The organism is Arsenicicoccus sp. oral taxon 190, assembly GCF_001189535.1.
In the GTDB taxonomy this organism is placed as follows: domain Bacteria; phylum Actinomycetota; class Actinomycetes; order Actinomycetales; family Dermatophilaceae; genus Arsenicicoccus.
The window spans coordinates 2701755-2927114 of sequence record NZ_CP012070.1 but is presented as its reverse complement, the minus strand read 5'-3'; the positions used below and the strand labels follow the sequence as shown (position 1 = coordinate 2927114).

At 72.9% G+C, this 225360-nt stretch carries 206 protein-coding genes, 1 tRNA gene, 1 pseudogene and 1 riboswitch (2 of these 209 running past the window's edge); of the genes and pseudogenes, 121 read left to right on the top strand and 87 right to left on the bottom strand.

Going from position 1 to position 225360, the window contains the following annotated elements:
- On the top strand, positions 1–1181 hold the 3' portion of the coding sequence (locus ADJ73_RS13640) for a serine hydrolase domain-containing protein (protein WP_253272586.1). Its footprint begins 175 nt before the window's first position; only the last 1181 of its 1356 coding nucleotides appear in the window; its start codon lies off the left edge, out of view; its stop codon occupies positions 1179–1181.
- Between the two features lie 26 nt (positions 1182–1207).
- On the opposite strand, the gene ADJ73_RS13635 is transcribed toward ADJ73_RS13640, so the two are convergent.
- Entirely contained in the window at positions 1208–2047 is an 840-nt protein-coding gene (locus ADJ73_RS13635; RefSeq protein ID WP_050348718.1) for a methyltransferase domain-containing protein, read from the bottom strand.
- Positions 2044–2658, bottom strand: coding sequence for a DUF3043 domain-containing protein (locus ADJ73_RS13630; protein ID WP_082177008.1), 615 nt, complete (start codon positions 2656–2658; stop codon positions 2044–2046). Before ADJ73_RS13630 ends, ADJ73_RS13635 begins: the two co-directional genes overlap by 4 nt.
- Positions 2659–2777: 119 nt before the next feature.
- Here ADJ73_RS13630 and def point away from each other — a divergent pair, with 119 nt between their 5' ends.
- The 11 genes from def (at position 2778) to ADJ73_RS13575 (ending at position 12369) form a co-directional block, all read left to right on the top strand.
- Positions 2778–3428, top strand: coding sequence for a peptide deformylase (gene def, locus ADJ73_RS13625; RefSeq protein WP_050348717.1), 651 nt, complete (start codon positions 2778–2780; stop codon positions 3426–3428).
- Between the two features lie 11 nt (positions 3429–3439).
- Positions 3440–4597, top strand: a complete 1158-nt coding sequence (locus tag ADJ73_RS13620; protein WP_050348716.1) for a glycerate kinase — start codon at positions 3440–3442, stop codon at positions 4595–4597.
- A 107-nt stretch (positions 4598–4704) separates the two neighbouring features.
- Positions 4705–5085 (top strand): HesB/IscA family protein, encoded by a 381-nt coding sequence (locus ADJ73_RS13615; protein ID WP_050348715.1) that lies wholly within the window; start codon positions 4705–4707, stop codon positions 5083–5085.
- Between the two features lie 101 nt (positions 5086–5186).
- Positions 5187–6167 carry a carbohydrate kinase family protein gene (locus ADJ73_RS13610; protein ID WP_050348714.1) on the top strand — a complete coding sequence of 327 codons (981 nt, stop codon included), beginning with the start codon at positions 5187–5189 and terminating at the stop codon, positions 6165–6167.
- Complete coding sequence (gene aat, locus ADJ73_RS13605) at positions 6164–6859, top strand: leucyl/phenylalanyl-tRNA--protein transferase (RefSeq protein ID WP_050348713.1); 696 nt, start codon at positions 6164–6166, stop codon at positions 6857–6859. The genes ADJ73_RS13610 and aat overlap by 4 nt, the downstream gene beginning before the upstream one ends.
- A 123-nt stretch (positions 6860–6982) precedes the next feature.
- Entirely contained in the window at positions 6983–7882 is a 900-nt protein-coding gene (gene ctaC / locus ADJ73_RS13600) for an aa3-type cytochrome oxidase subunit II (protein ID WP_441293935.1), read from the top strand.
- A complete protein-coding gene (gene ctaD / locus ADJ73_RS13595; RefSeq protein WP_050348711.1) occupies positions 7882–9639 on the top strand; it encodes an aa3-type cytochrome oxidase subunit I in 1758 nt (585 codons plus the stop codon). The genes ctaC and ctaD overlap by 1 nt, the downstream gene beginning before the upstream one ends.
- Position 9640: 1 nt before the next feature.
- Positions 9641–10045 (top strand): cytochrome c oxidase subunit 4, encoded by a 405-nt coding sequence (locus tag ADJ73_RS13590; protein WP_050348710.1) that lies wholly within the window; start codon positions 9641–9643, stop codon positions 10043–10045.
- Positions 10046–10226: 181 nt separating this feature from the next.
- Positions 10227–11477: a L,D-transpeptidase gene (locus ADJ73_RS13585; RefSeq protein WP_050348709.1), complete on the top strand. Its 1251-nt coding sequence runs from the start codon at positions 10227–10229 to the stop codon at positions 11475–11477.
- 41 nt (positions 11478–11518) lie between these two features.
- Complete coding sequence (locus ADJ73_RS13580; RefSeq protein WP_050348708.1) at positions 11519–11884, top strand: darcynin family protein; 366 nt, start codon at positions 11519–11521, stop codon at positions 11882–11884.
- Complete coding sequence (locus ADJ73_RS13575) at positions 11881–12369, top strand: MarR family winged helix-turn-helix transcriptional regulator (protein WP_050348707.1); 489 nt, start codon at positions 11881–11883, stop codon at positions 12367–12369. Before ADJ73_RS13580 ends, ADJ73_RS13575 begins: the two co-directional genes overlap by 4 nt.
- Positions 12370–12383: 14 nt before the next feature.
- On the opposite strand, the gene ADJ73_RS13570 is transcribed toward ADJ73_RS13575, so the two are convergent.
- From ADJ73_RS13570 to ctaE, 5 genes are all read right to left on the bottom strand, one after another.
- On the bottom strand, positions 12384–12737 hold the full coding sequence (locus ADJ73_RS13570) for a metallopeptidase family protein (RefSeq protein ID WP_050348706.1): 354 nt from the start codon (positions 12735–12737) through the stop codon (positions 12384–12386).
- Between the two features lie 156 nt (positions 12738–12893).
- Positions 12894–14615: a cytochrome bc1 complex cytochrome b subunit gene (gene qcrB / locus ADJ73_RS13565; protein ID WP_050348705.1), complete on the bottom strand. Its 1722-nt coding sequence runs from the start codon at positions 14613–14615 to the stop codon at positions 12894–12896.
- Positions 14615–15688 (bottom strand): cytochrome bc1 complex Rieske iron-sulfur subunit, encoded by a 1074-nt coding sequence (gene qcrA / locus ADJ73_RS13560; RefSeq protein ID WP_253272585.1) that lies wholly within the window; start codon positions 15686–15688, stop codon positions 14615–14617. The genes qcrB and qcrA overlap by 1 nt, the downstream gene beginning before the upstream one ends.
- 50 nt (positions 15689–15738) lie before the next feature.
- Positions 15739–16524, bottom strand: a complete 786-nt coding sequence (gene qcrC / locus ADJ73_RS13555; protein ID WP_050348703.1) for a cytochrome bc1 complex diheme cytochrome c subunit — start codon at positions 16522–16524, stop codon at positions 15739–15741.
- 77 nt (positions 16525–16601) lie between these two features.
- Positions 16602–17270 carry an aa3-type cytochrome oxidase subunit III gene (gene ctaE / locus ADJ73_RS13550; protein ID WP_082177007.1) on the bottom strand — a complete coding sequence of 223 codons (669 nt, stop codon included), beginning with the start codon at positions 17268–17270 and terminating at the stop codon, positions 16602–16604.
- A 116-nt stretch (positions 17271–17386) separates the two neighbouring features.
- Here ctaE and ADJ73_RS13545 point away from each other — a divergent pair, with 116 nt between their 5' ends.
- Entirely contained in the window at positions 17387–17830 is a 444-nt protein-coding gene (locus ADJ73_RS13545) for a response regulator transcription factor (protein ID WP_050348701.1), read from the top strand.
- Positions 17827–18906 carry an anthranilate phosphoribosyltransferase gene (trpD, locus tag ADJ73_RS13540; RefSeq protein WP_050348700.1) on the top strand — a complete coding sequence of 360 codons (1080 nt, stop codon included), beginning with the start codon at positions 17827–17829 and terminating at the stop codon, positions 18904–18906. Before ADJ73_RS13545 ends, trpD begins: the two co-directional genes overlap by 4 nt.
- A 75-nt stretch (positions 18907–18981) precedes the next feature.
- Here the strand turns inward: trpD and ADJ73_RS13535 are convergent, their stop codons facing one another.
- Both ADJ73_RS13535 and ADJ73_RS13530 read right to left on the bottom strand, forming a co-directional pair.
- On the bottom strand, positions 18982–19263 hold the full coding sequence (locus tag ADJ73_RS13535; protein WP_050348699.1) for an Lrp/AsnC family transcriptional regulator: 282 nt from the start codon (positions 19261–19263) through the stop codon (positions 18982–18984).
- Entirely contained in the window at positions 19260–21068 is a 1809-nt protein-coding gene (locus ADJ73_RS13530; RefSeq protein ID WP_082177005.1) for a DEDD exonuclease domain-containing protein, read from the bottom strand. Before ADJ73_RS13530 ends, ADJ73_RS13535 begins: the two co-directional genes overlap by 4 nt.
- A 172-nt stretch (positions 21069–21240) precedes the next feature.
- On the opposite strand from ADJ73_RS13530, the gene ADJ73_RS13525 reads away from it, so the two are divergent.
- A complete protein-coding gene (locus tag ADJ73_RS13525; RefSeq protein ID WP_050348698.1) occupies positions 21241–21474 on the top strand; it encodes a hypothetical protein in 234 nt (77 codons plus the stop codon).
- Between the two features lie 24 nt (positions 21475–21498).
- Positions 21499–22848, top strand: a complete 1350-nt coding sequence (locus tag ADJ73_RS17210; RefSeq protein WP_050348697.1) for a hypothetical protein — start codon at positions 21499–21501, stop codon at positions 22846–22848.
- A 2-nt stretch (positions 22849–22850) separates the two neighbouring features.
- On the opposite strand, the gene ADJ73_RS13515 is transcribed toward ADJ73_RS17210, so the two are convergent.
- The gene (locus tag ADJ73_RS13515) at positions 22851–24650 is read right to left on the bottom strand and encodes an AMP-dependent synthetase/ligase (protein WP_050348696.1); all 1800 of its coding nucleotides are present in this window, start codon (positions 24648–24650) and stop codon (positions 22851–22853) included.
- Positions 24651–24789: 139 nt separating this feature from the next.
- Between ADJ73_RS13515 and ADJ73_RS13510 the strand changes: the two genes are divergently transcribed.
- From ADJ73_RS13510 to ADJ73_RS13490, 5 genes are read left to right on the top strand one after another with little or no spacing between them, the layout of a single operon-like run.
- Entirely contained in the window at positions 24790–25230 is a 441-nt protein-coding gene (locus ADJ73_RS13510; RefSeq protein ID WP_050348695.1) for an SRPBCC family protein, read from the top strand.
- Positions 25230–25643, top strand: coding sequence for a hypothetical protein (locus ADJ73_RS13505; protein ID WP_050348694.1), 414 nt, complete (start codon positions 25230–25232; stop codon positions 25641–25643). Before ADJ73_RS13510 ends, ADJ73_RS13505 begins: the two co-directional genes overlap by 1 nt.
- Complete coding sequence (locus tag ADJ73_RS13500) at positions 25640–26626, top strand: ROK family glucokinase (protein WP_050348693.1); 987 nt, start codon at positions 25640–25642, stop codon at positions 26624–26626. Before ADJ73_RS13505 ends, ADJ73_RS13500 begins: the two co-directional genes overlap by 4 nt.
- Positions 26623–27621, top strand: coding sequence for an ROK family glucokinase (locus tag ADJ73_RS13495; RefSeq protein ID WP_050348692.1), 999 nt, complete (start codon positions 26623–26625; stop codon positions 27619–27621). The genes ADJ73_RS13500 and ADJ73_RS13495 overlap by 4 nt, the downstream gene beginning before the upstream one ends.
- The gene (locus tag ADJ73_RS13490) at positions 27618–28295 is read left to right on the top strand and encodes an endonuclease/exonuclease/phosphatase family protein (protein ID WP_050348691.1); all 678 of its coding nucleotides are present in this window, start codon (positions 27618–27620) and stop codon (positions 28293–28295) included. Before ADJ73_RS13495 ends, ADJ73_RS13490 begins: the two co-directional genes overlap by 4 nt.
- 42 nt (positions 28296–28337) lie before the next feature.
- Here ADJ73_RS13490 and ADJ73_RS13485 read toward each other — a convergent pair whose 3' ends face one another.
- Together ADJ73_RS13485 and ADJ73_RS13480 are read right to left on the bottom strand one after the other, a co-directional pair.
- Entirely contained in the window at positions 28338–28883 is a 546-nt protein-coding gene (locus ADJ73_RS13485) for a hypothetical protein (protein ID WP_050348690.1), read from the bottom strand.
- On the bottom strand, positions 28864–29679 hold the full coding sequence (locus ADJ73_RS13480; protein ID WP_216593637.1) for an alpha/beta hydrolase: 816 nt from the start codon (positions 29677–29679) through the stop codon (positions 28864–28866). The genes ADJ73_RS13485 and ADJ73_RS13480 overlap by 20 nt, the downstream gene beginning before the upstream one ends.
- Positions 29680–29751: 72 nt before the next feature.
- On the opposite strand from ADJ73_RS13480, the gene ADJ73_RS13475 reads away from it, so the two are divergent.
- From ADJ73_RS13475 to ADJ73_RS13465, 3 genes are read left to right on the top strand one after another with little or no spacing between them, the layout of a single operon-like run.
- Positions 29752–30651, top strand: coding sequence for a lysophospholipid acyltransferase family protein (locus ADJ73_RS13475; protein WP_082177004.1), 900 nt, complete (start codon positions 29752–29754; stop codon positions 30649–30651).
- A 4-nt stretch (positions 30652–30655) separates the two neighbouring features.
- Positions 30656–31879 (top strand): MacS family sensor histidine kinase, encoded by a 1224-nt coding sequence (macS, locus tag ADJ73_RS13470; RefSeq protein WP_050348689.1) that lies wholly within the window; start codon positions 30656–30658, stop codon positions 31877–31879.
- Positions 31783–32352, top strand: coding sequence for a LuxR C-terminal-related transcriptional regulator (locus tag ADJ73_RS13465; RefSeq protein ID WP_367379585.1), 570 nt, complete (start codon positions 31783–31785; stop codon positions 32350–32352). Before macS ends, ADJ73_RS13465 begins: the two co-directional genes overlap by 97 nt.
- A 74-nt stretch (positions 32353–32426) precedes the next feature.
- Here ADJ73_RS13465 and ADJ73_RS13460 read toward each other — a convergent pair whose 3' ends face one another.
- Positions 32427–33284 (bottom strand): DUF1028 domain-containing protein, encoded by an 858-nt coding sequence (locus ADJ73_RS13460; RefSeq protein WP_050348687.1) that lies wholly within the window; start codon positions 33282–33284, stop codon positions 32427–32429.
- Between the two features lie 126 nt (positions 33285–33410).
- Between ADJ73_RS13460 and ADJ73_RS13455 the strand changes: the two genes are divergently transcribed.
- Both ADJ73_RS13455 and ADJ73_RS13450 read left to right on the top strand, forming a co-directional pair.
- Positions 33411–34766 carry a class II 3-deoxy-7-phosphoheptulonate synthase gene (locus tag ADJ73_RS13455; RefSeq protein ID WP_050348686.1) on the top strand — a complete coding sequence of 452 codons (1356 nt, stop codon included), beginning with the start codon at positions 33411–33413 and terminating at the stop codon, positions 34764–34766.
- Positions 34767–34800: 34 nt separating this feature from the next.
- Positions 34801–35379 carry a molybdopterin-dependent oxidoreductase gene (locus ADJ73_RS13450; RefSeq protein ID WP_050348685.1) on the top strand — a complete coding sequence of 193 codons (579 nt, stop codon included), beginning with the start codon at positions 34801–34803 and terminating at the stop codon, positions 35377–35379.
- Between the two features lie 39 nt (positions 35380–35418).
- On the opposite strand, the gene ADJ73_RS13445 is transcribed toward ADJ73_RS13450, so the two are convergent.
- Genes ADJ73_RS13445 through ADJ73_RS13435 form a run of 3 tightly spaced genes read right to left on the bottom strand, consistent with a single transcriptional unit; the run spans position 35419 to position 39023 of the window.
- Positions 35419–36336, bottom strand: a complete 918-nt coding sequence (locus ADJ73_RS13445; RefSeq protein WP_050348684.1) for a DMT family transporter — start codon at positions 36334–36336, stop codon at positions 35419–35421.
- A 2-nt stretch (positions 36337–36338) separates the two neighbouring features.
- Complete coding sequence (gene pknB / locus ADJ73_RS13440) at positions 36339–38234, bottom strand: Stk1 family PASTA domain-containing Ser/Thr kinase (RefSeq protein ID WP_253272584.1); 1896 nt, start codon at positions 38232–38234, stop codon at positions 36339–36341.
- 33 nt (positions 38235–38267) lie between these two features.
- Positions 38268–39023 (bottom strand): lytic transglycosylase domain-containing protein, encoded by a 756-nt coding sequence (locus ADJ73_RS13435; protein ID WP_050348683.1) that lies wholly within the window; start codon positions 39021–39023, stop codon positions 38268–38270.
- A gap of 129 nt (positions 39024–39152) precedes the next feature.
- Between ADJ73_RS13435 and ADJ73_RS13430 the strand changes: the two genes are divergently transcribed.
- Positions 39153–39542: an Rv2175c family DNA-binding protein gene (locus ADJ73_RS13430; protein WP_253272583.1), complete on the top strand. Its 390-nt coding sequence runs from the start codon at positions 39153–39155 to the stop codon at positions 39540–39542.
- Between the two features lie 82 nt (positions 39543–39624).
- On the opposite strand, the gene ADJ73_RS13425 is transcribed toward ADJ73_RS13430, so the two are convergent.
- Entirely contained in the window at positions 39625–40722 is a 1098-nt protein-coding gene (locus tag ADJ73_RS13425) for a polyprenyl synthetase family protein (protein ID WP_156188236.1), read from the bottom strand.
- An 89-nt stretch (positions 40723–40811) separates the two neighbouring features.
- Between ADJ73_RS13425 and metF the strand changes: the two genes are divergently transcribed.
- Entirely contained in the window at positions 40812–41726 is a 915-nt protein-coding gene (metF, locus tag ADJ73_RS13420) for a methylenetetrahydrofolate reductase [NAD(P)H] (protein ID WP_050349467.1), read from the top strand.
- Positions 41727–41759: 33 nt separating this feature from the next.
- On the opposite strand, the gene ADJ73_RS13415 is transcribed toward metF, so the two are convergent.
- Entirely contained in the window at positions 41760–42395 is a 636-nt protein-coding gene (locus ADJ73_RS13415; RefSeq protein WP_050348681.1) for a DUF4126 domain-containing protein, read from the bottom strand.
- A gap of 272 nt (positions 42396–42667) precedes the next feature.
- On the opposite strand from ADJ73_RS13415, the gene ADJ73_RS13410 reads away from it, so the two are divergent.
- The 6 genes from ADJ73_RS13410 to ADJ73_RS13385 all read left to right on the top strand — a co-directional run bounded on the left by ADJ73_RS13410 (position 42668) and on the right by ADJ73_RS13385 (position 49990).
- Positions 42668–42946 (top strand): DUF6504 family protein, encoded by a 279-nt coding sequence (locus tag ADJ73_RS13410; protein ID WP_050348680.1) that lies wholly within the window; start codon positions 42668–42670, stop codon positions 42944–42946.
- 97 nt (positions 42947–43043) lie between these two features.
- Positions 43044–43475 (top strand): SAV_6107 family HEPN domain-containing protein, encoded by a 432-nt coding sequence (locus ADJ73_RS13405; protein WP_050348679.1) that lies wholly within the window; start codon positions 43044–43046, stop codon positions 43473–43475.
- Positions 43465–47289, top strand: a complete 3825-nt coding sequence (locus ADJ73_RS13400; protein ID WP_050348678.1) for a DNA polymerase III subunit alpha — start codon at positions 43465–43467, stop codon at positions 47287–47289. The genes ADJ73_RS13405 and ADJ73_RS13400 overlap by 11 nt, the downstream gene beginning before the upstream one ends.
- A 75-nt stretch (positions 47290–47364) precedes the next feature.
- Entirely contained in the window at positions 47365–48156 is a 792-nt protein-coding gene (locus ADJ73_RS13395) for a methyltransferase domain-containing protein (protein WP_050348677.1), read from the top strand.
- Between the two features lie 12 nt (positions 48157–48168).
- Positions 48169–49419 carry a DNA polymerase IV gene (gene dinB / locus ADJ73_RS13390; protein ID WP_050348676.1) on the top strand — a complete coding sequence of 417 codons (1251 nt, stop codon included), beginning with the start codon at positions 48169–48171 and terminating at the stop codon, positions 49417–49419.
- Positions 49420–49528: 109 nt separating this feature from the next.
- Positions 49529–49990, top strand: a complete 462-nt coding sequence (locus ADJ73_RS13385; RefSeq protein WP_050348675.1) for a DUF3040 domain-containing protein — start codon at positions 49529–49531, stop codon at positions 49988–49990.
- A gap of 94 nt (positions 49991–50084) precedes the next feature.
- Here the strand turns inward: ADJ73_RS13385 and ADJ73_RS13380 are convergent, their stop codons facing one another.
- Complete coding sequence (locus ADJ73_RS13380) at positions 50085–50555, bottom strand: DUF456 family protein (RefSeq protein WP_216593636.1); 471 nt, start codon at positions 50553–50555, stop codon at positions 50085–50087.
- Positions 50556–50634: 79 nt separating this feature from the next.
- A complete protein-coding gene (locus ADJ73_RS13375) occupies positions 50635–50844 on the bottom strand; it encodes a DUF7455 domain-containing protein (RefSeq protein WP_050348674.1) in 210 nt (69 codons plus the stop codon).
- A 202-nt stretch (positions 50845–51046) separates the two neighbouring features.
- Between ADJ73_RS13375 and ADJ73_RS13370 the strand changes: the two genes are divergently transcribed.
- From ADJ73_RS13370 to ADJ73_RS13360, 3 genes are all read left to right on the top strand, one after another.
- Positions 51047–53149, top strand: coding sequence for a DNA gyrase/topoisomerase IV subunit B (locus tag ADJ73_RS13370; RefSeq protein WP_253272582.1), 2103 nt, complete (start codon positions 51047–51049; stop codon positions 53147–53149).
- 153 nt (positions 53150–53302) lie between these two features.
- Positions 53303–54781, top strand: a complete 1479-nt coding sequence (locus ADJ73_RS13365; protein WP_050348673.1) for an APC family permease — start codon at positions 53303–53305, stop codon at positions 54779–54781.
- Between the two features lie 127 nt (positions 54782–54908).
- The gene (locus ADJ73_RS13360) at positions 54909–55889 is read left to right on the top strand and encodes a sucrase ferredoxin (protein WP_050348672.1); all 981 of its coding nucleotides are present in this window, start codon (positions 54909–54911) and stop codon (positions 55887–55889) included.
- A 30-nt stretch (positions 55890–55919) separates the two neighbouring features.
- Here ADJ73_RS13360 and ADJ73_RS13355 read toward each other — a convergent pair whose 3' ends face one another.
- Complete coding sequence (locus ADJ73_RS13355; protein WP_050348671.1) at positions 55920–58553, bottom strand: DNA gyrase/topoisomerase IV subunit A; 2634 nt, start codon at positions 58551–58553, stop codon at positions 55920–55922.
- 143 nt (positions 58554–58696) lie between these two features.
- Between ADJ73_RS13355 and ADJ73_RS13350 the strand changes: the two genes are divergently transcribed.
- On the top strand, positions 58697–59722 hold the full coding sequence (locus tag ADJ73_RS13350; protein ID WP_050348670.1) for a GNAT family N-acetyltransferase: 1026 nt from the start codon (positions 58697–58699) through the stop codon (positions 59720–59722).
- Between the two features lie 83 nt (positions 59723–59805).
- On the opposite strand, the gene ptsP is transcribed toward ADJ73_RS13350, so the two are convergent.
- From ptsP to ADJ73_RS13315, 7 genes are all read right to left on the bottom strand, one after another.
- The gene (gene ptsP / locus ADJ73_RS13345; protein ID WP_050348669.1) at positions 59806–61494 is read right to left on the bottom strand and encodes a phosphoenolpyruvate--protein phosphotransferase; all 1689 of its coding nucleotides are present in this window, start codon (positions 61492–61494) and stop codon (positions 59806–59808) included.
- 6 nt (positions 61495–61500) lie between these two features.
- Complete coding sequence (locus ADJ73_RS13340) at positions 61501–61770, bottom strand: HPr family phosphocarrier protein (protein ID WP_050348668.1); 270 nt, start codon at positions 61768–61770, stop codon at positions 61501–61503.
- A gap of 90 nt (positions 61771–61860) precedes the next feature.
- Complete coding sequence (locus ADJ73_RS13335) at positions 61861–63807, bottom strand: PTS fructose-like transporter subunit IIB (protein WP_082177003.1); 1947 nt, start codon at positions 63805–63807, stop codon at positions 61861–61863.
- Positions 63804–64250, bottom strand: coding sequence for a PTS sugar transporter subunit IIA (locus tag ADJ73_RS13330; protein ID WP_050348667.1), 447 nt, complete (start codon positions 64248–64250; stop codon positions 63804–63806). Before ADJ73_RS13330 ends, ADJ73_RS13335 begins: the two co-directional genes overlap by 4 nt.
- A gap of 56 nt (positions 64251–64306) precedes the next feature.
- Positions 64307–65251, bottom strand: coding sequence for a 1-phosphofructokinase (gene pfkB, locus ADJ73_RS13325; RefSeq protein ID WP_050348666.1), 945 nt, complete (start codon positions 65249–65251; stop codon positions 64307–64309).
- Complete coding sequence (locus ADJ73_RS13320) at positions 65248–66009, bottom strand: DeoR/GlpR family DNA-binding transcription regulator (protein ID WP_050348665.1); 762 nt, start codon at positions 66007–66009, stop codon at positions 65248–65250. The genes pfkB and ADJ73_RS13320 overlap by 4 nt, the downstream gene beginning before the upstream one ends.
- Positions 66010–66203: 194 nt before the next feature.
- Entirely contained in the window at positions 66204–66827 is a 624-nt protein-coding gene (locus tag ADJ73_RS13315; protein WP_050348664.1) for a nitroreductase family protein, read from the bottom strand.
- A 73-nt stretch (positions 66828–66900) separates the two neighbouring features.
- Here ADJ73_RS13315 and ADJ73_RS13310 point away from each other — a divergent pair, with 73 nt between their 5' ends.
- The 3 genes from ADJ73_RS13310 to ADJ73_RS13300 all read left to right on the top strand — a co-directional run bounded on the left by ADJ73_RS13310 (position 66901) and on the right by ADJ73_RS13300 (position 71559).
- Positions 66901–67446, top strand: a complete 546-nt coding sequence (locus ADJ73_RS13310; protein WP_082177002.1) for an RNA polymerase sigma factor — start codon at positions 66901–66903, stop codon at positions 67444–67446.
- A complete protein-coding gene (locus tag ADJ73_RS13305) occupies positions 67443–68819 on the top strand; it encodes a WD40/YVTN/BNR-like repeat-containing protein (protein WP_050348663.1) in 1377 nt (458 codons plus the stop codon). Before ADJ73_RS13310 ends, ADJ73_RS13305 begins: the two co-directional genes overlap by 4 nt.
- 64 nt (positions 68820–68883) lie before the next feature.
- On the top strand, positions 68884–71559 hold the full coding sequence (locus ADJ73_RS13300; RefSeq protein WP_050348662.1) for a bifunctional acetate--CoA ligase family protein/GNAT family N-acetyltransferase: 2676 nt from the start codon (positions 68884–68886) through the stop codon (positions 71557–71559).
- Here ADJ73_RS13300 and ADJ73_RS13295 read toward each other — a convergent pair.
- Positions 71522–72223, bottom strand: a complete 702-nt coding sequence (locus ADJ73_RS13295; RefSeq protein ID WP_050348661.1) for a phosphatase PAP2 family protein — start codon at positions 72221–72223, stop codon at positions 71522–71524. The two genes, ADJ73_RS13300 and ADJ73_RS13295, sit on opposite strands and share 38 nt — an antisense overlap.
- Before the next feature lie 171 nt (positions 72224–72394).
- Between ADJ73_RS13295 and ADJ73_RS13290 the strand changes: the two genes are divergently transcribed.
- The 6 genes from ADJ73_RS13290 to ADJ73_RS13265 all read left to right on the top strand — a co-directional run bounded on the left by ADJ73_RS13290 (position 72395) and on the right by ADJ73_RS13265 (position 78962).
- Entirely contained in the window at positions 72395–73045 is a 651-nt protein-coding gene (locus ADJ73_RS13290; protein WP_050348660.1) for a DUF5998 family protein, read from the top strand.
- Positions 73046–73048: 3 nt separating this feature from the next.
- The gene (locus tag ADJ73_RS13285; RefSeq protein ID WP_253272581.1) at positions 73049–74209 is read left to right on the top strand and encodes an alkaline phosphatase family protein; all 1161 of its coding nucleotides are present in this window, start codon (positions 73049–73051) and stop codon (positions 74207–74209) included.
- Positions 74206–74886, top strand: a complete 681-nt coding sequence (locus ADJ73_RS13280; protein ID WP_082177001.1) for a thymidine kinase — start codon at positions 74206–74208, stop codon at positions 74884–74886. Before ADJ73_RS13285 ends, ADJ73_RS13280 begins: the two co-directional genes overlap by 4 nt.
- Before the next feature lie 75 nt (positions 74887–74961).
- Complete coding sequence (locus tag ADJ73_RS13275; protein ID WP_216593635.1) at positions 74962–75651, top strand: GNAT family N-acetyltransferase; 690 nt, start codon at positions 74962–74964, stop codon at positions 75649–75651.
- 80 nt (positions 75652–75731) lie between these two features.
- The gene (gene ppdK, locus ADJ73_RS13270) at positions 75732–78434 is read left to right on the top strand and encodes a pyruvate, phosphate dikinase (RefSeq protein WP_050348658.1); all 2703 of its coding nucleotides are present in this window, start codon (positions 75732–75734) and stop codon (positions 78432–78434) included.
- Positions 78435–78560: 126 nt separating this feature from the next.
- Positions 78561–78962: a VOC family protein gene (locus ADJ73_RS13265; RefSeq protein ID WP_050348657.1), complete on the top strand. Its 402-nt coding sequence runs from the start codon at positions 78561–78563 to the stop codon at positions 78960–78962.
- Between the two features lie 3 nt (positions 78963–78965).
- Here the strand turns inward: ADJ73_RS13265 and sepH are convergent, their stop codons facing one another.
- Positions 78966–80525 (bottom strand): septation protein SepH, encoded by a 1560-nt coding sequence (gene sepH / locus ADJ73_RS13260; RefSeq protein WP_082177000.1) that lies wholly within the window; start codon positions 80523–80525, stop codon positions 78966–78968.
- 102 nt (positions 80526–80627) lie between these two features.
- On the opposite strand from sepH, the gene ADJ73_RS13255 reads away from it, so the two are divergent.
- From ADJ73_RS13255 to ADJ73_RS13220, 8 genes are all read left to right on the top strand, one after another.
- Positions 80628–81254, top strand: coding sequence for a trimeric intracellular cation channel family protein (locus tag ADJ73_RS13255; RefSeq protein WP_050348655.1), 627 nt, complete (start codon positions 80628–80630; stop codon positions 81252–81254).
- The gene (locus ADJ73_RS13250) at positions 81251–82366 is read left to right on the top strand and encodes a ferrochelatase (RefSeq protein WP_050348654.1); all 1116 of its coding nucleotides are present in this window, start codon (positions 81251–81253) and stop codon (positions 82364–82366) included. Before ADJ73_RS13255 ends, ADJ73_RS13250 begins: the two co-directional genes overlap by 4 nt.
- 12 nt (positions 82367–82378) lie before the next feature.
- Positions 82379–83227 carry an inositol monophosphatase family protein gene (locus ADJ73_RS13245; RefSeq protein WP_050348653.1) on the top strand — a complete coding sequence of 283 codons (849 nt, stop codon included), beginning with the start codon at positions 82379–82381 and terminating at the stop codon, positions 83225–83227.
- Positions 83228–83395: 168 nt separating this feature from the next.
- Positions 83396–83692 carry a DUF4193 domain-containing protein gene (locus tag ADJ73_RS13240; protein WP_050349461.1) on the top strand — a complete coding sequence of 99 codons (297 nt, stop codon included), beginning with the start codon at positions 83396–83398 and terminating at the stop codon, positions 83690–83692.
- A gap of 19 nt (positions 83693–83711) precedes the next feature.
- Positions 83712–84185, top strand: coding sequence for a dUTP diphosphatase (gene dut / locus ADJ73_RS13235; protein WP_050348652.1), 474 nt, complete (start codon positions 83712–83714; stop codon positions 84183–84185).
- Positions 84186–84233: 48 nt separating this feature from the next.
- The gene (locus ADJ73_RS13230) at positions 84234–85034 is read left to right on the top strand and encodes a DUF3710 domain-containing protein (protein ID WP_050348651.1); all 801 of its coding nucleotides are present in this window, start codon (positions 84234–84236) and stop codon (positions 85032–85034) included.
- Positions 85034–85444, top strand: a complete 411-nt coding sequence (locus ADJ73_RS13225) for an OB-fold nucleic acid binding domain-containing protein (protein WP_082176999.1) — start codon at positions 85034–85036, stop codon at positions 85442–85444. Before ADJ73_RS13230 ends, ADJ73_RS13225 begins: the two co-directional genes overlap by 1 nt.
- Entirely contained in the window at positions 85441–86136 is a 696-nt protein-coding gene (locus tag ADJ73_RS13220) for a DUF3159 domain-containing protein (protein WP_050348650.1), read from the top strand. Before ADJ73_RS13225 ends, ADJ73_RS13220 begins: the two co-directional genes overlap by 4 nt.
- Before the next feature lie 64 nt (positions 86137–86200).
- On the opposite strand, the gene ADJ73_RS13215 is transcribed toward ADJ73_RS13220, so the two are convergent.
- Entirely contained in the window at positions 86201–86911 is a 711-nt protein-coding gene (locus ADJ73_RS13215) for a potassium channel family protein (RefSeq protein WP_050348649.1), read from the bottom strand.
- A gap of 19 nt (positions 86912–86930) precedes the next feature.
- Entirely contained in the window at positions 86931–87593 is a 663-nt protein-coding gene (locus ADJ73_RS13210) for a potassium channel family protein (protein WP_050348648.1), read from the bottom strand.
- A gap of 80 nt (positions 87594–87673) precedes the next feature.
- On the opposite strand from ADJ73_RS13210, the gene ADJ73_RS13205 reads away from it, so the two are divergent.
- The 4 genes from ADJ73_RS13205 (at position 87674) to ADJ73_RS13190 (ending at position 95315) form a co-directional block, all read left to right on the top strand.
- Complete coding sequence (locus tag ADJ73_RS13205) at positions 87674–89731, top strand: APC family permease (protein ID WP_253272580.1); 2058 nt, start codon at positions 87674–87676, stop codon at positions 89729–89731.
- Positions 89731–91155: a class I SAM-dependent RNA methyltransferase gene (locus ADJ73_RS13200; RefSeq protein WP_082176998.1), complete on the top strand. Its 1425-nt coding sequence runs from the start codon at positions 89731–89733 to the stop codon at positions 91153–91155. Before ADJ73_RS13205 ends, ADJ73_RS13200 begins: the two co-directional genes overlap by 1 nt.
- Before the next feature lie 199 nt (positions 91156–91354).
- The gene (gene acnA, locus ADJ73_RS13195) at positions 91355–94138 is read left to right on the top strand and encodes an aconitate hydratase AcnA (protein ID WP_050348647.1); all 2784 of its coding nucleotides are present in this window, start codon (positions 91355–91357) and stop codon (positions 94136–94138) included.
- 178 nt (positions 94139–94316) lie between these two features.
- Positions 94317–95315, top strand: coding sequence for a zinc metalloprotease (locus tag ADJ73_RS13190; protein WP_050348646.1), 999 nt, complete (start codon positions 94317–94319; stop codon positions 95313–95315).
- 32 nt (positions 95316–95347) lie between these two features.
- Here the strand turns inward: ADJ73_RS13190 and ADJ73_RS13185 are convergent, their stop codons facing one another.
- From ADJ73_RS13185 to ADJ73_RS13170, 4 genes are all read right to left on the bottom strand, one after another.
- Entirely contained in the window at positions 95348–96196 is an 849-nt protein-coding gene (locus ADJ73_RS13185; RefSeq protein WP_050348645.1) for a carbohydrate ABC transporter permease, read from the bottom strand.
- Positions 96193–97260 carry a carbohydrate ABC transporter permease gene (locus ADJ73_RS13180; RefSeq protein ID WP_253272579.1) on the bottom strand — a complete coding sequence of 356 codons (1068 nt, stop codon included), beginning with the start codon at positions 97258–97260 and terminating at the stop codon, positions 96193–96195. The genes ADJ73_RS13185 and ADJ73_RS13180 overlap by 4 nt, the downstream gene beginning before the upstream one ends.
- Positions 97261–97306: 46 nt before the next feature.
- The gene (locus ADJ73_RS13175; protein ID WP_172669731.1) at positions 97307–98557 is read right to left on the bottom strand and encodes a sugar ABC transporter substrate-binding protein; all 1251 of its coding nucleotides are present in this window, start codon (positions 98555–98557) and stop codon (positions 97307–97309) included.
- 90 nt (positions 98558–98647) lie between these two features.
- On the bottom strand, positions 98648–99676 hold the full coding sequence (locus ADJ73_RS13170; protein ID WP_050348643.1) for a LacI family DNA-binding transcriptional regulator: 1029 nt from the start codon (positions 99674–99676) through the stop codon (positions 98648–98650).
- Positions 99677–99805: 129 nt separating this feature from the next.
- On the opposite strand from ADJ73_RS13170, the gene ADJ73_RS13165 reads away from it, so the two are divergent.
- Genes ADJ73_RS13165 through ADJ73_RS13145 form a run of 5 tightly spaced genes read left to right on the top strand, consistent with a single transcriptional unit; the run spans position 99806 to position 106052 of the window.
- The gene (locus tag ADJ73_RS13165; protein ID WP_050348642.1) at positions 99806–101974 is read left to right on the top strand and encodes a glycogen debranching N-terminal domain-containing protein; all 2169 of its coding nucleotides are present in this window, start codon (positions 99806–99808) and stop codon (positions 101972–101974) included.
- A gap of 53 nt (positions 101975–102027) precedes the next feature.
- Positions 102028–102396, top strand: a complete 369-nt coding sequence (locus ADJ73_RS13160) for a hypothetical protein (protein ID WP_050348641.1) — start codon at positions 102028–102030, stop codon at positions 102394–102396.
- Positions 102397–102456: 60 nt separating this feature from the next.
- Positions 102457–104349, top strand: a complete 1893-nt coding sequence (dxs, locus tag ADJ73_RS13155) for a 1-deoxy-D-xylulose-5-phosphate synthase (RefSeq protein WP_050349458.1) — start codon at positions 102457–102459, stop codon at positions 104347–104349.
- Positions 104350–104395: 46 nt separating this feature from the next.
- On the top strand, positions 104396–105388 hold the full coding sequence (locus tag ADJ73_RS13150) for a TIGR03557 family F420-dependent LLM class oxidoreductase (protein WP_050348640.1): 993 nt from the start codon (positions 104396–104398) through the stop codon (positions 105386–105388).
- On the top strand, positions 105381–106052 hold the full coding sequence (locus ADJ73_RS13145; protein WP_050348639.1) for an HAD family hydrolase: 672 nt from the start codon (positions 105381–105383) through the stop codon (positions 106050–106052). The genes ADJ73_RS13150 and ADJ73_RS13145 overlap by 8 nt, the downstream gene beginning before the upstream one ends.
- 83 nt (positions 106053–106135) lie before the next feature.
- Here ADJ73_RS13145 and ADJ73_RS13140 read toward each other — a convergent pair whose 3' ends face one another.
- Positions 106136–108226 carry a M3 family metallopeptidase gene (locus ADJ73_RS13140; protein ID WP_050348638.1) on the bottom strand — a complete coding sequence of 697 codons (2091 nt, stop codon included), beginning with the start codon at positions 108224–108226 and terminating at the stop codon, positions 106136–106138.
- A 163-nt stretch (positions 108227–108389) separates the two neighbouring features.
- Here ADJ73_RS13140 and ahpC point away from each other — a divergent pair, with 163 nt between their 5' ends.
- From ahpC to ADJ73_RS13125, 3 genes are all read left to right on the top strand, one after another.
- Positions 108390–108953, top strand: coding sequence for an alkyl hydroperoxide reductase subunit C (gene ahpC, locus ADJ73_RS13135; protein WP_050348637.1), 564 nt, complete (start codon positions 108390–108392; stop codon positions 108951–108953).
- A 111-nt stretch (positions 108954–109064) separates the two neighbouring features.
- A complete protein-coding gene (gene ahpF / locus ADJ73_RS13130; RefSeq protein ID WP_367379584.1) occupies positions 109065–110639 on the top strand; it encodes an alkyl hydroperoxide reductase subunit F in 1575 nt (524 codons plus the stop codon).
- A gap of 13 nt (positions 110640–110652) precedes the next feature.
- Positions 110653–111567 carry a LysR substrate-binding domain-containing protein gene (locus ADJ73_RS13125; RefSeq protein WP_050348636.1) on the top strand — a complete coding sequence of 305 codons (915 nt, stop codon included), beginning with the start codon at positions 110653–110655 and terminating at the stop codon, positions 111565–111567.
- Between the two features lie 6 nt (positions 111568–111573).
- On the opposite strand, the gene ADJ73_RS13120 is transcribed toward ADJ73_RS13125, so the two are convergent.
- The 7 genes from ADJ73_RS13120 to ADJ73_RS13090 all read right to left on the bottom strand — a co-directional run bounded on the left by ADJ73_RS13120 (position 111574) and on the right by ADJ73_RS13090 (position 120317).
- Positions 111574–112536, bottom strand: coding sequence for a DUF808 domain-containing protein (locus ADJ73_RS13120; protein ID WP_050348635.1), 963 nt, complete (start codon positions 112534–112536; stop codon positions 111574–111576).
- A 56-nt stretch (positions 112537–112592) separates the two neighbouring features.
- A complete protein-coding gene (locus tag ADJ73_RS13115; protein ID WP_050349456.1) occupies positions 112593–114122 on the bottom strand; it encodes a UDP-N-acetylglucosamine 1-carboxyvinyltransferase in 1530 nt (509 codons plus the stop codon).
- 90 nt (positions 114123–114212) lie between these two features.
- Positions 114213–116402 (bottom strand): 3-hydroxyacyl-CoA dehydrogenase NAD-binding domain-containing protein, encoded by a 2190-nt coding sequence (locus tag ADJ73_RS13110; protein ID WP_082176995.1) that lies wholly within the window; start codon positions 116400–116402, stop codon positions 114213–114215.
- Complete coding sequence (locus tag ADJ73_RS13105) at positions 116399–117631, bottom strand: thiolase family protein (RefSeq protein WP_050348634.1); 1233 nt, start codon at positions 117629–117631, stop codon at positions 116399–116401. The genes ADJ73_RS13110 and ADJ73_RS13105 overlap by 4 nt, the downstream gene beginning before the upstream one ends.
- A 101-nt stretch (positions 117632–117732) precedes the next feature.
- Positions 117733–118971 (bottom strand): HRDC domain-containing protein, encoded by a 1239-nt coding sequence (locus tag ADJ73_RS13100; protein ID WP_050348633.1) that lies wholly within the window; start codon positions 118969–118971, stop codon positions 117733–117735.
- Between the two features lie 22 nt (positions 118972–118993).
- Positions 118994–119584, bottom strand: a complete 591-nt coding sequence (locus ADJ73_RS13095) for a response regulator transcription factor (protein WP_050348632.1) — start codon at positions 119582–119584, stop codon at positions 118994–118996.
- Between the two features lie 151 nt (positions 119585–119735).
- The gene (locus ADJ73_RS13090; protein WP_050348631.1) at positions 119736–120317 is read right to left on the bottom strand and encodes a DUF3000 domain-containing protein; all 582 of its coding nucleotides are present in this window, start codon (positions 120315–120317) and stop codon (positions 119736–119738) included.
- Positions 120318–120395: 78 nt separating this feature from the next.
- Here ADJ73_RS13090 and hemE point away from each other — a divergent pair, with 78 nt between their 5' ends.
- The 3 genes from hemE (at position 120396) to ADJ73_RS13075 (ending at position 122260) form a co-directional block, all read left to right on the top strand.
- A complete protein-coding gene (hemE, locus tag ADJ73_RS13085) occupies positions 120396–121457 on the top strand; it encodes a uroporphyrinogen decarboxylase (RefSeq protein WP_050348630.1) in 1062 nt (353 codons plus the stop codon).
- Positions 121458–121544: 87 nt separating this feature from the next.
- Positions 121545–121790 (top strand): preprotein translocase subunit SecG, encoded by a 246-nt coding sequence (gene secG, locus ADJ73_RS13080; protein WP_050348629.1) that lies wholly within the window; start codon positions 121545–121547, stop codon positions 121788–121790.
- A gap of 119 nt (positions 121791–121909) precedes the next feature.
- Entirely contained in the window at positions 121910–122260 is a 351-nt protein-coding gene (locus ADJ73_RS13075; protein ID WP_050348628.1) for an RNA polymerase-binding protein RbpA, read from the top strand.
- A 29-nt stretch (positions 122261–122289) separates the two neighbouring features.
- On the opposite strand, the gene pgl is transcribed toward ADJ73_RS13075, so the two are convergent.
- From pgl to tkt, 5 genes are all read right to left on the bottom strand, one after another.
- Positions 122290–123090 carry a 6-phosphogluconolactonase gene (pgl, locus tag ADJ73_RS13070; RefSeq protein ID WP_050348627.1) on the bottom strand — a complete coding sequence of 267 codons (801 nt, stop codon included), beginning with the start codon at positions 123088–123090 and terminating at the stop codon, positions 122290–122292.
- Positions 123087–124403: a glucose-6-phosphate dehydrogenase assembly protein OpcA gene (locus ADJ73_RS13065; protein WP_050349454.1), complete on the bottom strand. Its 1317-nt coding sequence runs from the start codon at positions 124401–124403 to the stop codon at positions 123087–123089. Before ADJ73_RS13065 ends, pgl begins: the two co-directional genes overlap by 4 nt.
- Positions 124400–125941 carry a glucose-6-phosphate dehydrogenase gene (gene zwf / locus ADJ73_RS13060; RefSeq protein ID WP_050348626.1) on the bottom strand — a complete coding sequence of 514 codons (1542 nt, stop codon included), beginning with the start codon at positions 125939–125941 and terminating at the stop codon, positions 124400–124402. The genes ADJ73_RS13065 and zwf overlap by 4 nt, the downstream gene beginning before the upstream one ends.
- A gap of 87 nt (positions 125942–126028) precedes the next feature.
- Positions 126029–127135: a transaldolase gene (tal, locus tag ADJ73_RS13055; protein WP_050349453.1), complete on the bottom strand. Its 1107-nt coding sequence runs from the start codon at positions 127133–127135 to the stop codon at positions 126029–126031.
- Between the two features lie 2 nt (positions 127136–127137).
- Positions 127138–129363, bottom strand: coding sequence for a transketolase (gene tkt / locus ADJ73_RS13050; RefSeq protein WP_172669730.1), 2226 nt, complete (start codon positions 129361–129363; stop codon positions 127138–127140).
- A 184-nt stretch (positions 129364–129547) separates the two neighbouring features.
- Between tkt and ADJ73_RS13045 the strand changes: the two genes are divergently transcribed.
- Positions 129548–130504, top strand: coding sequence for a heme o synthase (locus ADJ73_RS13045; RefSeq protein WP_050348625.1), 957 nt, complete (start codon positions 129548–129550; stop codon positions 130502–130504).
- Between the two features lie 247 nt (positions 130505–130751).
- Here ADJ73_RS13045 and ADJ73_RS13040 read toward each other — a convergent pair whose 3' ends face one another.
- The 3 genes from ADJ73_RS13040 to ADJ73_RS13030 all read right to left on the bottom strand — a co-directional run bounded on the left by ADJ73_RS13040 (position 130752) and on the right by ADJ73_RS13030 (position 133352).
- Positions 130752–131693 (bottom strand): COX15/CtaA family protein, encoded by a 942-nt coding sequence (locus ADJ73_RS13040; RefSeq protein ID WP_050348624.1) that lies wholly within the window; start codon positions 131691–131693, stop codon positions 130752–130754.
- Positions 131694–131898: 205 nt separating this feature from the next.
- Positions 131899–132645, bottom strand: a complete 747-nt coding sequence (locus ADJ73_RS13035) for an ABC transporter permease (protein ID WP_050348623.1) — start codon at positions 132643–132645, stop codon at positions 131899–131901.
- Positions 132642–133352 carry an ABC transporter ATP-binding protein gene (locus ADJ73_RS13030; RefSeq protein ID WP_050348622.1) on the bottom strand — a complete coding sequence of 237 codons (711 nt, stop codon included), beginning with the start codon at positions 133350–133352 and terminating at the stop codon, positions 132642–132644. The genes ADJ73_RS13035 and ADJ73_RS13030 overlap by 4 nt, the downstream gene beginning before the upstream one ends.
- A 119-nt stretch (positions 133353–133471) precedes the next feature.
- Here ADJ73_RS13030 and ADJ73_RS13025 point away from each other — a divergent pair, with 119 nt between their 5' ends.
- Genes ADJ73_RS13025 through ADJ73_RS12980 form a run of 10 tightly spaced genes read left to right on the top strand, consistent with a single transcriptional unit; the run spans position 133472 to position 142109 of the window.
- A complete protein-coding gene (locus tag ADJ73_RS13025; protein ID WP_050348621.1) occupies positions 133472–134224 on the top strand; it encodes a helix-turn-helix transcriptional regulator in 753 nt (250 codons plus the stop codon).
- Complete coding sequence (sufB, locus tag ADJ73_RS13020; protein ID WP_050348620.1) at positions 134221–135642, top strand: Fe-S cluster assembly protein SufB; 1422 nt, start codon at positions 134221–134223, stop codon at positions 135640–135642. Before ADJ73_RS13025 ends, sufB begins: the two co-directional genes overlap by 4 nt.
- Positions 135642–136835, top strand: coding sequence for a Fe-S cluster assembly protein SufD (gene sufD / locus ADJ73_RS13015; RefSeq protein WP_050348619.1), 1194 nt, complete (start codon positions 135642–135644; stop codon positions 136833–136835). Before sufB ends, sufD begins: the two co-directional genes overlap by 1 nt.
- Positions 136832–137164 carry a non-heme iron oxygenase ferredoxin subunit gene (locus ADJ73_RS13010; RefSeq protein ID WP_050348618.1) on the top strand — a complete coding sequence of 111 codons (333 nt, stop codon included), beginning with the start codon at positions 136832–136834 and terminating at the stop codon, positions 137162–137164. The genes sufD and ADJ73_RS13010 overlap by 4 nt, the downstream gene beginning before the upstream one ends.
- A gap of 5 nt (positions 137165–137169) precedes the next feature.
- The gene (gene sufC / locus ADJ73_RS13005) at positions 137170–137952 is read left to right on the top strand and encodes a Fe-S cluster assembly ATPase SufC (protein WP_050348617.1); all 783 of its coding nucleotides are present in this window, start codon (positions 137170–137172) and stop codon (positions 137950–137952) included.
- Positions 137952–139271, top strand: coding sequence for a cysteine desulfurase (locus tag ADJ73_RS13000; RefSeq protein ID WP_050348616.1), 1320 nt, complete (start codon positions 137952–137954; stop codon positions 139269–139271). Before sufC ends, ADJ73_RS13000 begins: the two co-directional genes overlap by 1 nt.
- Positions 139271–139759 (top strand): Fe-S cluster assembly sulfur transfer protein SufU, encoded by a 489-nt coding sequence (gene sufU / locus ADJ73_RS12995; RefSeq protein WP_050348615.1) that lies wholly within the window; start codon positions 139271–139273, stop codon positions 139757–139759. The genes ADJ73_RS13000 and sufU overlap by 1 nt, the downstream gene beginning before the upstream one ends.
- Entirely contained in the window at positions 139756–140088 is a 333-nt protein-coding gene (locus ADJ73_RS12990; RefSeq protein WP_050348614.1) for a metal-sulfur cluster assembly factor, read from the top strand. Before sufU ends, ADJ73_RS12990 begins: the two co-directional genes overlap by 4 nt.
- A gap of 17 nt (positions 140089–140105) precedes the next feature.
- Positions 140106–141347, top strand: a complete 1242-nt coding sequence (locus ADJ73_RS17205) for an acVLRF1 family peptidyl-tRNA hydrolase (protein ID WP_172669729.1) — start codon at positions 140106–140108, stop codon at positions 141345–141347.
- 12 nt (positions 141348–141359) lie between these two features.
- Positions 141360–142109, top strand: a complete 750-nt coding sequence (locus ADJ73_RS12980) for a VOC family protein (RefSeq protein ID WP_050348613.1) — start codon at positions 141360–141362, stop codon at positions 142107–142109.
- On the opposite strand, the gene ribH is transcribed toward ADJ73_RS12980, so the two are convergent.
- The 3 genes from ribH to ribD are packed head-to-tail and all read right to left on the bottom strand — an operon-like array spanning position 142093 to position 144879.
- Positions 142093–142605 (bottom strand): 6,7-dimethyl-8-ribityllumazine synthase, encoded by a 513-nt coding sequence (gene ribH / locus ADJ73_RS12975; RefSeq protein ID WP_050348612.1) that lies wholly within the window; start codon positions 142603–142605, stop codon positions 142093–142095. The genes ADJ73_RS12980 and ribH overlap by 17 nt on opposite strands.
- Before the next feature lies 1 nt (position 142606).
- Positions 142607–143836 carry a bifunctional 3,4-dihydroxy-2-butanone-4-phosphate synthase/GTP cyclohydrolase II gene (locus ADJ73_RS12970; protein ID WP_050348611.1) on the bottom strand — a complete coding sequence of 410 codons (1230 nt, stop codon included), beginning with the start codon at positions 143834–143836 and terminating at the stop codon, positions 142607–142609.
- Positions 143836–144879: a bifunctional diaminohydroxyphosphoribosylaminopyrimidine deaminase/5-amino-6-(5-phosphoribosylamino)uracil reductase RibD gene (gene ribD / locus ADJ73_RS12965; protein WP_050348610.1), complete on the bottom strand. Its 1044-nt coding sequence runs from the start codon at positions 144877–144879 to the stop codon at positions 143836–143838. Before ribD ends, ADJ73_RS12970 begins: the two co-directional genes overlap by 1 nt.
- Before the next feature lie 154 nt (positions 144880–145033).
- Positions 145034–145165, bottom strand: a riboswitch (FMN riboswitch).
- A 200-nt stretch (positions 145166–145365) separates the two neighbouring features.
- Between ribD and ADJ73_RS12960 the strand changes: the two genes are divergently transcribed.
- Positions 145366–147093, top strand: coding sequence for an HNH endonuclease signature motif containing protein (locus ADJ73_RS12960; protein ID WP_050348609.1), 1728 nt, complete (start codon positions 145366–145368; stop codon positions 147091–147093).
- Positions 147094–147197: 104 nt separating this feature from the next.
- Here ADJ73_RS12960 and ADJ73_RS12955 read toward each other — a convergent pair whose 3' ends face one another.
- Positions 147198–147815, bottom strand: a complete 618-nt coding sequence (locus tag ADJ73_RS12955) for an HAD family hydrolase (RefSeq protein WP_050348608.1) — start codon at positions 147813–147815, stop codon at positions 147198–147200.
- Between the two features lie 36 nt (positions 147816–147851).
- On the opposite strand from ADJ73_RS12955, the gene ADJ73_RS12950 reads away from it, so the two are divergent.
- Positions 147852–149537: an alpha-glucosidase gene (locus ADJ73_RS12950; protein WP_050348607.1), complete on the top strand. Its 1686-nt coding sequence runs from the start codon at positions 147852–147854 to the stop codon at positions 149535–149537.
- Between the two features lie 112 nt (positions 149538–149649).
- On the opposite strand, the gene ypfJ is transcribed toward ADJ73_RS12950, so the two are convergent.
- On the bottom strand, positions 149650–150558 hold the full coding sequence (gene ypfJ / locus ADJ73_RS12945) for a KPN_02809 family neutral zinc metallopeptidase (protein ID WP_050348606.1): 909 nt from the start codon (positions 150556–150558) through the stop codon (positions 149650–149652).
- 174 nt (positions 150559–150732) lie between these two features.
- Here ypfJ and ADJ73_RS12940 point away from each other — a divergent pair, with 174 nt between their 5' ends.
- The 3 genes from ADJ73_RS12940 to ADJ73_RS12930 all read left to right on the top strand — a co-directional run bounded on the left by ADJ73_RS12940 (position 150733) and on the right by ADJ73_RS12930 (position 155071).
- A complete protein-coding gene (locus ADJ73_RS12940) occupies positions 150733–152331 on the top strand; it encodes an ABC-F family ATP-binding cassette domain-containing protein (RefSeq protein ID WP_050348605.1) in 1599 nt (532 codons plus the stop codon).
- Between the two features lie 79 nt (positions 152332–152410).
- Entirely contained in the window at positions 152411–153184 is a 774-nt protein-coding gene (locus ADJ73_RS12935; RefSeq protein WP_050348604.1) for an enoyl-CoA hydratase/isomerase family protein, read from the top strand.
- Positions 153185–153202: 18 nt separating this feature from the next.
- Entirely contained in the window at positions 153203–155071 is a 1869-nt protein-coding gene (locus tag ADJ73_RS12930; RefSeq protein WP_253272578.1) for an ABC transporter ATP-binding protein, read from the top strand.
- A gap of 168 nt (positions 155072–155239) precedes the next feature.
- Here ADJ73_RS12930 and ADJ73_RS17870 read toward each other — a convergent pair.
- Together ADJ73_RS17870 and ADJ73_RS12925 are read right to left on the bottom strand one after the other, a co-directional pair.
- Positions 155240–155425, bottom strand: a pseudogene (locus ADJ73_RS17870) (methyltransferase domain-containing protein); the annotation flags it as partial.
- Between the two features lie 185 nt (positions 155426–155610).
- Positions 155611–156513, bottom strand: a complete 903-nt coding sequence (locus ADJ73_RS12925) for an SURF1 family cytochrome oxidase biogenesis protein (protein WP_050348603.1) — start codon at positions 156511–156513, stop codon at positions 155611–155613.
- A 56-nt stretch (positions 156514–156569) separates the two neighbouring features.
- Between ADJ73_RS12925 and moaA the strand changes: the two genes are divergently transcribed.
- Positions 156570–157607 carry a GTP 3',8-cyclase MoaA gene (moaA, locus tag ADJ73_RS12920; RefSeq protein ID WP_050348602.1) on the top strand — a complete coding sequence of 346 codons (1038 nt, stop codon included), beginning with the start codon at positions 156570–156572 and terminating at the stop codon, positions 157605–157607.
- Between the two features lie 6 nt (positions 157608–157613).
- On the opposite strand, the gene ADJ73_RS12915 is transcribed toward moaA, so the two are convergent.
- Together ADJ73_RS12915 and ADJ73_RS16700 are read right to left on the bottom strand one after the other, a co-directional pair.
- Positions 157614–157802: a hypothetical protein gene (locus ADJ73_RS12915; RefSeq protein WP_050348601.1), complete on the bottom strand. Its 189-nt coding sequence runs from the start codon at positions 157800–157802 to the stop codon at positions 157614–157616.
- A complete protein-coding gene (locus ADJ73_RS16700) occupies positions 157799–158158 on the bottom strand; it encodes a DUF3099 domain-containing protein (RefSeq protein ID WP_253272577.1) in 360 nt (119 codons plus the stop codon). Before ADJ73_RS16700 ends, ADJ73_RS12915 begins: the two co-directional genes overlap by 4 nt.
- 88 nt (positions 158159–158246) lie before the next feature.
- On the opposite strand from ADJ73_RS16700, the gene fabG reads away from it, so the two are divergent.
- Together fabG and fabI are read left to right on the top strand one after the other, a co-directional pair.
- Positions 158247–158969, top strand: a complete 723-nt coding sequence (fabG, locus tag ADJ73_RS12905; RefSeq protein ID WP_050348600.1) for a 3-oxoacyl-ACP reductase FabG — start codon at positions 158247–158249, stop codon at positions 158967–158969.
- A gap of 29 nt (positions 158970–158998) precedes the next feature.
- Positions 158999–159760, top strand: coding sequence for an enoyl-ACP reductase FabI (gene fabI, locus ADJ73_RS12900; protein ID WP_050348599.1), 762 nt, complete (start codon positions 158999–159001; stop codon positions 159758–159760).
- Here fabI and ADJ73_RS12895 read toward each other — a convergent pair.
- On the bottom strand, positions 159754–161502 hold the full coding sequence (locus tag ADJ73_RS12895) for an ABC-F family ATP-binding cassette domain-containing protein (protein WP_253272576.1): 1749 nt from the start codon (positions 161500–161502) through the stop codon (positions 159754–159756). The genes fabI and ADJ73_RS12895 overlap by 7 nt on opposite strands.
- Before the next feature lie 155 nt (positions 161503–161657).
- Between ADJ73_RS12895 and ADJ73_RS12890 the strand changes: the two genes are divergently transcribed.
- Entirely contained in the window at positions 161658–163892 is a 2235-nt protein-coding gene (locus ADJ73_RS12890; protein ID WP_156188233.1) for a tetratricopeptide repeat protein, read from the top strand.
- Positions 163893–163969: 77 nt separating this feature from the next.
- Here the strand turns inward: ADJ73_RS12890 and cphA are convergent, their stop codons facing one another.
- From cphA to glgC, 4 genes are all read right to left on the bottom strand, one after another.
- A complete protein-coding gene (cphA, locus tag ADJ73_RS12885) occupies positions 163970–166801 on the bottom strand; it encodes a cyanophycin synthetase (RefSeq protein ID WP_050348598.1) in 2832 nt (943 codons plus the stop codon).
- 87 nt (positions 166802–166888) lie between these two features.
- Positions 166889–167785, bottom strand: coding sequence for a cyanophycinase (locus tag ADJ73_RS12880; RefSeq protein WP_050348597.1), 897 nt, complete (start codon positions 167783–167785; stop codon positions 166889–166891).
- 134 nt (positions 167786–167919) lie between these two features.
- Entirely contained in the window at positions 167920–168651 is a 732-nt protein-coding gene (gene serB / locus ADJ73_RS12875) for a phosphoserine phosphatase SerB (protein WP_253272575.1), read from the bottom strand.
- A 58-nt stretch (positions 168652–168709) separates the two neighbouring features.
- Complete coding sequence (gene glgC, locus ADJ73_RS12870; protein WP_050348596.1) at positions 168710–169963, bottom strand: glucose-1-phosphate adenylyltransferase; 1254 nt, start codon at positions 169961–169963, stop codon at positions 168710–168712.
- Between the two features lie 139 nt (positions 169964–170102).
- Between glgC and glgA the strand changes: the two genes are divergently transcribed.
- The gene (glgA, locus tag ADJ73_RS12865; RefSeq protein WP_050348595.1) at positions 170103–171296 is read left to right on the top strand and encodes a glycogen synthase; all 1194 of its coding nucleotides are present in this window, start codon (positions 170103–170105) and stop codon (positions 171294–171296) included.
- Positions 171297–171442: 146 nt separating this feature from the next.
- Here the strand turns inward: glgA and ADJ73_RS12860 are convergent, their stop codons facing one another.
- The gene (locus tag ADJ73_RS12860) at positions 171443–172201 is read right to left on the bottom strand and encodes a hypothetical protein (protein WP_050348594.1); all 759 of its coding nucleotides are present in this window, start codon (positions 172199–172201) and stop codon (positions 171443–171445) included.
- Positions 172202–172265: 64 nt separating this feature from the next.
- Between ADJ73_RS12860 and ADJ73_RS12855 the strand changes: the two genes are divergently transcribed.
- The 7 genes from ADJ73_RS12855 to ADJ73_RS12825 all read left to right on the top strand — a co-directional run bounded on the left by ADJ73_RS12855 (position 172266) and on the right by ADJ73_RS12825 (position 178576).
- Positions 172266–173051 carry an ABC transporter ATP-binding protein gene (locus ADJ73_RS12855; RefSeq protein WP_050348593.1) on the top strand — a complete coding sequence of 262 codons (786 nt, stop codon included), beginning with the start codon at positions 172266–172268 and terminating at the stop codon, positions 173049–173051.
- 96 nt (positions 173052–173147) lie between these two features.
- Entirely contained in the window at positions 173148–173612 is a 465-nt protein-coding gene (locus ADJ73_RS12850; RefSeq protein ID WP_050348592.1) for an NfeD family protein, read from the top strand.
- A gap of 3 nt (positions 173613–173615) precedes the next feature.
- Positions 173616–174833, top strand: coding sequence for an SPFH domain-containing protein (locus ADJ73_RS12845; protein ID WP_050348591.1), 1218 nt, complete (start codon positions 173616–173618; stop codon positions 174831–174833).
- Between the two features lie 62 nt (positions 174834–174895).
- The gene (locus tag ADJ73_RS12840; RefSeq protein WP_050348590.1) at positions 174896–175663 is read left to right on the top strand and encodes a sulfite exporter TauE/SafE family protein; all 768 of its coding nucleotides are present in this window, start codon (positions 174896–174898) and stop codon (positions 175661–175663) included.
- A 24-nt stretch (positions 175664–175687) separates the two neighbouring features.
- Positions 175688–176554 carry a TrmH family RNA methyltransferase gene (locus tag ADJ73_RS12835; RefSeq protein WP_050348589.1) on the top strand — a complete coding sequence of 289 codons (867 nt, stop codon included), beginning with the start codon at positions 175688–175690 and terminating at the stop codon, positions 176552–176554.
- A 12-nt stretch (positions 176555–176566) separates the two neighbouring features.
- A complete protein-coding gene (locus ADJ73_RS12830; RefSeq protein ID WP_050348588.1) occupies positions 176567–177976 on the top strand; it encodes a sugar porter family MFS transporter in 1410 nt (469 codons plus the stop codon).
- Between the two features lie 45 nt (positions 177977–178021).
- Positions 178022–178576 (top strand): isochorismatase family protein, encoded by a 555-nt coding sequence (locus ADJ73_RS12825; RefSeq protein ID WP_050348587.1) that lies wholly within the window; start codon positions 178022–178024, stop codon positions 178574–178576.
- 21 nt (positions 178577–178597) lie between these two features.
- On the opposite strand, the gene ADJ73_RS12820 is transcribed toward ADJ73_RS12825, so the two are convergent.
- On the bottom strand, positions 178598–180034 hold the full coding sequence (locus ADJ73_RS12820) for a GuaB1 family IMP dehydrogenase-related protein (RefSeq protein ID WP_050348586.1): 1437 nt from the start codon (positions 180032–180034) through the stop codon (positions 178598–178600).
- 45 nt (positions 180035–180079) lie between these two features.
- The gene (locus ADJ73_RS12815) at positions 180080–180640 is read right to left on the bottom strand and encodes a YbhB/YbcL family Raf kinase inhibitor-like protein (RefSeq protein WP_050348585.1); all 561 of its coding nucleotides are present in this window, start codon (positions 180638–180640) and stop codon (positions 180080–180082) included.
- Positions 180641–180739: 99 nt separating this feature from the next.
- Here ADJ73_RS12815 and ADJ73_RS12810 point away from each other — a divergent pair, with 99 nt between their 5' ends.
- Positions 180740–184255 (top strand): ATP-binding cassette domain-containing protein, encoded by a 3516-nt coding sequence (locus ADJ73_RS12810; RefSeq protein ID WP_050348584.1) that lies wholly within the window; start codon positions 180740–180742, stop codon positions 184253–184255.
- A gap of 78 nt (positions 184256–184333) precedes the next feature.
- Here the strand turns inward: ADJ73_RS12810 and ADJ73_RS12805 are convergent, their stop codons facing one another.
- The 5 genes from ADJ73_RS12805 to ADJ73_RS12785 form a co-directional block, all read right to left on the bottom strand.
- The gene (locus tag ADJ73_RS12805) at positions 184334–184762 is read right to left on the bottom strand and encodes a DUF3037 domain-containing protein (protein ID WP_082177176.1); all 429 of its coding nucleotides are present in this window, start codon (positions 184760–184762) and stop codon (positions 184334–184336) included.
- Positions 184759–185616, bottom strand: a complete 858-nt coding sequence (locus ADJ73_RS12800) for a HipA family kinase (RefSeq protein WP_253272574.1) — start codon at positions 185614–185616, stop codon at positions 184759–184761. The genes ADJ73_RS12805 and ADJ73_RS12800 overlap by 4 nt, the downstream gene beginning before the upstream one ends.
- A gap of 13 nt (positions 185617–185629) precedes the next feature.
- On the bottom strand, positions 185630–186832 hold the full coding sequence (locus ADJ73_RS12795) for an acetate/propionate family kinase (protein ID WP_050348583.1): 1203 nt from the start codon (positions 186830–186832) through the stop codon (positions 185630–185632).
- A gap of 13 nt (positions 186833–186845) precedes the next feature.
- A complete protein-coding gene (gene pta, locus ADJ73_RS12790) occupies positions 186846–188948 on the bottom strand; it encodes a phosphate acetyltransferase (RefSeq protein WP_050348582.1) in 2103 nt (700 codons plus the stop codon).
- A gap of 87 nt (positions 188949–189035) precedes the next feature.
- Positions 189036–189443 (bottom strand): pyridoxamine 5'-phosphate oxidase family protein, encoded by a 408-nt coding sequence (locus tag ADJ73_RS12785; protein WP_050348581.1) that lies wholly within the window; start codon positions 189441–189443, stop codon positions 189036–189038.
- Positions 189444–189541: 98 nt separating this feature from the next.
- Between ADJ73_RS12785 and ADJ73_RS12780 the strand changes: the two genes are divergently transcribed.
- The 5 genes from ADJ73_RS12780 to ADJ73_RS12755 all read left to right on the top strand — a co-directional run bounded on the left by ADJ73_RS12780 (position 189542) and on the right by ADJ73_RS12755 (position 193160).
- A complete protein-coding gene (locus ADJ73_RS12780; protein ID WP_050348580.1) occupies positions 189542–189814 on the top strand; it encodes a hypothetical protein in 273 nt (90 codons plus the stop codon).
- 165 nt (positions 189815–189979) lie between these two features.
- A complete protein-coding gene (locus ADJ73_RS12775) occupies positions 189980–191509 on the top strand; it encodes a DEAD/DEAH box helicase (RefSeq protein WP_050348579.1) in 1530 nt (509 codons plus the stop codon).
- Between the two features lie 103 nt (positions 191510–191612).
- Positions 191613–191700 (top strand) — tRNA-Leu (locus ADJ73_RS12770).
- Between the two features lie 152 nt (positions 191701–191852).
- Positions 191853–192278 (top strand): hypothetical protein, encoded by a 426-nt coding sequence (locus ADJ73_RS12765; RefSeq protein ID WP_050348578.1) that lies wholly within the window; start codon positions 191853–191855, stop codon positions 192276–192278.
- A gap of 315 nt (positions 192279–192593) precedes the next feature.
- Entirely contained in the window at positions 192594–193160 is a 567-nt protein-coding gene (locus ADJ73_RS12755) for a hypothetical protein (protein WP_050348576.1), read from the top strand.
- Positions 193161–193409: 249 nt separating this feature from the next.
- On the opposite strand, the gene ADJ73_RS12750 is transcribed toward ADJ73_RS12755, so the two are convergent.
- Positions 193410–194999, bottom strand: coding sequence for a restriction endonuclease (locus ADJ73_RS12750; protein ID WP_050348575.1), 1590 nt, complete (start codon positions 194997–194999; stop codon positions 193410–193412).
- A gap of 168 nt (positions 195000–195167) precedes the next feature.
- Positions 195168–196940, bottom strand: coding sequence for a DUF2075 domain-containing protein (locus ADJ73_RS12745; protein ID WP_050348574.1), 1773 nt, complete (start codon positions 196938–196940; stop codon positions 195168–195170).
- Between the two features lie 93 nt (positions 196941–197033).
- Here ADJ73_RS12745 and ADJ73_RS12740 point away from each other — a divergent pair, with 93 nt between their 5' ends.
- Together ADJ73_RS12740 and ADJ73_RS12735 are read left to right on the top strand one after the other, a co-directional pair.
- Positions 197034–197372: a MazG nucleotide pyrophosphohydrolase domain-containing protein gene (locus ADJ73_RS12740; RefSeq protein WP_050348573.1), complete on the top strand. Its 339-nt coding sequence runs from the start codon at positions 197034–197036 to the stop codon at positions 197370–197372.
- A gap of 52 nt (positions 197373–197424) precedes the next feature.
- The gene (locus tag ADJ73_RS12735) at positions 197425–198048 is read left to right on the top strand and encodes a superoxide dismutase (protein WP_082176990.1); all 624 of its coding nucleotides are present in this window, start codon (positions 197425–197427) and stop codon (positions 198046–198048) included.
- A 9-nt stretch (positions 198049–198057) separates the two neighbouring features.
- Here the strand turns inward: ADJ73_RS12735 and ADJ73_RS12730 are convergent, their stop codons facing one another.
- Complete coding sequence (locus ADJ73_RS12730; RefSeq protein ID WP_050348571.1) at positions 198058–199275, bottom strand: cytochrome P450; 1218 nt, start codon at positions 199273–199275, stop codon at positions 198058–198060.
- A gap of 104 nt (positions 199276–199379) precedes the next feature.
- Between ADJ73_RS12730 and ADJ73_RS12725 the strand changes: the two genes are divergently transcribed.
- Positions 199380–200723 (top strand): M20/M25/M40 family metallo-hydrolase, encoded by a 1344-nt coding sequence (locus tag ADJ73_RS12725; RefSeq protein ID WP_050348570.1) that lies wholly within the window; start codon positions 199380–199382, stop codon positions 200721–200723.
- A 109-nt stretch (positions 200724–200832) separates the two neighbouring features.
- On the opposite strand, the gene ADJ73_RS12720 is transcribed toward ADJ73_RS12725, so the two are convergent.
- Positions 200833–201018, bottom strand: a complete 186-nt coding sequence (locus ADJ73_RS12720) for a DUF5703 family protein (RefSeq protein WP_050348569.1) — start codon at positions 201016–201018, stop codon at positions 200833–200835.
- Positions 201019–201142: 124 nt separating this feature from the next.
- Here ADJ73_RS12720 and ADJ73_RS12715 point away from each other — a divergent pair, with 124 nt between their 5' ends.
- Positions 201143–201466: a hypothetical protein gene (locus ADJ73_RS12715; RefSeq protein ID WP_050348568.1), complete on the top strand. Its 324-nt coding sequence runs from the start codon at positions 201143–201145 to the stop codon at positions 201464–201466.
- Between the two features lie 223 nt (positions 201467–201689).
- On the top strand, positions 201690–202547 hold the full coding sequence (locus ADJ73_RS12710; protein WP_253272573.1) for an undecaprenyl-diphosphate phosphatase: 858 nt from the start codon (positions 201690–201692) through the stop codon (positions 202545–202547).
- Positions 202548–202693: 146 nt separating this feature from the next.
- On the opposite strand, the gene ADJ73_RS12705 is transcribed toward ADJ73_RS12710, so the two are convergent.
- Both ADJ73_RS12705 and corA read right to left on the bottom strand, forming a co-directional pair.
- Positions 202694–203922, bottom strand: a protein-coding gene (locus tag ADJ73_RS12705; RefSeq protein WP_441293934.1) for an IS3 family transposase whose coding sequence is annotated in 2 segments (ribosomal slippage) — positions 202694–203661 and positions 203661–203922 — 1230 coding nt in all. Because the reading frame shifts where the segments join, the coding sequence is not laid out codon by codon here.
- Positions 203923–204136: 214 nt separating this feature from the next.
- A complete protein-coding gene (corA, locus tag ADJ73_RS12695) occupies positions 204137–205141 on the bottom strand; it encodes a magnesium/cobalt transporter CorA (protein ID WP_050348566.1) in 1005 nt (334 codons plus the stop codon).
- A 39-nt stretch (positions 205142–205180) separates the two neighbouring features.
- Here corA and ADJ73_RS12690 point away from each other — a divergent pair, with 39 nt between their 5' ends.
- From ADJ73_RS12690 to mshC, 4 genes are all read left to right on the top strand, one after another.
- Positions 205181–205894: an MSMEG_4193 family putative phosphomutase gene (locus ADJ73_RS12690; protein ID WP_050348565.1), complete on the top strand. Its 714-nt coding sequence runs from the start codon at positions 205181–205183 to the stop codon at positions 205892–205894.
- Positions 205895–205904: 10 nt separating this feature from the next.
- A complete protein-coding gene (locus ADJ73_RS12685; RefSeq protein ID WP_050348564.1) occupies positions 205905–206453 on the top strand; it encodes a DUF3090 domain-containing protein in 549 nt (182 codons plus the stop codon).
- A gap of 1 nt (position 206454) precedes the next feature.
- Positions 206455–207345 (top strand): SCO1664 family protein, encoded by an 891-nt coding sequence (locus ADJ73_RS12680; RefSeq protein ID WP_050348563.1) that lies wholly within the window; start codon positions 206455–206457, stop codon positions 207343–207345.
- A gap of 85 nt (positions 207346–207430) precedes the next feature.
- The gene (mshC, locus tag ADJ73_RS12675; protein ID WP_050348562.1) at positions 207431–208687 is read left to right on the top strand and encodes a cysteine--1-D-myo-inosityl 2-amino-2-deoxy-alpha-D-glucopyranoside ligase; all 1257 of its coding nucleotides are present in this window, start codon (positions 207431–207433) and stop codon (positions 208685–208687) included.
- Positions 208688–208728: 41 nt separating this feature from the next.
- Here mshC and ADJ73_RS12670 read toward each other — a convergent pair whose 3' ends face one another.
- On the bottom strand, positions 208729–209577 hold the full coding sequence (locus ADJ73_RS12670) for a PAC2 family protein (protein WP_050348561.1): 849 nt from the start codon (positions 209575–209577) through the stop codon (positions 208729–208731).
- A gap of 112 nt (positions 209578–209689) precedes the next feature.
- Between ADJ73_RS12670 and metH the strand changes: the two genes are divergently transcribed.
- Together metH and ADJ73_RS12660 are read left to right on the top strand one after the other, a co-directional pair.
- The gene (gene metH, locus ADJ73_RS12665) at positions 209690–213256 is read left to right on the top strand and encodes a methionine synthase (RefSeq protein WP_050348560.1); all 3567 of its coding nucleotides are present in this window, start codon (positions 209690–209692) and stop codon (positions 213254–213256) included.
- Between the two features lie 35 nt (positions 213257–213291).
- The gene (locus tag ADJ73_RS12660) at positions 213292–214005 is read left to right on the top strand and encodes an HAD family hydrolase (RefSeq protein ID WP_253272572.1); all 714 of its coding nucleotides are present in this window, start codon (positions 213292–213294) and stop codon (positions 214003–214005) included.
- On the opposite strand, the gene ADJ73_RS12655 is transcribed toward ADJ73_RS12660, so the two are convergent.
- Positions 213980–214771 (bottom strand): hypothetical protein, encoded by a 792-nt coding sequence (locus ADJ73_RS12655; protein ID WP_082176987.1) that lies wholly within the window; start codon positions 214769–214771, stop codon positions 213980–213982. The genes ADJ73_RS12660 and ADJ73_RS12655 overlap by 26 nt on opposite strands.
- Positions 214772–214802: 31 nt before the next feature.
- A complete protein-coding gene (locus ADJ73_RS12650) occupies positions 214803–215699 on the bottom strand; it encodes a RecB family exonuclease (protein ID WP_050348559.1) in 897 nt (298 codons plus the stop codon).
- A gap of 58 nt (positions 215700–215757) precedes the next feature.
- Between ADJ73_RS12650 and ADJ73_RS12645 the strand changes: the two genes are divergently transcribed.
- From ADJ73_RS12645 to arc, 3 genes are all read left to right on the top strand, one after another.
- Positions 215758–216939 carry a site-2 protease family protein gene (locus ADJ73_RS12645; RefSeq protein WP_156188231.1) on the top strand — a complete coding sequence of 394 codons (1182 nt, stop codon included), beginning with the start codon at positions 215758–215760 and terminating at the stop codon, positions 216937–216939.
- 65 nt (positions 216940–217004) lie between these two features.
- The gene (locus ADJ73_RS12640; protein ID WP_082176986.1) at positions 217005–218105 is read left to right on the top strand and encodes a tRNA (adenine-N1)-methyltransferase; all 1101 of its coding nucleotides are present in this window, start codon (positions 217005–217007) and stop codon (positions 218103–218105) included.
- Positions 218102–219739 (top strand): proteasome ATPase, encoded by a 1638-nt coding sequence (gene arc, locus ADJ73_RS12635; protein WP_082176985.1) that lies wholly within the window; start codon positions 218102–218104, stop codon positions 219737–219739. The genes ADJ73_RS12640 and arc overlap by 4 nt, the downstream gene beginning before the upstream one ends.
- 142 nt (positions 219740–219881) lie before the next feature.
- Here the strand turns inward: arc and ADJ73_RS12630 are convergent, their stop codons facing one another.
- From ADJ73_RS12630 to ADJ73_RS12620, 3 genes are all read right to left on the bottom strand, one after another.
- On the bottom strand, positions 219882–220238 hold the full coding sequence (locus tag ADJ73_RS12630; protein WP_050348557.1) for a DUF3054 domain-containing protein: 357 nt from the start codon (positions 220236–220238) through the stop codon (positions 219882–219884).
- 62 nt (positions 220239–220300) lie between these two features.
- On the bottom strand, positions 220301–220513 hold the full coding sequence (locus tag ADJ73_RS12625; RefSeq protein ID WP_050348556.1) for a hypothetical protein: 213 nt from the start codon (positions 220511–220513) through the stop codon (positions 220301–220303).
- A 157-nt stretch (positions 220514–220670) separates the two neighbouring features.
- A complete protein-coding gene (locus ADJ73_RS12620; protein WP_050348555.1) occupies positions 220671–222014 on the bottom strand; it encodes a M20/M25/M40 family metallo-hydrolase in 1344 nt (447 codons plus the stop codon).
- Positions 222015–222134: 120 nt separating this feature from the next.
- Between ADJ73_RS12620 and ADJ73_RS12615 the strand changes: the two genes are divergently transcribed.
- From ADJ73_RS12615 to ADJ73_RS12605, 3 genes are all read left to right on the top strand, one after another.
- The gene (locus ADJ73_RS12615) at positions 222135–222704 is read left to right on the top strand and encodes a TetR/AcrR family transcriptional regulator (RefSeq protein ID WP_050348554.1); all 570 of its coding nucleotides are present in this window, start codon (positions 222135–222137) and stop codon (positions 222702–222704) included.
- Positions 222701–224209, top strand: coding sequence for a depupylase/deamidase Dop (dop, locus tag ADJ73_RS12610; RefSeq protein WP_082176984.1), 1509 nt, complete (start codon positions 222701–222703; stop codon positions 224207–224209). The genes ADJ73_RS12615 and dop overlap by 4 nt, the downstream gene beginning before the upstream one ends.
- A 104-nt stretch (positions 224210–224313) precedes the next feature.
- Positions 224314–224511: a ubiquitin-like protein Pup gene (locus ADJ73_RS12605; protein ID WP_050348552.1), complete on the top strand. Its 198-nt coding sequence runs from the start codon at positions 224314–224316 to the stop codon at positions 224509–224511.
- Between the two features lie 13 nt (positions 224512–224524).
- On the opposite strand, the gene ADJ73_RS12600 is transcribed toward ADJ73_RS12605, so the two are convergent.
- On the bottom strand, positions 224525–225360 hold the 3' portion of the coding sequence (locus tag ADJ73_RS12600) for an asparaginase (RefSeq protein ID WP_050348551.1). 178 nt of this gene lie beyond the right edge of the window; only the last 836 of its 1014 coding nucleotides appear in the window; its start codon lies beyond the right edge, outside the window; it ends in the stop codon at positions 224525–224527.

The window sequence follows — 225360 nt, the reverse complement described above, 5'->3', positions numbered from 1 at the left end:
ACACGCAGTTCCTCATCGGGTCGGTCACCAAGACCTTCAGCGCCCTGGCGCTGATGGTGCTGCGCGACCGCGGCGAGCTCACCCTCAACGACCGGCTCGCCGACTTCCTGCCCGACACCCCCTTCGGCGCGCTGTCGCTGCGGCAGATGCTCTCCCACTCCTCCGGGCTGCAGCGGGAGCCGGCCGGCCGGCTCTGGGAGACCTTCGAGGCGCCCGACCGCGACGCCCTGCTGGCCGACCTCGCACAGGCCGAGCGGGTCCTGCCGCGGCACAAGGCCTTCCACTACTCCAACCTCGCCTACGCCCTGATCGGGCAGGTCCTCGAGCAGGTCACGGAGCAGCCCTGGGAGGACGCGGTCCGCGCCCTGGTCCTCGACCCGCTCGGCATGACCCGCACCGGCCTGACGCCCGACGAGCAGGGCCGCGCCCACGGCTACCAGGTCCACCCGTGGTCCCGCGCCGCCACCGCCGAGCCGGTCATCGACCTGCGCGCGACCGCGCCGCTTGGCGGCCTGTGGTCGACCGTGGCCGACCTCGGGCGCTACGCGGCGTTCTGCTCCGACCCGGACCGCTTCGACCTGCTGTCGGCCGAGACGCTCGACGAGATGTGCTCCCCGGTGATCATGGCCGACCCCGAGGACTGGACCACCGGTCACGGGATCGGCTTCGGGCTCTTCCGCCGCGGCGAGCGCGTGTATGCCGGGCACGGCGGCGCGATGCCGGGCTTCCTGACGGGGCTGCGGTTCCGCCGTCGCGACCGGGTGGGGGCGGTGGTCTTCGCCAACGCCACCGCTGGACCGTCCCCGCTGACGCTCGCCACCGACCTGCTGTGCGCCGTGCTGGACCACGCCCCGACCACCCCGCCCGTATGGCGCCCGTCGGCCGCCTCCGCCGAGCGCGACGAGCTGCTCGGTCGCTGGTGGAGCGAGGGCTCGCCGCTGGACTTCGAGGTCCGGGGCGACGCGCTCTGGTCGACGATGCCGGGCAGCCGGGGTGCGCTGGACGACACGCGCTACGAGCAGGTCGACCGCGACCTCTACCGCGCGGTCGAGGGCCGGGAGCGGGGCGAGCGCCTCGAGCTGGTCCGCGACGAGGACGGCCGCCTGGTCAAGATGTACTTCGCGACCTACGCCGTGACGCGCGAGCCGCTGGCCTTCGCCGAGCTGGACGGAGAGGGCTGACCGCTGGGGCTGACCGCTGGGGCGGGTCAGCGGACCGGCGGTCGCCCCTCGGCGCGGCGACCCACCAGGTGCATCAGCGAGCCCAGGCGCCGATAGGGCTCGGTGCGGCCGAGCCGCTCCTCCATCGCCAGGATCGCGTCCAGCTCGGCGGGGTCGTCCGGCACCGGCGCGTCGTTGGGCACCCGGTCGATGAAGGTGCGCACGCCGTACCAGTACTCCAGCGCGCAGCGGATCCCGCCCAGGTAGGCGCCGAGGCGCTCGAGGGAGTCGGCGCGGCAGTCGACGCCGAGCTCGTTGGTGTACCTGGCGTCCCGGCGCTCCCAGCGCGCCCGGTCCGTCTCGTCCAGCAGGGCGTGGGCGTGGTCGAGGTCGCCGCGCTGCACGTGACGCCACGCCATGGCCGCGTCGTTGCGGGTGACCACGGAGACGATGCCGTCGACCGCCACGCGGCGGCCGAGGGCGCGCAGCGGCGGGTTGGGGTCGGGGAGGTACATCAGCACGCCGTGGCACAGCACGACCTCGAAGAGGAGCCCCGCGAGGGCCGGGAGGTCGTCGAGGGTCTCCACCGACCCGTCGAGCAGCGTCACCCGGGCGCGCACGTCGGCCGGCTCGCGGTCGAGGGCCTCGACGAAGCTGGTGCGCATCGTGGGGTCCGGCTCCACCGCCACCACGTCGAACCCGGCCCGGGCCAGGTGCAGCGCCTGGGTGCCCTGCCCGGCCCCGACGTCGAGCACCGAGGCCGGCGGCAGCGGCAGGTGCACCTCGAGCTGGCGGCGGACGATCTCCTGGCGGACGACGTTGCGCAGCAGCCCCTGGCGCTCCAGCCAGGTGCCGCGGCCCCCCGTGAACCCGCCGCCGGAGCTCATGTCGGGAACGCGCCCCGCTTCACCCGGGGGCGGGGCACCCGGGTCGGGCGCAGCTGGAAGGCCCGCATCCCCGAGTAGAACCCGGCGCGAGCCGGCCACTCCTCGTCCGGGTGGGCGGCCTTGAAGCGGGCCCTCATCCGGTAGTGGACGATCGTCTGCTCGACCAGACCGAGGATGATCACCCCGTAGGTGAGGAAGAGCACCGCGGTGACCAGGTTGGGGTTGCGGAACTGGGAGGTCAGCAACGACAGCACCATCGCGACGATCAGCGCGGGCATCGTGAACTCGGCGATGTTCCACCGCGCGTCGATGAAGTCGCGCATGTAGCGGCGGGCGGCGCCACGGTCGCGTGGGAGCAGGGCCCACTCCTCGCCGGCCATCATCGCCTGCTGCTGCTTGGCACGCTGCTCGCGGGAGGTCTCGCGGTCGCGCTTGGCCGCAGCCTTGCGGTCGGTCTCGATGAGCGGGCGGCGACGGGCCGCCTCCACCTCCCGACGGCGCGGGGTGGGGCGGTTCTTGGCGCCGGGGCGGTCGACCCGGGCCTCCTCGGCCAGCTGCTGGTTGGTGGTCTCGTGCCGCGTCGCGCCACCGGTCCTGTTGCGTCCAAACACGAGGGTCAGCCTAGCCGTCCCGTATGACGAACCCCTGCCAGGCTCGCCTCCGCGGGACCGGGGGATGCCGTGCCGACGGGTAGGCTCGCGGGGTCACCCCGCCGCGAAGGAGACCCCGCATGACCGTCCGCCCCGTCGTCATCCATGGCGAGCCCGTGCTGCACCGGCGAGCAGACCTCGTGACGGACTTCGACGAGGACCTGCGCGCCCTGGTGGCGGACATGTTCGAGACCATGGACGCGGCCAACGGCGTCGGCCTTGCGGCCCCCCAGATCGGGGTGGGTCTGCGGATCTTCACCTACCAGATGGACAACCGGGACGGCGTCCCCGCCCGGGGCGTGGTGATCAACCCGGTGGTGACGACCTCCGGCCGCCCGTCCGGCGACCCGGACCCGCACGACGACGTCGAGGGCTGCCTGTCGGTGCCCGGCGAGGGCTTCCCGCTGCTGCGACCGCTGCGGGCGCACGTCGTGGGCCAGGACCTGGACGGTGTGCGTCTGGAGCTCGACGCGACCGACTGGTTCGCGCGGTGCATGCAGCACGAGTACGACCACCTCAACGGCACCCTCTACGTCGACCGCCTCGAGGGGCGGTGGGCCCGCAAGGCCAAGAAGACGCTCAAGCGCCACGGCTGGGGTGTGCCCGGCCTGACCTGGATGCCCGGCGTGGACCGCGACCCCTTCGGCCACGACGAGCACGTCGAGCACCAGCACGCGCACCAGGACGGCAGCGGCTCCGCCGGGGACGCCCCCGCCGCGTCGCGAGGCTGAGCCCGCCCACGATGAGGGTCCTGCTCGCACCCAGCGCGTTCCGCGGCACCCTGACCGCGGCCCAGGCCGCGGAGGCCCTGGCCGAGGGCTGGCGTGCGGGGGCGCCGCACGACCACGTGACGGAGCTGCCGCTGAGCGACGGCGGCGAGGGTTTCGTCGGCGTGCTGAGCGGGCTCCGCGGCGCCGAGGTGCTCGTCACGACGGTCGCCGGTCCCGCCGGCGCCCCGGTCCCCGCCGAGCTGCTGCTCGCGCCGGGACCGGGCGGGCTCACCGCCTACGTCGAGGCGGCGCAGGCCTGCGGCCCGGCCCTCGTCCCGCCCGGCGGGCGTGACGTCCTCACCGCCTCGTCCTACGGCGTCGGGGAGCTCGTCCGCGAGGCCGTGGCCGCGGGCGCGCGCCGGGTCGTGGTGGGGGTGCGCGACCTGCTCACCAACGACGGCGGCCTCGGGATGTGGCTCGCGCTGGCCGGTCGGCCGGCGCCGACCAGCATCGACCATGCTGTCGCTGAGGTTGAGGTCGAGGGTTGTGCCTGGCTGCAGGACCTGCGTCGATCTCTGGTCGAGGTCGAGCTGGTGCTTGCGACGCCCGAGGAGCTGCCGCTGCTGGGGTTGCAGGGCGCGTCGGCCCAGCAGGCCGGTGACCGCGGGGCGGGGCCCGCGCAGGCGCAGGAGCTCGAGGCCCTGCTGGGCCGTCTCGTCGACGTCGTGACGCGGACGGCGCCCCCGCCCGTCGACCTGCTGACCGGGAGGCCGCGCCGTCTCGACAAGGTGCCCGGGTCCGGGGCCGGGGGAGGCGTGGGTTACGGCCTCCTGGCGCTCGGCGCCCGCGCGGAGCCGGCCGGCGCCCTGGTCGCCGGAGTCCTCGGGCTGGACGAGGCCGTCGCCGGTCACGACCTCGTCGTCACGGGCGAGGGACGCCTGGACTGGGCCAGCCTCCGGGGCCGCGTCGTGGCCACCGTGGGGGAGGCCGCGCTGCGGCACGCCCGCCCGGCCATCGTCGTCCCCGGCTCCAGCGAGGTCGGCAGGCGCGAGACCGCCGCCATCGGCATCAGTGGCATCTACCCGGTCGCCGACCGCCTGACGGCGGTGCCGCGCGCCACGGCCGACCCCGCCGGCACCCTCGCGGCCCGCACCGCCCGCGTGGCGCACACCTGGTCCCCGGCGCCCTGACCTGTCCCGGGTCGCGGTCAATTCCCGGGAACATCGGCGGATGTGCGAAGGTTGACCTTCGTAGCCCGCGAGCCTGTGCGGGACCCCGAGCGCGAAGGACTGCTCCCATGAGCCTCCAGGACGAAGCCACGGACGCCGCGGCGACCACGGACACCACGGCTGCTCACGGCGTGCTGCTGACGGACGTCGCGGCCACCAAGGTCAAGAGCCTCCTCGAGCAGGAGGGCCGTGACGACCTGCGCCTGCGCGTGGGCGTGCAGCCCGGCGGCTGCTCCGGCCTGATCTACCAGCTCTACTTCGACGAGCGCACCCTCGACGGTGACCTCGTCCGCGACTTCGACGGTGTCGAGGTCGTCGTCGACCGGATGAGCGCCCCCTACCTCGACGGCGCGACGATCGACTTCGCCGACACGATCGAGAAGCAGGGCTTCACCATCGACAACCCCAACGCCGGCAGCAGCTGCGCCTGCGGCGACTCCTTCAGCTGAGTCGACCCGTCCCGGCCGCCAGGGCCGGGACCGCAGCCGCGAGGGCCCGCCACCGTCAGCACGGTGGCGGGCCCTCGGCATACGTCCTCTAGGCTGTCGCGGTGCGCATCGTTGTGACGGGGTCCATCGCGACCGACCACCTGCTGACCTTCCAGGGCCGCTTCGCGGACTCGCTGCTCGTGGAGCAGCTCGACAAGATCTCGGTGTCCTTCCTGGCCGACTCCCTCGACATCCGGCGAGGCGGCGTCGCGGCTAACATCTGCTTCGGGCTCGCCAGCCTCGGGCAGCGGCCCTACCTCGTCGACGCGGTGGGCCGGGACTTCGACGACTACCGCGGCTGGCTGACCGACCACGGGGTCGACTGCGAGCACGTGCACGTGTCGACGGACAAGCACACCGCGCGGTTCATCTGCACGACCGACCGAGACCTGGCCCAGATGGCCACCTTCTACGCCGGGGCGATGGTCGAGGGGCGCGACATCGACCTGGACGCCGTGTGCGGACGCATCGGCGATGTCGACCTCGTGGTCATCGCGCCGAGCGACCCGGAGCGGATGGTCGCCCACACCCAGCGCTGCCGCGAGCTGGGGATCCCCTTCGTCGCCGACCCCTCCCAGCAGCTGGCCTTCATGGAGGGCGAGCCGATCCGCGCGCTGGTCGACGGCGCCGCCTACCTGTTCACCAACGAGTACGAGCTGCACCTGGCCGCCCAGAAGACCGGCTGGACGGTCGACGAGATCACCGAGCGCGTCGGGGTCCGCGTCACGACCCGCGGCAAGGACGGCGCCGAGATCGTCGGCCACGACACCCAGCCGGTCCGGATCTCAGCCGCCCTGACCGACACCGTCGTCGACCCGACCGGCGTCGGCGACGCCTTCCGCGCGGGCTTCCTCGCCGGCATCGCCGCCGGCCTCGGCCACGAGCGGTCCGCACAGCTCGGGTCCATGCTGGCGACGCACGTGTTGGAGACCACCGGCACCCAGGAGTACTCCCTCCACCACGGCCGCTTCTTCGACCGCCTGGGCGCGGCGTACGGCCCGCACGCCGCCCAGGAGATCGCCGCCGCGGTCGCCGTGCGGTGACCCCGGTCGAGCCCGCCCCGTCGCGGTGGGCCCTGGACCTCGGCGGCGCGACCCCGGGCGAGGACCTGGTCGGCGTCGGGGCGGACCTGACGCCGGGTACCGTGCTGCAGGCCTACCGCCGGGGGCTCTTCCCCATGGGGCTCGGCACCGCGGGCGGGCCGCCGCTCGGCTGGTGGTCGCCGGACCCGCGCGGGGTGCTCGAGCTGGACGGGCTGCGCGTGTCGCGGTCGCTGCGGCGTGCCCGCCGCGGCTTCGAGGTGCGGGTGGACACGGCCTTCGCCGAGGTCGTCGCGGCCTGCGCCGACCCCCGCCGGGAGGGGGCCTGGATCACCCCGGGGATCACTCGCGCGTATGCCGATCTCCACCGCCTCGGGTGGGCGCACTCGGTCGAGACCTGGCTCGACGGCCGGCTGGTGGGTGGCCTCTACGGCATCGCGGTCGGCGGGTTGTTCGCGGGGGAGTCGATGTTCCACCACGTCACGGACGCCTCCAAGGTCGCGCTCGTGGCGCTCGTCGAGCTGCTCGCGGCCGACCTGCCGCAGGTGCGGGCCGACGGAGGCGACCGGCTGGTCGACGTGCAGTGGCGCACCGACCACCTCGCGACCCTCGGTGTGAGCGAGGTCTCCCGCGACACCTACACGGCGCGGCTGCCCCGGCTGCTGCACACCCCCCTCCCCGACGTATGGCGCTGAGGGGGCACGGCATACGCCTCGCGACGCGACCGCGCGACGGGCGCGCGCGAAGAGGCACGCCGGGCCACCCAGGGGGTAAGGTGCTGCTGTCCGTCCCCTGTATGTGCTTCACCATGTCGGAAGGTGCGTCTGTTGCGCAGGCACGATGACTCCCCCCGAGCGACCCAGCGGGTGCGCGCCCTCGTCGGCGCCGCCTCGCTCGTGGCGCTCACCACCGTCCTGAGCGGCTGCAGCGAGGCCGCCGGGCGTGGCTTCCTGCCGCGTGGCGCGACGACCTCCACGGCGCGCATCGAGAGCCTGTGGGTGTGGACCTGGATCGTCGCCCTCGCCGTGGGGTGCGTCGTGTGGGGCCTGACGGTCTTCTGCATGGTCCGCTTCCGCCGCCGCCCGTCCGACACCGGCTACCCGGCGCAGCTGCGCTACAACGTGCCGGTCGAGATCTTCTACACGGTCGTGCCGATCCTCATGGTGGGCGTGCTGTTCTACTACACCGCCCGTGACGAGGCCGCGCTGCTGGACACCTCCAAGAAGCCGGACGTCACCGTCAACGCGGTGGGCAAGCAGTGGAGCTGGGACTTCAACTACGTCGAGGCCAACACCTACGTCGCCGGGGAGCAGGCGCACCTCAACGGCAAGCCCGGCGCCGAGGCGGGTCTGCCCACGTTGGTGCTTCCCGTCCACAAGCGGGTGGAGTTCGTGCTCACGAGCCGGGACGTCATCCACTCCTTCTGGGTGCCGGCCTTCCAGCAGAAGCTCGACATGATCCCCGGGCGGGTCAACAAGTTCCAGGTCGTGACGGACCGCGAGGGCGACTACAAGGGCAAGTGCGCCGAGCTGTGCGGCGCCTACCACTCCCAGATGCTCTTCAACGTGAAGGTCGTCTCGCAGGAGGACTACGACAAGTACATCTCCGCCCTGAAGGCGCAGGGCAACTCCGGTCAGCTCCCCAACGGCCTCAGCCGCGAGAAGGTCGAGCCCACGGAGCAGGCCAAGATCCCGACCACGCAGGGGAGCAGCAACTGATGGCTACCGCAACCGCACCGCAGCGTGAGGCGCAGGCCCCCGGCCGCCCGCACCGCAAGAAGACCCTGGGGCGGCAGATCGCCGACGTCCTGACCACGACCGATCACAAGAAGATCGGCAACCTCTACTTCGTCACCACCATCGCGTTCTTCATGCTCGGTGGCCTGATGGCGCTGCTGATCCGCCTGGAGCTCTTCGAGCCCGGCCTGCAGATCGTGGACAACCCCGAGCAGTTCAACCAGCTCTTCACCATGCACGGCACGATCATGCTGCTGCTCTTCGCGACGCCGCTGTTCGCCGGCTTCGCCAACGCGCTGGTCCCGCTGCAGATCGGCGCGCCGGACGTCGCCTTCCCGCGGCTCAACGCGCTGGCCTACTGGATGTACCTCTTCGGCGGTCTCGTCGCCGCCTTCGGCTTCCTGACCCCCAACGGCGCGGCTTCCTTCGGCTGGTTCGCCTACGCGCCGCTGTCCGACGCCACCTACTCGCCCGGCCTGGGCGGTGACCTGTGGGTCTTCGGTCTCGCGCTCGGTGGTTTCGGCACCATCCTCGGTGCGGTCAACTTCATCACCACGATCCTGTGCATGCGCGCCCCCGGCATGACGATGTTCCGCATGCCGGTCTTCACCTGGACCGTCCTGGTGACCTCGATGCTCGTCATCATGGTCTTCCCGGTCCTGGCGGCCGCGCTCTTCGCGCTGGGGGCCGACCGCAAGTTCGGCGCCCACATCTTCGACCCCGCCAACGGTGGACCCGTGCTGTGGCAGCACCTCTTCTGGTTCTTCGGCCACCCCGAGGTCTACATCATCGCGCTGCCGTTCTTCGGCATCATCAGCGAGGTCATCCCGGTCTTCTCGCGCAAGCCGATCTTCGGCTACAAGACGCTGATCTTCGCGACCGTCGCGATCGCGGCGCTGTCGATGTCCGTGTGGGCCCACCACATGTACGTCACCGGCCAGGTCCTGCTGCCCTTCTTCTCGGTGATGACCATGCTCATCGCCGTCCCGACGGGCGTGAAGTTCTTCAACTGGATCGGCACCATGTGGGGCGGGTCGCTCAGCTTCGACACGCCCATGATCTGGGCCATCGGCTTCATCGTGACCTTCTGCTTCGGCGGCCTCACCGGCGTGATCCTGGCCAGCCCGGCCATGGACTTCCACCTGTCCGACTCCTACTTCGTGGTGGCGCACTTCCACTACACGGTCTTCGGCACGGTCGTCTTCTCGATGTTCGCCGGCCTCTACTTCTGGTGGCCCAAGATCACCGGCAAGATGCTCGACGAGCGGCTCGGCAAGATCCACTTCTGGCTGCTCTTCGTCGGCTTCCACGGCACGTTCCTCATCCAGCACTGGCTCGGCGTCGAGGGCATGCCCCGCCGTTACGCCGACTACCTGCCGGAGGACGGCTTCCAGCTCTACAACCAGATCTCCACGGTCTTCGCGGTGATCCTGTCCCTGTCGATGCTGCCCTTCCTCTACAACGTCTGGATCACCGAGCGCAAGGCGCCCAAGGTGCTCGTCGACGACCCGTGGGGCTACGGCGGTTCGCTGGAGTGGGCGACGTCCTGCCCGCCGCCGCGCCACAACTTCGACAGCATCCCGCGGATCCGCTCCGAGCGCCCGGCCTGGGACCTGCACCACCCGGACTCCGAGGGCACCCACCCGACCGCGGACCCGGCCACCCTGGACCGCCTGGGCTCCCGTCACCGGGCCGAGGGCGCCACCTCCACCACCAGCCAGCGAGAGGACGGCCGCTGACATGCGCACCGCTGTGAAGCTCTTCGCCATCGTCGGGTTCTTCTTCCTGCCCGTGGCGACGGTCTACGGCTTCGTCACCGGCTGGAGCGAGCCCGTCGGGGTCGTGGCGCTCTACCTGCTGGTCCCGATGATGTGGATGACGGCGTTCTACCTGCAGGCGACCCTCAAGCGGCTGCCCGGGGTGGGGCCGGAGGACAACCCGCGCGGCGAGATCGCGGACGCCGAGGGCGACTACGGCTTCTTCGCGCCGAAGTCCTGGTGGCCGATCATGCTGGCCGGCGCCGGCGCGCTGCTCTTCATGGGGCTGGCGGTCGGGTGGTGGATGTTCTTCATCTCCGCCGCTCTCGCCGTCATCGGCTTGATCGGCTGGGTCTTCGAGTTCTTCCACGGTGAGCACGCCGTCTGACCGACGTGCAACGTTGCGGGCCCCGATGACGTCCTGTCATCGGGGCCCGCCGCTGTCCACCGACGCACATTCTGACGGAGTGTGACGATTAGGCCACACATCGTTGCAGTCGTTGGTTGATGCGAGGGGTTCCCGATAACGTGTTTCCAACGTCAGCGCATCACTCTCGGGGGACCTCACCATGCCGTCCAACTCGTCTGCCCACGCAGCCCCGTGGGGCCTCGGCCTCACCGTGGCGCTCGTGGTCGCCGGCTGCAGCGTCCAGGCGCCGGCCGCCCGTGACCAGGGGTCGACCGCCACGCGCAGCGCGGCGCCCGCCGGCTCCAGCTCCAGCGCCGGCTCGAGCGCCCCGGCCGACCCCACGCCCTCGACCGCGACGGCCCCGACGGTGGACTTTGTCCCCGCCCAGGGAGCCAAGGGGGTGGACCCGGCCGCCACGGTGAGCGTCCGGTCGGCCGGCGGCAACCTCGCCGCGGTCACGGTCCGGGACGAGGCCGGGGCCGAGGTGGAGGGACGCCTGGACGGCGACACCTGGCGCCCGGCGCGGCGGCTGCGGCCGGCCACGTCCTACACCGTCTCCGCCGAGGTCAAGGGCCAGGACGGCGCGGCGAAGACCGCCACGAGCCGCTTCACGACCGTGCGCCCGACGACGGTGGCGAAGTACGTCCTCGCACCCATGGACGACGTCGTGGGGGTCGGGATGCCGGCCATGGTCACCTTCAGCTCATCGGTGGCCACGCCGCAGCAGCGGGCCGAGGTGGAGAAGCACCTGAAGGTGACGACCGAGCCCGCGACCACCGGGTCCTGGGGCTGGCTGAGCGACCGCCGGCTCATGTGGCGCCCGGAGAGCTACTGGAAGCCGGGGACGAAGGTCACGGTGGAGGCGCAGCTGGCGGGCCTGCAGACCGGCGAGGGCAAGTGGGTCGGCCGTGACGACAGCGAGACCTTCACGATCGGGCGGTCCCAGATCAGCAAGGTCGACATGAAGACCCACCAGATGACCGTCGTGCGCGACGGACAGGTCGTGCGGACCATCCCGGTCACCACGGGCAAGGACGGCTTCACCACCCGGTCGGGGACCAAGGTGATCATGGAGAAGGTCGGTCACATGACCATGGACTCGGCCACGGTAGGCATCCCCAAGGGCCACCCGGAGTACTACAAGCTCGACACCGAGTGGAACATGCGTGTCACCACGACGGGGGAGTTCCTGCACGCCGCGCCGTGGTCGCAGTGGGCGCAGGGCAGGCGCAACGTCTCCCACGGCTGCACCAACATGAGCATGGCCAACGCCAGCTGGATGTTCCAGAGCTCCATGGTCGGGGACGTGGTCGAGTTCACCGGGTCCGACCGCGCCTTTCGCGATGGCGAGGGCATCACCGCGTGGCAGTACTCCTATGCCGACTGGACGAAGAAGAGCGCCTTGCGCTGACGGTCTTGCGCGACGACAGAATACGCGTGCATGATGCACGTATGTCGTCCCTCCACCTCGTGGCCGTGGTGCAGCTCACCGCCCTGCCGGTCTGGCTCGCGTTGTCCCGCGCGCAGCGTCGCGACGTGATCGCCGCCCAGGTCCAGCCCGCCCTGTCTGCCCACGCGGACTGCTCGGTGCGGTGGCTGGACGCGGAAGCCATGACGGCCACCTGCAGCGACGTCGTCCTGGTCGAGACCGACGACCTGCGCAGCTGGCACCACCTGTGGGAGGCCCTCCGGGACAGCGCTCTCTTCGCGGTGCCCTACTTCCGGCTCGAGTCGCTCGTCGTCGGGGCCGAGGACGCCTACGAGGACCACGAGCGGACGCTGGAGGACGCTGGGCACGACCAAGGACGGCCGGCATGACCAGGGACCCTCGGGTGCGCGCCGCCGACGATCCTGCGGTGGTCGACCTCCTCGATGCCCTGACGCCCCTGCTGGTGCGGCGCTTCCGTGAGGGCGTGTACCAGCGGCTCCAGGGCGCGTCCCCGGTGCGTCTGAGCGACGGCACCTATCCGATCCTCACCGCCCTCCTCTCGGGTCCGGCCTCGGCGGCGCAGGTGGCCGCCCGGGTCGGCGTGGACCGCACCGTGGTCACCAAGCAGGCGAGCACCCTGCAGCGGGCGGGCCTGGTCGCTCGCCGGCCCGACCCGGGTGATGCCCGTGCCACGCTGCTCGTCCTGACGCCTGCGGGCGAGGAGGCCGCCGCCGGCCTCCGCAGGGCCGCCCTCCAGCTCATCGGCGAGCTGTCGACGACCGGCGTTGATCCGGGGGCCCTGGCGCAGGCTGCTGCCGTGCTGCGCGCCCTGACCGAGGTCGTCCAGGCGGGGGCTCCAGGGGAGCGGACCTGACCTGCCCCAGCCCATCAGCCCCAACCCATGGAGTGCAGCCGCTCGTCGTCGATGCCGAAGTGGTGCGCGATCTCGTGCACCACGGTCACCGTGATCTCGTCCCGGAGCTCGTCCAGGTCGTCGCAGTGGCGGGACAGGGGACCGCGGAAGAGATAGATGCGGTCGGGCAGCAACCCCGCCGAGCCCCACCCGCGCTCGGTGAGCGGCACCCCGACATACAGGCCCAGCAGCTCCGGCCCGTCCGCCGGCGGCTCGGCCTCGGCGAGGAAGACGACGTTGTCGAGCAGGGCCATCAGCTCGGGCGGCACGGCGTCCAGCGCATCGCTGACGGCCTCGTCGAAGGCAGCGTCGTCGATGGTCACGGGCATGCTCCCAGGCTGCCACAGCGGCCTGCACGGCGTCTGGGGGGCCCACCCACCCGGCAGGGACCACGGCCGGTCACGGCAGGCGCAGGACCCGCCAGGGACGCCGCTGGGCCCGTCAACGCCGGTATGGCGACAACGGGCCCAGCGAGGCGGCCGGCGTCAGTGGCGCGTGGCTCCGGACGTCTCGGTGGCGTCCGGGCTGGCCTCGATGGCCTCGTGGCCGGCGCCGTCGTGGTGGGCGGCCGCCAGCTCGGCGGGCGTCACCGCGGGCACGTCGTCCTGGAAGAACCAGCGCGACAGGCGCGCGCGCCGCTTGTCGGACGTGGTGCCCGGCCGCGGGATGCCGTGGGCGTCCGTGGCCGGCCCCAGCTCGAGGGGGGTGTCCCGCTCGTGCTGCACCAGGGTCCACCGGGTGTAGGGATCCAGGTCCTGGTGCTGCTCGTAGAAGCGGCCCTCGGCGGTGCGGATGATCTGGCCCGTCTCCCGTCCGTGCAGCACCAGCTCGCGGTCCCGACGCTGCAGCGCGATGCAGATCCGCTTGGTGGTGATGAACGCGATGATCGGCAGCACGAAGAAGGCCACCTGGAAGGTGTGCGTGATGTCGTTGATCGACAGGTGCAGGTGCGTCGCGATCAGGTCGTTGCCGGCCGCGGCCCACAGGACCGTGTAGGCGCTGATCGCGGCCATGCCGATCGCCGTGCGGGTGGGGGCGTTGCGCGGCCGCTGCAGCAGGTGGTGCTCCCGCTGGTCACCGGTGATCCACCGCTCGAAGAAGGGGTAGGCGCCCAGCAGGGTGTAGACCAGCGGCAGCAGCAGCAGCGAGCCGATGAGGATGCCGTAGGTGAACGTGAAGCCGCCGAAGGACACCTCGGTCTGGCCCGGCATCAGGCGCAGCGCGCCGTCGGCGAAGCCCATGTACCAGTCCGGCTGGGAGCCGGCGGTGACCTGGGTGGGCTCGTAGGGGCCGTAGTTCCAGATCGCGTTGATCGTGAACAGGCTCGAGATGAGCGCGATGATGCCGAAGACGATGAAGAAGAAGCCGCCCGCCTTCGCGGTGTAGACCGGCATCAGCGGGTAGCCCACGACGTTGTCGTTGGTGCGGCCGGGCCCGGGGTACTGCGTGTGCTTGTGGACCATGACCAGCACCAGGTGCGCCGCGAGCAGGCCGACCATGATGGCCGGGAGCAGCAGCACGTGGGCGGCGAAGAGCCGCGGGATGATGGCCTCGCCGGGGAAGGTCCCGCCGAAGAGGAAGTAGACGAAGTAGGACCCGATGACGGGGATCGTCAGCATGAAGCCCTGCGCGGCGCGCAGACCGGTGCCCGAGAGCAGGTCGTCGGGCAGCGAGTAGCCGGCGAAGCCCTCGACCAGGGCCAGCATCGCCAGCAGCGAGCCGATGACCCAGTTGATCTCACGCGGCTTGCGGAAGGCGCCGGTGAAGAACACCCGGAACATGTGGCACACGATGGCCACGACGAAGAGCAGCGCCGCCCAGTGGTGGATCTGGCGGATCAGCAGACCGCCGCGGACGTCGAAGGAGATGTTGAGCGTCGAGCGGTAGGCCTCGGACATGTGGATGCCCTTGAGCGGGACGTAGGACCCGTCGTACTCGACGTGCCCGGCGCTCGGGACGAACCACATGGTGAGGAAGACCCCGGTGATCAGGCAGATGATCATGGAGTACATCGCGACCTCGCCCAGCATGAAGGACCAGTGGTCGGGGAAGACCTTGCCCATCATGTAGCGCAGGCCCTTGGCGGCGCCGGTGCGGTCGTCCACCCAGCTGGCCACGCCACCGACCCCGCCGGAGCGACGCGGCGTGCGGACCTCGCGGATGTCGTCGGCGCGCAGGTCGTTGGTCGAACGAGTGCTGGTGCTCATCAGCCACGCTCCCAGAAGCTCGGGCCGACTGCCTCGGCGAATCCGGACTCGGCGACGAGGTAGCCCTCGTCGTCGACGTTGATCTTCAGCTGGGGCAGCGGCCGGTGGGCCGGCCCGAAGATGACCTTGCAGTCCTGCGTGACGTCGAAGGTCGACTGGTGGCAGGGGCACAGCAGGTGGTGGGTCTGCTGCTCGTACAGGCCGACCGGGCACCCGACGTGGGTGCAGATCTTGGAGTAGGCCACGATGCCCTGGTAGCCCCAGTCCCGCGCCTTCTTGACCTTGAGGTCCTCGGGGTTGAGCCGCATCAGCAGGACCGCGGCCTTGCCCTTCTCGTCGAGCGGGTGCTCGGCCTTGTCGATGCCCTCGGGCAGCACGTGGAAGACGGACCCGATCGTGACCTCGTCGGCCTTGATCGGGAGCATCTCCGGGTCACGCATCAGGCGGGGGCGGCGACCCTTGGGCCAGTGGTTCTCGTCCCAGAAGGTGGTGGACAGGGCGTTGCCGGGCAGCGGGCCGAGGCCGCCGATCACCGGGAGCACCAGCGGGATGGCGAAGAGGCCGAGGGCGCCGCCGAGGGTCGCCTTGATCAGCGGTCGACGGTTGATCTGCGCGGCGTCGCCGCCGGCGGACAGGGTCTCGGTGAAGGCCTCGCGCTCCTCGGCGGAGCTGCGCAGCGGGTGCCGCTGCTCGACCACCTCGGTGTCGGGCATGAGCGTCTTGGCCCAGTGGACGGCGCCGGCGCCGATGAAGAACAGGCTGGCGGCGAGCGTGAGCCCCAGCAGCAGGTGGGACGGGCTGGCCTGGCCGATAAAGGGCACCGGGACCAGCTTGCTCACGGGGAAGGCGAAGTAGGCGACCACGAAGGCCAGCGTCGCCAGGATCGACAGCAGGAAGAGGGTGGCGACCTGGCGCTCGGCCCGCTTGGCGGCCCGCGGGTCGACGTCCGCCAGCCGGTGCACGTGCGGGGGGAGGCCGGGGTTCTGGAAGCGCTCGGGGATGCCGCCGTCGCCGACGACGTGGCCCTGGTCGAGGCGCACCGCGCCCTTGCCGAACTCGGTGGAATCAGTCATGCCGTGTGGCTCCCCATCAGGACGGGAGTGGGTGGGGTGGTCGCTCATCGTCAGGCCGCCTTCTTGCCGAGCCAGATGGCCGCCAGGATCATCAGGCCGATGCCGAGGGTCCAGGCGAGCAGGCCCTCGGGCACCGGGCCGAGCGCGCCGAGGGAGAAGCCGCCGGGGTTCTCCTCGCGGTCCATGTGCTGCAGGAAGGTGATGACGTCGCGCTTGGCCTCGGGGGAGAGGTTGGCGTCGGAGAACACCGGCATCGACTGCGGGCCGGTGATCATGGCCTCGTAGATGTGCTTGCCCTCGACGCCGCGCAGGGTCGGGGCGAACTTGCCACGGGTCAGGGCGCCGCCCGCGCCGACGGCGTTGTGGCACATGGCGCAGTTGACGCGGTAGATCTCGCCGCCCTTGGCCGCGTCGCCGCCACCGTTGGTCAGCTCCTCGGAGGGGATGGCCGGGCCGTTGCCCAGGCTCGCGACATACGCGGCCATCTGCTTGATCTGCTCGTCGGTGAACTGCACGTCCTTGCGCATCGCCTGCACGCCCGGCGCCGCCAGGGGCATCCGCCCGGTGCCGACCTGGAAGTCGACCGACGCGGCGCCGACACCGGCCAGCGTCGGCGCGTTGGGGCCGCCCTCGGCGTTGAGGCCGTGGCAGCTGGCGCAGTTGGCGAGGAACAGCTTCTTGCCCTCCTCGACGTCCTGGGCCGAGCTCGCGGTCGCCGACGCAGTGGCGCCCTGCGGTCGGGCCACGGCGTAGGCCGTGCCGAGCGTGAGGAGCATGGCCAGGATGAGCACGAAGAGGGTTGCCGGGTGCCTGCGCCGGGCTGCCAACCGGTTCACGGGGGTTGTCCTGTCGTCGACGGTCAAGGGGCGGGTGCTGCTGGTCTGCGTGTCGGTGCGCACCGGGTGTGCCGGGCTCACTTGAGGAGGTAGATCACCGCGAAGAGGGCGATCCACACGACGTCGACGAAGTGCCAGTAGTAGGAGGTGACGATCGCGCCGGCCGCCTGGGCGTGGGTGTAGCGGCGGGCCGTGAAGCTCCGCGCGATGATCAGCAGGAAGGCGATGAGGCCACCGGTCACGTGGATGGCGTGGAAGCCGGTGGTCATGTAGAAGACCGAGCCGTAGCCGTTGGAGGAGAGCGTGATGCCCTCGCTGCACAGCTTGGCGTATTCCCACGCCTGGCCGGAGACGAAGATGGCTCCGAAGATGTAGGTGAGGACGTACCACTCGCGCATGCCCCAGCGGCCGACCTGCAGCAGCGAGCCGGTGCGCCCGGCCTGCCCCTGCTCGGCCTTCATCACGCCGAGCTGGCACCACACCGAGGAAATCACCAGGATCAGCGTGTTGACTCCGGCGAAGAGCACGTTGTGCTTGGGCGTCTCGGCGGCCCACTGCTCCGGCACGACGCCGCGGATCGTGAAGTACATCGCGAACAGGCCCGCGAAGAACATGAGCTCGCTGGAGAGCCACACGATCGTGCCCACGGACACGAGGTTGGGGCGCGTGGCCGGGCCTAGCGCGGCGTGGTGATGAGGGCTGGGTTGCACAGCGGATGCAGTCGACACCCGGCCATCTTGCCCCATAACGCGGACTCTTGCCCAACAACGGCGCCGTGGAATGTCGCGCCGCCGTAGGACGGGGACCCGGCACGGGCCGGCTCCGGCCGAGACCGGGGCGCGTGCGGGCTAAGATCGGCGCCATGAGCGCCAGCCACACTGCCAGCACCAGCGACCCGGGGGCACCGCGCGGACTGCGGGTCCTGCTCTACTCCGACGACTCGACGACCCGCGACAAGGTGCGGCTCGCCGTGGGTCGGCGCCCGGCCAGGGACGTCTCCATCGAGGCCTGGCACGAGGTCGCCACCGGCGAGATGGCGCTGCGTGACGCCGAGAACGGCTCCTTCGACCTGCTCATCCTCGACGGCGAGGCCGCCAAGGTGGGCGGCATGGGTCTGGCCCGGCAGATGAAGAACGAGATCTACGACTGCCCCCCGATCCTGGTGCTCACCGGACGCCCCCAGGACAGCTGGCTGGCCGCCTGGTCTCAGGCCGACCTCGCCGTGCCGCAGCCGCTCGACCCGCTGGCGCTGGCGACGGGCGTATGCGAGCTGGTGCGCCGGCAGCGGCAGCACGCTCCGGCGTGACCGGCGACCCGGCGGCGCCGACGCCCGCCCCGACGGCCAGCAGCTGGCCGGGGGTCCTGAGCAGCCTCGTCGCGGGCCAGGACCTGTCCGTCGACGAGGCTCGCTGGGCGATGGACCAGATCATGTCGGGGGCGGCCACCCCGGCGCAGGCCGGCGGCTTCCTCATGGCGCTGCGGGTCAAGGGGGAGAGCGCCGACGAGATGCGCGGCCTGGCGGACGAGATGCTCGCCCACGCCCGCGCGATCACGGTGCCGGGGGAGACCCTGGACATCGTGGGGACGGGCGGTGACCGCGCCAACACGGTCAACATCTCCACCATGTCCGCCCTCGTCGTGGCAGGGGCGGGGGTGCGGGTCGTCAAGCACGGCAACCGCGCCTCCTCCTCCCGGTCGGGCTCGGCGGACGTCCTCGAGGCGCTCGGGGTGTCGCTGACCCTGCCGCCCGAGGCCGTCGCGGAGGTCGCGCACGAGGCGGGGATCACCTTCTGCTTCGCCAACGCCTTCCACCCGTCGATGGCCAACGCGGCGGTCCCGCGGCGTGAGCTGGGTGTCGGCACCGCCTTCAACTTCCTCGGCCCGCTCACCAACCCGGCCCGGCCCACCTTCGCCGCGGTCGGCTGCGCCGATGCCCGTATGGCGCCCCTCATGGCCGGTGTCTTCGCCGGCCGGGGGGCCAGGGCTGCGGTCTTCCGCGGGGACGACGGCCTCGACGAGGTCACCGTGTCGACCACGACGTCGGTGTGGTGGGTGGCGGACGGTGGCGTGACGGAGCACACGTTGGACCCTGCGGACCTGGGCTTCGCGCGGCACGAGCTGTCGACCCTGGTGGGAGGCGATGCCCCCCACAACGCCGGCGTCGTGCGGTCGGTGCTGGCCGGGGAGGCCGGCCCGGTCCGGGACGCGGTGCTGCTCAACGCCGGGATGGCGCTGGCCGTGGCCGGCTCGGAGAGCGCAGGGGACCAGCCGTGGGTCGAGCAGGTCGACGCCGGTGTCGCGGCCGCACGGCGAGCCTTGGACAGCGGGGCCGCAGCGGCCGTCCTGCAACGCTGGGTCGCCTCCACCTCAGCTCGAGGGTGAGGGCTGGCGGGCCCGGGCCCGTGCTCGTGGTCGTCGGCCCGCGGTTCTGCCGGCGCACTGGGCGCCGGCCAGGCGTCAGCCGTCGAAACCCAGGCTGAAGGCCGCCTCCAGGTCGTGCTTGGAGTAGGTGCGGAACGCGATGTGCGTCTGCGTCGACTGGACGCCGTCGACCTTGCTCAAGCGATCGGCGATGACGTCGGCGAACTCCTCGTGCTGCTGCACCCGCACCATGGCGATGAGGTCGGCGCCCCCCGTGACGGAGTAGACCTCGGTCACGCCGTCGAGGTCGGCGATGGCCTCCGCGACCTCGGGGATGCGGTCGACGTCGACGTTGATGAGCACGATGGCGGAGATCATGCGCCCAGCCTAGTGCGCGTCGGCAGCCCCGGGACCCTGGGCCACGGGGCGTCCGCGTGGAAGTCGCGGGCCGCCGTCGCCTTGGGCTCGAGCCGGGCGTGGGCGCCCTCGGCGCCGCCGGTGGGGCAGTTCCACCGGCCGTCCAGCTCGACGAGCCGGACGTCGTCCCCCTCGAGCCACCGCAGCACCAGCTCCATCTCCTCCGCCGAGGCGGCGCGCCTCCCGGGAGGAGGGGCGGGCACGTCCTCGGCGCTCTGGCGCAGGGCCGCGATGTGGGGCATCGGGTCGGCGCCCGGTGGTGTCGTCGTCGTGCCGGCGAGGCGCCCGTGACGGACGCACACCACCTCCCAGCCGCCGGTGACGACCCGACGAGCCGCGACGACCTCGCGGGTCCCGGCCAGCGGGTCGAGCCGCTGGGCGCGACGCGCCCCTCGGACGAGCGCCATCAGACGGTCGCGGACCGTCACCGCCTCCTCGAACCGCTCGTCGGCGGACAGGCGGGCCATCCGCTCCTCCAGCCGGCCCACGACATGACGGCTGTCGTCGCGCAGCACCGCCCGGGCCGCGGCGACGACCACGGCGTAGTCGTCGCGGGACTGCTGCCCGGTGCACGGGGCGCCGCAGCGACCCAGCTCCGCGAGCGCGCAGGCCGTGCCGCGTGGCCGCAGCCCGAGACGGGTGGTGCAGCGACGGAGCGGGAGCGCCTCGTGGATGGCGGCGACGGCGTCCTCGGCAGCGGCCCGGGAGGTGAACGGGCCGCAGTAGGTGGCCGCGTCGTCGCGCACCTCGCGCACGAGCGACAGGCGGGGGAACGGCTCGTCGGTCAGCTTGACCCACACCACCTTGTCGGGGTGGCGCGAGCGTCGGTTGTAGCGGGGCTGGTGCTGGGCGATGAGGCGCAGCTCGCGGACCTGCGCCTCGAGGCGGGTGGCGCACACGATCGGGGTGACGGACTCGGCGAGCCCCACCATCTCGGCCATGCGGCTGCGGCGCTCCGAGGCGGTGAAGTAGGTCCGCACGCGCGACCGGATGTCGTGGGAGGTGCCGACGTAGAGCGCCCGCCCGTGGCCGTCGCGGAAGACGTAGACGCCGGGCCCCGTGGGCAGGCCGTCGGCGAGGTGGCGCTTGCGACGCTGCGCGGGCGTCACCCGGGAGGTGAAGGTGCGCAGCTCCGCGAGCGTGGTGACGCCCTGGTTGCCGACGCGGCCGATCAGGGCGTGCAGGACGTCGACGGTGGCACGCGCGTCGTGCAGGGCGCGGTGGTCGGGGGTCGTGCGTGTGGAGAAGAGCGCGGCCAGGGTGCCGAGCTTGTGGTTGGGGACCTCGTCGCGGGACACGAGCTGGCGGGCGAGGTGGACGGTGTCCAGCACCACCGGCTCGTGCCACGGCAGGCCCTGCCGCTCGGCGGCGGAGCGGAGGAAGCCGACGTCGAAGCGCGCGTTGTGGGCCACGAGGACCGCGTCGCCGGCGAACTCCAGGAACGCGGGCAGCACCTCCCGGATGCTCGGGGCGTCGGCCACCATCGCGTCGGTGATGCCGGTCAGGACCGAGATGAAGGCCGGGATCCGTGAGGCGGGGTTGACCAGGGTCTGGAACTCCCCGAGCTCGACGCCGCCGCGCACCTTGACGGCGCCGATCTCGGTGATGGCGCTGGTCGCGGGGCTGCCGCCGGTCGTCTCCAGGTCGACGACGACGAAGGTCGTCTCCGCCAGCGTCGGGCCCAGCTCGTCGAAGGTGCCCTGCACCGCGGTGGCCCCGGAGGGGGAGCGGTGCCGGGTCGCGGCGATCAGGGAGGTCGAGCTCATGGGCCAGACACTAGGGCGGAGCACCGACAGACCCCCGGCAGGACGCCTCTCGCAGGGGGTGTGTCAGTGGTCGTCCGTAGCGTCCTCCACGTCGGCCCGGTCGGGTCGACCGCCCCGGACCCGCCGCCCGGCGAGGGCGGGGTCGCGGGAGCACCGAGCGAAGGAGAGACCCATGCTGCTGGAGTGCCGCACCTGCCCCGCCCGGGGTGACGCCTGTCGTGACTGCATGGTGAGCGCGCTGGTCGACGGCCCGTCCGTGGCGCTGGACCCCCGGGAGTCAGCCGTCGTGGCCGAGTTCGTCGGGGCCGGGCTGCTCGGCCGGGACCAGGCCCGTGGCCTGCGCGCCCGCCTCGAGCCTGCGCGGGCGCTGCCCCTGACGCCCGTCGCCGCGTCCCGGGCCGGGTGACCCGCGGTCGCTAGGGTGTGGCCCATGAGGGGCGCCCGATCCACCGGCCACCGCTGGCGGCCCTTCGCGGTGGCTGCCGCCGTGGCAGGAGGCCTGGTCGTGGCGGTCGTCGCAGCCCTCACGGCCTGGTTCCCGACGCAGCCCGCGAGACCTGCCGCGCCGAGCCGGGCGAGCACCGCACCCCTCGCCGGCCTCCAGGAGGTGCTGGACCGCCGGGCCGCCGCGGCCGCCCGCGGTGACGAGCAGGGCTGGTTGGCCGACCTCGACCCGGCGGCCTCGGCCTACCGGGACCGGCAGCGGCGAGTGCTCGCCGCGACGCAGGTGCTGCCGGTCGAACGGGTGGGTTTCCAGGTGGTCGGCCCCACCGCCACCACGACCCCCACTGCAACCACTCCCGCCACCACCGCCACGTCCTCTACCTCCACCACCAGCACCACCACCGCCACCACTGTCTCCTCCGATTCAGCCCGCTCGACGACCCCGCCCGGCACGCTCGTGGTCGACGTGATCGGCCGGTGGGCGCTCCGGGGCTACGACGCCGAGGTCGCCAGCTATCCGCTGCGACTCACCGTGCGGCACTCCGGCACGTCCTGGCTGCTCGTGGACGACGACGACCCCGGCACCGCCCGCCAGCTCTTCGACCTGCCGCGGGTCGGTGTGCGGGCGACCCCTGACGGCCTGGTCGCCGGGAGCGCCGACGCCCGCCGGCTGGACGACTACGCCTCAGCCCTGGGGGCGGCTCGGCGCACCGTGGAGCGCAGCTGGGGCTCCGGGGCCCGGCCGCCGGTGGTGGTCGTGCCGGCCACGACGGCGGAGTTCGCGGCGCTGACGGGGCGGGACGCGGCGCGTTCCGCCGAGGTCGGGGCCGTGACCTCGGGCCTGCTGCAGACCGGCCGGGTCGCGCGGGGCGACCGCGTCGTCATCAACCCCGCCAGCTGGCCCCGCCTCGGCGAGCAGGGCCGACGCATCATCCTCACGCACGAGCTGACGCACCTGCTCGTCCGGGCCTCCACCACCCACGCGGTCCCTCAGTGGCTGTCGGAGGGGTATGCCGTGCACGTGTCCTACGCGGGGCTGGACGTCGACCCGCGCAAGGCGGCGCCGGAGCTGCTCGCGACGGTCCGGCAGGGCCGGGTGCCGAGCACGCTTCCGGGCGACGGCCGGTTCGGGCAGGAGGTGACCTCGGGCGCCTACGACGAGGCGTGGCTGGTCGTCGAGCACCTCGTCGCGACGCGGGGGGAGCCGGCGGTCACGCGGTTCTACCGTGATCTCGGCTCGGGGATGCCGGCCGAGCAGGCGTGGTCACGGCTGGGCACGACGCCGGACGAGCTCCTGGCGGGCTGGCAGCAGCGGCTGCGCGACCTCGCGCGCTGACCTCACTCCCGCTCGACCGGGCCGCCGTAGACCGCGTCGACCTGCTTGGCGAAGTCCGTCAGCACGAGGTGTCGCTTCACCTTCAGCGACGGCGTCAGGTAACCGTTGGCCTCGGTGAAGTCGGTGTCGAGCACCTTCACCTTGCGGATCGACTCGGCCCGCGAGACCGCCTCGTTGGCGTGGGCCACCGCGGCCTCGAGCTCGCGCTGCACGCGCGGGTGCTCCGCCGCGTCGGCGAAGGCCACCCCGTCCAGGCCGTGCCGGGCCGCCCAGCCGGGCCACATCTCCTCGTCGAGGGTGACCAGCGCGGCGATGAAGGGCCGGTGGTCACCGACCACCACGCACTGCGAGACGATCGGGTTGGCGCGCAACCGGTCCTCGAGCACGGCGGGGGCGACGTTCTTGCCGCCGGCGGTGACGATGATCTCCTTCTTGCGACCGGTGATCCGCACGTGGCCGGAGTCGTCGATGGCGCCCAGGTCACCGGTGCGGAACCACCCGTCGACGAAGGCCTCCCGCGTCGCCTCGGGGTTGCCGTGGTAGCCCCGGAAGACGTTGATGCCTCGCGTGAGCAGCTCGCCGTCCTCGGCGACGGCCACCTCCACGCCCGGCATGGGCCGCCCCACCGTGCCCACCTTCAGGCCCGACACCGTGTTGACCGCCATGGGAGCGGTCGTCTCCGTCAGCCCGTAGCCCTCGAGCACCGTGACCCCGATGCCGCGGAAGAAGTGCGTCAGGCGGGGACCCAGCGGGGCGCCGCCGGACACGGCATACTTCACGCGCCCTCCCATGGCTGCGCGCAGGCGGGCGTAGACGAGCCGGTCGTAGAGCGCGTGCTGCGCCCGCAGTGCGAGGGGGACGCGGCCAGTGTCCAGGGCGCGGCTGTAGGCGATCGCGGTGCGGGCCGCGGCGTGGAAGACCTTGTTGGTGCGCCCGGCCTCGGCCTTCTGCTCGGCGCCGACGTAGATCTTCTCGAGCACGCGCGGCACCACGAGCAGGAACGTGGGGCGGAAGCCGGCGAGGTCGTCCAGGAGGTTCTTGATCGATGGGCTGTGCCCGACCCTGAGGCCGTAGTCGACGACGAGCACCTGGATCAGCCGCGCGAAGACGTGCGCGAGCGGCAGGAACATCAGCGTGCTCGCGTCCGCCACCACCTCGGGCAGGTGGTGGCGGGTGTTGTCCGACAGCGCCATGAAGTTGCTGTGGGTGAGCTCGACCCCCTTGGGGCGCCCGGTGGTGCCGGAGGTGTAGATGATCGTGGCAAGGTCGGACGGGCCCGCCAGCGCCGCACGCGCCCTGATCGTGTCGTCCTGGACCGAGGCCCCCTCCGCGGCCAGCTCGTCGAGGTCGCCGGCATCCATGACCCACACGTCACGCAGCTCCGGCAACCGGTCGCGGACCCCCGCGACGCGGTCGGCGTGCTCGGGGCGCTCGACCACGACGCCCACGCAGCCCGCGTCCTGCAGGATCCAGGCGACCTGCTCGGCGCTGCTGGTCTCGTAGATCGGCACGCCCACGGCGCCGGCCGTCCACAGCGCGAAGTCGGTGAGCGTCCACTCGTAGCGGGTGGCGGCCAGGATGCCGACCCGGTCACCAGGCTGGACACCGGCGTGCACCAGGCCCTTGGCCAGCGCGAACACCTCGTCCCGCCACTGCGCCGAGGTCACGTCGCGCCACTGCCCGTCGACCCGCCGGGCGAAGACGACCCGGTCGGGGTGCCGGGCGGCGTTGCGCGAGACCAACCCGGCCAGGTTGCCCTCGGTGGGGGCCGGGACGATGATCGGCGTGCTCGTCACATCCACGTGAGCTCCTGGGTCGAGGGGTGCCGGCTGCAGGCTATCGCCGACGGGAGGTTACGCGAGAGTAACCAGGTGGTGCCCGCGGTGCCGGGCCGATGTGGTCGGGCCCACACGCATCGCGACCGCGGGCTAGTCTGGCCCCATGGCCCAGCGCACCGAGTCGAGCACCGTCATCGCCGCCCCGCCCGCCGCCGTGCTGGACGTCATCGCCGACGTCGCGGCCTACCCCACCTGGAACCCCGAGTTCACCGCCGTCGAGGTGCTGACCGAGGACGACGGGTGGGCGGAGCAGGTGAGGTTCCGCCTCGAGGCGGGCCCGATCAAGGACACCTACACGCTGGACTACCGGTGGGACGTCGACGAGGACGGCACCGGCGTCGTGTCGTGGTCGCTGGTGGAGGGCGGGGTCCTCAAGGCCATGGACGGGTCCTACACCCTGACCGCGGTGGACGCCGGGACCGAGGTCACCTATGCCCTGTCCGTCGACGCGCGCCTGCCGATGCTCGGCGCGGTCCGGCGCAAGGCGGAGCAGCGCATCATCGACGGCGCGCTGGCCGGTCTCACCTCCCGCGTCGAGTCCTGATGGTCGGGGAGCGCGAACCCTCCACCGACGTGGCGCAGGAGGCGCAACGCCTCAAGGAGGCGCTGCGCGACGCGTGGGGCACCGGTGGGACGCCCCGCGCGGCGAGCGAGCACGCCGAGCCCGCTGAGCGCGAGAGCCTCGAGAACGTCGATCCCGCTCCGCACGCTGAGTACGCCAACCACGAGCATCACGACAACGGCCGGTCCGGGCCGCAGACCTGCGTCGTATGCCGCGCCAGCCGCTTCGCCCACGCCGCGGCTCCCGACCTGCTCGAGGAGCTCGGCCGCGGCGTCACAGCGGTGGGCCGCGTGATGCAGGACCTGGCCGGCGTCGTGCGGCGGCATACGGACGAGCATGCTCGTGCCGACGGCCCGACCACCCACCCCGACCCAGCGACGGAGGAGACCTCATGACGACGACCATCGGACTGGACGTCGGTGGCACCAAGATCGCAGGGGCGGTCGTGACGGACGGCGTCGTCGTCGGGCGGGCCCGCCGCGAGACCGGCATCCCGAGCGCCGAGTCCGTGGCGAGCGCCTCGGCCGACCTGGTCCGCGAGCTGGCGCAGCACCATCAGGTCGAGGGCGTGGGCATGGCGGTGGCCGGCTTCGTGGACAAGTCGGGGGCGCACGTGGTCTACGGCACCAACCTCGGCATGCAGGACGAGCCGATGAAGCAGCGCATGGAGTCGCTGGTCGACCTGCCGGTGATCCTGGACAACGACGCCAACGCCGCGGCCTGGGGGGAGTTCCGCTACGGCGCGGGCAAGGACAGCGACGACATGCTGCTCGTGACCGTCGGCACCGGCATCGGCGGCGGCATCATCCTGGACCAGCGGCTGCTGCGGGGGGCCTATGGCTTCGCGGCGGAGATCGGCCACATGCGGGTGGTGCCCGGTGGCCCGCAGTGCGGCTGCGGCAACCGCGGCTGCTGGGAGATGTACGCCTCGGGCAGCGCCCTGCTGCGGGCCGCCAAGGAGCTCGTGGCCTCCGGCACCCCGCACGCGTCCCGCCTGCGCGACGCGTGCGGCGGCCGGCCCAAGGACCTCAAGGGGCAGGCGATCACCGAGCTGGCCGGCAAGGGCGACCTGGCGTGCATCGAGCTCCTCGAGGACCTCGGCCGGTGGCTCGGGGAGGGGTGCGCCAGCATGACGGCGATCCTGGACCCGGAGATGATCGTGGTCGGCGGCGGGGTCGTCGAGGCGGGGGACCTGCTGCTCGACCCCGCACGGCACGCCTACGCCCGTCACCTGACGGCGCGTGGTCACCGACCGCAGGCCAGCTTCGTGCCCGCGAGGCTCGGCAACGACGCCGGCATGATCGGCGCGGCGGCGATCGCGGCCGAGGCGTTCTGCGGGGGAGGTGACGAGGCCGGCCACCAGGCCACCGACGCATGAGCGACCTCGCGATCGGCATCGACATCGGTGGCACCAAGGTCGCCGGCGGCGTGCTCGACGACACCGGCACCATCGTGCACCGGGCACGCCGCGACACCCCGCACCGCAGCAAGAGCCCGGCGGTGGTGGAGGACACAATCGTCGCGGTCATCGACGACCTGCTGGCCGAGGTCCCCGGCGGTTCCGTGGCGGCCGTCGGCATCGGTGCCGCCGGGTGGGTGTCGGTGGACCGCGCCACGGTCCTCTTCGCCCCGCACCTGTCCTGGCGCCACGAGCCGCTGCGCGAGCGCCTGGCGTCGCGCGTGGCCGCCCCGGTCTACGTCGACAACGACGCCAACGCCGCCGGGTGGGCCGAGCACCGCTTCGGGGCGGGGCAGGACGAGAGCCACCTGATGATGATCACCCTGGGGACGGGCATCGGCGGCGCGCTGGTCACCGACGGGCGGGTGCAGCGCGGCCGCTACGGCGTCGCGGGGGAGTACGGCCACATGATGGTGGTCCCGGGCGGTCACCGCTGCGAGTGCGGCAACCGTGGCTGCTGGGAGCAGTACGCCTCGGGCAACGCCCTGGTCCGCGAGGCCCGCAGCCTGCTCCTCGCCAACTCGCCGCTGGCCCACGACCTGCTCGCCCGCCTCGGCGGCGAGGAGGACACGCTGACCGGGCCGATGATCACCGAGGCGGCGCAGGACGGCGACCAGACGTGCGTGGAGCTCATCGCCGACATCGGGCGCTGGCTGGGCACGGGCCTGGCCAACCTGGCCGCGGCCTTCGACCCCGGGACCTTCGTCATCGGCGGCGGGGTCAGCGCGGCGGGTGACCTGCTGCTGCAGCCGGCGCGGGAGACCTTCGCCCGGGAGCTCACGGGCCGGGGCTACCGCCCGATGGCCCGGATCGTGCAGGCCCGCCTCGGCAACGAGGCCGGCCTCATCGGCGCGGCCGACCTGGCGCGCACCGCGGTGCGCGCGGGGGCGCCCGACGGGTCGGGCGCCGGGTGACCATCCGGGTCGCGAGCTACAACACCCGGGACTTCCTGGACGACCGTCGCGCCGCGGCCGCCGTGGTGCGTGCGGTGGCCCCGGACGTGCTCCTGCTGCAGGAGGTGCCCCGGCGGTGGTGGCCGGCGCCGCGGGTGCGGCGCTTCGCGACCGAGGCGGGGCTGCGCTGGCCGGGCGGGCACCGCGGCTCCGGCGGGACCACCGTCATGGTGTCCGAGCGCATCACGGTGGAGGCCGTCAGCCACCACGGCCTGCCGGTCCCCGCCGGGCAGCGCACCCGCGGGTATGCCGTCCTGCGGGGCCGCCTCGCGGACGGGCCACCGGTGACGGCGGTGAGCGTGCACCTCGGGTTGTTCGCGGGGCAGCGGCTGCGGCATACGCACCAGATCCTGGCCGCGTTGCCCGCGGCCGGCTCCGTGGTGCTCGCCGGCGACCTCAACGAGGGCGCGGGGTCCCCGAGCTGGGAGACGATCGCGAGCCGGCTGCAGCTGTTGTCGGACCCGGCGCCGACCTATCCGTCCTGGGCGCCCCAGGAGCGCCTGGACGTGGTGTGGGGCCGTGGCGTCCGGCGCGTGCCCGGGCCGCCGCCCGCGCTGGAGCCGGGTGCGCAGATCCTGCGGCAGGCCTCGGACCACCTGCCCGTGTGGGTGGACGTGGAGGTCGACGCGCCCTGACCGGCGGGCGACGGCGCGAGGTCCGACGCGGTGGCCGAGCGCTCAGACGCGGGCGCCGTCGTCATCGTCGTCGTGGGAGCTCGGCAGCCGCAGCACGAGCCCGACGAAGGCCGCGACCGTGGCGATGCCGGCCAGCCAGAGGTAGAGGTGCGGGCTGGTCCGGCCGGTGAGGGTGAGCACCAGCAGCGTCAGCGGGCCGCCGACGAGCCCGACCAGGATCGCCCACCACACCGGGTCGCGCTCCCACGACGGCATCGGGGCGGGCGGCGGTGGCACGTAGGTCTCGTCGTCCGGGTCGTCCGGGGGCGACCACGACCGGTGGTCGGTGCCCATGGACAGGCCGTTGGCGGGGTCGCGGTAGACGACGTACGGCTCCGCCGGGCGCCGGGGCGCGGGCGGCGGCTCGCTCCCGGCCGGCTCGGGCGCCGGCGGGGTCGCCGGTTGGGTCGCCGACGCGTCGCGCTCGCGGGTCTCCCCGGCGCCGTCGCGGGCGCGGACGACCCGGTCGGACAGGTCTGCCTCGGCGTCCCAGTGGGACATGATCTCCTCGAACCGGGCGTCGAAGTCCTCAGGGCCGCGGGTCGCCATCGCCCTCACCCGTCGTGACCCGCTCGATGAAGGCCACGGACTCCTCGAAGATCCGCGCCGCGTCGTGGTCCAGCGTCGCGACGTGGTAGCTGTCGCGCAGCCGCAGGTGGGTGACGTCGGTGCTGGAGATGCGGCTGAGGAGCAGCTCGGAGCTGGAGGCGGGCACGACGTGGTCCTCGTCGGACTGGCAGAGCAGCACGGGCTGGGTGATCTCGGGCAGGTCCCGCACGGTGAGGCGCCACAGCCGCGTCATCGAGGCCAGCGCGTGCAGCGGGGTCCGGTCGTAGGCCAGCTCGACGACGCCCTCCAGGTGGATGTCGCTGGCGATGCCCGCGATGGACGGCACCAGGCGACGCATCACCGGCAGCCCCCGCAGCCGCAGGTCGTCGCTGCGGTAGGCGGGGTTGACCAGCATCAGCCCCGAGATCCGCGGGCCGTGCTCCTCGGCGAGCCGGGTGACCAGGGCGCCACCCAGGCTGAGCCCCCCGACGACCACCGTCTCGCACTCGTCCCACAGGGCGTGCAGCTCGCGCTCGAGCACGGCGAGCCAGTCGTGCCACTCCGTGCGGTTGAGCCCTTGCCAGGTCGTGCCGTGGCCGGGGAGCCGGGGGAGTCGGACGGCGTAGCCGCGCTCGGCCAGGTGCTCGGCCCAGGGCCGCAGGGACTGCGGCGTGCCCGTGAAGCCATGGCTGAGCAGCACGCCGACGCCGTGGCCCTCGGGGCGCCCGGAGCAGCGGAAAGGCGTGGCGCCGGGCAGGACCTGCACGTCGACCTCCTCGTGGACGGACCGCTGCACCAGCGGCCCCTCTCAGCCTACCGGCGGCTGCGTTAGAGTGCTGCCCACGCGCGCAGAACGAGGTGTCCCCCGGTGCTCTACTGGTTCTTCAAATGGCTGGCCCTCGGCCCGCTGCTCAAGGTCCTCTTCCGTCCCTGGGTGGAGGGGGAGGAGCACGTCCCGCCGCGCGGGGCGGCGATCCTCGCGAGCAACCACCTGTCCTTCTCGGACTCGTTCTTCCTGCCGCTGGTGCTCAGCCGGCGCATCACCTTCCCGGCCAAGATGGAGTACTTCACGGGGAGCGGGGTCAAGGGTCGCCTCACGGCCGCGTTCTTCCGCGGCGTCGGGCAGATCCCGATCGACCGCTCCGGCGGCAAGGCCAGCAGCGCGGCGCTGCGCTCCGGGCTGGAGGTCCTGCAGCGCGGCGAGCTCTTCGGCATCTACCCCGAGGGGACGCGCTCGCCCGACGGGCGGCTCTACCGCGGCAAGACCGGCGTCGCCCGGCTGGCCCTCGAGGCGGGGGTTCCCGTCATACCGGTCGCGATGATCGGGACGGACAAGGCGCAGCCGACGGGCCAGCTGATCCCGACCGTCACCCGGATCGGGGTGAGGTTCGGGGCCCCGATCGACTTCTCCCGCTACGCCGGGATGCAGCACGACCGGCACGTGCTGCGGGCGATGACCGACGAGATCATGTACGCCCTGATGGAGCTGTCCGGGCAGGAGTACGTCGACGAGTACGCCGCCACCCGCAAGCAGCGCATGGTCGAGTCCGCGCGGGCCCGCGCCGACGAGGCCCTGCTGCGGGCCCGGGAGCTGCAGGACCAGACCCGGGTCAAGGCCGACGAGGCGCTCGAGCGGGCCCGCGAGCTCGGGGACCCCGCCCGCCTCAAGGAGCTGGGCGACCAGACCCGCGCCATGGCCGAGGAGGCCCGGTCCAAGGCCGAGGAGGCCCTGGCCAAGGCCAAGGACCGCCGCTCCGACCAGGACTGACGTCGTGCCGGGCGCCACCTCCGTCAGCGGCATCGAGCTCGGCCTGTGGCGGGCCGTGGAGGTCTTCCGGGTCCTGGCCCTGGTCTACGCGGCGGTGATGGTGTGGCTGCACCAGGGCGGGATGACCCGGCCCTGGCTCGCCTGGCTGACGCTGCTGGCGCTGGCCGCGTGGGCGGTCGCCGCCGTGGCCCGGCGGGCCCGCTCCGTGCGCGTCGTCGTGGTCGAGGTCGGGCTGGTGTGCGCCGCGATCCTGATCACGCGGCTGGTCCACCCCGCCGGCGACATCGAGGCCGGCGCCACCACCATCCCCGCGATGTATGCCGCCGCCCCCGTCGCCGCGGCCGCCGTGGTCCGCGGGCTGCGCGGTGGTGTCCTCGCGGCTGCCGCCGTCACCGTCGCCAACCTCGTGGAGGTGGTGCGTCCGACCGGCGCCACGATCTACAACAGCCTGCTGCTGGTGCTGGCCGCGGCCTGCCTCGGCATCTGCACCGACCTGGGGCGCCGCAGCCAGGCCGCGCTGGCGGAGGCGATGCGGGTGCGGGCGCGGGCGGCCGAGCGCGAGCGGCTCGCCCGGGTGGTGCACGACGGGGTGCTGCAGACCCTGTCCTACATCCACCGTCGGGGCGCCCAGCTCGGCGGGGAGGCCGCGGAGCTGGGAGGCCTCGCGGCGGAGTCCGAGCGGGCGCTGCGGCGGCTCGTGACGACGCTGCCGCAGCTGGAGCCGGGGGCCGGGGCGGCTCCCGGGGCGACGCAGGGGGCGCGGGTCGGTCTGGACCTGGACCTGCGCCCGGCGCTGGCCTCGCTGGCCGGGCCCGGCGTGGAGGTGGCGCTGCCGGCGAGCGGCGTGGTGGTGCCGGAGGCTCGGGGACGTGAGCTGGTCGCGGCGGTGCGGGCCTGCCTGGACAACGTCCGCCTGCACGCGGGCCCGTCGGCCCGGGCGTGGGTGCTGCTCGAGGACCTCGGCGGCAGGGTCGAGGTCACGGTGCGCGACGACGGCTGCGGCATCGCCCCGGGGCGGTTGCAGGAGGCCGCGGCGCAGGGCAGGCTCGGGGTGGCCAGCTCGGTGCGCGGTCGGATCGCGGACCTCGGGGGTGCGGTGACCTACCGCGGCGGCCCCGGACGCGGGACGACGTGGTGGGCACCGCCGCCGACGGCACCGGTGCGGTGCGGCGGTGCCTGGCCACCCGGCCCGACGTGCTGGTGCTGGACCTCAAGATGCCCGGCCTGACCGGTCAGGAGGTGTGCACCCGCCTCGCGGACGAGGGACTGCCCACGCGGGTGCTGATCCTCACCGCGAGCGGCGAGGAGCAGGACGTGCTCGACGCCATGACGGCCGGGGCGACGGGATACCTGCTCAAGTCGACCGGTCGCGCCGACTTCCTGGCGGCGGTCGCGGCCACGGCCGAGGGGCGCACGAGCTTCACGCCGGGCCTGGCGGGGCTGGTGCTGGGGGAGTACCGCCGGCTCGCCTCCGGCGCCGACGCCCGCGTCGACGACCCGGTGCCGGAGCTGACGGCCCGGGAGGTCGAGGTGCTGCGCCTGGTCGCGACGGGCTTGTCCTCCAAGGACATCGCCGCCGAGCTGACGATCAGCCACCGCACCGTCCAGAACCACGTCCAGAACACCCTCACCAAGCTGCAGCTGCACAACCGGGTCCAGCTGGTGCGATTCGCCCTGGACAAGGGCCTCGGCGACCGCTGAGCGACCAGACCGTTCAGGCCAAGGCCCGACCGGTCAGGCCGACGAGGCCAGTGAGGCCAGTGGGGTCAGGCCCGTCAGAAGGTCGGGAACCGCTCGCTGGTCTGCTCCGGCGGGATCGTCTGCTCGCGCAGCACCTGCAGCACCCGCGCGTCGATGCCGTCCGGGACGAGCCGCATCTCGAGGTTCTCCAGGCCGGCCCAGGCGGGCAGGGCGGCGCTCACGTCGCCGGCGAAGCCGAGCCGCTCCAGCCGCCCCCGGACGTCCTCCAGCAGCGGGCCCTCCAGCGGCAGCACCTTGGTCGGCCGCCCGAAGTGCAGCTCGTTGAGCACCACCAGCCGCTGCAGCTCCTGCACCGGGTGCTGGTGGTCGTCGACGCGCAGGTCGGCGAGCACGCCGTTGTGGTCGTAGCCGGCGCCCGGGGCCGTGGCGTAGATGCCGGCGCTCTGGTGGCCGCGGCGGTCGCCGCCGGCCCGGTCGCCCGCCGCGAGCGCCTCCACGAGCCGGTCCACGAAGGGCAGGTGGGAGCCCTCGAGCCAGGCCCGCTGCATCTCCAGGACGACGTCCTCCCCGGCCAGGATGTTGCCCTGGATGGCATACCCCCCGGTGGAGTCCCGGCCCGCCACGCCCCCGCACCACGGGAAGCACGCGTCGCCGGTGTAGGTGACCTGGCTGTCGCGCCCCACGATGCCGACCTGCCGGGTCGCGGCCTCGTGGTCCTCGGCGGTGATGCGCTGCAGCGCCTCCTCGGCCGAGTGCCCCTCGGAGAGTCGGTCCAGCGCGGCCACGCGGTAGCCCACGTTGGCGAGGGCCTGGCTGGCGACGGCCCCGACCCCGGGACGCACCATGGCGACGGTGCCGGTGGCGGCGAGGAACTTGCTCGCGACGGCGACCCCATAGGCCTCGCCGACGTTGGCCACGATCGAGAAGGTCATGGCTCGACCCTAGCCGCTCGCCCGGGACCGTGGCTCGGTGCAACGGCGGGCGCGGCATACGGGCTCGTCCCGCTCGTGATGTGGACGTGCACGTGCCGCTGCGGGGAGCGCCCTAGGCTGGCGGGCGTGAGTACCGACCCCGCACCCGAGCTCCTCACCGCCCTCGACGCCTGGCGCGACCTGCCTGCCGCGCAGCAGCCGACGTGGCCGGCGGGCTCGGGGATCGAGGAGGCGGTGGCGACGCTGCGCTCGATGCCGCCGCTGGTCTTCGCCGGCGAGTGCGACCAGCTCACCGACCGGCTGGCCGCGGCCGGGCGCGGGGACGCCTTCGTGCTGCAGGGCGGCGACTGCGCGGAGACCTTCGCCTACGCGACCGCCGACAACATCCGCGACCGGGTCAAGACGCTGCTGCAGATGGCCGCGGTCCTCACCTACGGCGCCAGCGTCCCGGTCGTCAAGATCGGTCGTATGGCGGGGCAGTACACCAAGCCGCGGTCGTCGGACGTCGAGACCCGCGGGGACGTGACGCTGCCGGCCTACCGCGGCGACATGGTCAACGACTTCGACTTCACCGAGGAGGCGCGCCGGCCCGACCCGCACCGCATGGTCCGCGGCTACCACGCCAGCGCGGCGACCCTCAACCTGGTCCGGGCGTTCACCACGGGTGGGTTCGCCGACCTGCGGCACGTGCACGCGTGGAACCGCGGCTTCTCCGCCAACGCCGAGTACTCCCGCTACGAGTCGATGGCCCGCGACATCGACAAGGCGATGCGCTTCATGCTGGCGTGCGGCGCCGACTTCGACGCGATGCGGGCCGTGGAGTTCTACGCGAGCCACGAAGCGCTGCTGCTGGAGTACGAGCGCGCCCTGACCCGCATCGACCACCGCACCGGCGCGGCCTACGACACGAGCGGTCACATGGTGTGGGTGGGCGAGCGCACCCGCCAGCTCGACGGCGCGCACCTGGACTTCGTCGCGACGATCCGCAACCCCGTGGGCGTCAAGCTGGGGCCGTCGGTGACCGGTGACGAGGTGATGCGCCTGGTGGACCGCGTCGACCCGCAGCGCCGGCCGGGCCGGCTGACCTTCATCACGCGCATGGGCGCCGGCACGATCCGCGAGGCGTTGCCGCCGATCGTGGAGCGGGTGCGCTCCGAGGGGGTCGTCGTGACCTGGGTGAGCGACCCGATGCACGGCAACACCCACACGAGCAGCGGTGGCTACAAGACCCGCGACTTCGACGACGTGGTGGAGGAGGTGCGGGGCTTCTTCGCGGTGCACCACGACCTCGGCACCGTCCCCGGCGGCATCCACGTCGAGCTCACCGGCAACGACGTCACCGAGTGCACCGGCGGCTCCTCGCGCATCCACGAGACCGACCTCGCCTCGCGCTACGAGACGGTGTGCGACCCGCGGCTCAACCACCAGCAGAGCCTGGAGCTCGCCTTCCTCGTCGCCGAGATGCTCGCCGAACGCTCCTGACCGACGGTCGGGAGCCGTGTGAGAGAGTTCCCCCATGCCGCGCCAGGAGTCCCGCACCGTCCCCCCGGGGCAGCGGCTCGTGCCCGACATGCCGGTGCAGCACTACGGCCGGGTGCCGACCCTGGACCGGCACACGTGGACGCTGACCTTGGCGGGTGAGACCGAGGGCGAGGCCCGCGTGGTCACGTGGGAGGACCTGCAGGAGCTGCCGCAGGTGACCTTGCTCGCCGACCAGCACTGCGTGTCCAAGCTGACCCAGCAGGACGTCGAGTGGACGGGCGTGCTGGTCCGCGACGTCGTCGAGCTGGCACCGCCGCGGTCGGGGATCGAGCACACGCTGGTCTCGGCGGAGTACGGCTACAGCTCCTCGGTGGGGCTCGCCGACCTGCTGTCGCCGCGGTCGCTGCTGGCGACGCACCGCCAGGGTGAGCCGCTGTCCGCGGAGCGCGGTGGCCCGGTGCGGTTGGTGCTGCCGCACCTCTACGGCTTCAAGGGCCCCAAGTGGGTGCGGGAGATCGCCTACGTCCCCGCCCCGGTGCGGGGCTTCTGGGAGCAGCGCGGCTACCACCTGGTCGCGGACGTCTGGCGCCAGGAGCGCTACGCCTACCAGTGACCGGCCGTATGCCGGTGCGGGGCTGCGGCTCGGCGGCGGTCAGGGCTCGTGGTGCAGCGCCTCGAGGGGCGGCGCGTCGTCGTCGGCGCCACGGCCCCGCCGTCCGGCCAGCTCGACGAGGTACATCGCGGCCAGGATCAGCCCGCCGCCGAGGAGCATCCGGCCCGTGAGGGACTCCCCGCCGAGCAGCACCGCGAAGCCCGCCGCGAAGACCGGCTCGAGGGTCATCACGATGGCGGCGCGCGTGGCGGACAGGTGGGCCTGAGCCCAGGTCTGCGCCCACAGCGCACCGGCCCCCGCGACGATCGCCATGTAGAGGACCGCGCCCCAGGCTCCGGGCGTCGGCGGCAACCGGACCCCGTCGAGGGCGGCGGCGGCGCTGCAGCCGACCGCCAGGGCGATCATCTGCACGGTGGCGAGGGCCGTCGCCAGCTCGGCCCGGGTGTAGCGGCCCACCCCCAGGATGTGGACGGCGTAGACCCCGGCGCACAGCAGCGTCAGCAGCTCGCCGAGCCCGATCGCGAGCCCGTCGGGCCCGAGGGAGAGCACCCCGAGGCCGCCGACGGACAGCACCGCGGCGACCCAGGTGGCCCGCCCGACGCGGTCCCGCAGCACGACGGCCGCCAGCAGCGGCGTCAGGACGACGTAGAGCCCGGTGATGAAGCCGGAGCGGGACGCCGAGGTGTGGGCGAGGCCTACCGTCTGCAGCACCTGCGCGAGGGCGTAGACGACGCCGAGGACGAGGCCGGCCACCCAGGCGCGCCGGTCCAGCCGCCGCAGGCTGCGGCCGAAGACCAGCAGCAGGCAGACCGCGGCGATGGTGAAGCGCACCGCGAGGAAGTCCAGCGGGTCCATCGTGTCGAGCAGGTCGTGGATGAGGTAGAAGGTCGATCCCCACACCGCCGTGACACCGACGAGCGCCAGGGTGGCCGTGCCCGCGCGCGAGGGTGCGTCCACGGCTAGACCACCACGATGGTGACGGTGCTGCCCTTGGGTGCCTTCCCGCCGCCGCCGGGCCGCTGCTGGGAGACGAGCCCGAAGACCTCGCCCAGCGGGGAGGAGACCTTGACGGTGAAGCCGGCTGCCTCCAGGACGCGGCGTGCGTCCGCCTTGCTGCTGCCCGTGACGCTCGGGACCGCCACCAGCTCGGGCCCCTTGGAGACGGTGACCGTGACGGTGTCCCCCTTGAAGCGGGTGCCGGTCGCCGGGTCCTGGCGGATCACGGCCCCGTCGGGGACGGTCGTGGAGTACTCCCGCTGGGGCGCCTCGGCGTAGGTGAGACCCACGGCGGTGAGGGCGGCGCGGGCGTCGTCGGTGGTCTTGCCGGCGAGGGCCGGGACCGGCAGGGGCTGGCGGCCCTTGCTGACGACGAGGTCCACGGCGGCCAGCGGCTTCAACGGGCTGCCGGGGGACGGCGACGCGCTCACGACCGAGCCGGCGGGCACCTTCTCGTCATACGCCTCGGTGAGGCGCCCGAGCGAGAGGTGGGCGTCCTTGACGGCCTGCTGGGCGGCCGCTCCGGGCTGCCCGACCACCTGCGGGACCGGGTAGCGCTCGGGGCCGCGCGAGACGTAGACCGTGACGTCGTCGGTGCGGTGCAGCGACGCGCCCTCGCCCGGCGCGGCCTTGATCACCGTGCCGCGCGGGACCGTCTCGTCGAAGGCCTCCTCGACGACGGCGTCCAGGTGCGCGGCGTCGAGCCGGCTGCGGGCCTCGTCGACCGGGACGCCCACCACGGCCGGCACGGTCGCTGGCGCACCGGGCCCGGCGCCGAACCACCACGCCGCGCCGCCTCCCACGAGCAGGACCAGTGCGAGCAGGGGGATGAGCCAGCGCCACGGTCGGCGTGGGGCGGTCGTGACGCCGGTGGCGCCGGTGGCGCGGTGGGGCTGCACGGGGGTGGCGATGGCGCGGCGACCGCCCGGCACCTGGTCGCGGGACAGCGCCACCGTCGGGGCCGTGACGGCCCGGTCGCCTGCGCGGGGGCGCGCGTCGAGCTCGTCGAGGGGCAGCTCGCGACGTATGCCGCGCAGCCGCTCGGCCAGCGCCGCACCGTCGGCGGGCCGGTCGGCGGCGTCGCGCGAGGTCGCCCAGCGGACCACCTCGTCCAGCGCCTCGGGCACGCTCGGCACCCGGTCGCTCGGGCGGCCCACCGCCCCGTGGACGTGCTGGTAGGCGACGTGGATCGGGGACTCGCCCTCGACCGCCTTCTCGCCGGTGAGCAGCTCGTAGAGGACGAGCCCGGCGGCGTAGACGTCGCTGCGGGCGTCGGCGATGCCGCGCTCCACCTGCTCGGGGGACAGGTAGGACACCGTGCCGAGGATGGTCCCGTCGGTCGCGGTCACCGTCTGAGCGGTCACCGCCCGCGCCAGCCCGAAGTCCGCGACCTTGACGCGGCCGTCCTCGCGGATGATGACGTTCTCCGGCTTGACGTCGCGGTGGACGATGCCCGCCCGGTGCGCGACGCCGAGGGCGTCGGCGAGCGGGACGACCAGGTCGATCGCGGCGCGGGCCGTCAGCGGCGCCTCGCCGTGGATGACCTCGCGCAGGGTGCGGCCCGGGACGAGCTCCATGACCAGGAACCGGTCCCCGTCGTCGACGCCCTGGTCGAAGACCGCGACGACGTGAGGGTCGTTGAGCCGTGCCGCCGACCGCGCCTCGCGCTGGAAGCGGGAGGCGAAGGCCTCGTCGTCGGCCAGGCCCCGCCGCAGGATCTTGACCGCGACCTCGCGGTCCAGCCGCTGGTCCACGGCCTCCCACACCGAGGCCATGCCCCCGTCAGCGATGTGCCGCACCAGGCGGTAGCGCCCGTCGAGCACCCGCCCGGGCATGCTGAGGTCGGTGGGACGAGACACCCTGCGATCCTAGGCGGGCGCCCCGCCCAGGCCTCACATCCTCGCCCGGTGTGCCTTGACGGAGGCGACGTAGCGGCGGGTCTCGGCATACATCCCGCGCGCGGTGACCGACGGCAGGCCCTGGTAGTAGCCGCCGATCGCGGCGTCCTCGCCGCCGGCGGTGGCCTGCAGCTGCTTGAGGATCACCACGCCCGCCGTGACGTTGTCGCGGGCGTCGCCGAGGTCGAGCGGGCGACCTGCGAGCTGGGAGGCCCAGCGCTGGTTGGCCGGCATGACCTGCATGACCCCGCGGGCACCGACGTGGGAGGTGACGCCCTGCCGCCAGCCGGACTCCTGCAGCCCGACCGCGAGCGCCAGGCGCGGGTCCACCCCCCGCTCGACGGCCACCTGCTCGATCAGCGCGCGGACCTGCTGCTGCTCGGTCGCAAGCGGTCGCGCGGGGGCGGGCCGGGCGGCAGGTCGCGGCGCCGGGGCCTGCTTCGGGGCCTGCTTGGGGGCCCGGGCATCGACCTGGCGGGTGGCCTGCGGGGCGACTGCCGCGGCCGCGCGCACCGGGACGACCAGGCGCTGACCAGGGTGGATCAGCCGGCCGCCCTGCGGGAGGCGGTTGGCGGCCACGACGTCCTGGACCGTCACGCCGGCGCGGCGGGCGATCGTGTAGGTCGAGTCACCCGGGCGCACCGTCCAGGAGGCGGGCGCCGGGTCCGCGGCGGCGGCGGCCGGAGCGGCGGGAGCCACCCCCGTGGCGACGGTGGCGACGGCGGCAGCGGCGACGACGGCGAGCGGCATACGGGTCCTTGGGTCGGGGGAGCGGAGGGCCGTCCCAGTGAAGCACGGTCACCCGGATGGCGCATCCGTGCGTCACCTCGCCGGACCGGGGTGGCGCGCCGGGGCGCGGGTTCGTGGCAGGCTGGGGAGGTGAGCCGATCCGCTGCCCCGAGTCCTGAGCTGTTGTCCGCCGTGGAGGAGCTGGTGCCCGGCTGGGTGACCGTGCCCGACCTCGCCGAGGCGGGCGGGGTGCCCCTCTCGACGGTCCGGACCTGGTTGCAGGAGCGGCTGCTCCTCGCGGTCCGCCGGGGCGAGCGCACCGTGGTGAGCATCCCGGAGACGTTCGTGCAGGAGGGGGCGCCGCTGGAGGCGCTGCGCGGGACGCTGTCGGTGCTGCACGACTCCGGGCTCGGCGACGCCGAGGCGATCGAGTGGCTGCACACGCCGGACGACTCGCTGCGCACCGGCACCCCGATCGGCGACCTGCGGGCCGGTCACAAGACCGAGATCCGCCGCCGCGCCCAGGAGCTGGCCTTCTGACCTGACGCCGTGGGCGCCTGAGCCGGCAGGGTGGGCCGGCTGCGGCGCGGTCTCGGCCGGCTCGGTTTCAGCTGGCGCGGTTTCAGCTGGCGCGCTGCGTGGCGTAGGTCGCGAGGTCGGCCAGGACCGCGCGCCCGTCGTCGAGGAGCCCCTGCGTGGCGGCGAGCTCGACGAGGGCCTGCTCGAGCAGCCGGTCGATGTCCCGCTCGACGGCGTCGACCGCGCCGGAGGACACGATGGCGTCGCGCATCTGCGCCACCGCCCGCTCCTCCAGGTGGGGGTCGCCGAGCCTACGGGCGAAGGCGGCGGCCTCGGCCCGGCCGAGGCCCTCCAGGGTGTGGGCGACGAGGACGGTCTGCTTGCCCTCGCGCAGGTCGTCGCCGGCGGGCTTGCCCGTCGCGGCCGGGTCCCCGAAGACGCCGAGCAGGTCGTCGCGCAGCTGGAAGGCCTGTCCCACGCACAGCCCGAACTCGCCGAGGTGCTGCAGGTCCCGGTGCCTGGCCCCGGCGGCGGCGGCCCCGATGAGCAGCGGGTGCTCCACGGAGTACTTCGCGCTCTTGTAGGTGATGACGCGGTGCGCGCGGGCCAGGCGCTGCTCGGTCGTCAGGTCGGACCAGCCCCGCGCGGCCTCGAGCACGTCGAGGAACTGCCCGCCCATGAGCTGGGTGCGCATCTCGTCGAAGATGGGGCGGGCCCCGTGGAGCTCCTGACGCGACAGCCCCGAGGTCGCGAACATCGAGTCGGTCCAGGTCAGGCACAGGTTGCCGGCCAGGATCGCCCCGGCCACGCCGAACCTCTCGGACAGCCCCTCCCACCGCTGGTCGGCGTGGTGGGCGGCGAGGCGACGGTGCGCGGCAGGCATCCCGCGCCGGGTGTCGCTGTCGTCCATGACGTCGTCGTGGAGGAGGGCGGCGGCCTGGAAGAGCTCCATCGCGGTGGCGGCCCGCACGATGGCCTCGTTGTCGTCGCCGCCGGCGGCGCGGTAGCCCCAGTAGCAGAAGGCCGCGCGCAGGCGCTTGCCGCCGCGCAGGAGGTCGGCGACCGCGTCGACCAGCAGCCGCGTGTCGCGACCGACCGCGGCCAGCTGGGCGGCGCGCAGGGCGATCTCCTCGTCGATCTCGGCCTGGACCCGGTGGCGCAGCCGCGCCAGGTCGACGATCTCGGTCCCTGCGGTGGTCATCGCGACAGCCTCCATCCGTGCGCCGTGCGGGGTGCCCACATGGCGTGCGCTCCGAGCCTACGCGGTCGCGGTCACCTAGAGTGCCCGCCATGGTCTCTGGCTCGTCGTTCCTCGCCCCGCGCGACCACCTGTCCGGGGCCTCGATCCCGGACATGCTGGCCAAGGAGGGCACGAGCTTCTCCTTCGAGTTCTTCCCGCCCCGCTCGGACGAGGCCGAGGCCGTGCTGTGGGAGGCGATCCGGCACCTGGAGAAGAAGCGGCCGTCCTTCGTGTCGGTGACCTACGGAGCGGGCGGCACCACGCGGGACCGCACCGTGCGGGTGACCCAGCGCATCGCCGAGGAGACCACGCTGCTGCCGATGGCGCACCTGACGTGCGTCGGGTCGTCGGTGGGGGAGCTGCGCTCCGTGATCGGGGCGTATGCCGACGCGGGGATCCGCAACGTCATGGTGCTGCGCGGGGACCCGGCCGGGGGGCTGGGCTCACCGTGGGTGGCGCACCCGGAGGGCCTGGACCACGCGGACCAGCTGGTGGACCTGGTCCGCTCGCTCGGTGACTTCACGATCGGGGTGGCGGCCTTCCCGGACGGTCACCCGGAGTCGTCCTCGCGGGAGCAGGACGCCGACGTGCTGGTCGCCAAGCAGCGGGCGGGCGCCGACTTCGCCGTGACCCAGATGGTCTTCGACGTCGACAACTACCTGCGGCTGCGCGACCTCGTGGTCGCCCGCGGCGGGACGCTGCCGATCATCCCGGGGCTCATGCCGGTGACCAACCTGCGTCAGATCAGCAGGATGGCCGAGCTGTCCGGGGCGGCGCTGCCGACCTCGGTGACCTCCCGGCTGGAGGCGGTGGGCGAGGACGCCGACGCGGTCCGCGAGGTGGGGGTGCAGATCGCCACCGAGCACGCGCAGCGGCTCATGGACGAGGGCGCGCCGGGGCTGCACTTCTACACGATGAACCGCTCGACGGCGACGCTGGAGGTCTTCGCCAACCTCGGTCAGTGAGGCTCAGCGAGTCTCAGCGAGGGGCAGGGAGTCTCAGCGAGGGTCGCCGGGCCCGTCCAGCCGCAGGTCCTCCGCGTCGCGGCGCCGGGTGCCCCAGTCGTCATACCTCCGCTTGATGGAGACGATGCGGCGCAGCAGCCAGACCACGGCGACGATGCCGATCAGCAGGAGGATGCCCGCGACGGTGGCGGCGGCCCAGGGGTGGTTGGTGGCGAGGGTCATGACGCCGACGACGGCGACGTCCTCCGCCGAGGAGATCGCGATGTTGCTGACCGGCTCGGGAGAGGCGTTGACGCCGGCGCGGATGCCGGCCTTGACGCCGTGGCTCGCCAGGGCGCTGAAGCCGCCGGTGGCGGCGGCGAAGGCCTGCTCCAGGCCGGACCCCTCGTGGCCGGCGAGCAGGTAGCCGAGCGTCGCGCCCACGGCCGGTCGCACGACCGTGTGGACGCTGTCCCACGCGGTGTCGACGTAGGGGATCTTGTCGGCGAACATCTCGAGCAGGAAGAGCACCGCCGAGGCGATCAGCACGTCGGTGCGGGTGAGCACCCCCGGGACGAGGTCGACGGAGAAGAACCGTCCGGCCAGGCCCATGACCAGGACCACGGCGTAGGCGTTGATGCCGCTCGCCCAGCCGCTCGTGAAGACCATCGGCAGCAGCTCGGTACCCATCTGTCCTCCGTCTCGTCGGGCTCCATCGGTGTGGCATCACGGTAAGGGCCGGGGCGGCCCCGGGATTCTCGAACGCCCGTGCCGAGGGGTCACGGGGTGGTATCGATCCGGGGCTCGGCGCGGCGGTGACCACCCGACCAGCGGTGATGCGCATGTGGGTGACAAGGGGCTGGGGGTCTGTCAGAGGTCGGCCCTAGAGTTCTCTTCATCGAACAAAGATTCGACAAAAGTGATCGAACGCCCTGGGCGCTCGCGGTCGGGAGGAGAGAGCCATGCGCCGTTGCGAGGATGCCATCGAGGTCCGGCACGACGGTCGTCCGCTGCAGTTCATCTGGCGGGGCCGGCTCTACGACGTCCGCTCCGTGGTCGACCACTGGCGCGAGCGACGCCCCTGGTGGCGCGAGGTGCCGGACACCCGCGCGGTGACCGCCGCGGACCTCGAGGGAGAGGTCTGGCGGGTCGAGGCCGCCGCCGGTCGCTCCGGCGTCCTCGGGGTCTACGACCTGGCGGTCCGCGGCACCCGCTGGCAGCTCGTCGCCCTCTCCGACTGATCGCGCCCCACCCTCACCCTTCGACCTCACCTTCACTCCCACCTTCAATCGTGTTTTTCACCCTCATTTTGTGCGTATGACGAAAGCAGGTGCTCCCATGACGGCGACGACCACCCGACCCCCGTTGACCACGGCGACGCTGGACCTGCTCGACCGGGCCTACGCCGCGCTCGCCGAGGCGACCTGCGCGACGACGACGGCTGACCGCTACGTCGCGGCACACCTGTCCGGGCTGCGAGCCGGGGCGGCGCTGCTGGCCACCCGTGGGCGCCCCGCCGGCCGGGGCCGCCCCCGCAGCGTGTGGGAGCTGCTGCCCGCCGCGGCCCCCGAGCTGGGGGAGTGGGCCGCGTTCTACGCCGCCTCGGCGGTGCGCCGGTCCGTCGCCGAGCGGGGCGGGCTGATCTCGGCCCGCGAGGCGGACGACCTGGTGCGAGCCTCGGAGACCTTCCTCGGTCTCGTCGAGTCCTCGCTGGGCGCGGCCCCGCACGCGCCGCTGCCGTCCCTGCAGGTGGCTGCCGGTGTCCGATGACTTCGTCCACCTGCACGTGGCGTCGGGGCACTCGCTGCGCTACGGCACGACCACCCCGGGCGACCTGGTGGACCTGGCGGCGGGGTGGGGCCAGCACACCCTGGCGCTGACCGACCGCGACGGCCTCTACGGCGCCGTGAAGTTCGCCCAGGCCTGCCTCGCGCGCGGCATCGCCCCGGTCCTCGGCGTGGACCTCGCCGTCGGGGCCGTCGCCGGTCGGCAGGGGCGCCCGCCGGGGCGCACCCCGGTCCGCGGCGGTGCGCTCGTCGACCCCCGGCTGCCGCGGGTCACCGTGCTCGCGCGGGGGCAGGCGCACCTGCCGCCCGGGACCGGCTGGGCCCGGCTGTGCCGCCTGGTCACCGCCACCCACCTCGCGGGCGAGCGGGGCACCCCGGTGACCAGCCTGGAGCTCGTGGCCGAGCATGTCCGCGTCGAGCACGCCCGCTCCGAGCACGCCCGCGCCGAGCGGTCGGCCGCCCTGACGGTGCTGGTCGGGCCCGACTCCGACGTGGGCCGCGCGGTCCTGCAGGGCCGCTCCGTGCTGGCCCGGGAGCGGCTGGACCGCTGGCGGCGAGCGCTGCCGGAGGGCGCCCTGGTCGTCGAGGTGGTCTGCCACGAGGGTCCTCCCGGCACCCCCGTCAGCCGTCGCCAGGCCGCGGCCATGCTGGCGCTGGCCGACGCGGCCCGGGTGCCGGCGGTGCTGACCGCCGCGGTGCGGCACGGGCGCCCCGAGGACGCGATCACGGCCGACGTCCTCGACGCCGCCCGGCGCCTCGTCGCCCTCGACACCCGCCACCTGGACCGGGTCACCACGCTGGGCCACCTGTCCTCGACGCCCGCCATGGTCGCGCTGGCCCGGGTCGTCTGCGACGGCGACCAGGCCCGGGCCGACGAGCTGCTGCGCCGCACCCTGCAGGTCGCGGCCGACTGCCGCCTCGACCCGCGCAGCGACCTCGGGATCGGGTCGGTGCAGCTGCCGGAGCCCGGGGTCCTCGGCATACGGCCGGGGGAGTCTCCGCAGCGGGTGCTGGCCGAGCGCTGCCGAGGCGCGCTCCCCGCCCGCTACCCGGGCGCGAGCGACCGGGAGCGGCGCGCCATCGAGGCGCGGCTGGAGGACGAGCTGGGGGTCGTGGCGACGCTCGGCTACCCGACCTACTTCCTCACCGTCGCCACGGTCTGCGACCTGATCCGCGACATGTCCGGGAGGGTCGCCGCCCGGGGGTCCGGCGCCGGCAGCCTGATCAACTACCTGCTCGGCATCAGCGGGGTCGACCCGATCCGCTACGACCTGCTGATGGAGCGGTTCTGCTCCCCGCTGCGCGCGCAGCTGCCCGACATCGACATCGACGTGGAGTCCGACCGGCGGACCGCGATCTACGAGCGGGTCCTCGACCGCTTCGGCGGTGACCGGGTGACCTGCGTGTCGATGATGGACAGCTACCGGGTGCGCCACGCGATCCGGGACGTCGGGGGAGCGCTCGGCATGCCGCCGACCGAGATCGACGCGATCGCCAAGGCCTTCCCCCACATCCGGGCCCGGGACGCCCGCAACGCCATCGCGGACCTGCCCGAGCTGCGGGCGAGCGGCCTGGACGCCCCCCGGCTGCAGACCTTCTTCGACCTGGTCGAGCGCGTCGACGGGCTGCCCCGCCACGTCGCCCTGCACCCGTGCGGGGTGGTGCTGTCCAACTCCGGGCTGCTCGACCGCACCCCCGTCGAGGCGAGCTGGCTCGGCTTCCCGATGAGCCACTTCGACAAGGACGACGTCGAGGCCATGGGGCTGCTCAAGCTCGACGTGCTCGGCATCCGCATGCAGTCGGCGATGGCCCACGCGGTCGCCGAGGTGGAGCGCGTCGACGGGATCCGCATCGACCTGGACGACCAGGCCCAGGTGCCGCTGGACGACGAGGCGACCTTCCGGCTGATCCGCAGCACCCACACCCTCGGGTGCTTCCAGATCGAGTCCCCCGGGCAGCGGGAGCTGATCGGCAAGTTCGGTCCCGAGCGGTTCGAGGACATCGTCATCGACATCTCGTTGTTCCGGCCCGGGCCGGTCAAGTCGGACATGATCACCCCCTTCCTGCGGGCCCGGCAGGGGTGGGCCGAGCCGGACTACCTGCACGAGACGCTGGTGCCGGCACTGCAGGAGACCGCCGGCGTCGTGGTCTTCCACGAGCAGGTGCTGCGCATCGTCGCCGAGACGGCCGGGGTGACGCTGGCCGAGGCGGACGAGGTGCGGCGAGCCCTGGGGTCGCCTCAGGGTCAGGTGGAGGTCGAGGCCTGGTGGCGTCCGGCGGCGGCCGCCCGGGGCTACGCCCCGCCGGACGTCGACCGGATCTGGGAGGTGCTGCACGCGTTCGCGTCGTTCGGGTTCTGCAAGGCGCACGCCGCGGCCTTCGCGCTGCCGACCTACCAGTCCGCGTGGCTCAAGACGCACCACCCGGCGGCCTTCCTGGCCGGGGTGCTCACCCACGACCCGGGGATGTACCCCAAGCGCCTCATCCTCGACGACGCCCGCAACCTCGGCATCGCGGTGCTCGGCCTGGACGTCAACGCCTCCGGCGACACCTACCGCGTCGAGCGGGTGGAGCCCTGGCACGAGCCGCCGCCGCAGATCCTGGACCAGGTGGGGCGCGCCGGACCGGCCCACCCCGACCTGCCCGACGCCCGCGACTACGGCATCCGGCTCTCGCTCGCCGACGTCAAGGGCATCAGCGACGCCGAGGTGCAGCGCCTCGTCGCCGGGCAGCCCTACGTCACGCTCGCCGACGTGTGGAACCGCGCCCAGCCCTCGCGCCCGGTCCTGGAGCGCCTCGTCCTCGCCGGGGCCCTGGACTCTCTCTACGGCCTGTCGGGGCACCGCGCCGTCGAGGGGCTCGGCCGGCGCGGCAAGATCACCCGGCGCGACCTGCTGCTGCACGTCGCCGAGCTCGAGCGCTACACCCGCGCCACCACCCGCCGCGCGCCCCGCCCCGCGGGAGCCGCAGCCTCCCGGCGACCGGAGACCGGCCCGGAGCTGCGCTCCGCCGCGCCGGACGTGCGCTCGGCCGCTGCCCGGCAGTCCCAGGAGCACGCCCGGGTCACGGCCGCGGCCGAGCAGCCGGTCCAGCTGTCCCTCGACCTCGGCGACGCCCCGGAGCTGACCGTCGGCAGCGGCCTGCCGGAGATGACGCAGACCGAGCGGGTGCGTGCCGAGCTGGAGGTGCTGGGGCTCGACGCCACGGCCCACGTGCTGGAGCCCTACGCCCCGATGCTGCGGGCCCTCGGTGCGGTGCGGTCCGTGGACCTGCTGCGGGCGCGCAGCAGGTCCACGGTGCTCGCCGCGGGCGTCAAGGTGGCCACGCAGACCCCGCCGGTGCGATCGGGGCGCCGGGTGGTCTTCCTCACCCTCGACGACACGACCGGCCCGATCGACGCGACCTTCTTCGAGGACGTGCAGGGGCCGTATGCCGCCACCGTCTTCCACTCCTGGATGCTGCTCGTCCGCGGAGAGGTCCGCCGCACCGGCCCGCGCGGGATCTCGCTGCGCGCCACCGGGGCCTGGGAGCTCGGCACGCTCTGGGAGGAGTGGCTGCGCAGCGGCCCGCAGGGGGTCCACGAGCTCCTCGCGCGCAGCGAGGCCGAGGCGGTGGAGCGGGCCGCCGAGGCCGAGCGGGCCACGGGCACCGAGGGATCGCCGCGGACCCGGCGGGTCCTGCTGCACGCCTCGGGGTTCGCGCAGTCCCCCTACGCAGACATCCGACCAGCCGGAGGAGACCCCCGTGAGGCACCCCGCAAGCTGTGGCACTCCAGCCCCGGCAGCTCCGGGCACTAGGGTGGGACCGACGCCGCGTCAGCGCTCGCCGCTGCACCGCGGACCCCGCCCAGCCGACCGCCAAGGAGCCCCACGATGCCCGACCAGGCGGACCCTGCCCCGTCCCGTCGCTCCCGCGCCGCGGGCGTCGAGACCAACCTGCGCACCGCCGCCGTCTGGGACGCCGTGCGCACCGCCGTCGACGACCTGTCCGGGGAGCTCGGTCGCCCGCTGCGGATCCTCGACCTCGGGGGCGGCACCGGCGGGATCGCCGTCGCCCTGGCCGGCCTGGGGCACGAGATCACCGTGGTCGACCCCAGCCCGGACGCCCTCGCGGCCCTCGACCGGCGGGCGCAGGAGGCCGGCGTCGCCGATCGCGTCCGCGGCGTCCAGGGCGACGGTGGCTCCCTCGCCGCGGTCCACGAGCCCGGCACCGCCGACCTCGTCTGCTGCCACGGGGTGCTGGAGTTCGTCGACGACCCGGCCGCGTCGCTCGCCGCGATCAGCGCCGCCCTCGCCCCCCACGGGCTGCTCAGCCTCACCGTCGCCCAGCGCCTCGCGGTCGTCCTCGCCCGGGCCCTCGCGGGACAGTTCAGCCAGGCCCAGCACGCCCTCACCACGCCCGAGGGCCGGTGGGGGTCCACGGACCCGCTGCCCAGGCGCTTCGACCTGGCCTCCGTCTCCGACCTGGTCGAGGCCGCCGGGCTCGAGATCACCGACGCCCACGGGGTGCGGATCTTCAGCGACCTCGTCCCCTCGACCCTGGTCGACTCCGAGGCCGACCGGATGGCCCTGCTCGACCTGGAGCGGGCGGCGTCCAGCCACCCCGAGTTCGCGATCCTGGGGCAGCTCGGCTCGGCCCTGCACGTCATCGCCGCCCGGCACTGAGGTGACCGCGCCGTGAGCCGGCGGCAGTTCTCCCTGGACGCACCCGACCCGGAGCTGCTGGACGACACGGGCTGCCACGTGCTGCACGTGGACATGGACGCCTTCTACGCGTCGGTGACCCTCCTGGAGCACCCCGACCTGGTCGGCACCCCCGTCATCATCGGCGGCGGCACCCGGGGCGTCGTGCTCTCCGCGACCTACGAGGCACGCCGGTTCGGCGTGGCCTCGGCGATGCCGATGGCGCGCGCCCGGCGGCTGTGCCCCCAGGCGACCGTGCTCGGCCCCGACCACAGCCGCTACGCCGAGGTGTCCCGCGGCGTCATGGCGGTCTTCCGCTCCGTGACCCCGCTGGTCGAGCCGCTCTCCGTGGACGAGGCCTTCCTCGACGTCGCCGGCGCGGTCCGCACCCACGGCCGCCCCGCCGTCATCGCCCGCCGGATCCGCGACGCCGTCACCGACGAGCAGGGCATCACCTGCTCGGTGGGCGTGGCCCCGACCAAGTTCGTCGCCAAGCTCGCCTCCGGGCTCGCCAAGCCCGACGGGCTGCGGGTCGTCCCCGTGGACCAGGTGGTGCCCACCCTGCACCAGCTGCCGGTCGGGGCGCTGTGGGGCGTCGGCGACAAGACCGAGGAGGCGTTGCTGCGGCTCGGGCTGCGCACCGTCGCCGACATCGCGCACACCCCCCGGCCCACCCTGCAGCGAGCCCTCGGCCAGGCCATGGGCGCCTCGCTGCACGAGCTGGCCTGGGGCCGGGACCCGCGCCGGGTGACCCCGGCCCACGTGGAGAAGTCCGTCGGGGCCGACGAGACCTTCGCCCACGACATCGACGACCCCGTCGAGATCCACCGTCACCTGCTCGGCCTCGCCGACCGGTCGACGGCACGGCTGCGCTCCCAGGGCATGGTGGCCCGCACCGTCTCCATCAAGGTGCGCTTCGCCGACTTCACGACGATCACCCGCGCCCGGACCCTGCGCGAGCACACCGACGTCGGCCACGAGGTCTACCAGGTGGCGCGGGAGCTCTTCGACGCCCTCGGGCTGCAACGAGCCCGGATCCGGCTGGTCGGCGTGCGGCTCGAGAGCCTCTCGGAGTCCGGGACGGTGTCGCGGCAGGCGACCCTGGACGAGCCGGAGCACGGGTGGCGCGACGCCGAGCGGGCCGTCGACCGGGCCAGCGCGAGGTTCGGGGCCGGGGTGGTGCGGCCCGCGAGCCTGGTCCGTGGCGCAAGATCTACCGCTACCCCGCCACGGGATCTATCCTGAACCTATCCTCGTTGAGAGAGATGGACGGCCCCCCTCAGCAGACCCGCCGCTGGCCGGACCGCCGTCGCTGCCGACGTCACCGCCACACCCCGAGGGAGGGGGAGCCACGATGCCACTGTCAGAGCGTGAGCAGGCCTTGCTCGAGCAGATGGAGCAGGCGCTCTATGCCGAGGATCCGCGTTTCGCCGAGAACCTCGCCAATCCCACCCCTCCCAACGTCCGGCGCCGACGCGTCATCATCGGCATCCTCGGCGTCGTCGCCGGCCTGGCCGTGGTCCTGCTGGGCGTCACCCAGCAGCTCATCTGGGTGGGCGTCGTCGGGTTCCTGCTCATGGTCGCCGCCGGGGTCTACGCCCTGACCGCGCCCCGCCGAGCCCCGCTGGGCTCCGTGCAGGCCGACGGCTCCGTCCAGCGCAGCCGGTTCGGACGCCGCGGCGGCGCCTCGCGCGCCACGCCGGGCCGCACCCGCACCGGCCAGCAGGGCCGCCGCGCCGCGCAGCCCCGCCAGGGCACCTTCATGCAGCGTCTCGAGCAGCGGTGGGACGACCGCCGCAGCCGCGGCGAGTTCTGACGCGAGTCGGCTGGGTCAGACAGGTCGACTCGGTCACGTCGGTCGGGCCAGGTCGGCTCGATCAGGTCGGTCGCGCCCCGTCACCCGCGCGCCGTCAGCCCCAGAGCAGCGTGCCCACCCAGGCCGCCCCGATGACCAGGCCGGCGGCCAGCTCGATCAGCATGGACAGCCCCACGGCCCGCAGCGCGTGCACCGTCGACGGCCACGCCGCGCCGTGCCCCCGGAGCCGCTGCAGCTCGGACAGGTAGACCCCCAGCACGAAACCCCCGACAGCACCCACCACCGGGACCACGAAGAAGCCGACCACGCCGACCAGCACGCCGAGCACCAGCGACCGGGTCGGCACCCCGCCGGCCCGCAGCCGGCGCCCGGGCAGGAGGTACTGCAGCGCCAGGCCGGCGGCATACGCCACCGTCACGAGCCCGGCGAGCCACCAGACCTGGCCGACCACGGCCCACACCACCACCGCGCCCCACACGAGCAGCAGCCCGGGGAGCACCGGCAGGACGATGCCGATGAGACCGACGACGACGGCGAGGGCGACGAGCAGGGTCACGGAGTCCACGCCACCACGATAGGGCCGACGCGACGAGACCCCCGCCGGCCGGGGGGCCGAGGGGGGTCTCGTCTGGGGGTGCTGCCGCTCAGCTGGTCGGCTCGCGGTGCAGTCGCTCGGTCTGGTCGTCGATGTCGACCGCGATCGGTCGCAGGCTGTCCAGGTGCTGACGCCCGTGGTGGGCGCAGAAGAGCAGCTCCCCGCCGTTGGCGAGTCGTGCTCGGATGTAGGCCTGCGCGCCACAGCGGTCGCAGCGGTCCGCTGCCGTGAGTTCGCTCGATGCCAGTGCAGTGGTCACGATGGGCCTCTCTTTCGCGTCAGTCGGGGTCGTGGGCCCGGTCCTGGAGCCCGACGGCCTCTACGGCGGTGACAACAGTCAAGCACGCAGATTCGTTCCCACCCGCATTTCTCGGCATGCGGAGCGCGCGTCGTCCGCGGCCGCAGGCCGACGTGGGCGTGCCTGCGGGGGCTTGTCGGACCTCACCGGTAACCTGCAGCGCGTGTCACAAGCAACCGCGACCGAGACCTACTCCGCCCGTCACCTGCAGGTCCTCGAGGGCCTGGAGGCGGTGCGCAAGCGCCCGGGGATGTACATCGGGTCCACCGACGGTCGCGGCCTGACCCACTGCCTGTGGGAGATCATCGACAACGCCGTGGACGAGGCGCTGGGCGGCCACTGCGACCACATCGAGGTCATCCTCGGCGCCGACGGCTCGGTGACGGTGCGGGACAACGGCCGTGGCATGCCCGTCGACCGGGAGCCGCGGACCGGCCTGTCCGGCGTCGAGGTGATCTTCACCAAGCTCCACGCGGGCGGCAAGTTCGGCGGGGGGTCGTATGCCGCGTCCGGCGGTCTGCACGGCGTCGGCGCCAGCGTGGTCAACGCCCTGTCCGCGCGGCTGGACGTCCAGGTCGACCGCGGCGGCAAGACGCACCAGATGTCCTTCCGGCGCGGGGAGCCCGGCACCTACGACGACAGCGCCGGGCCCGGCCCGGACAACCCCTTCGTCCCCTTCGAGGACAAGACCGAGCTGCAGGTGGTCGGCAAGACCAGGCGCGGGGTCACGGGGAGCCGGGTGCGCTTCTGGACCGACCCGCAGATCTTCCTCCGGACGGCGTCGCTGGACCGCAGCGACCTCGTGGCGCGGGCCCGCCAGACCGCCTTCCTCGTGCCCGGGCTGACGATCGTCGTGCGCGACGAGCGTGACGCCGACGGTCAGGGTCCCTACGAGGAGACCTTCAAGAATGACGGCGGCATCAGCGAGTTCGCGGAGTTCCTGGCCCCCGACCCCGCCGTGACCGACGTGTGGCGGCTCCAGGGCAGCGGCGAGTTCACCGAGACGGTGCCGCAGCTCGACGCCCGCGGCCACATGGTGAGCACCGAGATGACCCGGGAGTGCCTGGTCGACGTGGCGGTGCGCTGGGGCACCGGCTACGACACCCGCACCGAGTCCTTCGTCAACATCATCCACACCCACAAGGGCGGCACCCACGTCAGCGGCTTCGAGCAGGCCCTGATGAAGGTCTTCCGCAAGCAGCTCGAGGTCAACGCCCGCCGCCTCAAGATCGGCACCGACAAGGTCGACAAGGACGACATCCTCGCCGGGCTGACCGCGGTCGTCACGGTGCGGCTCGCGGAGCCGCAGTTCGAGGGGCAGACCAAGGAGGTCCTCGGCACCAGCGCGGTGCGGGCGATCGTGGCCCGCACCGTCGAGCAGGAGCTCACCGCGATGCTCACCTCCAGCAAGCGCGACCACAAGGCCCAGGCCACGCAGCTGCTGGAGAAGGTCGTCGCAGAGATGAAGTCGCGCATCTCCGCGCGCCAGCACAAGGAGACCCAGCGCCGCAAGAACGCCCTGGAGACCAGCACCCTGCCGAGCAAGCTCGCGGACTGCCGCAGCAGCGACGTGGACCGCTCCGAGCTGTTCATCGTCGAGGGCGACAGCGCCCTCGGGACCGCCAAGCTCGCCCGCGACTCCGACCACCAGGCGCTGCTGCCGATCCGCGGCAAGATCCTCAACGTCCAGAAGGCCTCGGTCGGCGACATGCTCAAGAACGCCGAGTGCGCCGCGATCATCCAGGTCATCGGTGCCGGCAGCGGCCGCAGCTTCGACGTGGACTCGGCGCGCTACGGCAAGGTCATCATCATGACCGACGCCGACGTCGACGGCGCCCACATCCGCACCCTGCTGCTGACGCTGTTCTTCCGCTACATGCGCCCCCTGGTCGAGGCCGGGCGGGTCTACGCCGCCGTGCCGCCGCTGCACCGGATCGAGGTCGTCAACGCCGGCGCCAAGAAGAACGAGCTCATCTACACCTACAACGAGCAGCAGATGCGCACCACGGTCCGGACGCTCGAGCGGCGCGGCAAGAAGATCAAGCAGCCGATGCAGCGCTACAAGGGCCTCGGGGAGATGGACGCCGACCAGCTGGCCGAGACCACGATGGACCCCCGCCAGCGCACGCTGCGGCGGGTCACCCTCGCCGACGCCGAGGCCGCCGAGCGCGTCTTCGAGCTGCTGATGGGCAACGAGGTGGCGCCCCGCAAGGACTTCATCGTCGACTCCGCCCACGCCCTCGACGCCGAGCGCATCGACGCCTGAGCCTGCCGGGAGGCGGCGGCACCGACCGCCGAGGCCGTATGCCGCAGCCGCCCCCCGGCATAAGGCCTCACCCCCTTGCGCGGGGTCACGATCTGGCCGCAGCACCGCGCCCGCGGTGGACGCCCCCCGCCCGGCGGGGCCAAGGTGTCCGGCATGAGCGACAACGACGACCTCGACGCCTCGCCCATGACGGGTGGCGACGCTGCCACCGGCGAGCAGGACACGCCGCTGCACCGCGCCATCGGGCCCGGGCTGATGCTGCTCTTCATCGTCGGTGACATCCTCGGCACCGGCGTCTACGCCCTGACGGGCAAGGTGGCCAAGGAGGTCGGCGGGGCGGTCTGGCTGCCCTTCCTGTGCGCCTTCGTCGTGGCCATGCTCACCGCGTTCAGCTACCTGGAGCTGGTCACGAAGTACCCGCGCGCCGGGGGAGCGGCGGTCTACACGCACAAGGCCTTCGGCATCCACTTCCTGACGTTCCTGGTGTGCTTCACCGTGATGTGCTCCGGCCTGACGTCGGCGTCCAGCGCGGCGCAGGCCTTCGCCGGCAACCTCAACCACGCCGCGCACCTCGGCTGGCAGTCGGGCGGGACGATGCTGCTGCTCGCGGCGCTCGGCTTCATGACCCTGGTCGCCGCCATCAACCTGCGGGGGGTGGGGGAGAGCGTCAAGGTCAACGTGGTCCTGACGCTGGTCGAGCTCTCCGGCCTGCTCATCATCATCGGCATCGGGCTGTGGGCGATCCTGCAGGGTAAGGGCGACGCGGGCACGCTGACGGACATCACCATCAAGGACGGCTCCACGGTCTTCACGGCCGTCACGGCGGGGACCGCGCTGGCCTTCTTCGCGATGGTCGGCTTCGAGGACTCGGTCAACATGGCCGAGGAGACCAAGGACCCGGTCCGCACCTTCCCCCGGATGATGCTCCTCGGCCTGTCGATCACCGGCGTCATCTACGTCCTCGTGGCGATCGCCTCGGTGACGCTGGTGCCGCCGGCGCAGCTCGGCGAGGGGGAGACGCCGCTGCTCAAGGTCGTGCAGGCGGGCGCGCCGGCCTTCCCGCTGTCGGTGTTCGCGATCATCACGATGTTCGCCGTGGCCAACTCCGCGCTGATCAACATGCTGATGGCCTCCCGGCTGCTCTACGGCATGGCGCACGAAGGTGTCCTGCCCGTGACGCTCGGCCGGATCCTGCCCCGGCGCCGCACCCCGTGGGTCGCGATCATCTTCACCACGGCGCTGGCCTTCGGGCTCATCTGGTTCGCCGACCTCAAGGCCCTCGGCGGGACCACGTCGCTGCTGCTGCTCGTCGTCTTCACCATCACCAACATCGCGGTGCTGGTGCTGCGCAAGGACCAGGTCGAGCACCGGCACTTCCGGGCCCCCACCGCGGTCCCGGTCATCGGCGCGGTCCTGTGCGCCTTCCTCGCCTCGCCGCTGTCCAAGCGGGACCCGGCCGACTACAAGGTCGCCGGGATCCTGCTCGTCGTCGGCGTCGCGCTGTGGGTGCTGCACTTCCTGTCCACGCGCCTCATCGGGTCGGGACGCAGCAACCGGCCCGAGCACGTCGAGGAGCTGGGCTCCTACCACGACGAGCTCAACAAGCAGCGCGAGGGTCGCCCCTGGTCCTGAGCGCCCGGGACCCCGCACCCAGCCGTATGCCGCGCCCCACGCTCCGAGCCCCGCGCTCCGAGTCCCGCGCTCCGAGCCCCGCTGCGCGCCCAACCGCCCACCGCCCTCGGCGGCATAGGGTGGACAGGTGAGTCCCGAGCGCCCCGACCCCGTCACCAAGCTGCCGGCCACCGCCTGCTCGCGGTCCTGGGAGGTTGCGGGTCACCCGGTGCACGGGACGGCCGCGCGGGCCGGGTTCTGGGTGGCCCTGGAGCAACCGGGGCCGTGGGGGCGGGACGCCTTCACCGAGTCCTGGCTGGACCCCGAGCTGGGCGTGCGGCTGCAGAGCGCGTGTGCCCAGGCCGGGGGTCGGCTGGTGCTGATCCGCTCGGTCTCGGACCACCGCACCCGCGACGACGGCGCGCCCCGGCAGGTCTTCCTCGCGGGGGACCTGGGTGGTGCGACCGGCGGGCCCTGGCTGGTCACCGGCGCCATCGTGGACCCGGCCGAGCTGCTGCGCCTGGACCTGCCGGCGCTGCTCGACGGAGGACCGGACGCGGTGCTCGCGGCGCTGCCGGGTCTGCGCCTGACCGACGCCGGCATCCTCCTGGTGTGCACCAACGGCAAGCGCGACGTGTGCTGCGCCGTCCGCGGCCGGCCGGTCGCGCTCGAGGGCTCACGACGCCGCCCGGGGCAGGTGTGGGAGTGCACCCACACCGGCGGTCACCGGTTCGCACCGACGGGGATCGCGCTGCCGAGCGGCCACACGATCGCCCGGCTCACCGGCGAGCTCGCGGTCGCGGTGGTCGACGCGGAGGCCCGCCGCGAGCTGTGCCCGGACACGCTGGACGCCGCCCACGACCGGGGCCGCAGCCACCTCGAGCTGCCGGTGCAGGCGGCCGAGGGGTGGGTCCGGGCACGCACCGGGGAGACGGCGCTCGAGGCGCTGGCCGGCAGCGTCGAGGCCGGCGACGAGTGGGAGGCCACGGTCCTGGTGGTGCACCGTGACGGCCGACGCTGGCGGCTGCGGGTGCACAAGGAGCTCACGGGGGAGCGGCTCTACGACAGCTGCGGCTCCGGGCCGGCCGACGCCCGGGCGTTCGTGGTGGACGAGCTGCCCTCCCGATGACCCGATGACCGACTCCGCCGGGGTCAGTCGTCAGTCCCGGGACGTCTGCACCACGTCGTCCAGCGAGTCGGGGTCGTAGTCGTCGTGGTCGACCACGATCCGCTCTCGCGTCGGACCCGTGTTGGGCGGCAGGTCGAAGAGCCCGTCACCCGTCCCCGCGGCGTCCGCCTGGGTGGGCGCCGCAGCGGCCGCCCCCACCGTCACCGACGCCGTCTCGGGCAGCGCGCCCCCGACCGCGGCGATGGGGGCCTTGGCCGGCAGGCCCGACCCGTCGCGCTTGCCGGTGGCCTCCGGCAGCGGCACGGCCACGCCGTTGGCCTGCGCGGCGCGCGCCGGCTGCGCCCCGACCCACGCCAGCACGAGCTGGTCCTGGCCGTGCAGGAACCGCTGGCAGCGGACGCCGCCGGTGCCGCGCCCCTTGCCGGGGTACTCCGCGAAGGGGGTCACCTTGAGCGACGGGACCTCGGTGCCGGGCAGCGCCCCCGCCGAGCCGGCACCGGTCACGACGACGACGTCCGCGGCGGGGTCGACCGCGCCGAACCACAGGGCAGACGCCTTGGCGGACAAGCGGATTCCCGCCATACCGCCCGCGGAGCGGCCCTGGGGGCGCACCACCGACGCCGGGAAGTGGAGCAGCTGCGCGTCCGTCGTGACGAAGCACAGCTCCTCGTCGCCGGTGCGCAGCTCGACCGCGCCCACCACCCGGTCACCCGGCTTGAGCGCGATCATCTCCCAGTCGCCGCGGTTGCCGGGGTAGTCCGTGGTGACTCGCTTGACGACGCCCTGCGCCGTCCCGAGCGCCAGCCCGCGCGAGTCCGCGGACAGCGACATGATCGTCAGCGGCACCTCCCCGGCCGCGAGCTCGACGTATGCCGCCACCGGCGCCCCGCCCGACAACGACGGCGCGCCGTTGGTCGGCGGGAGGCTCGGCAGGTCCAGCGCCGAGAGGCGGACCACGCGACCCGCCGACGTGACGAGGCCGAAGTCGCCCCGGGCCGTCGTCGGCACGACCCCCACGACGGCGTCGTGCTTGGCCCGCCCGCCCTCGTTGGACAGGGGTGAGCCGTCGGAGGTGCGGGCGAGCAGCCCGGTGGAGGACAGCAGCACGTGGCAGGGGTCGTCGGCCACCTCGAGCGGGCTCGCCGCGGTGCTCGCCGCGACGCCGGAGGACTCGAGCAGCACGGTCCGGCGCGGCGTGCCGTGCGCCTTGGCCATGTCGGCGAGCTCGGTCGAGACCAGCCGCAGCAGCAGCGACTCGTCCGCGAGCAGCTCGCGCAGCTCGGCGATCTCGCGCTGCAGCTCGTCGCGCTCCTTCTCCAGCTCGATCTGCGAGAACTTCGTCAGCCGCCGGAGCTGAAGGTCGAGGATGTAGGTCGCCTGCGCCTCGGACAGGTCGAAGACCTGCATCAGCCGCTCGCGGGCGATCCCGGCGTCGTCGGAGGACCGGACGATCTGGATGACCTCGTCGATGTCGAGGATCGCGACCAGCAGCCCCTCGACGAGGTGCAGGCGCTCCTCCTTCTTGCCGAGCCGGTACTGCGAGCGACGGCGCACCACGTCGGTGCGGAAGTCGACGTAGACCCGCAGCAGGTCCTTGAGCCCGAGGGTCTGCGGCTGGCCGTTGACCAGCGCCACGTTGTTGATGCCGAAGGAGTCCTCCATCGGCGTCAGCTTGTAGAGCTGCTCCAGGACCGCGTCGGGGTTGAAGCCGTTCTTGACCTCGATGACCAGCCGCAGCCCGTGCTTGCGGTCGGTCAGGTCCTTGAAGTCCGAGATGCCCTGGAGCTTCTTGGACTGCACCAGGTCCTTGATCTTGTCGCGGACCTTCTCCGGGCCGACGAGGTAGGGCAGCTCGGTGACGACGATGCCCTTCTTGCGGGGCGTGACGTTCTCGATCCGCGCGGTCGCGCGGGTCTTGAAGCTGCCGCGCCCGGTCAGGTAGGCGTCTCGGATCCCCTCGAGCCCCACGATCCTGCCGCCGCAGGGCAGGTCCGGCCCCGGCACGAACTTCATCAGGTCGTCCAGCGAGCAGTCCGGGTGCGCGATCAGGTGGCGGGCGGCCCCGATCACCTCCACGAGGTTGTGCGGCGGCATGTTGGTCGCCATACCGACCGCGATGCCGGAGGCGCCGTTGACGAGGAGGTTGGGGAACGCTGCGGGCAGCACCCCAGGCTGGGTGAGCTGGTCGTCGTAGTTGGGGACGAAGTCCACGGTGTCCTCGTCGAGGCTCGCGAGCATGGCCAGCGCCGCCGGCGCCATCCGGGCCTCGGTGTAGCGGCTCGCGGCCGGTCCGTCGTCGAGCGAGCCGAAGTTGCCGTGGCCGTCGACCAGCGGCAGCCGCATCGTGAAGGGCTGCGCCATCCGGACCAGGGCGTCATAGATCGCGCCGTCCCCGTGGGGGTGGTACTTGCCCATGACCTCGCCGACGATGCGGGAGGACTTGACGTGGCCACGCTCGGGCCGCAGACCGAGCTCGTGCATGCCGTAGAGGATGCGCCGCTGCACCGGCTTGAGCCCGTCGCGGGCGTCCGGCAGGGCGCGGCTGAAGATGACCGAGTAGGAGTACTCCAGGAAGGCCTGCTGCATCTCGTCGGACACGTCGATGTCGATGATGTTCTCGACGAAGTCCTCGTCCAGGGTGGGTGGGGTGGTGCGGCGTGCCATCGCTCTCCTCGTGCGGCGTCGATCCGCTCCATCCTGCCCCCTCACCCCTGATCAGCCCGTATGGCGCGCCGGGCCGCCGCTCGTCGGCCACGCCGGGCAAAAGTCGGTTGAGGCGCCACCGTGCGCCCCGCCACGATCACGACATGACGCCGATCCCTGACGAGCGGGCTGCCCTCGACGACCTCGCGTCCCTGCCGGGCCTGACCTGGCGGCGCGCCACCCGGGACGACCTCACGAGCCTGGCGGAGCTGAGGCAGGCCTCGGAGCGCTTCGACGCCAGCCCGGAGCGCACGACCGTGGCGGAGCTGACGGACTACTGGGACTCCGAGCGGTCCGTGCCGACCGAGGACCTCCTCCTCGTCCATGACGAGGACGGCACCCTCGTGGCATCCGGCTGGTCGGGCTGCAACCGCTCCCTCGTCGAGAGCCGGCGGGTGCACCTCGGCGGCACGGTCCACCCCGACCACCGGGGTCGCGGGATCGGCTCGGCCGTGCTGCGCTGGGAGCTCGCGCACGGGCAGGCGTGGGACGCCGCGACGCGCCAGGACGGCTACGGGCCGTTGGTCATGCGGGCCCACGGGACGGCGCAGCAGGAGGACCTCGCGGCCTTCCTGGCCCGCCACGACCTGTGGCCGGTGCGTTGGTTCGTGGAGATGGAGCGACGCCTGGACGGGCCGGTCCCGGCGACCACGGCGGACGGCATACGGCTCGTGGACTGGGACCCGGCGCGGTCAGAGGAGGTGCGGGTGTGCCTCGACACCGGCTTCCGGGATCACTGGGGGTTCGCGGGCATCAGCCCGCAGATGTGGCACGACCAGGTGACCGGGCACGCCTTCCGCCCCGGGTGGACGGTCCTCGCCGTGGACGCCACGGACCGGGTCGTGGGGGTCGCGACGGGCGCGGCCTACGAGCAGGACTGGGCCGAGCAGGGTTTCACCCAGGGCTGGACCGACCAGCTGACCGTGCTGCGGGAGCACCGTGGCCGCGGGGTGGCGACCGCGCTGCTGCACGAGCAGATGCGCAGGTTCGCGGCGGACGGGATCCAGACCGCGGGCCTCGGGGTGGACTCGTCCAGCCTCACCGGGGCGCTCCGGCTCTACGAGGGCCTGGGTTACGAGGCGGTCCTGCGGACGGTGGCCTTCGAGCACGGGGCCGCGCCGGGTCGGTGAGCGGCGACGGCCGCCGGGCAGGCCGGAGCCCGGTGCGCCAAGGGGACGCGCACCGGGCTCCGGTGGTGCTGCTCGGACGCTGCCTACAGCAGGTCGAGCATGATCGGGTCGGCCAGGTCGAGGACGGCCTGGCGGGCCTTCTTGGCGGACTTGGCCTTGAGCGCCGCCGTCGCCATGCGCTGGCAGGTGCCCAGCTCGTGCAGGCTCAGTGCGGTGCGCACCGCACCCAGCTTGGGCGGGGCCATCGACAGCGAGGAGACCCCGAGGCCGACGAGCACGAGCGCCAGCAGCGGGTCGCCGCCGGCCTCGCCGCAGACGCCGATCGGCTTGCCGGTGGCGCGGCCGCCCTCGCAGGCCATCTGGACGAGGTCCAGCAGCGGCGGCTGCCAGGGCGACAGGAGCGGGGCGAGGGAGCCCTGCATCCGGTCGGCGGCCATGGTGTACTGCGACAGGTCGTTGGTCCCGAGCGAGGCGAAGTCGCAGACGTCCAGGATGTCCTTGGCGCGGATCGCGGCTCCGGGCACCTCGATCATGGTGCCGCCCTTGGGCAGCCCCACGGCCTTGACCTGCTGGTGGAACCACCGCGCCTCGTCCCGGGTCGCCACCATCGGCGCCATGACCCGCACGTCCGCGCCGGTCGCCTGGTAGGCGGCGGCGAGGGCCTGCAGCTGGGTGTCGAGCAGGTCGCGGCGGACCTGCTGCAGCCGCAGGCCGCGGACCCCGAGGGCGGGGTTCTCCTCCTCGCCGAGGTCGGCGAAGGCGAGCGGCTTGTCGGCCCCGGCGTCGAGGGTGCGGACCACGACCCGGCGGCTGCCGAAGGCCTGGAACACCCGCGTGTAGGTCTCGGTCTGCTCCTCGAGGCTCGGCGCGTCCTCCCGGTCCAGGAAGAGGAACTCGGTGCGGAAGAGACCCACGCCCTCGCAGTCGGCCCGGCCGGCCTTCTCCGCGTCGTCGGCGGTGCCGATGTTGGCGAGCAGCGCGACCTTGGTGCCGTCCTTGGTGACGCCCACCCCGGAGACGTTGGCGAGGGCTGCCGCCCGGCGCCGGGAGCGCTCGGCGAGCTGCTCGCGCTCGTCGTCGGTGGGGTTGACGATGACCTCACCGACGCCGCCGTCGAGGGCGACGGTCGTCCCGGCGGGGATGTCCAGCGCACCGGCCGTCTGCACGACTGCGGGGATCCCCAGCTGCGCCGCCAGGATGGCGGTGTGGCTGGTCGGGCCGCCGGCCGCGGTGACGATGCCGAGGACCTTCTGGACGTCCAGGGTGGCGGTCTCGGCGGGCGCGAGGTCGAGGGCGACGAGCACGCTCGGCTCCGCGAACTCCGGCACGCCGGGCTCGGGCTGGCCGAGCAGGCGGGCGACGGTGCGGTCGCGGACGTCGCGCAGGTCGGTGACGCGCTCGGCCATGTAGCCACCGAGCGACTCGAACATCACGCAGAACTCCTCGACGGCGTTCGCGACGGCGTTGGCCGGGCCCTTGCCGGCGTCGAGCTGCTTGTCGATCCCCCCGGCGAGGCCGGGGTCGCGGGCCATCATGACGGTGGCCTGCAGGATCGTGGCGGCCTTGGGGTCGGCCTTGGCGGCGCGGCCCTCCAGACCGGTGGCGACCTGCTCCATCACCTCGCGGACGCGGGACTTGGCGGCCTCGGCGTCGGTGGTGGCCGGCTCGTCGGCGGGCGCGGTGGGGGCGGGCCGGACCTGCACGACAGGTCCGGCCGCCGTGCCCACGCTCACGCCGATGCCGCTGAGCTGCAGGTGGGTGGCGTCAGTCATGTCGGGTCACTCGTTGTCGAGGTCACGCGACAGCAGCGCCACCAGCTCGTCGAGCTTGGCGTCGGCGCCGTCGCCCTCGGCGGCCAGGGTCACGACGTCGCCGTGCTTGGCGCCCAGGGCCATGACGGCCAGGATGCTGCGCGCGTCCACCGGGTCGCCGCCCTCCTTGGCGATCGTGACCGGCAGGCCGGTGGCGGTCGCCGCCTGCACGAACATCGACGCGGGGCGGGCGTGCAGGCCGACGGAGGAGGCGATGGTGACGTTCTTGGAGGCCATGGAGATCAATCCTTTGCTGTGTGGGTGGCTTTCACCGTATGACGGAAGCGGGGCCGCCGCCCGACGGGGTTGGGGGAGGGACAGGGTCGTTCAGATGGTGGACTCGGCCGTGGCCGAGGGGGTCTCGGCCGCGCGCCGGGACCGGTCGCTGCCCTTGAGCACGATCACGAGCAGGCCGGTGACGACCGCGCCGACGATCACCGAGAGCAGGAACATCACCGGGTTGGTGATCAGCGGGGTCACCCACAGGCCGCCGTGCGGGGCGCGGCTGCCGGAGCCGAAGGCCATGATCAGGGCGCCCGCGATGCCGGAGCCGACCATGGACGACAGGATGACGCGCCACGGGTCGGCGGCGGCGAAGGGGATGGCGCCCTCGGAGATGAAGGACGCCCCGAGCAGCCAGGAGGCCTTGCCGTTCTCCTGCTCGGCCTTGGTGAAGAGGCGCGGCCGCAGCGCGGTGGCCAGGGCCATGCCCCACGGCGCGACCATGCCGGCGCCCATGACGGCGGCCATGATCTTGAGCTGGGGTGCGTCGGTCGCCCCGGCGGCCACGGCGGACAGCCCGGTGGTGCCGAAGGTGTAGGCCACCTTGTTGACGGGACCGCCCAGGTCGAAGCCCATCATCAGCCCGAGGATCAGCCCGAGCAGGATGGCGTTGGAGCCGGACATGCTCGTCAGGCCGCTGCTGAGCGCGTCCATCAGCCCCTTGATCGGCCGACCGAGCAGCAGGATCATCGCGCCGGCGGTGATGAAGGTCGACAGCAGCGGGATGACCACCACCGGCATGACCCCGCGGACGCCCTTGTGGACCTTCCAGCCGGAGATCCACCGCGCCACGAAGCCAGCGAGGAAACCGGTCACGATGCCGCCGAGGAAGCCGGCGCCCATCGTGTTGGCGATGAAGCCGCCGACGATGCCGGGGACCAGGCCCGGCCGGTCGGCGATGCCGTAGGCGATGAACCCGGACAGGATCGGGACCAGGAAGCCGAAGGCGGCCGCGCCGATGAGGAAGAGCAGCGCCGCCCAGTGCATCCCGTTGCCGGGGTTGAAGGCGTTCTGCAGGACCGTGACCTTGTCGGTGGCTCCCGCCGGGTTGAGGGTGTACATCGACGTGACGTCGATCGCTCCCTGCTTGCCGCCGAAGACCTGGGCGAGCATGAACCCGAGCGCGATCATGATGCCGCCCGCCGCGACGAACGGGATCATGTAGGACACGCCCGTCATCAGCCACTGGCGGATCTTGGTGCCGGTGCCGACGCGGTCGGCCTCGCGGGCCGAGGTGGCCCCGGCGGCGGTCGTCGTCGCGGCAGTCGTCGTCGCTGCGGTCGTCGTCGCGGCCGAGCCTGCCCGGCCGCGCTCGGCGACCAGGCGCTCGATCTCGGCGATCAGGGCGGGGGAGTCGGACACGGCCCGCTTCACGCCCACGTCCACCGTGGGCTTGCCGGCGAACCGGCCGGCGTCCTTGACCTCGAGGTCGTGGGCGAAGATCACGCCGTCGGCCGCGTCGATGACCGACTGGTCGAGCGGCTCGGACCCGGCGGACCCCTGGGTCTCCACGGTCATCGTGTGACCGGCGTCCTTCGCGGCCTGCTCGAGGCCCTCGGCGGCCATGTAGGTGTGGGCGATGCCGGTGGGGCAGCTGGTGACCCCGACGAGCGCGAGCCCGCGCCGCCCGGCCTCACCGGCGGGGGAGGCGGCGGCCCCGGAGGCAGCGGCCGACGGCATACGCTCCTGCTCGATCGCCGCGACGACCTGCGCGATCAGCTCCGGCGCGCTGGAGACGGCCTTCTTGACGCCCACGTCCACGGTCGGCTTGCCGGCGAAGCGCCCGGCGTCCTTGACCTCGAGGTCGTGGGCGAAGACCACGCCGTCGGCCGCTGCGATGACCGCGGGGTCCAGCGGCTCGGAGCCCGCCGAGCCCTGGGTCTCCACGACCATGTCGTGGCCGGCGTCGCGGGCGGCCTGCTCGAGCGCCTCGGCCGCCATGTAGGTGTGCGCGATGCCGGTGGGGCAGCTCGTGACACCGACGAGCTTCACTGCTCCACCTCGGACCGAACGATCTGGACGACCTCGGCCGGCGTGGCGGCGTTGCGCAGGGACTCCTTGAACTCCGCGCGCATCAGCTTGCGGGCCAGCATGGCGAGGATCTTCAGGTGGTCCTCGCCGCCGCCCTCGGGCGCCGCGATGAGGAAGACGAGCGTGGCGGGCCCGTCCTCCGAGCCCCAGTCGATGCCCTCGCGGGAGCGGCCGAAGACCAGCGACGGCTCAGTGACGTGGGCGGAGCGGCAGTGGGGGATCGCGATGCCGCCGGGGAGCCCCGTCGCCATCTGCTCCTCGCGCTTGCGGACGTCGTCGAGGAAGCCCTCGAGGTCGGTGACCCGGCCCTCGGCGACGAGGGTCTCGGCCAGCGCGCGGGTGGCGGCGGTGCGGTCGGCGGCGTGGAGGTCGAGGACGACCTGCTTGTCGGTGATGAGCGACATGTCTTCTCCTTGGATGGGTGCCGGCCTGGCGGTGACGGGATCAGGCCGGCGGGTGGTCACAGGGGCAGGTCCAGGTCGACCGGGTCGACGACCTCGACGTCGATCTTGGCAACATCGGCGGGAGTCGGCACCTCGGTGCCCGGCAGGCAGACCGCCGCGGACCCGAAGGCCACGCCGGTCCGCAGGGCCGTCGCGGGGTCCGCGCCGTGGGTCAGGGCGTGCAGGTAGCCGGCGAGCAGCGAGTCGCCGGCACCGACCGTGGACAGCGGGTCGGTGATGGTGGCGCGGGCGTGCGCGACCTGGTCGGCGGTCACGAGCACGGCGCCCTTGCCGCCGAGACTCACCACGACGCAGCCCACGCCCCCGGCGATGAGGGTGCGGCAGGCCTCCACGACGTCGCCGAGGGTGGCCAGGCGGCGGCCGACGAGCTCCTCGAGCTCCTCGTCGTTGGGCTTGATCAGGTCGGGCCCGGCGGCGACGGCGGCCGCCATGGGGGCGCCGCTGGAGTCGATGGCGACCTTGGCGCCGACCGCGTGGCCGCGGCGGACCAGGTCGGCGTAGAAGGAGCCGTCCAGGCCGGGCGGCAGCGAGCCGCAGCCGATCAGCCACTCCAGCCCCTGCGCGGCCGCGCGGTCGACCGCCGCCAGCAGCGCGGCGACCTCGTCGGCGGACATGCGGGGGCCCTGCTCGTTGACCTTGGTGGTGGTGCCGTCGGGCTCGACGATGCCGACGTTGGCCCGGATCGCCTGGGAGATGCGGACCGTCTCCACGGGCAGCGCGATCGCGCGCAGCAGGTCCTCCATGACCTGGCCCTGGGGGCCGCCGACGGGCAGGACGGCCACGGTGTCGGTGCCGTTGACGGCCAGCGCCCGCGAGACGTTGATGCCCTTGCCGCCCGGGTCCATGCGGGAGTCGGTGGCGCGCTGCACCACGCCGCGGGTCAGCGTGGCGACCGCGATGGTGCGGTCGACGCTGGGGTTGGGGGTCAGGGTGAGGATCATGCGCGGACCACCTCCGGGCCGAGGGCTGAGAAGTCTGCTGCGGTCTCGGGGTCGAGGCCGCTGTCGGTGACGACGGTGTCGATGTCGCTGAGGGTCCCGAAGCGCGAGAAGTGGGCGACGCCGATCTTGGTGTGGTCGGCCAGCACGACGACCCGCTGCGCCACGGCGATCATGGCCCGCTTGACCGCGGCCTCGGAGGGGTCGGGGGTCGTCAGCCCCTCGTCGACGGTCAGGCCGTTGGTGCCGATGAAGGCGGTGTCCACGTGGATGTCGCGCAGGGCGTCCACGGACCAGGCGCCGACGGCGGCGAGCGTCTTGGCGCGCACCCGGCCGCCGAGCAGGTAGAGGGCGACGTCCTCGCGGGAGCTCAGCGCCTGCGCGACGGACAGCGAGTTGGTGACCACCGTCAGCTCGCCGCCCGCGGGCAGCAGGTGCGCGAGGGCGAGGGTGGAGGTGCCGGCGTCCAGCAGGATGCTGCCGCTCTCGGGGATCAGCTCGCGGGCCTGCTGCGCGATGGCGGACTTCTCCGCGGTGCGCTGCTCGGAGCGCATCTGGGTGGTGGGCTCGAAGGCGAGCTTCTCGACCGCGATGGCGCCCCCGTGCACGCGCCGCACCAGGCCGTGGCGCTCCAGGACCGTCAGGTCGCGGCGGATGGTCTCCGGCGTGACGTCGAGCTCGTCGGCCAGGGCCGCGACCTCGACGCGGGACTGGGACCGAGCCCGCTCCACGATGAGCTGGTGACGCTCGTGCTGGTGCACTGGCCTCTCCTTCGACGGCGCCGTGCGAGGTCGCATCGGCGAGACGTCGTCAGCCTAGACCCGCTTGTGTCCGTTTGGCTAGAGGCAACCGGAGAAAACCACGTCCCATCGGACATTGCGCCGGTTCGCGTGTCTGATCAGACATCGTCGCGGCGGCAGCATGTGGGAATCAGCACGAGGCCGCAGGCGGAGGATCAGGACGGGAAGGGCCGCCCGAAGGCCCCCAGGTGCGCCATCTCGGTCAGAGGACGCCGGCCCCGGCTCGCGCTGCCCCGCAGGCCCCGGTCGCCGTCGGGGGCCGGGTGCCCGAGCGCGAGCAGGGCGACCAGTCGCCGGTCGGCCGGTATGCCGAAGGCCTCCCGCACCGCGTCGTGCCGGTCCGGCGGGACCCCGCAAAGCAGTCCTGCGAGCCCCTCGTCGTGGACGGACAGCAGGGCGAGCAGGGCCGCCATACCGGCATCGACGTCCCAGTAGGGGATCGGCCACCGACCCGGGTCCCGGTCCACCCACCCCTTGTCCGGCTCGGCGTACCGGGCCAGGTAGCGCTGCGGGTCGCTGCAGACGAGCACCAGCGCCGGGGCGGTCATCACCCCGCGCAGCCACGCGTCCGGCGGACCGGGTCGCCGCGTCGTGCCCCAATAACGCTGCACGTCGGCGGGATCCATCAGCACGACGAAGTCCCAGCCCTGGGCGAAACCGGCGCTCGGCGCCCGGGTCGCGGCCTGCAGCGCGCGGCGCACCACGGCGACGTCCACCGGTCGGTCCGGGTCGAAGCGTCGGTGCATCCGGCGCGTGCTCACGAGGGTCCGGTGTTCCATGCACCGAGCGTGACATAGTGGCGGGAAACCGACGGTGCCCCAACCTGGGTGCCACCTGGGGCGTCTACGACACATGACGACCGTCTCGCTGGCCCTCGACGCCCCCTTCACGTGGGGAGAGAGGACCGTGTCGCGCACGCAGGCGACCTCGGCTGAGGACACGGTCCGGGAGATCTACCGTGCCCACTACGGCATGCTCGCGGGCTGGGCCACCAAGCTCGTCGGCGACCCCGACCTCGCGCACGACTTCGCCACCGAGGCCTTCGTCAAGCTGCTGCGCAACCTCGACTCGGTCAACGAGCCGCGGCCCTGGCTCTACACCGCGACGGCCAACCTGGTCCGCGACCACTGGCGCAAGCGGGGCCGGGAGGCCATCGCCTACGAGAAGCTCCAGGGCGGCGCCGACCCCGAGCCGACCGACCACGCGACCGTGATGACCGTCCGCGACGCGGTCCAGGCGCTCCCCGACCGGCTGCGCATGGCGGTCATGCTGCACTACTTCGCCGACCTGCCGGTGGCCACGGTCGCCGACCAGCTCGGCAAGTCCCAGGGCGCCGTCAAGCGTGACCTGTACGACGCCCGAGCCAGACTCGCCTCGATGCTGGAGGGGACCCGATGAGCGATCACGACGACTTCGAGCCGCGTCAGCGGCCCGACGACCCGGTCGCCGACTTCTTCCGCGCCGAGCGCGCCTCCGTGACCCCGCAGACCGCGGACGAGCTGCGCTGGCGACGTATCGCCCGAGAGGGCCGCGCGGGGCGACGCGCGCCCCGGCGCTGGCACGGCGTCGCGGCCGGGGCGGCCGCGGCGGCGGTCGCCGCTGGGGTGATCCTGGCCCGTCAGGGGTTGGGGCTCGGCGCCGAGGCGCCGGCGGTGCCCGCGGGTCCGAGCGTGGTCGCGACGCGGGCCGCCGCGGTCGGGGCGCCGGTGCCCGCCGACTTCGACCTGGCGTCGGTGAGCGAGGCCCAGGCCGAGCCCGCCACGGTGCGCACGCTGCACGCCCTCGGCAGCGCGACCTGCGGCCCGCAGGGCTCCTGCCCGGTCCTCGCCAGCAGCCGCGACGCCGGCCGCACCTGGCGCGTGACCGCGGTCTTCCCCGACAACACCGTGCTCGACCCGGACGACGCGCTGGCCCGCCCGACGAGCCGCACCCTGTCCCGCGTGGTCTTCGCCGACGACATCCACGGCTGGGCCTTCGGCGGGGCGCTGCTCAGGACCGACGACGGCGGTCGCACCTGGGAGCGTGCCGGCCGTGCGGGCGAGGTGACCCTGGCCGTGGAGCCCTTCGCCGGGGAGGTCGCCATGGCCTCGGTCCGTGAGTGCGGGGCCGACACCTGCGGCGGCACCGTGTCCGTCAGCCAGGGCCCGGCGGACGCCGCGGCCCGCACGTCCGCCGTCCCGACCACCCGGGGCGACGCCCCTGTGCAGCGGGTCGCCCTCGGGTGGGACGACGCCGGGATCCTCGTCTCCGGCACCGTGCGCACCGACGGCGGGCCGGTCGCCATGCAGGCGGCCCGGGTCCAGGCCAACGGCGGGGTCACCCCGATCTCCGCCCTGCGCTCCGGGTGCCCCGGGTCCTTCGGGCTGCTGGTGGCACGGCCCGAGGGCGCCAAGCTCTTCGCCAGCTGCTTCAGCGGCGTGCGCGACACCGCGGACCTCGCGGTCATGTCCAGCGGGGACCGCGGCGACACCTGGGACTTCGCCTCCGTCGACCCCGCGCAGGGGTTGCCCGCGACGTCGCTGCTGGCCGCGGCGGACGACCAGCACCTGGTGGCGGCCTCGCCGACCTCCTACCTGCTGGTCGCCAGCGCCGACGGGGGAGCCACCTTCGCCAAGCCGCGCCAGGCTCCGGCGACGACCACGGGCTGGAGCGAGCTGCGCCACGGGTCCGGCGGCTTCGTTGCCGTCCCGCGGGGTCGCAGCGGCTTGTACTACCTCGGCAGCCACGACGGGATGCGGTGGACCAAGGTGCAGGTCGCCCAGTCCTCCTGACCGGTCGCGGCCGATCCCGGCGCCCCGCCGGGCCCGCGGCCGGGTGGCGTGGGATCCTTCCTCCATGAGCACGCACCGCGGCAGCCACGGACCCGGCCGGCTCGGGGTCTCCGACCCCACCTCCTGGGAGGCTGACGTCGTGCTGCGGGACGGCTCGGTGTGCCACCTGCGGCCGATCCGGCCCTCCGACCGCGCGCTGATCCAGGCGTTCCACGCCAAGCAGTCGCCGGAGTCGATCTACCTGCGCTTCTTCGCCCCGATCAAGGAGATCAGCGCCAAGGACCTGACGCGGTTCACCGAGGTAGACCAGGTCGACCGGGTGGCGCTGGTCGCGACCGTGCGCGACGACATCATCGGCATCGGTCGCTACGACGTCGTCGACCCGGGGGTCGCCGAGGTGGCCTTCAACATCTCCGACCACTACCAGGGCAAGGGGATCGGCTCGGTCCTGCTCGAGCACCTCGCCGCGATCGGCCAGGAGCTCGGCATCGAGGAGTTCGTCGCGGACGTGCTCCCGCAGAACCGCAAGATGATGAAGGTCTTCACCGACGCGGGCTACGAGGTCAAGCACCACTTCGACGACGGCGTCATCGCGGTGTCCTTCCAGATCCGCCCGACGGTCCGCTCGGAGATGGTGCGGCTGTCCCGCGAGCACCGGTCCGAGGCAGCGAGCATCAAGACGGTGCTCGAGCCCGACTCGGTCGTCGTGGTCGGCGCGAGCCCGCGCGTGGAGGCCCTCGGTCACCTGATCCTGGACAACCTGGTCCGCGGCGGCTTCGCCGGCAGGACGTATGCCGTGCACCCCACCGCCACCGAGGTGCTCGGCGTGCCGTGCCGGCCCACGGTGTCGGCGATCGGCGAACCCATCGACCTCGCAGTGGTGGCGGTCCCGGCGTCGGAGGTGCTCGGCGTCGTCGACGACTGCGCCGCCGCCGGGGTGAAGTCCCTCGTGGTGGCCTCCAACGGGTTCGCCGAGTCGGGGCCCGAGGGGCTGCGGCTGCAGCAGGAGCTGCGGGCCCGGGCGCACGCCAACGGGCTGCGGGTCGTGGGGCCCAACACCATCGGGGTGGCCAACAGCACGCTGCACCTCAACGCGACGGTGGCGCCGCGGCTGCCGCACCCGGGCCGGCTGGGGCTCTTCGCCCAGAGCGGTGCCCTCGGCGTGGCGGTGCTCGCGACCGCGGCTCGCCGCAACGTCGGGGTCTCCGTCTTCGCCTCGGCCGGCAACCGCGCGGACGTCTCCGGCAACGACCTCATGCAGTACTTCATCGACGACCCGCACACCGAGGCCGTCGGGATGCACCTGGAGTCGGTCGGCAACCCGCGCAAGTTCTCCCGCATCGCGCGACAGCTCGCGGCGTCCAAGCCGGTCATCGTGGTCAAGTCCGGCTACTCGGGCTACTCGGTGCCGCCCGGCCACACGGTGCGCCCGACGCAGGTCCCGCGGGCGGCCTTCGACGCGATGATGACCCAGGCCGGGGTGATGCGGGTGGAGAACGTCCACCAGCTCTTCGACGTGGCCGCCCTGGTCACCTCCCAGCCGCTGCCGGCGGGCCGTCGGGTCGGCATCGTCGGCAACGCCCACGCCCTCGGGGCGCTCACGGCCGACGCCTGCCTGGACCGCGGCCTGGTCGTCACCCACGGGCCGGTGTCGCTGGCGCCCGAGGCGTCGGCGCAGGAGTTCGCCGCCGCGCTGCACGCCGCCCTGGACGACGAGCAGGTCGACGCGGTGGTGACCTGCTTCATCCCGCCGCTGGTCACCGCGGACGAGTCGGTGGTCAGCACCGTCTCGGAGGTGGCCGCGCAGGCGACCAAACCGATCCTGAGCACCTTCCTCGGGATGCGCGGCGTGGCCGACCCCAGCGCCGGGCCGACCCTGGGCCACGGGGGCGTGCCGACATACCCGATGCCGGAGGACGCCGTGCTGGCCCTCGACAAGGTCAGCCGGTATGCCGCCTGGCGGGACACCGACAAGGGGGAGCGGGTCACCTACGAGGACATCGACCGCCACGCGGCCTTCGCCGTCATCGACCAGGTGCTGCAGGACGCCCCGGCCGGCCGCGCCCTGACCGACGACGAGGCCGGGCTGCTGCTGCGGGCCTACGGCGTGCCGGTGTGGCCGCGGGTGCGGGTGGCCTCGGCGGACGAGGCGGTCGCCGCGGCGGAGCGCCTCGGCCACCCCGTCATGATGAAGTCTGTGTCGCAGGTGCTGCGGCACTCCCCGGGGCTCGGGGCGCTGCGGCTGGACCTGGACGACGCCGAGGAGGTGCGGGAGGCCTTCGCGCACCTCACCGCGAGGTTCGGCTCGCTCGGCGACCCGGCCCTGGTGGTGCAGGCGATGGCGTCACCGGGCGTGGCGTGCGTGATCCGCTCGACGGAGGACACGCTCTTCGGGCCGGTGGTGAGCTTCTCCGTGGCGGGGCCCCCGACCGAGCTGCTCGAGGACGTCGCGCACCGCATCCCGCCGCTCACCGACCACGACGTGCACGAGCTCGTCACCTCGGTCAAGGCCTTCCCGCTGCTCGACGGTCACCGCGGCGCGGAGCCGGTCGACCTGCCCGCGCTGGAGGAGATCATCGGGCGCATCTCGGTGCTCGCCGACGACTTCCCCGAGGTGTCCGCCCTCGAGCTCAACCCGGTCCAGGCGAGCGCCGGCGGGGTGGAGGTCCTGGGGGCCGAGATCGCGGTCGCGAAGCCCGGGCTCAGGACCGACGCGGACCGCCGAGCCATGACGGCGTGAGGCCCACGGCGCGGGGCACGACCGCCGTCGCGAGCGGGGCCAGCAGCAGCACGGTGCCGCACGCCAGCAGCGGGGCCGCGACGACGTCGGCGAGGTAGTGGACGCCCCAGTACAACCGTGCCCACGCGTCCAGGAGCACCACGGGGACGCCGACGAGCAGCAGCCGACCCACCGGGTGGCCGCGGCGGTGGGCGATCAGCACGACCGTCGCCAGCAGGGCGGCCGCGAAGGCCACGTGCCCGCTCGGGAAGCTGTCCGGAGAGGTCTCCAGGGACATCGCATGCACGAGGTCGTGCGGCGGGCGGGGCCGGGCGATGAGCATCTTGGCCAGCGCCACCGACACCCACCCGACCCCGGTCAGGCCGAGCAGCAGCAGCGCCGTCTCGTGTCGGCGGCGCCACCACAGCAGCCCCGCGACGACCAGCAGCAGGACCGGGGCGACCTGGGGCCCGGTCGCCAGGTCGAAGAACCGGCCGATCGCGGTGCCCAGCAGGCTGCGGTGGGCGCCGAGCGCCTGGTCCAGGGCGAGCTCGCCGTCCGCGGCGGCGCCCCGCGCGGTGGCGAACCACCCGATCCCGAGCCCGACGGCCCACAGCAGGAGGCCGGGGACGACCCAGCGGGACAGCGGCGCGGCGGACCTGCGCGTGGCGACGGGCACAGACATGGGATCTCCTCGAGCGGGACGCAGCGCCCGTGCGGGCAGCCCGGACGATGGTGAGGCATCGCGCTGGGACGATGCTGGGAGATCGCTGGGCGCACGGTGGGCGCCTGGGGTGACGGGTGGGTCCGGCGCGGGCGTGCCGGAGCGGGCCGCGCACCGCGAGGTGGTGCCACAATGACGGCCATGCCTCGCACCACGCCGACCCCAGCCGATCTCCTCCCGCACCCGCTGCGTCGTGACATCGAGCGGGCCGGCTACTACCCGGCCCTGGTGGCCGACGTCGTGGCCGAGGCGGTCGCGGGGGAGGACGTCGTCGAGCACCTGGTGCATCAGGAGACCACCTTCGAGCAGGACGAGATCCTGCGCCACGTCACGGTGCTCGTGCTCACCCCGACCCGGCTGGTCGTCGGCCACGTCGACGACCACGTCGACCCCGCCTCCACCGCGGGCGTCCCCCGGACCGGGCGGGCGGCCGACCGCAGCCTGGACCGCAGCGACGCCGTCGTCACCGCCACCTCCGAGTCCGTCCCGCTGCGCAGCGTCCGCGGGGTGATGCTCACCCACGTCGTCGGGTCGGCCGCGGCATACCGGCCGGGGACCCTCGGGGGAGAGGTGACCGTGACGATCGGCTGGGGCGCGGTCAGCCGCGTCGACCTGCTGCCCGCCACCTGCGGGGACCAGAGCTGCGAGGCCGACCACGGCTACGACGGCACGGTGACCGGCGACGACATCGCGCTGCGGGTCAGCGCGGACGCGGACGGGCCCGAGGCGGTCGCCCGGGCCCGGGCCTTCACCCGTGCCCTGTCGCTGACGACGGGCCGCTGACCCGTGGGTGGTCGTCGGACCGCTGTGCTGGCGCGCGCCTACGCCGGGCTGGGGCTCGCCGACGTCCTGCCGGCGGTCGCCCGCTCGCTCGGCGTCGAGCTCGGGCCCCGCGAGGTGGGCCGTATGTCGCTGCCCCCGTCCCGGCGCGCCGTGGTCGTGCTGGTCGACGGGCTCGGCCGGAGGCTGCTCGAGGCCCGGCGGGGGCACGCGCCGTTCCTGCGGTCGGCCCTGGAGGGCTCGCCGGTGCTGCAGTCCGGCTTCCCGTCCACCACGGCCACCAGCATGGGGACCTTCGGCACCGGTCTGCCGCCGGGGGCGCACGGGCTGGTCGGCTACCAGGTCCTGGTGCCGGGGGAGGACCGCACCTTCAACGAGCTGGCCTGGGACGAGGGCGTCGACCCCTTCGCCTGGCAGCCGCACGAGACGGTCTTCCAGCGGTGCGCCGCGGCGGGGGTGTCCGTCACCCGCGTCGGGCCCCACTTCTTCGACGGCTCCGGGCTGACCAACGCCGCGCTGCGCGGCGGCGCCTTCCAGGGGGCCAAGGACCTCGACGCCCGGGTGGAGGTGGCGGCGCGCGCCGCCGGGGCCGCCGACCGGTCGCTGGTCTACCTCTACTGGGGCGACCTGGACAAGGTCGGGCACGTCCACGGCTGGCAGTCCCCGCAGTGGACCGCCGAGCTGGAGGCCGTCGACGCGCAGCTGGCCCGGCTCGCGACGCTGCTGCCCGACGACAGCGCGCTGCACGTGACCGCGGACCACGGGATGGTCGACATCCCGCTCGCGGACCGGCTGGACGTGGCGGTCGAGGCGGACCTGGCCGCCGACGTCCGCCACGTCGGCGGCGAGCCGCGGGCCCTGCAGCTCTACCTGGACGACCCGCGCCGGACGGCAGCCGTGACCGACCGGTGGTCGGCCCGCCTCGGGCAGGACGCGCTGGTGCTGACCCGCGAGGAGGTCGTGGAGCGAGGGTGGTTCGGCGCCGTCGAGCCGCGGGTGCTGCCGCGCATCGGCGACGTCGTCGTGGCCATGACCGGGTCGCTCGCGGTCGTCGACACCCGGGTGATGCGCCCCGAGCTCGTCGCGCTGCTCGGCGTCCACGGCTCCGTGACCGACCACGAGACCGCCATCCCCCTGCTCACCTACCCCGCGAGGAGCGCCCGATGACGGAGGCCGACCAGGCTCCCGCCCGCCCCAGCCCGGACCAGAACCCGCTCTTCGGCATCTGCCACCTCGCGCCCGCGGTCGGCCGGCTGCGCTTCCACGCCGGTCTGATGGGGGCCGGCAAGTCTGCGCTGGCCATCCAGGTGGGCTTCCACCGGCGCCAGGCCGGTCGCCCCGGCCTGATCTTCACCTCCTCCGACCGCGCCGGCAGCGCCACCCTGTCCTCGCGTCTCGGGATGTCCGTGTCGGCACGGGAGTTCACCGAAGACACGGACTTCGTCGCCACCATCGGGGAGGCGCTGCCGCCGCGCGGCTTCGTGATCGTGGACGAGGCGCAGTTCCTCACCCCCGAGCAGGTGGACGAGCTCGCGCTGCTCGTCGACCAGATGGCCGTCGACGTCGACTGCTTCGGGCTGCTCACGGCCTTCGACTCGCGCACCTTCCCCGGGTCGCAGCGGCTCGTGGAGCTGGCCGACGACATCCTCGACCTCGTCGAGGTGCTCTGCTGGTGCGGCCAGGCCGGGCGGGTCAACGCCCGCATCGAGGCGGGCACGGTGATCCGCTCCGGGGCCCAGGTGGCCGTCGGCGACCTCGGTGGCGGGGGCGCGGGAGCGACATACCGGGTGCTGTGCCGTCGGCACTGGCGCGAGGGAGACCCGGGGCCGGGACTGCCCGCCTAGCCGATCGTCCGCGCCGGGGACCTCCTCGGTCGCTCCGGACGTGCACCGTCCGCAACCCTGCCTAGCCTAGTCGCCATGACCGACGAGATCGACGTGCCCGCCCCCACGCCCGACATCCCCGACGGCCTGCGGGTCGTCCCGCTGTCGGAGCAGACCTGGGACGCCTTCGCCGAGCTCGTCGAGCGCAACAACGGCATCTTCGGCGGCTGTTGGTGCATCGGCTACCACCCCGAGTGCGGGCAGCGGCTGGACCACCGCCGGGTCAAGCGGGACAGGGTGCTGGACGACGCGGCGCACGCCGCGCTGGTGCTCGACCAGGAGGGTCGGGCGCAGGCCTGGGCGCAGTATGGCGACCCGCACGAGCTGTCCGGCATCAAGCACCGGCGCGCCTACGACCAGGAGCCTCCGCCGGCGCCGGACTGGCGGCTCACCTGCGTCTACGTCGACCCCAGGCACCGCGGTCAGGGGCTGGCGCGGCGCGCGGTGGTCGGGGCGCTCGCGCTGGTGGCGGCGGCCGGTGGTGGCGTGGTGGAGGCGATCAGCGAGGTCACGGACGGCCGCACCGCGCAGGGCCGGTTCCTCTTCAGCGCCACCGCCGAGCTGCTGGAGGACCTCGGCTTCACCCGGGTCCGCCAGGTGGGCAAGCACGCCTGGATCATGACGCGCACGGTCGAGCCGGCCGCGCCTGACCCAGGACCACCCGCTCGGCGCGTTGTGACCTGGGACACCACCCCCGCCCAGGACAGCCCGGCAGCCGGCGGTTAGGTTGTGGTCACAAGGGCGAGCCGGCCGGCTCCTCGCCAGCGGCCGGCTCGAAGCCACCAGGTTGTCAAGGGAGACGATCGATGACGCAGTACGTCTACGACTTCGAGCACGGTGACAAGGACCAGAAGGACCTGCTCGGGGGCAAGGGGGCCAACCTCGCGGAAATGACCAAGCTCGGTCTGCCCGTGCCTCCCGGCTTCACCATCACGACCGAGGCGTGCCGGGCGTTCCTGCGGCAGGGGCACGCGCCGGCGGAGCTCGGGGTGCAGGTCACCAAGGAGCTGCGTCTGCTCGAGCAGAAGATGGGTCGCCGGCTGGGCAACGCCGACGACCCGTTGCTCGTCTCGGTGCGCTCCGGCGCGAAGTTCTCCATGCCCGGGATGATGGAGACCGTCCTCAACATCGGCCTCAACGACGACTCCGTGGAGGGCCTGGCCAGCATCGGCGGCGACGCCCGCTTCGCGTGGGACTCCTACCGCCGCCTCATCCAGATGTTCGGCGCGACGGTGATGCACATCGAGTCGAGCCGCTTCGCCGACGCGCTGGACGCCAAGAAGCAGGAGAAGGGCGTCAGCACCGACCCCGAGCTGACCGCCGAGGCGCTGCAGGAGCTGGTCGACGAGTACAAGCAGATCGTGCGCGAGGAGAGCGGCCGGGACTTCCCGCAGTGGCCGCGCGAGCAGCTGGACATGGCGATCGTCGCGGTCTTCCAGTCGTGGAACACCGAGCGCGCCCGCCTCTACCGGCGCCGGGAACGGATCCCGCACGACCTCGGCACCGCCGTCAACGTCTGCACCATGGTCTTCGGCAACATGGGGGAGACCTCGGGCACCGGCGTCGCCTTCACCCGCGACCCGTCCACCGGGCACTCGGGGCACTACGGCGACTACCTCATCAACGCCCAGGGCGAGGACGTCGTCGCCGGCATCCGCAACACCATGTCCCTGGCCGACATGGGCACCCACCACCGCGAGCCCTTCAAGCAGCTCGAGGCCAACCTGCACCTGCTCGAGACCCACTACCGCGACCTGTGCGACGTGGAGTTCACCGTGGAGCGCGGCAAGCTGTGGATGCTGCAGACCCGCGTGGGCAAGCGCACCGCCAACGCCGCCTTCCGCATCGCCTCCCAGCTCGTGGACGAGCAGCTCATCACGATGGACGAGGCGCTGGAGCGGGTGACCGGCGAGCAGCTGGTCCAGCTGATGTTCCCGCAGCTCGACCCGCACGGCGAGCGGACGCTGCTCACCAAGGGCATGGCCGCGTCCCCGGGCGCCGCCGTCGGCACGATCGTCTTCGACTCCGCGACGGCCGTCGAGCGGGCCGCCCAGGGTGACAAGGTGCTGCTGGTCCGCCGCGAGACCAACCCGGACGACCTGTCCGGCATGATCGCCTCCGTCGGCATCCTCACCGCGCGAGGCGGCAAGACCTCCCACGCCGCCGTCGTCGCCCGCGGCATGGGCCGCACCTGCGTGTGCGGCGCCGAGGAGCTGCAGATCGACACCGCGGGCAAGCGACTCGTGGTGGGCGACAAGGAGTTCGGCGAGGGCGACTGGCTGTCGATCGACGGCGCCACCGGCGAGGTCTTCGAGGGCGAGCTCGAGGTCGTGCCCAGCCCCGTCATGCGCTACCTGGAGGAGGGGCTGGAGGCCGGCACCGCCGACCTGGACGACGAGACGGCCGAGCTCGTGCGCGCCGTGGACCGCCTGCTCACCCACGCCGACCGGGTGCGGCGGCTGCGGGTGCGGACCAACGCCGACACCGCCGAGGACTCCCGGCGCGCGCGGCACCTCGGCGCCGAGGGCATCGGCCTGTGCCGGACCGAGCACATGTTCCTCGGCGACCGCCGCGTGCTCATCGAGCGGATGATCCTCGCCACCGAGGACGCCGAGAAGCAGGCGGCGCTGGACGCGCTCCTGCCGCTGCAGCGCCAGGACTTCGTCGAGATGCTGGAGGCCATGGACGGACTGCCCATGACTGTCCGGCTGCTGGACCCGCCGCTGCACGAGTTCCTGCCCGACCTGACCGAGCTGTCCGTCAAGGTCGCGGTGGCCGAGGCCAAGGGCGAGGCCGACCCGCACGACGTGGAGCTGCTGCAGGCGGTCCGCAAGCAGCACGAGGCCAACCCGATGCTGGGCCTGCGCGGCGTCCGCCTCGGCCTCACGGTCAAGGGCCTCTTCGGCCTGCAGGTGCGGGCGCTGGCGGAGGCCGCGGCGATCCGCCGGCAGGCCGGCGGCGACCCGCGCCCGGAGGTGATGGTCCCGCTCGTCGGCTCGATCAACGAGCTGGACCTCATCCGCGACGAGGCGCAGGCGATCATCGCCGCGGTGGCCGAGGAGAAGGGCGTCGACCTGTCGATGCCGATCGGCACCATGATCGAGCTGCCGCGCGCGGCCCTCACCGCCCAGCGGATCGCGGAGTCGGCCGACTTCTTCTCCTTCGGCACCAACGACCTCACCCAGACCACGTGGGGCTTCTCCCGCGACGACGTGGAGGCGGCGTTCTTCAGCAACTACATGGACAAGGGCGTCTTCACCGTCAGCCCCTTCGAGACCATCGACCGCACCGGCGTCGGACGGCTCGTCGAGCTGGGTGCCGAGGGCGGCCGCCAGGGCAACCCGCAGATCCACCTCGGGGTGTGCGGCGAGCACGGCGGCGACCCCGCCTCGATCCACTTCTTCGACGCGGTCGGCCTCGACTACGTCTCCTGCTCGCCGTTCCGGGTCCCGGTGGCGCGGCTGGAGGCCGGGCGCGCGACGGTGGGGGACAGCGACGCGACGGCCTGACCGGCCGGCCTCCTCCTGGCGGGCGCCGCTCCTGCGGGGGCGGCGCCCAGCCGTATGCCGCACCCCCGTCCCGCCGACCAGGGCTTGCGGACGCGCACCGTCCGGGTCCGGTGCCAGGCTGGACCCATGAACCTTCGTCTCTACACCGTCGTCGTCGACTGCCACGACATCGCCGCCCAGGCCCGCTGGTGGGCGGAGGTGCTGGACTGGCGCATCGTCTACGAGGACGACCAGGAGGTGGCCCTGATCGGGCGGGACCACTCCGACGCCGAGGTCGACGCGCAGGCGTGGGCGTCGGCGCCCCCGGGGCTGGTCTTCGTCCCGGTCGCGGAGGGCCGCACGGTGAAGAACCGGGTGCACCTCGACCTGGCACCCCACCTCGAGGACGACCGCGACGCCCAGATCGAGCGTCTGCTGGCGATGGGCGCGACGCGCGTGGACGTCGGCCAGTCCGACGACGCGACCTGGACGGTGCTGGCCGACCCGGAGGGCAACGAGTTCTGCGTGCTGTCCTCGCGCAACCGCTGAGGCTCAGTCGTCCTGCTTGCTGCCGAACATGATGTCGTCCCAGCTCGGCACCGACGGTCGGCCGCCCTTGCGCCGCTGAGCGGGGCGCGGCCGGGGCCGCCCGGAGGTCGAGTCGGGGCCGGAGGTCGAGTCGGAGCCGGCGGCCGTCCCCGGGCCCTCAGGGCTCGCCGGACCCGCCGACTTCTCCTCGGCCCTGGGCTCCTCGGCCCGGGGGGTCGCGGGATCCGCCGACCGCTCCTCGACCCTGGGCGCCTCGAGCTCTGCCGAGCCCTCGCCCCTGGTGGCCGGCTGATCGCTGGTCGCGGCGTGGTCCTCGACGTCGGCCGCGCCCAGGCCCGGGAACTCCACCTGCCCCGGCACCCGCGGGTGCGCGGCTTCGCTCACCGGCACGACCCGCGCCTCGGAGCGCTCGACCTCCACCGCCGGCGCGTCCTGGGGGTCGTCGTCGTGCCGCTCCGGGTGCTCGGGCAGTGCCGCCGTCCGCGGCGGCGCGGGCTGCGAGGCCTGCTCCACGACCGCGTCGATCTCGGCGACGGGCGACCCAGCCGTCGGGTCGGCGGGGAGGTCTGCCGCGGGGGTCGCTGACGGCTCCGGGCGCGCCTCGACCCGACCTGCCGCGGCCGTCTGCTCGGGCTGGCCACCCTGCTCGCGCTGCTCGCCCTGCTCAGCTTGCCCACCCTGCTCAGGCTGCTCCGGACGGCTGTGCTCGGTGCCGGGCAGCGCGTCCTGCGCGTGCGTGCCCCGGCCTCGGGCGGGGGAGCGGCGCGACCGGCGACGGGCCGCCTTGCTGCGCTCGCGCATCGAGGCCACCAGCTCGCTGTCCTCGTCCGGCTCGAGGTGGCGCCGGGCGGCTCGGGTCTCGACGATCAGCGGCTCCGGGCCGGCCCCCTCGCTGGAGGCGTCGGAGTGGATGCCGCCCTCGCTCTCCACGTCATACACGCGGGGTCGGGTCGACAGCGGCACCAGCGGCTCGGGGTTGTGCGGGGCGTCGTCGCCGGTCAACCAGCGCGCCTCGTCGTCGATCGCCTCGACGCTGCGCGTGCCCAGGTCGAAGTGCCACCGGGCCTCGCGCAGCCGACCACCGGCCGCGAAGGTGAGCGCCAGCGTCCACGGCGCTCCCGCCGCGCGCCACGCGTCCCAGGACGCGCTCTGCGGGTCCACGCCACGCTCGGTCAACCGCTCGGCCACCCGGGCACCCAGCAGCGGCGCGCCGGCGGATGCCGGCCGCAGCCGCACCCCGGTGGCGAGCCCCGCGACGTGCTCGCGCTCGGCGATGATCGGGCCTTCGTAGCGGGCGATCTTGTCCAGCGTCCACCCGGAGATCTCGGCGACCTCGTCGGTGGACGCGCCGGCGCGGATCAGGGCCTGCACCTGACGCGGGCTCACGGGCTCGCGCTCGGCGCCGGGCTCCTCGGCCCGCGGCCGCTCGTGCCGGACCGCGGAGCGCAGGGTGGCGTCGAGGGGCACCCGGTAGCGGCTGCCGTCCTGCGACGCCAGGAGCAGGTGCCCCCCGTCGTCGGCGATCCCGACCAACCGCAGGTCCTGCACGCCAGTAGGCTCCATCCGTCGGCTCTCCGTCCTCCACGCCCGCACGTCGAGGCTAGGCTGTCATGGATACGAGCCGTCACCAACCGGGCACGCCGCACCCACTAGGCTGAGGCCACCATGCGGACGACGTACACCCAAGCCCTGCTCGGCCTCGACATCGTCGGTGTCCTCGCGTTCGCCCTCTCCGGCGGGCTCGTGGGGGTCCGCAAGGGGCTCGACCTCTTCGGCGTGCTGGTCCTGGCCTGCGTGACCGCCCTCGGCGGCGGCATCGTCCGGGACGTGATCCTCGACGTGACCCCGGCCAACCTCACCGACTGGCGGCTCGTGCTGGCCGCCGTCCTCGCCGGGTCCGTGGCGTTCGGCTACGCCCACCTGGTGCAGCGATTCTCCCGGGTCCTGCTGACCATGGACGCCGTGGGCCTCGCGACCTTCATGCTGGCCGGCACCCTCAAGGCGCTCGGCCGGGGCGCCCCGGCCCTGGAGGCCGTGCTGGTGGGCCTGGTCACGGCGGTCGGCGGCGGCATCCTGCGCGACGTGCTCGCCGGGGTGGTCCCCGAGGTCCTGCGCACCGGCCTCTACGCCCTGCCGGCCCTGGCCGGCGGCGCCCTGCTGGCGGGCGCCTACGCCCTCGAGCTCGACGGCCCGTGGACCATCGTCGGCTGCGCCGCCTTCATCTTCGTGGTCCGTATGGCGGCCCTCCGCTGGCGCTGGTCCGCCCCCACCTCACCGAGGAAGCTCCCATGACGACCGACCCCTCCGTGGGTGACCCCGCGCGCCCCTACGACGCCGTGTTGCTGCTGTCCTTCGGCGGGCCGGAGCGGCTGGAGGACGTCATGCCCTTCCTGCGCCAGGTGACGGCGGGTCGCGGGATCCCCGACGAGCGGCTGGCCGTCGTCGGCGAGCACTACGTCGCCCGCGGCGGCAAGAGCCCCGTCAACGACCTGGGGCGGGCGCTCGCCGCGGCGCTGCGCACCGAGCTCGCCGCCCGGGGCGCCGACCTGCCCGTCGAGCTCGGCAACCGCAACTGGGCTCCCTGGGCCGCCGACACGCTGCGGGAGCTGCACGACGGCGGGGCCCGCCGGGTCGTCACCGTGCTCACGAGCGCCTACTCCTCCTACTCCTCCTGCCGGCAGTACCGCGAGGACCTCGCCGGCGCCCAGGGCACCCTGGCCGACGAGGGCCGCTCCGTGACGCTGGACAAGGTCCGCCCCTACTGGTCCCACCCCGGCTTCGCGGACACCATGGCGGACCTGGTGGCCGACACCGTCGCCGCGATCCCGGCCGAGCGGCACGCCACCACCCACGTCGCCTACGTCACCCACTCCATCCCGACGTGGATGCAGGAGTCCTCCGGGCCCCCCGACGACCCCGCCGAGAGCTACCAGGCGCAGCACGAGCGACTCGCCGCCCGCTGTGATGAGGTGGTGCGCCGACGCGCCACGGCCCTGCCGAGCTCACTGGTCTACTGCTCCCGCTCGGGGCCGCCCCAGCAGCCCTGGCTCGAGCCCGACGTCAACGACCACCTGGAGTCGCTGGCCGCCGCGGGCGCCACGGACGTGGTGCTCGCCCCGATCGGTTTCGTGTCCGACCACATGGAGGTTGTGCACGACCTCGACACCGAGGCCGCCGCGACCGCCCGCCGGCTGGGCATCACCGCCCACCGGGTGCCCACCGTCGGCACCCACCCCGCCTTCGTCGCCGGGCTCGCCGACCTGGTCCTGGAGCGCGCGGCGCAGGCCCGCGGCGAGCAGCCGGACCGGCCCGCGGTCGACGGCCGGCCGCTGTGGTCCACGTGCCCCCGGGACTGCTGCCTCGGCAGGGCCCCCCGGGCTGCACTCTGCGGCGCCGACGGGTGACACACTGAGGGCATGTCGCAGCTGCTGACCCCGCCCGCCGCCGACCTGTCAGCACTGGAGACGCTGGCGCTGGACGTCGCCCGGGCCTGCGGGCGCCTGATCGTCGACCAGCGCCCCGGCGACCTCGGCGTCGCCGCCACCAAGACCAGCCTGACCGACGTGGTCACGATCATGGACCAGCGCTCGGAGGCCCTGGCCCGCGAGCTGCTCACCCAGGCCCGACCCGAGGACGGCTTCCACGGCGAGGAGAGCAGCCGGGTGCCGAGCCGCTCCGGGCTCACCTGGGTCGTGGACCCGATCGACGGCACCGTCAACTACCTCTACGACATTCCCGCGTATGCCGTCTCGGTCGCCGCCGTCGTCGGCGACCCCGCCGTCCCCGGCGGCTGGGAGCCGGTCGCGGCCGCCGTCGTCGACCCGGTGGCCGAGGAGGCGCACGTGGCTCACCGCGGCGGCGGCGCGCGGCTGCTGAGCCCCGCCGGGGAGCGGGCGCTCGGCATACGGGAGGGGACCGAGCTCGGGGCCGCCCTGCTCGGCACCGGGTTCGGCTACGAGGCCCGGGTCCGGGCCGACCAGGGGCAGGTCATCGCCGCGGTGCTGCCGGAGGTGCGCGACATCCGGCGCCGCGGGTCGGCCGCGCTGGACCTGTGCTGGGTCGCCGACGGGCGCCTCGACGCCTACTTCGAGCGCGGGCTGCACGAGTGGGACCTCGCCGGTGGTTGGCTGGTCGTCACCGAGGCCGGCGGAGTCGTCCGGGGCCTGGCCGGGGCCCACCTCGCCGACCCCTTCACCATCGCCGGGCCGACCGGTCTCGTCGACCGCCTGGACGCGCTGCTGGAGCGGGTCGCAACGCCCCGCTGACCAGGCCCGACGCGCGCATCGCGGCCGGCGCGCCTCCCGACGTGACGGGGCCGAGGTTTTGGGGCATGATTCGCCGCGACGTCCGGGCACAAATTCGGTTGGCGAAGCGTTGGACCCGGCGCACCGACGGGGGCCGTCCCCGTGGAGGGCTGGATCGAGAGGGCCGAGATGGCAACTGACTACGACGCACCGCGCAAGACCGACGACGACCTCTCCGAGGACTCCATCGAGGAGCTCAAGGCCCGCCGCGGTGATGCCTCGTCGTCCAACGTGGACGTCGACGAGACCGAGCAGGCCGAGGGCTTCGAGCTGCCCGGCGCGGACCTGTCCGGCGAGGAGCTGTCGGTGCGCGTGCTGCCGCGCCAGGCCGACGAGTTCACCTGCTCGCGCTGCTTCCTCGTGCACCACCGCAGCCAGCTCGCCAAGGAGGTCGGCGGCCAGCCGGTCTGCCGCGAGTGCGCCTGACCTCGCGAGCACGCTCCTGATGACGACCGAGCACCCGGCGGGGGAGGGCGTCGACGAGGTCGAGGTGCTGCTGCAGCAGCTCGACCCGGGCCTGGCCCCGCCGGCCTACAGCCACCACGACGACGCGGGGGCCGACCTGCGGTCCCGGGAGGACGTGCTCCTCGCCCCGGGTGAGCGTCGCCTGGTCGCGACCGGCGTCGCCGTCGCGATCCCGCAGGGGTATGCCGGGTTCGTGCACCCCCGGTCCGGGCTCGCCGCCCGGCACGGGGTGACGGTCGTCAACGCCCCCGGCACGGTCGACGCGGGCTATCGCGGCGAGATCCTCGTCAACCTCCTCAACACCGACCGGGACCAGTCGGTGCAGCTCCGTCGGGGCGAGCGCATCGCCCAGCTCGTCGTCCAGCGCGTCTCCCGCGCCACCTTCGTCCCAGTAGACTCGCTGCCGGACTCGGTCCGTGGGGCCACCGGGCACGGAGCCAGCGGACGCCACTGACCAGCACCGACACCCGCACGCACACCGACACCGATTGACGAGGACGCCGTGGCCTTCTTCCGCCGAGACAAGTCCCGGGGCACCAGCGACGAGGGGGAGCCCCAGGTCGAGGAGGCCCCGGTCCGCGAGGAGGGGCCCTACGACCGCTCCGAGGTCACCGACGTGTCCGACCGGCTCGACCTGGGGTCGCTGCTCGTCCCCGGGGTCGACGGCATGGAGATGCGGCTCGAGCTGGACCAGAGCAGCGGCGAGGTCGTCGCGGTGAGCTGCCACCTGGCCGGGTCGGTGCTGCAGCTGCAGGGCTTCGCCGCTCCCCGCACCCTCGGGATCTGGGACGACATCCGCGACGAGATCGCGGCGAGCATCGAGGCGTCCGGCGGGACGGCGGAGCTCCGTGACGGCCGGTTCGGGACCGAGCTCGCCGTCCAGATGGCCACCGGCCCAGGGCAGCTCGCGCCCGCGCGTTTCGTGGGTGTGGACGGGCCACGGTGGTTCCTGCGCGGCTTCCTGTCCGGGCCGGCCGTGAGCGACGAGGCCGCCGCCGCGACGCTGCTCCAGGTCTTCGCCCACGTCGTCGTGGTCCGTGGGGACCAGGCGATGGCCCCGCGCGAGCTGCTGCCGCTGCGCCTGCCCGAGGTCGCCGAGCACGAGCACGCGCACGAACACGACGGGCATCACAACGACGGGCACCAGCACCACCACGACCAGCCTGACCACGACCAGCCTGACCACGACCAGCCTGACCACGACCAGCCTGACCACGACCAGCAGGGCGGCCCGGGCCGGGCCCGCAGCACCGACGACCTGCAGCCCTTCGAGCGCGGCCCCGAGATCACCGAGACCCGCTGATGGCGACGCGCAGCACGGACCACGAGCGCGGCTTCTGGCGCCGCAGCCTGCACCGGCTGGTGCGGCCGGCGGAGGAGATCGAGGACCACGAGCTGCGCAGCGACGCCGACCGGCTGGGCGTCTCCAGCATCAGCGAACTGGTCGACCGTCAGGTCGCCACGGTCTCGGGGGCGGTCCGGTCCACGACGCTCAGCCCCGAGGGACGGGTGCCGGCGCTCAAGGTGGAGATCTACGACGGCACGCAGGCGCTGCAGCTCATCTGGCTGGGGCGGCGCCGGATCGCCGGGGTGCGGCCCGGCACCTACCTCACCGCGCAGGGGCGCGTCTGCCGCGTCGAGGGTGTCCCGACCATCTACAACCCGCGATACGAGCTGCTGCCCGGGCGCGGGGCTGCGAGCGCGCAGGCATGAGCGTGGGCAGCGACACCGCAGGTCGGCACCCCGACACCGTCGAGCACCTGATCCGCGCCCGGCTCGCCACCGCCCTGGGCGGGTGGCGTGGCTCGGTGGAGGCGGCGCTGCCGACGGTGGCCTTCGTGGTCGTGTGGATCACCCGGCACGACGTGCGCGAGGCGGTCCTCGCCTCGGCGGTGCCCGTCCTGCTGCTGCTCGTCGCCCGGCTCGTGCAGCGCCAGACGGTGCAGTACGTCCTGTCCAGCCTCCTCGCGACCGCCCTCGCCGCCTTCTTCGCGCTGCGGTCCGGCCGGGCTCAGGACGCGTTCCTGCCGGGGATGCTCGTCTCCGGGGCCTATCTCGTCGGCACCCTCGTGTCGATCCTCGCCCGGTGCCCGGTGGTGGGCTTCCTGGTCGCGGTCGGGGACCCCGGCTACCGCGAGGACCCCTTCGGGTGGCGCCGCAACGCCCCGCTCGTGCGGGTCGCCGCCCGGCTGACCTGGGTGCTGGTGGCGCTCTTCGCGCTGCGGCTGCTGGTCATGGTGCCGCTCTACGTCACCGGGCAGGTCGCCGCGCTGGGCATCGCCAAGATCGTGCTCAGCTGGCCGGCCTACGTCGCCGCGGTGGCCGTCATGGGGCTGATGCTGGTGCGTGGCGCCACGCCCGTGGAGCGCGCCGAGCTGGAGCGCGAGGCCGACGCCCAGGGCTGAAGCCCGTGCGACGGGCCGCCCCTGCGGGCGACAGCCTCAGAGGACGTGCCTCAGAGGACGTGCCTCACAGGTCGTCCTCGTCGTCGGCGTGGTCGACCTCGCCGCGCGGCTTGCGGTGACCCGGCGACAGCAGGTCCTCGAGGTCGTCCTCGACCTCCTCCACGGTTAGGAAGAGCAGCTCGTCGCCGACCTCCACCGAGTCGTCCCGGGTCGGGGCGATCGGCAGCCCGTCGCGGATGATCCCCACGAGCGTCGTGTCGCGGGGGAGCGCGACGTCGCCGACGCGGCTGCCGGCATACGGGCTGTCGGCGGGGAGGGTGAGCTCGACCATGGTCGCCCCACCCTTCTGGAAGGTGAAGATCTGGACCAGGTCGCCGACGCTGACGGCCTCCTCCACCAGGGCCGTCATCAGCCGTGGCGTCGAGACGGCGACGTCCACGCCCCAGGACTCGTCGAACATCCACTCGTTGCGGGGGTTGTTGACGCGCGCCACGGTGCGCGGGACGCCGAACTCCGTCTTGGCGAGCAGCGACACGACGAGGTTGGCCTTGTCGTCCCCGGTGGCCGCGACGACGACGTCGCAGTCCGCGAGGCCCGCCTCGGTCAGCGAGGTGATCTCGCAGGCGTCGGCGAGCAGCCAGGAGGCGTCGGGGACCCGGGAGGCCTGGACGTCGTCGGCGTCCTTGTCCACGAGCAGGACCTGGTGACCGTTGTGCAGCAGCTCTCGGGCGATCGAGCGACCGACCGAGCCGGCTCCGGCGATGACGACACGCATGGGACTGGCTGACCTCGGCTCACTCGTGGGGCGGCGCGTCGGCGAGGACGCGCTCGATGGTGGGGATGGCATCGGTGGTCGACAGGAAGCGGACGATGTCGCCCTCCTGCAGCACCGTGTCGGGACCGGGCAGGACGCCCTGGCCGAAGCGGGTCAGGTAGGCGACGCGGGCCCCGGAAGCCTCCTCCATCGCCGCGAGCCGCCGCCCCACCCAGGAGCGGTCGATGCTGACCTCGCTCAGCGCGATCTGCCCGCTCGGGTCGATGAACTCCGGGACGGAGCCTTGCGGCATGAGCCGCCGGACCACCCGGTCGACGGTCCACTGCACGGTCGCCACGGTGGGGATGCCCAGCCGCTGGTAGATCTCCGCGCGGCGCGGGTCGTAGATGCGCGCGACGACGTGCTCGACCCCGAAGGTCTCCCGGGCGACCCGCGCCGCGAGGATGTTGGAGTTGTCGCCGTTGCTGACGGCGGCGAAGGCGTAGGCCTGCTCGATGCCGGCCTCCTTGAGGGTGTCCCGGTCGAAGCCGATCCCCTTGACGCGCCGCCCCTCGAAGCCGCGCCCCAGCCGGCGGAACGCCGACGCGGACTGGTCGACGACCGCGACGTCGTGACCGGCCTCCTCCAGGCTCAGCGCCAGGGTGGATCCGACACGGCCGCAACCCATGATCACGAAGTGCACGGCGCACACGCTACACCGCTGCGACGTGCGGATCCGGGGCGTGCCCCGCCCGCCGCGCCCCGGGGCCTACAGTGGTCGTCGTGTCAGATGTCGGTCGCGCTCTCAAGCGCGTGGTGGTCGGTCCCGCGATGCGCTCGGACAAGCTGGGGGAGACCTTGCTTCCCAAGCGGCTCGCCCTCCCCATCTTCGCCAGCGACGCGCTGTCCTCGGTCGCGTACGCCCCGGACGAGATCTTCCTGACGCTCGCGCTCGCGGGCGGGGCCTTCGCCACGACGCACTCCTGGCAGATCGGGCTCGGGGTCGTCTTCGTCATGGTGATCGTCGTGCTGTCCTACCGGCAGAACGTCCACGCCTACCCCTCGGGCGGCGGGGACTACGAGGTGGCCACGACCAACCTCGGCCCCTGGGCGGGGCTCGGCGTGGCGAGCGCTCTGCTGGTCGACTACGTGCTGACCGTGGCCGTGTCGATCTCCTCCGGGGTCCAGAACGCCACCGCCGCCATACCGGCCCTGGACGGCCACGCCATGCCGGTCGCAGTGCTGCTCATCGTGCTGCTGACCGCCATGAACCTCCGCGGGGTGCGCGAGTCCGGCAAGGCCTTCGCCGTCCCGGTCTACGCCTTCATGGCGGCGATCATCGGTATGGCGATCTGGGGTCTCGTCCGGTCGCTGTCCGGGTCGCTGCCCCAGGCCGAGAGCGCGCACCTGCAGCTGCGGCCCGAGCACGGCTACGACGAGCTCGCGGGCCTGGCCATGGTCTTCCTACTGCTGCGGGCGTTCAGCTCCGGGTGCGCGGCGCTGACCGGCGTGGAGGCGATCTCCAACGGCGTCCCGGCCTTCCAGAAGCCCAAGTCCCGCAACGCGGCCACGACCCTGCTGCTCATGGGGTCCATCTCGGTGACGATGCTGATGTCGATCATCTACCTGGCCATCCAGACCGGTGTGAAGTACTCCGAGGACCCGGCGCACCAGCTGCTGCGCGACGGGCAGCCCGTGGGGGCCGGCTACGTCCAGCACACGATCATCGGGCAGCTGTCGCTGGCGGTCTTCGACAACTTCCCGCCCGGGGTGCTGCTGGTGTCGGCGGTGACCGGGCTGATCCTGATCCTGGCCGCCAACACCGCCTTCAACGGCTTCCCGGTGCTGGGGTCGATCCTCGCCAAGGACGGCTACCTGCCCCGCCAGCTGCACAACCGCGGGGACCGGCTGGCCTACTCCAACGGCATCCTCATCCTCGCGGCCGCGGCGGCGGTGCTCGTCATCATCTTCGACGCCGAGGTCACCAAGCTGATCCAGCTCTACATCGTCGGCGTCTTCGTGTCCTTCACGCTCAGCCAGACCGGCATGATCCGCCACTGGAACCGCCTGCTGCGCACCGAGACCGACCCCCGCGCCCGCCGGACCTACCGCACCAGCCGGGTGATCAACTACATCGGCGCGTCCATGTCCGGCAGCGTCCTGGTCATCGTGCTGATCACGAAGTTCGCGGCGGGCGCGAAGTACGCCATCGCCGCGATGGCGGTCCTCTTCCTCGTGATGAAGGCCATCCACCGGCACTACGCCCACGTCGCGACCGAGCTGGCCGTCCCCGAGGACGACACCCGCGAGGGGCGGCTGCCCTCCCGGGTGCACGCCGTCGTGCTGGTCTCCAAGATCCACAAGCCGACGCTGCGCGCCCTGGCCTACGCCCGCGCGTCACGCCCCTCGACGCTCGAGGCGATCACCGTCGCCGTCGAGCCGCAGGACGGCGAGCGGCTGCAGGAGGAGTGGCTGCGCCGGGGCATCCCGGTGCCGCTGAAGGTGCTGGACTCGCCCTACCGCGAGATCACCCGGCCGGTCCTCAGCTACATCGCCAGCATCCGGCGGACCTCGCCGCGGGACCTGGTCATGGTCTTCGTGCCGGAGTACGTCCTCGGCCGCTGGTGGGAGTCGATCCTGCACAACCAGAGCGCGTTCCGCATCAAGAGCCGGTTGCTCTTCATGCCCGGCGTGATGATGACCAGCGTGCCCTACCAGCTGCGCTCGACCGAGGACCTGCGCGAGGAGCTGCGCGCCGAGGCCGCGGCGGGAGACCGCAGCCGCACCACCGTCGTGACCGACGAGGTCGTCGGCGAGACCCCCGAGAGGAGCACCGTCTGATGTCGCCACGCGACGACCGCCGGCGTGCCGGCGGCCCCCGCGGCGCACGCCGCCCCACCCGCGCCACCCGCGCCACCGGCCGACCGGCCCGCGAGCGTCAGCCCAAGGGCGAGCCTCTGGTCGGGCACGAGGCCGAGGTCGAGGTCGGGGCGGTGGCCCACGGCGGCTTCTGCGTCGCGCGGCTGGACGGCCGCGTGGTCTTCGTGCGGCACGCGCTGCCGGGGGAGCGGGTGCGGATCCGGGTCACCGAGGGCGGCACCGGCGACCGCTACCTGCGCGCGGACGCCGTGGCGGTCCTCGACGCCTCCCCGCACCGGGTCGACCCGCCCTGCCCGTATGCCGGTCCCGGCCGCTGCGGCGGCTGCGACTGGCAGCACGTCGCCGTCCCGCACCAGCGCGAGCTCAAGGCCGCCGTGATCCACGAGCAGCTCGACCGCCTGGCCGGCCTGGACCTGCAGGGGCTGCAGGTGCAGCCGCTGCCGGTCGAGGGCCGCGCGGACGACGGGCTGCGGTGGCGCACCCGCGTCGAGTTCGCCGTCGACGAGGAGGGGCGGGCCGGCCTGCGCCGGCACCGGTCCCACGACGTCGAGGTGATCGACGACTGCCTCATCGCCACCCCCGGGGTGGTGGCCAGCGGGGTGCTGCGCACCACCTGGCCCGGCTGCAGCAGCGTGGACGTCGTCGACGCGTCCGGGCTCGAGGAGCCGGTGCTGGTCCCGGTGCACGCCGACGGCACCACCGGCTCGGACCCCGGCGTGCTCGAGCTGGTCACGTTCGAGGACTGGCAGCACGGCTTCGAGGTCGACGCGCGGGGCTTCTGGCAGGTGCACCCCGACGCGGCGACCACCTTCCTCGGCGAGGTCGTCGAGCTGCTCGACCCGCAGGAGGGCGAGCACGCCCTCGACCTCTACTGCGGGGTGGGGCTCTTCGCCGCGGCGCTCGCCGACGCGGTGGGGGAGCAGGGGCACGTCCTGGCCGTCGAGGCCGACGCGGCCGCGGTCGACCACGCCCTGGACAACCTGCAGGAGCACGCCAACGTCGAGGTGCGCCAGGGGCGCGTCGACGCGGTGCTGGGGCAGGCGGCGCGCTCCGGCATACGGGCTGACGTCGTGGTCCTGGACCCCCCGCGATCGGGTGCCGGGCGCACCGTGATGCAGCAGCTCGCCCAGCTCCGCCCGCGGGCCGTGGCCTACGTCGCCTGCGACCCGGCCGGGCTGGCGCGGGACCTCGCCGTCGCCGAGGAGCACGGCTACCTGCTCACGGACCTGATCGCCTACGACGCCTTCCCGATGACCCAGCACGTCGAGTGCATCGCGCTGCTGGAGCCGGGGGACGCCGATCTCGACGACCTCGACGATGCCGACCTCGACGCCGACTCCGACGCGGACCTCGGCCCAGCCGACGAGGCGTCACCCCGGTCCTGAGGGCCGGGGCCGGCAGCACCCCTGCTGTCGCCGCCCGGCCGTGGGTGAGGGACAATCGGCAGGAGCACCACCCACGACGACGTGGTCGCTGACGGCACGTCGACGTGGTTCCCACCAACAGGTGTCTTGACGTCAAGAGAGCCCTCGTGAGAGGGTTGTCTTGACGTCGAGATACAACCGCTTCGTGGAAGGAACAGGCGTGAGCCAAGAGAGCGTGAACACCTTCGGAGCCAAGGACACCCTGCAGGTCGGGGACACCTCCTACGAGGTGTTCCGGCTGGACGCGGTGGAGGGCAGCGAGACGCTTCCCTACTCCCTCAAGGTCCTGCTGGAGAACCTCCTGCGCACCGAGGACGGCGCCAACATCACGGCCGACCACATCCGGGCCCTCGGCGGCTGGGACGCGGACGCCGAGCCCGACACCGAGATCCAGTTCACTCCGGCGCGCGTGATCATGCAGGACTTCACCGGCGTGCCGTGCGTCGTGGACCTCGCCACCATGCGCGAGGCCGTCGAGGAGCTGGGCGGCGACGCCTCCCAGATCAACCCCCTCGCCCCCGCCGAGCTCGTCATCGACCACTCGGTCCAGATCGACGTCGCGGGCAACCCGCGCGCCTTCCAGCTCAACCAGGACTTCGAGTACCAGCGCAACAAGGAGCGCTACCAGTTCCTGCGGTGGGGCCAGACCGCGTTCGACGACTTCAAGGTCGTCCCGCCGGGCACCGGCATCGTGCACCAGGTCAACATCGAGCGGCTCGCCCGGGTCACGATGTCCCGCAACGGCCAGGCCTACCCCGACACCTGCGTCGGCACCGACTCCCACACGACGATGGTCAACGGCCTCGGTGTGCTCGGCTGGGGCGTTGGCGGCATCGAGGCCGAGGCCGCCATGCTCGGCCAGCCGGTCTCGATGCTCATCCCGCGGGTCGTCGGCTTCAAGCTGACCGGCTCGATGAAGCCCGGCGTGACCGCCACCGACGTGGTCCTCACCATCACCGAGATGCTGCGCAAGCACGGCGTCGTCGGCAAGTTCGTCGAGTTCTACGGCGAGGGCGTCGGCGCGCTGCCGCTGGCCAACCGCGCCACCATCGGCAACATGAGCCCGGAGTTCGGCTCCACCTGCGCGATCTTCCCGATCGACCAGGTCACCCTGGACTACCTGCGGCTCACCGGCCGCGACGACGAGCAGGTCGCGCTGGTCGAGGCCTACGCCAAGCTGCAGGGCATGTGGCTCGACCCCGCCAAGGAGGCCCGCTACAGCGAGCTCGTCGAGCTCGACCTCGGCGAGGTGGTCCCCTCGATCGCCGGCCCCAAGCGCCCCCAGGACCGCATCGTTCTCACCGACGCCAAGCAGGCCTTCCGCGAGGTGCTGCCGACCTACGTCAAGGGCCAGCAGGGCAGCAGCGGGATCGGTGGCTCCTTCCCGGCCTCCGACGCCCCCGCCCCGGACAGCGACACCGAGGCCGGCGGCGACGCCCCCGCCACCGAGGGCAACGGCTCCTCCCGGCCGTCGGAGAAGGTCTCCGTCACCACGGACAAGGGCACCTTCGAGCTCGACCACGGTCACGTGGCCATCGCCTCGATCACGTCCTGCACCAACACCTCCAACCCGTCGGTGATGATGGCCGCCGCCATGCTGGCCAAGAACGCCCACGAGCGCGGCCTCCAGGCCAAGCCGTGGGTCAAGACCTCGATGGCTCCGGGCTCGCAGGTCGTGACCGGCTACTACGAGAAGGCCGGCATGTGGCCGCACCTGGAGGCCCTCGGCTACCACCTCGTGGGCTACGGCTGCGCCACCTGCATCGGCAACTCCGGCCCGCTGGACGACGAGATCAGCGCGGCCATCAACGACCACGACCTGTCCGTCACCGCGGTGCTGTCCGGCAACCGCAACTTCGAGGGTCGCATCAGCCCCGACGTCAAGATGAACTACCTGGCGTCCCCGCCGCTGGTCATCGCCTACGCCCTGGCCGGCACGATGGACTTCGACTTCGAGTCGGAGCCGCTCGGGCAGGACTCCGACGGCAAGGACGTCTACCTCAAGGACATCTGGCCCGCTCCGGAGGACGTGGAGAAGGTCATCGGCGAGGCCATCAGCCGCGACATCTTCGTCGAGGACTACAAGGACGTCTTCGCCGGCGACGAGCGGTGGCAGGGCCTGGACACCCCCGAGGGCAGCACCTTCGAGTGGGACGGCGGGTCGACCTACGTCCGCAAGCCCCCCTACTTCGAGGGCATGAGCATGGAGCTGACCCCTGTCGAGGACATCTCGGGCGCGCGGGTCCTCGCCAAGCTGGGCGACTCGGTCACGACCGACCACATCAGCCCGGCCGGCTCCATCAAGGCCGACAGCCCCGCGGGCACCTACCTCGCCGAGCACGGTGTGGAGCGCAAGGACTTCAACTCCTACGGCTCGCGGCGCGGCAACCACGAGGTCATGGTCCGCGGCACCTTCGCCAACATCCGCCTCAAGAACCTCCTGCTGGACGGCGTCGAGGGCGGCTACACCCGCAACTTCCTCGACGGCGGCGAGCAGACCACGATCTACGAGGCGTCCGAGGCCTACCAGGAGGCCGGCGTCCCGCTGGTGATCCTCGGCGGCAAGGAGTACGGCTCGGGCTCGTCGCGCGACTGGGCGGCCAAGGGCACGCGCCTGCTGGGCGTCAAGGCCGTCATCGCCGAGTCCTACGAGCGCATCCACCGCTCCAACCTGATCGGCATGGGCGTGCTGCCGCTGCAGTTCCCGGCGGGGGAGTCGGCCGACTCCCTCGGCCTGGACGGCACCGAGACCTTCGACATCACCGGGGTCACGGCGCTCAACGACGGCACCACCCCCAAGACGGTGCACGTCACCGCCACCAAGGAGGGCGGCGACGCCGTGGACTTCGACGCGGTCGTCCGCATCGACACCCCCGGCGAGGCCGACTACTACCGCAACGACGGCATCCTGCAGTACGTTCTGCGGTCCCTCGCCAAGCACTGACGGGTCGCTGCGCGAGCAGTCCCGCCTCACCGGTCATGGGCCGGTCCGCCGATCGCGGACCGGCCCATGGTCGTATGCCGTGCCCCTGGGACTCCGCCGTCAGCGTCGCCCAATCGGGTGATGACGAGACGGTGGGGAGCGCCATACGGTCTGGACACCCCCGACCGAAAGGCCCCCCATGTCCCCCTCTCGCAGGCTCACCCTCGCGGGCGCCCTCGCCGTCGCGGCCGCCGCCACCCTCACCGCGGGACCGGCCGCTCTGTCCGCCGCCCCGGCCACGGCGACCGGCTCGTCCTCCGCCGCGACCCACGTCGCCCAGCCGTCGTCGGCCGTCCGCGACTGCTCGACGCTGCTGCCGGGGACGCTCGCCTCGGGCGCGCGCACCCGCCCCGACTCCCTGGCGCAGGAGCCCGACGTCACCCGGGGCAGCAACGCCCAGGCCTACGGCGTGCTGAAGAGCTTCCCGATGCTCGCGCCCGGCAGCGTCACCGTCCCGGTGATCTTCCACGTCACCTCCGACCACGTCCTGACGGCAGCGGAGCGGGCGCGCTACGAGACGATGATCGCGGCGCAGATGGACGTGATGAACGCGTCGTACGGCGGACAGACCGGCGCCAGGGTCGACACGCCCTTCCGCTGGCGGCTCGCCTCCATCGACTACACGGTCAACGCCGACTACTACACCGTGGTCCCCGGCAAGGTGGAGAAGGCCATGAAGTCCGCTCTGCACCAGGGTGACTCGCGCACCCTCAATGTCTACACCGGCAACATCGGCGACGGGCTGCTCGGCTGGGCCTACTTCCCGAAGGACGGCAACCCGGGCCGCGACTACCTCGACGGCATCGTCATGCTCGACGAGTCGATGCCCGGTGGCACGGCGGGGAAGTACGCCCTCGGCGACACGCTGGTCCACGAGGCCGGGCACTGGCTCGGGCTTTACCACACCTTCCAGGGCGGCTGCACCTGGTCCAACGACTTCGTGGCCGACACCCCGGCCGAGGCGCACCCGCAGTTCAACTGCCCCGAGGGCGCGGACAGCTGCGACGCCCCCGGCCTCGACCCGATCCACAACTTCATGGACTACACGCAGGACTCCTGCATGGACACCTTCACCCCGGGACAGGCCAAGCGGATGAGCGACAGCTGGCAGTACTTCCGGGCCCCGGCCAAGTCCTGATCGGCACGCCCCGAGGGGGCCGTCACGGGCACTCAGCCCTTGACGGCCCCCTCGTTGGCGCCCCGGACCAGGTGGCGCTGGAAGACGAAGAAGAGCACGCCCACCGGGATCGTGGTGATCAGCGCCGTCGCCATCTTCAGGGGGTACTGCGTGCCCGAGCCGAGACCGCCTGCCGTGAGGTCGGCGAGCCCGGTCACCAGGGTCTTGTGCTCCGGGCTGCCGGTGGTCACCAGGAAGTGGCTGAACTCGTTCCACGAGCCCTGGAAGGACAGGATCGTCAGCGTGATCAGCGCCGGCCGGGCCATCGGCAGGATCACCGACCAGAAGGTCCGGAAGACCGAGGCGCCGTCCAGGCGGGCCGCCTCCTCGATGGTCACCGGGACGGTGTCGAAGAACTGCTTCATGATGAAGACCCCGGCGGCGTCCACCAGCAGCGGCAGGATCATGGCCGCGTAGGTGTCGTAGATGCCGAGGTACTTGACCATCAGGAACTTCGGGATCAGCAGGGCCACGCCGGGCACCGACATGACGGCGAGGACCACCGCGAAGACCGCGCCCCGGCCGCGGAAGTGCAGCCGGGACAAGGCGTAGCCCGCCAGCGAGTCGAAGAAGACCCGGCCGGCCGTGATGCACACCGTCACCAGCACCGAGTTGCCGAGCCACCGCAGCACCGGCAGGCTCGCCGCGTCGCTGCCGAAGATCGCCGACCACGCGGCGGTGGAGAACGGTTGGGGGAGCAGCGACAACGGGTGGGCCGAGGCGTCCGGGTCGCTCTTGACGGACGTCGCCACCTGGATGACGAAGGGGTACAGGTACACGACGGCGGCGAGCACCAGCACGGCATACGCCAGCCACCGCCGGCCCCGGGAGCGTGAGGTCATCGGCCGACCTCCTCGCGCTCGGTCATGACCCGGCGCTGTGCCCAGGTGAGCACCACGATGATGAGGAAGACGACGAAGGCCATCGCCGCGCCGGACCCGAACTTCCCCTGCTTGAAGGACTGGTCGTAGGACAGGTAGGCGGGCGTGAGCAGCGTCTTGCCGGGGGACCCGCCACCCGTCGCGTAGACCTGGTCGAAGACCTGCCAGGTGCCGATCAGCCCCAGCGTGACCACGAGGAAGATCGCCGAGCGCAGCTGCGGGATGGTCACCCACCAGAGCTTCTGCCAGGGGGAGCAGCCGTCGAGCGCGGCCGCCTCGTCCACGTCCTCCGGCAGGTCCTGCAGCGCCGCGAGGAACATCAGCATGAAGGTGCCGGTCGTGGTCCACACCGCGAGCAGGATCAGCACGAGCATGGCCACGGACGGTCCCGACAGCCAGTCCCACGCCGCCCGCCCCAGCACCTCGGTGCGGCCCCACCCCGGCTCCTGGACGCCGAGGCCCTCCAGGGCGAGGTGGAGCACCCCGGCGGGCTCGGACATCCACGTCGGCCCGTGGACCCCGAAGAGCCCGAGGAAGGCGTTGACCGCCCCCGACCCCGAGAAGAGGAAGAGGAACACCGTGGTGATCGCGATGGAGCTGGTCACCGAGGGGAAGTAGAAGGCGGTTCGGAAGAAGCCCCGCCCCCGCAGCCCCTTGGCGTTGACCACGAGCGCCAGCCCGAGCGCCGTCACGGTCTGCAGCGGGACGACGAGCAGGACGTACCAGAAGGTGTTGCCGATCGAGGTCATGAAGTCCCGGCCGCTGAGCCCCTGCCCGCTCAGCAGGGTCGTGTAGTTGTCGAGCCCGACGAGCGGCGCGTTGGCCCGGACGAAGGGGTCGCCGTTGCCGCCCCAGCGCGTGAAGGACACGTAGAGCGCCATCAGGATCGGGACGATCAGGAAGGTGCCGAGCACCAGGATCATGGGCAGGGTGAAGAGCCACCCGGCCGTGGTGTGCCCGGCCTGGATGCCGGGTCCCGAGCGGGCGCCGGGGCGGCGGGGACGTCGTGGGACCAGCGGGACCACCGGGACCTCCTGGGGTGAGGTGCTGACGTGCTGGTGCGGACGGGTATCAGCCCTTGAGGGCGGCCTGGAGGTTGCTCTGCAGCGTGGCCAGCATCGCCTTGGGGTCACCCGTGGCCAGTGACTCCACCTTGGCGTTGAAGTCCCCGAGGGCCCCGTCGACGCCGGGCGTCGTGGGCATGCCCTTGCCGTGCTGCGCGCCGGCGACGAAACCGGCGTCGTCCGGCGTGGAGGCGGTGTACTTCTGCATCGCCGAGGTGGTGGACGGCATGACGCCGAAGGCCTTGGCGGCCTCGAGCTGCTGGGTGTCCTGGGCGAGGAACTTCACGAGGTCGACGGCGGCGGCCTGGTGCGTGGAGCGTGCCGCAATGCCCCAGCAGTTGGTGAACATCAGGGTCCCCTTGCCCTTGGGGCCGGCGGGCAGCTCGACGACCTTGACCTTCATCGTCGGGGCGTCCTTGGACAGGGCGCCGCGGATCCAGTTGCCCTCGATGGTCATCGCGGCCCGGCCCTTGATCAGCGCCTCGCCGCCCCAGCCGGCGTCCACCTGCTTCGCGAGCTTCATGGAGCCGTTCTTCAGGAGCTTCTGGGCCTCGGTGAGGCCGGCGAGGTTCTCCGGGCTGTCGGCCGTCGCGGTCTTGGCGTCGTCGGAGAGCAGGCTCCCGCCGGCCTGGGCCATGAAGGTGCCGACGCGCTGGTACTCCGGGTTGATGACCAGGCCGGTGACGTTGCCGGCGGTGAGCCGGGTGGCAGCCTTCTCCAGGCCCGCCCAGTCCTTGGGGACGTCGGCGTCGGTGAGCCCCGCCTTGGTCCACAGGTCCTGGTTGATCACCAGCGCCAGGGTGGAGAAGTCCTTGGGCGCGCACTGCAGCTTGCCGTCGATGGTGAAGGTGTCCTTCAGCGCCGGGATGTAGTCGATCCCCGTGAGCTGGTCGCCGTAGGCGTAGAGGTTGCCCGCCTTGGTGAAGGTGCCGACCTGGGCCGGCTCCAGGTAGAAGATGTCGGAGGGGGAGCCGCCTGCGAAGCCCTTGGCGAGCTCCTCCGGCAGCTTGGCCGTCGAGGTGACCTCGACCTTGTTGCCGGACTTGGCGGCCCAGGACTCGGTGGCCTTCTTCACGGCGCCGAGCTCGACGTCGTTGCTGGTGCCGACCAGCATCTTGAGCGTGACCGGCCCGGACTGCGGGGCCTGCGAGCCGCTGCTCGTGCTGGAGTCGAAGCCCCCTCCGCCGCAGGCGCTCAGGGCGAGTGCCGCACCGGCCCCGGCGGCGACGAGGGTGGAGGTGCGGGCGAGGCGAGTCATCATTGGCTCCTGGGAGTGGTCGTTTGATCGTTCATATCAAGGGTGAGGTCAAGGGTGAGGCCGCATGGCGGACCGCCGCCGACCGGCCGGTCAGCGGCGCCGCGTGCTGGCGGCGGGTCGCAGGGTGGGGGCGAGCAGGGCGCCGTGCTCGGGCACGGGTCCGCCGGCGAGCAGCACGTCGATCTGGGTCAGCAGGTGCTCGACGATCTCGGCGAGGGGTTGAACGACCGTGGTGAGGTCGAACATCTGGGCCGTCGCGGTCCCGTCGAAGCCGGTGATCCCGACGTCGCGGCCGGGGGTCAGCCCCGCCTCGATGACCGCGCCCTGGACGCCGACGCCGACGACGTCGGAGACGCACACCAGGGCGTCGCGGGGCCGCAGCCGGGCGGCCAGCGACCGGCCCGCCTCCTGGGCCCCGGCGATGTCCTGCTCGGTGCGGGCCAGCAGGTCCTCGGCGAGCACGCCGCGCTCGGCGGCCCGGTCGCGCCAGCCGCGGAGCCGGTCGTCGCCGACCTCCGAGCCCTCCGGCCAGCCGACGAAGCCGACCCGCTCGTAGCCCTGCTCGACGAGGTGGTCGACGGCGTCAGCGGTCCCGAGGCGGCCGTCGACGTCGCCCCAGGCGGTGAAGCCCGGGTCGTCCCAGACGCGGCCGAAGGTCGCGAAGGGGATGTCGTGGTCGGCCAGCCACTGCGGGCGCGGGTCGCCACGGTGGGTGTTGTGGAGCACGAAGGCGTCCACGAGGTGGGCCCGCACCATGGCCTCGTAGCCGTGGGTGGTCAGGGCCGGGGCGTCGCTGCCGAAGGTGACGACGTGGCAGCGGTGGTCACGGGCGGCCACCGACAGCTGGGCCAGGAAGGGGTAGGCGATCTCGGCGCTGGCGGCGCCGCCGCGGGCGTCGAGCTCGAGGCCGATCGCCCCGGCCCGCTGCTCGCGCAGCGACTTGGCGGCCGAGCTGGGCCGGTAGGCCAGCCGCTCGATCTCGGCCTGCACGCGCCGCAGGGTCTGCGGCGCCACGCGGTCGGGGCGGTTGACGACGTTGCTCACGGTCTGGCGCGACACGTTGGCGGCGCGTGCGACGTCGTTGATGGTCGCGCGCCTGCTACCGATCCGGATGGTCATCGTCGACTCCTCGAGCAGGACTGCCGTTCGTCGGGGTATCATCCCGCTTTGAACGATCAGATGCATCATCACCCCGGGTGATGGCCGTGTCAACACCTCCCAACGTCGGGACTGCCGAGAGGTCATGCCGTGTCCGAGCACCGTCGCCCGACAGGCCGCAGCACCGCGCCGGACGCCCCCCGCCAGCCCTGGTTGCACCAGCTGGAGCTCGCCGTGCACGGCAACGTGACCGCCCTGTCCTCCCGGGACGGGACCATGGGGGACCCCGGCACCGGGCTCTACGTCGACGACCGGCGGGTCGTGTCCCGGCTGCTCGTCACGGCCGACGACCGGTGCCCTGACCTCGTGGTCTCGGCGAGCGTGGGAGACCGGACCCAGGTCCTCGGCTCGGTGCGGCACCTCGGGACGCCCGGCCCGGACCCCACCGTCGAGGTGCACCGGCTGCGCCGGGTGCGGCCGACCGGCATGGTCGAGACCATCAAGGTGACCTCTCGCGCCGACGAGGTGGTCCGCACCCGCCTGGTCGTCGAGGTCGGCGGTGACGGTGCCCCGCTCGCGGAGGTCAAGGCGGGGACGGCCTCCCTGCCGCTGCTGCCGGCCATGGCCCCGGTCGCGGGCGACGCCCCGGTGGCCCTCGCCTGGTCCGACGACCGGCACGTGACCCGGCTGGTGTGCGAGCCGGCGCCCACGTCCGTGCAGCCCGGGGACGAGACCCGGCCCTCGCGGCTGACCATCGACCTCGAGGTGCGGCCGGGGCGGTCCCGGTCGGTGGTCCTCACCGTCGCGGCCAGCCGGCTCGGCAGCTCCGCCTTCGACGCCGACCCGGGCGCCGACCTGCTCGACTGGTCGCGGGTCCGGGTGCGGGCGGCCGACGCGCGGCTGGACGACCTGGTCGCGACCGCGCTGGAGGACCTGCGGCAGCTGGCGATGCGCGACCCGCTCGACCCCGGCGACCTCTTCGTGGGCGCCGGATCCCCGTGGTACCTCACGCTCTTCGGCCGCGACTCGCTGTGGGCCGCACGCCTCGCGCTGCCCTTCGGGACCGAGCTCGCCGGGGGCACGCTGCGGGCCCTGGCACGCCGGCAGGGGACCGCCCACGACCCCGTCACGGCCGAGGCGCCCGGCAAGATCCTGCACGAGGTCCGGCGGGAGACCTTCCGCGACCCGACCACGGGCATGACCCTGCCGTCGACCTACTACGGCACCGTCGACGCCACCTCGCTGTGGGTCTGCCTGCTGCACGACGCGTGGCGGCACGGCCTGCCGCAGGACGAGGTCCGGGCGTTGCTGCCCGCACTGCGCGGCGCGGTCGGCTGGATCTGCTCCGAGCTCGCGGCCGGCCCGGACGGGCTGCTGCGCTACGTCGACAGCACCGGGTCCGGCCTCGCCAACCAGGGGTGGAAGGACTCCGGTGACTCGATGCGGCGTGCCGACGGGACCGTCGCCCCCGCGCCGATCGCGCTGCTCGAGGCTCAGACGTATGCCGTCGAGGCGCTCCGCAAGGCCGCCGTCCTGCTGGCGGAGCTCGGGGCGGACGAGACCGGCGCGGCGGATCCCGGGGCAGAGGGAGCGGGCCCCGACGAGGAGACCGCGGCGCTGCGCCGGCGCGCCGACGACCTCGAAGGCCGGGTCCGCGACGCCTTCTGGGTGCACGGTCCCCACGGCCGGCACCTGGCCATGGCCATCGACGGCGAGGGCCGTCCCGTGGACGGGGTCGGCTCCAACATGGGCCACGCCCTGGGGTCGGGTGCGCTGCGCCCGCAGGAGGCGGCCCAGGTCGCCGCCGTCCTCACCGGGCCGGACCTGCTCGGCCCCTTCGGCATCGGGACCCTGGCCCGCAGCAACCCGGCCTACAACCCCATCGGCTACCACACCGGGTCGGTGTGGACCCACGACACGGCCATCTGCCTGCTGGGTCTCGTCGCGGAGGGCTGCACCGAGCGGGCCGGCGACGTCGCCCGGGCGCTGGTGTCCTCCGGGGTCGCCTTCGGCCTGCGCTGGCCCGAGCTGTATGCCGGGGACCCCGTCCTCGGGCGCCCCGCCCCTTACCCGGCGTCCTGCCGACCGCAGGCCTGGTCGGCGGCCTCCGCCGCCGCGCTCGTCACCGCGGCCCTCGGGCTCGAGGTCGACGTGCCGCGGCGCCGGGTGCGGGTGCGGCCACTCCCGGACGCGCCCTTCGGGGCGCTGCGGGTCGAGGGGCTGCGCTACGCGGACCTGGACTTCACGGTCGACGTCGACGCTGCGGGTGGCGTCACCGTCACCGGCCTGCCCGACGGCGTGACGGTGGTCCGGGACTGACGGCATACGACCGTGCCTGAGGGTCTGTCAGACCCGCCCGCCAGACTGGCCCCATGACCGCGCACGCCCCACCAGGATGGCCCGCCGCCGTGCCCCCGCCCGGGGTCGACGGCTGGCGCGACCGCGCCGTGCCCTGGCTGCTCGACCAGTGCCCCGCCGACTTCCGCGGCTACGCCTCGTGGCGCCGCCACCCGCAGGCTCTGTCGTGGGTCGCGGTGCAGCAGGTCGACGCCCAGCTGGCCGGCATGCGCCAGGCCTACCGGCAGGTGCGGGTGGCCCTCGGGGACACGCTGGAGCCCGAGGCGCTGCGGGAGGTGATGGCGGACCTCGAGGCCGAGGGGGTCCGGCTGCGCGCGACCGCCCGCAGCGTGCACCTCGTCCACGAGGCCATGCAGGGGACGACCTTCGTCCCGCGCCTGTGACGGGGAGTGACTGGTCTAGACTCGGGCGTTGCGTCCGCTTCGGAAGGAGACGTGTCCATCGTGGGCCTGCTCTCGACCATCACCAGCCCTACCGCGCTGCGTCGGCTCCCCGCCGCCCAGCTCGGTGACCTCGCCACCGAGATCCGCGAGTTCCTCGTCGCCGAGGTCGCCAAGACCGGCGGTCACCTCGGACCCAACCTCGGTGTCGTGGAGCTGACCATCGCGCTGCACCGGGTCTTCGAGTCCCCGCACGACACGATCGTCTTCGACACGGGCCACATCAGCTACGTCCACAAGCTGTTGACCGGGCGGCACGACTTCAGCCGGCTCCGGGCCCGGGGCGGCCTGTCCGGCTACCCGTCGCGGGCCGAGTCCGAGCACGACGTGGTGGAGAACTCCCACGCCTCGGCGTCCCTGTCGTGGGCCGAGGGCATCGCCGTGGGGCGCCGGCTGTCGGGGGAGGCCGACCGCCACACCGTCGCGGTCATCGGCGACGGCGCGCTCACCGGGGGGATGGCCTGGGAGGCGCTCAACAACATCGCGGCCCACAAGGACCTCCCGCTGGTCATCGTCATCAACGACAACGAGCGGTCCTACGCCCCCACCATCGGTGGCATGGCCGAGCACCTCGCGACGCTGCGGACCACGCAGGGCTACGAGCGGATGCTGCGCCTCGGCAAGCGAGCCATCAGCGGCGCCCCCGTCGTGGGCCGCCCCGCCTTCGAGACGCTCCACGGCATCAAGAAGGGCCTGAAGGACATCGTCGCGCCGCAGGGGCTCTTCGAGGACCTCGGCCTGAAGTACATCGGCCCCGTCGACGGCCACGACGAGCACGCCCTGGAGACCGCCCTCAAGCAGGCGCGGGGCTACGGCGGGCCGGTGCTGGTCCACGTACTCACCAAGAAGGGCAAGGGCTACCGCCCCGCCCGTCAGCACGACGACGACCAGTTCCACGCCGTCGGGGTCATCAACCCCGAGACCGGGCTGCCGCTGGAGGTGTCCGGCCGCTCCTGGACCGACGACTTCTCCGACGCCCTGGTCGCCCTCGGGCAGGAGCGCGCGGACGTCGTGGCCCTGACCGCGGCGATGCTGATCCCCGTGGGGCTGCGCGACTTCGCCCTCAAGCTGCCCGACCGGGTCTTCGACGTCGGCATCGCCGAGCAGCACGCCGTGGCCATGGCCGCCGGGCTCGCCTACGCCGGGATGCACCCGGTCGTCGCGATCTACTCGACCTTCCTCAACCGCGCCTTCGACCAGCTGCTCATGGACTGTGCGCTGCACCGGGCCGGCGTGACCTTCGTGCTCGACCGCGCGGGGGTCACCGGCTCCGACGGCGCGTCGCACAACGGCATGTGGGACATGACCCTCGCCAACGTCGTGCCGGGCCTGCACCTGGCGGCCCCGCGCGACGGCGAGCAGGTCGACCGGGCGCTGCGCCGCTCCGTGGACATCGCCGACGGGCCGTCGGTCATCCGGTTCGCCAAGGGCAACCCGCCCGAGCCGATCCCGGCGCTGGAGCAGCACGGCACCGTCGACGTCCTGCTCGGCGAGGGCTCGCAGCGGGTCGACACGCTCGTGGTCGGCATCGGCTCCATGGTCCCGACCGCGCTGGGGGTGGCCGAGCGCCTCCTCGCCGCGGGCCGCAGCGTCCGGGTCGTCGACCCGGTGTGGGCGCTGCCGGTGTCGCAGGACCTGCTCGACGAGTGCCGCAACGCCGGCGAGGTCGTCGTCGTCGAGGACAACCTGGTCTCCGGGGGCATCGGGTCCGCGATCACGACGGCGCTGCAGCTGGCGGACGTCGACGTGCGGGTGCGTCCCTTCGGGATCCCCAAGAAGTTCCTGGACCACGCGTCGCGCGGCCAGGTGCTCGCGGACATCGGCCTGACGCCCGACGCCATCAGCGAGACGGTGCTGCGGCCCCGCGGCCCGCGGCGGGTCGTCGACGCGTCCTGACCCGCGGCGGGATAGCCGCCGCCGGTCCCGGGGTATGCGCCACCCCATGACCAGATTCGGCTACACCCTGATGACCGAGCAGGCCGGGCCCAAGGACCTCGTCCGCCACGCGGCGCTGGCGGAGGAGGCCGGCTTCGACCTGGAGGTCGCCAGCGACCACTACTCGCCCTGGCTGACGTCGCAGGGGCACGCCCCCTTCGTCTGGAGCGTCCTGGGCGCCGTCGCGCACGTCACCGAGCGGGTCGAGCTGATGACCTACGTGACCTGCCCGATCCTGCGCTACCACCCGGCCGTGGTGGCCCAGCAGGCCGCGACCGTGCAGCTCCTCGCCGACGGCCGCTTCACCCTGGGGGTCGGCAGCGGGGAGAACCTCAACGAGCACGTCGTGGGCGCCGGCTGGCCGGCGGTCGCGGCCCGTCAGGACATGCTGGCCGAGGCCCTGGAGATCATCCGCGCGCTGCACACCGGCGAGCTGGTCACGTATGACGGGGAGCACTACCGCGTGGACTCCGCCCGCATCTGGGACCTGCCCGAGCAGGGCGTGGAGATCGCCCTGGCCGCCCACGGCAGCAGGGTGATCGAGCGGTGCGGGGCCCTCGCCGACCACCTCGTGGCCGTGGAGCCCCGCGAGGACCTCGTGCGGGCGTGGGACGACCTGCCCGACAAGCCCACCGTGGGGCAGGGGGCCCGCGCGATCGGGCAGATCCCCATCTGCTGGGACCCCCGCGGCAAGGACGCGGCCGTGGCGCGCGCCCACGACCAGTTCCGGTGGTTCGCCGGAGGATTCAGCGTCAACGCGGACCTGCCGACGACGGCCGGGTTCGCGGCGGCGACGACCTTCGTGCGCCCCGAGGACGTGGCCGACAACATCGCCTGCGGCTCGGACCTGGACGAGATCGTCGAGAGCGTGCGGCCGTTCTGGGAGGCCGGGTTCACCGACGTCGCGCTGGTGCAGATCGGCGGCGACACCCAGGAGGCCTTCCTGAAGCAGGCCGCCGGCCCGCTGCTCGAGCGACTGCGGGAGGCGTCCCGTGGCTGACCTGCGACCCGGGGTCCTCTTCGACGTGGACGGGACCCTGCTGGACACCAACTACCTCCACGCGCTGGCGTGGTGGCGGGCGCTGCGCGCCACCGGCCACGACACGATCACCATGCAGCAGTGCCACGCCGCGATCGGGATCGCCAGCGAGGGGCTGGTGCGGCACCTGACCGGGGGCCAGGACGAGGAGGCCGTGGAGCGGCACTCCGAGGAGTACGAGCCCCTCAAGCGCGACCTCACCGCCTTCCCGCGCGCCGCCGACCTGCTCCAGGCCTGCGACGACGCCGGGCTCGCGGTCGTCCTCGCCACCAGCGGCCAGGAGAGCGACCTGGAGTGGATGGTCCCGGCCATCGGCGTCCCCGAGAGCCTGCTCGCCGGAGCCACCACCAGCGGCGACGTCGACGAGGCCAAGCCCGAGCCCGACCTCCTGAGCGTCGCCGTGGAGCGGCACGGCCTCGACCCGCAGCGCACGGTTGTGGTGGGCGACACCGTCTGGGACGTCGAGGCGGCCCGCAAGGCCGGGCTGCCGATCGTGGCCGTCACCTGCGGCGGCATCTGCCGGCAGCAGCTGGAGGAGGCCGGCGCGGACGCGGTCTACGACGACCCGGCCGACCTGCTGGCCCACCTCGACTCCTCGCTGCTCGGGCAGGCCGCGCGGGGCTGACCGGCACCGCGGTCGAGGGGCCGCCCACGGGTGGCCCCTCGACCCGCAGCAACCCGGTGCTGGGTCCTACCTCAGGTGGGCGCTCAGCGCGCCCCCGGTGCGGCGCCGACGTCCTCGCCCTCGTCGAGCAGCCGGTGCCGCTCCAGCAGGTGCCGGACGTCGGGGTCCGCGCCGCGGAACTCCCGGTAGACCTCCCGCACGTCCCGCGACCCGCCGCGCGCCAGCAGCTGCCGGCGGAAGCGCTCGCCGGTCTCGCGCCCCAGCCCGCCCTGCTCGCCGAACCACGCCACCGTGTCGGCGTCGAAGACCTCCGACCACATGTAGGAGTAGTAGCTCGCGGCGTAGCCGCCGCCGAAGATGTGCGAGAAGTAGGTGGAGCGGTAGCGCGGCGGCACCAGCGGGAAGGCCATGCCGGTCCGCTGGAGCGCCGACGCCTCGAAGTCCGCCACCTGGCCGGGCTCGTTCGGCAGCTCGGCGGCGGGTGTCTGGTGCCAGACCTGGTCGAGCAGCATCCCGGCATACGACTCAGTCATCTCGTAGCCCTGGTTGAACTCGCGGGCCTCCAGCAGGGTCCGGACCCACTCGTCCGGCATAGGCTCGCCGGTCTCGTGGTGCACGGCGTACCGGGCCAGCAGGGCCGGCTCCCAGGCCCACATCTCGTTGACCTGGCTCGGGTACTCCACGAAGTCCTGCGGGGTGCTCGTGCCCGACCGCGAGACGTAGCGGACGTCGGACATCAGCCCGTGCAGGTCGTGGCCGAACTCGTGGAACAGCGTGATGACGTTGTCCCAGGACATCAGCGTCGGCCGGCCCGGCGCCGGCCGGGGCAGGTTGCAGGTGTTGGTGACCACCGGCAGCGTGCCGAGCAGCCGGCTCTGGTCGACCAGGGAGGTCATCCACGCGCCGCCCTGCTTGGTCGACCGGGTCCACGGGTCGAGGACGACGGCGCCGAGGACGCTCCCGTCCTCCTCCAGCACCTCGTAGACCCGGGCCTCCTCGGTGTAGCCGACCAGGTCCGGGCGGTGCTGGAAGGTGATGCCGTAGAGGGCGGTGGCGGCGGCGAAGACGCCCTCGTGCAGCACCCGCTCGAACTCCAGGTAGGGCCGCAGCAGCCCCTCGTCCAGGGAGTAGCGCTCGCCGCGGACCAGGTTGGCGAGGTACTGCCAGTCCCACGGCTCGAGGGTGGCGCCCGGCTCGAGCTGCTCGAGGCGCTGCTGCAGCACCTGCGCCTCGGCGCGGGCGTTGCGGACCGCGGCGGGGCCGACCCGGGTCAGCACCGCCATGACCGCCTCGGTGGAGCCCGCGCACCCCTCGGCGGCGGCCTGTGCGGCCGGGTGCGGGTGGCCGAGGAGCGTGGCCCGCTCGGCCCGCAGCTGGGCCAGCCGTATGACGATCTCCCGCGTGTCGTGCTCGCCGCCCTGCCCCCGGGCCACGGAGGCCTCGAAGACCCGGCGTCGCAGCGACCGGTCGTGCAGCTCCGCGAGCAGCGGCTGCCCGGTGGTGTTGACCAGCTCGAGCAGCCACCCCTGCTTGCCACGCTCCTGTGCGGCGGCGCGGGCCCGCTCGACGTCCTCCTCGGGGAGCCCGGCGAGCTGCTCCCGGTCGGTCACCAGGACGGCGGCGGCGTTGCGGCCCGCCACCGCCAGCTCGGTGAACTCCGTGGTGAGCGTGGCGATCTCGGCGTTGATCTCGCGCAGCCGCGCCTGGCCGTCGGGGTCGAGCGCGATGCCGCCGCGCTCGAAGTCCTTGAGGGTCTCCGACAGCAGCCAGGCGGACTCGTCGTCGAGCTCGACCTCACCGGCGTCGACCCGGTCGCGCAGCGCCACGAACCGGTCGTAGAGGCGCCGGTCGAGCAGCACGGCGTCCTGGTGGGCGGCGAGCAGCGGGGCCAGCTCGGCGCGGATCTCGTCGCGGCGCGGCGTGGCGTGGGCGGCGACGGCGGGGTAGAAGGCGTCGGCGGACCGGGCCAGCAACCGGCCGGAGCGGTCGAAGGCCTCCAGCACGGTGGTGACGGTGGCGGGGGAGGTGTCGGTGGCGATGGCGTCCAGCTCGCGCAGGTGTGCTGCCATGCCCTCGACGACGGCCTCGCGGTAGTCGTCGTCGGTGAGGTCGGCGTAGGGCGGCAGGTGGTGCGGCAGGGTGGACTCGCTGAGCAGGCGGTTCACGTGGGTCATGACGCCAGTCAACCGTATGCCCCCGGGGTGACGTGCGTCGCATAGGCGGTGCCTATCCCGGGCATGGACACAAACGATCGCCCCTGGCTTTCAATCTCGGGCTAGTCCATATACGTTGTTTATCGGAAGTTCCCACCAGCGAGACCGCCAAGGAGCGCACCGCATGAACCTCATGAACACCAAGATCCTCCCCTTCTCGACCACCGCCTTCAAGAGCGGCGAGTTCGTCGACGTGAGCGAGAAGGACGTCCTGGGCAAGTGGGCCATCTTCTTCTTCTACCCGGCCGACTTCACCTTCGTGTGCCCCACGGAGCTGGGTGACATCGCCGACCACTACGAGGAGCTGCAGAAGCTCGGCGTCGAGGTCTTCTCGGTCTCCACCGACACCCACTTCGTGCACAAGGCCTGGCACGACACCTCCGAGACGATCAAGAAGATCGACTACTACATGCTGGGCGACGCCAACGGCGTCATCACCAACAACTTCCAGAACATGCGCGAGGGCGCCGGGCTGGCCGACCGCGCCACCTTCCTGATCGACCCCGAGGGCACCATCCAGTTCATGGAGGTCACCGCCGAGGGCATCGGCCGCAACGCGACCGAGCTGGTCCGCAAGGTCAAGGCCGCGCAGTACGTCGCCGCCCACCCGGGCGAGGTCTGCCCCGCCAAGTGGGAGGAGGGCGCCGAGGTCCTCACCCCGGGCCTGGACCTCGTGGGCAAGATCTGATCGAGCCCCTCACCTGACCGGCAGCTGCTGGTCCGCGCGGCGGGTGGTCGGACACGCACCGGCCACCCGCCGCCTTCTCGTCATACGCCTCGTCCCACGCTAGGAGAACCCGTGCCCGTCCTCGACGACAGCATGACCACGCAGGTCAAGGGCCTGCTCGCCAACGTCAAGGAGCCCATCGAGCTGGTGGCGTCCCTCGACGACCGCCCCAAGGCCGAGGAGATGCGCCAGCTGCTCCAGGAGCTCGCGGCGCTGTCCGACCAGGTGAGCCTGCGCACCGACGGCACCGCCGACCGGCGCCCGTCCTTCCGCATCGAGCGCACCGGCACCGACGTCGGGGTGGAGTTCGCGGGCATCCCGCTGGGGCACGAGTTCACCTCCCTGGTGCTGGCGCTGCTGCAGGTCGGCGGCCACCCGGTCAAGGAGGACGCCGAGCTGATCGAGCAGGTCCAGGCGCTGGAGGGCGAGCACGAGTTCGTCACCTACATGTCGCTGTCGTGCCAGAACTGCCCGACCGTCGTGCAGGCGCTCAACGCGATGGCGGTGCTCAACCCCCGGATCAAGCACACCGCCGTCGAAGGCAGCCTCTTCCAGGACGAGATCGAGGAGCACGGCATCAAGGCCGTCCCGACCGTCTACCGCGACGGCGAGCTCTTCGAGTCCGGCCGGATGACCATGGCCGACATCGTGGGGCGCATCGACTCCGGCGCGGCGGACCGCGCCACGGACCGCCTCAACGCCAAGGAGCCCTACGAGGTCCTGGTCGTCGGCTCCGGCCCGGCGGGCGCCGCCGCGTCGATCTACACGGCCCGCAAGGGGATCCGCACCGGCCTGGTGGGGGAGCGCTTCGGCGGCCAGGTGCTCGACACCATGGCGATCGAGAACTTCGTGTCCGTCCCCTACACCGAGGGCCCCCGCTTCGCGGACGCCCTCAAGGACCACGTGGGCCAGTATGACGTCGACGTGGTCACCGGCCCCCTCGCAACCGAGCTGGTCCCCGCCGACGTCGAGGGCGGCTACCACACGGTCCGCTTCGGCAACGCCGAGCTGAAGGCCCGCTCCGTCGTGCTGTCCACCGGCGCGCGCTGGCGCCACATGGGCGTCCCCGGCGAGGAGGAGTACCGCAACAAGGGCGTCACCTTCTGCCCGCACTGCGACGGCCCCCTCTTCAAGGGCAAGCGCATCGCGGTGATCGGCGGCGGCAACTCCGGCGTCGAGGCCGCCATCGACCTGGCCGGGGTCGTCGGGCACGTCACGCTCATCGAGTTCCTCGACGTCATGCGCGCCGACCAGGTGCTGCAGGACAAGCTGCGCAGCCTGCCCAACGTCGACGTCGTCCTGTCCGCCCGCACCACCGAGGTCGTCGGCGACGGCAAGCAGGTCACCGGCCTGCGCTACGAGGACCGCACCACCGGCGCCGCCCACGAGCTCGCGCTGGAGGGCATCTTCGTGCAGATCGGGCTGCTGCCCAACACCGAGTGGCTCCGCGGCGCCGTCGAGCTGTCCGACCGCGGCGAGGTCGTCGTCGACGAGATGGGTCGCACCTCGGTGCCGGGCGTCCTCGGCGCCGGCGACTGCACCACCGTGCCCTACAAGCAGATCGTCGTCGCGCAGGGCGCCGGGGCCACCGCCGCGCTGTCCGCCTTCGACCACCTGATCCGCACCCCCGCGCCGGCCTCGGCGTGACGGAGCCGGCGCCGTGAACCTGCGTGACCTGGAGTACCTCGTCGCCCTGGCCGACGAGCGGCACTTCGGGCGGGCCGCCGCGGCGAGCTATGTCAGCCAGCCGACCCTGTCCACGCAGGTCAAGAAGCTCGAGTCCGAGCTCGGCGTCGACCTCATCGAGCGCGGCTCGCGGCAGGTGCTGCTCACCGACGCCGGGGAGCAGGTCGTGCGCCGGGCCCGCTCGATCCTCGCGCAGGCCCAGGACATCCGCGACCTCGCCCGCTCCGCCCGGGACCCCCGGGCGGGGCGGCTGCGGCTCGGGATGTTCCCCACCCTCGGTCCCTACCTGCTGCCGCACGTGGTGCCCGAGCTGCGCCGCCGGTTCCCCGAGCTGGAGCTGCTGCTCACCGAGGCGAAGACCTCCGAGCTGCTGAGCCAGCTGCACGCCGGAGCCCTCGACGTCGCCCTGGTCGCGCTGCCCGTCCCCGACGAGAGCCTGCACGCGCAGCCGCTCTTCCGGGAGGACTTCCTGCTCGCCGTGCCGAGCGAGCACCCGCTGGCCGCGGCGGCGGAGCAGGTGACCCCTGGCTCGCTCGCCGGGGAGGACCTGCTGCTGCTGGCCGAGGGGCACTGCCTGCGCGACCAGGCGCTCGAGGTGTGCCAGACCACCGGCGCCGCCGAGCAGGCCGGCTTCCGCGCCACGAGCCTGGAGACGCTGCGGCACATGGTCGCCGCCGGCGTCGGCAGCACCCTGCTGCCCCGGCTGGCCGTCAGCCCGCCCGCGAGCAGCACCGACGGGATCGTGCTGCGGGAGTTCGCCGGTCAGCCGCCGCACCGCGACATCGCTGCCGTATGGCGCCGCTCGTCGGTGCAGGGCCCGCTGCTTGCCGAGATCGCGGCGGTGCTGGCCGACCTCCCGACGGGACTCGTCACCCCGGTGCCGCGGTAGCGGCCGTCATACGTGCTCGGCGGGCTCCTGCCCGCCGCGGCGGGCGCGCTGGACGAGGTGCACGACGACCACGATCACGGCCCCCACGAGCAGGCCGGCGATCGCGGACCCGACGGTGTTGGTGAGCCACCCGAGCACGCCGCCCAGCGGGCCGGTCGCCCCGTGCACGGCCTCCTCGAGGTGGTGCACGAGGCCGTAGGGGGCGTGCCAGCCGAGGGTGTCCAGCCCGACCAGCAGGATGTGCCCACCGACCCACAGCATCGCGACCGTCCCGACGATCGCCAGGCCTCGCAGCAGCGCCGGCATGGCGCGGACCAGGGCGTTGCCGACGCGCTGCGCCAGCCCGGAGTCCCGGCGGGCCAGGTGCAGCCCGATGTCGTCCATCTTGACGATCAGCGCGACGAAGCCGTAGACGCCCACAGTGATCACGATCGCGACGATGACCAGGGTGATCGCCCGGGTCCAGAACGGCTCCTGGGCCACCTCGTTGAGCGAGATGACCATGATCTCCGAGGACAGGATGAAGTCGGTGCGGATCGCCCCCGAGGTCATCTGCCGCTCGGCCTCGTCCCCGGTCATCGTGGCCGTGGCGTCGTCCTGGTCGTGGCCGTGGCCGGTGACCTTCTCCCAGATCTTCTCGGCGCCCTCGAAGCTCAGGTAGGCCCCACCCAGCATCAGCAGCGGGGTGAGCGCCCACGACGCGAACTGGCTGAGCAGCAGCGCGGCCGGGAGGATGAAGAGCAGCTTGTTGCGCAACGACCCCAGGGTGATCCGCCAGATCATCGGCAGCTCACGGTCGGGGGTGAAGCCCGTGACGTAGCGCGGGGTCACCGCCGTGTCGTCGACGACGACACCGGCCGCCTTGGCGCTGGCCCGGCCGGCGGCCGCGCCCACGTCGTCGACGGAGGCGGCCGCCAGCTTGGCCATGGTCGCGATGTCGTCCAGCAGGGCGGCGAGGCCACCGGCCACGAGGATCCTCCAGGGGTGCGGGGGTCAGGACGCGGCGCGGGGAGCCGCGGGGAGGGTCAGATGTCGCGGAAGACCGACACGCCGGCGCCGAGCGCGGTGAGCCGCTCGGCCAGGTCCTCGTAGCCGCGGTTGATGACGTAGACGTTGCGCAGCACCGACGTCCCCGGCGCGGCCAGCATCGCCAGCAGCACCACCACGGCCGGACGCAGCGCCGGCGGGCACACGACCTCGGCCGGGCGCCAGCGGGTGGGGCCGCTGATCATGACCCGGTGGGGGTCCAGCAGCTGGACGTTGCCGCCGACGCGGGTCAGCTCGGTGAGGTAGATGGCGCGGTTCTCGTAGACCCAGTCGTGGATCATCGTGCGGCCGTCGGCGGTCGCCGCGATCAGGGCGAAGAACGGCAGGTTGTCGATGTTGAGCCCCGGGAAGGGCAGCGGGTGGATCTTGTCGCTGGGCGCCGTCAGCGGCCCCGGGACGTGGGTCAGGTCGACCAGGCGGGTGCGGCCGTTGGCCGAGAGGTACTCCTCGGACAGGGAGTACTCCATCCCCATGGTCTCCAGCGTCGCCAGCTCGATCTCCATGAACTCGATCGGCACCCGCTCGATGGTGATCTCCGAGCTGGTCACCACCGCGGCGGCCAGCAGCGACATCGCCTCGATCGGGTCCTCCGAGGGGGAGTACTCCACGTCCTGGTCGATCTCGCGGACGCCACGGACGGTGAGGGTGGTGGTGCCCACGCCCTCGATCTGCACCCCGAGCGCCTCCAGGAAGAAGCAGAGGTCCTGCACCATGTAGTTGGGGGAGGCGTTGCGGATGATCGTGGTGCCCTCGTAGCGGGCGGCGGCCATCAGGACGTTCTCGGTCACGGTGTCGCCGCGCTCGGTGAGCACGATGGCCTTGGTGGGCCAGCGGTCGGCGTCGACGCTCGCGTGGTAGGCGCCCTGGGTGGCCTCGACGGACAGCCCGAAGTGACGCAGCGCGATCATGTGGGGCTCGACGGTGCGGGTGCCGAGGTCGCAGCCGCCGGCGTAGGGCAGCGAGAACGTGTCGAACTCGTGCAGCAGCGGCCCGAGGAACATGATGATCGTGCGGGTGCGCTTGGCGGCGTCCTCGTCCATGGCGGCGAGGTCGATGCGCTCGGGCGGGGTGATGCGCAGGTCGTTGCCGCCGTCGATCCACTCGGTGCGGACGCCGATGCTGTCGAGCACCTCGAGGATGCGGTTGACCTCCTCGATCTTGGCGAGGTTGCGCAGCGTGGTGGTGCCCTTGTTGAGCAGCGAGGCGCACAGGGTGGCGACGGCGGCGTTCTTGGAGGTGCGGACCTCGATCGACCCGGTGAGCCGGCGGCCGCCCTCGATGCGCAGGTGCTGCGGGCCGGAGTGGCCCATCGAGACGAACTCCGCCTCCAGCTCCTGACCCAGCGCAGCCAGCACCTCCAGGCTCAGGTCGTGCTCCCCGGCCTCGATCCGGTCGATGTCAGTCTCGGTCATCCCGACCCTCTCGGCCAGCTCGCGGACAGTCAGGCCGCGGCGCACGCGAGCCTCGTGGACGAGCGTGCCGATGCGGCGCAGGTAACCATCAGTCATGCCGACCATCGTAGGTCAGGCCACCCCCGCCCCCGGGGAGGTGACATCCCTCGGGACGGCGCCCCGCCCCGAGGGACCACGGCGGACGAATCACCGTGCCACGTCGGCCACCCCGCGCGGCAGGAAGCGTCGGCCGGTGGCGGTCTCGGCGGTGCCGGAGCGGTCGAGCAGCGGGGTGAGACCGCCGTTCCAGAGCTGGAAGCCGGCCCCGGTGATCATGGCCAGGTCGAGGTCCATCGGCGCGGCGACGACTCCCTCGTCGAGCATGATCCGGGCCTCCTCGGCCAGCCCGGCGAGCACCCGCTCGCGGACCTGCTCGGCGGTGAGGACGACCGGCGACGTCGGCTGCTCCTGCAGCGCGAGCACCTCGGGGTCCAGGACCGGCCCGGCCTCGGTCTGGCGGTAGTACCCGCGCTTGCCGGCCTCGACGACGCGCCGCAGCGCGGGCGACACCCGGAACCGGTCCGGGAAGGCCCGCGCCAGGGTCTCGCCGTTGTGCAGCGCGATCGCGGGCCCGACCAGCCCCATGAGCACGAAGGGTGGCATTGGGGCGATGCCCGCGAACCCGCGGTCGGCCACCTCGATCGGGGTCCCCTCGTCGACGATCCGCCCCATGTCGGACATGAAACGGCCGAGCAGCCGGTTGACGATGAAGGACGGCGAGTCCGAGCAGAGCACGGTCGTCTTCTTGAGCTTCTTGCCGACGGCGAAGGCCGTGGCCAGCGTCGCGTCGTCGGTGCGCTCGCCCCGCACGACCTCCACCAGCGGCATCACCGCGACCGGGTTGAAGAAGTGCAGCCCGACGACCCGCTCGGGGTGGCGCAGCTGCGAGGCCATCTCGGTGATGGACAGCGAGGAGGTGTTGGTCGCGAGGACGCACTCGGGGGAGACCACGGCCTCCACCTCGGCCCACACCTGCTGCTTGACCGACATCTCCTCGAAGACGGCCTCGATGACGAGGTCGGCGTCCGCCATGGCGGCCTTGGACGTGTCGCCGGTGACCAGGGCCTTGCAGCGGTTGACCTGGTCGGCGCCGAGGCGCCCCTTGGCGGCGAGCGCGTCCAGCTCGGCGTGCACGTAGCCGACGCCCTGCTCGACGCGCTGCTGGTCCAGGTCGGTCATGACGACGGGGACCTGCAGCCGCCGGACGAGGAGCAGCGCCAGCTGGCTGGCCATGAGCCCGGCCCCGACGACGCCGACGGAGGTGACCGGCCGGGCGAGCGCCTTGTCCGGGGCGCCCGCGGGACGCTTGGCGCGCTTCTGCACCAGGTCGAAGGCGTAGAGCCCGGCGCGCAGCTCGTCGCTCATCACCAGGTCCCCGAGGGCCTCGTCTTCGGCCGCGAAGCCCTCGTCCCGGCTCGCCGTGCGCGCCGCGGCGAGCAGATCCAGGGCTACGTATGCCGAGCGCGCGTGCCCACCGGTGCGCTGGGTCACCGCGCCCCGGGCCGCCGTGATCGCGGCGTCCCAGCGGGCCTCGTCGCGGTCCACCTCGGGACGCTCGACGGTGACGGCGCCGGCGAGCACGTCGGCCGCCCAGGCGATCGAGCGCTCGAGGAAGTCGGCCGGCTCCAGCAGCTGGTCGGCCATCCCGAGGCGGGCAGCCTGGACGCCGCTGAGCATCCGGTTGTTGCCGAGGGGGTTGTCGACGACGACCGTGAGCGCGCTCCGGATCCCGACGAGCTGAGGCAGCATCCAGCAGCCGCCCCAGCCGGGCACCAGGCCGAGGAACACCTCCGGCAGCGCCACGGCGGGCACCGCGCTGCTCATGGTGCGGTAGTCGCAGGCCAGCGCCACCTCGACGCCGCCTCCCATGGCGGCGCCGTTGACGAAGGCGAAGGAGGGGACGCCGAGGTCCGAGAGCATCCCGAAGACCTCGTGACCCAGCCGACCCATGGCGACCGCCTGGTCGCGGCGCGTCACCTGGGGGATCCCCGACAGGTCGGCGCCGACGGCGAAGCAGAACGGCTTGCCCGTGACCGCCACCGCGGCGATCTCGCCGGCCGCGGCCCGCTCCCGGCACCGCTCCAGCACGGCCCGCAGCTCGAGCAGGCCACGCGGCCCGAAGGTGCTGGGTCGGGTGTGGTCCTGGCCGTTGTCGAGGGTGACGAGCACCAGCGTGCCGGCCCCGCCGGGCAGGTCGACGTCGCGCGGCAGGGCGTGGGTGACGAGCTCACCCTCGAAGGCGTCCAGCAGGGCCGCCACCGCCGCGTCGTCGCCCTGGACCTGGCTCCCGGGCCGGCTCTGGCTCTCGGGCCCGCTCTGGCTCTGGCTCTGGCTCATCGCGTCGTCTCCTCGGTGCTCCCGGACGGCTGGTAGTCGGGGTGGTGCGGGTTCTCCCAGATGACGGACGCGCCCATCCCGATGCCGATGCACATCGCCGTCATGCCGTAGCGCACCTGCGGGCGCTCGGCGAAGTGCGCCGCCAGCTGCGACATGAGCCGCACCCCGGACGCCGCGAGCGGGTGACCGACGGCGATCGCGCCGCCCCACGGGTTGACGCGCTCGTCGTCGTCGGCGATGCCGAAGTGCTCGAGGAACGCCAGCACCTGGACGGCGAAGGCCTCGTTGAGCTCGAAGAGACCGATGTCCTCGATGTCGAGGCCGGCCTGGGCGAGCGCCTTCTCGGCCGCGGGGACCGGCCCCCAGCCCATGACCTCCGGCTCGACGCCCACGAAGGCGTAGGTCAGCATCCGCATCCGGACGGGCAGCCCCAGCTCGGTGGCCGCTCCCTCCGACGCCAGGAGGCAGGCGGTGGCGCCGTCGTTGAGACCGGCCGCGTTGCCGGCCGTCACCCTCCCGTGAGGCCGGAAGGGGGTCCGCAGACCGGCCAGGTCGGCCATGGTGACGCCGGGGCGCGGCGGCTCGTCCGCGGTGGCGAGGCCCCAACCCTGCTCGACCGAGCGCGTGGCGACGGGGACGAGGTCGGGCTGGACCTTGCCGTCGGCATACGCCTGCGCCAGCTTGCGCTGGGAGGCGACGGCGAAGGCGTCGCAGCGCTCCTTGGTGAGGCCGGGGTAGCGGTCGTGGAGGTTCTCGGCGGTCTGGCCCATCACCAGCGCCGACTCGTCCACGAGGCGCTCGCTGACGATGCGCGGGTTGGGATCGACACCCTCGCCCATCGGGTGCCGACCCATGTGCTCGACGCCCCCGGCCACGACCACGTCGTTGACACCCATGGCGATCGACCCGGCGGCCGTGGTGACCGCCGTCAGGGCGCCCGCGCACATCCGGTCCACGGAGTACCCGGGGACGGTGCGGGGGAGCCCGGCGAGCAGGGACGCCATACGGCCCAGGGTCAGGCCCTGGTCACCGATCTGGGTGGTCGCCGCCACGGCCACGTCACCGACGCGGTCCGGCGGCAGGTCGGGGTTGCGGCGGACGAGCGCGCGGATGCAGGCGACGACCAGGTCGTCGGCGCGGGTCTGGGCGTAGATGCCCTTTTCCCCGGCCCGGCCGAACGGCGTGCGGACGCCGTCGACGTAGACGACCTCGTGCAGGGTGCGGGGCACAGCGGCCTCCCTTGTCGAGGTGGGTGGTCCGACGAGGCTACCGGGCGGTAACAACTCGTGTCAGCATCGCGCGGCGCGAGACCGGCGAGGCATGCGTCACGTCAGGAGGCCGGGTAGGGGTGCTCGGCCGCCGTCTCGGCCAGCAGCGGCGCGACGAGCTCGGTCTGCCAGGGCCGGGCGCCGAGGTCGAGCAGGATCTCGCGGAAGCCGTCGACCGACTCGTCCAGCGGGGGCGCCCACACGACCCGGCGCAGGCTGTCGGGGGTCAGGAGGTTCTCCGCGGGGATCTGCAGGCTCTCGGACAGCCCGGTGACGAGCTCCTTGACGCGCACGAGCCGCGCGGCCGCCACCGGGTCCTTGTCGGCCCAGGCCCGCTGCGGCGGGGGGCCGTCGGCGGGCAGGTGCTGGGGCGGCAGGTCACGCTCGGGCACCAGCATCGCGCGGTCGATGGCCGCCAGCCAGGGCGCAGGGTGCCGCGCCACGGCGCGGGGGAGCCGGCCGCCGGCGCCGTTGGTCGCCAGGTCGAGCAGCGCGGCGTCGGGCAGCACCCGCCCAGGGCTGCAGTCGCGGTCCTGGGCGATGCCGTCGCGGGTGAGCCACAGCTCGCGGACCACGGCGAGGCCGCGGCGGGTGCGGACCTTGTGCAGGCCGGAGGTGCGGCGCCACGGGTCCACCCGCGGCGCCGGCCCCCGGAAGTGCGTGAGCGCCTCGAACTCCTGGGCGGCCCACTCGGACTTGCCCTGGGCGCGCAGGTCGGCGTCGACCGCGTCGCGCAGCTCCACGAGGAGCTCGACGTCCAGCGCGGCGTAGACCAGCCACGGGGCGGGCAGCGGGCGGGTCGACCAGTCCTGGGCGCTGTGCTCCTTGGCCAGCGTCACCCCCAGATAGTGCTCCATGGCGGCCGCGAGCCCCACCCGGGGGCGCCCCGCCAGCCGGGAGCCGAGCTCGGTGTCGAAGAGCCGCGTCGGCGTCAGGCCGAGGTCGCCGAGGCAGGGGAGGTCCTGGGTGGCGGCGTGCAGCACCCACTCCTCGTCGCGGATCACCGCCTGCAGCTCGCTCAGGTCCGGGCACATGACGGGGTCGATCAGCCAGGTGCCCGCGCCGGCGCGCCGCAGCTGGACGAGGTAGGCCTTCTGGCCGTAGCGGAAGCCCGAGGCCCGCTCGGCGTCCAGGGCGACCGGGCCGTGACCGGCGGCGACGGCGGCGACGAGGTCGCGCAGCGCTCGCTCGTCCTCCACGACGGGGCGCAGCGGCTCCTCGGGGGCCTCGACCAGCCGGGGCACCGACGCCGTCTCGTCGGAGGCGGTGCTGCTGGTGTCGGTCGAGGCTGCGTCGGTCACACCCGCCAACCTACCCCCGCGCTCAGGTGATCAGGCCGCGCCGCAGCGCGGTGTAGGTCATCGCCGCCCGGTCGCCGGTGCCCAGCTTGCGCGCGATCCGGGCCAGGTGGCTCTTGACCGTGAGCGCGGACAGGCCCAGCGAGGCGCCGACCTCCTTGTTGGTCTTGCCCTGGGACACCAGCTGCAGCACCTCGACCTCACGGGCGGAGAACTGCTCGTTGCCGGCGCCCCGCGTGCCCGGTCCCGCCGGCGGCTGGCCGCCGGTGCGGATGTAGGCGCGGACCCCCGTCTTGAGGGCGCCGCGCACGTAGATCGGGTCCTCGGAGTCGGACAGGACGATGGTGCGGCGCCAGCCGCGGGCGCGCAGCTCGTGCAGCAGCGGGATGCCGGATCCGTCGGGCAGGGTCAGGTCGGCGATGCAGAACTCCCCGGCGGGCACCTCGCGCGCCACGATCCGGGCTCGTTCGATGGTGGGGGCCTCGATGATGTGCCCCTCGGTGATGCGGCCCAGCGCCCGTCGCACCATCGCGGCGGTGTGCGGTCCGGCGGAGATGACCATCGCGCTGATCGGTTGCGGTCTCGGCATACGGGCGTTCTTGGTGAGCACGGTCATGCGCCCCTCCCTGGCTGTGTCGCCTGACGACGTCGATGGCTGTCGCGGCGTCTGTTGAAGACTGTAGAACACGGCTACTGCCGAACGGGTGAGATTCGACGATTTTCCGTGACAGCGCGTGGTCGCCGGCCGGGATTACTGACCGGTCGGCTCAACGTCGGGTGGAGAGGAAGGACACGCCGTCGGGCAGCGGGGGCAGGCCGCCGAGGGTGCACAGCAGGCGGGCCCAGGCCTGCAGGTGCCGCGCCAGGTCGTCGTCGAGCGGGCTCCACGAGGCCCGCAGCTCCATCTCGACGGTGGTGGGGTCGTCCGCGAGCCCCGCGAACTTCTCGCTCACGATCCGCGTCACCGTGCCCCCCAGCGCGCCGGCCTCGGCCCCGACGTCGCGCAGCGCGTCCTCCAGCCAGGACCACCCGACGCCGCCGAGGGCGGGGTCGCCCGCCAGCTCGGCCTCCAGCGCGGCCCGCGCATACGTCACCACGCGCCACTGGCCGTCCCACTGCTCGGGGGCGGAGGGGTCGAAGAGCACCACGAAGCGCCCGGAGGCGACCTCGTCGTCCTCCTGGCGGTCCGGGACCACGTCGGCGGCCAGCGCCACCGAGAAGGGCGCCAGCCGGCCCGGCGCGGGCACCTCCTCGAGCAGCACCTCGGGCCGCAGCCGGACCGCGCGCAGCCCTGCCAGCGCCGCCTCGAACCTGCGGGCGCTGTCGTCGGTCAGACGTCGATCGGCCACCAGGCGAGGCTATGCACGGACCAGGCTCGGTCGCGGGAGGGCGCGCCGACCACCCCGCACGCATGCAAGGATCGGTCCGTGCACAGTCCTGACCCGATCGCCGACGCGCCGACGCCCGCCGACAGCCTGCTGGTACGGGCGGCCCGGCGACGCCCCGGCCCGCGCCCTCCCGTGTGGTTCATGCGCCAGGCCGGGCGCTCGCTGCCGGAGTACCGCCAGGTGCGCGAGGGCACCGCCATGCTCGACGCCTGCCGCGACCCCGCCCTGACCACCGAGATCACCCTGCAGCCGGTGCGCCGCCACCACGTGGACGCGGCCATCTTCTTCAGCGACATCGTGGTGCCGCTGGTCGCGGTGGGCGTCGACATCGACCTGGTCGCGGGCGTCGGCCCGGTCGTGGCCGAGCCCTTCCGGTCCCGGGCGGACCTGGACCGGCTCCCGGAGCTCACCGCCGACCACGTCCCCTACATCACCGAGGCGGTCGGCCTGACGGTGGCGGAGCTGGGGGCGACCCCGCTGATCGGTTTCGCCGGCGCCCCCTTCACCCTCGCCTCCTACCTCGTGGAGGGTGGCCCCTCCAAGAACCACGAGCACACCAAGGCCCTCATGTATGGCGACCCGGCGCTCTGGCACGACCTGTGCTCGCGGCTGGCGCAGATCTCCGGGGCGTTCATGGCGGTGCAGGCCCGCGCCGGGGCCTCGGCCGTCCAGCTCTTCGACTCCTGGGTCGGGGCGCTGCCGCGCCGCGTCTACGAGGCGCAGGTGCAGGAGCACTCCGCCGCGGCGCTGCGCGTCGTCGCCGAGGCCTCGGACGTCCCCCGCATCCACTTCGGGGTGGGGACGGGGGAGCTGCTGCGCTCCATGGGTGAGGCCGGCGCCGACGTCATGGGCGTCGACTACCGCCTGAGCCTGCTCGACGCCGTGGACCGGCTCGGCCCGGGCTTCGCGGTGCAGGGCAACCTCGACCCGGCGCTGCTCTTCGCGCCCTGGGAGGCCCTGGAGCGCGAGGTGCGCCGCATCGTCGCCGAGGGCCGGACCGCCCCGGGGCACATCGTCAACCTCGGGCACGGCGTCCTGCCGAGCACCGACCCCGACGTCATCACCCGCGTCGTCGAGCTCATCCACTCCCTCGAGCAGTAGACTGTCGCCCTGTGCCGCCACCCAGGTGGCGTCGCTGCTCCCGCCGCCGACGACCGACCCCGGCTCGTCACGACAGATGGTTGTTGCATGTCCGTTGTCAAGATCGTCCTCGAGGTGCTGCTCGGCCTGGGCAGCCTCTTCCTGACCCTCCTCATCCTGCTCCACAAGGGCAAGGGCGGGGGCATGTCCGACATGTTCGGTGGCGGGGTGTCCAACACGCTCGGTGGGTCCAGCGTGGCCGAGCGCAACCTCGACCGGTTCACGGTGGCCGTGGCCGTCGTGTGGTTCGTGTGCGTGGTCGCGCTGGGGCTGCTCCAGCGGTTCGGCGTCTGACGCTGCGGCGTCGGCGCCCCCGGGTGCCCGGTGCAAACCTGCACGCCTGGCACCCTCGCGGGCATCACGGCCCGCCCCGGTCCTGCAGCCAGTCGGGTCCGGTAGCGCAAGGAGATTGCATGTCGGGTGGTAACGCCATCAGGGGCAGCCGCATCGGGTCCGGTCCCATGGGCGAGGCCGAGCGCGGTGAGGCCGCGCCGCGGCTCGTCACCAGCTATTGGTGCGCCCGGGGTCACGAGACCCGCCGGGCCTTCGCCGAGGAGGCCGGCCAGGAGATCCCCCTGGAGTGGGACTGCCAGCGCTGCGGGCTCCCGGGAGGGCTCGACCGCGACAACCCGCCGGAGCCGCCCCGGACCGAGCCCTACAAGACCCACCTGGCCTACGTGAAGGAGCGGCGCTCCGACGCCGACGGCAAGGCGCTGCTCGACGAGGCGCTCACGTCGCTGCGCGAGCGCGGCCTCATCACCTGAGCCCGGGGCCTGTGCCCCGGCCCGGGTGATCAGGCCAGCCGGGAGGCGGCGTCCTCGTCCAGCAGCCACACCGTGTGCCGCCGGCCGCTGACCCCCGCGGCCGGCGCCTCGTCGACGTCGACGCCCCCGAGGGCCGCCGCGACGGCGTCGGCCTTGTCCGTCCCCGCGACGAGCAGCCACACCTCGTCGGCGGTGCACAGGGCGGGGAAGGTCAGGCTCAGCCGGGCCGGCGGCGGCTTGGGGGAGTTCGCCTCGGCGACCACGGTGCGGTCCTGCACCTGCAGGGTCGGCCTGCCGGGGAAGAGGCTCGCCACGTGCGCGTCGGGCCCCACCCCGAGCATCACCACCTCGAAGGCGGGCAGCCCGTCGGCCCCCGGACGCCCCAGCGGCTCGGTGCCCGCGGCCGGCTGCGACGACTCGCGGGCCACGGCGGCCAGCTCGTCGGCATACCGCTGGACCGCGGCCTCGAGATCGAACCCCTCGGGGTCGTCGGAGGCGGGGAGCTCGTGCACGTTGCCGGACTGCAGCCCGAGGTCCAGCAGCCGGTCGAGCCCGGCCTCGCGCGCCTGGGTGGCGTTGCGGTCCTCCGAGGCGCGCTCGACATACCGCTCGTCCCCCCACCACAGGTGCACCAGCTCCCAGGCCACCGCCCGCACGGCGGGGGAGTCGGCCAGGGCCGTCATGGTGGCGTTGCCCATGGACCCCCCGGTGAGGACCACGTGGACCTCGCCGTGGCGAGCCTGGGCGTCGGCGAGCGTGGTGATCAGCCGCGCGGCGACGGCTGCCGCCAGCGTGGCCTTGTCGGGGTGCACGACGACCTGGGCGGTCATGACGTCTCCTGGGTCGAGTCGGCCGTCCCCGCAGCGGACTTCGAGGCCGACTTCTTCGCGGACGTCGAGGCGGAGGACTTCGTGGCCGACTTCTTCGCCGACTTCTTCGCCGACTTCTTCGCGGCCTTCTTCGCCGTCTTGGCAGCCTTCTTGGCGCCGACGGACGCCTCGGGCGCCACGCGGGCACCCACCCGCTTCTGGGTCTGGGCGCGGTCGGCGACCTGACGGTCGGTGGCCTTCTCGGTGGGCGTCAGCTCGGCCGTCGCCGGGTCGATCGTCACCATGTCGGCGCTGGTCTGGCGCGGCCGGCGGCCCGCCTCGCGGGCGAGGCGGCGCGACTCCTCCGGCGAGGGCGCTTTGCCGGCCTTGATCAGCTGGCTGGCCAACGCGTTGCGCCGCCCGAGGCGAGGCAGACCGTCGACGAGCGCGGCCTCGTAGACCTCGTCCGGGTCGAGCCGCCGGAGCTCGTCGGTGAGGCACTCGGCGTCGCTGCGCCGCTTGAGCGCGACCCGCCGCACCGGCTGCAGCGGGTGCGACAGCGTGGCGATGGTCGTCCCCTCCGGCCGGACCAGGTCGAGCGGACCCGAGGGCCGCTCGAGGCGGACGCTGATGAGACCGGAGCCCTGGGGCGTGCGGGCGCGGGTGACCGGCACGTCCAGCGCCTCGGCGAGCCAGGCCGCGAGCAGGTCGGTGGCCGTGGAGTCCAGGCCGCCGCTGACGACGGCCCCGGTGACGGCCTCGAAGGGGCGCTGGTCCAGCGCCGCCGCGAGCAGCGCCCGCCAGTGCGTGACCCGGGACCAGGCCAGGTCGGTGTCGCCGGGCGCGTAGTGCTCGGCGCGGCGCTTCAGCTCGGCGAAGGGGTTCTTGGCCACCGCGGAGTCGTTGATCCGCCGCTGGCAGATCGCGCCGATGGGGTCGGACGCCATGTCGACCGGCGCCTCGCAGGGCCACCAGCCGACCACGGGGGAGTCCGCCAGCAGCAGTGGCAGCACCAGGGCGTAGCCGTGGGCGTTGACCTCGCCGTAGAGCCGCAGCACGACGACCTCGGAGGCACCGGCGTCGCCGCCGAGCCGGATCTGCCCGTCCACGCGGCTGCCGCCACGCTTGTTGGCGTGCACCAGCACGACGATCCGGCAGGGGTGCATGTGGGAGGACTCGACCGCCGACTCGATGACCTCCTCGGCGCGGTCCTCGTCGACAACGATGATGAGCGTCAGCACCCGGCCGAGGGCCATGGCGCCGCTCTGGTTGCGGACGTCTACGAGCTTCTTGTTGAGCGCCGACGTCGAGGTGTTGGGCAGGTCGATGATCACGGCATCCTCCACTCGCGGCCGTCCAGGGCCATCATCTCGTCGGCGCTGGCGGGCCCCCACGACCCGCTGGGGTAGGGCTGCGGAGCCCCGTCCTTGGCCCAGTGCTCCTCGACCGGGTCGAGGATCTGCCAGGACAGCTCGACCTCCTGGGTGCGGGGGAACATCGAGGGCGCCCCCAGCAGCACGTCCAGGATGAGCCGCTCGTAGGCCTCCGGGGAGGTCTCGGTGAAGGAGGAGCCGTAGGCGAAGTCCATCGTGACGTCGCGGACCTCCATCTGAGCGCCCGGCACCTTGGAGCCGAAGCGCAGCGTCACGCCCTCGTCGGGCTGGACCCGGATGACGATGGCGTTCTGCCCGAGCTCCTCGGTCTCGGTGTCGTTGAAGGGCAGGTGCGGGGCCTTCTTGAAGACCACCGCGATCTCGGTGACGCGTTTGGCCAGGCGCTTGCCGGTGCGCAGGTAGAACGGCACGCCGGCCCACCGTCGGGTGTCGACCTCCACCTTGAGGGCGGCATACGTCTCGGTCCGGGAGCCGGGCTTCATGCCGTCCTCCTCCAGGAACCCCTTGACCTTGTCGCTGCCCTGCCACCCGGGGGCGTACTGACCCCGGGCGCTGGACGTGGACAGGTCGTCCATGAGGCGCACCGAGGCGAGCACCTTCTCCTTCTCCGCGCGCAGGTGCTGGGCGGTGAAGGCGACCGGCTCCTCCATGGCGGTCAGCGCCAGGAGCTGCAGCAGGTGGTTCTGGATGACGTCGCGGGCGGCGCCGATCCCGTCGTAGTAGCTGGCGCGGCCGGCGACCCCGATGTCCTCGGCCATCGTGATCTGCACGTGGTCGATGTGGTGGGCGTTCCAGACCGGCTCGAAGAGCTCGTTGGCGAAGCGCAGCGCCAGGAGGTTCTGGACCGTCTCCTTGCCGAGGTAGTGGTCGATCCGGAAGACCGAGTCGGCCGGGAAGACGCCCTCGACGATCGCGTTGAGCTCGCGCGCGGAGGCCAGGTCGTGCCCGAAGGGCTTCTCGATGACGACCCGCCGCCACTGGCCGTCCTCCGCCTTGGCGAGACCGCTGCGGTCGAGCTGGCGGCATACCTGACCGAAGAAGCCGGGCGGGATCGACAGGTAGAAGCCGACGTTGCCGCCGGTCCCGCGCTCGTGCTCGAGCTCCTCGACGGTGGTGGCCAGCAGGTCGAAGGCCTCGTCGTCGTCGAAGTTGCCCGGGACGAAGCGGAAGCCCTCGGCGAGGGCCTGCCACGTCGACTCGCGGAAGGGGGTGCGGGCGTGCTCGCGGACCGCGTCGTGCACGATCTGACCGAAGTCCTGGTCCGCCCAGTCACGGCGCGCGAAGCCGACCAGCGAGAAGCCGGGCGGCAGCAGGCCACGGTTGGCCAGGTCGTAGATGGCCGGCATGACCTTCTTGCGCGACAGGTCGCCGGTCACGCCGAACAGCACCAGCGCGCAGGGACCGGCGATGTTGGGCAGCCGCTTGTCCCGCGGGTCGCGCAGCGGGTTGTGCTCACGTGTGACTCGGGTGGGGCTCAACTCAGTCTCCCGTCAGGGTCGTGGTCTCACAGGCCGTATGGCGGACCAGCCCGCCGCTGTGCCTGGTGGCGGCGGGCCGGTCGCGGGTCAGTGCTTGTCGAGCTCGCCCTGCACGGTCTCCAGCAGCTCGCCCCAGGACTTCTCGAACTTGTCGACGCCCTCGCGCTCGAGGAGGTCGACGACCTCGACGTAGGAGATGCCCTGGCGCTCCAGGGCGTCCATGACGGCGTCGGCCTCATCGTAGGCGCCGGTGATGGTGTCCCCGGTGACCTTGGCGTGGTCGGCGGCCGCGTCGAGCGTCTTCTCCGGCATCGTGTTGACGACCTGCGGGGCGACGAGCTGGTCGACATACATGGTGTCGGGGTAGGCCGGGTCCTTGACCCCGGTGGACGCCCACAGCGGGCGCTGCACGTGCGCGCCGTCGTCGGCGAGGTTGGCCCAGCGCGGCGTCGCGAACTGCTCCTGCCACGCCTGGTAGGCCAGCCGGGCGTTGGCCAGGCCGGCCTTGCCCTTGAGCGCGGCGGCCTCGTCGGTGCCGATCGCATCGAGCCGCTTGTCGATCTCGGTGTCGACGCGGGAGACGAAGAACGACGCGACGGAGTGGATCTGCGAGAGGTCCTTGCCGGCCTCGCGCGCCTGCTCGATGCCGGTCATGAAGGCGTTCATCACCGCGCGGTAGCGGTCGAGGCTGAAGATCAGCGTCACGTTGACCGAGATGCCCTCGGCGAGGGTGCGGCTGATCGCGGGCAGGCCCTCGACGGTGGCGGGGATCTTGATCATCACGTTGGGGCGGTCGACGGCGGCGTAGAGCTCTTGGGCCACCGCCACGGTCCGCTCGGTGTCGTGCGCGAGCCGCGGGTCGACCTCGATGGACACCCGGCCGTCCACGCCGCCGGTGCGGTCATAGACCGGTCGCAGGATGTCGCAGGCGTCCCGCACGTCGGTGGTCGTCAGCGCGAAGACGGTCCGCTCGACGTCCGCGCCCTCACCCTTGAGCTCCTTCACCTGGGGGGTGTACTTCTCGCCCTTGGCGAGCGCGGAGGCGAAGATCGAGGGGTTGGTGGTGACGCCGACGACGCCCTTGGTGTCGACGACCTCCTGGAGGTTGCCGGTGGCGATGCGCTCGCGGGACAGGTCGTCCAGCCAGATCGACACGCCGGCGGCGGAGAGCTCCTGCAGGTTGGTGCTGGTCATGGTCACTTGCCTTCCTGGCGCTCGGCGGGGGCCGAGGTCTCGAAGCCGGGGTCTGAGGTGGCGTAGCCGGGGGCGGTGTCGCCGGGGGTCGCGGAGGCCGCGCCCGCGATGGACGCCTTGGCGGCCTCCACGACGGCCTCCGGGGTGAAGCCGAACTCGCGGAACAGCGTCTTGGCGTCGGCCGAGGCACCGAAGTGGTCGATGCCGATGATCCGGCCGGCGTCGCCGACGTAGTCGCGCCAGCCCATCGTGGCGCCGGCCTCGATGCTGACGCGCGCCTTGACGGCGGCCGGGAGCACCGACTCGCGGTAGTCGGCGTCCTGGCGGGCGAACCACTCCAGGCAGGGCATGGACACGACCCGGGTGGCGATGCCCGCGGCCTCGAGCTGCTCGGCGCCGGCGACGGCGACGGACACCTCGGAGCCGGTGGCCATCACGATGACGTCGGGGGTGGGCTTGCTGCCCTCGACGAGCACGTAGGCACCCTTGGCGACCTTGTCCGCGGAGGTGTCGGCCGGGGCGATGGTCGGCAGCGCCTGACGGGACAGGGCGATGCCGGTGGGCGTGCCGTGGCCCTCCAGGATCCGCTTCCACGCGTGGGCGGTCTCGTTGGCGTCCGCCGGGCGCACCACGTCGAGGTTGGGCATCGCGCGCAGCGCGGCGAGGTGCTCGATCGGCTGGTGGGTCGGGCCGTCCTCGCCGAGACCGATGGAGTCGTGGGTCCACACGAAGATGGAGTCGGTCTCCTGGATGGCGGCGAGCCGCACGGCAGGGCGCATGTAGTCGGAGAACACCAGGAAGGTGCCGCCGTAGGCGCGGGTCAGGCCCTCCAGCGAGATGCCGTTGACGATCATGCCCATGGCGTTCTCGCGGACGCCGAAGTGGATGGTGCGCCCGTAGGGGCCGCCGCGCCACTCCTCGGTCTGGCGGTCCTCCGGGACGAAGGACGGCTGGCCCGTCATGGTCGTGTTGTTGGACTCGGCCAGGTCGGCCGAGCCGCCCCACAGCTCGGGCATGATCTCGGCGAGGGCGCCGAGGACCTTGCCGGAGGCCGCGCGGGTGGCGAGGCCCTTGTCGTCGGGCTCGAAGGTCGGGAAGGCCTCCGCGAAGCCCTCGGGGAGCTCCTGCGCCAGCAGCCGGTCGACCAGGGCGGCCTTGTCGGGCGCCCCCGCACGCCACGCCTGGTAGCGCTCCTCCCACTCGCGGTGGGCCTTCGCGCCGCGGTCCCGCACCTCGCGGACCCGCTTCTCGACCTCGGGGGAGACCTCGAAGGTCTGCTCCGGGTCGAAGCCGAGCAGCGACTTCATCGCCTTGATCTCGTCGTCGCCGAGCGCGGCCCCGTGGGCCTTGCCGGTGCCCTGCTTGGTCGGGGCCGGCCAGGCGATGACCGTACGCAGCATGATGAAGGTGGGGCGGTCCAGGACCTTGTGCCCCTCCTCGATCGCCGCGAAGAGCGCGTCGACGTCCTCCACGTAGTCCTCGTCGCGCACGCCGTGCCGGGTGCGCCACTCCACCACGCGCACGTCCCAGCCGTAGGCCTCATAGCGCTTGGCGACGTCCTCGGAGAACGCCACGTCGGTGTCGTCCTCGATGGAGATCTGGTTCTGGTCGTAGATCAGCGTCAGGTTGCCGAGCCGCTGCGTCCCGGCCAGCGAGCTGGCCTCGGAGGCGACGCCCTCCATCATGCAGCCGTCACCGGCGATGCAGTAGACGCGGTGGTCGAAGACGCTCTCGCCCGGAGCGGCGTCGGGGTCGAACATCCCCCGCTGGCGGCGCTGGGCCATCGCCATACCGACCGCGGTGGCGACACCGGAGCCCAGGGGACCGGTCGTGAGGTCCACGCCCTCGGTGTGGTGCACCTCGGGGTGGCCCGGGGTCTTGGAGCCCCAGGTGCGCAGGGCCTTGATGTCGTCGAGCTCGAGGAGCCCGGCGTAGTAGAGCTGGATGTACTGCGTCAGGCTCGAGTGGCCCGCCGACAGGACGAACCGGTCACGGCCCATCCAGTGGGGGTCGGTCGGGTCGTGGCGCATCACGTTCTGATAGAGCAGGTAGGCGGCAGGGGCGAGCGACATCGCGGTGCCGGGGTGGCCGTTGCCGGTCTTCTGCACGGCGTCGGCGGCGAGGCAGCGCACGGTGTCGACCGCACGCACGTCCACGTCGTCCCAGCCGACCGTGTCGGCGACGATGTCAGAGACCTGACGTCCGTTGGCCTTGGGGGTGATGCTCACGTGGTCACACTTCCTTCGTGGTCGGAGTCACATCGGAGCCTATCCGCCCTTACCCCGCGGCGCGGACGTCGATCCGGCGGCTCGCGCTCCGTCGCCGCGCCGGGTCGGAGAGGATAGGATCGGAAGGCCTCTCGGGCCTGCCCGCGCACCGCCCGCCGCCCGAGCCCACCGACCGAAGGACACCGTGACAGCTTCGCAGCCGCGCACCGCGCCGCAGGACCGGACCGGTGCCACCCCGTCGCGCTTCTCGTACACCGTCAAGAACTACATGGCGCTGACGAAGCCGCGGATCATCGAGCTGCTGCTGGTCACCACCTTCCCGGTGATGTTCCTGGCCCAGCGCGGGCTGCCCGACTTCTGGCTGGTGGTCAACACCCTGATCGGGGGGTCGCTGTCGGCGGGCGCCGCCAACACCCTCAACTGCTACCTCGACCGGGACATCGACCGCCTCATGGCCCGCACCGAGAACCGCCCCCTCGTGACCGGCGAGATCAGCCCGTCCGCCGCGATGCGCTTCGGCATCGTGCTGACCGCCGTGTCGACGCTGTGGCTGGGGCTGCTGGTCAACTGGCTCTCGGCGGCCCTGTCCGTGAGCGCGATCCTGCTCTACGTCGTCTTCTACACGCTGGTGCTCAAGCGACGCACCTCGCAGAACATCGTCTGGGGCGGCGTCGCCGGCTGCATGCCCGTGCTCATCGGGTGGGCCGCGGTGACCGAGTCGGTGTCGTGGACGCCCTTCGTGCTCTTCCTGTGGATCTTCTTCTGGACGCCGCCGCACTACTGGCCGCTGTCGATGCGGTTCAAGGACCAGTACGCCGCGGCCGGCATCCCCATGCTGCCCGTGCTCAAGCAGGACACCTCGGTGGCGCGGCAGATCGTCGCCTATGCCTGGGCCACGGCGCTGATCTCGCTGGTGCTGGTGCCCGTCGCCGACATGGGGTGGATCTACCTCGTGACCGCGATCGTGTCCGGCGGGCTCTTCCTGCTCGAGGCCTACAAGCTGCTCGGGCGCGCCAAGGACCCGGCCAACGCCACGATGGCCTCGCTCAAGCCCATGCGGCTGTTCCACTACTCGATCACCTACGTGACGCTGCTCTTCATGGCCGTGGCGATCGACCCCCTCCTCCACCTCCCCCTCTAGCCCTACCGCCGGTAGCACGATCGACCGGCCTTCCGTGACCAGGCGGATCTCACCAAGGCCGGTCGATCTGTCCTGCCGGGGACGAGCCCGTATGGCGAGCGCACGGCCGCGTCCCGTCGGGCGGGCCGACGGGGCCGCTGAGGCGGGCCGGCGGGGCCGCTGAGGCGGGCCGGCGGGGCCGCTCACGCACCGGCCGGCGGGGCCGCTCACGCACCGGCCGGAGGGGCGGGGCGGGGGGCGTCTCGCCTCAGCGGCGGCGCGCGGTGAGCACGCCCTGCGTCAGCAGGACCGTGAAGAGCGCCGACATCAGCAGGTGCACGGCGACGACGGCGACCGGCCGACCGGTGAAGTACTGCACGTAGCCGATCAGGCCTTGCAGCAGGGACAGCGCCAGGGTCCAGTCCCAGGCGCGACGGAAGGGCGCGGGCACGGGGACCAGCCGTGACGCCACGACCAGGGCCACGCTGAGCCCGAGGAAGAGCATCACCGAGTCGGCGTGCAGCCAGCTGGTGGCGTGGGGGTCGAAGCCGAAGCGGAGGTTCTCGTACTTGTCGCCGGAGTGGGGGCCGGACCCGGTGACGGCGGTGCCCAGCACGCAGACCACGCCACCCACCGCCGCCGCCGCCCACGCGAGGCGCTGCAGCACCGTCGGGACCACGCGGGTGGCCGGGCCGTCGCCCTCGCGGTAGCGGTAGAGCAGGTAGGTCGCGTTGGCCACGAGGAACAACGAGATCAGGAAGTGCGGGCTCACCGTCTTGGGGTCGAGCTTGGCCAGCACGATGATGCCGCCGACGACCGCCTGGACCAGGACGAAGAAGAGGGGCACCGCGCACTCGAGGACGAACCTGCGCCGTGAGCGCCAGTGGCGGGCCGCCGCGAGGACCAGCAGGGCCAGGGCTACCACGACGAGCACCGGGGTGATCATCCGGTTGCCGAACTCGATGAACTTGTGGAAGCCCTGCGTCTGCGCCCCCGTCGGCACGAGCGAGCCCGGGGTGCACTCCGGCCAGGTGGGGCAGCCGAGCCCGGAGCCGGTCAGCCGCACGAGACCGCCGGTGAGGATGATGGCGATGTTGCCGACGAGGTTGGCGATCAGCGCGATCCACAACCAGTCACGGGCCCCCCGAGGCGGCGCGACGACGTCGGCCGGGGAGTGGGTGGGGGTGCCGGGGGTGGTGGACGTGCTCACCAGGACAGCCTAGTGCGCCCGTGCACAAGCCCGAGACCCGGCACCCAGCACTCTCCTGCCGGCACACCGGGCAGCAACACCTCCGCTCAGCAACACCTCCGGGCAACAACACCTCCGGGCAAGAGCAAGCAGCGAGCCACGACACCGGGGAACCCTGGCAGCGGCATACGCACCCTGGGTTCCCCGATCGGCCCTGCGCGCCCCGTCAGTCGGACCAGCGGAAGAGCCGCGCCGCCGCCGCGCAGAAGATCGTGCCCCACACCACGAGCACCACGAGGGGTTGCCAGGGCAGCCCGTGCCCCTCGAAGGCCGCGCGGAAGCCGTCGCCGAGCGCCGCGGACGGCAGCCACGACACCACCGTCGCCCACACGCCGGGCAGGTGCGAGCCCGGGATCAGCACGCCGCCGACCCCCAGCATGAGCACCCACACCAGGTTGGCCAGCGCGAGGGTGGCCTCGGCCCGCAGCGTCCCGGCGAAGAGCAGCGCGAAGCCCACGAAGGTCGCGGTCCCGAGCAGCCAGAACACGACGAAGGGGAGCACCCCGAGCACCGCCGGCCGCCAGCCCATCGCCAGCCCGACCCCACCCAGCACGACGAACTGGATCACCTGGATCACCATGACCGCGAGCACCCGGGCCAGCACGAGCCCGCCCTTGCCGAGAGGGGAGGCGCCGAGCAGCCGCAGCACGCCGTAGCGGCGGTCGAAGCCGGTCTGGATCGCCTGCCCGGTGAAGGCCGACGACAGCACGGCGAGCGCGAAGACGCCCGGGGTGACGATGTCGACGCGTCGGCCCGCGCCCAGGTCGGGCCACGGCGCGAGCACCCCGCCGACCAGGGCGAGCGCCGGCAGCACGATGGACACCAGCGTCTGCTCGCCGTTGCGCAGGAAGGTCAGCGTGTCGAAGCGCGCCTGTGCCTTCACGCGCCGGGCGACGGGGGCGGGGGCGCTCATCGGTGCACCTTCCTCGTGAGCTCGAAGTAGACGTCCTCCAGCGGCCGCCCGGCGCACAGCGACGACGGGGTGCCGTCGCCGACGACGCGTCCGTCGCTGATCACCACGAGGTGGTCGGCGAGCCGCTCGGCCTCCTCGAACGAGTGCGTCGTGACGACCACCCCGACCCCGCGGTCGCGCACCTCGCGCACCAGGTCGTAGACGTCGAGGCGGGCGTGCGGGTCGAGCCCGGCGGTGGGTTCGTCGAGGAACACCACCTCGGGGTCGCCGACCAGCGACGCCGCCAGGGCGACGCGCTGCTTCTGCCCGCCGGACAGCCGCCGCACCGTCGTGCCGGCGAAGCGATCGATCCCCAGCCGCTGGACCAGGTCGTCGACGGGCAGGGGAGCGGCATACAGGGAGGCGAGGTGGCGCAGCAGCGCGACCGGACGAGCGCCGTTGGGCAGGCCGCCGTCCTGCAGCATCACGCCCACGCGGGCGCGGTGCTCGGCGGGGGCGTCCCAGGGGTCGGTCCCGAGGACCCGGGCCTCGCCGGCGTCGGCGCGCTGCAGCCCCTCGAGGATCTCCATGGTGGTGGTCTTGCCGGCGCCGTTGGGCCCGAGGACGGCGGTGATCTGCCCGAGCCCGGCGCTCCAGGTCAGGTCGTCGACGGCCCGCACGGACCCGAAGCTCTTGCGCAGTCCGGCGGCGCTCACGGCTGGTGTCACGATCAGGCAGTGTAGGCCCGGCCCGCGAGGAAGGTCGGCCTTGGTAGACTCCGTCGCGGGAATTAGGTAACACTGGTGTTGTGTTTATCGGACGTGAGGAGCGAGAGACAGGAGGGCGTATGCCGACCCCGTCACCTCTCCCCGCGCGGTCCCCGGAGGCCGTGCGCGAGTCCGGCACCCGAGGCCGGGTCCAGCAGGCCGTCTCCGAGCACGGCCCGATCACCGCTGCGGCCCTGGCCGGGCGGCTGGGTCTGACCGCCACGGCGGTCCGACGTCATCTCGACGCCCTGGAGTCCTCCGGGCTGATCGTCGAGCACGTCGCCGCGACCACGGGCCGCGGCCGGGGCCGACCGGCCCGGGCCTACGTGCTGTCCGCGGCCGGCCACGAGGCGCTCGACGCGTCCTACGACGACGTCGCCACGTCCGCGTTGCGCTACCTGTCCGAGCAGGTCGGCGAGCACGCGGTCGCGGCCGTCGCCCACCAGCACGTCGCCTCCCTCGAGGAGCGCTACCGGGACCGGGTCGAGGCCGCGGGGTCCGACCCGGAGGTCCGGGCCCGCGCCCTCGCCGAGGCCCTCAGCCAGGACGGCTACGCCGCGAGCAGCCGCCCGCTGGCGCTGGCCGACGGCAGCACCACCCTCGGCGTCCAGCTGTGCCAGGGCCACTGCCCGGTGCAGCAGGTCGCCACCGAGTTCCCGCAGTTCTGCGACGCGGAGCAGCAGGTCTTCTCGCGCCTGCTCGGCGTGCACGTGCAGCGCCTCGCCACCCTGGCGCACGGCGAGCACGTGTGCACCACCTTCGTCCCCGTGACTGCGCTGACCACCCCCACCTCCGACCACCCCCAGCACCCTGACGAAAGGTCGACGCCATGACCACCAACATCGAGGAGCTCAACCCAGGGCTGAAGGGCCTGGGTCGCTACGAGTACGGCTGGGCCGACAGCGACGTCGCGGGTGCGACGGCGAAGCGCGGCCTCAACCCGGCCGTCGTGCAGGACATCTCGTCGCGCAAGAACGAGCCGCAGTGGATGACCGACCTGCGCATGAAGTCGCTGCGCCTCTTCGACCGCAAGCCCATGCCGAGCTGGGGCAGCGACCTCACCGGCATCGACTTCCAGAACATCAAGTATTTCGTGAAGTCCACCGAGAAGCAGGCGACCACCTGGGACGAGCTGCCCGAGGACATCAAGGCGACGTACGACAAGCTGGGCATCCCGGAGGCCGAGAAGCAGCGCCTCATCGCCGGCGTGGCGGCGCAGTACGAGTCCGAGGTCGTCTACCACCAGATCCGCGAGGACCTGGAGGAGCAGGGCGTCATCTTCGTCGACACCGACACCGGCCTGCGCGAGCACGAGGACATCTTCAAGGAGTACTTCGCCAGCGTGATCCCGGCCGGCGACAACAAGTTCGCGGCGCTCAACACCGCGGTGTGGTCGGGCGGGTCGTTCATCTACGTCCCGCCGGGCGTCCACGTGGACATCCCGCTGCAGGCCTACTTCCGCATCAACACCGAGAACATGGGCCAGTTCGAGCGGACCCTGATCATCGCCGACGAGGGCTCCTACGTGCACTACGTCGAGGGCTGCACCGCGCCGATCTACAAGTCCGACTCGCTGCACAGCGCGGTCGTCGAGATCGTCGTGAAGAAGAACGCCCGGGTGCGCTACACGACCATCCAGAACTGGTCCAACAACGTCTACAACCTCGTCACCAAGCGCGCCACCTGCGAGGCCGGCGCCACCATGGAGTGGGTCGACGGCAACATCGGCTCCAAGGTGACGATGAAGTACCCCGCCGTGTTCATGCTCGGCGAGCACGCCCGCGGCGAGACGCTGTCCATCGCCTTCGCCGGCGAGGGCCAGCACCAGGACGCGGGCGCCAAGATGGTGCACGCCGCGCCGCACACGTCCAGCTCCATCGTCTCCAAGTCGGTGGCCCGCGGTGGCGGGCGGACGTCATACCGCGGTCTGGTCCAGATCGCGGAGGGGGCGCACGGGTCCAGGAGCAACGTCCGCTGCGACGCCCTCCTGGTCGACGACATCTCCCGCTCGGACACCTACCCGTATGTCGACGTCCGCGAGGACGACGTGCAGATGGGCCACGAGGCCACCGTCTCCAAGGTGAGCGACGACCAGCTGTTCTACCTGATGTCCCGCGGCATGAGCGAGGAGGAGGCCATGGCCATGATCGTGCGCGGGTTCGTCGAGCCCATCGCGCGCGAGCTGCCCATGGAGTACGCCCTCGAGCTCAACCGCCTGATCGAGCTGCAGATGGAAGGAGCCGTCGGCTGATGCCAGTCGAGCTCAAGTCCCCGCCCACGGTGGCGGGTGTCCCCGAGGCCTTCGTGCCCGACCAGTCGCGCGGCGAGCGCCGCACGTCCTTCGACGTCGCAGACTTCCCCGTGCCCAACGGGCGCGAGGAGGAGTGGCGCTTCACGCCGGTCGACCGGCTGCAGACGCTCTTCCACCCGGCGCCGTCGGACGTGGCGGGCCTCAAGACCGACATCCAGGTGCCGGCTGGCATCAAGGTGTCCGAGGTGCCGGCCGGCGACGAGCGGCTCGGGCGCGTGCTGCGCCCGGCGGACCGCGCGTCGGCGGCCGCGTGGGCGTCCTTCCGCGACGCCTACGTGCTGCGGATCCCGCAGGGCCGGGAGTTCGGCGAGGCGGCGCGTCTGACGGTGCGCGGCACCGACCAGGCCCGGATCAACGGCCACCTGGTCATCGACGCCGGCGCACACTCCACCGCGACCGTGCTGCTGTCGCACCAGGGCTCGGCCCGGTGCGCGACCAACGTCGAGGTCAACGTCGGCGACGGCGCGCACCTGACGCTGGTCACCGTGCAGGAGTGGGACGACGACACCACCCACCTCGCGCAGCACGACCTGCTCGTGGGTCGCGACGCGACCGTCAAGCACATCGCGATCACCCTCGGCGGCGACATCGTGCGGGTGTGCACCAACGTCCGCTACGCGGGCCCCGGCGGCAGCGCCGAGTGCCTGGGCGTCTACTTCACCGACGCGGGGCAGCACCAGGAGCACCGCCTCTTCGTGGACCACGAGGCGCCGCACTGCGTCTCCAACGTGGAGTACCGCGGCGCCCTGCGCGGCGACACCGCCCACTCGGTGTGGGTCGGCGACGTGCTGATCCGCGCCGCGGCCGAGGGCACCGACACCTACGAGCTCAACCGCAACCTCGTGCTGACCGAGGGTGCGCGGGCGGACTCGGTCCCCAACCTGGAGATCGAGACCGGCCAGATCGTCGGCGCGGGTCACGCGGCCGCCACCGGGCGGTTCGACGACGAGCAGCTGTTCTACCTGATGGCGCGCGGCATCCCGCAGCGGGAGGCCCGCCGGCTCGTCGTGCACGGCTTCTTCGCCGACATCATCAACCGGATCGGGGTGACCGACACGCAGGCCCGCCTCATGGAGGTCATCGACCGCGAGCTCGCGGACTCCGTGGACGCCGCCTTCGAGGCGGGGGCATGAGCTTCGAGCTGGTCTGCCAGGTCCAGGACATCCCGGTCGGTCGGGTCGCCGCGGCGGAGGTCGACGGCGTCACCATCGCCCTCGCCCGCACCGGCGACCGGGAGTTCCACGCGGTCGACGACGTGTGCACCCACGCCAACGTGTCGCTGTCCGAGGGCGAGCTCGACGGTTGCCTGCTGGAGTGCTGGCTCCACGGCAGCTCCTTCGACCTGCGCACCGGCGAGCCCACCGCCCCGCCCGCGACCGTGCCCGTCGCGGTCTACCCCGTCACGCTCGAGGGTGACGACGTCCTGGTGGACGTGCAGTCACCGAACAACAAGGAGAACTAACCACCATGGCCACTCTGGAGATTCGCGACCTGCACGTCACGGTCGAGACCGAGCAGGGCACCAAGGAGATCCTCAAGGGCGTCGACCTGACGGTCCGCTCGGGGGAGACCCACGCGATCATGGGCCCCAACGGCTCGGGCAAGTCGACGCTGGCCTACGCGCTGGCGGGCCACCCGAAGTACACCGTCACGAGCGGCACCGTCACGCTGGACGGTGAGGACGTCCTCGCGATGAGCGTCGACGAGCGCGCCCGCGCCGGCATGTTCCTCGCGATGCAGTACCCCGTCGAGGTGCCGGGCGTCACGGTGTCCAACTTCCTGCGCACCGCCAAGACCGCCGTCGCGGGCGAGGCCCCCAAGCTGCGCACCTGGGTCAAGGACGTCAAGAACGCCATGGCCGACCTGAAGATGGACCCGGCCTTCGCCGAGCGCAACGTCAACGAGGGCTTCTCCGGCGGTGAGAAGAAGCGCCACGAGATCCTGCAGATGGAGCTGCTCGCGCCGTCCTTCGCGATCCTGGACGAGACCGACTCCGGCCTGGACGTCGACGCCCTCAAGATCGTCTCCGAGGGCGTCAACCGGGTCATCGCGAGCGGCCAGGTGGGCGTCCTGCTGATCACCCACTACACCCGGATCCTGCGCTACATCCAGCCGCAGTTCGTCCACGTCTTCGTCGACGGCCGCATCGTCGAGGAGGGTGGGCCCGAGCTCGCCGACCGCCTGGAGGAGGAGGGCTACGACCGGTTCGTCAACGCCCCCGCCCCGGCAGCCGCGCCGACCACGGTCTGATGGCCGAGGCGTTCAGCCCGCAGGAGTCGGCCCGGATCCGGGCCGACTTCCCGATCCTGGCGCGCACCGGCCGCGGTGACCACCCGCTGGTCTACCTGGACTCCGGCGCCACGTCGCAGAAGCCCCGCCAGGTCGTGGAGGCCGAGCGGCGCTACTACGAGACGGTCAACGCCGGCGCCCACCGCGGCGCGCACCTGCTCTCGGAGGAGGCCACGGACGCCTACGAGAGCGCGCGGGCCACGGTGGCGCGGTTCGTCGGGGCGGCCGAGCCCGACGAGATCGTCTTCACCAAGAACGCCACCGAGTCGCTCAACCTGGTCGCCTACGCCTTCAGCAACGCCGGTTTCGACGGCGCGATGGACGGGGTCGACCCGGCCGTCGCCGAGCGGTTCCGGCTGGGGCCCGGCGACGAGGTGTGCGTCACGGAGATGGAGCACCACGCCAACCTCGTGCCGTGGCAGGAGCTGTGCCGCCGCACCGGCGCCACGCTGCGCTGGCTCGGCGTGACCGACGAGGGGCGGCTCGACCTCAGCACCCTCGACGAGGTCGTCAACGAGCGCACCAAGGTCCTCGCCTTCACGCACGTCTCCAACGTCCTCGGGACCGTCAACCCGGTCGCCACCCTGGTCGAGCGGGCCCGCGAGGTCGGGGCGATCACCGTGCTCGACGCCTGCCAGAGCGCCCCGCACCTGCGGCTGGACGTCCAGCAGCTCGGCGTCGACCTCGCGGCCTTCAGCGGGCACAAGATGTTCGGGCCGACCGGCGTCGGTGTGCTGTGGGGCCGCTCGGAGCTGCTCGCCGCGATGCCTCCCTTCATCACCGGAGGGTCGATGATCGCGGTGGTGCGCATGGAGCAGACCACGTATGCGGCACCCCCCGCCCGCTTCGAGGCTGGCTCGATGAACGTCGCGCAGGCCGTGGGTCTCGCGGCGGCCTGCGACTACCTCGACGAGCTGGGGCTCGAGCGCGTCCACGCGCACGAGACGGCCCTGACGCAGCGGCTGCTGGACGGCCTGGCCGAGCGGCCGTGGGTGCGCGTCGTCGGCCCCACCACCACGCAGGACCGTGGCGCGAGCGTCGCCTTCGTCGTCGACGGGGTGCACGCGCACGACGTTGGGCAGGTCCTGGACGACCAGGGCATCGAGGTGCGCGTGGGCCACCACTGCGCGTGGCCGCTGCACCGGCGGATGCGGGTCGCGGCGACCACGCGGGCGAGCATGGCGGCATACAACACCGCGGACGAGATCGACGCGCTCCTCCAGGCGCTCGACCGGGTGCCCGCGGTCTTCGGCCTCGAGACCAGCCAGGAGGCGAGCTGATGGACCTCTACCAGGAGCTGATCCTGGACCACTCCAAGCACCCCCGCCGCCCCGGGCTGCGCGACCCCTTCGAGGCCGAGGTGCACCACGTCAACCCGACCTGCGGCGACGAGGTGACGTTGCGCGTCCACGTCGACCGCACCGACGGCGCGCCGGAGCAGATCACCCTGCAGGACGTGTCCTACGACGCCCTCGGGTGCTCGATCTCGATGGCGTCCACGTCGGTCCTCGCCGAGGAGTGCACGGGCCGCCCGCTGTCGGAGGTCTTCGAGACCTTCGACGCGATGCGGCACATGCTGACCAGCAAGGGCGCGGACGCGGGCGACGAGGAGGTCATCGGTGACGGCGTGGCCTTCGCCGGCGTCGCGAAGTACCCCGCCCGCGTCAAGTGCGCCCTCCTCGGGTGGACCGCCATGGTCGACGCGCTGGCCCAGGCCGGCGTCGACATCTCCAGCACCAGCCAGACCAGCAAGGAGCCCCGAGCATGAGCGACCAGACCAGCACCATGCCGCCCAACGTCGCCGACGTCGAGGAGGCGATGCGCGACGTCGTCGACCCCGAGCTCGGCATCAACGTCGTCGACCTCGGCCTCGTCTACGGCATCACCGTGGACCCGCAGTCCCACGCGGTCATCGACATGACCCTGACCTCCGCGGCCTGCCCGCTGACCGACGTCATCGAGGACCAGACCGCCCAGGCGCTCGAGGGCGTCGTCACCGGCCACCGCATCAACTGGGTGTGGATGCCGCCGTGGGGCCCCGACAAGATCACCCCGGACGGTCGCGAGCAGCTGCGCGCGCTGGGCTTCAACGTCTGAGCACCCCGCGCACGCTCGTGGTCGAGCGAGGCCGGCTGACCCGCTGGGTCGACGGCTTCCTCGACCGGCACGGCGAGGCGAGGTGGGGCCACGACGGCCACACCGTCGTCATCACGTGCGCGGACGGCGCCTTGGCGCGGCTGGACGCGCTCGACCCCGCCGGCGCCGGGCAGGTGTCCTCGCGACGCACGCTGGTCGGCTGGCCGTCCGCGGCGCCGCGGCTCGCGCTCGTGCTGGTGCGCCGCGGCCGCTACGCGCTCGGCCTCGCCGAGGGCGACGACCTGGTGGCCCACACCGCGGGCAGCCGTTACGTCCAGTCGCGCACGGCGGCGGGCGGGTGGTCCCAGCAGCGCTACCAGCGACGACGCGGCAACCAGGCGGACGCGCTGGTGCGGCACGTCGCCGACGAGCTCGTGCGCCTCTCCGAGCCCCTCGGCCGGGGGTGGGTCGAGGCCGTGGTGCTCGGCGGTGACCGCGCCCTCGCCGAGCAGGTGCTCGCGGACCCCCGCCTCGCCGCGTGGCGGGGGTTGGCGAGACGGGAGGCGTTCGGCATACCGGACCCGACCCACGCGATCCTGCGCGCGGAGCTGAGGCGGGCGCGCGGGGTGTGCATCACCGTCACGGAGCCGAGCGGCACAGCCCCGGCAGGCGGTGGCATGGTGGAGGGCATGACCGGAGAGACGATGTCCGACGCCCGTGAGCTGATCCCCGCCGCCGCTGCCGCGGTGACCGACCTCGTCGAGCGGATACCCGCCGACGCCTGGGACCGTCAGAGCCCCTGCGAGGACTGGACGGTGCGCGACGTCCTCAACCACCTGACCGGCGAGCACCTCTGGGCGCCACGGCTGCTCGGTGGCGAGACCGTCGAGCAGGTGGGCGACGCCTTCGACGGCGACGTGCTCGGCGACGACCCCGTGGCGGCCTGGCGCTCGGCACAGACCAGCTCGGTGCTGGCCTTCGGCGCCGTGACGGACGACGACCAGCAGGTGTCGGTGAGCTCGGGCTCGATCCCGGTGCGGGAGTACGCCTCGCAGATGCTCGTCGACCTGACCGTGCACGCGTGGGACCTCGCGCGAGGGGCCGGCGTGCCGGTCTCGCTCGTGCCCGAGGCGGTCGACGAGTGTCTCGGCTACGCCAACCGCACCACCTCGGGTGGGGGCGTCGAGGGGATCTTCGGTGCGCCGGTGTCCACGGACTCCCGCGATCGCACCGACCAGCTCGTGGCGCTGCTCGGTCGAGACCCCGCCTGGCGCGGCTGACGGATCCCGGCCATGACCGCGATCGGCTGGGTGACGGCCTTCGTCGACGTGCCGGCGAGCCGGATGGCGACGGCGGCCGACTTCTGGTGCGCTGCCACCGGCACCCGCCTGTCCGCACGCCGCGGGGAGGCCGGGCAGTTCGCGACCTTCCTGCCCCGCCGGGGAGATCCGCAGCTGCGGATCCAGGGCCTGCGGGAGGGCCCGCCCGGGGTGCATGTGGACCTGCACTCGCCCGACGTCGACGGGCTGGCCGGGCGCGCCGAGTCGCTGGGCGCGAGCGTGCAGCACCGTGAGCCGGGGCTGGTGGTCCTGCGCTCGCCCGCCGGCATCGGCCTGTGCTGCGTCGCCTCGCACGGCGAGTCGGAGCTGCCACCGCCCGTCGCTGGCGAGCGGGTGGACCAGGTGTGCCTCGACGTGCCGGGAGATCACCACGACCAAGAGCTGGCCTTCTGGAGCGGCCTCACCGCGTGGGAGGTGCAGCACGGGACCAGGCACGAGGAGTTCACCCTGCTGCGCCGCGCCGGCGACCCGCGCTCGGTCCAGCTGCTCGTGCAACGACTGCAGGGGGACGACGAGTCGGGGCGCGCGCACCTCGACCTCGCGGTCGGGGCCGACGCCGAGCTGCTGGACCGGACGACCGCCCGGCACACGAGCCTCGGCGCGGAGGTCGTCCAGCGGCACGCGTGGTGGCACGTCATGCGGGACCCCGCCGGCCTGACCTACTGCCTCACGCGCCGGGACCCGGTCACGGGCCTGGCCTAGGTGTACTCCTAGGTGAGCCGACGACCCGCGGGGCCAGGTCCCGCAGCGCGACCGCCGTCGCCACCGCCGCCGTGGCGGCCTCGTGCCCCTTGTCCTCGCGCGAGCCCGCCAGCCCGGCCCGGTCGAGCGCCTGGGCCTCGTCGTCGCAGGTCAGCAGGCCGAACCCGACCGGCACCCCGGTGCGCATCGTCACCTCCGTGATCCCCTGCGTCGCGGCGCTGCACACGTAGTCGAAGTGGGGGGTGCCCCCGCGGATCACGACGCCGAGCGCGACGAGGGCGTCGTACGAGGGTGCCAGGCGGGCGCAGGCCACCGGGAGCTCGAACGAGCCCGGCACGCGCACCACGTCCGCGTCGGTCACGCCGGCGTCCGCGAGGCCTCGCGCGGCGCCGTCCAGCAACCCGCCCATGACCTGGTCGTGCCAGGACGAGGCCACGACCGCGACCCGCAGCCGGGCGCCGTCGACGGTCAGGGTGGGTGAGCCGTGTCCGGCCATGTCATGCCTCCTGGGCGAGCTGGTGGGTGGGGGAGGTCGCCGGGAGCAGGTGTCCCAGGCGGTCGCGCTTGGTGCGCAGGTAGCGTTCGTTGTCGGGGTTGGCGCCGACGTGGCTGGGCTCGACCGTGACGACGTCGAGGCCGGCGGCGCGGACCGCGTCGGCCTTGCCCGGGTTGTTGGTCAGCAGCCGCACCCGCCTGATGGCGAGGTCGTGCAGGATCGCCGCGCCCGCCGCGAAGTCCCGGGCGTCGACCGGCAGCCCCAGCAGCTCCTGCGCCTCGACGGTGTCGGCCCCGAGGTCCTGCTCGCGGTAGGCCGCCAGCTTGCCCAGCAGCCCCACCCCGCGCCCCTCGTGCCCACGCAGGTAGACCACGGCGCCGCCCTCGGCCGCGACCCGCGCCAGCGCGTGCTCGAGCTGCGGCCCGCAGTCGCACCGCAGGCTCCCGAACGCGTCGCCCGTCAGGCACTCGGAGTGCACCCGCACCAACGGCGCCTCGCCCAGGCCCCGCGGACTCACCAGCGCCAGGTGCTCGGCTCCGGTCAGCTCGTCGCGATAGCCGTATGCCGCGAACCGCCCGTGCCGCGTCGGCACCACGGTCCGGGCCTGCCGGCGCACCCGGTCGTGGGCCTGACGGTGGCGGACGAGCGCGGCGATGGTGACCACCGGCAGGTCGTGCTCGGCGGCGAGGGCGAAGACCGCTGGTGCGCGCATCATCTCGCCGCTGTCGTGGACGAGCTCGCCGATCGCGCCGACGGGGGACAGGCCCGCCAGGCGGCACAGGTCGACGGCGGCCTCGGTGTGGCCGCGGCGCACCAGCACCCCGCCGTCGCGGGCTCGCAGCGGGACGACGTGCCCGGGCCGGACGAGGTCGTGGGGGAGCGCGGCGGGGTCGGCGAGGGCGTGCAGGGTCGTGGCCCGGTCGGTCGCGCTGATGCCGGTGGTGACACCGCGGGCGGCGTCCACGGTGACGGTGTAGGCGGTGCGCAGCGAGTCTTCGTTGCGCGTCACCATGAGCGGCAGGTCGAGCCGGTCCGCCCACGCCTCGGGCATCGGCGCGCACAGGTATCCGCTGGTGTGCCGGATCGTCCAGGCCAGCCAGGACGGGGTGACGGTCTGCGCGGCCAGCACGACGTCACCCTCGTCCTCACGGTCGACGTCGTCGAGGACCAGCACGGGTCGGCCCTCCCGCAGCGCGTCCAGGGCGTCCTCGACGGGTGACTCGGTGAACATCAGCGTCCTCTCGGTCCGGGGGCGGTCGACATGGTGATGCGGACGTCCCCGTCGAGGACGGCGACGTCGGTCGTGGTGAGGCGGCGCGCCTCCTCGATGGTGGCGATGCCGAGGTCGGTGACGGCGGGGGTGCCGGCGCCGAGCAGGGCGGGTGCGACATACGCGATCACCCGGTCGACGACGCCGGCGCGCAGCCAGGCGGCCGCGACGGTCGGGCCGCCCTCCAGCCAGACGTGGCGGACCCGGTGCTCGTGCAGGGTCGCGAGCACCAGCGCAGGGTCGCGGTGCCGGATCCGCAGGGTGGGTGCACCGTCGTCGAGCACCCTTGCGTCGGCGGGGATCTCGCGCTCACCGACGACGACGCGCAACGGCTGGCGCTCGGCGAGGGACCCGTCCGCCGCCCGCACCGTGAGCCGCGGGTCGTCGCGCAGGACCGTGCCGGTGCCGACGACGACGGCACCGGCGGTGGCCCGCAGCCGGTGCACGTCGGCGCGGGCGGTCTCCCCGGTGATCCAGCAGCTGGAGCCGTCGGCGGCGGCCGAGCGTCCGTCCAGGGTGGCTGCGAGCTTCCACGTCACGAGGGGGCGCCCGTGGGTCACCGCGTGGCAGAAGCCGTCGTTGAGGTTGGTGGCCTCGGCCAGCGGCACCAGCTCCGTCGTGATGCCCGCCCGGGCGAGGGTGTCCGCCCCGCCGGTCGCGATGGGGTCCGGGTCGGGCATGGCGTAGACGACCCGGGCGATCTCGGCCGCCACGAGCGCCTCGGCGCACGGTCCGGTCCGGCCGGTGTGGTTGCACGGCTCCAAGGACACGTATGCCGTGCCCCCCGCCAGGTCGTGCCCGGCGGCTCGCGCCGCCGCGAGGGCGGCCAGCTCGGCGTGCGGCGTCCCCGAGCCGCGGTGCCACCCCTCGCCCGCGACCTCGCCGTGGCGGTCCACGACCACGCACCCGACCCGCGGGTTGGGGTCGGCGGCCGGGCCGCGGACGGCCAGCGCGACGGTGCGTCGGAGCAGCAGCAGGTCGCGCTGGTGCTGGTCGTCGGACATCGGGTCCCTCTCGCTCGTCTCGCTCGTCGCTGCTGCCGTGGCCTGTGCAGGCTCCGGGGACGACGGCGAGGGGCGAGCCGGCGGCCGAGGCGGCATACGGCACCGCCGACCGCAGGACGACCCTGCGTCGAGGCACCCCTGGGCAGGGGAACCTCTCGCGCTGCCTCCCATCCGGACTTTCACCGTCGGTCCTGGAGTTCCACCAGGTCAACCGACCACCTCGAGAGGTGGTCGGGTCGCGGGCTGTCACCGCCGGCTCGGAATTGCACCGACCCCGGAGCGCGTACGCCCGAGTCTGCCACAGCCGCCTGGGACGGAGCTCGGCGTGGCCGCCGCGCCGTCTCGCGGGCAGCACCTCATGGCGGGCTCGCACCCGCTCTGACCTGCGAAAATGTCACCCCTACCCCTTTCCCTGCCGCCCCGGGAGAGGTATCCTGGGACCAGGTCCCGCGGTGGGGCGTTGTGGTTGGGGAGGGGAGGTCTCAGATGATCATCGACACCTGTGCTCTCGGTCTGCCCGACGTCGTCGTCGAGGCGCTCGAGACGATCCTGGCGGCCGCCACCGACACACCCCCCGCGAGCACGCGCGGGGCGCCCGACGAGGCGCGGGAGGCGAAGGCTCTCGCGCGGGTCGTGGCGGCGCACCGGCTGACCGGCTACCTGCACGCCGTGGCGATCACCGCGCACGCCGCGCTCCAGGAGAGTGTGGCCGCCGACGTGAGCGCGCACGCGGGACCCGAACCGTCCCCGACCCGCGCCGCCAGGGCATTTGCCGAGGGCCACCGCGTGGCCAACGCCGAGATCGTGACGGCGACCGGCCTCGGCCTGCACGAGGTCCAGCGACGATCCCGGCTGGCGGCGGCACCGGGGGAGTTCCTGGGGGCCGTGCTCAGCGCGCTGTCCCGCGGCCGCACCACGCTCGAGCGGGCCACCTGGGTGCGGGACGAGACCGACGGCCTGACCGACCCGGCCGCGGCCCGCGTCCTGGGCGCGGTGCTCGCCCCCAAGAGGGGGTTCGCCGCCGACGACCTGTCCGCCGCCGCCACGCTCAGCCACGCGGGTTTTCGCGCCCGGTTGCGCCGGCACGTGGTGCACGAGACCTCACGCGAGCGCACCGCCGAGCAGGAGCGCCGACGGCGCCTCGAGAGCCGAGACCTGTGGACCGGCGTCGACGACCACGGCGTGGCGCGGCTCGGCCTGAGCGGCCATCCCGACCAGGTGGCGGCAGCAAGGGCTCGCATCGAGCAGCTCGCCCGGGCCGCGAAGCACAACGGCGACGAACGCCGGCTCTCACAGCTGCGGGCGGACATCGCGCTCGCCCTGCTCACGCACGGCGTCACCGTGCCCGGTGACCTGTCGGACGCCGCCAGCTCGGCGCACGAGCCCCACGTCCCTCCCAGGACCTGGCCTGCTCCAGCCGCAGGCACGCGTCCCGACGACAGGGAGGTACCCGGCCCTGCCCCGGCATCCCCGGCCGCCCGGGGCTCCGGCGGTCCGCCTGTGGGAGACGGCGCCACGCCGTACGGCTACGACCCGGGTGCACCGTTCGCCAACCTCGTGCAGGAGGCGGGGGACGCGGCGTGGCGTCGGAGCGAGCAGGAACGTGCCGAGGCCGCCCGCCACGCAGCGGAGGAGATCAGCCGCACCGCCGCCGCCCTCGCCACCACCAGAGCACCGGCCCGGGTCGACCTGCGGATGGACCTGCTCACCCTCCTGGGTCTGCGGGACGACCCCGGCCACCTGGCGGGCGTCGGCCCGATCCCGGCGGCCCTCGCGAGGGAGATCGCGCTCCGCCCCGACAGCACCTGGCACCGCCTGGTCCACGACCCCGTCACCGGCACGTTGTTCGAGCGGAGCAGCAAGACCTACGTGCCGACACCCACCATGCGGGCCGACGTGATGGCCCGCGACGTCACGTGCCGCCTGCCCGGCTGCACCCGTCCAGCCGAGCTGTGCGACCTCGACCACGTCACCCCCTACCCGGAGGGTCCGACGAGCCCCGCCAACCTCGTGACGCTGTGCCGCTACCACCACCAGCTCAAGACGCGGGGCCACTGGCACTACGAGCTGGACGCCGACGGGCGGCTGCACGTGACCACCCGGACGGGCCAGCACCTGGACGGCGCACCCCACGAGCACCGCGACGCACCTCGGGACGCACCTCGCGACGCACCTCGCGTCGAACCCGGCGATCCCCCTTCCCACGCCGCCTGACGCGCCGGGCAGCCGGAACGATCCGATGCCACCCATCGGCGTCGCGCGTCAGGCCGACCCCCATCCGCGCCGTCGAGCCGGTGCCGGACTGACCGGGAGGCTCGTCAGTCGAGCAGCCGCTCGATCGTGGCCGGCAGGTCGGTGAGCGACGCGATGACCGCCCCGGCCCCGGCCTCGCGCAGGGCCCGCGTGTCGTGCGCCCCGGAGACGACAGCGACGCCGGTCACGCCGGCGAGCGAGGCAGCGTGCATGTCGGCCACGTGGTCGCCGACGTAGAACGCCGCGTCCTCCTCCCGCAGGGGGATCGCCTTCTGCTCCCCGAAGTGGTCGCCGTAGTAGGCGTCCACGAGGTCCCCGAGCCCCGCGTCGGCGAGGGCCACCTCGACCACGGGGTGGTGCTTCGCCGACACCACCACGACGCGGAAGCCGTTGTCCCGCAACCACTCCAGTGCCGCCCGGGCGCCCGGCATCGGCCCCGCCTGCCCCGGGCGCTCGACGTCGTACGCGTGCCGGTAGTGCGGGACGAACGCGGCCGGGTCCACGCCGGGGGCGACGTGCCGCAGGATCTCCTCCAGCGGGTAGCCGAACCACGGCGTGAACGCCGACGGGGCCACGTCGGCCAGCCGCATCGCTCGGAAGGCCGAACGGAAGGACTCCACGATGCGTTCGGTGGAGTCAACGAGGGTCTGGTCGAGGTCGAAGCCGACGGTGCGGGTCGTCATACGCTGATCATCGCGCACCCGATCGACGGAGGACCAATGCTGCAGACCGACCTGCCCGGCGACTGGTGGAAGGACGCCGTCGTCTACCAGGTGTACCCGAAGTCCTTCCAGGACAGCGACGGCGACGGCATCGGGGATCTGCGCGGCATCATCGACCGGCTCGACCACCTGCAGCGGCTCGGCGTGGACGTGATCTGGCTCAGCCCCGTCTACCGCTCGCCGATGGACGACAACGGCTACGACATCAGCGACTACGAGGACGTCGACCCCGTGTTCGGGACGATGGCGGATCTGACCGAGCTCGTCGAGCGGGCGCACGACGCCGGCATACGGCTGGTCATGGACCTGGTCGTCAACCACACCAGCGACGAGCACCCGTGGTTCGTGGAGAGCCGGTCCAGCCGCGAGAGCCCCAAGCGGGACTGGTACCTCTGGCGCGACGAGCCCAACAACTGGGAGTCCTTCTTCTCCGGCTCCGCGTGGGCGTTCGACGAGGCGACGGGGCAGTACTACCTGCACCTCTTCTCCCGCAAGCAGCCGGACCTCAACTGGGACAACCCCGAGGTCCGGCAGGCGGTCTGCGCCATGATGCGGCGCTGGATGGACCGGGGGATCGACGGCTTCCGGATGGACGTCATCAACCTCATCTCCAAGACGCCGGGGCTGCCCGACGGCGAGCAGGCCGAGGGCGCCGAGCTCGGCAACGGCTTCCCGCTCGTGGCGTGCGGCCCGCGGCTGGAGGACTACCTGCAGGAGATGCACCGCGAGGTCTTCGCGGATCACCCGCGCGCCTACCTGACGGTGGGGGAGATGCCAGGGGTGACGATCGAGCAGGCGCGGGACTACACCGACCCCGCCCGGCGCGAGGTCGACATGGTCTTCCAGTTCGAGCACGTCGACCTCGACGGCGGGCCGGGCGGGAAGTTCGACGTCCAGCCGCTCACCATGCCCCGGGTCCGGCAGTCGCTGATGGCCTGGCAGGTGGGGCTCGCCGAGACCGGCTGGAACTCGCTCTACTGGGACAACCACGACCAGCCGCGCGCGGTGTCGCGCTTCGGCGACGACGATCCCGTATGGCGCGTCCGGTCCGCCAAGACCCTGGCCACCGTCCTGCACCTGCTGCGCGGCACGCCCTACGTCTACCAGGGCGAGGAGCTCGGGATGACCAACATGCCCTTCGCCGGCCTCGAGGACCTGCGCGACATCGAGTCGCTCAACTACTACCGGGCGGCGCGCGAGCGCGGCGTGGCGCCGGAGGTGCTGCTGGCCGGCATCCGGGCCAAGGGCCGCGACAACGCCCGCACCCCGGTCCAGTGGGACGGCTCGCCGCACGCCGGCTTCACGACGGGGACGCCGTGGATCGCGGTCAACCCCAACCACGTCGAGATCAACGCGGCCGCGCAGGTCGAGGACCCCGAGTCGGTCTTCGCGCACTACCGGCGGCTGATCGCGTTGCGGCACACCGAGCCGGTCGTCTCGCGCGGTGGGATCGAGCCGGTCGCCATGGAGCACCCGGACCTGTGGGCCTACACGCGGTCGAGCGACGGCACGCAGCTGCTGGTCCTGGCGTCGTTCACCCGCGAGCCGCTGGCCGTGCCGGAGGAGCTGCTCGACGGGTGGCAGGACGCCGAGGTGGTGATCGCCACCAGCGACACCGCTCTCTGCGACGGCGTGCTGGCGGGCTGGGAGTCCGTCGTCCTGCGCCGGGCCGGACGGCGCTAGGTGACACCGCTGGGCTGCACCGCCGGGTGACGCCAGCAGGCCCGCACCCCCGTCGTGGGGGTGCGGGCCTGGCGGCATACGTGCCTGGTCGCGTGGTCCGGCTCGGCCGGGGTCACTCCACCCGGTCGACGGCGAAGGTGTTGCAGGCCTGCAGGCTGCCCTTGGAGTAGCCGGTCATGAACCACCGCTGCCGGGCCTGGGACGAGCCGTGCGTCCACGACTCGGGGTTGACCTGGCCGGAGCCCATCGAGGACTGGATGTGGTCGTCGCCGACGGCCTTGGCGGCCGACAGCGCGGAGTTGATGTCCTGCTGGGTCAGCGGCTTGAGGAAGGGCTTGCCGTTCTTGCCGGGGACGGTTGAGGCGTCCTTGGCCCACATGCCGGCCAGGCAGTCCGCCATGAGCTCGACCCGCACCCCACCGGACTGCGGGCCCTGCGGGTCCTGCTGCGCCTTCTGCAGGAGGCCGAGCTGGTTCTGGATGTGGTGGCCATACTCGTGGGCCACGACGTACTCCTGCGCCAGCGCGCCGTCGTCCGCGCCGAACTGCTTGGTCAGCAGGTTGAAGAAGGAGGCGTCGATGTAGACCTTGCGGTCGGTGGGGCAGTAGAACGGGCCGACCTGGTTGGAGGCGGTGCCGCAGGCGGACTGCTCGCGCCCCTGGTAGAGGCTGGTCTTGGCGTTCGCGTAGTTGCGCCCCGCCTGCTCCGGGAAGACCTTGGCCCAGTACGCCTGCACCGAGTTGACGGTGCCCACCACGCGGCACTCGACGTCGCTGTTGGCGTCGGCGCCGGTCTTGCAGCGCTCGAGGTCCTGCTGGCCCTGGGACTGGTTCTGCGCACCCGAGTCGGTGGGGAGGGAGGCGTTGCCCCCGCCGCACATCTGCAGCAGCAGCACGACCAGCAGACCGAGGAGCCCGAGGCCACCACCGCCACCGATGATCATGCCGCCGGGGCTCATCCCCCCACCTCCGCCTCGCTCGACCTGGCTGGTGTCGAGCTGGGCGTCGTCGTTGAAGCTCATCCTTGCTCCTGACTCGTGCTGGGCGGGCGCCCTGACGTGGGACATCGCGGTGGAGACGCCCCGAAACCTGCCCGTAGACTAACCCGGTTGCCTCGCTGGCCGAGGCGAACTGGCGGCGATTGTCGCGCGTCAACCACCCACCTGCACCCCACCTCACCCGAAGGGCCTTGCCACGTGATCGCCGCGACGGACATCGAGCTGCGCGCGGGGGCGCGCATCCTCATCGAGAGCGCGACCTTCCGGGTCGGCCCGGGCGACCGGATCGGTCTGGTCGGGCGCAACGGAGCGGGCAAGACGACGCTGACCAAGGTGCTGGCGGGGGAGGGACAGCCCGCGGGCGGCGCCGTCACCCGGTCCGGCACCGTCGGATACCTGCCGCAGGACCCCCGCACCGGTGACCTGACGGTCCTGGCCCGCGACCGGATCCTGTCCGCCCGCGGCCTGGACGTCCTCGTCCGCAAGCTGCGTGAGACCGAGGGCGCCATGGCGAGCGCGGACCCGGAGACGCACGAGGCGGCGATGGAGCGCTATCCCAAGCTGCAGGCGCGCTTCGAGGCGGCAGGGGGGTATGCCGCGGAGTCCGAGGCCGCCACCATCGCGTCGGCCCTGGGCCTGGACCAGCGGATCCTGGGGCAGCCGTTGTCGACCCTGTCCGGCGGCCAGCGGCGGCGCGTCGAGCTGTCGCGAATCCTCTTCTCCGGCAACGAGACCCTGCTGCTCGACGAGCCCACCAACCACCTGGATGCCGACTCGATCGTCTGGCTGCGGGACTACCTCAAGACCTACAAGGGTGGCCTGATCGTCATCAGCCACGACGTCGACCTGCTCGACCAGGTGGTCAACAAGGTCTTCCACCTCGACGCCAACCGGGCCACCATCGACCAGTACACCCTGGGCTGGAAGGCCTACCTCGCCCAGCGGGAGACCGACGAGAAGCGCCGCCGCCGCGAGCGCGCCAACGCCGAGAAGAAGGCGTCCACGCTGCTCGCGCAGGCCGCCAAGATGGGCGCCAAGGCGACCAAGGCGACCGCCGCGCACAACATGGCGCGACGTGCGGAGAAGATGCTGGGCGGTCTCGAGGCCGAGCGGGCGCAGGACAAGGTGGCGCACCTGCGCTTCCCGGACCCCGCGCCGTGCGGCAAGACCCCGCTCATGGCGCGCGGCCTGTCCCGGTCCTACGGCTCGCTGGAGGTCTTCACCGACGTCGACCTGGCCATCGACCGCGGGTCCAAGGTCGTCGTCCTCGGTCTCAACGGCGCCGGCAAGACGACCCTGCTGCGGATGCTCGCCGGCGTCGACGCGCCTGACACCGGGGAGATCCTGCCTGGCCACGGCCTCAAGATCGGCTACTACGCCCAGGAGCACGAGAACCTCGACACCGCCCGCTCGGTCCTCGACAACATGAAGTCGGCCGCGCCGGACCTCGGGGAGACCGAGGTCCGCAAGGTGCTGGGGTCCTTCCTCTTCTCCGGCGACGACGTCGACAAGCCGGCCGCGGTCCTCTCCGGCGGCGAGAAGACCCGGCTCTCCCTCGCGCTGCTCGTCGTGTCCGCCGCCAACGTGCTGCTCCTCGACGAGCCCACCAACAACCTCGACCCCGCCTCGCGCGAGGAGATCCTCGGTGCCCTGCGGACCTTCACCGGGGCGGTCGTCCTGGTCTCGCACGACGAGGGTGCCGTCGAGGCCCTCGAGCCCGAGCGGGTCCTCGTGCTGCCGGACGGCGTCGAGGACCTGTGGGGGCCGGAGTACCTCGAGCTGATCTCCCTCGCCTGACCGGGGACGGCACGTCCGGCGTGCGCGGGGTGCACGCTGTCCTCCGGCGCCGTCCCGAACCCACCAGTAGGGTCTGGGCATGACCCAGCACCCCCACCTGCACGTCACCGCCGACGGCCCGGTCCTCACCGTCACCCTGGCCAACCCTGACGAGCGCAACGCCCAGACGCCGTCGCTGTGGCGCGCGCTGGCGGCGGTGGGGGAGGCGGTGGGCGGCGACATACGGGTCGTCGTGCTCCGGGCCGAGGGCGCCAGCTTCAGCGCCGGGCTGCACCGGGGCATGCTCTCCCCGGCCGGTATGCCGGACGAGCCCCACCTCGTGGCCACCGCGTCGCGCGAGCCCGACGCGACCGCCGAGCTGATCGCGGGCTTCCAGCGGGCCTTCCGGGTGTGGCAGGAGCTGCCGCAGGTCGTGGTGGCCGCCGTGCAGGGGCACGCGATCGGGGCCGGTTTCCAGCTCGCGCTCGCCGCGGACCTGCGGGTCTGCGCCGATGACGTGCAGCTCGCCATGCGGGAGACGAGCCTGGGGCTGGTGCCGGACCTCGCGGGGACTAAACCGCTCGTGTCCTGCGTTGGCTACGCACGGGCGCTGGAGATCTGCGCGACCGGCCGGTTCGTGGGCGCCAGCGAGGCGCACGCCATCGGCCTGGCCACGGTGGTCGTGCCGCGTGACGAGCTCGACGAGACGACCGGCGACCTGGTGCAGGCCCTGCTGGACACCCCGGCCGGGGCGCTGCGCGAGCTCAAGCCGCTGCTGCGCTCCGCGACCGAGTCGCCGCCGGGGGACCAGCTGCGGCACGAGCGCGAGGCGCAGGTCCGCCGGCTGGCGGCGCTGGCCCGAGGCGATGGCTGACGCGACGAGGAGCACCACATGAGCGGACCCGGGATGAGCAACTGGCAGATGATGCGGTCCCTCACCAAGGACTCCTCCGTCAAGGACCGCAGGCTCGCCCCCGGCACCGCCCGCCGCGTCCTCGGCTACGCCGACCGTTACCGCGGCCAGATCGCGGTCTTCCTCGTCCTCATCCTCGTCGACGCGTCGCTGGTGGTGGCGACCCCGCTGCTGCTCGGCAAGGTCGTCGACGACGGCGTCATCCCCGGCAACCGCTCGGTCGTCGTCACCATCGCGCTGGTGCTGGCGGTGCTCGCGCTGGTCGACGCCGCCCTGGCGCTGGTGGAGCGGTGGTTCTCCGCCCGCATCGGCGAAGGGCTCATCTACGACCTGCGCACCCAGGTCTTCGGGCACGTGCTGGCCCAGCCCATCGCCTTCTTCACCCGTGCCCAGACCGGAGCGCTCGTGACCCGGCTCAACAGCGACGTCATCGGCGCGCAGTCGGCCTTCACGTCCATCCTGTCCACCACGGTGAGCAACGTCGTCTCGGTCGTCTTCATCGTCGTCGCCATGGCCAGCAAGTCGTGGGTGCTCACCCTCGCGGCCCTGGCCCTGCTGCCCGTCTTCCTCGTGCCGGCGCGGGTGATGGGCCGCCGTCTCGCCGGGCTGCAGCACGAGTCGATGGGCCTCAACGCCGAGCTGGGCACCCGGATGACCGAGCGCTTCAACGTGGCGGGCGCGCTGCTCGTCAAGCTCTTCGGCCGTCCCGCGGACGAGACGCGGGACTACGCCGAGCGGGCCGGTCGGGTCCGTGACATCGGGGTCCGCATCGCCCTCAACCGCACCTTCTTCTTCACCGGACTCACCTTCGTGGCCGCCCTCGCCACCGCCGTCGTCTACGGCGTCGGTGGTCTGATGGCGATCGACGGGTCCCTGTCCGTCGGCGCCCTGCTCGCGCTGGCGGCGCTGCTCGGCCGGCTCTACGGCCCGCTCACGGCCCTGTCCAACGTGCGCGTCGACGTCATGACCGCGCTGGTCAGCTTCGAGCGGGTCTTCGAGGTCCTGGACCTGCAGCCGCTGGTGCGCGAGGTGGAGCACCCGCGCACCATCCCCGACCGCGCCGTCTCGGTGGAGCTCGACGACGTGACCTTCGCCTACCCCTCCGCCGACGAGATCTCGCTCGAGTCGCTCGAGCAGGGCGGCGCGACCGGTGACCGGGCCGGCGGCGGCCCCGTGCTGCGGGGCGTGTCCTTCCGGGTCGAGCCCGGCCGGCTGGTCGCGCTCGTCGGGCCCAGCGGCGCCGGCAAGACCACCATCACCTCCCTGATGGCGCGCCTCTACGACCCCACCTCCGGGTCGGTCCGCGTCGGAGGCGTCGACCTGCGGGAGGCGTCCTTCGACTCCCTGCACGAGGTCGTCGGCATGGTCACCCAGGAGGCCCACCTCTTCCACGACACCATCCGCGCCAACCTCGACTACGCGCGCCCCGGCGTCACCGACGAGGACGTATGGCGGGCCCTGCGGGCCGCCCAGGTCGCCACCCTCGTCGAGTCGCTCCCGGAGGGGCTGGACACCGTGGTCGGCGACCGGGGCCACCGCCTCTCCGGCGGCGAGAAGCAGCGACTCGCCATCGCCCGGCTGCTGCTCAAGAGCCCCGGCCTGGTGATCCTCGACGAGGCGACCGCCCACCTGGACAGCGAGTCCGAGGTCGCCGTCCAGCGCGCCCTGGACTCGGCGCTGCACGGCCGCACCGCCATGGTCATCGCGCACCGCCTCTCGACCGTGCGCGGCGCCGACCTGATCCTCGTCGTCGACGGGGGCCGCATCGTCCAGCAGGGCACCCACGCCGAGCTCCTCGAGCGGGGCGGCCTCTACGCCGAGCTGTACCACACGCAGTTCACCGACTGACGACCCCGCACCCGACCTCCCCGGCCCCCTCGACCCGCCCCGCCCTCTCGTTGAGAGGCGACCAATGGGGGTCATCCGGGAGTCATGACCCCCATTGGTCGCCTCTCGACGGGGAGGGAGGAGCACCAGCCGCCCGCCCGGCCGCAGCACCCGAGCGGCCTCACGGGTCGCGGCCTCCGGCTCGACCCAGTGCCAGGCCGCCGCATAGGTGACCACGTCCGCGGCGCCGTCGGGCAGACCGGTCGCCTCTCCCGTGCCCAGCCGGGCCTCGACCTGCCCGTATGCCGCCCGCAGCTGCTCCAGCATGTCCTCGCTGGGGTCGACGGCCACCACGCGGTGCCCGAACCCGAGCATGACCTCGGTCAGCTTGCCGGTGCCGGCGCCCACGTCGACGACGTCGCACGGGGCCGTCCCCACGCCCCAGGCCACCGCCTCCCAGGGATAGCTCGGCCGCAGCGAGGCATAGCGCGCCCCGCCCTCACGGAAGGTCCCGCCCAGACGCTGCCGCACCGAGCCGGCCGACTCGCCGCTCGCGTCGTTCATTCGTCCTCCTCGTCCCAGATCCGGACCTTCTTCGGCTTCTTCGGGCGGGCCGAGCGAGTCGAGCCGACCGAGCGACCCGAGCGAGCCGAGCCAGCCGAGTGAGCCGAGTGAGCCGAGTGAGCACCGTCGCTCTCGCCGCCGGGGCCGGCCGCCGCAGCCGCGCCCTCCAGGTGCTCCCGGCGCGCCGCGTACACCACCATCCCGATGGCGACCAGCCCGAAGAGCCACCACTGCCCGAAGTACGAGACGTTGTTCCAGCCCTCGTCCCGGTCGGGCCCGGGCGGGGCGGCCAGCCCGGTCGACGCGTCCCCGGCCGTGACCGCGCCCTCGGAGCCGAGGACGACATACGCGTGGTTGAGGGGCGCGTCGACCTGCTCCTGGGCGATCGTGTAGTTGATGGAGGCGAGCTGGCCCCGGGCCGGGGACTTGGCGAGGTCGGTCTCGCCCCACCGCAGCCAGCCGGTGACCTGGACCTGCCCCTTCGGCGCGGGCGGCACGGTCGGCAGCTGCGCCGCGGCCCCCTCACCGGCCGAGAGCCACCCGCGGTCCACGAGGATCGCCGTCCCGTCGGGCAGCCGCAGCGGCCACACCACCTCATAGCCCCGCCGGCCGTCGCGGGGCCGGTTGCGGACGAGCAGCGGGGCGGACCCGTCATACGTGCCGGTCATGGTGACCTGGCGCCACAGGGTCGCGTCGCTCACCCCGGTCTGCGGCGTCGGCAGCAGGGTCCGCAGCGGTGCCGGGGCGGCGCTGTAGTTGCGGTCGATCGCGTGGACCTTGGCCTGCTTGTGCTCGTAGCGGCCGAGCTGCCACTGCCCCAGCCAGATACAGGCGAGCAGGAACACGAAGGCCGCGGCGAGCAGCTTGAGCCACCGCGGCTGGAGGAGGGTACGGATCACGGAATACTTCCCAGGGAAATTCCGTGGCAGCACGTCGGACGCATAGGGTTGAGCCTATGACGACTCTCCCGGATCCCCGCGTGCGCCCGGCGCTCGTCGACGGATTCGGCCGCGTGGCACGGGATCTGCGGGTGTCGGTGACCGACCGGTGCAACCTGCGCTGCACCTACTGCATGCCCGCCGAGGGGCTGCCGTGGATGCCCAAGCCCGAGATGCTCACCGACGACGAGCTGGTCCGGCTGGTGCGGCTCTTCGTCGAGCTGGGGGTCACCAAGGTGCGTCTGACCGGCGGCGAGCCGCTGCTGCGCCGCTCCATCGTGGACGTGGTGCGCCGCATCGCCGCCCTCGACCCGCGCCCGCAGATCGCCATGACCACCAACGGGGTCGGCCTCGCGCGCATCGCCGCCGACCTCGCCGAGGCCGGCCTGGACCGGGTCAACGTCAGCCTGGACACGATCGACGAGCAGGTCTTCCGCGACCTCACCCGGCGCGACCGGCTGGCCGACGTCGAGGCCGGTATGTCGGCGGCTGCCGCCGCGGGCCTGACGCCCGTCAAGGTCAACGCCGTCGCCATGCGCGGCATCAACGACGGGGGCGTCGCGGACGTGCTGGGCTGGTGCCTGGACCGGGGCTACGCGCTGCGGTTCATCGAGCAGATGCCGCTGGACGCCCAGCACGGGTGGGAGCGGGCGCAGATGGTGACGGCCGACGAGCTGCTGGACCGGCTGTCGGGGCGGTTCGAGCTGCGGGCGCGCCCGGAGACGGCCCGGGGGAGCGCCCCCGCCGAGCTGTACGACGTGGTCGGCTACCAGGACCTGTCGGGGCAGCAGGCGACCGTCGGGATCATCGCCAGCGTGACGCGGCCGTTCTGCGGCGACTGCGACCGCACCCGGCTCACGGCTGACGGGCAGGTGCGCAACTGCCTCTTCTCGGTGACCGAGACCGACCTGCGCGGCCCGCTGCGGGAAGGGGCGTCCGACGACGACCTCAAGGCGCTGATCACCGGTGAGATGCGGGTCAAGCGGCGCGGCCACGGCATCGGCGACCCCGACTTCGAGCAGCCGGACCGGCCGATGTCCGCCATCGGCGGCTGAGCGCCCTCAGCGGTGCGGCTCCACCTCGCGCAGGAATCCCCGCAGCGCCACGAAGTCCGCGAGCGACTGCCTGTGCTCGTCGCACGCCAGCCACACCTTGCGGCGCTCGGGGGTGTGCAGGGACGGGTTGTTCCAGCGGATCTCCCAGCGGCCGTCGGCGTGGCAGCCCTTGGCCGAGCAGCGGTCGCCCGTCATACGTGCTGGTCCCGCTGGGTGGGAGGGGCCTCGATGACCCGCCCCTCGAGGGGCTCGCGGTCGGCCGGGGTCGCCGCGCGCAGCGACCGCCGGTGGTCGAGCGGCGTCATCTCGGTCTCGGAGCGGTGGTCCACCGCGTTGGCCAGGACGACGGCGAAGTAGGGCAGCACCGCGGCCGCCACGAGGAAGAGCCAGCGCACCGGGTGGTCCACCACGACCAGCAGGACGAAGCACAGGGTGCGGATGCTCATGGAGACGAGATAGCGCTTGGTGCGCATCGCCTGGTCCTCGGCCAGCGAGCGCGGCGCCGTGGTGACGGTGTGGACCGCCGGCGTCGGGGACTCGTTGCTGGACACCCCTTCAGGGTACGACTGCTCGAGGGGGCTTACCGGCCGGTAGTCCGCTAGCGTCGCCGGAGCGACAATTCCGACAGCGAGGAGCACCATGACCGACCAGCGCGAGCCCCGGACCGTCCTCGTCACCGGAGGCAACCGCGGCATCGGCCTCGCCATCGCCCGTGCGTTCGTGGCGCAGGGCGACAAGGTGGTCGTCACGAGCCGCTCCGGCGAGGCGCCCGAGGGGCTGCAGGCGGTCCAGGGCGACGTCACGTCCACCGAGTCCGTGGATGCGGCATTCACCGCGGCGGAGGAGCTGCTGGGCGGGCCCGTCGAGATCGTCGTCGCCAACGCCGGCATCACCAAGGACACCCTGCTCATGCGCATGAGCGACGACGACTTCGACCAGGTCGTCGACACCAACCTCGCCGGCGCCTTCCGCTGCGCCCGCCGGGCCTCCAAGGGCATGATCCGGCTGCGCCGGGGCCGGTTGATCTTCGTCTCCAGCGTCGTCGGGCTCTACGGCAGCCCCGGGCAGGCCAACTACGCCGCCTCCAAGGCCGGGCTCGTCGGCCTGGCCCGCTCCATCACCCGCGAGCTGGGCGGGCGCGGCATCACCGCCAACGTCGTCGCGCCCGGCTTCGTCGAGACCGACATGACCGCCGTGCTGCCCGAGGACACCGTCGCCGGCTACCGCAAGGCCATCCCGGCCGGGCGCCTCGGCTCGGCCGACGAGATCGCCGCCGCCGTCACCTTCCTGGCCTCGCCCGGCGCGTCCTACATCTCCGGCGCCGTGATCCCGGTCGACGGCGGCCTGGGCATGGGCCACTGACCCGCTCGTCATACGAAAGGACCTGTCCCATGGGCATGCTCGACGGCAAGAAGCTCCTCGTCACCGGAGTCCTGATGGACTCCTCGATCGCCTTCCACGTCGCGCGGATCGCGCAGGAGGAGGGCGCCGAGGTGATCCTCACCAGCTTCGGACGCACCATGAAGATCACCCAGACCATCGCCAAGCGGCTGCCGCACACCCCGCCGGTCATCGAGCTCGACGTCGCCGACCAGTCCCACCTGGACAGCCTCGCCGAGCGGCTGGGGGAGCACACCGACCGGATCGACGGGGTGCTGCACTCCATCGGCTTCGCGCCGCAGGGGGCCTTCAGCTTCCTCGACGCGACGTGGGAGGACGTGTCCACGGCGCTGCAGGTCTCGGCCTACTCGCTCAAGTCGCTGGCCGTGGCCGTCGCCCCGCTGATGGGCGAGGGCGGCTCGATCGTCGGTCTCACCTTCGACGCGAAGTTCGCCTGGCCCGTCTACGACTGGATGGGCGTCGCCAAGGCGGCCTTCGAGTCCACCAACCGCTACCTCGCGCGCGACCTGGGCCCGCGGGGGGTGCGCTGCAACCTCGTCGCGGCGGGCCCGATCCGCACGACCGCGGCCAAGTCGATCCCGGGCTTCGAGCAGTTCGAGCGCGTGTGGGACGACCGGGCGCCCCTCGGCTGGGACGTCAAGGACGCCGAGCCCGCGGCCAAGGCGTGCGCGGTGCTGCTGTCCGACTGGTTCCCCGCCACGACGGGCGAGATCGTCCACGTCGATGGCGGCGTCCACGCGATGGGTCAGTGACCCGGCTCGTATGACGCCGCGCCTGCCGCCTCGCGGGGATCCCCCTGCAGGCGCAGGCGTCGTCCCGCCCACCCCTGGTCGAGCCACCGGTCGTGGCTCGCGACCACCACGGCTCCGGGGTAGTCCGGCAGCGCCCGCTCCAGCTCGGTGACGAGCAGCAGCGACAGGTGGTTGCTGGGCTCGTCGAGCAGCAGCAGCTGCGGCGGGTCCGCCAGCACCACCGCGAGGTCCAGCCGGCGGCGTTGGCCGACGCTGAGCGCGCCCACCGGCCGCTCGTGGTCGCGCCCGGCGAGCAGGCCGAAGGTCCCGAGCGGCACCCGCTCGGCCGTGGTGGCGCCGACCGCGGCCCGGTAGGCGTCTCGCACGCTCATGCCCAGGTCCGCCACCGGCGCCGGCTCCTGGGTGAGCAGGCCGGTGGTGAGGCGCGGCTGGCGCACGACGGTGCCGTGGTCCGGCGGCAGCGTGCCCGCGAGGACCGCGAGGAGCGTGGACTTGCCGGAGCCGTTGGGCCCGGTGACGAGCAGCCGGTCCCCGGCGCCGAGCGCGAGGTCGGTGCCGGCCAGGCGCCCCTGGACGGCGACGCCCGTGGCGGTCAGCACCGGCCCGCCGCCCCGCGGCGCGTCGACCCGCTGCCGCGTCTCGCTGACGTCACCAAAACCGGTGAAGCGCAACCGTGCCGGCGGTCGGCGCACCTGCTCCCGCTCGAGCCGCTGCAGCGCCGTGGCGGCGTCGTTGACCCGGCGGGCCACCACGGTGGCGTTGCGGTCGGAGTAGAACTTCTTCGCCCCGCGAGCCTCGGTGCGCGGGCCCCGCTCGGGGTGCCCCACCCGCTGGTCCTCCTGGACCCGCGAGCGCAGCCGGCGCAGCTCCAGCTGCTCGTCGCGGTAGCGGCGCGACCACCGCTGCCACTCCTCGATCCGGTGCTGCAGGTAGCCGGTGTAGCCGCCCCCGAACCTCGTGACCCCGAAGCCCGACCCGGGTGAGGCCACGTCGTGCGCCACCGCCGCGTGCGGTGCCGGGGCCGGGTCGAGGTCGAGCGGGGTCGTGCCCACCTCGTCGAGGAAGGCGCGGTCGTGGCTGGCGAGCAGCACCGGCCCGGTCCACCCGCGCAGCAGCTCGACGAGCAGCTCGGTCGCGGCGGCGTCCAGGTGATTGGTGGGTTCGTCGAGCAGCAGCGTGTCGGGCGAGCGCAGCAGTAGCCAGGCCAGCGACAAGCGGGAGGTCTGGCCGCCGGACAGCTCGCGGACCGGCCGTTGACGCGGCAGGTGGCCGATCCCGAGACCCGCCACGACCCGGTCGACGCGGTGGTCCAGCTCCCACGCGTGGTGCCGCCGGGCCGCCTCCAGCGCCGCGTCGAGCCGGGCACCGGCGCCCGGGTCGCCGTCGGCCATCGCCTCGCCCTCGCGCTCCACCTGGGCCACGAGGGCGCGGACGGGGGCGGTCGCGTCGGCGAGGACTCCCGCCACGCTCAGGTCGAGGTCGTACGGCGGTTCCTGGTGGTAGAGGCCGGCCGTGCCGGGGACGCTGACGCTGCCGGAGTCCGGGGCGGCCAGCCCGGCGACGACCCGCAGCAGCGTCGACTTGCCGGAGCCGTTCTCCCCGATGAGGCAGGCGACCTCGCCCGCGCTCACCACGAAGGAGACGTCGGTGAGGACGCGCCGGTCCGGGTAGGACCAGGACAGGCCGTCCACCCGCAGGTGGTCGGCGTCGCCGACGGAGGCGGCGTGGAGGGGGTGTGACACGAGAGGCTCCTGGGGACGGTGGCGGGGGCACGGACGGCGTCGTCAGGAGGTGATCACCACTCCACGCTACGGCCGGGTGACCGTGCGTTCAACCGGTTTGCGGGCAGTCCCGGACGGTGCGGCGGGGGCCCCGGGCAGCCCCTAGGATCGGGCGCATGACTGACGCAGCGGCGCCGATCACGGTGCTGGAGGTCCGGGTCCTGGAGGGCCCCAACCTCTACTTCACGCGCCCGGCGATCAAGGTGGTCCTCGCCGTCCCGGGGATCCTGGGGCTGCGCCGCCCCCAGGCCCGCCGGCTCGCGGCGCGGCTCGGGCTGCGCCTCGCTGACCCCGGCCGCGCCCACACCCTGGAGCGGCAGCAGGTGGCGCTGCGCCTCGCGCGACGGCTGGTGCGCCGGCTCGCGGCGGGCGCCGGCATACGCGGCCTGTCCACCAAGACCCGGGCCGGCAGCCGACCCGACGAGATCGTGGTCGCCTTCCCGTGGCAGCGCCGCGGCCGGGGGCGAGCCCTCGCAGAGGCGCTCGGGCCGGTGCTGGCGGCGCTGCTGTCCGAGGACGAGGACGCCGCCCGCGAGGCGCTGGACGAGGCGGTCGACCGGATCGCCGCGGCCGACCCCGGCGACCGTCCCGCCACGCTCACCCCCAAGGTCCCCGTCGCCTCCATCACCGGCACCAACGGCAAAACCACCACCACCCGCCTCGTCGCGCACATGGCCATGACGGCCGGGCTGCGCACCGGCTGGTCGAGCACCTCCGGGGTCTTCGTGCAGGGCGAGGTGGTGGAGGAGGGCGACTACTCGGGCCCGGCCGGCGCCGCCGCGGTGCTCGGCGCCCCCGGGGTGCAGATGGCGATCCTGGAGACCGCCCGCGGCGGGATGCTGCTCAAGGGCATGGGGGTGACCCACAACGACGTCTCCGTCGTCACCAACGTCACCGCCGACCACCTCGGGCTGCACGGCGTCGACACCGTCGACCAGCTCGCCGAGGTCAAGGCCATCGTCACCAAGGTCACCCGGCCCGGCGGCTGGGCGGTGCTCAACGGCGACGACCCGCGGGTGTGGTCCATGCGCACCGGCACCGAGGCCCAGCCCTGGGTCTTCAGCCTCGACCCGTCCTCGCCGGCGCTGCGCGAGGCCATCGACGACAGCGGCCGCGGCATCACCGTCCTCGACGACGGGATCGCGGTGCTCGACCACGACGGCGCCGTGGACCGGCTGGTCCCGCTCCTCGACGTCCCCATGACGATGGCCGGCCTGTCGCGGCACAACACCGCCAACGCCCTCGCCGCCGCGGCGACCGCGCTGGCGCTCGGTGTCCCCCGGGACGCCGTCGTCGAGGGTCTGCGCACCTTCACCCCCGACGGCGAGCACAACCCCGGCCGGCTCAACTGCTACACCGTCCGCACCCCGAGCGGCGGCACCGCGACCGTCATCCTCGACATGGCCCACAACGAGGACGGCATGCAGGCGCTCATCGACGTCTCGCGGGGGCTGACCCGGCCCGGCGGCCGCTTCCACCTCGGTCTCGGCACCGGCGGGGACCGCACCGACGAGATCCTCGAGGCCATGGGCGCCATGGCCGGCGCGCAGGCCGACGTGGTCCACGTGGTCCACAAGACCCACTACCTGCGCAACCGCACCATGGAGGACCTCGAGCAGCACCTGCGCATCGGGCTGTCCCGGGTCGGCGTGGGCGAGGTCGACTCCTACGCCAGCGAGCTCGACGGCCTCCAGGGCATCCTCGCCCAGGCGGGCAACGGCGACGTGGTCGCGGTCATGACCCACGCCGACTGGCCGCTGCTGCACGGGTGGCTGCTCGAGCAGGGCGCGCGACCCGACACCGCCGCCACGATCCGCGCCAAGGTGCGCCGGGCCCGCGGCGAGCACGAGCACGACGAGGTGCTGCGCGCCCTGCGCACCGACACGGCCCGCCCGGTCGGCGAGCGCCTCGCCCAGGTGGAGGAGCTGCTGTCGGGGGCGCCCGAGGACGGCCGGCTCGTCTTCGAGGTCGGCGCCTACCGCAACGAGCTGGACGACGAGCAGGGCGCGATCGAGCTCTTTCGCCAGGCCCGCGACGCCGGGCTCGACGAGCCCTGGCGCACCCGCTCCCGGATCAGCGAGGCCTCCGCGCTGCGCCGCCAGGGTCGCGCCGCGGAGGCGCTGGCGCTGCTGGACGCGGTCGACCCACGCCGCCAGGACAGCGGTGCGTATGCCGCCTTCCGCGCGCTCGCGCAGATCGACGCCGGGCGGCCGCAGGCAGCCGTGGCGGACCTCATCGACGCGGTGCTGCGCCGCGCCGGGACCGACGACGACGACTACTACCGCGACGGCCTGCACCGCCGCGTGGAGCTCATGCGCGAGCAGGCTGCCGACGACCCCTCGCACGGGTAGCCCCCACGTGACGAGCGCGCCACCGCGGGAGGCGGTGGCGCGCTCGGCATACGCGCTGGCCTGAGGAGCAGGTGACCTCAGGCGTGCTCGACGACCGCGGGGCCGCCCGCGACCGCCGCGTCGTCCTCCCGCACGAAGTCGGGGTCGAAGGCGGGGCCGTCCTGCTCGTTGTCGCCGCGCGGGGTCGCCACCTTGGTGCGCTGCTCGAGGTACTCCATCACCCGGGCGTGCTTGTCGACGCAGAGCACGACGAGGTCGCCGGGCCGGGCCAGCTCGAGCGCCCGGCGGGTCGCCTCGAGCTCGTCGAGGACCACCTCGTCGTCGGTGCAGCGCGCCGTGCCGGCCGCCTGGGCCTGCTGGATCCCGTGCCGCAGGTGCTGGGCCTGCTCGCCGGGCTTGCGGCCCCGCAGGTTGGCGTCGTCGCGCACCAGGATGGTGTCGAAGTACTCCGCCGCCACCGCGCCGAGCTCGGCGATGTCCTCGTCGCGGCGGTCGCCCGCGGTGGCCACCATCCCGATGCGGCGCACCGCCCCACCCGCGCCGCGCTGCTCCTGCCGGTCGGCGAAGCGCTGCGCGAAGTCGCCCAGCATGCGCATCCCCGCGGCGTTGTGGCAGTAGTCGACGATGATCTGCACGCCGTCGACGGCCAGGAGGTTCATGCGGCCGGGGGAGAGGTAGTAGCTCGTGGTGAAGGTGCGCAGCCCCTGCCGGATGTCCTGCAGCGGCGCCCCGAGCGCGAAGGCGGCGCCGGCGGCGGCCAGGGCGTTGGCGACGTTCATCCGCGCGGTGCCCTCGAAGGTCGACGGCAGCAGGTGCGTGAAGGCCAGCTGCATGGAGCGCCGGCCCTGGCGGATGACGATCATCTCGCCGCGCTCGGTCTCCTCCAGCACGACCGCCCGCCCGCCGCGGCGGCAGTGCTCGTCGATCATGGTGCGCTCGGGGGTGCCGGGCGCCTTGAGGGAGAACCACACGATCGAGCCCGAGCAGCGGCGGCGCATGGCCCGCACGTGCTCGTCGTCGGCGTTGAGCACGGCGTAGCCGGAGCGCGGCACCGCCTCCACCACCACCCGCTTGACCGCGGCGAGCTGCTCGAGCGTGTCGATCCCCTTGAGCCCCAGGTGGTCCGACGCGACGTTGGTGACGACCGCGACGTCGTTGCGGTCGTAGCCGAGACCCTCGCGGATGATGCCGCCGCGGGCGACCTCCATGACGGCGAGGTCGACGCGGGGGTTCTGCAGCACCATGCGCGCCGAGCGGGGCCCGGAGGCGTCGGCCTTGATGACCAGGCGCTCGTCGATGACGACGCCGTCGGTGGAGGTCATCCCGACCTTGCGGCCGAGGCCCTTGAAGATGTGGGAGATCATCCGGCTGGTGGTGGTCTTGCCGTTGGTCCCGGTCACCGCGATGATCGGCACCCGCGACGGCGCGCCGGGCGGGAAGAGCAGGTCGACGACCGGCTTGGCGATGAACTGCGGCTCGCCCTCGGTCGGGTGCGTGTGCATCCGGAACCCGGGCGCCGCGTTGACCTCGCAGATCGCGCCGCCGGTCTCGCGGACCGGCTCGGTGATGTCCGGGCAGATGAAGTCGATCCCCGCGACGTCCAGACCGATGAGCTGGGCCGCCTCCTCGGCGATGTCGACGTTGTCCGGGTGGGCGTCGAAGGTGCGGTCGATGGAGATGCCGCCGGTGGACATGTTGGCGGTCAGCGCCAGCTTGACCATCTCGCCGGCCGGGACGACGGAGTCGAGCTCGTGCCCCTGGGCGCGCACCAGCGCGACGGCCGCGTCGTCCACCGTGATCTTGGTGAGCACCTTCTCGTGGCCGATCCCGCGGCGCGGGTCGTCGTTGGTGATCGCCACCAGCTCGGAGACCGTATGCCGCCCGTCGCCGACCACGTGGGCAGGGACCCGCTCGGCGATGGCCTGCATCCGGCCACCGATGATCAGGCAGCGGTAGTCCTTGCCGGTGACGAAGGACTCGACCAGGACGTGGCCCCGGCGGGACTGCTCGCGGGCGGTCTCGAAGGAGTCCCGGACGGCCTGCTCGTCGCGCAGGTCCAGGCAGACGCCCCGGCCGTGGTTGCCGTCGAGCGGCTTGACGACCACGGGGAAGCCGATGCGCCGCGCGGCGGACACGGCGGCGTCGACGTCGCGGACCAGCTCGCTCCGCGGCACCGGCAGACCGGCCGACGCGAGCAGCTGCCCGGTCAGGTCCTTGTCGGAGGCGATGTCGACGGCGAGCGCGCTCGTCAGCGAGGTCATGGTGGCCCGGAACCTCTTGGCGTGCACGCCCTGGCCCAGCTGCACCAGCGAGCCGCGGTTGAGCCGCTGCCAGGGGATGTCGCGGCTCACGGCCTCCTCGAGGATCGCCATGGTGGAGGGCCCGAAGGCCTGCCGCTGCGCGAGCCGCAGGAAGGCGTCCAGCTCGGCCTCGAAGTCGAAGGCCTCGTCGTGCTCGACCAGGTCGTTGACGAGCCGGACGGCGAGCTCGCAGGCGGCCAGCGCGACGGTCTCGTCGAGGTAGCCGAGGATCACGTTGTACTGCCCCGGCTTGCCGCGGACGGAGCGCGTCTTGCCGCGGCGCAGGTCGTGGCCCGCCTCCTGCTGCAGCTGCAGCGCGACGTGCTCGGCGACGTGCCCGAGCCAGGTGCCGTCCTGCATCCGCTGCACGAACCCGCCCGGCGTGCCGATCGAGCAGGTGTGGCGCTGCAGCCCCGGCAGCGCCTCGACGAGCCGCTCGGTGAAGCCGGGCAGCAGGTCGGTGGGGTACTCCTCGAGGACGCCGAGGTCGACGACCAGGTGGATCGCCTGCGCGTAGGACCACACGTTGGGTCCTCGGTAGACCCGCTGCGTCAGGACCTTCAGGTCGGGGCGGGCGGGCGCCGAGGGGGTGGGGCGGGCGCGATCCATGCAGACCTCCGTGCTGGGGTGGGGGGTCTCACGGTAGCGTCCGCGCGTCGTGCTGTCCCTTTGGTCCGTCTCGGCGGCCCGGCAGCCTCAGGCCAGGGGGGCGGTGCCGTCGGGGCGCTCGCGCTCGGAGCGCCGGACGTCGACGTCGGGGTGCATCTCGGAGAAGGACACCAGCGTGGCCGCCTGCAGGTCGAAGGTCGACCCGGCGGGCAGCGTGTGCACCACGGCGCCGCTGACCAGCAGCGGGGCGTCCTCGGCGGCCTCGTAGGCGTCGGTCACCGCCCGTCGCGCGTCGGCGACGAACACCCCACCGTCGCCGATCACCGTGAGCACCCGGCCGTCGGTGATCTCGGCCGCGGTGTCCTCGTCCACGCCCATGCCGAGCAGCGCGGGGGACCCGGCGACCAGGGACAGCAGGCGGCCGTAGCGGGTGCGCTGGGCGAAGTGCTGGTCCACGATCACGTCGGGGAGCAGGCCCAGGCCGGCGGTGAGCTGGCTGGACCGCTGCCTCGGGGTGATGCCCTCGTCGCCCATGGAGATCATGAAGCGGCTCATGATCGAGGCCCCGGCCGAGGTGCCCGCGACCACCGCACCCCGCTCGTAGGCCCGCTCGATGGCGCGGCTCGTCTCGGTGCCCCCGAGGAGCTGGGCGAGCTTGAGCTGGTTGCCGCCGGTCATGAAGATGCCGGTGGCCTCGTCGATCTGCGCCGCCGCGGACCCTTCGCCGGTGCGGTCGGCCTCGGCGCGGCTCTGCACGTCGACGCTGACCGTGGCGGCGGCCCCCAGCCGCTCGAAGACGTCGGCGTAGACCTCCGCGGCCTCCTCGGCAAACGCCGAGGCCGAGGGGATGACCACGATGCGGGCGTCGCTGCCTCCGGCCAGCCGCACGAACCTCCGCAGGACCGTCGCCCGGCCCATCTTGTCCTCGGCGCCCCCGATCACGAGCAGCGAGCGATGGACGAGGGTCTCCGGCTGGGCGGACATGCGGTGATCAACTCCCGGTATGACGGCGCGGCCCGGCCTGCGGGCGCTCGGCACAGCCTAGGTCGCCGTCGGCCGGCCCCAGGGGCGCCGCGCCGGAGTGTGAGACATGCCGGGGCGCCTCAGGGGTTGTTGCCTCAGGTGGTGACCGGCATCCCGAGGACGTCCAGGAGGTCGTCCAGGCGTGGGCCGGGGAGGCACACGTCGGCGCGCTCGGCGAGGGCGGGCTTGGCGGCGAAGGCCACGCCGAGCCCGGCGGCGGCCAGCAGGTCGAGGTCGTTGGCGCCGTCGCCGACGGCCACGGTGCGCTCCAGGGGGATGTCGTGCCGGGCGGCCCACTCGCGCAGGCTGCGCGCCTTGGCGGCCCGGTCCACGACGTCGCCGAGCACCCGCCCGGTGAGGCGACCGTCGACGACCTCCAGCGCGTTGGCGTGGGCGTGGTGGATGCCGAGCTCCTCGGCGAGCGGCTCGACCACCTCGACGAATCCACCGGAGACGACGCCGACGAATCCGCCTGCGGCGCACCAGGACCGGACCAGCACGTCGGCCCCGGGGGTGAGCCGCACGGCGTCACCCACCTGAGCCAGCACCGCCTCGTCCAAGCCGGCGAGGGTGGCCACGCGGGCGTGCAGGCTCGCCGCGAAGTCGAGCTCGCCCCGCATCGCCGCCTCGGTGACGGCCCGGACCTGCGGCTCCGTGGCGGCGTGGGCCGCCAGCAGCTCGATCACCTCGTCCTGGATCAGCGTGGAGTCCACGTCGGTGACGAGGAGGCCGGGGCCCTGCTGCAGCGCGGCCCGGACACGGTCCAGCGCCGCCTGGTCGCGCACGATCACGTCGGTCACGTCGCTGACGTCGCTCAGGTCGGTCACGCGGGTCAGCCTAGGGGGCGGAAGCGCGGGGAGCGGGGCGGTCCGGCATACGGCCGGGTCAGCGGGCGACCTCCACACCCTTGCCGACGACGGTGATGCCGGACTCGGTGACGTAGTAGCCGCGGGCCCGGTCGTGGTCCTTGTCGACGCCCACCATGACGCCCTCGGGGACCACGACCCCCTTGTCGAGGATGGTCTTGTGCACGGTGGCGTTGCGGCGCACGACGACGCCGTCCAGCAGCACCGAGCCCTCCACGGTCGAGTAGGAGTTGACCCGCACGTTGGGGGACAGGACCGAGGTCGTCACCTCCGCGCCGGAGACGATGACGCCGGCGCACACCATGGAGTTGGTGACCTTGGCCGCCCGGGAGGCGGTGCCGGTCACGAACTTCGCCGGCGGCAGGGCCTCCATCTGCGTGAAGATCGGCCACTCGTCGTTGTAGAGGTTGAAGACCGGGTTGAGCGAGCACAGCTCCATGTGAGCGTCGTAGTAGGAGTCCATGGTGCCGACGTCGCGCCAGTAGCCGTGGTCCCGCTCGGTCTCGCCCGGCACGGCGTTGTCCTTGAAGTCGTAGACGCACGCCTGCCCGGACTCCACGAAGGCGGGCACGATGTCGCCGCCCATGTCGTGCTTGGTGTCCTCGCGGGCGTTGTCGCTGGCCAGCGCCTCGACCAGGGCGTCCTTGGTGAAGACGTAGTTGCCCATGGAGGCCAGCACCTCGTGGGGGGCGTCCGGCAGCCCGTGCGGGTCCTTGGGCTTCTCGAGGAACTCGCGGATCCGGCGTGGGTCCTGCGGGTCCACGTCGATGACGCCGAACTGGTCGGCCAGCCCGATCGGCTGCCGGATCGCCGCGACCGTGCAGTCGGCGCCGGTGTCGACGTGCTGGGCGACCATCTGGGAGAAGTCCATGCGGTAGACGTGGTCCGCGCCGACGACCACGACGATGTCGGGGTCCTCGTCGCGGATGAGGTTCATCGACTGGTAGATCGCGTCCGCGGAGCCGCGGTACCACTCCTTGCCGATGCGCTGCTGCGCGGGGACGTTGGTGACGTAGTTGCCGAGCATCTGCGACATGCGCCAGGTCTGGGCGACGTGCCGGTCGAGGCTGTGGGACTTGTACTGCGTCAGCACGACGACCTTGAGGAAGCCGCTGTTGACGACGTTGGACAGCGCGAAGTCGATGAGTCGGTAGTTGCCGCCGAAGGGCACGGCCGGCTTGGCGCGGTCGGCGGTCAGGGGCATGAGCCGCTTGCCCTCACCACCTGCGAGGACGATGGCGAGAACCTTCTTGTGCTCACGGCGGTTGTACATGCCCACACCCTAAGGTCGCCGCTCGCGCCACGCCACGGGAGCCCGGACCCGGGCCGGGCCAACCGTGCCACCCGACCAAAACGCGCCTGCGACAGGGCCGGTCGGGCGTCACGGTCGCCGGGCGGCTAGGTTCTAGGACGTGCGAGTGGACATCGTGAGCAAGGAGTACCCGCCCCAGGTCTACGGCGGCGCGGGCGTGCACGTCACCGAGCTGGCCCGGGCCCTGCGCGCCCGCGGCGACCTCGACGTCCAGGTGCGCTGCTTCGGCGGCCCCCGGGACGAGGAGGGCACGACCGGGTATCCCGACCTGCCCGAGCTGGCGGGGACCAACCCGGCGCTGGTGACCATGGGGACCGACCTGCGCATCGCCGCCGACGTGGCCGGGGCCGACCTGGTGCACTCCCACACCTGGTACGCCAACTTCGCGGGGCACGTGGCGTCGCTGCTGCACGGGATCCCGCACGTCATCTCGGCCCACTCGCTGGAGCCGCTGCGGCCGTGGAAGGCCGAGCAGCTGGGCGGCGGCTACGCACTGTCCTCGTTCGTGGAGCGGAGCGCCTACGAGGGCGCCGCGGCGGTCATCGCGGTGTCCGCGGGGATGCGCGAGGACATCCTGCGCTGCTACCCCTCCCTGGACCCCGAGCGGGTCCACGTGGTGCACAACGGGATCGACTCGAAGGACTGGCAGCCCGCCCCGGACCCGGCGGTGCTGGAGAAGTACGGCATCGACCCCGAGCGGCCGTTCGTGTGCTTCGTCGGGCGGATCACCCGGCAGAAGGGTCTGCCATACCTGCTCAAGGCGGCGGCCCGGCTGCCGGAGGGCGTCCAGCTGGTGCTCGCCGCCGGCGCCCCGGACACGCCGGAGATCAAGGCCGAGGTCGAGGCGCTGATCGAGGAGCTGCGGAGCCACCGGGACGGCGTCGTGTGGATCGCCGAGCACCTGCCGCGGCACGAGATCGTGGCGCTGGAGAGCGCGTGCACGGTGTTCGCGTGCCCGTCGATCTACGAGCCGCTCGGCATCGTCAACCTCGAGGCCATGGCCTGCGAGGCGGCCGTGGTCGCCACCGCGACGGGTGGCATCCCCGAGGTCGTCGTGCCGGGGGAGACGGGCTGGCTGGTGCCGATCGAGCAGGTCGACGACGGCTCGGGCACGCCGCTCGACGAGGAGAGGTTCGTCGCCGACCTGGCGGCCGCGCTCACCGAGGCCGTGTCCGACGTGGACCGGGCCCGGGAGATGGGCCGCGCCGGCCGACGTCGCGCCGTCGAGCACTTCTCGTGGGCCGCGATCGGCGACAAGACCCTCGAGGTCTACCGCGCCGTCCTCGACGCCTGACGAGGCCGCGCCCCGTCGAGCACCTGCCCCCTTGAGAGGCGAGATACCGGGGTCTCGGGGCGCGGATGACCCCGGTTCGTCGCCTCTCGATGAGGCATGTGCCGGTGCGCTGAGTGGCGCTGCGCGTCCGGGTCGGATGGAGGCGGTCAGGGGAGGCGGTCGGCGGGGAGGTAGCCGGCGATCGCCAGCGCCGCCACGGTGGTCGCCGTCTCCAGCGCCTCGTCCGCCACACGCTGCAACCGCTGCAGGGCCCCGAGGCGCCGCGCCGCGTCGGCCGCCACGAGGGACGGGTCGGCGGCCTCGAGCCCCAGGTCGGCGATCCGCCCGACGGTGGCCGCGAGGGTCATGACCGAGACCGCGCGGGCGGGCAGGTCCGGCGGCAGGCCCCAGCGTGCCGAGCCCAGCGCCGAGTCGGCGGCCTCTCGCGCCGACCCCCACACCGCACCTAGCGACGCGAGATCCTCGGTGGCCGAGGCGATCTCGGCCCGCAGGGTCCGCTCCGCCTCCCGCACCGACAGCATCTCCAGCCGGTGCGTCGGCACCGGGTCGCAGTCGTATGCCGTGAGCCCGGCCGTCCACCCGACGTCCCCTGCCGGCCCGAACTCCGCCACCGTCGGCACCAGCGCCACCCCCAGCGCGGGGGAGTAGCAGCACTCGCCCGCGTCGGCCGCCGCGCCGACGAGGTCGCGGTTGCCCCGGGGCACCGAGACGGTGGCCCCCGCCCGCGGCAGCGACACCGCCACCACGCGCTCGCCCAGCTCGCCCCAGTCCCGCAGCCGCTCCGCGCCGCTGACGTGGTCCAGGTCCGCCGCCGCGGAGACCAGGGCCCGGTCCAGTGGCACGCGGCCGGCATACGCGCTGGTGGCCCACAGGGCGAGGCGGCAGGAGAGCGGCAGCTCGGACATCCCACCCATGGTAGGTGCGCGCCAGGCACCGGGTGCGTCGGCGCCGTGCCATAGGGTCGGAGTCATGAGCGACGTCCTCGAGTTCGACGATGTCACGGTCCGCCGTGGCGCCACCACGCTGGTCGAGGGGATCGACTGGGAGATCGAGGAGGGGCAGCGCTGGGTCGTGCTGGGCCCCAACGGAGCCGGCAAGTCGACGCTGCTGCAGCTCGCGGCGGCGCGGATGCACCCGACGAGCGGGACCGCCAGCGTCCTCGGGGAGACCCTGGGGCGGGTGGACGTCTTCGAGCTGCGGCCGCGCATCGGCCTGGCGAGCGCGCTCACGGCCGAGCGGATCCCCGGCTCGGAGCGGGTCCGCGACGTCGTCCTCACCGCCTCCTACGCCGTCATCGGCCGGTGGCGGGAGTCGTACGACGAGCTCGACGCGGACCGGGCCGACGACCTGCTCGCGACCCTCGGGGTGGCTCACCTCGCCGACCGGACCTTCGGGACGCTCAGCGAGGGCGAGCGCAAGCGGGTCCAGATCGCGCGGGCGCTGATGGCCGACCCCGAGCTGATGCTCCTCGACGAGCCGGCGGCGGGGCTCGACCTCGGCGGCCGGGAGGACCTGGTGCGCCGGCTCGGCGAGCTGGCCGAGGACGTCATGGCGCCGGCCCTCGTGCTGGTCACCCACCACGTGGAGGAGATCCCGCCGGGGTTCACCGACGTGCTGCTGCTGCGCGACGGCATGGTGGTGGCCGCCGGGCCGCTCGAGATCACGCTGACGGAGGCCAACCTGTCCGAGACCTTCGGGCTCGACCTGGTCCTCGAGCAGCACGGCGAGCGGTGGGCCGCCCGCGCCCGCGCGTGAGCCCACCGTCGGCCCGGGCGCCGGGAGCCGCTGCGGCAGGGGAACCTTCCCCGGCCCCCGGACGTCCAACCAGTGCAGACCTACAGGGAGGTAGCCATGGAGTGGTTCGCTGACAACGGCTGGCTGGCCTGGGTGGGTCTGGCGCTCATCCTGGGGGCGATCGAGGCGGCCAGCGTCGACTTCTTCTTCCTCATGCTGGCGGGTGGCTCGCTCGCCGGCGCGGTCGCGGCGGCCCTCGGCGCCGGGCTCGCGGCGCAGGTGGTGGTGGCGGTGGCCGTGGCGCTGGTGCTCGTGCTCGCGGTGCGCCCCCTGGTCAAGCGCCGCTTCACCATCGCGCCGGACACCACGATCGGTGCCGGCGCCTACATCGGACGCGCGGCCCTCGTCACCGAGACGGTGACCACCACGAGCGGGCTCGTCAAGCTCGCGGGGGAGACGTGGACGGCGCGCACGGGGGCGGGGCAGCCCGCCATACCAGCCGGGCAGGAGGTCCGGGTGGTGTCCATCGAGGGGGCTACCGCTGTCGTCGCCGACGCCGCGGAGCGCCGGGAAGGCTTCTGACACATGGAGACCTTGATCGTCCTCGGTCTGCTGGTCGTGTTCGCGGTCGTGGTGATCGCGAAGACCATCAAGATCGTCCCGCAGCAGACCGCACTGATCATCGAGAGGCTCGGCAGCTACTCGCGCACCCTGACCGCCGGGCTGCACCTGCTGGTGCCGTTCTTCGACAAGGTGCGCGCCAACATCGACCTGCGCGAGCAGGTCGTGTCCTTCCCGCCGCAGCCGGTGATCACCAGCGACAACCTCGTGGTGTCCATCGACACCGTCATCTACTACTCCGTGATCGACGCCAAGTCGGCGGTCTACGAGATCGCCAACTTCATCCAGGGCATCGAGCAGCTCACGGTCACCACGCTGCGCAACGTCATCGGCTCGCTCGACCTGGAGCAGACGCTGACCAGCCGCGACCAGATCAACGCCCAGCTGCGCGGCGTCCTCGACGAGGCCACCGGCAAGTGGGGGATCCGGGTCAACCGGGTCGAGCTCAAGGCCATCGACCCGCCCCACTCGGTGCAGGACTCGATGGAGAAGCAGATGCGCGCCGAGCGTGACCGTCGCGCCGCGATCCTCACCGCCGAGGGCGTCAAGCAGTCGCAGATCCTCACCGCCGAGGGCGAGAAGCAGTCGCAGATCCTGCGCGCCGAGGGCTCGGCCCAGGCCCGGATCCTCGAGGCGCAGGGCCAGTCCCGCGCCATCACCCAGGTGTTCGAGGCGATCCACCGCGGCAAGCCGGACCAGAAGCTCCTCGCCTACCAGTACCTCCAGGTCCTGCCGCAGCTCGCCCGCGGCGACGCCAACAAGCTGTGGGTCATCCCGTCCGAGCTGACCGAGGCGCTCAAGGGCATCGGCTCCGCGCTGGGCGGCAACGACGGCAAGGGCGGCGGCTGGGACGACAGCGAGCCGTGGACGCCCGCCGACTCCGAGGCCTCCCGCGCAGCCTTCGACGACGTCGAGCTGCAGGACCCGGCGGAGGCTCTGCGCGAGGCCCGCAGCCAGGCTCAGGCCACCGAGCGTGAGGCCGAGGGGCACGCCCAGGAGCACGTGGGCCGCGGGTCGTATGCCGCCGCCCCCGGCTCCCGGGGTGACGGCCCCGCCGCGCCACCGGCGCAGCCCCAGGGCACCCCGCCCCCGGCCACGCAGGACCTGCCGGTGGTCGAGCCCCCGGCCGCGCCGCTGGACCCCGGCACGCCGCCGCCCGCGCCCGGCAGCGACCCCCGCTGACGGCGGGCGCCCGGCATACGGGCTGATGCCTGCGACACCCGGTCACCCCATAAGGTGACCGGGTGTCGCTGTGGGAAGCCGTCGTCGTGGTCCTGGCCGGTCTGGCCGCCGGGACCATCAACACCGTCGTCGGGTCGGGCACGCTGATCACCTTCCCGACGCTGCTGCTGCTCGGCATCCCACCTGTCTCGGCCAACATCTCCAACAGCCTCGGGCTGTGCGCGGCCGCCGTCACGAGCATCCCGGGGTTCCGGCCGCTGCTGGCCGGGCTGGGTGACCTGCTGCGCAGGTTCGTGCCGGCGGCGGTGCTGGGTGCCGTCGCGGGGGCGGTGCTGCTGCTGGTGCTGCCGGCGGAGGCCTTCCGGGTGATCGTGCCCGTCCTCATCGCGCTGGCGCTGGTGCTCGTCGTGCTGGGGCCCCGCATCAACCGGTGGACCCGCACCGCCCACCAGGACGCCGTGAGCCCGCGGCGGCTGCAGCTGGCCATCGGGGCGGTGGCGCTGACGAGCGTCTACGGCGGCTACTTCGGCGCGGCGCAGGGCATCATCCTGGTCTCGCTGCTGAGCCTGCTGGTGCCGCACCCGCTGCCGCAGGTCAACGCCCTCAAGGTGGTGCTGTCCAACCTCACCAACCTGGTCGCGGCCGTCGTCTTCATCGCCGTCGCCCGCGACCAGATGCGGTGGGACGTCGCGGCGCTCATCGCGCTCGGGGCGCTCGGCGGGGGCTGGCTCGGGTCCCGCATCGGCACCCGGATCTCCCCGTCGGCGCTGCGCGCGGCCATCGTGGTCGTGGGGGTGGCGGCCATCGTCAAGCTCGTGGCCTTCCCCTGACGAGTGGCTCACTAGACTTCCCCGGTGCCCACCTGGATCACCGACCCCGCCGACCCGCTCCTGCTCGACTACGTGGGGCTGACCGACGTGGCGCTGCGGCGGCGCACCGAGCCGGAGCGGGGGCTCTACATCGCCGAGAGCGAGAAGGTGATCCGCCGGGCGCTCGCCGCCGGGCACCGGCCGCGGTCCTTCCTGATGGCCGAGCGGTGGCTGACGGACCTGGCCGACCTGGTCGCCTGGGCCGAGCGCGAGCAGATCCCGGTGCACGTGGGCGCGCACCCGATCATCGAGGACCTCACCGGCTTCCACCTGCACCGCGGGGCCCTGGCGTCGATGCAGCGCCCCGAGCTGCCGGCGCTCGACCAGGTGCTGGACGGGGCTCGTCGCGTGGTGGTCCTCGAGGACATCGTCGACCACACCAACGTCGGCGCGATCTTCCGGTCCGCGGCGGCGCTGGGCGTCGACGCCGTGCTGGTGACGCCGCGGTGCGCCGACCCGCTCTACCGCCGCTCGATCCGCGTGTCGATGGGCACGGTCTTCCAGGTGCCGTGGACCCGCGTCGACCCGTGGCCAGGCGGGGTGGACCTGTTGCAGCAGCACGGTTTTCACGTGGCGGCGATGGCGCTGGCCGACGACGCCGTGTCCCTGGACGCGCTCGCCGCCGACCCGCCGCCCCGCCTGGCGGTGATCATGGGGACCGAGGGCGACGGCCTGTCCGCCCGCACCGTCGCCGGCGCCGACAGCGTGGTGCAGATCCCGATGGCCGGGGGAGTGGACTCGCTCAACGTCGCCGCCGCGTCGGCCGTCGCCATGTGGGCGCTGCGCGCTCCGGAGGACGCAACCGTTTCTGCACAAGGGAACTCGGCGCGCAGGACTCCGCCCGCGGGGTGAGGATCTGGGGCCATGAAACCTCTCGTGATCCGCAGCGCGCTGGTCGCCTCGCTCGGTGGGTTGATCTTCGGCTTCGACACCGCCGTGATCTCGGGCACGACCGACGCCCTCAAGACGCAGTTCTCGCTGTCCGACTCCGCGCTCGGCTGGGCCGTGGGCACGGCGCTGCTCGGCACCATCCTGGGCGCGCTGACCGCGGGGCAGCCCGCGGACCGGTTCGGCCGCAAGAAGGTGCTCTTCGTCATCGGCGCCCTCTACGTCGTGGGGGCCCTCGGCACGGCGCTCGCGCCAAGCATCGTCGTGCTGTCGATCTTCCGCTTCCTCGGCGGGATCGGTGTGGGGGCGGCGTCCGTGTGCGCCCCGATCTACACCGCCGAGATCGCGCCCGCCCGGGTCCGGGGTCGCCTCGTCGGCCTGGTGCAGTTCAACATCGTGCTCGGCATCCTGCTCGCCTACCTGTCCAACTACCTGGTCCGCATCATCGTCCACGACGAGGCGACCGACTGGCGCTGGATGTTCGGGGTCATGGCGGTGCCGTCCGTGATCTTCCTGCTGATGCTGGCGACCGTGCCCGAGACGCCGCGCTGGCTCATGGCCAACGGCCACCAGGAGGAGGGCCGGGAGGTCATCGGCCGGCTGACGCAGACCCGCGAGGAGGCGCAGACGCAGATCCGCGAGATCGACGCGTCGCTGGCCGACGCCGCCAACGCCCCCACGGTGCCGTTCTTCACGCGGGAGCACCGCAAGGTGATCCTGCTGGCCTTCATGATCGCGATGTTCAACCAGATGTCCGGCATCAACGCGATCCTCTACTACGCCCCCGAGGTGATGAAGAAGGCCGGCGCGTCCACCGACGCGGCGTTCCTGATGTCGGTGGCGGTCGGTTTCATGAACCTCATCGCCACGATGACCGCCCTGACCGTCATCGACAAGTTCGGGCGCAAGCGGCTGATGACGGTGGGATCGCTCGGCTACCTGGTGGGCCTGGGCTTCCTGTCGGGGCTGATGTTCTACTACGAGCGCGCCAAGGGCGGGCACTTCGACTCGACGTCCTCGGTGCTGGTGCTCGTGGGGCTCCTGGTCTTCATCGCGGCCCACGCCTTCGGGCAGGGCGCGGTGATCTGGGTCTTCATCTCCGAGATCTTCCCCAACCGGATCCGCGGCCGCGGCCAGTCGCTCGGCTCGCTCACGCACTGGGTCTTCGCGTGGCTCACCTCGACCTTCTTCCCGCCCATCATCGGGGCGCTGGGCGGCGGGGTGGCCTTCGCGATCTTCTTCCTGGCCATGGTCGGTCAGCTCTTCTGGGTGCTGCGGGTCATGCCGGAGACCAAGGGGGTCCCGCTCGAGGAGATGGAGGCCAGGCTGGGCCTGACCCACGACCCGCACGACTCGGGCGGCGGACCCACCCCGGTGATGCACTGAGCATGCGGTCGCCGATCGTCCTCAACCGGCCCTAGCGTCGTGGACATGACCGATACCCAGACCCCCGGCACGCCCGCCCTGCTCGTCGTCGACGTCCAGCGGGACGTCATTGCCGAGTCCATCCACCCCGAGGCGACCGTCGAGACCATCCGGGGGCTCGTCGAGCGGGCCCGGGCCCGCTCCGTGCCCGTGATCTGGGTGCGCCACCACGCGGACGAGGAGCTCGTCCTCGGCTCGGACGGCTGGCAGATCGTCCCCGAGCTCGACCCGGGCGAGGACCCCGTCGTCGAGAAGCGCTACGGCGACTCCTTCGCCGACACCGACCTGCAGGACCAGCTCCGCAGGGTCGGCGCCGACGGGGTCGTGCTGTGCGGCGCGCAGACCGACGCCTGCATCCGCGGCACGTTCTACGGCGCCCTCTACCGCGGCTACCCGGTGACCCTGGTCTCGGACGCGCACACCACCGGCGACCTGCGCCCGTGGGGCGCGCCCGTCGGACCCGAGGAGTCCATCGCCCTGCTCAACCTGTATGCCGAGAACACGTCGCTGCCCGGCGTCCGGGGGTCCGTGGTGACGGCGGCCGAGGCGTTCGGCGACTGACGCGGCGCGGGGCGCCCGGGGTCACCAGGACTGGTGCAGCGGGCGGCCCTCAGCGTAGCCGGACGAGCTCTGGATGCCCACGACCGCGCGGTCGTGGAACTCCGCGAGGGAGCGGGCGCCGGCATACGTGCAGGAGGAGCGCACGCCGGAGATGATCTCGTCGATCAGGTCCTCGACCGAGGGGCGGGCGGGGTCGACGTACATGCGCGCGGCGGAGATGCCCTCCTCGAAGAGCGCCTTGCGGGCGCGGTCGTAGCTGGACTCGCCGGCGGTGCGGTTGGCGACCGCGCGCTTGGACGCCATGCCGAAGGACTCCTTGTAGGCGCGGCCGTTGCTGTCGCGCTGCAGGTCGCCGGGGGACTCCAGGGTCCCGGCGAACCACGACCCGACCATCACGTTGGACGCGCCCGCCGCGAGGGCCAGGGCGACGTCGCGGGGGTGGCGGACACCGCCGTCGGCCCACACGTGCTTGCCGAGCTCGCGGGCCGCGGCGGCGCACTCGAGCACCGCGCCGAACTGCGGCCGCCCGACACCGGTCTGCATGCGCGTGGTGCACATGGCGCCCGGGCCGACGCCGACCTTGATGATGTCGGCGCCCGCCTCGACGAGGTCGCGCACGCCGTCGGCCGACACGACGTTGCCGGCGACCACGGGCACCTCGACACCGGCGGAGCGGACCGCGCGCAACGCCTCGATCATCTTGTCCTGGTGGCCGTGCGCGGTGTCGACGACGAGCAGGTCCGCGCCGGCGTCGACGAGGGCCCGGGCCTTGGCGGCGACGTCACCGTTGATCCCGACCGCCGCGGCGATCCGCAGCCGACCATGGGCGTCGGTGGCGGGGGTGTAGAGCGAGGCCCGCAGCGCGCCCTGGCGGGTCAGCAGCCCGACGAGGCGCCCCTGGTCGTCGACCACGGGCGCGAGCTTGCGGTGGTGCTCGTGCAGCCGCGCGAAGGCGTCACGCGGGCTGGTGCCCTCGGGGATGGTCAGCAGCTCGGTGCTCATGACCTCCGACAGCTGGGTGAACCGGTCGACCCCGGTCAGGTCGGCCTCGGTGACGAGCCCGACGGGCCGGTCGTCGACCTGCACGACCGCGGCGCCGTGCGCCCGCTTGGGCAGCAGGCCCAGCGCGTAGCCGCAGGTGTGGTGCGGCTTGACGGAGATGGGGGTGTCGTAGACGAGGTGGCGCGACTTCACGTCCGCGATCACCTCGGCGACGATGTCGACCGGGATGTCCTGCGGTATGACGACCAGCCCGCCCCGCCGCGCCACCGTCTCGGCCATGCGCCGTCCCGCGATCGCCGTCATGTTGGCGACGACCAGCGGGATCGTGGTGCCGCTGCCGTCGGTGGTGGACAAGTCCACGTCGAGCCGTGAGGTGACGGAGGACCGGGACGGCACCATGAAGACGTCGTCGTAGGTCAGGTCGAAGGCCGGCTCCAGGCCGTTGAGGAAGCGCACTCGTCCCAGTCTACGGAAAGTCCGGGCCGAGGCCGGGCCTCCTGCTCAGGACTCGGCGGGCACGGCATACATGCCGGTGATGACGGCCCGCGCCAGGGTGTGCGCCCCGATCGTGAAGCCGGTGGCCGCCCCGCTGGCCGTGTCGTCCAGGCCCAGGTCGTCGGTGTCCAGCGCGTGCACCGCGAAGATGTAGCGGTGCGCGCGGTCGCCGGCGGGCGGCGCGGCGCCGCCGAAGGCCTTGAGCCCGTAGTCGTTGGCCATCATGAAGGCGCCCTTGGGCAGGTGCCGGCCGCGCTCGGCGCCGGCGTCCTCGGCGAGCTCGGTGCAGTCGGCGGGCAGCCCGACGAGCAGCCAGTGCCAGAAGCCGCTCGGGGTCCGGGCGTCGGGGTCGAAGCAGGTGACGGCATACGACCGGGTCTCGGCCGGGGCGCCGCTCCACGAGAGCTGGGGGGAGCGGTTGTCGCCGTCCATCCCCCAGGAGTCGAAGGCCTGCGCCTCGGGCAGGTCCGCGCCGTCGGTGAAGGACTCGCTCGTGACGGTGAACGAGCCGACCTGGGGGAGCAGCTCGTAGGGGTCCGGGGCCATGGGTCGGTCGAGGGTGCTCATGGCCCGAGCCTATGCCGGACGCCCGCCGCCCGCACCCAGCGGCGACCCGCCGCAAAACCCGTGGTGGTGGCCGCGCCCGCTCGCCTAGCATCGTGCGACGTGACTGTGTCCGGCCGCCGTGCTCATCCCGCTGACCACCGCACCGTCACGTGGCGGCGACTCGCCACCCCGACCGCCGCCGCCGCGCTGCTCGCGCTGACGATCGGCGCGGTCGGGACCGCCCTCGGCACCGTCGTCGCGGGCCGGCTGGCCGAGCAGGTCTCGTGGGTCCTCGTCGCGGTGCTGGCCCTGTGCGTCGTCGGCGGCGCGGCCGTCGACACCCTCGGCCGCTGGCTGTGGGCGGCGGTCTCGGACCGGGCCGAGGGCCGGCTGCGCGACGACCTGCTCGACGCCGCGCTCGGCCAGCCGCTGCCGACCCTGTCCGAGCAGCCCGTCGGGGAGATCCTCGACCGCGTCGACGACGACACCCGCGAGGTCGGCTCGCTGGTGCGCATCCAGGTCTGGATGATGCTGCGGGCCCTCGTGTCCATCGTCCCCATGCTCGTCGTCGCCGGGTTCACGTGGTGGCCGTCGGTGCTGCTCTTCCCCGTCTTCGCCGTCGCCGCGGTGTGGTCGGTGCGCAGCCTGCTCGGCGAGATCGCCCGCCGCAAGGTGATCGAGGAGGCGGCGTGGACCGACCACGCCGCGGTCCTCGAGGAGGGCATCGCCGCCCAGGACGACCTGCGCACCAGCCTCGGGCAGGCCTTCGCGATCCGGCGTCTGGCCGGGCTGTCCGCCCGCGTCCACCAGCGGTTCTACGAGGTCCTGGTGCTCGAGCGGGACGTGACCCTGCGCACCGGGGTGATCCTGCACGCGCTGCTGGCCGCCGTCGCCGCCGTCGGGGTGCTGCTCGCCACGACCGGACGGCTGTCCGTCCCCCAGCTGGTCACGTTGTTCCTGATCACCGCGACGTTCGTCGGCTACATCGGACGCGTCGCCGACCAGCTCCCCGACCTGCAGGCGGGGCTGGGCGCGGTGCTGCGGCTGCGACAGCTGATGGCCGTCGAGCCCGAGCCGGCCGGCGGCCGCGAGCTGCCGCCCGGTCCGCTGAGCCTGGAGTTCCGGCACGCCAGCTTCGCCTACGACGAGGGCGCCTTCGCGCTGCGTGACGTCGACCTGACCGTCCCCGCGGGGCAGACGCTGGCGCTGGTCGGGCGCACCGGCTCCGGCAAGTCGACGCTCGCGTCGCTGGTCTCGCGCGCCGTGGACCCCCGGCCGGGCGAGGTCCTCCTCGGCGGGATCGACGTGCTGGAGCTCGACCTGCAGGCCCTGCGCCAGACCGTGGGCGTCGTCACCCAGCGCACCGAGATCCTCGCCGGCACCCTCGCGGAGAACATCGCGCTCTTCACCGACGTGCCCCGCGACCGGGTCGAGGCCGTCGTGGCCGAGCTCGGGCTCACCGACTGGGTCGCCGGCCTCGACGCGGGGATCGACACCCTGCTCGGCCCCGGCGGGACGGTCCTGTCCGCGGGCGAGGAGCAGCTGCTGGCCTTCGCCCGGCTGCTGATGCGCGACGTGCAGGTCGTGGTCCTCGACGAGGCGACCGCCCGGATGGACCCGCTGACCGAGGCCCGCGTCGTCGCCGCGTCCGAGCGCCTCCTGCAGGGCCGCACCGGCATCCTCATCGCCCACCGCCTCTCGACGATCGCCCGGGCCGACCTCGTCGCCGTCCTGGCCGGCGGCCAGGTGGTGCAGGCGGGGGAGCGGTCCCGGCTGGCCCGCGAGCCCGGGCCCTTCCGCAGCCTGCTCGAGGCCGCGCGGGAGACGGAGGTCCACGCCGCCGCCGCACCTCCGAGCGAGCCCGCGCCCGAGGAGACGCACGGCAGCACCCGCGTCGCCGGCCTCGGCACAGTCCGCCGCCGGGGCGAGCCTCCCGCGCCGCGCGACCCGGGGGACGGGTCGTCGCTGGCGCGCGGCATACGCAACGTGATCTCGGTCCGGCCGGCCTGGGGGCTGCTGGCGGTCGGGCTCTTCCTGCTCCACTCGCTCGGCGGCGCCATGGGCGCCCTGACCGGGTATGCGTGGGGGCACACCGTGCAGGCGCTGCAGGCCGGCGCGTCGCCGTGGTGGTGGCTGGTGCTCGTCGTGACCGTGGCGCTGCTGGGGCCGATCTCGCTCGCGGCGGCCGTGGTGCGCTATCCCCGCTGGTGGATCGAGGTGCTCCTGCGCGTGCGCATGGCGGTGCTGGTCGGCCAGACCGGGCAGCGACGCCTGGAGCGGGTGCCCGCCGGCGAGGTCGTGGCCCGGGCGATGGACTCCGACCGCTATGCGCGGTATGCCGACCGCTGGGTCGACTTCGTCAACGGGTTGCTGATCTGCCTGGTCACCGCGATCGCCGCCGGGACCTGGCTCGCCGGTCTCGTGCTGCTCGTCGTCATGGCCGCGTCCGCGACCGCGTCGGCGGTGGGCCGGCCGGTGGCGGGACGGTCCGCGGCGCGCGCGTCGGCGACCCGGGCGAGGTTCGGCCGGGTGCTGGTGTCCGTGCTGGAGTCGGCCCGGACCGTCAAGCTCGCCGGCCGCATGCCCGAGGTGCGCCGCCACCTGCGACGCGTCGATGCGGGCCGGGTCGCGGCCGCCGTGCGTGAGCACCAGGTTCAGGCGCTGCTCGACGGCGTCCCCACGGTGATGGTCCAGACCGGAGCCGTCGCCGCCTGGGTGGGCGTCCTGACCGGCCACTGGGGGCTCGCCACCGCACTGCTGGTCGTGAGCGCCGTCAACGGTTTCGACTGGTTCGGGCGGGTGGCGGGGGCCGTCGTCACGGAGGCCCCGGGCACCCGCGCCTGGCAGGTCGCCACCAGCCGTATGGCGGGCGGCACCGACCTCGTCCAGCTGCCCCCCGACGTCGACCTGGTGGCCGGCGAGGCGCCCGAGCCGGGGCCCACGCCTCGGGTGGCGCTGCAGCGGCTGTCGCTGCGCGGCCTGTCCGCGGTGCACGAGGACGGCACCCTGGGCATCGAGGACGTCGACCTGGACATCGACCGCGGCGAGCTCGTGCTGCTGCTCGGGCAGGTCGGGTCCGGCAAGTCCAGCCTGCTGCGCGCCGTCGCGGGACTCGCCGACCACCGCGGCTCGCTGCGCTGGAACGGCCAGGACGTCACCGACCCCGAGCTGTTCCTGCGCCCCGGGCAGGTCGCGTACGTCGGGCAGGTGCCGCGGGTGCTGTCGGGGACCTTCGCCGACAACGTGCGGCTCGGCTTCGACCGCGCCTTCGACAGCCCGATCGGGGTGGCGCGGCTGGAGCCCGACGTCGAGCAGGCCGGCGGGGCGCACTCGCTCGTCGGGCACCGCGGGGTGCGCCTGTCCGGCGGCCAGGTCCAGCGTCTCGCGCTGGCCCGCGCGGTCGCCGCCGACGCCGAGCTGCTGCTGGCCGACGACGTGTCGTCGGCGCTGGACGCCCGCACCGAGATCGAGCTGTGGCAGGCGCTGCGGTCCCGGTCGATGACGGTGGTCGGGGCGACCTCGAAGCGGGCGGCGCTGGCGCAGGCGGACCGCGTGGTCGTGGTGGTCGACGGGCGGGTGGCCGAGGTCGGGCCGTGGTCGTCGCTGGCCGACCGGTGGTCCCACCTGGCGGGGTGACGCACCTACCGGCGGCGGCGCGATCAGCCTGGGGAAGTACGGCTGGTCGATCCTCCTACCGGCGGCGGGTTTGCTGGGTCAGCGGACGAGGCGGTCGACCAGACCCGTGAGTTCGGCCGCGGGGTCGCGCGTCACGCCTCCGTGGGGCCGCGACGGCTGCAGCACCGTCGAGCGCGGCGCCTCCAGCCAGCCGAACCTCCGCCACGGGCGGGCGTCCTCGGGCAGCCCGGCCGCAGCCTCGCCGCGGCATACGGCCTGGACGGTGGCGAGGCTCGACCGCAGCGCGTCGAGGTCGAGGTCCGCGCAAAGCGCCCGCAACCGCGCCTCGTCCACGTGGACCACGGCGTCGAGGAAGCCGGCGTCCTGGCTGTAGAGCACGACCCCCACGTTGACGAATTCCTCGCGCTGGACCCGCGGCACGCACCGCAGCACGAGGTACTGGTAACCGAACCACTCGACGGGCGCCTGGTCCCGCGGCGCCACGTTGGTGCGCGGTGGCGTGCTCATCGGGTCCACCGCCGGCGCGCGTCCTGGGACCGCGCCAGGTCCGCAGGCCCCTCCGCCTGCGGCCCGCTCGGGGGTCCAGGGAGCCAGGCGGTCCGGTCGGTGAGCCGGGCCAGGAGCATCGAGACGTATGCCGCTCGCACGTCGGTCACCGTCTCGAGCCCGGGCTGGTCGGCGACGGGGGTGAGCCACGCGTCTGGCACCGCGTCGACCGCGGCGCGCAGCACCGACGGCGTCAGCAGCGCCGCGCACGCCTCGTCGACGCCGGCCAGGTCGCCGGCAGGCCCCCGCAGGATGTGCCTTTCCGCGTCGTAGGGCTGGGCGGCGAAACGCCCCGGGTCGACGCCGCGCGACGGCCACGAGTGGTGGAAGTAGAGCGCCGCGCCGTGGTCGATGGCCCACGTCTGCCCGTGCCAGACCAGCAGGTTGGGGTTGCTCCAGCTGCGGTCGACGTTGGCGGTGAAGGCGTCCAGCCACAGGATCCGGCCGGCCAGCGACGCCGAGGGCGGCCGCGACCCGTCGTACCCGAACGCACCGGGCAGGAAGTCGACCCCGAGGTTGGGCCCGATGCTGGCGGTGAGGACGTCCTGCACCTCCTCGTCGGCCTCGTACCTCGCGATTGGCGCCGGCAGGTCCAGCTCGACCAGGCGAGGGGTGGGCACCTCGAGGGCAGCCGCGAGCGCACTCACGATCACCTCGGCCACCAGCACCCGCGGGCCCTGGCCGGCGCCGGTCAGCTTGACGACGTAGGTGCCGTCGTCGGACGCCTCGACGAGGCCGGGCAGCGACCCTCCCTCGCGCAGGGGCAGGACGTAGCGGGTGGCCGTCGCCTGCGCGAGCGCGGTGGGCACGGTCATCGGCGGGCGACCGTCATACGAGATCGGCGTCCTTGGCGACCGCGTAGGTCTGGCGGGCGATCTCGCCCTCCTCGTCGGTCGGGATGACGAAGACGCGCACCCGCGATTCGGCGGTGGCGATGTCGTGGGCCTGCTTGGAACGGCCGGCGTTGAGCTCGGGGTCGACCTCGATGCCGAGGATGCCGAGGCCCTCGGTCGCCATGCGCCGCACGACGACGGAGTTCTCGCCGATGCCGCCGGTGAAGGCGATGGCGTCGAGCGACCCCATGGCGGCGGCGTAGGCGCCGATGTACTTCTTGAGCCGGTAGGTCGACACCTCTTGCGCGAGGCGGGCACGGTCGTCGCCGGAGGCGCGCAGGTCCTCCACGTCGCGGCTGTCGCTGTGCCCGGTCAGGCCCTTGAGCCCCGACTCCTTGTAGAGCGCGTGGTCGACCTCCTCCATGGTCAGGCCGGCGGCGCGGACCATGTGCATCGGGATCGCGGGATCGATGTCGCCGCTGCGGGTGCCCATGACCAGGCCCTCGAGCGGGGTGAGGCCCATCGACGTGTCGATGCTGACGCCGCCCTGGACGGCGGTGACGGAGGCACCGTTGCCGAGGTGCAGGACGATGACGCTGACCTCGCTCGGGTCCTTGCCGAGCATCCGCGCGGCCTCCTGCGAGACGTAGAGGTGCGAGGTGCCGTGGAAGCCGTAGCGCCGCACGCCGTGCTGCTCGCGCCACGTGTGCGGGACGGCGTAGGTGTAGGCGTAGTCCGGCATCGTCTGGTGGAAGGCGGTGTCGAAGACGCCCACCTGCGGCAGGTCGGGAAAGAGCTCGAGCGCGGCGCGCAGCCCGACGAGGTTGGCGGGGTTGTGCAGCGGCGCGAGCGGCGTCAGCTCGTCGAGCGCGTCCAGCAGCTCGTCGGTGACCAGGACGGCGTCGCTGAACTTCTCGCCGCCGTGGACGACGCGGTGGCCGACGGCGACGAGCTCGGCGTCGGCGAGCCGCGGCCCGACCCGGTCGAACATCTCGATCGCGGCGGCGATGGCGGCCTTGTGGTCGGGGCAGTCGATGGTCTTGGCGACCTTGTCGCCGCCGCCGGTGTGGGTGATCTTGGCGCTCGGCAGCCCGATCGCCTCGACCAGCCCGACGGCGAGCACGTCACGCGTGCCGACCTGGACGAGCTGGTACTTCAGGGAGGACGACCCGGCGTTGAGGACGAGGACGGACGGCATGGTCAGCGGCTCCCTAGTGGGCGTCGCCCGGCTGGGCGGTCGGGGCGGGCAGGGTGGACTGTATGGCGGTGATCGCGACCGTGTTGACGATGTCGCGCAGGGTCGCCCCGCGGGACAGGTCGTTGACGGGCTTGCGCAGCCCCTGGAGCACCGGCCCGATGGCGACGGCGCCGGCGGTCCGCTGCACGGCCTTGTAGGTGTTGTTGCCGGTGTTGAGGTCCGGGAAGATCAGCACGGTGGCGTGGCCGGCGACGGGGGAGCCGGGCGCCTTCTGCTGGCCGACGGTCGGGTCCACCGCGGCGTCGAACTGGATCGGCCCCTCGACGAGCAGCTCGGGCGCGCGGCGTCGCACGATCTCGGTGGCCTGGCGGACCTTGTCGACGTCGGCCCCGGAGCCGGAGGTGCCGGTGGAGTAGGACAGCATCGCGACCCGCGGCTCGACGCCGAACGCCGCAGCGGTCTGGGCCGAGGAGATCGCGATGTCGGCGAGCTGCTCGGCGTCGGGGTCGGGGTTGACGGCGCAGTCGCCATACACCGTCACGTGGTCCTTGAGGCACATCAGGAAGCTCGAGCTGACCACGGAGACACCGGGGTTGGTCTTGACGACCTCGAGCGCGGGGCGGATCGTGTGGGCGGTGGTGTTGACGGCGCCGGAGACCATGCCGTCGGCCTCGCCCATCAGCACCATCATCGTGCCGAAGTAGGACGGGTCGACCACGACCTCGCGGGCCCGCTCGACGGTCATGCCCTTGTGCGCCCGCAGCTCGGCGTAGCGCGCCGCGAAGCGTTCGACGTGGTCGGGGTCGTGCGGGTCGATGATCTGCGCGCCGCTCAGGTCGACCCCGATCTCGCGGGCGCGGGCCTGCAGCTCGTCGGCGACGCCGAGCAGCGTGATCCGCACGGTGCCGCGGCGGAGCAGGATCTCGGTGGCGCGCAGGATCCGGTCGTCCTGGCCCTCGGGCAGCACGATGTGCCGGTCGGCGGCCTTGGCCTGCTCGAGCAGCTGGTGCTCGAACATCAGCGGCGTCACGATCGACGGCGCGGGGACCGCGAGGTGGGCGAGCAGCGCGTCGGCGTCGACGTGCTCGGTGAAGAGCTGGACGGCCGTGGCGATCTTGCGGCTCGCCGTGGGGGTCATCCGGCCGCGCACCTCGGCGAGGCGCATCACGGTGTCGTGGGTGCCGCCGTGGGTGGTGATGATCGGCAGGCGGCTGCCGAGACCGTCGATGAGGCGCCGCACCTGCGGGGGCAGCTCGAAACCACCGTTGAGCATCACGCCGGCGATCGTCGGGAAGGTGCTCGACTGGTGCGCGAGCAGCACGCTGAGCAGCACGTCGGCGCGGTCGCCGGGGGTGAGCACCAGCGACTCCTCGAGCAGCCGGTCCAGCACGTTGGGCATGGTCATGGCCGCGGTGACGAAGGCGAGCGCCTCGCGGTCCAGCAGCGCCTCGTCGCCGGAGATCAGGACCCCGTCGGTGGCCTGCAGCAGGTCGCGCACCGTGGGCGCGGAGAGCAGGGGGGAGGCCGGGATGACGTATGTCGGGAGCCCGTCCAGCGCGGGCACCGTCTCGACGGCGTGGCGGAGCCCGTCGGCGGTCCCGGGGTCGGCGCGGTTGAGCACGACGGCCAGCGGCGTGGCGACGTTGCTGCGCAGCTCGCCGAGGGCCATCTCGACCACCGTGGCGACGTCGGCGGCGGGCAGGCCGTGGGCGCCGACGACCAGCAGCACCGGGGCGGCGAGGTTGGCCGCGACGCGGGCGTTGAAGGAGAACTCGGTGGGGCTCGTGACGTCGGTGAAGTCGGACCCGAGGATGACGACGACGTCGCAGCGGGCCTGGACCTCGTGGAACCTCTCGACGATGCGCCCCAGCGCGGCGTCCGCGTCGTGGTGCACGTCCTCGTAGGAGACGCCGACCGCCTCGGCGGGGGACAGCGGCACCGACGCGTGCGCCAGCACCGTGGCCAGCACGGTGTCGTCCTCGGGCACCCCCTCGGTGACCGGTCGGTAGACCCCGACCCGCGCGTAGCGCTTGGTCAGGTGCTCGAGCAGCCCGAGGGCCACCGCGGACTTGCCGCTGTGGCCCTCGGCGGACGCGACGTAGACGCTGGTCTCCACGGGGACGAGAGTACCGGCCGGGTGGTGGCGGGGCTCGGCTGGGTCGCTGCTCGGCGGGGTCGCTGCTCGGCCTAGGGCCGTCCCGTCTCAGCGGTCGAGCCGGAAGTCCCTCCCGGAGACCTCGTCGAGGTCCACGTGCACGAAGACCTCCTTGCGGGTGTCGACCCAGGGGTGCAGGCCGAGCTCCTCGAGCTGGTCGGCCTCGTCCATGCTGTGCACCACGTGGGCGTCGCCCTTGCCGATGACGCTCCAGGCGTGGTCCGCGCCGACCTCGTCGATCTCCACGGCGACGCGGGACTGCACGACCAGGGACGCGAGCTTGCCGCCCTCGGCGGTGCGGAAGACCAGCCGGTCGTCGACGACCACGTAGTTGATCGGCGTGATCTGGACGTCCCCGACCGCCGCCGTCGCGAGCCGGCCGAAGGTGGTGCCCCGCAGCCGTTCCCAGCACTCGTCCTCGGACATCTGGCGCACGGGATCACGGTCATCGTTCATGGCTCCATCCAACGCCCGCCCGCCCCGGCTGTCGACCGGTGGCGCGTGTCTGGTCGGACACGTCTACAGGTCCCCGGGCTCGGGGTACGCCACCACCCATGAGCGACCAGCAGCCTCGCCCCGGAGACGTCCCCAGCTATCCCTCCCGTCCCCAGTCGGGCGGCGGTGCGTATGACGACCCCTACGCCGCCGAGCAGCAGCGTTCCGGAGGGCGGCTGTTTCCCTTCCCCTCGTGGACGACGCGCACCCGCAGCGGCTCGACCGTGACCGTCGGCGGCTGCTGCCTGCCGCTGCCTATCGGGTGCCTGGCGACCACGCTGACGGTCGGCGCGATCGCCGCCACCCGGGTCGTGCGGCACGTCCGCCGCTGAGCACGCGACGCCGGGCGGGCCGCCGATGACGTAGAGTGATCGGGCGGCCTGCCCAGCCTCGCCTCGGGTCGCAGGTGCGTCGGCTGGTGTCCGTTCCCGGCCCGACCTCCCCGGAGATGTCCCGGTGCCCCGGCGGGGCGGACGCCCCCGTCATACGGAGACCTTGTGACCATCGATGCCTTTGCGCGCCTCGGCGTGCCCACCTCGCTCACCGCGGAGCTCGCGAAGCGGGGGATCACCGAGCCGACGCCCATCCAGGCGGTGACGCTGCCCGACTCGCTGGCCGGGCGTGACGTGCTCGGCCGGGGCCGGACCGGCTCCGGCAAGACCTATGCCTTCCTGCTGCCGGTGCTGGCGCGGCTCGGGTCGTCGCGGACCAGGCGGCAGGCGCGTCGGCCGCGCGCCCTGGTGCTCGCGCCGACCCGTGAGCTGGCCACCCAGATCGAGACTGCGGCGCTGCCGCTGGCGCAGGCCACGGGGATGCGCACCCTCACCGTCTTCGGCGGGGTCGGGCAGGGGCCGCAGGTGTCCGCGCTGGAGCGGGGCGTCGACCTGCTCATCGCCTGCCCCGGCCGGCTGCAGGACCTCGCCCAGCAGGGTCTCGTCGACCTCGGGTCCATCGAGATCACGGTGCTCGACGAGGCCGATCACATGGCCGACCTCGGATTCCTGCCGACGGTGCGCAAGATCCTCGACCGCACCCCCGAGCGTGGGCAGCGGATGCTCTTCTCCGCGACGCTGGACGCCGGGGTCGACGTGCTCGCCAAGAGGTACCTGCACGACCCGGTCACCCACCACGCCGACTCGGCGCAGTCGCCGGTGTCCGCGATGGAGCACCACGTGCTGCACGTGACCGCCGACGACCACCTCCCCGTGCTCGTCGACCTGACGGCCGGACCGGGACGCTCCGTGGTCTTCACCCGCACGAAGTACCGCGCCAAGAAGCTCGCCCGCCAGCTCAACCGCTCCGGCGTCCCCGCCGTCGAGCTGCACGGCAACCTGGGCCAGGGCGCCCGCACCCGCAACCTCGACGCCTTCCACTCCGGCGACGTGGAGACGCTGGTCGCGACCGACATCGCGGCGCGGGGCATCCACGTCGACGACGTCACCCTCGTGATCCACGCCGACCCGCCCGTCGAGCACAAGGCCTATCTGCACCGCTCGGGTCGCACCGCGCGCGCCGGCGCCGCCGGGACCGTCGTCACGATGATGCTGGACGACCAGGTCAAGGACGTCCGCGACCTGGCCCGCGCCGCGGGGATCAAGCCCACGACGACGCGTGTCGGGCCCGACCACGCTCTCCTGCGTCGCCTGGTCCCGGGGGAGCGCACGTATGCCGCCGCCACCGACGCTGCCGTGTCGGCGCCCGAGGCCCAGCAGGGGTCCGGCCGGCGCGGTGGTCGCGTGGGCGGGTCCCGCTCGGGTGGCGGCAGCCGACAGGGCGGCGCACGTCAGGGCGGCGGCAACCGGTCCGGCCAGTCGCAGGGCCGCCGCCAGGGCTCCGGGTCCGGTGCGGCGCAGGGCGGCTCCGGCTCGCGCCAAGGCGGTCAGCAGCGCCAGCAGCGCCAGCAGGCGAGTGGCCAGGCCCGTCAGGGTGCGTCCGGCGGCGGCTCCCGTGGCGGCGCCCGTCCGGCTCGCAGCGGGGGTGCGGCAGCCTTCTCGGCCGGCTCGTCTGCGGGGCGCCGCGGCCGCTGACCTCCACGGTCGCTGGTGGCCCGGGAGATTCGGACATCGGGCGGCGGTCTGCTAGAGTTTCACGTCGTTGCCCCGGTGGTTCCCGCCGGTCGCAGCATCACCTGTCCGGGTGGCGGAATGGCAGACGCGCTAGCTTGAGGTGCTAGTGTCCTTTATCGGACGTGGGGGTTCAAGTCCCCCCTCGGACACCACGAGGTAGTTCTCGGAAATACCCTTTTGATTCCCGAAACTCCCGGCCAGAGCCTATCTGGCCGGGAGTTTCGTCGTCGTAGGGAAGCTGGCGGCGCTGGAGAGGGGAAGACTCGATGGGCGGTCACGTGCGCGCGGCGGCCAGGAGCCTCCGGTGAGGCGCGGCGGCTCTCGTCGGGAGCAGATCGCCAGCGGAGACGTCCGCGTCGTCTACGGCCGCGTCGCTCTTGGTCGTGACGAGCCAGTCATCGCCGTGGTGCGTCGCGAGGAGGACGCTCGCGCGCTTGAGGCGGAGGTGCTGGGGCAGTATCCCGAGGCGCGCGTGATGTGGGAGACCCTTCCGATGAGTCAGGCCTGCGACACCGTGCACATCCTGTTTCAGACCAGCGGCGAGCCTGACGCTCTCGACGTGGCGAATCCCGTCGGCGTTGGTGCCTTCGCAGATCGCACGACCGCCGAACGAGAGCGTGAGGCTCTCGCTTCCGACGGGCGGGACTACATCGTCGGGTCGTTCCCGCTCGGGTGGCGTCGTGCAGGTTGGCCCTGCGCCGCCGACTCACTGAGCCGGCGCCCACGATAGGCGCCTGGAGTCGAGGGTGAGCTCGGAGATGAGGTCGTCAGAGGCGGCGCACGACCCCGCCGACCGGGGGTCTGTCGGTGGTGGCCACTAACGTCCCGACCTGTCACGATGGACGTACGAGGAGGCCGCCATGGGATCTGCAACAGTCGAGACATTGACGACCGAACAGGCGCGGGCCGAGCTCAGTCACCTCCGGGCCAGGCTCGGGTCGCTGGACTCAGCGAGAGCACGTTCCCAGGCTGACCTGCTGACCGTGGAGGAGGAAGGGGCCCTGCGTCGAGCTGAGTCGCTCGCCTGGCTTCTCGGCGAGGAGTGATGAGGGAGAGCCTGCAGGCGCAGGCGCAGCAGTTCGCCCGCTCGCTCTCGGACCTGGCATCCACTTTCGTGGGTCAGGCGCACCCGTTCGTCGCGACGACGCTCGGCGAACGGATCGTGATCCAGTCGGAGGCGCCCATCCCGATCGCCACGGCCCGCCGCACGCTGTTGAGCGTGACCTCCCGCTACCGCTGCACGTACGACTCCGCGGGTCAGTACCTGGTGGTCGAGGAGTCCGAGATCAAGGTGTTCGGGGGCTCCCAGGGCAAGGGCGACCCGTTGTTTCGGGTCGAGTACGTGCGGGACCAGGCGAGCCATCTGCCGTGCGCCCATCTGCACATCCACGCCCACCGGGACCAGCTCTCAGTGGCCATGGCTGTCGCCGGGACCGACGGGGCCGAACGACGGACGACCACACAGGGAGACGACTACATGCGGGGCACGCGCATCTCGGAGCTGCACTTCCCGGTCGGCGGCCATCGTTTCCGGCCGGGTCTTGAGGACGTGTGCAATGGATGGTCACCGAGTTCGGCGCATCCACCGGGCCGACGTGGCCCACGGTGTTGAGCGACAGGCGCGTGAGCTACCGACGTCAGCAGACGGCTGCAGCGGTGCGAGACTGCCCGAGCGAAGCCGTTCGAGTCCTGCGCGAGATGGGATACGCCGTGGAGGATCCTGAAGGCGGTCCGCGTGTGGACCGCCTCGCCAAGCTCGCTGCGTTCTGACTCCCATCCACGGCACGGGTCCACTCAGTCAGCCGCGGTGGAGCTCGTCAACGATGGCCAGGTCGGCGCCGCTCTGGTCCTACGGCCGAGGTCACGTCCCTTGCGGCGCGCGGAGTTCCGGAGTGTTCGTCGGTTCGGGCTCTTCGTCCTGTGCGGAAGTACGAGTCGCGGGCACGGTCTGCCAATGGCGGGGGACGCGTTCGTGCCGAATGGTGACGGGCCGGCCCAGGTGCTGCTCGACGAGGTGGCACAGCTCGGGGCCTTCGATGGCCTGCAGGCGGGGGTTGGCGTCGATGATCCGCCGACCTGCCGGAGCGATCCAGGCAGTAGTGACCAGGATCGCCCGGGTGGCATGCTTCTCGCCCATCACGCCGAGGAGCTCGTGGACGGTGGCACGCTCGACGGCCTTGCTGTACCGCTTGGCCTGGACGATGACTTCCCCGCCGGTCCACTCACCGGGGTCGACCACCACCGCATCGACGCCGGCATCGTTGGAGCTGGTCGTGTGCCACCCGCGAAGCCCCATCGCGAGGAAGAGGTCGCGCACGAGGTACTCGAAGTCCGTGGGACGCATCTGCAGCAGGTCGGTCCGGGAGTCGAAGGCCAACGACCCCTCCTGGTCCGCTGGAATGTTGAACATGCAGAGCTCGTGGCTGGTGAAGGGGGCCACCGCTTCGACCTCATACGCGTTGCGACTCGCACGCGAACGCAGGACGGTCTCGACGCAGGCCGCCGGATCAAGCTCGGGTGCGTCGAGGTTGATCGAGTCCATGAGCGCCCGGTCCACCTTGGAGGTGACCATCGGGCGTCGTCCACGCTGACCGGTGGCGGGGTCGACGGCATTCACCTCGACACTGATCCACACCTGGTCCAGCAGGTCGGGATCCACGGCGTCGAAGGTCTCGCGGAGGGCGCGCAGGGCGAGACGGGCGAGGTGGTTGCGGTACAGCTGACGGCGTTCACGGTCAGGACGATTCACGGGAGCGACGCCCCCGGCTCGGCTGACCTTGAAGGTCGAGTGCTCAGGGACCACGTCAGTCGGGCCGGGCGCCAGGACCACGACCAGGAGGCGGCGGTTGTCGTCGTCAGCCAGCACCTCGTATGACGTGCCCGGCTCCGCCGCCCCGTCCATCAGGGCCACGAGCCCCGGGGCGGCGTCCGACAGCGACGTCGCGGAGATCCCTCCCTCGACCCGGCGCTGAAGCACCCTCTCCAGCTGGCGCACCCGGTCCTGGACGTGCTCGGCCATCATCTCTGCGTGTCGGCGGTCCTGCTCCTTCCTCGCAGCCTCGTGGTCAGCTGCGACGCGTCTAGCCTCTTGCTGTGCTTCCCGCACGGCGCGCAATCTGTCTCGTTCCGCCGCAGATTCAGCGCGTTCCCTCGCGCGGGTCCTCGCCTGCACCTCACGCTCGACACGTCGAGCCGCAACCTCCGCCGCGCGAGTTTTCGCCTCGATCGCCTTCTGCGCAGCCCTGGCTTCGCGTTCCTGCGCCCGCCGTCGACGCTCGGCCTCCGCCTCGTCGGCCGTGCGCTTCTTGTCCTGGCGCGCCTTCTCTTGCTTGAGCTCCTTCTCCGCCGCGGCGCGCACTCGTGCGTCGGCGGTCTCTCGGCGTGCGCGCTCGCGCGCCGCCTCGCGGTGGAGTGCGGCTATCTGCTCGAGGAAGCCCTTGCGCCTCGCCATCACGAATCCTCTACGGGTCGAGGGCTATGCCGCGCGGCCCCTTTGCCGTAGCAGGACCAGCCCAATTCGATGGCAGGCTACTGCGGCCGGGGCAAGCCAGCCGGTCGAGACTGCTTCTTCACGAGCAGGCACAAGTGATCTGGCGAGATGCCACCTGCCGTGGGCACATCAGGAAAGGCGACACGTTGAGGAACGCTGGGCGCCGAGCAGGGCCTCACGCAGCTCGCGGTCGACGGCATACAGGTAGAGGCCCCGGACACCGCGGGTGAGCAGCACGTTGAGCTCGTTCCGCAGCAGGTGCTCGGCCACCGCGACCTTGGTGCCGTTGGCAAGGGTCCGCCGCTTCGTGGCGTTGCGGTTAGCGCTGGCCGAGGGGTCGAAGACGATCTGCCCGTCGCGGTAGGTCACGGACGGCCCGATGATGACCCCGGCGTAGTCCAGGTCGAAACCCTGGACGGTGAACGTGGACCCGACCTCGTCGATCGATCGGGGCCGTTCGGCCCAGGACCGTCCTCGCAGGTCGCGTCGTTCGGCCGCGTCGTAGTCCAGCTGGAGGTTCCACGGCACGCGGAAGGTGTCGATGACGACGTCCCACGTCTTCCCGTCGACGCGACGCTTCTCGACGAACTCCCAGTCGAAGGTCGCCGTGAGGCGAGACAGACCGTGCTCCTCGTCCGCGGCCTTTGCCCGGATCGCGGCATACAACGCGTGCGGGTCGTCGAACACCTTCACGTCGTAGTCGGGGTCGTCCGGGATCTCGTCCACCCGCCGGTCGTCCACCAGGTGACGCACCCAGAGATAGGTCGCCTCCGAGGACGTCATCCGCATCTGCTCGTCGAGCTCGATGACCTGCGTTGCGCCGTCGCGGAGCTCACGCAGCTGGTCCGGTTCCCAGTACTGGTTGGTGGCCACCATCTGCTGCGGGTCGAAGATCGCCACGACCACCCGCGCTCGACGTCGCAGGTCGGCGAGCTGGTTGGTCCCTCGGTAGGACTGCTTGCCCTGCGTCCAGAGCAGGTGCGCCTCGTCGACCAGCACCACGTCGACCGGGTCGGCGTCCTCGTCTCGGCCGTTGATGAACCTCGTCGGCTTGCTCACCCGGTCACCCGCACGTCGCGCCAAGCCGAGCTTGAGAGCGATCTGCTCGTAGACGGTGAGCTGCTGGTCGTGGTTCACGAGCAGCCAGGCGTCGAGGTCGTCCAGACCAGACATCACGTCGCGGGCCACGTCCTCCATGAACAGGTCGTAGAACAGGCTGCTCAGCAGGACCGTCTTGCCGGTGCCCGCGGAGCCCTCGACGAGGATCAGCTGGCCCATGGCCCGGGACGCGCGGGCCTCCACGATCGCGTCGTGGATCCGCGCCTTCGCCGCGAGCTGCTGCTGCGTGAGCTTGTGGAAGGGAGATGCCTTGAAGAGCGCGGACTCGCGCACGATCTTCTCGGTGGGGAACAGGTGACGGTCATGCCCACGCAGCTGGTTCCACGCGTCGCGGAAGGTCTCGTCCAGCAGGTCTCGTGAGTAGTAGTCGTTCTGCGGGTTGTGCTTGCGGTTGTGCAGGCGGACGACGGCGTCGGAGCCCTTGAGCCAGTGCATCAGCCGGTTCTCGACGTCGAGGGTCATCGACTTCGTGAAGTGCTCGTGCCCTATGACGTACATCTGCGCGTCCGGGGCGTCGGCCAGACCCTTCCAGTCCTCTCGGACGAGGATGTCGGCCCGCAGGTGCTGCACGGTGCGGCTGCGGATGTCGGACGTCTCCCCGACATACACCTCGTAGCGGCCGGCAGCAGCCCCCTTGTGCACGACGTAAACCGTGGGGAAGTCCAGCAGGTGCCTCGCCAGTCGTTGCTCCGCCGCGCTCCGCGCACCCTGCAGCTGCTCGACCAGCTCGGTCAGAGCGCGCTCGTGGAAGGGGATGCGCCGCACGAACGCCTTGCCTGCCACGGACCCTCCGGATCTGCCGCATTGTCGGGAGCGGCCAGCCTACGAGCTGGCCGGCGCTCCTGATGGATGCACCGCCGTGACAGGCTCAGCCGTATGACGTCCAACCCCACCCTGCCGGACCTCGCTGCCCGCGCCGCCGCCTTCACCGCCGACCGCGACTGGGGCCGGTTCCACGACCCGAAGTCCCTGATCCTGGCGCTGACGGGGGAGGTGGGCGAGCTGGCCGAGCTGTTCCAGTGGGCGGCACCCTCCGGCGAGGGCGTCTCCGCGACACGAGCAGGCGAGGAGATGGCGGACGTGCTGATCTATCTCCTGCACCTGGCCAACGCCCTCGACATCGACCTCGGTGCTGCCGTCACGGCCAAGATGGACGCCAACGACGCGCGCTTCGCCGTCGCCGACGTCATGAGCTCCGCACCCCACAAGACGTGAGGTCCGGACCCACTCCATTTGCGAATTGATTGCAATAGGGCAGATGGCTGGCATGGACGCCTACCTGCTGCCGGACCTGCCGTACGACTACTCGGCCCTCGAGCCGTACATCAGCGGCGAGATCATGGAGCTGCACCACGACAAGCACCACGCCACCTACGTCAAGGGCATCAACACGACCGTCGAGCAGCTCGCCGAGGCCCGTGAGCAGGGGTCCTTCGGGTCGCTGTCCACGCTGGAGAAGAACCTCGCCTTCCACCTCGGCGGCCACGTCAACCACTCGGTCTTCTGGGCCAACATGTCGCCCGACGGCGGCGACAAGCCCACCGGAGCCCTGGCCGGGCGCATCGACCAGGACTTCGGGTCCTTCGCCGCCTTCCGCGCCCACTTCGAGGCCGTCGCCCTCGGGGTGCAGGGGTCCGGCTGGTCCGTCCTGGCCTGGGACATGGTCGCCGGGCGCTGCTACGTCATCCAGCACTTCGACCACCAGGGCAACCTGCCCATGTGCATGGTCCCGCTGCTCACCCTCGACATGTGGGAGCACGCCTACTACCTGCAGTACAAGAACGACAAGGCCACCTTCGTGAAGCAGTGGTGGAACATCGTCAGCTGGGCCGACGTCCAGGACCGCTACGCCAAGGTCAGCACCCAGACCCGCGGGCTGATCGTGCCGTGACCGACGGGGTCAGGAGCTGGACGGCGGCTCCTCGTCCGCGATCACCAGCACGAGGTCGCGGACGGCATACCCCTTGATCAGCTCGTCCCACTCGATGCGGGGTGCGCCGTCGAGCCGCAGCGGCGGGCGAAGCAGGCGGGTCAGGAAGATGTCCGACTCCTGCGTCGCGATCGCGTTGCCCGGGCACATGTGGTTGCCATCGCCGAAGCTCATCGCCTCCGGCCGCAGCCCCGCCGCCGTCTCCCGCCCCGGGCACACCGTCAACGGCTGCGGCCCCACCGCGGACTCGTCGGCGTTGGCCGCGCGGATGTAGAGGTCGAGGACAGCGCCCGCGGGCACGGCATACGAGCTGTCGTCGCAGGTCAGCGTGAGGGGCTCGGTGGTCCGGCGGTAGAGGTGGCCGACCACCGGCTCGAGCCGCAGGATCTCGTCGAGGATGTCGTAGCGCTCCGGCTGCTCGGCCGCGAGGTAGGCATCGCGCAGCGACGGCTGCTCGAGCAGGTGCCAGGTCGCCATGGAGATGAACTCGCGCGTCGTGATCATCCCCGCCGCGGCGTAGGTGATGCACTCGACGAGGATCTCCTCGTCCGTGTAGTCCTGGGAGATCAGGTGGGAGATGACGTCGTCGCGCGGCTCGACACGGCGGGCCGCGATGGCGGGGCGGACGTCGGAGCGGTCGAAGGCCATGACCGTCGGGATCGACCGCACCGCCTTGAGCGCCGCCACCAGCCGACCGAACCGCCCCGCGGACGCGTCCGGCGCCGCCGGCGGCATCGCGAAGAACGCGTTGAGCCGGCGCGTCATCCCGTCCAGGTCCGACTCCGTGAGACCCACCACCTGCGCCGCCACCTCGACGGAGTAGGTCATGGTGACGTCCGACAGCGACGCCCGTCCCTCCTGCAGGATCTCCGCCACGAGACGGTCCGCGAGCTCCTCCATCAGCTCCCGGTAGCGCCGGTCCACCGTCGCCGGCGCGAAGTAGCGCGCGATCGCCTTGCGCTTCGCCTTGTGCTCGTCACCGTCCTGGAAGAGCACCGGCGGGTGGGCCTTGGGACGCCCCGACCGGGCCGACTCGGCGTTGAACCCCGCCTGGGTGGTCGAGCCGCCCGCCCGCAGCACCTGTCGCACCGGCTCCAGCGCCCGCACGTGCCCGACGCCGTCGATCTCCTCGACGGGCGGCGCGACCGCCTCACCGGCACGGACGGTCTTGCGCTGGCACTCGGTCACGACGGCCTCCTGCTGAGCTCGACGGCGGATGTCCCCAGCCTAGGGTCGACGCGGCGCCCGAACGGGGCGGGGGAGCGACATACGTGAGGGATAGGGTCGAGACCATGACCGACCCGAACGCCCAGACGACCGTGACGGACCCGACGCAGGAGGTCGAGCGCCTCTGCCGCGACCTCATCCGGATCGACTCCTCCAACTACGGCGACGGGTCGGGGCCGGGGGAGAGGGCGTGCGCGGAGTACGTCATGGAGCAGCTCACCGAGGTGGGGCTCGACCCGTTCTACGGCGAGTCGCAGGACAAGCGGGCCAACGTGTCGGTGCGCCTCGAGGGGTCCGACAGCTCGCGGCCCGCGCTGATCGTGCACGGGCACCTCGACGTGGTCCCGGCCGACGCGGGCGACTGGTCCGTCGACCCGTTCAGCGCCGAGGTCGAGGACGGCTGCATCTGGGGCCGCGGCGCCGTGGACATGAAGGACATGGACGCCATGATCCTCGCCAACCTGCGCCACCTGGCCCGGACCGGCACCAAGCCGCCCCGGGACGTGGTGTTCACCTTCTTCGCCGACGAGGAGGCCGGCGGGGTCCACGGGTCGCACTGGATGGTCGACCAGCACCCCGAGCTCTTCGAGGGCGCGACCGAGGCGATCAGCGAGGTCGGCGGCTACTCCGTCACGATCCCGCGCAAGGACACCGGGGAGCAGGTGCGCGCCTACCTGCTGCAGACCGCCGAGAAGGGCATCGCCTGGCTGCGCCTCACCGCCCACGGCCGGGCCGGCCACGGCTCCGTCCCCAACGCCGACAACGCCATCGTCCGGCTCGCCGCCGCCATCGAACGCATCGACGCCCACAAGTGGCCCCGCACCTACATCGCCAGCGTCCGAGAGCTGCTGGACGGCCTGTCCTCCGTGACGGGCACCGGATACACCGACGAGGACGCCAGCGAGCTGCTCGAGCACATCGGCGGGGCACGAGGATTCGTGCTCGGAACGCTGCAGGACACCAGCAACTTCACGATGCTCGACAGCGGCTACAAGCACAACGTGATCCCGCAGACGGCGTCCGCGACGCTGGACTGCAGGTTCCTGCCCGGGCACGAGGGCGAGCTGATGGCCACCATCCGCGAGCTGGCGGGGGAGCACGTCGAGGTCAGCGTGCACCACCGTGACGTGGCCCTCGAGGCGCCCTTCGGCGGCGACCTCGTGGACCGTATGGCGGACGCCCTGCAGGCCGAGGACCCCGGCTCGCTGCTGCTGCCCTACTGCCTGTCCGGCGGCACCGACAACAAGGCCCTGTCCCGGCTGGGCGTGACCGGCTACGGGTTCGCGCCGCTGCGCCTGCCCGCCGACCTGGACTTCGTCGGGATGTTCCACGGCATCGACGAGCGGATCCCGGTGGACTCGCTCGCCTTCGGCACCCGGGTGCTGGGGCGGCTGCTCGCGACCTGCTGAGCCGTATGGCGAGCCCCGCCCGCCCGGACAGCAACCGCCCGGCGGGCAACCGCCCGGCGGGCAACCGCCCGGCGGGTGGGGGCAGGGCCGGGGGGCGGCGGCATACGGCTCAGGCGGTGCGCGTGACCCGGATGATGCGGCGACGGATCTCGGCCCGGCGCACCCCGCCCCAGTAGAGCGACATGCGGGTGAGCTCCCAGTGGCCGTACTCCGCCTCGTCGGTGAGCGCCCGGCGGATCTCGGCGCGCGTCGCGTCCCGTCCGAAGGTCATGGTGCGGTACTCGTAGTCGGCCACGCGGGCTCCTTCTTGGGCAAGAGCGACCTGCTGAGGGCGGTCGTCGGGGGCGCCATACCCCACCTTGCCAGACAACGGGATGCCACCGTGGTCAGCGTCCGGACGACGGGGTAACGTCTCCTGCATGACCACCGAGCCGCGCGCCGCCCTCGCCACCTTCATCGCTGCGATCGAGCGACACTTCGAGGCCGCCGCCTCGCGCCGGGGCGAGGACGACCCCGCCGTCGTCAACGCCTACCAGGAGCTCGCCGACGCCTTCGAGGCCTACGACGAGGCCCTGGACGACGCGTTCGGGGAGGTCACGCCGCTCGGCATCTACACCGAGGACGAGGACGACGACTACGACGACGAGGACGGGCCGTATGTCGGCCTCGACGACGAGGACTACGACGAGGACGAGGACGACGACGAGGACGCGGACGACGACCGGGACACCCGTCGTCGCTGATCCGTCCGGGCGCCTGCCCGTCGCGAGCTCAGACGCCGGAGCCCTCAGTGGGCTCCGGCGTCTTCGCGTGTGCTGCTGGTGTTGCGCTGGTCTCGTCCCGGCCGCGTGCTGGTCCGGTGCTGGTCTCGCACTGGTGTCGCCAACTCAGCCTACGCGCAGTCCTGATGCGTCACAATGGTCGGCGGCCCACGCCGCGGCCCTCCCCGACCGAAAGCGAACCTTCGTGTCTGCCCTGAGCTATCTGGACTCCATCATCCTCGGCATCGTCGAGGGAGTCACGGAGTACCTCCCCGTCTCCTCGACCGGCCACCTCACCATCGCCGAGAAGATGCTCGGGCTGCCGATCGACGACCCGGCCGTCACGTCCTTCACGGCCGTGATCCAGCTGGGCGCGATCCTCGCGACCCTCATCTACTTCTGGGGCAAGATCAAGGCGATGTTCCTGGCGTGGGTCGCCGGTCTGCGCAACCCGGAGGCCCGCGAGAAGCAGGACTACTCCCTGGCGTGGGCCGTCATCATCGGGTCCATCCCCGTCGTCATCGCCGCGCTGCTGTTCAAGAGCTACATCACCGGGCCGCTGCGCAGCCTGTGGGTCGTCGCCGGCGCGCTGATCCTGTGGAGCGTCGTCATCTGGGCCGGGGAGCGGCACCACGCCCGGCTGATCGCCACCGGCCAGGACCGCCCCGAGGGCTCGCGCGTCACCATCAAGGACGGCCTCGTCATCGGCCTGATGCAGTGCTGCTCGCTGGTGCCCGGGGTGTCCCGCTCCGGCACCACGATCACCGCCGGTCTGTTCCGCGGCCTCGACCGGGTCACCGCGACCGAGCTGTCCTTCTTCATGGCGATCCCGGCGCTGGTCGGGGCCGGGATCTACGAGCTGAAGGACGTCAATACGTCGGTGGTCGGCCTCGGCCAGCTCGCGGTCGGCACCATCGTGTCCTTCATCGTCGCGTACGCCTCCATCGCGTGGCTGCTGCGCTTCGTCAAGAACAACAGCCTGATGTTCTTCGTCGGGTGGCGCGTCCTGGTCGGCGCGGCCGTGCTGGTCGCCCTGACGGCGGGGTGGATGAGCGCCACCTGATCGGTGAGGCGGGGGCGGGCGCCATACGGACCACAACCACACCCTCAGGGGTGACTTGGGTCGGTATGCCGCCCCCGAACCGACCACAACCACACCCTCGGGTGACGTTGTGGTCGTGAGGTTGCCCCCGTTCGACGGACATCGGATTAGGCGGCCTGGGCCGCGGTGGTGATCCGGTGCTCGAAGGCTACCGGGGTCTGCATGCCGAGGGCTGAGTGGCGTCGGCGGCGGTTGTAGACGTTCTCGATCCAGGCGGTGACGGCCTTGATCGCGTCGTGGTGGGTGGGGAAGGTGTGCCGGTTGTAGAACTCGGTCTTCAGCGTCGACCAGAAGCTCTCCTGCTGGGCGTTGTCCCAGCACACCCCGGTACGCCCGACGGACTGGCGTACCTCGACCTCGAGGGCTACCTGGTGCAGCTGGGCGGAGGTGTATTGACAGCCGCGGTCGGCGTGGAACACCACTGCGCCGGTGGGGCCGGCCGCTGGGTCGCGGAAGGTCACCGCGCGGCGCAACGCGGTCTCGACGACGTCGGTGTGCAGGCTGCCGCTGAAGGCGTACCCGATGACCCGGCGGCTGCATGCGTCGCGTACGGCGCACAGGTACAGCCACCCCTGCCCGGTGGGCAGGTAGGTGATGTCGGACGTCCACACGACGTTGAGCTGTCCGCGGTCGAAGTCGCGCCCGACCAGGTCAGGGATCGAGTGAGGACTCGGGTCGATACCCATCGGCGGGACCGGCTTCCACGTGCGTGGGCTGATGCCCTGAATGCCGTTGGCACGCATGATCTTCGCGACGGTCTTGCGGGACACGACCTCACCAGCGGCGCGTAGGTCGGCGAGGACCCTGGGGGAGCCGTTCACGCCGTCGGATGCCGCGTGTGCGGCGACGACCTTGGTGGCCAGGCCCGCCAGGCGACGAGCCCGCGGACCCGGCCCGCGGTGCTGCCGGTCGGCCCAGTCGTAGTAGCCCGACCTGGACACCCCCAGCAGCTGACACATCCGCGTCACGGGGATGCCGTTCGATTCGCTGGCGGCCTTCTGCGCGTGGATCAGAGCGTAGGCGGCATCGGCCGCGACGACGCGTTCTCCGCCACGAAGAAGGCCGCTGCTTTTTTCAGGAACTCCCGGTCCATGCGTAGCTGGGCGTTCTCTGCGCGGAGCCGTTCCAGCTCGGCGCGCTCGTTGACGTCAACCGCCGGCGGCGGGTCAACCATCCTGGCCCGCTCCGCAGCGACCCACCGTCCCAGCAGCTGCTCCCCGACCCCGATCTCACGCGACACCTCAGCGATCGCGCGCCCCGAGTCGATCACCAACCGGGCCGCGTCGACCCGGTACTGCGGGGTGTAGCTCTTCCTCTTCGCACCCATGAAGGGCATCCTCTCCCGCCAGGCACACGGCCCGGCCAGTCAGGATGTCCGTAGAACGGGGTCAACCCCAGTCGCCCCGCGCCCGGACTCCCCGCCAACGGGGTCCGTTTGGGCGCGTACGCGACACAAGACGTCCACGATCGCGGGAGGGGAGGGGAGGGAGCGGGGAGGAGGAGTCCGGGAGGGGGCAGGGGCAGGGCGGCAGGGGCTGGGGCGCGGGTGGTCAGAGCCAGCCGGAGCGCTTGAACAGGCGGTACAGGAAGATGCAGCCGCCCACCATCAGGGCCAGCGCGAAGAAGTAGCCGTAGTAGAACTCGTGGCCGCCCAGGTGGACGCTGGCCTCCAGCTCGGGCATGAACTTGAAGTTCTGCCCGTAGATCCCCGCGATCATCGTCGGCAGCACGCCCATCGCGGCCCAGGCGGAGATCTTGCGCATGTCCTCGTTCTGCTTGACGCCGATCTGCGCGAGGTGGGCGTTGAGGACGTCGGTGAGCAGCCGGTCGTAGGACTCGACGTGGTCGTTGACCTTGAGCAGGTGGTCCAGGACGTCGGCGAAGAACGGGCGAGCCGCCTTGTGCACCACCGGGACCGACCGGTCCTTGGCGAGGCGGCGCACCGGCTCGGCCAGCGGCACCGAGGCCCGCTTGAACTCCAGCACCTCTCGCTTGAGCTCGTAGATCTCCGACGCGTGGTCGCCCTTGCCGCCGCCGAAGATGCTGCGCTCGATCCGGTCCAGGTCCTCCTCGAGCTCGGCGTCGATCAGCATGTAGTTGTCGACGATCGAGTCGAGCACGGAGTAGAGGACGGCGGCCGGCCCGTGCGCGAGCTGGTCGGGCGCGAGCTCGAGGCGGGCGCGGACCCCGGCGAGCGGGTTGGCGTCGCCGTTGCGCACCGTGAGCACGAACTTGTCGCCGACGAAGAGCATCACCTCGCCGGTCTCGACGTCGCTGGTGCTCTCGACGTACCGCAGGGTCTTGACGACCATGAAGAGCGTGTCGTCGTAGATGTCCATCTTGGCGCGCTGCTCGCCGGTCAGGGCGTCCTCGACGGCGAGCGGGTGCAGCCCCAGCTCGTCGTTGACCAGCGCGAACTCCTCGTCGGTCGGGTCCTTGAGCCCGATCCAGAGGAATCCGTCGTCGGCGCGGTCCCGCAGCGCCGCGAGCTCGTCGCTGAGGTCGCCGCAGGCGAGGCGGCGGCCGCCGCGGTAGAGGGCTTGGTCCACGATCACAGCCAGCAAGGCTACGGCCTGTGCCCCTACAGTGGCGAGGTGCCCACCCTGCTGCTCGTCCGCCACGGACGCACCGCCGCCAACGCCACCGGCCAGCTCGCGGGGTGGACCCCCGGCGTCGGGCTCGACGACACCGGCCGCGAGCACGCCCGCGCTCTCGGGGAGCGGCTGCGTGGTCTGCCGGTCGTCCTCGCCGCGGTGAGCCCGCTGCAACGCTGCCAGGAGACCGCGGACGAGCTGTATGCCGCCGCCGCGTGGTCGGACGCCCGCCGGGTCACCGCGGACGACCTGGGGGAGTGCCACTACGGCGCGTGGACCGGCCGCCCGCTGGCCGAGCTGGCCACGGAGGAGCTGTGGCGCACCGTGCAGGACCACCCGAGCCGGGCGAGGTTCCCCGACTCCCCGGAGCACCGCGCCGAGTCGATCGCGGACATGGCGCACCGCGCGGTCGCGGCGGTCCGGCGGCTGGACCGGCTCGTCGAGGCCGAGCAGGGCCCGGACGCGCTGTGGGTCGCGGTCAGCCACGGCGACGTGATCAAGGCGATCGTGGCGGACGCGGCGGGCACGCACCTCGACCACTTCCAGCGGTTCATGGCGGGGCCGGCGTCAGTGTCGGTGATCCGCTACACGGCGGCACGGCCGTTCGTCATACGGACCAACGACTCCGGAGGCGACCTGAGCGGGCTGGTGCCCACCCGATCAGCTGACGAGACGCCGCGCGGGGACGCCGCGGTCGGCGGCGGCACGGCATAGGGTCAGGAGCATGCCGCAGCAGATCTTCGACCCGCCGGAGCGTTTCGTCGCGGGGACCGTGGGGCCTCCCGGGCAGCGCACGTTCTTCCTGCAGGCCGCCGGGGACGGCCGCCTGGTGTCGATGTCCCTGGAGAAGCAGCAGGTCCAGGTCCTCGCCGACCGGTGCAACGACCTGCTGGACAGCTATGCCCCCATCACGGGCTCCGACGCCGCCGCGAGCGCCCTGGTCGACAACGAGCCGCTCGGCACCCCGATCGAGGACGAGTTCCGGGTCCAGAGCATCGGTCTCGCCTACGAGCCCGGGCGTGACGTGGTCGTCATCGACTGCTCCGACGGGGACCTCGAGGAGCAGGCAGCCGCCGAGGAGGCCGGCCTGGAGCCGGAGCCCGGCGCGGCGCCGCAGCTGGTGCGGGTGGTGCTGGCCCCGCCGGCCGCCCGTGCCTTCGCCCGCCGCTCGCTGGCGCTGGTCGCGGCCGGGCGCGCGCCGTGCCCCTTCTGCGGCGAACCCCTCGACCCCGAGGGCCACATCTGCCCGCGCGCCAACGGCTACAAGCGGTGACGTGAGCGATCCCGACAGCGAGGTGCAGGCGCTGCTCGCCCGCCCCAACCCGGTCGTCGACCCGACCGAGCCCGACCAGGTCCGCGAGGTCCTGACCCGGCTGGCCGAGGACGAGATCACCCTGGTCGGTCAGCTCGTCGACGCGTCCAACGGCGTCTTCCTCGGCGTGGTGGGGCAGGGCGAGGACACCTGGCGGGTCGCCTACAAGCCGGTCCGGGGGGAGCGGCCGCTGCGCGACTTCCCCTCCGGGACGCTGGCGGCGCGGGAGGCGGCGGCGTTCGCGGTCTCCCACGAGGGCACGTATGCCGTGGTCCCGCCCACCGTCCTGCGCGACGGACCGCTCGGCGCGGGGGCGGTCCAGCTGTGGATCGACCACGACGAGTCCTCCTCCGCCATGGTCGATCTCGTGGCCCCTGACGCCGTGGGGCCGGGGATGCTGCCGGTCTTCACCGGCGAGACCCCCGCCGGCGAGCAGGTCGTCGTGGTCCACGCCGACAGCCCCGACGGGCAGCGGTTCGCGGCATACGACTGCGTGGTCAACAACGCCGACCGCAAGGGATCGCACGTCCTCGTCGACCCCAGCGGCCGGCCGTGGGGGATCGACCACGGGCTGACGCTGCACGACGAGCCCAAGCTGCGCACCGTGCTCTGGGGCTGGGTCGGTGACCCGATCCCCGAGGTCGAGCTGGAGCGGCTCGCGCTGCTGGAGTCGCTGCTCGACACGCCGGGATCGGCGCTGCTGGCCGGGTCCGGGCCGCAGGCAGGGCTGACGGACCTGCTGAGCGCGCGGGAGGTGACCGCGCTGCGCCGACGCGTGGCGGCGCTGCTGGAAGCGGGCTGCTACCCGGAGCCGGCGCCGGGGCACTACCCGATCCCGTGGCCGCCCCTCTGACGCTCCACCCGTCCGTCGACGTGACTCGACCGGGCGGCCCTGGACGGGGACCGGGTCTGTCCGCGGGCGCCGCTAGGCTCTGCGCGTGAAGTCCTGGCCCGCTCCCGCCGTCCCGTCCGTCCCCGGCAGCCCGCTGCCCGTGCGCATCCACGACACCGCGCGCGGCGACGTCGTGGAGCTCGCCCCCGGGCCGACGGCGCGGATCTACTGCTGTGGGATCACGCCGTATGACGCCACCCACATGGGGCACGCGGCGACCTACGTGACCTTCGACCTGCTCGGGCGGGCGCTGCGGCAGGCCGGCCACGAGGTGCACTACACGCAGAACATCACCGACGTCGACGACCCGCTGCTCGAGCGCGCCGCCCGCGACGGTGTCGACTGGACGGCCCTGGCCACCCAGGAGATCCAGCTCTTCCGCGACGACATGACCGCGCTGCGGGTGCTGCCGCCGGACCACTACGTGGGCGTGGTCGAGTCGGTCGAGGCCATCGCCGACCAGGTCGCCCAGCTCGTCGAGTCGGGGGCTGCCTACCCGGTCCCGGTGCCCGAGGCGGAGCGTGGGCTGGTGCGCGACGGCGCGTCCGACTACTACCTCGACCTGGCCCAGCAGCCGACCTTCGGGGAGGTGTCCGGGTGGACCCGCGAGGAGATGCTGTCGGTCTTCCCCGAGCGTGGCGGCGACCCGGACCGCGCGGGCAAGCGTGACCCCCTCGACCCGCTGCTGTGGCGCGCGGAGCGGCGCGGCGAGCCCGCCTGGGCCGGCGGGATCCCCGGCTGCGGCCGCCCCGGCTGGCACATCGAGTGCACGACCATCGCGCTGGACACGCTCGGCATGGGGTTCGACGTGCAGGGCGGCGGCACGGACCTGGTCTTCCCGCACCACGAGATGTCGGCGGTGCAGGCCGTCGGGCTGACGGGGGAGCGGGAGTTCGCCCAGGCCTACCTGCACCAGGCGATGGTGGGCCTCGACGGGGCGAAGATGAGCAAGTCCAAGGGCAACCTGGTGCTCGTGTCACGGCTGCGCGAGCAGGGCGTCGACCCGATGGCCGTGCGGCTCGTGCTGCTGGACCAGCACTACCGCCACGACTGGGACTGGACCGAGGACCTGCTGGTGCGGGCCCAGGAGCGGCTCGCGCGCTGGCGGGAGGCCGTGGCCCGGGAGGCCGCGCCGGACGCGACCGAGGTCGTCGCGCAGGTCCGGGCCGCGCTGTGCCAGGACCTCGACACGCCGGCCGCCCTGGCTGCGGTCGACGCGTGGTGCGACGCAGTCGGGACGGCGAGCGGCGCGGGGCAGCGGGTGGGCGACGCGGTGGACGCCTTCCTCGGCATACGCCTCTGACCCAACGTCACGTCTGACCCAAGGTCACGTCCGCCCGAGGGTCACTTGGGGTCGTCGTCGCGGCGCCGCAGGAACTTCTCGAACTCCCGCGCGATCGCCTCGCCGGTCGCCTCCGGCAGCTCCGCGGTGTCCTGCGCCTCCTCGAGCGAGGAGATGTACTCCGCCACGTCGTCGTCCCCCGAGGCCAGCTCGTCCACGCCGTGCTGCCACGCGATCGCGTCCTCGGGGAAGTCCCCGCGCGGGATCGTGATGCCGAGCAGCTCCTCCACCCGGTCGAGCAGCGCCAGCGACGCCTTGGGCGACGGCGACGACCCGGCGTAGTGCGGGATCCCCGCCCACGCGCTCACCGTCGGCAACCCGATCTGCTCCGCCGCCAGGCCGAGCACGCCGACGATCCCGGTCGGTCCCTCGTAGGTCGACGCCGCGATGTCGAAACGGTGCGTCAGCTCCTCGGACTCGCTGGTCACGTCGGTCGCGATCGGGCGGGTGTGCGGCGTCGGCGCGAGGTAGGCGCCCAGCGTGATCACGAGCTCGACGCCCGCCTGCTCGGCGAAGTCCAGCAGCTCCTCGGTGAAGCCCCGCCACCGCACCGACGGCTCGATGCCCTGCACCAGCAGCACGTCGCGGTCCTCGCCGGTCAGCGAGGCGTGCAGGATCCGCGTCGTCGGCCAGGTCACGATCCGCTCGCCGCCCTCGTGCACGATCCGCGGCCGGGTCACCTGGAAGTCGTAGTACTCCTCCGGGTCGATCGCCGCGACGGCCTCCGCGCCCCACGCCGTCGCCAGGTGCGCGACGAGGTCGGTGGCGGCCTCGCCGGCGTCGTTCCACCCCTCGAACGCCGCGATCATGACCGGGCGGCGCAGCTCCGGCAGGTCGTCGAACTGGATCACGCGGGCTCCTTGGCTTCGCACGGCCAGGCACTGGCCGGGTGGACGTCGGTGGGACAGGACGTCGGTCCAGCCTAGACTTCAGGCCGTCCCCGACTCCAAAGGCAGGCACCTCGTGAGCGCACGCTCGGACCTCTTCCGCACCGCCTGGACCCAACGCGTCCTCGTCGCCGACGGCGCGATGGGCACGATGCTGCAGGCGGCCGACCCGAGCATGGACGACTTCCAGGGGCACGAGGGCTGCAACGAGATCCTCAACGTCACCCGCCCCGACGTCGTGCGCTCGGTCCACGACGCCTACTTCGAGGCCGGGTCGGACTGCGTCGAGACCAACACCTTCGGCGCCAACCACGCCAACCTCGGTGAGTACGACATCGTCGAGCGCATCTACGAGCTCGCCCGCGCCGGCGCCGAGATCGCCCGCGCGTCCGCCGACGCGTGGAGCACCGAGGAGCGCCCGCGCTTCGTCCTCGGGTCGATGGGCCCCGGGACCAAGCTGCCCTCGCTGGGCCACATCGACTTCGCGACGCTGCGGGACGCCTACCAGGAGTGCGCGCGCGGCCTGATCGACGGCGGCGCCGACGCGCTGCTCGTCGAGACCGTGCAGGACCTGCTGCAGGCCAAGGCCGCCGTCATCGGGGCCCGCCGCGCGCTGGCCGCCGCCGACGAGACCCTGCCGATCATCGTCTCGGTCACCGTCGAGACGACCGGCACGATGCTCCTCGGCTCCGAGATCGGCGCTGCGCTGGTCGCCCTGGAGGCGCTCGGCATCGACGCCATCGGCCTCAACTGCGCGACCGGCCCGGCCGAGATGAGCGAGCACCTGCGGGTGCTCTCGCAGCAGTCGCGCATCCCGATCACGGTCATGCCCAACGCCGGGCTCCCGCAGCTGTCCAAGGACGGCGCCTACTACCCCCTCACCCCGGCCGAGCTCGCCTCCGCGCACCAGGACTTCGTCCGGTCGTATGGCGTGCAGCTCGTCGGCGGGTGCTGCGGCACGACGCCGGAGCACCTGAAGGCCGTGGTCGAGGCCGTCGGCGGCCAGCCGGTGCGGGCGCGCGACCCGCAGCCGGAGGCCGGCGTGGCCTCCCTCTACGCCCCGGTGCCGTTCCGCCAGGACGCGTCCTTCCTGTCGATCGGGGAGCGCACCAACGCCAACGGCTCCAAGGCCTTCCGCGAGGCGATGCTCGCCGAGAAGTGGGACGACTGCGTCGAGATCGCCCGCGCCCAGACCCGCGACGGCGCGCACCTGCTCGACGTCTGCGTCGACTACGTCGGGCGCGACGGGGCCGCCGACATGGCCGAGGTGGCGTCCCGCCTGGCCACCGCGTCGACGCTCCCGCTGGTGCTGGACTCCACCGAGCCGGCCGTCGTGCAGGCCGGGCTGGAGCGGCTCGGCGGACGCGCCGTCATCAACTCGGTCAACTTCGAGGACGGCGACGGCCCGGACTCCCGCTACGCCCGGATGACGGCGCTGGTGCGCGAGCACGGCGCCGCGGTGGTCGCGCTGACCATCGACGAGCAGGGCCAGGCCCGCACCCGGGACCACAAGGTGGCCGTCGGGTCGCGGCTGATCGAGGCGCTGACCGGCGACCACGGCATGCGGGTCGAGGACATCGTCGTGGACTGCCTGACCTTCCCGATCGCGACGGGTCAGGAGGAGACACGGCGCGACGCCATCGAGACCATCGAGGCGATCCGGGAGCTGACGACCCGATACCCGGGCGTGCAGACCACCCTCGGCGTGTCCAACGTGTCCTTCGGCCTCAAGCCGGCGGCGCGGCAGGTGCTCAACTCCGTCTTCCTCGACGAGTGCGTCAAGGCCGGGCTGACCAGCGCTATCGTCAACTCCGCCAAGATCGTCCCGATCTCCCGGATCCCCGAGGACCAGCTCACGGTCGCCCTCGACCTGGTGCACGACCGCCGCGAGTGGGCCGGCGAGCCGGGCGAGTCGGAGTGCACCTACGACCCGCTGGCGCGGATGCTCGAGCTCTTCGAGGGCGTCGACTCGACCTCGCTGAAGGCCGAGCGCGCCAACGCGCTGGCCGCGCTGCCGCTCGCGGAGCGCCTCGCGCAGCGCATCGTCGACGGCGAGCGCAACGGCCTCGAGGCCGACCTCGACGAGGCGCTCGGGCAGGGCCACGACCCGCTCGCGATCATCAACGACATGCTGCTCGAGGGCATGAAGACCGTCGGCGAGCTCTTCGGCTCCGGCAAGATGCAGCTGCCCTTCGTGCTGCAGTCCGCCGAGACCATGAAGGCCGCCGTCGCCCACCTCGAGCCCCACATCGAGGCCACCTCCGGCGGCGCCAAGCGCGAGGCCAAGGCCAGGGTGCTGCTCGCCACCGTCAAGGGCGACGTCCACGACATCGGCAAGAACCTCGTCGACATCATCCTGAGCAACAACGGCTACGACGTCGTCAACATCGGCATCAAGGTCCCCGTCAACGAGATCATCGACCAGGCGCAGCAGCACGACGTCGACGCCATCGGGATGTCGGGCCTGCTCGTCAAGTCAACCGTCGTCATGAAGGACAACCTGCTCGAGCTCAACTCCCGCGACCTCGCCGGCCGGTGGCCGGTGCTGCTCGGCGGCGCCGCGCTGACCCGCGCCTACGTCGAGCAGGACCTCGCCGAGCTCTACGACGGGCAGGTGCGCTACGCACGGGACGCCTTCGAGGGGCTGCGGCTCATGGACGCCGTCGCCAAGGCCAAGGCCGACCCCGCGGTGCAGCTCGCCGACGCGCTGCCGGCGCTGCGGCCCCGCCGCGTAGCGGCGCGGCATACGGACGAGCGCAGCGAGCCCACCGAGGTCGACACCCGGCGCTCCGACGTGGCCGCCGACAACCGGATCCCCACCCCGCCGTTCTGGGGCACCCGGGTCGTCAAGGGGATCTCCCTGGCCGACGTCGCGGGCTACCTCGACGAGCGCGCCACCTTCCTCGGCCAGTGGGGGCTCAAGCCGACCCGCGGCGACGATGGGCCCGGCTACGAGGAGCTCGTGGAGACCGAGGGGCGCCCGCGGCTGCGGATGTGGCTCGACCGGATCAAGACCGACGACCTGGTGCAGCCGGCCGTGGTCTACGGCTACTTCCCGTGCTGGTCCGAGGGCAACGACCTGGTCCTGCTCGACTGGACCGAGCGGCCCGACGGCTCGATCGAGCTGGGGGAGGAGAAGGCGAGGTTCAGCTTCCCCCGCCAGTCGCGCGACCGGCGGCTCTGCCTGGCCGACTTCTTCCGCTCCCGCGAGGCCGTCGAGGCGGACGGGCAGCCCGACGTCCTCGCCCTGCAGCTCGTCACGATGGGCGACCAGGTGGCGCAGGAGACGGCGCGCCTCTTCGCCGCCAACGCCTACCGCGACTACCTCGAGCTGCACGGCCTGTCGGTGCAGCTGACCGAGGCGCTGGCGGAGTACTGGCACGCCCGGGTCCGCTCCGAGCTGGACCTCGCCGACGGCGACGCCCGCTCCCTCGGCGGCATCCTCAAGCAGCAGTACACCGGGGAGCGCTACTCGTTCGGGTACCCCGCGTGCCCGGACCTGGAGGACCGCGCCACCCTGGTCGCGCTGCTCGAGCCCGAGCGGATCGGCGTGACCCTGTCCGAGGAGCTGCAGCTGCACCCCGAGCAGTCCACGGACGCCCTGGTCACGCACCACCCCGACGCGTCCTACTTCAAGGCGTGACGGTGGTGGCTGGACCGACCGTGCCTGGATCAGACGTGACTGGACAGAGCGTGCCTGGACCGAAGCGCCCCGACCTGCCCGCCGCCGTCCTGTTCGACATGGACGGGACGCTGGTCGACTCCGAGCCCTATTGGATGGCCGAGGAGCACGCCCTCGTGGCGAGCTACGGCGGCGAGTGGGGCGACGACCTCGCCCACCAGCTCGTGGGCCAGGCGCTGACCTGGTCGGCGGGGTTCATCCGCGCCCACAGCCCGGTGACGCTGAGCGACGAGGAGATCATCGACCGGCTGATGTCCGGGGTGATCCGCAGGTTTCGCGAGCACCTCCCGTGGCGGCCCGGCGCGCAGGACCTGCTGCTGCAGACCCGCGAGCTGGGGATCCCGCTGGCGCTGGTCACGATGTCCTACACCGCCTTCGCCGGCGAGCTGCTGGCGGCGCTGCCGGAGGGCACCTTCGACGTCGTGATCACCGGGGACGAGGTGGACAACGGCAAGCCGCACCCGGAGCCCTACCTCACCGCCGCGGCCCGGCTCGGCGTCGCCCCCGAGCAGTGCCTGGCCATCGAGGACTCCAACACCGGTCTGGCGTCGGCCCTCGCGGCCGGCGTCCCCACCATCGGGATCCCGCACATCGTGCCCATCCCCGCCCAGGAGGGGCTGCGCATCGTGCCGACCATGGTGGGCACGTCCGTCGCCGGCCTGTGGGCGCTCTTCGGCGAGGAGGTCAGCGCGACGGCGGACCACCGATGAGGTCCAGCAGGGCGTCCCAGCGGCTCTGGTGTCGCCGTTGCCGCTCGCGCGCGAGCCGCATCCGGCGGCCCTGGGGGTCGTAGAACCGGGCGGCCCACCACGACCGCGGTCGCGCGAGCCGCAGCGCCCCCGCCCACGCCAGCCCCGGGACGAAGACGCCCACCACCGACAGCCACGGCTTGCCCTTGAGCAGGCACACCAGCGCCGACACCAGGTTGACCACGATGACGGCGGTGAGGGCCCACCGCAGCCACGGCAGCCCGGTCGGCGTCGAGGCCAGGCCGAGGGGGTCGATCCCCAGCAGCACCGCCACGGCGATGGCGCCGGTCGTGATGAGCGCGGTGATGCTGGTGCGCCCCTCCGGGGACCAGTAGACGTCCTCCAGGTGCAGCCACATCGCGAACTGGTCGAGGGTCAAGGCGGCCCCGGCCCCGAAGGCGGCCGCCGTCACGTCGGCCCACACCCCCACGGGCCGGTAGGCCACCTGCACGAACCCGACAAGCAGGATCAGGATGATGCCCCACACCTGGTGGTGCACGTGGATGCCGTTGATGAGGATGTCCCGGATCGGCCCGCGGGGCGCGGTGCCCACCGGGGCCCGGTCGGCCTGGTGGCGGATGTAGCGGGTCGCCGCGCGGGTCAGCGCGATGGTCGTGACGAAGGCCGCCAGCAGCCACAGCACCGAGATGCGCTCGGGGGTCGCCTCGAGGCCGGGTATGGGCAGGGCAGGGAGGGCGACGGACACGGCGGGCACAGCGGCGGTCATGGTGCCTCGATTGTGACCGATCGCGCCGCCCTCAGGCCCCCGCGGAGGCCTCGACCGGCTCCACGTCGATGACGTCGTCCGCGTCCACGTCGGGCTCGGCCGCCGCGGAGGAGGCCGGGTCCAGGGCGCGGGCGACCGCCCCCTCGGGGATCGGCGGCGGGGTGCCACCCCACGCGGGGCACAGGCTCTGGTGGGCGCACCAGTCGCACAGCCGACTCTTGCTCGGCCGCCAGTCACCCGTCTCGGCGGCCCGCACGATCGCCTGCCACAGCGCCTTGAGCTTGCGCTCGGTCGCCCGCAGGTCGGCCTCGTCGGGCTGGTAGCGCACCAGCTCGCCGTCGCCGAGGTAGACCAGCTGCAGCATCGCCGGCACCACGCCGCGGGTGCGCCACAGCACCAGGGCGTAGAACTTCATCTGGAACAACGCCTTGCCCTCGAACAGCACCGACGGCGCCCGGCCGGTCTTGTAGTCGACCACGCGGATCATGCCGTTGGGTGCCACGTCCAGCCGGTCGACGTAGCCCCGGAGAAGGAGCCCGTCCACGTCGCACTCGACGTAGAGCTCGCGCTCCGCCGGCTCCAGGTCGCTCGGGTCCTCCAGCCCGAACCACCGCTCCACCAGCGCCGTCGCCTCGGACAGCCACCGCGTCAGCTCGACCGCGCCCTCACCGTCGCCGACCAGGTCCGCGAGCTCGGGACGCTCCTGCAGCAACGCCTCCCACTGCGGGAGCACCAGGGAGGAGGCGTGCTCCAGGGTCCGCTCCGGCGCCGGCACGTCGAAGAGCCGCTCCAGCACGGAGTGCACCAGCGTGCCCCGCGCCGCCGCGGGCGACGGCGGCTCGGGGAGCCGGTCGATCACGCGGAAGCGGTAGAGCAGCGGGCACTGCATGAAGTCCGCGGCGCGGCTGGGGGACAGGGCGGCAACCATGACTCCGACGATAGAGCCCGGCACCGACAGACCCCCCGAGGCACGTAGGCTCGGGGCCATGTCAGATCCAGGGAGGCAGCGTCCGGCGGCATACGACCAGGGGCCCGAGCTGCCGACCGAGCAGGTGAGCCCGCCCCCCGGCTGGCGGATCGGGACCCTGCGGGGCACCCCGATCTACCTGGGGCGGTCGTGGCCGCTGCTCGCCGTGATCATCCTCGCGACCTTCGGGCCGCAGGTGGCGCGGGTGCTGCCCGACCTGGGCGCCGCAGCCTACCTCGTCGCGTTCGTCTACGTGCTGCTGCTCCTCGTCTCCGTGCTCGCCCACGAGGCGGCGCACGCGCTGACCGCCCAGGCCTTCGGGCACCGGGTGCACCGGATCGTCGCGGACCTCATGGGCGGTCACACCACCTACCAGTCCGAGACCAACACCCCGGCCCGCAGCGCGCTGGTGGCGGTCTCCGGGCCCGCGGCCAACGCCCTGCTGGCGGGCGTCGCGTGGCTGCTGCTGCCCGGCGCCTACGGGGACGTGCCGGCGCTGCTGCTCGGAGCGTTCTTCTACTCCAACGCGTTCGTCGCGGCCTTCAACCTGCTCCCCGGGCTGCCGCTGGACGGCGGCTTCGTCCTGGACGCGCTGGTGTGGAAGCTCACCGGCAGCCGCACCACCGGGCTGCTCGTCGCCGGCTGGTGCGGGCGGGTGCTCGTCGTCGGGGTCGTCGCGTGGTTCCTGCTGCTGCCGCTGCTCACCGGCGGCTCGCCGGACCTCGTCATGGTGCTCTGGACGGCGCTGATCGGCTCCTTCCTGTGGGTCGGGGCGACCAGCGCCATCCGCTCCGCCCAGGCCCGCCGTCTCGTCGACCGGGTGCACGTGGCCGAGCTCCTGCACCCCGCCGTCGTGCTGCCCGCCGGGGCCACCGTCGCCGACGCGGCCGCGGCCTACGGCCGGGACGGGGCTCAGGTCGTGGCCGTCGCCGACGACCGCGGGGTCCCCGTCGCCGTGGTCGACCCGCGGGTGGTGCAGCAGGTCCCGGTGCACCAGCAGCCGCAGACGCCGGTGTCGGCCGTTGCCGCCGCGCAGCCCGACGGCTGGACCATGGATCTCACCCCCGACGCCCCGGTCACCACGGCCCTCGAGCGCATGGCCCAGCTCGGCAGTGCGGTCGTGCTCGCCCGCACCCCCGACGGGCGGCTCGGGCTGCTCGACGCCGGCGAGATCGAGGCCGCGGCGGCGCGGCGCGCCTGAGCCGGTGGCGGCACCGCCGGACCGGCACGGGGTCCGTCGGTGGTCGTCACTACACTGGCCGCACCATGACGACGCAGCCCGCTCCCCAGCAGCCCACCGGCGCCCTCGGCCGCCGCGGACCCTTCCAGCCGGGGGAGCGGGTGCAGCTCACCGACGCGCGCGGCCGCATGCACACGATCACGCTGGAGCCGGGCGCGGCCTTCGACACCCACCGCGGGCGCATCTGGCACGACGGGCTCATCGGCCGCCCCGACGGCTCGACGGTGCGCAACACCGTCGAGGAGGAGTTCCTCGCGCTGCGGCCGCTGCTGTCGGACTACGTCATGTCGATGCCCCGGGGGGCCGCCGTCGTCTACCCCAAGGACGCGGGCCAGATCGTGCAGTATGCCGACATCTTCCCCGGCGCCACCGTCGTCGAGGCCGGCGTGGGCTCCGGCGCGCTATCGATGTCGCTGCTGCGCGCGGTCGGCGACCACGGCCGGCTGCACTCCTTCGAGCGCCGCGCGGACTTCGCCGAGATCGCCCGCGGCAACGCCCGCACCTTCTTCGGCGGCGACCACCCCGCGTGGACCATCACCGTCGGCGACCTCGTCGACGCGCTGCCGCAGACCTGCGACCCGGGCAGCGTCGACCGGGTGGTGCTCGACATGCTCGCGCCCTGGGAGTGCCTCGACGTCGTCGGCGACGCCCTGGCGCCCGGCGGGCTGCTGATCTGCTACGTCGCGACCGCGACCCAGCTGTCCCGGGTCGCCGAGGCCGCCAAGGCCCACGGCGGCTTCACCGAGCCCCACGCGTGGGAGACCATCGAGCGGGACTGGCACCTCGAAGGGCTCGCCGTGCGGCCGGTCCACCGGATGCACGGGCACACCGGCTTCCTGATCACCACGCGCCGGCTCGCGCCCGGCGTCACCCCGCCGCTGCGCAAGCGTCGTCCCGCCAAGGGCCCCGAGGACCCGGGCGATCAGCCCTTCGGCGTCGAGCCGGACCACGCGTGGACGCCCGAGGACGTGGGCGAGCGCACGGTCAGCGACAAGCGGCTGCGCCGGATCCGCCGGTCGGTGACCGGCGAGGCCCCGCCGCCTCCGACGCCGCCGCGGGACCGCGGGGAGCAGGGGGAGCGGCATACGGCGGCTGAGGACCCGAGCCAGGACGAGGTGGACCGATGAGCTATGACCCGACCAGCGAGACGCACGCCGCGCGCGTGCGCGAGCTCACCACCCAGCTGTCCGCGCTGCGCACCGCCAACGGCGCGCTCGGGCAGGCCAACGACCGGCTCACCCAGACGCTGAAGGCCGCGCGCGACCAGATCACCAGCCTGCGCGAGGAGATCGACCGGATCGCCGCGCCGCCCTCGACCTACGGGATCGTGCAGCGGGCCTACCCGGACGACAAGACCGTGGACATCACGACCGCGGGCCGCAAGATGCGGGTGGCGGTGTCGATGGAGCTGCCGTTCGGCGAGCTGCGACCCGGCCGGGAGGTCCGGCTCAACGAGGCCCTCGTGGTGGTGCAGCTCGCGAGCTACGAGGACGCGGGGGAGGTCGTGCTCGTCAAGGAGCGGCTCGACGAGGGCCGCGTGGTCGTGCTCCTGCGCAACGACGAGGAGCGCGTCGTGCGGGTCGCGGGGTCGCTCGACGGGGTGCGGCTGCGGCCCGGGGACGCGGTGCTGCTCGACACCCGCAGCAGCTTCGTGCTGGAGACGGTGCCGCACGCCGAGGTGTCCGAGCTGCTGCTCGAGGAGGTGCCCGACATCTCCTACAGCGACATCGGCGGGCTGGCGCCGCAGATCGAGCAGATCCGCGACGCCGTGGAGATGCCCTTCCTGCACCCCGAGCTCTACCGCGAGCACCACCTGCGCCCGCCCAAGGGGGTGCTGCTCTACGGCCCGCCCGGGTGCGGCAAGACGCTCATCGCCAAGGCGGTCGCGGCCTCCCTCGCCCGGCAGGTCGCGACCCGCGACGGGCTGACCGGGGAGGACGCGCCCAAGAGCTACTTCCTCAACATCAAGGGCCCCGAGCTGCTCAACAAGTACGTCGGCGAGACCGAGCGGCACATCCGGCTGATCTTCGAGCGCGCCCGGGAGAAGGCCGACGACGGCACCCCCGTCGTGGTGTTCTTCGATGAGATGGACTCGCTCTTCCGCACCCGCGGGTCAGGCGTGTCCTCCGACGTGGAGACCACGATCGTGCCGCAGCTGCTCGCCGAGATCGACGGCGTCGAGCGCCTCGACAACGTCATCGTCATCGGAGCCTCCAACCGCGAGGACATGATCGACCCGGCGATCCTGCGGCCCGGTCGCCTGGACGTGAAGATCAAGATCGAGCGCCCCGACGTGACCGGCGCCCGGGAGATCTTCGCGAAGTACCTCACCGCCGAGGTGCCGCTGCACGCCGACGAGCTCGAGGACCACGACGGCGACGCCAAGGCGACCGTCGAGGACCTGATCGACGCCGTCATGGAGCGGATGTTTGCCGAGAGCGACACCAACCGGTTCCTGGAGGTGACCTACCTCTCCGGGGCCAAGGAGGTGCTCTACTTCGGGGACTTCGTGTCCGGCGCCATGATCCAGAACATCGTCGACCGCGCCAAGACCGCCGCGATCAAGGCGCTGATCACGACCGGGCAGCGCGGGCTGCGGCTCGAGCACCTGATGGCGGCCTACGTGGCGGAGTTCCGGGAGAACGAAGACCTGCCCAACACCACCAACCCCGACGACTGGGCCCGGATCTCCGGCAAGCGGGGCGAGCGGATCATCAACATCCACACGCTGGTCGGCGGCAAGGACCTCAAGGTCGACTGACCCCAGGATCGGGCAGGGGCGTGTGCGGCGGCGTCGGGGGCAGCCCGCAGAGCGGTCACAGGTCCCTCGCCAGGAGGCGTCTGGCGTGGCCGATGTGACCGATCTGTGCGGCCGGCAGTGAGCGGTGCCTACCCGCGAAGACCTACCGGCGGGCGATCCGGGCTGCGACGAGGCGGGGGAGCAGCAGGAGGATCGCCAGGGCGACCAGGGCGACCACGATGAAGCTGACGGCGGTGCCCGCCCCGGTCAGGGCCCGCAGGGCCATGCCCACCGCCACGGTGCACAGCCAGATCGGCACCCCGCCGCGCAGCGTGACGGGGGACAGGCGCGCCGCCAGCGCCACGCCCCAGCCGACCAGCGTGCCGACCAGGAACGGCCATGCGGTGCCCAGGATCCCCAGCAACGCACCGGTCTCGGCGTGCGACCGCCGGCCGATCGCCGCGAAGACGACCACGAGCAGCAGGTCCACGAGCAGGTGCAGGAAGGCCGGGGCGCGCATGGTCCCGACCCTACCCGCGCGGTATGCCGCCCCCACACGCCGGCATACCGCACGGGAGGTGGTCAGGGGCGGGGCTCGCGGGTGGGTGTCCCGGCCTGCGCCGAGGGCTCGGGCCGGTGGTGCGGCAGCCACCCGCCGGCGATGGCGAGCACCGCGATGGCGATGCCCGTGGGGCCGTACTCGAGGCCGCGGTGCTCGTGCAGCCAGTACCCGAGGTAGCCGAGCACCAGGCACAGGATGGGGAAGACGACGGAGTAGTACCGGTGGCGCGTCATGCCTTCACCCTGCCGGACGGCGGGCGGGCGGCATACGCACAGCACTCACGACCCGGCCATGACACCTGTCATGGTCCCCACCCAAGATCGTGGTCGGTTGTGGTCACGTGACGACCACAACAGACCACGATCGCGGGAAGGGGGAGAGGGAGGAGGGTCAGCGGGCGCCGAGCTCGGTCAGGAACCTGATCTGCGCCAGCATGATCCGCTCGATCTCGGCCGGGTCGACGGACTCGTCGGGGCCGTGGATCTTGGCCTTCTCCTCGTCCTCGGGACCCCACAGGATCGCCTCGGCGCCGGGGGAGGCGTGCAGCAGCTCGGTCACCAGCGGGATCGACCCGCCCGACCCGACCTGGGCGGGGGTGCGGCCGTAGACCTCCTCGAGGGCCGCCAGGGCGGTCGCCGTGATCGGACCGGACGTGTCGCCGAGGAAGGGCGACCCCGCCTTGTCGTCGGAGAACTCCAGCGTCGCCCCGTAGGGCGCGTGGCGGCGCAGGTGCTCCTTGACCGTCTCGAGCTCGGTGGCCATGTCGGCGCCGGGGGCGATGCGCACGGAGATGCGGGCGCGCACGGAGGGGACGAGGGCGTTGGAGCACTGGTCGACGGGGACCATGTCGAGCCCGATGACCGTGGCCGACGGGCGCGACCACAGCCGCGACGCCAGCGGACCGGTGCCCTGCAGCCCGACGCCGTCCCTGACCCCCGCGGACGCCGCGAACTCGCCTTCGTCCACCGAGGCGCCCTCCCACTCGAAGGAGTGCAGCCCCTCGATGACGGTGTTGCCGTCCTGGTCGTGCATCGTCGACAGCAGCTGGATCATGCCCACGAGCGCGTCCGGCGCGGCGCCGCCGAAGAGGCCCGAGTGCACCGCGTTGTCCAGGGTGGTCAGCGTGACGGTGAGCGCCACGTCGCCGCGCAGCCCGGAGGTGATGGACGGGACGCCGACCTTGGACGGGCCCGAGTCGCAGATGATGAAGGCGTCGCTGCGGACCATCTCGGGGTTGGCGGCGACCCAGTCCTCGATGTGGCTGAAGGTCTCCTCCTCGCCCTCCAGCAGCAGCCGGACCGTGCAGGGGGGCTTGCCGTCGAAGGCGCCCATCGTCCCGAGGATCGCGACGACCCCGGCCTTGCAGTCGGCGGTGCCGCGGCCGTAGATGCGGCCGTCCTCCTTGCGGGTGGCGACCCACGGGTCGGAGTGCCACTGCTGGGAGGGCGGGCACGGCTGCACGTCGTAGTGCGCGTACATGGTGACGGTCGGCGACCCCTCGGGACCCGGCACCACGGCATGGATGGCCGGGTAGCCGCCCGGGATGTCGAGCAGCTCCACGTCGGCGACGCCGTTGCGGCGGAACATCTCGAGCAGGTCCTGGGCGATGGCGTCCATGGGCTCCCGGGGGTAGCCGGGGAAGGCGATGCTGGCGTGACCGACAAGGGTGGCGTGGTCCTCGAGCAGACGGGGCATGGCCTCGCGGGCGTAGTCGCGGGCAGCGGAAAGATCCATCGAAGCTCCTCGGTGAGTGGCGATGACGCCCACGATAGTCACGGTCGAGGAGGCGGGCGTCGGCGGACCCCGCCGCGGTGTCGGCGCGTGACCGGGCGCGACCTCTGAGAGGATCGACCGGTGAGCGAGAGCAGGGAGCTGATCGTGCGGGCGGCGCGCCGCCTCTTCGCCGAGCACGGCTACCGCGCCGTGTCCGTGCGGGACGTGGCCGCGGCCGCGGGGGTGTCGCCGTCGTTGGTGATGAAGCTGGTGGGCAGCAAGGCCGAGCTCTTCACCTCCTCGGTGTCGTTCACCCCGGACGAGGCGGACCTGTCGCGCCCGCTACACGAGCTCGGTCGCGGGCTCGTGGGCGACGTGCTGGACCGGCTGCAGGCGGGCGGCCCGGAGCCGCTGGCCCGCGCGGTGGTGCTCGCCCTGCCGGCGCCCGACCCGGACGAGGTGCGTCGACGCTTCCACGAGGCGTATGCCGTGCCCCTCACCGCCCGCCTCGGCGGGGACCCGCAGGCCGCGGTGGCCGCGGAGATGGTGATCAGCGCGCTGGTCGGTCTCGCGGTGTCCACCCGGGTGCTGCGGCTGCTGGCCGACCCGGCGGTGGCCACGCAGGTGCGGGAGGGCTACGGCCGCGCGGTGCAGTCGCTCATCGACGGGGTCAGCGGGGCGCAGGACCCGGCGGATAGGGTCGGCCCATGAGGGTCAGCCGGGTGATGGGTCTGGAGACGGAGTACGGCATCTCGGTGCCGGGGGAGCCGCACGCCAACCCCGTCGTGCTGTCCGGGCAGATCGTCAACGCCTACGCCACGCGCCCGGAGATCACGGTGTCGCGCACCCGCTGGGACTACGAGACCGAGTCGCCGCTGGCCGACCAGTTCGGCTACGAGATGCCGCGGGCGGTGGCGGACGCGAGCCAGCTCACTGACGAGGACGACGAGATCGCCGCCAACGTGGTGCTGACCAACGGGGCCCGGCTCTACGTCGACCACGCCCACCCGGAGTACTCCTCGCCGGAGGTGACCTCGCCGCACGACGCGGTGGTGTGGGACCGGGCGGGGGAGCTGGTCATGGCCGAGGCGGTGCGGCGGCAGGCGGAGCTGTCGGGGCGGCAGATCAACCTCTACAAGAACAACACCGACGGCAAGGGCAGCTCCTACGGCACCCACGAGAACTACCTGCTGCGCCGGGACCTCGAGTTCGCGACGGTGGCGCGGCAGATCCTGCCCTTCTTCGTGGCGCGGCAGGCGATCTGCGGGGCGGGCCGGGTGGGGATCGGGCCCGAGTCGCACCGGGCCGGCTTCCAGATCAGCCAGCGCGCCGACTTCTTCGAGCGCGAGGTGGGGCTGGAGACCACCGTGCGCCGCCCGATCGTCAACACCCGGGACGAGCCGCACGCCGACCCCACCCGGTACCGCCGGCTGCACGTCATCATCGGCGACGCCAACCAGGCCGAGACGGCGACCCTGCTGAAGATGGGCACGACCAGCCTGGTCCTCGGGATCATCGAGGCGCAGGACGTCCCGCGCACCCTCACCCTGGCCAACCCCGTCGCTGCGCTGCAGCAGATCTCCCACGACCCCACGCTGCGCACCACGGTGGAGCTGGCGGACGGGCGCCGTATGACGGCCCTCGACATCCTGTGGTCCTACTACGAGATGGTCGACGACCACCTGTCCCGCGAGGTCGGCGACGACCTGGACGAGGACACCCAGGAGATCATGACCCGCTGGGACCACCTGCTGACGATGCTCGGCCAGGACGTCATGCTGGCGGCACCCATGATCGACTGGGTCGCCAAGCTCAGGCTCTTCGAGCAGTACCGCTCGCGCGACGGCATGGGCTGGGACGACCCGCGGCTGCGCGCCATGGACATCCAGTGGAGCGACGTGCGACCCGACAAGGGGTTGCACCACAAGCTCGAGGCGGCCGGCCGCATCGACCGGGTCGAGCCGCCCGAGCGGGTGCGCGCCGCCGTCACCGAACCGCCGCCGGACACGCGAGCCTGGCTGCGCGGCACCATGGTCGAGCGGTACCCCCACGAGGTGCTCGCCGCCTCGTGGGACTCCGTCATCGTGCGCCGCCACCCCGACGAACCACCCTCGCGGCTGGCGCTGCCCGAGCCCCGGCGCTGCACCCGCGCCCACCTGGAGGCCGTCGTGGCCGCCAGCCCCACCGTGGCGGACCTGCTCGCCCGGCTGGCCTGACCCGGCCGCCCACCGGTCTCGGGGCCATCCATCGGCCCGTCCGTCGCCCACCGACCCCCATACACCCCCACACCCCCGTACACCGACCGCATCGAGGAGGACCCATGTCCCAGGAGCAGATCCAGCCGCAGCGGCGCGAGCCCGACCCCGGCGACGTCCCGGCGCCGCCCGTCCCGACCGCACCCGTGACGACCTCGGTCGACGACGCCGGACTGGACTCCGTGCTCGACGAGATCGACCTGGTGCTGGAGTCCAACGCGGAGGAGTTCGTCAAGGGCTTCGTGCAGAAGGGCGGCCAGTGAGGCTCGCGCCCCCTCAGTGGGTGTCGAAGATCTGCTGCAGCCTCGCGGGGTCGTCGGTGATGGTCAGGGCCAGCGCCAGGAGCACCCGCGCCTTGTAGGGCCCGAGGTCGGCCGCCGCAACGAAGTCGTGGCCGTCGTCGTCGAAGGCGTCGCCGCGTGCCACGGTGCCCCACGCCACCCGGCTCGAGCGCACCACGACCACGCCCGCGCTGCGCGCCCGGTCCAGGGCCGCGGCCACCCGCTCCGGCACGTTGCCGGCCCCCGGGCCGGCGTGCACGATCCCGCGGGCCCCCGAGGCGACGACCGCGTCGACGATCTGCGGGGGCAGCTCGGCCCGCGTCACGAGCACCTCCACGGCGGCCGGCTGGTCGATCGCGGCCAGCGTCACCGCCGTCGCGGCGCCGTGCCGACGCGCCGGGATGTGGGCGTACCGCGGCACCCCGCCCGCCAGCTCGCCCAGCGGACCCGTCAGCGACCCGAAGGCGTCCACGCGCGAGGTGTGCTCCTTGCGGACGTCGCGCGCCGAGTGGATCTCCTCACCGACCACGACCAGCGCCCCGAGCCCCCGGGACGTCGGGTGCGCGGCGACCCGGACGGCGGCCAGCAGGTTGCCGGGACCGTCGGCGCCGGCCGCGTCGGCGGGACGCATCGCCCCGACGACGACCACCGGCTTGTCGGTGTCGACCAGCAGGTGCAGCGCGTATGCCGTCTCCTCCAGCGTGTCGGTGCCGTGCGTGACCACCACGGCGTCCACGTCGTCCTCGGCCGCCAGCCGCGAGACGGCACGCGCGAGGTCCAGCTGTCGCGGCAGGTCCATCTCCACCGAGTCGATCTGGTAGAGCTGCTCGC

Excerpts from the sequence above, each read along its gene's own strand:
- fabG (WP_050348600.1), top strand. The coding sequence starts at position 158,247 with ATGACCGACCAGCGCGAGCCCCGGACCGTCCTCGTCACCGGAGGCAAC.
- ADJ73_RS13510 (WP_050348695.1), top strand. The coding sequence starts at position 24,790 with ATGGCCCAGCGCACCGAGTCGAGCACCGTCATCGCCGCCCCGCCCGCC.
- ADJ73_RS13385 (WP_050348675.1), top strand. The coding sequence starts at position 49,529 with ATGCCACTGTCAGAGCGTGAGCAGGCCTTGCTCGAGCAGATGGAGCAG.
- ADJ73_RS13170 (WP_050348643.1), bottom strand. The coding sequence starts at position 99,676 with ATGACCATCCGGATCGGTAGCAGGCGCGCGACCATCAACGACGTCGCA.
- pgl (WP_050348627.1), bottom strand. The coding sequence starts at position 123,090 with ATGACCGCCCAGGTCGTCGTGCACCCCGACAAGGCCACGCTGGCGGCA.
- ADJ73_RS13280 (WP_082177001.1), top strand. The coding sequence starts at position 74,206 with ATGACGGAGGCCGACCAGGCTCCCGCCCGCCCCAGCCCGGACCAGAAC.
- ribH (WP_050348612.1), bottom strand. The coding sequence starts at position 142,605 with ATGGCCGGACACGGCTCACCCACCCTGACCGTCGACGGCGCCCGGCTG.
- ADJ73_RS13635 (WP_050348718.1), bottom strand. The coding sequence starts at position 2,047 with ATGAGCTCCGGCGGCGGGTTCACGGGGGGCCGCGGCACCTGGCTGGAG.
- ADJ73_RS13225 (WP_082176999.1), top strand. The coding sequence starts at position 85,034 with ATGGCGACGCGCAGCACGGACCACGAGCGCGGCTTCTGGCGCCGCAGC.
- ypfJ (WP_050348606.1), bottom strand. The coding sequence starts at position 150,558 with ATGAGCTTCAACGACGACGCCCAGCTCGACACCAGCCAGGTCGAGCGA.
- ADJ73_RS13410 (WP_050348680.1), top strand. The coding sequence starts at position 42,668 with ATGCGCCGTTGCGAGGATGCCATCGAGGTCCGGCACGACGGTCGTCCG.
- ADJ73_RS13295 (WP_050348661.1), bottom strand. The coding sequence starts at position 72,223 with ATGTCTGTGCCCGTCGCCACGCGCAGGTCCGCCGCGCCGCTGTCCCGC.
- ADJ73_RS13330 (WP_050348667.1), bottom strand. The coding sequence starts at position 64,250 with ATGTCGCTCATCACCGACAAGCAGGTCGTCCTCGACCTCCACGCCGCC.
- ADJ73_RS13220 (WP_050348650.1), top strand. The coding sequence starts at position 85,441 with ATGAGCGTGGGCAGCGACACCGCAGGTCGGCACCCCGACACCGTCGAG.
- ADJ73_RS12855 (WP_050348593.1), top strand. The coding sequence starts at position 172,266 with ATGAGCGACGTCCTCGAGTTCGACGATGTCACGGTCCGCCGTGGCGCC.
- ADJ73_RS12785 (WP_050348581.1), bottom strand. The coding sequence starts at position 189,443 with ATGAACGATGACCGTGATCCCGTGCGCCAGATGTCCGAGGACGAGTGC.
- ADJ73_RS13530 (WP_082177005.1), bottom strand. The coding sequence starts at position 21,068 with ATGAGCTCGACCTCCCTGATCGCCGCGACCCGGCACCGCTCCCCCTCC.
- metF (WP_050349467.1), top strand. The coding sequence starts at position 40,812 with ATGGTCTCTGGCTCGTCGTTCCTCGCCCCGCGCGACCACCTGTCCGGG.
- ADJ73_RS13450 (WP_050348685.1), top strand. The coding sequence starts at position 34,801 with ATGCCGCGCCAGGAGTCCCGCACCGTCCCCCCGGGGCAGCGGCTCGTG.
- ADJ73_RS13350 (WP_050348670.1), top strand. The coding sequence starts at position 58,697 with ATGACGCCGATCCCTGACGAGCGGGCTGCCCTCGACGACCTCGCGTCC.
- ADJ73_RS12815 (WP_050348585.1), bottom strand. The coding sequence starts at position 180,640 with ATGAGCACCCTCGACCGACCCATGGCCCCGGACCCCTACGAGCTGCTC.
- arc (WP_082176985.1), top strand. The coding sequence starts at position 218,102 with ATGAGCTATGACCCGACCAGCGAGACGCACGCCGCGCGCGTGCGCGAG.
- ADJ73_RS13075 (WP_050348628.1), top strand. The coding sequence starts at position 121,910 with ATGTCGGGTGGTAACGCCATCAGGGGCAGCCGCATCGGGTCCGGTCCC.
- ADJ73_RS12625 (WP_050348556.1), bottom strand. The coding sequence starts at position 220,513 with ATGACGCGCCACCGGTACTACTCCGTCGTCTTCCCCATCCTGTGCCTG.
- ADJ73_RS13435 (WP_050348683.1), bottom strand. The coding sequence starts at position 39,023 with ATGCCGCTCGCCGTCGTCGCCGCTGCCGCCGTCGCCACCGTCGCCACG.
- ADJ73_RS13310 (WP_082177002.1), top strand. The coding sequence starts at position 66,901 with ATGACGACCGTCTCGCTGGCCCTCGACGCCCCCTTCACGTGGGGAGAG.
- ctaD (WP_050348711.1), top strand. The coding sequence starts at position 7,882 with ATGGCTACCGCAACCGCACCGCAGCGTGAGGCGCAGGCCCCCGGCCGC.
- ADJ73_RS12935 (WP_050348604.1), top strand. The coding sequence starts at position 152,411 with ATGACCCAGCACCCCCACCTGCACGTCACCGCCGACGGCCCGGTCCTC.
- ctaE (WP_082177007.1), bottom strand. The coding sequence starts at position 17,270 with ATGGGGCAAGATGGCCGGGTGTCGACTGCATCCGCTGTGCAACCCAGC.
- ADJ73_RS12725 (WP_050348570.1), top strand. The coding sequence starts at position 199,380 with ATGACCGACCCGAACGCCCAGACGACCGTGACGGACCCGACGCAGGAG.
- ADJ73_RS13240 (WP_050349461.1), top strand. The coding sequence starts at position 83,396 with ATGGCAACTGACTACGACGCACCGCGCAAGACCGACGACGACCTCTCC.
- ADJ73_RS13395 (WP_050348677.1), top strand. The coding sequence starts at position 47,365 with ATGCCCGACCAGGCGGACCCTGCCCCGTCCCGTCGCTCCCGCGCCGCG.
- sufC (WP_050348617.1), top strand. The coding sequence starts at position 137,170 with ATGGCCACTCTGGAGATTCGCGACCTGCACGTCACGGTCGAGACCGAG.
- sufD (WP_050348619.1), top strand. The coding sequence starts at position 135,642 with ATGCCAGTCGAGCTCAAGTCCCCGCCCACGGTGGCGGGTGTCCCCGAG.
- ADJ73_RS12915 (WP_050348601.1), bottom strand. The coding sequence starts at position 157,802 with ATGACGGGCGACCGCTGCTCGGCCAAGGGCTGCCACGCCGACGGCCGC.
- ADJ73_RS13525 (WP_050348698.1), top strand. The coding sequence starts at position 21,241 with ATGCTGCTGGAGTGCCGCACCTGCCCCGCCCGGGGTGACGCCTGTCGT.
- ADJ73_RS13245 (WP_050348653.1), top strand. The coding sequence starts at position 82,379 with ATGTCGCAGCTGCTGACCCCGCCCGCCGCCGACCTGTCAGCACTGGAG.
- secG (WP_050348629.1), top strand. The coding sequence starts at position 121,545 with ATGTCCGTTGTCAAGATCGTCCTCGAGGTGCTGCTCGGCCTGGGCAGC.
- ppdK (WP_050348658.1), top strand. The coding sequence starts at position 75,732 with ATGACGCAGTACGTCTACGACTTCGAGCACGGTGACAAGGACCAGAAG.
- ADJ73_RS13405 (WP_050348679.1), top strand. The coding sequence starts at position 43,044 with ATGACGGCGACGACCACCCGACCCCCGTTGACCACGGCGACGCTGGAC.
- ADJ73_RS13010 (WP_050348618.1), top strand. The coding sequence starts at position 136,832 with ATGAGCTTCGAGCTGGTCTGCCAGGTCCAGGACATCCCGGTCGGTCGG.
- ribD (WP_050348610.1), bottom strand. The coding sequence starts at position 144,879 with ATGTCCGACGACCAGCACCAGCGCGACCTGCTGCTGCTCCGACGCACC.
- def (WP_050348717.1), top strand. The coding sequence starts at position 2,778 with ATGACCGTCCGCCCCGTCGTCATCCATGGCGAGCCCGTGCTGCACCGG.
- ADJ73_RS13305 (WP_050348663.1), top strand. The coding sequence starts at position 67,443 with ATGAGCGATCACGACGACTTCGAGCCGCGTCAGCGGCCCGACGACCCG.
- ADJ73_RS13000 (WP_050348616.1), top strand. The coding sequence starts at position 137,952 with ATGGCCGAGGCGTTCAGCCCGCAGGAGTCGGCCCGGATCCGGGCCGAC.
- ADJ73_RS12715 (WP_050348568.1), top strand. The coding sequence starts at position 201,143 with ATGACCACCGAGCCGCGCGCCGCCCTCGCCACCTTCATCGCTGCGATC.
- ADJ73_RS12830 (WP_050348588.1), top strand. The coding sequence starts at position 176,567 with ATGAAACCTCTCGTGATCCGCAGCGCGCTGGTCGCCTCGCTCGGTGGG.
- ADJ73_RS13290 (WP_050348660.1), top strand. The coding sequence starts at position 72,395 with ATGACGGCCATGCCTCGCACCACGCCGACCCCAGCCGATCTCCTCCCG.
- ADJ73_RS12860 (WP_050348594.1), bottom strand. The coding sequence starts at position 172,201 with ATGTCCGAGCTGCCGCTCTCCTGCCGCCTCGCCCTGTGGGCCACCAGC.
- ADJ73_RS12980 (WP_050348613.1), top strand. The coding sequence starts at position 141,360 with ATGACCGCGATCGGCTGGGTGACGGCCTTCGTCGACGTGCCGGCGAGC.
- ADJ73_RS13275 (WP_216593635.1), top strand. The coding sequence starts at position 74,962 with ATGACCGACGAGATCGACGTGCCCGCCCCCACGCCCGACATCCCCGAC.
- ADJ73_RS13535 (WP_050348699.1), bottom strand. The coding sequence starts at position 19,263 with ATGATCTCCGCCATCGTGCTCATCAACGTCGACGTCGACCGCATCCCC.
- ADJ73_RS13355 (WP_050348671.1), bottom strand. The coding sequence starts at position 58,553 with ATGGCACGCCGCACCACCCCACCCACCCTGGACGAGGACTTCGTCGAG.
- glgC (WP_050348596.1), bottom strand. The coding sequence starts at position 169,963 with ATGTACAACCGCCGTGAGCACAAGAAGGTTCTCGCCATCGTCCTCGCA.
- ADJ73_RS12850 (WP_050348592.1), top strand. The coding sequence starts at position 173,148 with ATGGAGTGGTTCGCTGACAACGGCTGGCTGGCCTGGGTGGGTCTGGCG.
- dop (WP_082176984.1), top strand. The coding sequence starts at position 222,701 with ATGAGGGTCAGCCGGGTGATGGGTCTGGAGACGGAGTACGGCATCTCG.
- ptsP (WP_050348669.1), bottom strand. The coding sequence starts at position 61,494 with ATGACTGACGCCACCCACCTGCAGCTCAGCGGCATCGGCGTGAGCGTG.
- ADJ73_RS12755 (WP_050348576.1), top strand. The coding sequence starts at position 192,594 with ATGAGGGAGAGCCTGCAGGCGCAGGCGCAGCAGTTCGCCCGCTCGCTC.
- ADJ73_RS12955 (WP_050348608.1), bottom strand. The coding sequence starts at position 147,815 with ATGACGACCCGCACCGTCGGCTTCGACCTCGACCAGACCCTCGTTGAC.
- ADJ73_RS13545 (WP_050348701.1), top strand. The coding sequence starts at position 17,387 with ATGAGCGCCAGCCACACTGCCAGCACCAGCGACCCGGGGGCACCGCGC.
- ADJ73_RS12640 (WP_082176986.1), top strand. The coding sequence starts at position 217,005 with ATGACGACGCAGCCCGCTCCCCAGCAGCCCACCGGCGCCCTCGGCCGC.
- ADJ73_RS12750 (WP_050348575.1), bottom strand. The coding sequence starts at position 194,999 with ATGGCGAGGCGCAAGGGCTTCCTCGAGCAGATAGCCGCACTCCACCGC.
- ADJ73_RS12645 (WP_156188231.1), top strand. The coding sequence starts at position 215,758 with ATGTCAGATCCAGGGAGGCAGCGTCCGGCGGCATACGACCAGGGGCCC.
- ADJ73_RS13175 (WP_172669731.1), bottom strand. The coding sequence starts at position 98,557 with ATGACTCGCCTCGCCCGCACCTCCACCCTCGTCGCCGCCGGGGCCGGT.
- ADJ73_RS12620 (WP_050348555.1), bottom strand. The coding sequence starts at position 222,014 with ATGGATCTTTCCGCTGCCCGCGACTACGCCCGCGAGGCCATGCCCCGT.
- ADJ73_RS17210 (WP_050348697.1), top strand. The coding sequence starts at position 21,499 with ATGAGGGGCGCCCGATCCACCGGCCACCGCTGGCGGCCCTTCGCGGTG.
- tal (WP_050349453.1), bottom strand. The coding sequence starts at position 127,135 with ATGACCAGCACCAACCTGCAGGAGCTCTCCGCCGCCGGCGTGTCGATC.
- ADJ73_RS13025 (WP_050348621.1), top strand. The coding sequence starts at position 133,472 with ATGCCGACCCCGTCACCTCTCCCCGCGCGGTCCCCGGAGGCCGTGCGC.
- sufU (WP_050348615.1), top strand. The coding sequence starts at position 139,271 with ATGGACCTCTACCAGGAGCTGATCCTGGACCACTCCAAGCACCCCCGC.
- moaA (WP_050348602.1), top strand. The coding sequence starts at position 156,570 with ATGACGACTCTCCCGGATCCCCGCGTGCGCCCGGCGCTCGTCGACGGA.
- ADJ73_RS13265 (WP_050348657.1), top strand. The coding sequence starts at position 78,561 with ATGAACCTTCGTCTCTACACCGTCGTCGTCGACTGCCACGACATCGCC.
- ADJ73_RS13255 (WP_050348655.1), top strand. The coding sequence starts at position 80,628 with ATGCGGACGACGTACACCCAAGCCCTGCTCGGCCTCGACATCGTCGGT.
- ADJ73_RS13190 (WP_050348646.1), top strand. The coding sequence starts at position 94,317 with ATGTCCCCCTCTCGCAGGCTCACCCTCGCGGGCGCCCTCGCCGTCGCG.
- ADJ73_RS13485 (WP_050348690.1), bottom strand. The coding sequence starts at position 28,883 with ATGGCGACCCGCGGCCCTGAGGACTTCGACGCCCGGTTCGAGGAGATC.
- ADJ73_RS13250 (WP_050348654.1), top strand. The coding sequence starts at position 81,251 with ATGACGACCGACCCCTCCGTGGGTGACCCCGCGCGCCCCTACGACGCC.
- ADJ73_RS12970 (WP_050348611.1), bottom strand. The coding sequence starts at position 143,836 with ATGTTCACCGAGTCACCCGTCGAGGACGCCCTGGACGCGCTGCGGGAG.
- ADJ73_RS12795 (WP_050348583.1), bottom strand. The coding sequence starts at position 186,832 with ATGCCGTCCGTCCTCGTCCTCAACGCCGGGTCGTCCTCCCTGAAGTAC.
- ADJ73_RS12890 (WP_156188233.1), top strand. The coding sequence starts at position 161,658 with ATGACTGACGCAGCGGCGCCGATCACGGTGCTGGAGGTCCGGGTCCTG.
- ADJ73_RS13215 (WP_050348649.1), bottom strand. The coding sequence starts at position 86,911 with ATGCGTGTCGTCATCGCCGGAGCCGGCTCGGTCGGTCGCTCGATCGCC.
- ADJ73_RS12630 (WP_050348557.1), bottom strand. The coding sequence starts at position 220,238 with ATGCGCGCCCCGGCCTTCCTGCACCTGCTCGTGGACCTGCTGCTCGTG.
- ADJ73_RS13340 (WP_050348668.1), bottom strand. The coding sequence starts at position 61,770 with ATGGCCTCCAAGAACGTCACCATCGCCTCCTCCGTCGGCCTGCACGCC.
- ADJ73_RS12880 (WP_050348597.1), bottom strand. The coding sequence starts at position 167,785 with ATGTCCGCCCAGCCGGAGACCCTCGTCCATCGCTCGCTGCTCGTGATC.
- ADJ73_RS13505 (WP_050348694.1), top strand. The coding sequence starts at position 25,230 with ATGGTCGGGGAGCGCGAACCCTCCACCGACGTGGCGCAGGAGGCGCAA.
- ahpC (WP_050348637.1), top strand. The coding sequence starts at position 108,390 with ATGAACCTCATGAACACCAAGATCCTCCCCTTCTCGACCACCGCCTTC.
- dut (WP_050348652.1), top strand. The coding sequence starts at position 83,712 with ATGACGACCGAGCACCCGGCGGGGGAGGGCGTCGACGAGGTCGAGGTG.
- ADJ73_RS13365 (WP_050348673.1), top strand. The coding sequence starts at position 53,303 with ATGAGCGACAACGACGACCTCGACGCCTCGCCCATGACGGGTGGCGAC.
- ADJ73_RS12930 (WP_253272578.1), top strand. The coding sequence starts at position 153,203 with ATGAGCGGACCCGGGATGAGCAACTGGCAGATGATGCGGTCCCTCACC.
- sufB (WP_050348620.1), top strand. The coding sequence starts at position 134,221 with ATGACCACCAACATCGAGGAGCTCAACCCAGGGCTGAAGGGCCTGGGT.
- ADJ73_RS13425 (WP_156188236.1), bottom strand. The coding sequence starts at position 40,722 with ATGACCACCGCAGGGACCGAGATCGTCGACCTGGCGCGGCTGCGCCAC.
- ADJ73_RS13585 (WP_050348709.1), top strand. The coding sequence starts at position 10,227 with ATGCCGTCCAACTCGTCTGCCCACGCAGCCCCGTGGGGCCTCGGCCTC.
- ADJ73_RS13460 (WP_050348687.1), bottom strand. The coding sequence starts at position 33,284 with ATGACCTTCTCGATCGTGGCCAACGTCGGCGAGGCCTATGGGGTCGCC.
- cphA (WP_050348598.1), bottom strand. The coding sequence starts at position 166,801 with ATGGATCGCGCCCGCCCCACCCCCTCGGCGCCCGCCCGCCCCGACCTG.
- ADJ73_RS13575 (WP_050348707.1), top strand. The coding sequence starts at position 11,881 with ATGACCAGGGACCCTCGGGTGCGCGCCGCCGACGATCCTGCGGTGGTC.
- ADJ73_RS13035 (WP_050348623.1), bottom strand. The coding sequence starts at position 132,645 with ATGAGCGCCCCCGCCCCCGTCGCCCGGCGCGTGAAGGCACAGGCGCGC.
- pfkB (WP_050348666.1), bottom strand. The coding sequence starts at position 65,251 with ATGATCCTCACCCTGACCCCCAACCCCAGCGTCGACCGCACCATCGCG.
- ADJ73_RS12735 (WP_082176990.1), top strand. The coding sequence starts at position 197,425 with ATGGACGCCTACCTGCTGCCGGACCTGCCGTACGACTACTCGGCCCTC.
- ADJ73_RS13095 (WP_050348632.1), bottom strand. The coding sequence starts at position 119,584 with ATGACCGTGCTCACCAAGAACGCCCGTATGCCGAGACCGCAACCGATC.
- ADJ73_RS12950 (WP_050348607.1), top strand. The coding sequence starts at position 147,852 with ATGCTGCAGACCGACCTGCCCGGCGACTGGTGGAAGGACGCCGTCGTC.
- sepH (WP_082177000.1), bottom strand. The coding sequence starts at position 80,525 with ATGGAGCCTACTGGCGTGCAGGACCTGCGGTTGGTCGGGATCGCCGAC.
- ADJ73_RS13315 (WP_050348664.1), bottom strand. The coding sequence starts at position 66,827 with ATGGAACACCGGACCCTCGTGAGCACGCGCCGGATGCACCGACGCTTC.
- ADJ73_RS13115 (WP_050349456.1), bottom strand. The coding sequence starts at position 114,122 with ATGACTGATGGTTACCTGCGCCGCATCGGCACGCTCGTCCACGAGGCT.
- ADJ73_RS13200 (WP_082176998.1), top strand. The coding sequence starts at position 89,731 with ATGTCGCCACGCGACGACCGCCGGCGTGCCGGCGGCCCCCGCGGCGCA.
- ADJ73_RS13615 (WP_050348715.1), top strand. The coding sequence starts at position 4,705 with ATGAGCCTCCAGGACGAAGCCACGGACGCCGCGGCGACCACGGACACC.
- ADJ73_RS12960 (WP_050348609.1), top strand. The coding sequence starts at position 145,366 with ATGATCATCGACACCTGTGCTCTCGGTCTGCCCGACGTCGTCGTCGAG.
- ADJ73_RS13300 (WP_050348662.1), top strand. The coding sequence starts at position 68,884 with ATGAGCACGCACCGCGGCAGCCACGGACCCGGCCGGCTCGGGGTCTCC.
- ADJ73_RS12780 (WP_050348580.1), top strand. The coding sequence starts at position 189,542 with ATGAGCGACCAGCAGCCTCGCCCCGGAGACGTCCCCAGCTATCCCTCC.
- ADJ73_RS12650 (WP_050348559.1), bottom strand. The coding sequence starts at position 215,699 with ATGGTTGCCGCCCTGTCCCCCAGCCGCGCCGCGGACTTCATGCAGTGC.
- ADJ73_RS13590 (WP_050348710.1), top strand. The coding sequence starts at position 9,641 with ATGCGCACCGCTGTGAAGCTCTTCGCCATCGTCGGGTTCTTCTTCCTG.
- ADJ73_RS13160 (WP_050348641.1), top strand. The coding sequence starts at position 102,028 with ATGACCGCGCACGCCCCACCAGGATGGCCCGCCGCCGTGCCCCCGCCC.
- ADJ73_RS12605 (WP_050348552.1), top strand. The coding sequence starts at position 224,314 with ATGTCCCAGGAGCAGATCCAGCCGCAGCGGCGCGAGCCCGACCCCGGC.
- qcrA (WP_253272585.1), bottom strand. The coding sequence starts at position 15,688 with ATGACTGATTCCACCGAGTTCGGCAAGGGCGCGGTGCGCCTCGACCAG.
- ADJ73_RS13415 (WP_050348681.1), bottom strand. The coding sequence starts at position 42,395 with ATGGGTACCGAGCTGCTGCCGATGGTCTTCACGAGCGGCTGGGCGAGC.
- ADJ73_RS12655 (WP_082176987.1), bottom strand. The coding sequence starts at position 214,771 with ATGACCGCCGCTGTGCCCGCCGTGTCCGTCGCCCTCCCTGCCCTGCCC.
- ADJ73_RS12845 (WP_050348591.1), top strand. The coding sequence starts at position 173,616 with ATGGAGACCTTGATCGTCCTCGGTCTGCTGGTCGTGTTCGCGGTCGTG.
- ADJ73_RS12740 (WP_050348573.1), top strand. The coding sequence starts at position 197,034 with ATGACGTCCAACCCCACCCTGCCGGACCTCGCTGCCCGCGCCGCCGCC.
- ADJ73_RS13580 (WP_050348708.1), top strand. The coding sequence starts at position 11,519 with ATGTCGTCCCTCCACCTCGTGGCCGTGGTGCAGCTCACCGCCCTGCCG.
- ADJ73_RS13150 (WP_050348640.1), top strand. The coding sequence starts at position 104,396 with ATGACCAGATTCGGCTACACCCTGATGACCGAGCAGGCCGGGCCCAAG.
- ADJ73_RS13570 (WP_050348706.1), bottom strand. The coding sequence starts at position 12,737 with ATGCCCGTGACCATCGACGACGCTGCCTTCGACGAGGCCGTCAGCGAT.
- ADJ73_RS13110 (WP_082176995.1), bottom strand. The coding sequence starts at position 116,402 with ATGAGCCAGAGCCAGAGCCAGAGCGGGCCCGAGAGCCAGAGCCGGCCC.
- ADJ73_RS12800 (WP_253272574.1), bottom strand. The coding sequence starts at position 185,616 with ATGACCGTGCCCACCGCGCTCGCGCAGGCGACGGCCACCCGCTACGTC.
- ADJ73_RS13500 (WP_050348693.1), top strand. The coding sequence starts at position 25,640 with ATGACGACGACCATCGGACTGGACGTCGGTGGCACCAAGATCGCAGGG.
- ADJ73_RS12825 (WP_050348587.1), top strand. The coding sequence starts at position 178,022 with ATGACCGATACCCAGACCCCCGGCACGCCCGCCCTGCTCGTCGTCGAC.
- ADJ73_RS13620 (WP_050348716.1), top strand. The coding sequence starts at position 3,440 with ATGAGGGTCCTGCTCGCACCCAGCGCGTTCCGCGGCACCCTGACCGCG.
- qcrB (WP_050348705.1), bottom strand. The coding sequence starts at position 14,615 with ATGAGCACCAGCACTCGTTCGACCAACGACCTGCGCGCCGACGACATC.
- ADJ73_RS13185 (WP_050348645.1), bottom strand. The coding sequence starts at position 96,196 with ATGACCTCACGCTCCCGGGGCCGGCGGTGGCTGGCGTATGCCGTGCTG.
- ADJ73_RS12990 (WP_050348614.1), top strand. The coding sequence starts at position 139,756 with ATGAGCGACCAGACCAGCACCATGCCGCCCAACGTCGCCGACGTCGAG.
- ADJ73_RS13495 (WP_050348692.1), top strand. The coding sequence starts at position 26,623 with ATGAGCGACCTCGCGATCGGCATCGACATCGGTGGCACCAAGGTCGCC.
- ADJ73_RS12685 (WP_050348564.1), top strand. The coding sequence starts at position 205,905 with ATGCCGCAGCAGATCTTCGACCCGCCGGAGCGTTTCGTCGCGGGGACC.
- fabI (WP_050348599.1), top strand. The coding sequence starts at position 158,999 with ATGGGCATGCTCGACGGCAAGAAGCTCCTCGTCACCGGAGTCCTGATG.
- ADJ73_RS12805 (WP_082177176.1), bottom strand. The coding sequence starts at position 184,762 with ATGAGCACGCCACCGCGCACCAACGTGGCGCCGCGGGACCAGGCGCCC.
- ADJ73_RS13140 (WP_050348638.1), bottom strand. The coding sequence starts at position 108,226 with ATGACCCACGTGAACCGCCTGCTCAGCGAGTCCACCCTGCCGCACCAC.